General features: G+C 58.1%; 201 protein-coding genes, 1 tRNA gene, 1 other RNA gene and 2 pseudogenes. 112 read left to right on the forward strand and 93 right to left on the reverse strand.

Going from position 1 to position 217,940, the window contains the following annotated elements:
- The 9 genes from E8M78_RS01695 to E8M78_RS01735 form a co-directional block, all read left to right on the forward strand.
- The coding region (locus tag E8M78_RS01695) for an extracellular solute-binding protein (RefSeq protein ID WP_246658192.1) at nucleotides 1–840 on the forward strand (840 nt) is incomplete at its 5' end.
- A gap of 111 nt (nucleotides 841–951) precedes the next feature.
- Entirely contained in the window at nucleotides 952–1,824 is an 873-nt protein-coding gene (locus E8M78_RS01700) for a sugar ABC transporter permease (RefSeq protein WP_137133581.1), read from the forward strand.
- 3 nt (nucleotides 1,825–1,827) lie between these two features.
- Nucleotides 1,828–2,658, forward strand: coding sequence for a carbohydrate ABC transporter permease (locus E8M78_RS01705; RefSeq protein WP_137133418.1), 831 nt, complete (start codon nucleotides 1,828–1,830; stop codon nucleotides 2,656–2,658).
- Between the two features lie 26 nt (nucleotides 2,659–2,684).
- Nucleotides 2,685–3,683 carry an ABC transporter ATP-binding protein gene (locus E8M78_RS01710; protein WP_137133419.1) on the forward strand — a complete coding sequence of 333 codons (999 nt, stop codon included), beginning with the start codon at nucleotides 2,685–2,687 and terminating at the stop codon, nucleotides 3,681–3,683.
- Nucleotides 3,680–4,456, forward strand: coding sequence for an L-iditol 2-dehydrogenase (locus E8M78_RS01715; RefSeq protein WP_137133420.1), 777 nt, complete (start codon nucleotides 3,680–3,682; stop codon nucleotides 4,454–4,456). Before E8M78_RS01710 ends, E8M78_RS01715 begins: the two co-directional genes overlap by 4 nt.
- 56 nt (nucleotides 4,457–4,512) lie before the next feature.
- Nucleotides 4,513–5,994: a mannitol dehydrogenase family protein gene (locus E8M78_RS01720; RefSeq protein WP_137133421.1), complete on the forward strand. Its 1,482-nt coding sequence runs from the start codon at nucleotides 4,513–4,515 to the stop codon at nucleotides 5,992–5,994.
- Nucleotides 5,995–6,003: 9 nt separating this feature from the next.
- Entirely contained in the window at nucleotides 6,004–6,690 is a 687-nt protein-coding gene (locus tag E8M78_RS01725; RefSeq protein WP_137133422.1) for an HAD family hydrolase, read from the forward strand.
- Between the two features lie 52 nt (nucleotides 6,691–6,742).
- A complete protein-coding gene (locus E8M78_RS01730; protein WP_137133423.1) occupies nucleotides 6,743–8,323 on the forward strand; it encodes an FGGY-family carbohydrate kinase in 1,581 nt (526 codons plus the stop codon).
- Between the two features lie 74 nt (nucleotides 8,324–8,397).
- A complete protein-coding gene (locus E8M78_RS01735; protein WP_137133424.1) occupies nucleotides 8,398–9,144 on the forward strand; it encodes a sulfate transporter family protein in 747 nt (248 codons plus the stop codon).
- Here the strand turns inward: E8M78_RS01735 and nth are convergent.
- A complete protein-coding gene (gene nth, locus E8M78_RS01740; RefSeq protein ID WP_137133425.1) occupies nucleotides 9,097–9,858 on the reverse strand; it encodes an endonuclease III in 762 nt (253 codons plus the stop codon). The genes E8M78_RS01735 and nth overlap by 48 nt on opposite strands.
- A gap of 50 nt (nucleotides 9,859–9,908) precedes the next feature.
- On the opposite strand from nth, the gene E8M78_RS01745 reads away from it, so the two are divergent.
- From E8M78_RS01745 to E8M78_RS01760, 4 genes are all read left to right on the forward strand, one after another.
- The gene (locus E8M78_RS01745) at nucleotides 9,909–10,403 is read left to right on the forward strand and encodes a DUF2244 domain-containing protein (protein WP_137133426.1); all 495 of its coding nucleotides are present in this window, start codon (nucleotides 9,909–9,911) and stop codon (nucleotides 10,401–10,403) included.
- An 81-nt stretch (nucleotides 10,404–10,484) separates the two neighbouring features.
- Nucleotides 10,485–11,357: a bifunctional helix-turn-helix domain-containing protein/methylated-DNA--[protein]-cysteine S-methyltransferase gene (locus E8M78_RS01750; protein WP_170973297.1), complete on the forward strand. Its 873-nt coding sequence runs from the start codon at nucleotides 10,485–10,487 to the stop codon at nucleotides 11,355–11,357.
- A gap of 41 nt (nucleotides 11,358–11,398) precedes the next feature.
- On the forward strand, nucleotides 11,399–11,635 hold the full coding sequence (locus tag E8M78_RS01755; protein WP_137133428.1) for a ribbon-helix-helix protein, CopG family: 237 nt from the start codon (nucleotides 11,399–11,401) through the stop codon (nucleotides 11,633–11,635).
- Between the two features lie 2 nt (nucleotides 11,636–11,637).
- Nucleotides 11,638–11,925 (forward strand): type II toxin-antitoxin system RelE/ParE family toxin, encoded by a 288-nt coding sequence (locus E8M78_RS01760; protein ID WP_137133582.1) that lies wholly within the window; start codon nucleotides 11,638–11,640, stop codon nucleotides 11,923–11,925.
- Here the strand turns inward: E8M78_RS01760 and E8M78_RS01765 are convergent.
- Complete coding sequence (locus E8M78_RS01765) at nucleotides 11,922–12,896, reverse strand: sugar-binding transcriptional regulator (protein WP_137133429.1); 975 nt, start codon at nucleotides 12,894–12,896, stop codon at nucleotides 11,922–11,924. The genes E8M78_RS01760 and E8M78_RS01765 overlap by 4 nt on opposite strands.
- Before the next feature lie 167 nt (nucleotides 12,897–13,063).
- On the opposite strand from E8M78_RS01765, the gene tal reads away from it, so the two are divergent.
- Entirely contained in the window at nucleotides 13,064–14,023 is a 960-nt protein-coding gene (gene tal, locus E8M78_RS01770) for a transaldolase (protein WP_137133430.1), read from the forward strand.
- 53 nt (nucleotides 14,024–14,076) lie between these two features.
- On the opposite strand, the gene E8M78_RS01775 is transcribed toward tal, so the two are convergent.
- From E8M78_RS01775 to E8M78_RS01790, 4 genes are read right to left on the reverse strand one after another with little or no spacing between them, the layout of a single operon-like run.
- Nucleotides 14,077–14,916 (reverse strand): metal ABC transporter permease, encoded by an 840-nt coding sequence (locus E8M78_RS01775; protein WP_137133431.1) that lies wholly within the window; start codon nucleotides 14,914–14,916, stop codon nucleotides 14,077–14,079.
- The gene (locus tag E8M78_RS01780; protein WP_137133432.1) at nucleotides 14,913–15,773 is read right to left on the reverse strand and encodes a metal ABC transporter permease; all 861 of its coding nucleotides are present in this window, start codon (nucleotides 15,771–15,773) and stop codon (nucleotides 14,913–14,915) included. Before E8M78_RS01780 ends, E8M78_RS01775 begins: the two co-directional genes overlap by 4 nt.
- A complete protein-coding gene (locus tag E8M78_RS01785) occupies nucleotides 15,754–16,689 on the reverse strand; it encodes a manganese/iron ABC transporter ATP-binding protein (protein ID WP_170973290.1) in 936 nt (311 codons plus the stop codon). Before E8M78_RS01785 ends, E8M78_RS01780 begins: the two co-directional genes overlap by 20 nt.
- On the reverse strand, nucleotides 16,686–17,531 hold the full coding sequence (locus tag E8M78_RS01790) for a metal ABC transporter substrate-binding protein (RefSeq protein ID WP_137133584.1): 846 nt from the start codon (nucleotides 17,529–17,531) through the stop codon (nucleotides 16,686–16,688). Before E8M78_RS01790 ends, E8M78_RS01785 begins: the two co-directional genes overlap by 4 nt.
- Nucleotides 17,532–17,818: 287 nt before the next feature.
- Here E8M78_RS01790 and E8M78_RS01795 point away from each other — a divergent pair, with 287 nt between their 5' ends.
- On the forward strand, nucleotides 17,819–18,976 hold the full coding sequence (locus E8M78_RS01795) for a hypothetical protein (protein ID WP_205910211.1): 1,158 nt from the start codon (nucleotides 17,819–17,821) through the stop codon (nucleotides 18,974–18,976).
- A gap of 66 nt (nucleotides 18,977–19,042) precedes the next feature.
- Here E8M78_RS01795 and lysS read toward each other — a convergent pair whose 3' ends face one another.
- The 5 genes from lysS to E8M78_RS01820 all read right to left on the reverse strand — a co-directional run bounded on the left by lysS (nucleotide 19,043) and on the right by E8M78_RS01820 (nucleotide 25,601).
- Nucleotides 19,043–20,539 carry a lysine--tRNA ligase gene (gene lysS, locus E8M78_RS01800; protein WP_137133433.1) on the reverse strand — a complete coding sequence of 499 codons (1,497 nt, stop codon included), beginning with the start codon at nucleotides 20,537–20,539 and terminating at the stop codon, nucleotides 19,043–19,045.
- 62 nt (nucleotides 20,540–20,601) lie between these two features.
- Nucleotides 20,602–22,059 carry a glutamate--tRNA ligase gene (gltX, locus tag E8M78_RS01805; protein WP_137133434.1) on the reverse strand — a complete coding sequence of 486 codons (1,458 nt, stop codon included), beginning with the start codon at nucleotides 22,057–22,059 and terminating at the stop codon, nucleotides 20,602–20,604.
- Nucleotides 22,060–22,177: 118 nt separating this feature from the next.
- The gene (locus E8M78_RS01810; RefSeq protein WP_137133435.1) at nucleotides 22,178–23,950 is read right to left on the reverse strand and encodes an SLC13 family permease; all 1,773 of its coding nucleotides are present in this window, start codon (nucleotides 23,948–23,950) and stop codon (nucleotides 22,178–22,180) included.
- Between the two features lie 122 nt (nucleotides 23,951–24,072).
- The gene (locus tag E8M78_RS01815; RefSeq protein ID WP_137133436.1) at nucleotides 24,073–24,816 is read right to left on the reverse strand and encodes a TerC family protein; all 744 of its coding nucleotides are present in this window, start codon (nucleotides 24,814–24,816) and stop codon (nucleotides 24,073–24,075) included.
- Nucleotides 24,817–24,932: 116 nt separating this feature from the next.
- Complete coding sequence (locus E8M78_RS01820; RefSeq protein WP_137133437.1) at nucleotides 24,933–25,601, reverse strand: TetR/AcrR family transcriptional regulator; 669 nt, start codon at nucleotides 25,599–25,601, stop codon at nucleotides 24,933–24,935.
- 134 nt (nucleotides 25,602–25,735) lie between these two features.
- Here E8M78_RS01820 and E8M78_RS01825 point away from each other — a divergent pair, with 134 nt between their 5' ends.
- The 5 genes from E8M78_RS01825 to xylA all read left to right on the forward strand — a co-directional run bounded on the left by E8M78_RS01825 (nucleotide 25,736) and on the right by xylA (nucleotide 32,652).
- Complete coding sequence (locus E8M78_RS01825; RefSeq protein ID WP_137133438.1) at nucleotides 25,736–26,968, forward strand: HlyD family secretion protein; 1,233 nt, start codon at nucleotides 25,736–25,738, stop codon at nucleotides 26,966–26,968.
- Nucleotides 26,969–27,073: 105 nt separating this feature from the next.
- The gene (locus E8M78_RS01830) at nucleotides 27,074–28,651 is read left to right on the forward strand and encodes a DHA2 family efflux MFS transporter permease subunit (protein ID WP_137133439.1); all 1,578 of its coding nucleotides are present in this window, start codon (nucleotides 27,074–27,076) and stop codon (nucleotides 28,649–28,651) included.
- 163 nt (nucleotides 28,652–28,814) lie between these two features.
- A complete protein-coding gene (locus E8M78_RS01835; protein ID WP_137133440.1) occupies nucleotides 28,815–29,840 on the forward strand; it encodes a LacI family DNA-binding transcriptional regulator in 1,026 nt (341 codons plus the stop codon).
- Between the two features lie 22 nt (nucleotides 29,841–29,862).
- Complete coding sequence (gene xylB / locus E8M78_RS01840; protein ID WP_137133441.1) at nucleotides 29,863–31,317, forward strand: xylulokinase; 1,455 nt, start codon at nucleotides 29,863–29,865, stop codon at nucleotides 31,315–31,317.
- A gap of 24 nt (nucleotides 31,318–31,341) precedes the next feature.
- Nucleotides 31,342–32,652 carry a xylose isomerase gene (gene xylA, locus E8M78_RS01845; protein ID WP_137133442.1) on the forward strand — a complete coding sequence of 437 codons (1,311 nt, stop codon included), beginning with the start codon at nucleotides 31,342–31,344 and terminating at the stop codon, nucleotides 32,650–32,652.
- 47 nt (nucleotides 32,653–32,699) lie between these two features.
- On the opposite strand, the gene E8M78_RS01850 is transcribed toward xylA, so the two are convergent.
- Nucleotides 32,700–33,068: a VOC family protein gene (locus E8M78_RS01850; protein WP_137133443.1), complete on the reverse strand. Its 369-nt coding sequence runs from the start codon at nucleotides 33,066–33,068 to the stop codon at nucleotides 32,700–32,702.
- Between the two features lie 508 nt (nucleotides 33,069–33,576).
- Between E8M78_RS01850 and E8M78_RS01855 the strand changes: the two genes are divergently transcribed.
- The 5 genes from E8M78_RS01855 to E8M78_RS01875 all read left to right on the forward strand — a co-directional run bounded on the left by E8M78_RS01855 (nucleotide 33,577) and on the right by E8M78_RS01875 (nucleotide 40,561).
- Nucleotides 33,577–34,629, forward strand: a complete 1,053-nt coding sequence (locus tag E8M78_RS01855) for a sugar phosphate isomerase/epimerase (RefSeq protein WP_137133444.1) — start codon at nucleotides 33,577–33,579, stop codon at nucleotides 34,627–34,629.
- Nucleotides 34,630–34,653: 24 nt separating this feature from the next.
- Nucleotides 34,654–35,826, forward strand: a complete 1,173-nt coding sequence (locus tag E8M78_RS01860; protein ID WP_137133445.1) for a Gfo/Idh/MocA family oxidoreductase — start codon at nucleotides 34,654–34,656, stop codon at nucleotides 35,824–35,826.
- 141 nt (nucleotides 35,827–35,967) lie between these two features.
- A complete protein-coding gene (locus E8M78_RS01865) occupies nucleotides 35,968–37,347 on the forward strand; it encodes a GH1 family beta-glucosidase (RefSeq protein ID WP_137133446.1) in 1,380 nt (459 codons plus the stop codon).
- 59 nt (nucleotides 37,348–37,406) lie between these two features.
- Nucleotides 37,407–38,156 carry an EAL domain-containing protein gene (locus E8M78_RS01870; protein WP_137133447.1) on the forward strand — a complete coding sequence of 250 codons (750 nt, stop codon included), beginning with the start codon at nucleotides 37,407–37,409 and terminating at the stop codon, nucleotides 38,154–38,156.
- Nucleotides 38,157–38,422: 266 nt separating this feature from the next.
- Nucleotides 38,423–40,561 carry a bifunctional diguanylate cyclase/phosphodiesterase gene (locus E8M78_RS01875; protein ID WP_246658193.1) on the forward strand — a complete coding sequence of 713 codons (2,139 nt, stop codon included), beginning with the start codon at nucleotides 38,423–38,425 and terminating at the stop codon, nucleotides 40,559–40,561.
- 17 nt (nucleotides 40,562–40,578) lie between these two features.
- On the opposite strand, the gene E8M78_RS01880 is transcribed toward E8M78_RS01875, so the two are convergent.
- From E8M78_RS01880 to E8M78_RS01900, 5 genes are all read right to left on the reverse strand, one after another.
- A complete protein-coding gene (locus E8M78_RS01880) occupies nucleotides 40,579–41,523 on the reverse strand; it encodes a rhodanese-related sulfurtransferase (protein ID WP_137133449.1) in 945 nt (314 codons plus the stop codon).
- A gap of 134 nt (nucleotides 41,524–41,657) precedes the next feature.
- Nucleotides 41,658–43,397 carry a methyl-accepting chemotaxis protein gene (locus E8M78_RS01885; RefSeq protein WP_137133450.1) on the reverse strand — a complete coding sequence of 580 codons (1,740 nt, stop codon included), beginning with the start codon at nucleotides 43,395–43,397 and terminating at the stop codon, nucleotides 41,658–41,660.
- A 51-nt stretch (nucleotides 43,398–43,448) separates the two neighbouring features.
- Complete coding sequence (locus tag E8M78_RS01890) at nucleotides 43,449–44,363, reverse strand: hypothetical protein (protein ID WP_137133451.1); 915 nt, start codon at nucleotides 44,361–44,363, stop codon at nucleotides 43,449–43,451.
- Nucleotides 44,364–44,472: 109 nt separating this feature from the next.
- Nucleotides 44,473–45,384, reverse strand: coding sequence for a CHAD domain-containing protein (locus E8M78_RS01895; protein ID WP_137133452.1), 912 nt, complete (start codon nucleotides 45,382–45,384; stop codon nucleotides 44,473–44,475).
- A complete protein-coding gene (locus E8M78_RS01900; RefSeq protein ID WP_137133453.1) occupies nucleotides 45,359–45,856 on the reverse strand; it encodes a CYTH domain-containing protein in 498 nt (165 codons plus the stop codon). The genes E8M78_RS01895 and E8M78_RS01900 overlap by 26 nt, the downstream gene beginning before the upstream one ends.
- Before the next feature lie 157 nt (nucleotides 45,857–46,013).
- On the opposite strand from E8M78_RS01900, the gene E8M78_RS01905 reads away from it, so the two are divergent.
- From E8M78_RS01905 to E8M78_RS01920, 4 genes are all read left to right on the forward strand, one after another.
- Entirely contained in the window at nucleotides 46,014–46,652 is a 639-nt protein-coding gene (locus E8M78_RS01905) for a 2-dehydro-3-deoxy-phosphogluconate aldolase (RefSeq protein ID WP_137133454.1), read from the forward strand.
- 63 nt (nucleotides 46,653–46,715) lie between these two features.
- A complete protein-coding gene (locus E8M78_RS01910; RefSeq protein ID WP_137133455.1) occupies nucleotides 46,716–47,414 on the forward strand; it encodes a tellurite resistance TerB family protein in 699 nt (232 codons plus the stop codon).
- Nucleotides 47,415–47,593: 179 nt separating this feature from the next.
- Nucleotides 47,594–48,289: a GNAT family protein gene (locus E8M78_RS01915; protein ID WP_137133456.1), complete on the forward strand. Its 696-nt coding sequence runs from the start codon at nucleotides 47,594–47,596 to the stop codon at nucleotides 48,287–48,289.
- Complete coding sequence (locus E8M78_RS01920) at nucleotides 48,286–48,492, forward strand: hypothetical protein (RefSeq protein ID WP_137133457.1); 207 nt, start codon at nucleotides 48,286–48,288, stop codon at nucleotides 48,490–48,492. Before E8M78_RS01915 ends, E8M78_RS01920 begins: the two co-directional genes overlap by 4 nt.
- A 15-nt stretch (nucleotides 48,493–48,507) precedes the next feature.
- Here E8M78_RS01920 and E8M78_RS01925 read toward each other — a convergent pair whose 3' ends face one another.
- The 3 genes from E8M78_RS01925 to E8M78_RS01935 form a co-directional block, all read right to left on the reverse strand.
- Complete coding sequence (locus tag E8M78_RS01925) at nucleotides 48,508–49,554, reverse strand: nickel/cobalt transporter (protein ID WP_137133458.1); 1,047 nt, start codon at nucleotides 49,552–49,554, stop codon at nucleotides 48,508–48,510.
- On the reverse strand, nucleotides 49,548–50,189 hold the full coding sequence (locus E8M78_RS01930; RefSeq protein ID WP_137133459.1) for a DUF1007 family protein: 642 nt from the start codon (nucleotides 50,187–50,189) through the stop codon (nucleotides 49,548–49,550). Before E8M78_RS01930 ends, E8M78_RS01925 begins: the two co-directional genes overlap by 7 nt.
- 94 nt (nucleotides 50,190–50,283) lie before the next feature.
- Complete coding sequence (locus E8M78_RS01935; protein WP_137133585.1) at nucleotides 50,284–51,177, reverse strand: LysR family transcriptional regulator; 894 nt, start codon at nucleotides 51,175–51,177, stop codon at nucleotides 50,284–50,286.
- A gap of 527 nt (nucleotides 51,178–51,704) precedes the next feature.
- On the opposite strand from E8M78_RS01935, the gene odc2 reads away from it, so the two are divergent.
- The 5 genes from odc2 (at nucleotide 51,705) to E8M78_RS01960 (ending at nucleotide 56,382) form a co-directional block, all read left to right on the forward strand.
- Complete coding sequence (gene odc2, locus E8M78_RS01940) at nucleotides 51,705–52,838, forward strand: ornithine/lysine decarboxylase (protein ID WP_137133460.1); 1,134 nt, start codon at nucleotides 51,705–51,707, stop codon at nucleotides 52,836–52,838.
- 85 nt (nucleotides 52,839–52,923) lie between these two features.
- Nucleotides 52,924–53,517 (forward strand): N-acetyltransferase, encoded by a 594-nt coding sequence (locus E8M78_RS01945; protein ID WP_137133461.1) that lies wholly within the window; start codon nucleotides 52,924–52,926, stop codon nucleotides 53,515–53,517.
- 264 nt (nucleotides 53,518–53,781) lie between these two features.
- A complete protein-coding gene (locus E8M78_RS01950; RefSeq protein ID WP_170973298.1) occupies nucleotides 53,782–54,441 on the forward strand; it encodes an OmpW family protein in 660 nt (219 codons plus the stop codon).
- 170 nt (nucleotides 54,442–54,611) lie between these two features.
- A complete protein-coding gene (locus E8M78_RS01955) occupies nucleotides 54,612–55,658 on the forward strand; it encodes a serine hydrolase (protein WP_246658194.1) in 1,047 nt (348 codons plus the stop codon).
- A 31-nt stretch (nucleotides 55,659–55,689) separates the two neighbouring features.
- Nucleotides 55,690–56,382 (forward strand): SDR family oxidoreductase, encoded by a 693-nt coding sequence (locus E8M78_RS01960; protein ID WP_137133463.1) that lies wholly within the window; start codon nucleotides 55,690–55,692, stop codon nucleotides 56,380–56,382.
- A 15-nt stretch (nucleotides 56,383–56,397) separates the two neighbouring features.
- On the opposite strand, the gene E8M78_RS01965 is transcribed toward E8M78_RS01960, so the two are convergent.
- The 3 genes from E8M78_RS01965 to E8M78_RS01975 form a co-directional block, all read right to left on the reverse strand.
- Nucleotides 56,398–57,384, reverse strand: coding sequence for a WD40 repeat domain-containing protein (locus E8M78_RS01965; RefSeq protein WP_137133464.1), 987 nt, complete (start codon nucleotides 57,382–57,384; stop codon nucleotides 56,398–56,400).
- Between the two features lie 49 nt (nucleotides 57,385–57,433).
- Entirely contained in the window at nucleotides 57,434–58,549 is a 1,116-nt protein-coding gene (locus E8M78_RS01970; protein WP_137133465.1) for a GTP-binding protein, read from the reverse strand.
- Nucleotides 58,550–58,663: 114 nt separating this feature from the next.
- Nucleotides 58,664–59,461, reverse strand: a complete 798-nt coding sequence (locus E8M78_RS01975; RefSeq protein WP_137133466.1) for a creatininase family protein — start codon at nucleotides 59,459–59,461, stop codon at nucleotides 58,664–58,666.
- Between the two features lie 70 nt (nucleotides 59,462–59,531).
- On the opposite strand from E8M78_RS01975, the gene E8M78_RS01980 reads away from it, so the two are divergent.
- From E8M78_RS01980 to E8M78_RS01990, 3 genes are all read left to right on the forward strand, one after another.
- Entirely contained in the window at nucleotides 59,532–60,044 is a 513-nt protein-coding gene (locus E8M78_RS01980) for a MarR family winged helix-turn-helix transcriptional regulator (RefSeq protein WP_137133467.1), read from the forward strand.
- Between the two features lie 80 nt (nucleotides 60,045–60,124).
- Entirely contained in the window at nucleotides 60,125–61,147 is a 1,023-nt protein-coding gene (locus tag E8M78_RS01985) for a LacI family DNA-binding transcriptional regulator (protein ID WP_137133468.1), read from the forward strand.
- Between the two features lie 114 nt (nucleotides 61,148–61,261).
- Nucleotides 61,262–62,224 (forward strand): 2-hydroxyacid dehydrogenase, encoded by a 963-nt coding sequence (locus E8M78_RS01990; protein WP_137133469.1) that lies wholly within the window; start codon nucleotides 61,262–61,264, stop codon nucleotides 62,222–62,224.
- Here the strand turns inward: E8M78_RS01990 and E8M78_RS01995 are convergent, their stop codons facing one another.
- Nucleotides 62,225–62,986: a gamma-glutamyl-gamma-aminobutyrate hydrolase family protein gene (locus E8M78_RS01995; protein WP_137133470.1), complete on the reverse strand. Its 762-nt coding sequence runs from the start codon at nucleotides 62,984–62,986 to the stop codon at nucleotides 62,225–62,227.
- A 488-nt stretch (nucleotides 62,987–63,474) separates the two neighbouring features.
- Here E8M78_RS01995 and E8M78_RS02000 point away from each other — a divergent pair, with 488 nt between their 5' ends.
- Complete coding sequence (locus E8M78_RS02000) at nucleotides 63,475–64,581, forward strand: TRAP transporter substrate-binding protein (RefSeq protein ID WP_137133471.1); 1,107 nt, start codon at nucleotides 63,475–63,477, stop codon at nucleotides 64,579–64,581.
- A 120-nt stretch (nucleotides 64,582–64,701) separates the two neighbouring features.
- On the opposite strand, the gene E8M78_RS02005 is transcribed toward E8M78_RS02000, so the two are convergent.
- Entirely contained in the window at nucleotides 64,702–66,156 is a 1,455-nt protein-coding gene (locus tag E8M78_RS02005; RefSeq protein WP_137133472.1) for a TRAP transporter large permease subunit, read from the reverse strand.
- A 25-nt stretch (nucleotides 66,157–66,181) separates the two neighbouring features.
- Nucleotides 66,182–66,721, reverse strand: coding sequence for a TRAP transporter small permease subunit (locus E8M78_RS02010; RefSeq protein WP_137133473.1), 540 nt, complete (start codon nucleotides 66,719–66,721; stop codon nucleotides 66,182–66,184).
- Between the two features lie 300 nt (nucleotides 66,722–67,021).
- Here E8M78_RS02010 and E8M78_RS02015 point away from each other — a divergent pair, with 300 nt between their 5' ends.
- On the forward strand, nucleotides 67,022–67,246 hold the full coding sequence (locus E8M78_RS02015) for an aa3-type cytochrome c oxidase subunit IV (protein ID WP_137133474.1): 225 nt from the start codon (nucleotides 67,022–67,024) through the stop codon (nucleotides 67,244–67,246).
- Between the two features lie 85 nt (nucleotides 67,247–67,331).
- Here the strand turns inward: E8M78_RS02015 and E8M78_RS02020 are convergent, their stop codons facing one another.
- Complete coding sequence (locus tag E8M78_RS02020) at nucleotides 67,332–68,231, reverse strand: tetratricopeptide repeat protein (RefSeq protein ID WP_137133475.1); 900 nt, start codon at nucleotides 68,229–68,231, stop codon at nucleotides 67,332–67,334.
- Nucleotides 68,232–68,348: 117 nt separating this feature from the next.
- Nucleotides 68,349–68,576: a 30S ribosomal protein S21 gene (gene rpsU / locus E8M78_RS02025; protein ID WP_062555758.1), complete on the reverse strand. Its 228-nt coding sequence runs from the start codon at nucleotides 68,574–68,576 to the stop codon at nucleotides 68,349–68,351.
- Between the two features lie 303 nt (nucleotides 68,577–68,879).
- Here rpsU and E8M78_RS02030 point away from each other — a divergent pair, with 303 nt between their 5' ends.
- From E8M78_RS02030 to E8M78_RS02055, 6 genes are all read left to right on the forward strand, one after another.
- On the forward strand, nucleotides 68,880–69,860 hold the full coding sequence (locus E8M78_RS02030; protein WP_137133476.1) for a zinc-binding dehydrogenase: 981 nt from the start codon (nucleotides 68,880–68,882) through the stop codon (nucleotides 69,858–69,860).
- 154 nt (nucleotides 69,861–70,014) lie between these two features.
- Nucleotides 70,015–71,268: a sarcosine oxidase subunit beta family protein gene (locus tag E8M78_RS02035; protein WP_137133587.1), complete on the forward strand. Its 1,254-nt coding sequence runs from the start codon at nucleotides 70,015–70,017 to the stop codon at nucleotides 71,266–71,268.
- Between the two features lie 13 nt (nucleotides 71,269–71,281).
- On the forward strand, nucleotides 71,282–71,596 hold the full coding sequence (locus E8M78_RS02040; protein WP_137133477.1) for a sarcosine oxidase subunit delta: 315 nt from the start codon (nucleotides 71,282–71,284) through the stop codon (nucleotides 71,594–71,596).
- On the forward strand, nucleotides 71,593–74,550 hold the full coding sequence (locus E8M78_RS02045; protein ID WP_137133478.1) for a sarcosine oxidase subunit alpha: 2,958 nt from the start codon (nucleotides 71,593–71,595) through the stop codon (nucleotides 74,548–74,550). The genes E8M78_RS02040 and E8M78_RS02045 overlap by 4 nt, the downstream gene beginning before the upstream one ends.
- On the forward strand, nucleotides 74,543–75,088 hold the full coding sequence (locus tag E8M78_RS02050) for a sarcosine oxidase subunit gamma (protein ID WP_137133479.1): 546 nt from the start codon (nucleotides 74,543–74,545) through the stop codon (nucleotides 75,086–75,088). The genes E8M78_RS02045 and E8M78_RS02050 overlap by 8 nt, the downstream gene beginning before the upstream one ends.
- 344 nt (nucleotides 75,089–75,432) lie before the next feature.
- Nucleotides 75,433–77,520, forward strand: a complete 2,088-nt coding sequence (locus E8M78_RS02055) for a methyl-accepting chemotaxis protein (protein WP_246658195.1) — start codon at nucleotides 75,433–75,435, stop codon at nucleotides 77,518–77,520.
- Between the two features lie 21 nt (nucleotides 77,521–77,541).
- Here the strand turns inward: E8M78_RS02055 and E8M78_RS02060 are convergent, their stop codons facing one another.
- Together E8M78_RS02060 and glgX are read right to left on the reverse strand one after the other, a co-directional pair.
- On the reverse strand, nucleotides 77,542–78,030 hold the full coding sequence (locus E8M78_RS02060; protein WP_137133480.1) for a MaoC family dehydratase: 489 nt from the start codon (nucleotides 78,028–78,030) through the stop codon (nucleotides 77,542–77,544).
- 92 nt (nucleotides 78,031–78,122) lie between these two features.
- Nucleotides 78,123–80,105 carry a glycogen debranching protein GlgX gene (gene glgX, locus E8M78_RS02065; protein ID WP_137133481.1) on the reverse strand — a complete coding sequence of 661 codons (1,983 nt, stop codon included), beginning with the start codon at nucleotides 80,103–80,105 and terminating at the stop codon, nucleotides 78,123–78,125.
- A 108-nt stretch (nucleotides 80,106–80,213) separates the two neighbouring features.
- Between glgX and E8M78_RS02070 the strand changes: the two genes are divergently transcribed.
- Nucleotides 80,214–80,663, forward strand: coding sequence for an SRPBCC family protein (locus E8M78_RS02070; RefSeq protein ID WP_137133482.1), 450 nt, complete (start codon nucleotides 80,214–80,216; stop codon nucleotides 80,661–80,663).
- A 37-nt stretch (nucleotides 80,664–80,700) separates the two neighbouring features.
- Here E8M78_RS02070 and E8M78_RS02075 read toward each other — a convergent pair whose 3' ends face one another.
- From E8M78_RS02075 to E8M78_RS02120, 10 genes are all read right to left on the reverse strand, one after another.
- Entirely contained in the window at nucleotides 80,701–82,329 is a 1,629-nt protein-coding gene (locus E8M78_RS02075) for an alpha-D-glucose phosphate-specific phosphoglucomutase (RefSeq protein ID WP_137133483.1), read from the reverse strand.
- A complete protein-coding gene (gene glgA, locus E8M78_RS02080; protein ID WP_137133589.1) occupies nucleotides 82,329–83,774 on the reverse strand; it encodes a glycogen synthase GlgA in 1,446 nt (481 codons plus the stop codon). Before glgA ends, E8M78_RS02075 begins: the two co-directional genes overlap by 1 nt.
- A gap of 85 nt (nucleotides 83,775–83,859) precedes the next feature.
- On the reverse strand, nucleotides 83,860–85,122 hold the full coding sequence (gene glgC / locus E8M78_RS02085; RefSeq protein WP_137133484.1) for a glucose-1-phosphate adenylyltransferase: 1,263 nt from the start codon (nucleotides 85,120–85,122) through the stop codon (nucleotides 83,860–83,862).
- 26 nt (nucleotides 85,123–85,148) lie between these two features.
- Nucleotides 85,149–87,362: a 1,4-alpha-glucan branching protein GlgB gene (gene glgB / locus E8M78_RS02090; RefSeq protein ID WP_137133485.1), complete on the reverse strand. Its 2,214-nt coding sequence runs from the start codon at nucleotides 87,360–87,362 to the stop codon at nucleotides 85,149–85,151.
- Entirely contained in the window at nucleotides 87,362–89,824 is a 2,463-nt protein-coding gene (locus E8M78_RS02095) for a glycogen/starch/alpha-glucan phosphorylase (protein ID WP_137133486.1), read from the reverse strand. The genes glgB and E8M78_RS02095 overlap by 1 nt, the downstream gene beginning before the upstream one ends.
- Nucleotides 89,825–90,053: 229 nt before the next feature.
- Entirely contained in the window at nucleotides 90,054–91,319 is a 1,266-nt protein-coding gene (locus E8M78_RS02100; protein ID WP_137133487.1) for a vWA domain-containing protein, read from the reverse strand.
- A gap of 115 nt (nucleotides 91,320–91,434) precedes the next feature.
- Entirely contained in the window at nucleotides 91,435–92,313 is an 879-nt protein-coding gene (locus tag E8M78_RS02105) for a transglutaminase family protein (protein ID WP_137133488.1), read from the reverse strand.
- A gap of 3 nt (nucleotides 92,314–92,316) precedes the next feature.
- Complete coding sequence (locus E8M78_RS02110; protein ID WP_246658199.1) at nucleotides 92,317–94,704, reverse strand: circularly permuted type 2 ATP-grasp protein; 2,388 nt, start codon at nucleotides 94,702–94,704, stop codon at nucleotides 92,317–92,319.
- A 25-nt stretch (nucleotides 94,705–94,729) separates the two neighbouring features.
- On the reverse strand, nucleotides 94,730–98,053 hold the full coding sequence (locus E8M78_RS02115) for a transglutaminase family protein (protein ID WP_137133489.1): 3,324 nt from the start codon (nucleotides 98,051–98,053) through the stop codon (nucleotides 94,730–94,732).
- Between the two features lie 361 nt (nucleotides 98,054–98,414).
- Nucleotides 98,415–98,618, reverse strand: coding sequence for a DUF2735 domain-containing protein (locus tag E8M78_RS02120; protein WP_170973291.1), 204 nt, complete (start codon nucleotides 98,616–98,618; stop codon nucleotides 98,415–98,417).
- 396 nt (nucleotides 98,619–99,014) lie between these two features.
- Here E8M78_RS02120 and E8M78_RS02125 point away from each other — a divergent pair, with 396 nt between their 5' ends.
- Both E8M78_RS02125 and E8M78_RS02130 read left to right on the forward strand, forming a co-directional pair.
- Nucleotides 99,015–100,049: a glutamine synthetase beta-grasp domain-containing protein gene (locus E8M78_RS02125; protein WP_062555740.1), complete on the forward strand. Its 1,035-nt coding sequence runs from the start codon at nucleotides 99,015–99,017 to the stop codon at nucleotides 100,047–100,049.
- A 468-nt stretch (nucleotides 100,050–100,517) separates the two neighbouring features.
- Nucleotides 100,518–101,075 carry a hypothetical protein gene (locus tag E8M78_RS02130; protein ID WP_137133491.1) on the forward strand — a complete coding sequence of 186 codons (558 nt, stop codon included), beginning with the start codon at nucleotides 100,518–100,520 and terminating at the stop codon, nucleotides 101,073–101,075.
- Between the two features lie 16 nt (nucleotides 101,076–101,091).
- On the opposite strand, the pseudogene E8M78_RS02135 reads toward E8M78_RS02130, so the two are convergent.
- A pseudogene (locus tag E8M78_RS02135) lies at nucleotides 101,092–101,592 on the reverse strand (hypothetical protein); the annotation flags it as partial.
- Nucleotides 101,593–101,821: 229 nt separating this feature from the next.
- Between E8M78_RS02135 and E8M78_RS02140 the strand changes: the two are divergent.
- Nucleotides 101,822–102,142: a hypothetical protein gene (locus E8M78_RS02140; protein WP_137133493.1), complete on the forward strand. Its 321-nt coding sequence runs from the start codon at nucleotides 101,822–101,824 to the stop codon at nucleotides 102,140–102,142.
- A 159-nt stretch (nucleotides 102,143–102,301) separates the two neighbouring features.
- On the opposite strand, the gene E8M78_RS02145 is transcribed toward E8M78_RS02140, so the two are convergent.
- Entirely contained in the window at nucleotides 102,302–103,591 is a 1,290-nt protein-coding gene (locus E8M78_RS02145) for a TadE/TadG family type IV pilus assembly protein (protein WP_137133494.1), read from the reverse strand.
- Nucleotides 103,592–104,075: 484 nt separating this feature from the next.
- On the opposite strand from E8M78_RS02145, the gene E8M78_RS02150 reads away from it, so the two are divergent.
- The 5 genes from E8M78_RS02150 to E8M78_RS02165 all read left to right on the forward strand — a co-directional run bounded on the left by E8M78_RS02150 (nucleotide 104,076) and on the right by E8M78_RS02165 (nucleotide 108,000).
- Nucleotides 104,076–104,663: a hypothetical protein gene (locus E8M78_RS02150; RefSeq protein WP_137133495.1), complete on the forward strand. Its 588-nt coding sequence runs from the start codon at nucleotides 104,076–104,078 to the stop codon at nucleotides 104,661–104,663.
- A 244-nt stretch (nucleotides 104,664–104,907) separates the two neighbouring features.
- On the forward strand, nucleotides 104,908–105,075 hold the full coding sequence (locus tag E8M78_RS23230; RefSeq protein WP_170973292.1) for a hypothetical protein: 168 nt from the start codon (nucleotides 104,908–104,910) through the stop codon (nucleotides 105,073–105,075).
- 2 nt (nucleotides 105,076–105,077) lie between these two features.
- Entirely contained in the window at nucleotides 105,078–105,902 is an 825-nt protein-coding gene (locus tag E8M78_RS02155; protein WP_137133496.1) for a helix-turn-helix domain-containing protein, read from the forward strand.
- Nucleotides 105,895–106,266 carry an HNH endonuclease signature motif containing protein gene (locus tag E8M78_RS02160; protein WP_137133497.1) on the forward strand — a complete coding sequence of 124 codons (372 nt, stop codon included), beginning with the start codon at nucleotides 105,895–105,897 and terminating at the stop codon, nucleotides 106,264–106,266. Before E8M78_RS02155 ends, E8M78_RS02160 begins: the two co-directional genes overlap by 8 nt.
- Nucleotides 106,267–106,374: 108 nt before the next feature.
- Complete coding sequence (locus E8M78_RS02165; protein WP_137133498.1) at nucleotides 106,375–108,000, forward strand: terminase TerL endonuclease subunit; 1,626 nt, start codon at nucleotides 106,375–106,377, stop codon at nucleotides 107,998–108,000.
- 317 nt (nucleotides 108,001–108,317) lie between these two features.
- On the opposite strand, the gene E8M78_RS02170 is transcribed toward E8M78_RS02165, so the two are convergent.
- Together E8M78_RS02170 and E8M78_RS02175 are read right to left on the reverse strand one after the other, a co-directional pair.
- Nucleotides 108,318–108,539: a hypothetical protein gene (locus E8M78_RS02170; protein ID WP_137133499.1), complete on the reverse strand. Its 222-nt coding sequence runs from the start codon at nucleotides 108,537–108,539 to the stop codon at nucleotides 108,318–108,320.
- 2 nt (nucleotides 108,540–108,541) lie between these two features.
- Nucleotides 108,542–108,778, reverse strand: coding sequence for a helix-turn-helix transcriptional regulator (locus E8M78_RS02175; protein WP_137133500.1), 237 nt, complete (start codon nucleotides 108,776–108,778; stop codon nucleotides 108,542–108,544).
- A gap of 88 nt (nucleotides 108,779–108,866) precedes the next feature.
- Here E8M78_RS02175 and E8M78_RS02180 point away from each other — a divergent pair, with 88 nt between their 5' ends.
- From E8M78_RS02180 to E8M78_RS02215, 7 genes are all read left to right on the forward strand, one after another.
- Nucleotides 108,867–109,178, forward strand: a complete 312-nt coding sequence (locus tag E8M78_RS02180; protein ID WP_137133501.1) for a hypothetical protein — start codon at nucleotides 108,867–108,869, stop codon at nucleotides 109,176–109,178.
- Between the two features lie 93 nt (nucleotides 109,179–109,271).
- The gene (locus tag E8M78_RS02185; protein WP_137133502.1) at nucleotides 109,272–109,958 is read left to right on the forward strand and encodes a hypothetical protein; all 687 of its coding nucleotides are present in this window, start codon (nucleotides 109,272–109,274) and stop codon (nucleotides 109,956–109,958) included.
- A 196-nt stretch (nucleotides 109,959–110,154) separates the two neighbouring features.
- Nucleotides 110,155–111,390 carry a phage major capsid protein gene (locus E8M78_RS02190; protein ID WP_137133503.1) on the forward strand — a complete coding sequence of 412 codons (1,236 nt, stop codon included), beginning with the start codon at nucleotides 110,155–110,157 and terminating at the stop codon, nucleotides 111,388–111,390.
- Between the two features lie 2 nt (nucleotides 111,391–111,392).
- Nucleotides 111,393–111,713, forward strand: a complete 321-nt coding sequence (locus E8M78_RS02195) for a hypothetical protein (protein ID WP_137133504.1) — start codon at nucleotides 111,393–111,395, stop codon at nucleotides 111,711–111,713.
- Nucleotides 111,710–112,243, forward strand: a complete 534-nt coding sequence (locus tag E8M78_RS02200) for an HK97 family phage prohead protease (RefSeq protein ID WP_137133505.1) — start codon at nucleotides 111,710–111,712, stop codon at nucleotides 112,241–112,243. Before E8M78_RS02195 ends, E8M78_RS02200 begins: the two co-directional genes overlap by 4 nt.
- Entirely contained in the window at nucleotides 112,240–113,466 is a 1,227-nt protein-coding gene (locus E8M78_RS02205) for a phage portal protein (RefSeq protein WP_137133506.1), read from the forward strand. The genes E8M78_RS02200 and E8M78_RS02205 overlap by 4 nt, the downstream gene beginning before the upstream one ends.
- Nucleotides 113,467–113,659: 193 nt before the next feature.
- Nucleotides 113,660–114,802, forward strand: coding sequence for a site-specific integrase (locus E8M78_RS02215; protein ID WP_137133507.1), 1,143 nt, complete (start codon nucleotides 113,660–113,662; stop codon nucleotides 114,800–114,802).
- A 66-nt stretch (nucleotides 114,803–114,868) separates the two neighbouring features.
- Here the strand turns inward: E8M78_RS02215 and E8M78_RS02220 are convergent.
- Nucleotides 114,869–114,943 (reverse strand) — tRNA-Val (locus E8M78_RS02220).
- Nucleotides 114,944–115,049: 106 nt separating this feature from the next.
- Nucleotides 115,050–115,412 (reverse strand): response regulator CpdR1, encoded by a 363-nt coding sequence (gene cpdR1, locus E8M78_RS02225; RefSeq protein ID WP_062555736.1) that lies wholly within the window; start codon nucleotides 115,410–115,412, stop codon nucleotides 115,050–115,052.
- A gap of 176 nt (nucleotides 115,413–115,588) precedes the next feature.
- Between cpdR1 and E8M78_RS02230 the strand changes: the two genes are divergently transcribed.
- Together E8M78_RS02230 and hisN are read left to right on the forward strand one after the other, a co-directional pair.
- Nucleotides 115,589–116,473: an N-formylglutamate amidohydrolase gene (locus tag E8M78_RS02230; RefSeq protein ID WP_137133508.1), complete on the forward strand. Its 885-nt coding sequence runs from the start codon at nucleotides 115,589–115,591 to the stop codon at nucleotides 116,471–116,473.
- A 286-nt stretch (nucleotides 116,474–116,759) separates the two neighbouring features.
- The gene (hisN, locus tag E8M78_RS02235; RefSeq protein WP_137133509.1) at nucleotides 116,760–117,536 is read left to right on the forward strand and encodes a histidinol-phosphatase; all 777 of its coding nucleotides are present in this window, start codon (nucleotides 116,760–116,762) and stop codon (nucleotides 117,534–117,536) included.
- Nucleotides 117,537–117,545: 9 nt separating this feature from the next.
- Here the strand turns inward: hisN and E8M78_RS02240 are convergent, their stop codons facing one another.
- Nucleotides 117,546–118,535: an alpha/beta hydrolase gene (locus E8M78_RS02240; protein ID WP_137133510.1), complete on the reverse strand. Its 990-nt coding sequence runs from the start codon at nucleotides 118,533–118,535 to the stop codon at nucleotides 117,546–117,548.
- Nucleotides 118,536–118,934: 399 nt separating this feature from the next.
- Here E8M78_RS02240 and E8M78_RS02245 point away from each other — a divergent pair, with 399 nt between their 5' ends.
- Nucleotides 118,935–119,417: an Hsp20 family protein gene (locus E8M78_RS02245; protein ID WP_137133511.1), complete on the forward strand. Its 483-nt coding sequence runs from the start codon at nucleotides 118,935–118,937 to the stop codon at nucleotides 119,415–119,417.
- Between the two features lie 124 nt (nucleotides 119,418–119,541).
- Here E8M78_RS02245 and E8M78_RS02250 read toward each other — a convergent pair whose 3' ends face one another.
- Nucleotides 119,542–120,549 (reverse strand): bile acid:sodium symporter family protein, encoded by a 1,008-nt coding sequence (locus E8M78_RS02250; protein WP_137133512.1) that lies wholly within the window; start codon nucleotides 120,547–120,549, stop codon nucleotides 119,542–119,544.
- 88 nt (nucleotides 120,550–120,637) lie between these two features.
- On the opposite strand from E8M78_RS02250, the gene E8M78_RS02255 reads away from it, so the two are divergent.
- Nucleotides 120,638–121,495, forward strand: coding sequence for a LysR family transcriptional regulator (locus E8M78_RS02255; RefSeq protein ID WP_137133591.1), 858 nt, complete (start codon nucleotides 120,638–120,640; stop codon nucleotides 121,493–121,495).
- A 49-nt stretch (nucleotides 121,496–121,544) separates the two neighbouring features.
- Here E8M78_RS02255 and E8M78_RS02260 read toward each other — a convergent pair whose 3' ends face one another.
- Entirely contained in the window at nucleotides 121,545–122,021 is a 477-nt protein-coding gene (locus E8M78_RS02260; RefSeq protein ID WP_137133513.1) for an SgcJ/EcaC family oxidoreductase, read from the reverse strand.
- A 249-nt stretch (nucleotides 122,022–122,270) separates the two neighbouring features.
- Entirely contained in the window at nucleotides 122,271–123,323 is a 1,053-nt protein-coding gene (locus E8M78_RS02265) for a low specificity L-threonine aldolase (RefSeq protein WP_137133592.1), read from the reverse strand.
- Nucleotides 123,324–123,736: 413 nt separating this feature from the next.
- Between E8M78_RS02265 and gltB the strand changes: the two genes are divergently transcribed.
- The 4 genes from gltB (at nucleotide 123,737) to E8M78_RS02280 (ending at nucleotide 130,769) form a co-directional block, all read left to right on the forward strand.
- On the forward strand, nucleotides 123,737–128,455 hold the full coding sequence (gene gltB, locus E8M78_RS02270) for a glutamate synthase large subunit (RefSeq protein WP_137133514.1): 4,719 nt from the start codon (nucleotides 123,737–123,739) through the stop codon (nucleotides 128,453–128,455).
- Nucleotides 128,456–128,490: 35 nt separating this feature from the next.
- The gene (locus tag E8M78_RS24020; RefSeq protein ID WP_281405048.1) at nucleotides 128,491–128,622 is read left to right on the forward strand and encodes a hypothetical protein; all 132 of its coding nucleotides are present in this window, start codon (nucleotides 128,491–128,493) and stop codon (nucleotides 128,620–128,622) included.
- Nucleotides 128,623–128,637: 15 nt separating this feature from the next.
- The gene (locus E8M78_RS02275) at nucleotides 128,638–130,092 is read left to right on the forward strand and encodes a glutamate synthase subunit beta (protein ID WP_137133515.1); all 1,455 of its coding nucleotides are present in this window, start codon (nucleotides 128,638–128,640) and stop codon (nucleotides 130,090–130,092) included.
- Nucleotides 130,093–130,205: 113 nt separating this feature from the next.
- Nucleotides 130,206–130,769, forward strand: coding sequence for a nucleoside 2-deoxyribosyltransferase (locus tag E8M78_RS02280; RefSeq protein ID WP_137133516.1), 564 nt, complete (start codon nucleotides 130,206–130,208; stop codon nucleotides 130,767–130,769).
- Here E8M78_RS02280 and E8M78_RS02285 read toward each other — a convergent pair.
- Nucleotides 130,761–131,924, reverse strand: coding sequence for a GDSL-type esterase/lipase family protein (locus E8M78_RS02285; RefSeq protein ID WP_137133517.1), 1,164 nt, complete (start codon nucleotides 131,922–131,924; stop codon nucleotides 130,761–130,763). The two genes, E8M78_RS02280 and E8M78_RS02285, sit on opposite strands and share 9 nt — an antisense overlap.
- 98 nt (nucleotides 131,925–132,022) lie before the next feature.
- Nucleotides 132,023–133,237, reverse strand: coding sequence for a lytic murein transglycosylase (locus E8M78_RS02290; RefSeq protein WP_137133518.1), 1,215 nt, complete (start codon nucleotides 133,235–133,237; stop codon nucleotides 132,023–132,025).
- Nucleotides 133,238–133,445: 208 nt separating this feature from the next.
- Between E8M78_RS02290 and galU the strand changes: the two genes are divergently transcribed.
- Nucleotides 133,446–134,330: a UTP--glucose-1-phosphate uridylyltransferase GalU gene (galU, locus tag E8M78_RS02295; protein WP_137133519.1), complete on the forward strand. Its 885-nt coding sequence runs from the start codon at nucleotides 133,446–133,448 to the stop codon at nucleotides 134,328–134,330.
- Nucleotides 134,331–134,382: 52 nt separating this feature from the next.
- On the opposite strand, the gene E8M78_RS02300 is transcribed toward galU, so the two are convergent.
- Nucleotides 134,383–136,026, reverse strand: a complete 1,644-nt coding sequence (locus E8M78_RS02300) for an outer membrane beta-barrel protein (RefSeq protein WP_170973293.1) — start codon at nucleotides 136,024–136,026, stop codon at nucleotides 134,383–134,385.
- A gap of 135 nt (nucleotides 136,027–136,161) precedes the next feature.
- On the opposite strand from E8M78_RS02300, the gene E8M78_RS02305 reads away from it, so the two are divergent.
- Nucleotides 136,162–137,154, forward strand: coding sequence for a KpsF/GutQ family sugar-phosphate isomerase (locus tag E8M78_RS02305; protein ID WP_137133521.1), 993 nt, complete (start codon nucleotides 136,162–136,164; stop codon nucleotides 137,152–137,154).
- On the opposite strand, the gene E8M78_RS02310 is transcribed toward E8M78_RS02305, so the two are convergent.
- Nucleotides 137,155–137,616 carry an NfeD family protein gene (locus E8M78_RS02310; RefSeq protein WP_137133522.1) on the reverse strand — a complete coding sequence of 154 codons (462 nt, stop codon included), beginning with the start codon at nucleotides 137,614–137,616 and terminating at the stop codon, nucleotides 137,155–137,157.
- Nucleotides 137,613–138,632 (reverse strand): SPFH domain-containing protein, encoded by a 1,020-nt coding sequence (locus E8M78_RS02315; RefSeq protein WP_137133523.1) that lies wholly within the window; start codon nucleotides 138,630–138,632, stop codon nucleotides 137,613–137,615. The genes E8M78_RS02310 and E8M78_RS02315 overlap by 4 nt, the downstream gene beginning before the upstream one ends.
- A 167-nt stretch (nucleotides 138,633–138,799) precedes the next feature.
- Here E8M78_RS02315 and queC point away from each other — a divergent pair, with 167 nt between their 5' ends.
- The 4 genes from queC to E8M78_RS02335 all read left to right on the forward strand — a co-directional run bounded on the left by queC (nucleotide 138,800) and on the right by E8M78_RS02335 (nucleotide 141,593).
- Entirely contained in the window at nucleotides 138,800–139,507 is a 708-nt protein-coding gene (queC, locus tag E8M78_RS02320) for a 7-cyano-7-deazaguanine synthase QueC (protein ID WP_137133524.1), read from the forward strand.
- A gap of 3 nt (nucleotides 139,508–139,510) precedes the next feature.
- A complete protein-coding gene (gene queD / locus E8M78_RS02325) occupies nucleotides 139,511–139,867 on the forward strand; it encodes a 6-carboxytetrahydropterin synthase QueD (RefSeq protein ID WP_137133525.1) in 357 nt (118 codons plus the stop codon).
- Complete coding sequence (gene queE, locus E8M78_RS02330) at nucleotides 139,846–140,592, forward strand: 7-carboxy-7-deazaguanine synthase QueE (protein WP_137133526.1); 747 nt, start codon at nucleotides 139,846–139,848, stop codon at nucleotides 140,590–140,592. The genes queD and queE overlap by 22 nt, the downstream gene beginning before the upstream one ends.
- A 116-nt stretch (nucleotides 140,593–140,708) precedes the next feature.
- Nucleotides 140,709–141,593 (forward strand): GGDEF domain-containing protein, encoded by an 885-nt coding sequence (locus E8M78_RS02335; protein ID WP_137133527.1) that lies wholly within the window; start codon nucleotides 140,709–140,711, stop codon nucleotides 141,591–141,593.
- Between the two features lie 55 nt (nucleotides 141,594–141,648).
- On the opposite strand, the gene hemH is transcribed toward E8M78_RS02335, so the two are convergent.
- The 9 genes from hemH to E8M78_RS02380 all read right to left on the reverse strand — a co-directional run bounded on the left by hemH (nucleotide 141,649) and on the right by E8M78_RS02380 (nucleotide 153,778).
- Nucleotides 141,649–142,683, reverse strand: coding sequence for a ferrochelatase (gene hemH / locus E8M78_RS02340; protein ID WP_137133593.1), 1,035 nt, complete (start codon nucleotides 142,681–142,683; stop codon nucleotides 141,649–141,651).
- Between the two features lie 138 nt (nucleotides 142,684–142,821).
- On the reverse strand, nucleotides 142,822–144,882 hold the full coding sequence (locus tag E8M78_RS02345) for a 5'-nucleotidase C-terminal domain-containing protein (RefSeq protein ID WP_137133528.1): 2,061 nt from the start codon (nucleotides 144,880–144,882) through the stop codon (nucleotides 142,822–142,824).
- A 220-nt stretch (nucleotides 144,883–145,102) separates the two neighbouring features.
- The gene (locus E8M78_RS02350; protein WP_137133529.1) at nucleotides 145,103–145,474 is read right to left on the reverse strand and encodes a hypothetical protein; all 372 of its coding nucleotides are present in this window, start codon (nucleotides 145,472–145,474) and stop codon (nucleotides 145,103–145,105) included.
- 120 nt (nucleotides 145,475–145,594) lie between these two features.
- The gene (locus tag E8M78_RS02355; protein ID WP_137133530.1) at nucleotides 145,595–147,043 is read right to left on the reverse strand and encodes a homospermidine synthase; all 1,449 of its coding nucleotides are present in this window, start codon (nucleotides 147,041–147,043) and stop codon (nucleotides 145,595–145,597) included.
- Between the two features lie 139 nt (nucleotides 147,044–147,182).
- On the reverse strand, nucleotides 147,183–148,070 hold the full coding sequence (locus E8M78_RS02360) for a DUF3445 domain-containing protein (RefSeq protein ID WP_137133531.1): 888 nt from the start codon (nucleotides 148,068–148,070) through the stop codon (nucleotides 147,183–147,185).
- Nucleotides 148,071–148,086: 16 nt separating this feature from the next.
- The gene (locus E8M78_RS02365; RefSeq protein WP_137133532.1) at nucleotides 148,087–148,743 is read right to left on the reverse strand and encodes an aminotransferase class IV family protein; all 657 of its coding nucleotides are present in this window, start codon (nucleotides 148,741–148,743) and stop codon (nucleotides 148,087–148,089) included.
- Nucleotides 148,692–149,861 carry an aminodeoxychorismate synthase component I gene (locus E8M78_RS02370; RefSeq protein ID WP_246658196.1) on the reverse strand — a complete coding sequence of 390 codons (1,170 nt, stop codon included), beginning with the start codon at nucleotides 149,859–149,861 and terminating at the stop codon, nucleotides 148,692–148,694. Before E8M78_RS02370 ends, E8M78_RS02365 begins: the two co-directional genes overlap by 52 nt.
- A gap of 52 nt (nucleotides 149,862–149,913) precedes the next feature.
- Nucleotides 149,914–151,800, reverse strand: coding sequence for a diguanylate cyclase (locus tag E8M78_RS02375; protein WP_137133533.1), 1,887 nt, complete (start codon nucleotides 151,798–151,800; stop codon nucleotides 149,914–149,916).
- Between the two features lie 157 nt (nucleotides 151,801–151,957).
- On the reverse strand, nucleotides 151,958–153,778 hold the full coding sequence (locus E8M78_RS02380) for a M3 family oligoendopeptidase (RefSeq protein WP_137133595.1): 1,821 nt from the start codon (nucleotides 153,776–153,778) through the stop codon (nucleotides 151,958–151,960).
- A gap of 242 nt (nucleotides 153,779–154,020) precedes the next feature.
- Here E8M78_RS02380 and E8M78_RS02385 point away from each other — a divergent pair, with 242 nt between their 5' ends.
- Both E8M78_RS02385 and E8M78_RS02390 read left to right on the forward strand, forming a co-directional pair.
- Entirely contained in the window at nucleotides 154,021–155,559 is a 1,539-nt protein-coding gene (locus tag E8M78_RS02385; RefSeq protein ID WP_137133534.1) for a sigma-54 dependent transcriptional regulator, read from the forward strand.
- A 248-nt stretch (nucleotides 155,560–155,807) separates the two neighbouring features.
- Nucleotides 155,808–157,739 carry a DUF882 domain-containing protein gene (locus tag E8M78_RS02390; RefSeq protein WP_246658197.1) on the forward strand — a complete coding sequence of 644 codons (1,932 nt, stop codon included), beginning with the start codon at nucleotides 155,808–155,810 and terminating at the stop codon, nucleotides 157,737–157,739.
- A 331-nt stretch (nucleotides 157,740–158,070) separates the two neighbouring features.
- Here the strand turns inward: E8M78_RS02390 and E8M78_RS02395 are convergent, their stop codons facing one another.
- The 3 genes from E8M78_RS02395 to E8M78_RS02405 form a co-directional block, all read right to left on the reverse strand.
- On the reverse strand, nucleotides 158,071–158,340 hold the full coding sequence (locus tag E8M78_RS02395; protein ID WP_062555709.1) for a DUF2312 domain-containing protein: 270 nt from the start codon (nucleotides 158,338–158,340) through the stop codon (nucleotides 158,071–158,073).
- Between the two features lie 176 nt (nucleotides 158,341–158,516).
- The gene (locus E8M78_RS02400; protein WP_137133535.1) at nucleotides 158,517–158,825 is read right to left on the reverse strand and encodes a DUF1244 domain-containing protein; all 309 of its coding nucleotides are present in this window, start codon (nucleotides 158,823–158,825) and stop codon (nucleotides 158,517–158,519) included.
- Between the two features lie 12 nt (nucleotides 158,826–158,837).
- Nucleotides 158,838–159,638 carry an N-formylglutamate amidohydrolase gene (locus tag E8M78_RS02405; protein WP_137133536.1) on the reverse strand — a complete coding sequence of 267 codons (801 nt, stop codon included), beginning with the start codon at nucleotides 159,636–159,638 and terminating at the stop codon, nucleotides 158,838–158,840.
- A 230-nt stretch (nucleotides 159,639–159,868) separates the two neighbouring features.
- On the opposite strand from E8M78_RS02405, the gene E8M78_RS02410 reads away from it, so the two are divergent.
- Together E8M78_RS02410 and pyk are read left to right on the forward strand one after the other, a co-directional pair.
- The gene (locus tag E8M78_RS02410; protein WP_062555960.1) at nucleotides 159,869–160,297 is read left to right on the forward strand and encodes a DUF1036 domain-containing protein; all 429 of its coding nucleotides are present in this window, start codon (nucleotides 159,869–159,871) and stop codon (nucleotides 160,295–160,297) included.
- The gene (pyk, locus tag E8M78_RS02415) at nucleotides 160,297–161,736 is read left to right on the forward strand and encodes a pyruvate kinase (protein WP_137133537.1); all 1,440 of its coding nucleotides are present in this window, start codon (nucleotides 160,297–160,299) and stop codon (nucleotides 161,734–161,736) included. Before E8M78_RS02410 ends, pyk begins: the two co-directional genes overlap by 1 nt.
- Nucleotides 161,737–161,818: 82 nt before the next feature.
- Here the strand turns inward: pyk and E8M78_RS02420 are convergent, their stop codons facing one another.
- The 6 genes from E8M78_RS02420 to E8M78_RS02445 all read right to left on the reverse strand — a co-directional run bounded on the left by E8M78_RS02420 (nucleotide 161,819) and on the right by E8M78_RS02445 (nucleotide 165,744).
- Nucleotides 161,819–162,835, reverse strand: coding sequence for an alpha/beta hydrolase (locus E8M78_RS02420; RefSeq protein WP_246658200.1), 1,017 nt, complete (start codon nucleotides 162,833–162,835; stop codon nucleotides 161,819–161,821).
- 22 nt (nucleotides 162,836–162,857) lie between these two features.
- Nucleotides 162,858–163,595 (reverse strand): hypothetical protein, encoded by a 738-nt coding sequence (locus E8M78_RS02425; protein WP_137133538.1) that lies wholly within the window; start codon nucleotides 163,593–163,595, stop codon nucleotides 162,858–162,860.
- A 98-nt stretch (nucleotides 163,596–163,693) separates the two neighbouring features.
- Nucleotides 163,694–163,819: a type B 50S ribosomal protein L36 gene (ykgO, locus tag E8M78_RS02430; RefSeq protein ID WP_003497670.1), complete on the reverse strand. Its 126-nt coding sequence runs from the start codon at nucleotides 163,817–163,819 to the stop codon at nucleotides 163,694–163,696.
- Between the two features lie 148 nt (nucleotides 163,820–163,967).
- Nucleotides 163,968–165,026, reverse strand: a complete 1,059-nt coding sequence (locus E8M78_RS02435; RefSeq protein ID WP_137133539.1) for a 5-(carboxyamino)imidazole ribonucleotide synthase — start codon at nucleotides 165,024–165,026, stop codon at nucleotides 163,968–163,970.
- Nucleotides 165,023–165,523 (reverse strand): 5-(carboxyamino)imidazole ribonucleotide mutase, encoded by a 501-nt coding sequence (purE, locus tag E8M78_RS02440; RefSeq protein WP_137133540.1) that lies wholly within the window; start codon nucleotides 165,521–165,523, stop codon nucleotides 165,023–165,025. The genes E8M78_RS02435 and purE overlap by 4 nt, the downstream gene beginning before the upstream one ends.
- A 17-nt stretch (nucleotides 165,524–165,540) precedes the next feature.
- A complete protein-coding gene (locus tag E8M78_RS02445) occupies nucleotides 165,541–165,744 on the reverse strand; it encodes a DUF465 domain-containing protein (protein WP_062555703.1) in 204 nt (67 codons plus the stop codon).
- Between the two features lie 456 nt (nucleotides 165,745–166,200).
- Here E8M78_RS02445 and E8M78_RS02450 point away from each other — a divergent pair, with 456 nt between their 5' ends.
- Nucleotides 166,201–166,374, forward strand: a complete 174-nt coding sequence (locus tag E8M78_RS02450) for a DUF465 domain-containing protein (protein ID WP_137133541.1) — start codon at nucleotides 166,201–166,203, stop codon at nucleotides 166,372–166,374.
- Nucleotides 166,375–166,506: 132 nt separating this feature from the next.
- Here E8M78_RS02450 and E8M78_RS02455 read toward each other — a convergent pair whose 3' ends face one another.
- Nucleotides 166,507–166,764, reverse strand: a complete 258-nt coding sequence (locus tag E8M78_RS02455) for a metalloregulator ArsR/SmtB family transcription factor (protein ID WP_137133542.1) — start codon at nucleotides 166,762–166,764, stop codon at nucleotides 166,507–166,509.
- A 77-nt stretch (nucleotides 166,765–166,841) separates the two neighbouring features.
- Nucleotides 166,842–167,618 (reverse strand): sulfite exporter TauE/SafE family protein, encoded by a 777-nt coding sequence (locus E8M78_RS02460; protein WP_137133543.1) that lies wholly within the window; start codon nucleotides 167,616–167,618, stop codon nucleotides 166,842–166,844.
- Nucleotides 167,619–167,767: 149 nt separating this feature from the next.
- On the opposite strand from E8M78_RS02460, the gene E8M78_RS02465 reads away from it, so the two are divergent.
- The 6 genes from E8M78_RS02465 (at nucleotide 167,768) to E8M78_RS02490 (ending at nucleotide 174,562) form a co-directional block, all read left to right on the forward strand.
- The gene (locus E8M78_RS02465; RefSeq protein WP_137133544.1) at nucleotides 167,768–168,421 is read left to right on the forward strand and encodes a thiamine phosphate synthase; all 654 of its coding nucleotides are present in this window, start codon (nucleotides 167,768–167,770) and stop codon (nucleotides 168,419–168,421) included.
- A gap of 8 nt (nucleotides 168,422–168,429) precedes the next feature.
- Nucleotides 168,430–169,563: a tetratricopeptide repeat protein gene (locus E8M78_RS02470; RefSeq protein ID WP_137133545.1), complete on the forward strand. Its 1,134-nt coding sequence runs from the start codon at nucleotides 168,430–168,432 to the stop codon at nucleotides 169,561–169,563.
- Between the two features lie 156 nt (nucleotides 169,564–169,719).
- A complete protein-coding gene (locus E8M78_RS02475; RefSeq protein ID WP_137133546.1) occupies nucleotides 169,720–170,520 on the forward strand; it encodes an inositol monophosphatase family protein in 801 nt (266 codons plus the stop codon).
- A 203-nt stretch (nucleotides 170,521–170,723) separates the two neighbouring features.
- Nucleotides 170,724–171,779, forward strand: a complete 1,056-nt coding sequence (locus E8M78_RS02480) for a flagellar motor protein MotA (protein ID WP_137133547.1) — start codon at nucleotides 170,724–170,726, stop codon at nucleotides 171,777–171,779.
- A 3-nt stretch (nucleotides 171,780–171,782) separates the two neighbouring features.
- A complete protein-coding gene (locus E8M78_RS02485) occupies nucleotides 171,783–172,814 on the forward strand; it encodes a peptidoglycan -binding protein (RefSeq protein ID WP_137133548.1) in 1,032 nt (343 codons plus the stop codon).
- Between the two features lie 101 nt (nucleotides 172,815–172,915).
- The gene (locus tag E8M78_RS02490) at nucleotides 172,916–174,562 is read left to right on the forward strand and encodes an FAD-binding dehydrogenase (RefSeq protein WP_137133598.1); all 1,647 of its coding nucleotides are present in this window, start codon (nucleotides 172,916–172,918) and stop codon (nucleotides 174,560–174,562) included.
- Between the two features lie 64 nt (nucleotides 174,563–174,626).
- Here the strand turns inward: E8M78_RS02490 and E8M78_RS02495 are convergent.
- Nucleotides 174,627–175,541: pseudogene (locus tag E8M78_RS02495) on the reverse strand (tripartite tricarboxylate transporter substrate binding protein); the annotation flags it as partial.
- Nucleotides 175,542–175,805: 264 nt separating this feature from the next.
- Nucleotides 175,806–177,590, reverse strand: coding sequence for an ABC transporter transmembrane domain-containing protein (locus tag E8M78_RS02500; protein WP_137133550.1), 1,785 nt, complete (start codon nucleotides 177,588–177,590; stop codon nucleotides 175,806–175,808).
- 199 nt (nucleotides 177,591–177,789) lie between these two features.
- Between E8M78_RS02500 and rpmE the strand changes: the two genes are divergently transcribed.
- Entirely contained in the window at nucleotides 177,790–178,011 is a 222-nt protein-coding gene (gene rpmE, locus E8M78_RS02505) for a 50S ribosomal protein L31 (protein WP_062555693.1), read from the forward strand.
- 126 nt (nucleotides 178,012–178,137) lie between these two features.
- Nucleotides 178,138–179,031 (forward strand): D-alanyl-D-alanine carboxypeptidase family protein, encoded by an 894-nt coding sequence (locus tag E8M78_RS02510; protein ID WP_137133551.1) that lies wholly within the window; start codon nucleotides 178,138–178,140, stop codon nucleotides 179,029–179,031.
- Between the two features lie 78 nt (nucleotides 179,032–179,109).
- On the opposite strand, the gene E8M78_RS02515 is transcribed toward E8M78_RS02510, so the two are convergent.
- The 11 genes from E8M78_RS02515 to E8M78_RS02565 all read right to left on the reverse strand — a co-directional run bounded on the left by E8M78_RS02515 (nucleotide 179,110) and on the right by E8M78_RS02565 (nucleotide 187,144).
- The gene (locus E8M78_RS02515; protein WP_062555692.1) at nucleotides 179,110–179,622 is read right to left on the reverse strand and encodes a DUF1465 family protein; all 513 of its coding nucleotides are present in this window, start codon (nucleotides 179,620–179,622) and stop codon (nucleotides 179,110–179,112) included.
- A 446-nt stretch (nucleotides 179,623–180,068) separates the two neighbouring features.
- Nucleotides 180,069–180,260, reverse strand: coding sequence for a DUF1192 domain-containing protein (locus tag E8M78_RS02520; protein ID WP_062555691.1), 192 nt, complete (start codon nucleotides 180,258–180,260; stop codon nucleotides 180,069–180,071).
- Between the two features lie 7 nt (nucleotides 180,261–180,267).
- The gene (locus E8M78_RS02525; RefSeq protein WP_137133552.1) at nucleotides 180,268–181,092 is read right to left on the reverse strand and encodes a TIGR00282 family metallophosphoesterase; all 825 of its coding nucleotides are present in this window, start codon (nucleotides 181,090–181,092) and stop codon (nucleotides 180,268–180,270) included.
- A 10-nt stretch (nucleotides 181,093–181,102) separates the two neighbouring features.
- Complete coding sequence (locus E8M78_RS02530; RefSeq protein ID WP_137133553.1) at nucleotides 181,103–181,684, reverse strand: 5-formyltetrahydrofolate cyclo-ligase; 582 nt, start codon at nucleotides 181,682–181,684, stop codon at nucleotides 181,103–181,105.
- The gene (locus tag E8M78_RS02535; RefSeq protein ID WP_137133554.1) at nucleotides 181,681–182,967 is read right to left on the reverse strand and encodes a hemolysin family protein; all 1,287 of its coding nucleotides are present in this window, start codon (nucleotides 182,965–182,967) and stop codon (nucleotides 181,681–181,683) included. The genes E8M78_RS02530 and E8M78_RS02535 overlap by 4 nt, the downstream gene beginning before the upstream one ends.
- Nucleotides 182,968–183,153: 186 nt before the next feature.
- Nucleotides 183,154–184,194, reverse strand: a complete 1,041-nt coding sequence (locus E8M78_RS02540) for a histidine kinase dimerization/phosphoacceptor domain -containing protein (RefSeq protein WP_137133555.1) — start codon at nucleotides 184,192–184,194, stop codon at nucleotides 183,154–183,156.
- A 15-nt stretch (nucleotides 184,195–184,209) separates the two neighbouring features.
- Nucleotides 184,210–184,647: a response regulator gene (locus E8M78_RS02545; protein WP_062555687.1), complete on the reverse strand. Its 438-nt coding sequence runs from the start codon at nucleotides 184,645–184,647 to the stop codon at nucleotides 184,210–184,212.
- Nucleotides 184,644–186,143 carry an ATP-binding protein gene (locus E8M78_RS02550; protein ID WP_137133556.1) on the reverse strand — a complete coding sequence of 500 codons (1,500 nt, stop codon included), beginning with the start codon at nucleotides 186,141–186,143 and terminating at the stop codon, nucleotides 184,644–184,646. The genes E8M78_RS02545 and E8M78_RS02550 overlap by 4 nt, the downstream gene beginning before the upstream one ends.
- Before the next feature lie 94 nt (nucleotides 186,144–186,237).
- Nucleotides 186,238–186,396: non-coding RNA, 6S RNA (gene ssrS, locus E8M78_RS02555), on the reverse strand.
- Nucleotides 186,397–186,457: 61 nt separating this feature from the next.
- Nucleotides 186,458–186,838: a cell division protein ZapA gene (locus E8M78_RS02560; protein ID WP_137133557.1), complete on the reverse strand. Its 381-nt coding sequence runs from the start codon at nucleotides 186,836–186,838 to the stop codon at nucleotides 186,458–186,460.
- A gap of 33 nt (nucleotides 186,839–186,871) precedes the next feature.
- A complete protein-coding gene (locus E8M78_RS02565; RefSeq protein WP_062555685.1) occupies nucleotides 186,872–187,144 on the reverse strand; it encodes a DUF4164 domain-containing protein in 273 nt (90 codons plus the stop codon).
- 347 nt (nucleotides 187,145–187,491) lie between these two features.
- Between E8M78_RS02565 and tkt the strand changes: the two genes are divergently transcribed.
- Complete coding sequence (tkt, locus tag E8M78_RS02570; protein ID WP_137133558.1) at nucleotides 187,492–189,471, forward strand: transketolase; 1,980 nt, start codon at nucleotides 187,492–187,494, stop codon at nucleotides 189,469–189,471.
- 67 nt (nucleotides 189,472–189,538) lie between these two features.
- On the forward strand, nucleotides 189,539–190,549 hold the full coding sequence (gene gap, locus E8M78_RS02575; RefSeq protein ID WP_137133559.1) for a type I glyceraldehyde-3-phosphate dehydrogenase: 1,011 nt from the start codon (nucleotides 189,539–189,541) through the stop codon (nucleotides 190,547–190,549).
- A 74-nt stretch (nucleotides 190,550–190,623) separates the two neighbouring features.
- On the opposite strand, the gene E8M78_RS02580 is transcribed toward gap, so the two are convergent.
- A complete protein-coding gene (locus E8M78_RS02580; protein WP_137133560.1) occupies nucleotides 190,624–191,910 on the reverse strand; it encodes a TadE/TadG family type IV pilus assembly protein in 1,287 nt (428 codons plus the stop codon).
- A 323-nt stretch (nucleotides 191,911–192,233) separates the two neighbouring features.
- On the opposite strand from E8M78_RS02580, the gene E8M78_RS02585 reads away from it, so the two are divergent.
- The 3 genes from E8M78_RS02585 to E8M78_RS02595 all read left to right on the forward strand — a co-directional run bounded on the left by E8M78_RS02585 (nucleotide 192,234) and on the right by E8M78_RS02595 (nucleotide 196,479).
- On the forward strand, nucleotides 192,234–194,063 hold the full coding sequence (locus tag E8M78_RS02585; protein ID WP_137133599.1) for a potassium/proton antiporter: 1,830 nt from the start codon (nucleotides 192,234–192,236) through the stop codon (nucleotides 194,061–194,063).
- Between the two features lie 82 nt (nucleotides 194,064–194,145).
- Nucleotides 194,146–195,348, forward strand: coding sequence for a phosphoglycerate kinase (locus E8M78_RS02590; protein ID WP_137133561.1), 1,203 nt, complete (start codon nucleotides 194,146–194,148; stop codon nucleotides 195,346–195,348).
- 216 nt (nucleotides 195,349–195,564) lie between these two features.
- On the forward strand, nucleotides 195,565–196,479 hold the full coding sequence (locus E8M78_RS02595) for a fructose bisphosphate aldolase (RefSeq protein ID WP_137133562.1): 915 nt from the start codon (nucleotides 195,565–195,567) through the stop codon (nucleotides 196,477–196,479).
- Between the two features lie 107 nt (nucleotides 196,480–196,586).
- Here E8M78_RS02595 and E8M78_RS23235 read toward each other — a convergent pair whose 3' ends face one another.
- Complete coding sequence (locus E8M78_RS23235; RefSeq protein WP_170973294.1) at nucleotides 196,587–196,748, reverse strand: hypothetical protein; 162 nt, start codon at nucleotides 196,746–196,748, stop codon at nucleotides 196,587–196,589.
- A gap of 251 nt (nucleotides 196,749–196,999) precedes the next feature.
- Here E8M78_RS23235 and E8M78_RS02600 point away from each other — a divergent pair, with 251 nt between their 5' ends.
- Both E8M78_RS02600 and E8M78_RS02605 read left to right on the forward strand, forming a co-directional pair.
- Complete coding sequence (locus E8M78_RS02600; protein WP_137133563.1) at nucleotides 197,000–198,259, forward strand: MFS transporter; 1,260 nt, start codon at nucleotides 197,000–197,002, stop codon at nucleotides 198,257–198,259.
- Between the two features lie 136 nt (nucleotides 198,260–198,395).
- Nucleotides 198,396–199,202: an MBL fold metallo-hydrolase gene (locus E8M78_RS02605; protein WP_137133600.1), complete on the forward strand. Its 807-nt coding sequence runs from the start codon at nucleotides 198,396–198,398 to the stop codon at nucleotides 199,200–199,202.
- Nucleotides 199,203–199,211: 9 nt separating this feature from the next.
- Here E8M78_RS02605 and E8M78_RS02610 read toward each other — a convergent pair whose 3' ends face one another.
- On the reverse strand, nucleotides 199,212–199,715 hold the full coding sequence (locus E8M78_RS02610) for a pyridoxamine 5'-phosphate oxidase family protein (protein WP_137133564.1): 504 nt from the start codon (nucleotides 199,713–199,715) through the stop codon (nucleotides 199,212–199,214).
- Nucleotides 199,716–199,875: 160 nt separating this feature from the next.
- On the opposite strand from E8M78_RS02610, the gene E8M78_RS02615 reads away from it, so the two are divergent.
- Together E8M78_RS02615 and E8M78_RS02620 are read left to right on the forward strand one after the other, a co-directional pair.
- Nucleotides 199,876–200,622: a YebC/PmpR family DNA-binding transcriptional regulator gene (locus E8M78_RS02615; RefSeq protein ID WP_062555675.1), complete on the forward strand. Its 747-nt coding sequence runs from the start codon at nucleotides 199,876–199,878 to the stop codon at nucleotides 200,620–200,622.
- Between the two features lie 138 nt (nucleotides 200,623–200,760).
- Complete coding sequence (locus E8M78_RS02620; RefSeq protein WP_137133565.1) at nucleotides 200,761–201,384, forward strand: hypothetical protein; 624 nt, start codon at nucleotides 200,761–200,763, stop codon at nucleotides 201,382–201,384.
- 15 nt (nucleotides 201,385–201,399) lie between these two features.
- On the opposite strand, the gene E8M78_RS02625 is transcribed toward E8M78_RS02620, so the two are convergent.
- On the reverse strand, nucleotides 201,400–202,398 hold the full coding sequence (locus tag E8M78_RS02625; protein WP_137133566.1) for an LLM class flavin-dependent oxidoreductase: 999 nt from the start codon (nucleotides 202,396–202,398) through the stop codon (nucleotides 201,400–201,402).
- A 95-nt stretch (nucleotides 202,399–202,493) separates the two neighbouring features.
- Entirely contained in the window at nucleotides 202,494–203,774 is a 1,281-nt protein-coding gene (locus tag E8M78_RS02630; protein ID WP_137133567.1) for a hypothetical protein, read from the reverse strand.
- 187 nt (nucleotides 203,775–203,961) lie between these two features.
- Here E8M78_RS02630 and ruvC point away from each other — a divergent pair, with 187 nt between their 5' ends.
- The 15 genes from ruvC (at nucleotide 203,962) to ftsH (ending at nucleotide 217,822) form a co-directional block, all read left to right on the forward strand.
- Nucleotides 203,962–204,471 (forward strand): crossover junction endodeoxyribonuclease RuvC, encoded by a 510-nt coding sequence (gene ruvC / locus E8M78_RS02635; protein WP_137133568.1) that lies wholly within the window; start codon nucleotides 203,962–203,964, stop codon nucleotides 204,469–204,471.
- A gap of 79 nt (nucleotides 204,472–204,550) precedes the next feature.
- Nucleotides 204,551–205,168: a Holliday junction branch migration protein RuvA gene (gene ruvA, locus E8M78_RS02640; RefSeq protein ID WP_137133569.1), complete on the forward strand. Its 618-nt coding sequence runs from the start codon at nucleotides 204,551–204,553 to the stop codon at nucleotides 205,166–205,168.
- An 88-nt stretch (nucleotides 205,169–205,256) separates the two neighbouring features.
- Nucleotides 205,257–206,297: a Holliday junction branch migration DNA helicase RuvB gene (gene ruvB, locus E8M78_RS02645; protein ID WP_137133570.1), complete on the forward strand. Its 1,041-nt coding sequence runs from the start codon at nucleotides 205,257–205,259 to the stop codon at nucleotides 206,295–206,297.
- A gap of 2 nt (nucleotides 206,298–206,299) precedes the next feature.
- Nucleotides 206,300–207,202 (forward strand): metallophosphoesterase, encoded by a 903-nt coding sequence (locus E8M78_RS02650; RefSeq protein WP_246658198.1) that lies wholly within the window; start codon nucleotides 206,300–206,302, stop codon nucleotides 207,200–207,202.
- Nucleotides 207,202–207,717: an NUDIX hydrolase gene (locus E8M78_RS02655; RefSeq protein WP_137133571.1), complete on the forward strand. Its 516-nt coding sequence runs from the start codon at nucleotides 207,202–207,204 to the stop codon at nucleotides 207,715–207,717. The genes E8M78_RS02650 and E8M78_RS02655 overlap by 1 nt, the downstream gene beginning before the upstream one ends.
- A 69-nt stretch (nucleotides 207,718–207,786) precedes the next feature.
- A complete protein-coding gene (locus tag E8M78_RS02660; RefSeq protein WP_137133572.1) occupies nucleotides 207,787–208,023 on the forward strand; it encodes a DUF2945 domain-containing protein in 237 nt (78 codons plus the stop codon).
- An 84-nt stretch (nucleotides 208,024–208,107) separates the two neighbouring features.
- Nucleotides 208,108–208,572, forward strand: a complete 465-nt coding sequence (ybgC, locus tag E8M78_RS02665; RefSeq protein WP_137133573.1) for a tol-pal system-associated acyl-CoA thioesterase — start codon at nucleotides 208,108–208,110, stop codon at nucleotides 208,570–208,572.
- Nucleotides 208,573–208,784: 212 nt separating this feature from the next.
- A complete protein-coding gene (gene tolQ / locus E8M78_RS02670; protein WP_137133574.1) occupies nucleotides 208,785–209,504 on the forward strand; it encodes a protein TolQ in 720 nt (239 codons plus the stop codon).
- 28 nt (nucleotides 209,505–209,532) lie between these two features.
- Complete coding sequence (gene tolR / locus E8M78_RS02675) at nucleotides 209,533–209,991, forward strand: protein TolR (protein WP_062555665.1); 459 nt, start codon at nucleotides 209,533–209,535, stop codon at nucleotides 209,989–209,991.
- 10 nt (nucleotides 209,992–210,001) lie between these two features.
- Nucleotides 210,002–211,177, forward strand: a complete 1,176-nt coding sequence (locus E8M78_RS02680; protein WP_137133575.1) for a cell envelope integrity protein TolA — start codon at nucleotides 210,002–210,004, stop codon at nucleotides 211,175–211,177.
- 14 nt (nucleotides 211,178–211,191) lie between these two features.
- Nucleotides 211,192–212,499, forward strand: a complete 1,308-nt coding sequence (gene tolB / locus E8M78_RS02685) for a Tol-Pal system beta propeller repeat protein TolB (protein ID WP_137133576.1) — start codon at nucleotides 211,192–211,194, stop codon at nucleotides 212,497–212,499.
- A gap of 148 nt (nucleotides 212,500–212,647) precedes the next feature.
- Entirely contained in the window at nucleotides 212,648–213,187 is a 540-nt protein-coding gene (pal, locus tag E8M78_RS02690; RefSeq protein ID WP_137133577.1) for a peptidoglycan-associated lipoprotein Pal, read from the forward strand.
- Between the two features lie 183 nt (nucleotides 213,188–213,370).
- A complete protein-coding gene (gene ybgF / locus E8M78_RS02695; protein ID WP_137133578.1) occupies nucleotides 213,371–214,390 on the forward strand; it encodes a tol-pal system protein YbgF in 1,020 nt (339 codons plus the stop codon).
- A 102-nt stretch (nucleotides 214,391–214,492) separates the two neighbouring features.
- Nucleotides 214,493–215,785 carry a tRNA lysidine(34) synthetase TilS gene (gene tilS / locus E8M78_RS02700; protein ID WP_246658203.1) on the forward strand — a complete coding sequence of 431 codons (1,293 nt, stop codon included), beginning with the start codon at nucleotides 214,493–214,495 and terminating at the stop codon, nucleotides 215,783–215,785.
- 102 nt (nucleotides 215,786–215,887) lie between these two features.
- Entirely contained in the window at nucleotides 215,888–217,822 is a 1,935-nt protein-coding gene (ftsH, locus tag E8M78_RS02705) for an ATP-dependent zinc metalloprotease FtsH (RefSeq protein ID WP_137133580.1), read from the forward strand.
- Nucleotides 217,823–217,940 lie beyond the last annotated feature (118 nt).

Raw genomic sequence — 217,940 nt, forward strand, 5'->3', positions numbered from 1 at the left:
CAAGCGACACTCTTAATGTGTTGCGTCTCTATCGGGCTCAACCTGTCGCAACCCTATTCGGCTTTGACACGCGGCAAGGCTGGCTGGGGCGAGAACATGGCCTTCCTGACGGCCACCTCGAACGCCTTCGGTGCTCGCTGGTTCGACGAGAAATGGAAGCCGCAGTTCGATCAGCCTGAGTGGAAGAAGACGCTCGACTTCTACGTCAAGCTCATGAAGGACGCTGGCCCTCCCGGCGCCTCCTCCAACGGCTTTAACGAAAACCTCGCTCTCTTCCAGACCGGCAAATGCGGCATGTGGATCGATGCGACGGTTGCCGCTTCCTTCGTGACGAACCCGAAGGAAAGCAAGGTTGCCGACAAGGTTGGTTTCGCTTTGGCTCCCGATACGGGTCTTGGCAAGCGCGGCAATTGGCTGTGGTCCTGGAACCTTGCAATCCCTGCCGGCTCCAAGAAGGTTGAAGCGGCCAAGAAGTTCATCGCCTGGGCAACCAGCAAGGACTATCTCAACCTCGTGGCCGAAAAGGAAGGCTGGGCGAACGTTCCTCCGGGCACGCGCACCTCGCTCTATCAGAACGCGGAGTACCAGAAGGCGGCTCCTTTCGCGAAGATGACGCTCGACAGCATCAACGCGGCTGACCCGAAGAAGCTGACCGTCAAGCCGGTTCCTTATGAAGGCGTTCAGTACGTCGCCATCCCTGAGTTCCAGGCGATTGGCACTGCTGTTGGCCAGCAGTTCTCCGCGGCTCTCGCCGGCCAGGTGACGGTCGATCAGGCTCTGGCCAGCGCGCAGCAACTGACCGAGCGCGAAATGAAGAAGGCCGGTTACCCGAAAAAGTAAATCTGCTTTTCGGTGGGGTGCGCGAGCACCCCACCGGACGTCCAGATGGCGGTGAGATTTCTCTCAGCGTCCGTTCTTTATCTCTCTGAATATATCCTGGGGGCGGCCAAAATGGCGACGATCCATACGCGTTCGGTTGCGCGGTTGATGATGGCTCCGTCCGTCATCCTGCTGTTTGCCTGGATGATCGTGCCACTTGGCATGACAATCTATTTCTCTCTGCTTCGCTACAACCTGCTGATGCCCGGCACAGAAGAATTCACCGGTCTGCTGAATTACGAGTTCTTTCTCACTGATCCGGCCTTCTTCGACGCGCTGAAGAATACGCTGCTCCTGGTTGGCGGCGTGCTTGCCATATCGGTGATCGGCGGAATTCTGATGGCGCTTTTGCTTGATCAGCCGATGTTCGGACAGGGCATTGTGCGTATTCTGGTGATAGCGCCCTTCTTCATCATGCCGACGGTTGCGGCACTGGTGTGGAAGAACATGTTCATGAACCCGGTCAACGGGCTGTTCGCATGGCTTTTCCGGCTGTTTGGCGCACAACCTTTAGACTGGCTGGCGGTGGCGCCGCTGACATCGGTTGTTATCATCGTGGCCTGGCAGTGGCTGCCCTTTGCAACACTCATCCTGCTTACGGCGCTTCAGTCTCTGGATGAGGAGCAGAAGGAAGCCGCAGAGATGGATGGTGCCGGTCCGATTTCCAAATTCATCTATATCACGCTCCCCCACATGGCCCGTGCAATCACGGTGGTGGTGCTGATAGAGACGATTTTCCTTCTGTCCGTCTTCGCGGAAATTCTCGTCACGACCAATGGCGGACCGGGCACCCAGAGTACCAACATCACCTATCTCGTCTACACCCAGGCGCTTCTGCAGTTCGATGTGGGAGGAGCCTCTGCTGGTGGCATCGTCGCGGTCGTGCTGGCCAATATCGTTGCGATCTTCCTGATCCGGATGATCGGCAAGAATCTGGAGGCTTGATCCATGGCACGCAAAGTCTCTACCCAACGCAAAGTCGCCTTCACCGGGATTGCCTGGACCATCGGGTTCCTGATGTTCTTTCCGATCCTGTGGACCTTCCTCACCAGCTTCAAGTCGGAAGGCGATGCCATCGCTTCCCCGCCCGTCTTCCTCGTCTTCAACTGGACGCTGGAGAACTATCACGAGGTGCAGAGCCGGTCGGACTACTTCGGCCATTTCTGGAATTCGGTGGTGATCTCGTTCGGCTCGACGCTGCTGGGTCTCCTCATTGCCATTCCTGCGGCCTGGGCCATGGCGTTTTCGCCGACCAAGCGCACCAAGGATGTACTGATGTGGATGCTCTCCACCAAGATGATGCCGCCAGTCGGCGCTCTCATCCCGATCTATCTGATCTTCCGGGATGGCGGTCTGCTGGATAGCCGCATCGGGCTCGTGGTGGTGCTGACCTTGATCAACCTGCCGATCATCGTCTGGATGCTCTACACCTACTTCAAGGAGATTCCTGGCGAAATCCTCGAAGCGGCCCGCATGGATGGCGCCTCCCTGATGAAGGAAGTCATCTATGTGCTGACACCGATGGCGGTTCCAGGCATTGCCTCCACGCTGTTGCTGAACATCATTCTGGCCTGGAACGAAGCCTTCTGGACGTTGAACCTCACAACCTCGAATGCTGCTCCGCTCACCACATTCATCGCCTCCTATTCCAGCCCTGAAGGTCTTTTCTACGCCAAGCTCTCTGCTGCTTCGACCATGGCGATCGCCCCGATCCTCATTCTCGGATGGTTCAGCCAGAAGCAGCTCGTACGTGGCCTCACCTTTGGCGCCGTGAAATAGCCGGCCGTTATTCAAGGAAAACGAAGATGGGTTCCATTAATCTTCGCAACGTCTCCAAGGTCTTTGGCGAAGCCAAGGTCATCCCCTCCATCAATCTACAGATCAACGAGGGCGAGTTCGTGGTGTTCGTCGGCCCTTCCGGCTGCGGCAAGTCCACCCTGTTGCGCCTGATTGCCGGTCTGGAAGATGTGTCCGACGGCGAGATCGTCATCGACGGGCAGAACGCGACGGAACTGCCACCGGCAAAGCGCGGTCTTGCCATGGTGTTCCAGTCTTATGCGCTTTACCCGCATATGAGCGTGCGTTCCAACATCGCCTTCCCGCTGAAGATGGCGGGAATGGACAAGGGCGAGATCGACCGCAAGGTATCCGATGCGGCGCGTGTTCTGAACCTCACCGATTATCTGGAGCGCAAGCCGCGTCAGCTTTCCGGCGGGCAGCGCCAGCGTGTCGCGATCGGTCGTGCCATCGTGCGTCAGCCGAAGGCCTTCCTGTTCGACGAGCCCCTGTCGAACCTCGATGCGGCGCTGCGTGTCAACATGCGTCTTGAGATCAGTGAGCTGCACCAGCAGCTCAAGACCACGATGATCTACGTGACGCACGACCAGGTGGAAGCCATGACCATGGCCGACAAGATCGTCGTGCTCAATCGCGGCAACATCGAGCAGGTCGGCTCTCCCCTGGAGCTCTACTGCAAACCGGCGAACCTGTTCGTCGCTGGCTTCATCGGCTCCCCGCGCATGAACCTGATTGAAGGCAAGTTCGCTGAGGCCAAGGGTGCGAAAACGGTCGGCATCCGCCCCGAGCATATCGGTCTCTCCCGTGACAGCGGTCTCTGGGAAGGCACCGTCACCATCGCCGAGCATCTGGGTTCGGACACCTTCATGCATATCCAGGTTCAGGGGGTTGGCACTGTCACGGCCCGTGCGAGCGGAGAATTTTGGGTTCGCCATGGCGACAGGGTCTACCTGACCCCAGACGAGACGAAGCTGTATCGCTTCAACGAAAAGGGGCTGGCGCTGTGAGCGGTCGTCTTCAGGGAAAATCTGCCATCATCACCGGTTCAGCACGCGGGATCGGGCGTGCTTTCGCGGAAGCCTATGTGCGCGAGGGTGCAACGGTTGCGATCGCCGATATCAATCTCGAGCGCGCGACCGAGGCGGCAAACGAAAGTGGCGCTTCAGCCTATGCCGTGCATCTCGATGTCACGCGCCAGGACAGTATCGACGAAGCCGTAAAGGCTGTCGAGGCGAAGACAGGTGGCGTCGATATTCTCATCAACAATGCTGCGCTGTTCGATCTTGCGCCGATCGTCGAGATCACGCGCCAGAGCTACGAGACGCTGTTTTCGATCAATGTCGCTGGTTCGCTGTTCATGCTGCAGGCCGTGGCGAGGAGCATGATCTCGCGCGGGCAGGGCGGCAAGATCATCAACATGACCAGTCAGGCAGGTCGTCGCGGTGAAGCCCTGGTGGGCGTCTATTGCGCCACCAAGGCGGCGCTCATCTCGATCACGCAATCGGCTGGGCTTGACCTCATCAAACACGGCATCAACGTCAACGCCATTGCTCCGGGCGTGGTGGATGGCGAGCATTGGGACGGCGTCGACGTGCATTTCGCCAGGTACGAAAACCGTCCGCTTGGCGAAAAGAAGCGGCTGGTTGGCGAGGCAGTGCCCTTCGGTCGCATGGGGCGTGCGGAGGACCTGACCGGCATGGCCATATTCCTGGCCTCGCGCGAGGCCGATTACATCGTCGCCCAGACATACAATGTCGATGGCGGCAACTGGATGAGTTGATCGCTGATGCCAGCGATCAGCCTCTTCAAATTCTGGGATCCTTCGAGGACCGAACGATGACCATCAAACTTTCTCTCTCCACACTCGCCGACGCCGGTAGAACAGCCACCGTTCCCGGCTACGATCCGGGCCATCTCTCCGCGGGCATCCTGCACTTCGGCGTCGGCAACTTTCACCGTGCCCATCAGGCGGTCTATCTGGACGATCTGTTCAACCTTGGTCGGGACCATGACTGGGCCATCCTTGGAGCAGGCGTCCTGCCGTCCGACCAGGCCATGCGTGACAGGCTTGCAGCACAGGATTTCCTGACCACCGTCGTCGAGCAGGACAATAACAAGACTGGCGCCCGTGTTACCGCACCCATGGTCGATATCCTGCCGGTGGGTGACGAAAGTGCCATCATTACGGCCCTGGCCGATCCGAAGATCCGCATTGTCTCGATGACGATTACGGAGGGCGGCTACTTCATCGATGCGGAAGGCCATTTCAATCCTCAGCATCCGGCAATCATTGCCGATGCTGAGACCCCGGACCAGCCGAAGACCGTGTTCGGTCTTATTCTTGCAGGGCTGAAGGTGCGGCGTGAGAGGGGGATAGCACCCTTCACGGTCATGTCCTGCGACAATGTTCCCGGCAATGGTCATGTAACGGAGAACACGGTCTGCGGTCTGGCGCGGCTTTCCGATCCGGCCTTCGCCGACTGGATCCACGGTAATGTTGCCTTTCCAAACTCCATGGTGGACCGCATTACGCCCGCGACCGACAAGCGTGAGATCGATTTGCTGGCGGATGAGTTCAACATCGACGATAACTGGCCGGTCTTCTGCGAGGAATTCAAGCAGTGGGTGATGGAAGACAATTTTCCGGCTGGTCGCCCGTCGTTGGAAAAGGTTGGCGTGCAGTTCGTTCCTGACGTCACGCCTTACGAGCTGATGAAGATCCGTATCCTGAATGGCGGTCATGCGGCGATTGCCTATCCGGCGGCGCTTCTTGACATCCATTTCGTCCATGAGGCGATGGAGCATCCGCTGATCCGCGCCTTCCTTGCCAAGCTGGAGCGGGAGGAGATCATTCCCGTCGTGCCGCCGGTGCCGGACACCAATCTCGACGACTATTTCCAGCTTATCGAGCGCCGTTTTCTCAACCCGAAGATTGGCGATACCATCCCGCGTCTGGCGCAGGACGGCTCCAACCGTCAGCCGAAATTCATTCTGCCATCCACCGCCGATCGCTTGCGCCACGGGCAGGATATCGTGGGCCTCTCGCTCGTTTCTGCTCTCTGGTGCCGCTATTTTGCCGGGACGACCGATAGTGGCAAACAGGTTGTTTTCAACGATGCCAGTGCGGAGAAACTTCAGGCCGCTGCCTTGCAGGCCAAGAGTGATCCGAACGCCTTTCTGACCTTCGATGAGATTTTCGGGACGGTGTCCGGTTCGGAGCATTTCCGCAATCGGTTCACCCACGCTCTGAAGACCCTGTGGACGAAGGGCGCGGCAGAGACACTTCAGCTCTATCTTGATGATCGCCTGGTGAGTTAGTCTTGGGTGATGACGAACCCGTGCGAACCCCTGTTGATCTTTGATTGCGACGGCGTGCTGGTGGATAGCGAGCCGCTTTCCATCCGCGTGCTTCTGGATACGGTGGCTGCCCATGGTGGTCAGCTGACCGAAGCGGAGGCCTATCAGAGGTTTCTGGGGCGCAGCATGGCAACGCTTGTTTCGGTGCTGGGTGCAGATTTCGGCATCGATGCCGATGCCACGTTTCTGGAACGCATGCGCCGCGATCTTTATGAGCGGTTCGAGAAGGAGTTGCAGCCGATCGGGGGTATAGCGGAGGTTCTGACCCATTTGCCCTGGCGCAAATGCGTTGCCTCATCAAGCCAGTTGGAGCGCATTCGGCTGTCTTTGGGACTGACAGGGCTGCGGGACTATCTGGAGCCTCACATTTTCAGCGCGACCATGGTGAAAAACGGTAAACCGGCACCGGACCTGTTTCTTCACGCCGCGGAACAAATGGGCACGGAACCGAAGGCGTGTATCGTCGTGGAAGACAGTCCTGCCGGGATCCTGGCGGCGCAGAGGGCGGGCATGAAAGTGTTTGCCTTTACGGGTGGGTCCCATGCCGATCGCGAGGACTACCGCGCCGAGATTTCCGCACTTAAGCCAGATGTCATATTTGACGCCATGTCCGATTTGATCCACCTTGTCGAAAAAGAATGTGAAGCGCCCGTCTGATCGTGGTTACGGCTGTGCAGGGTGGGGCTGATGGGATGGGAAGCAGAGCCTGATGCGGGAGTATCTGGTCGCGGTCGATGTGGGTACGACCAGTGCGCGCGCAGGCATTTTTGCCCGCGATGGCCACATGCTGGCAAAGGCGCGGCATCCGATCGAGATGCGCCGTGGCCCAGCCGATTTTGCCGAACATGATTCTGAAGATATCTGGCGCGCGACTTGCGTTGCCGTACGTCAGGCCCTGTCCCTATCCGGCCTGGAAGCCTCGCAGGTCGCGGGCTTTGGATTCGACGCGACCTGTTCTCTCGTCATCCGCGATAGACAAGGCACGCCGCTCTCCGTTTCGGAAACGGGCGATCCGCGTTTCGATACCATCGTCTGGCTCGATCATCGCGCGGTGGCCGAAGCCGAGGAGATGAACGCGACGGGCCATCCCGTTCTGGCCTATGTGGGCGGCTCGCTTTCTCCCGAGATGCAGATCCCCAAGCTCATGTGGTTCAAGCGGCATATGCCGCAACAGTGGGAAGGAGCTGGCTTCTTCTTCGATCTTGCGGACTTTCTCACATGGCGGGCCACCGGTTCTCCCATGCGCTCGCGCAGTACCTTGACCGCCAAGTGGAATTATCTGGCCTATGAGAGCGAGGGCTGGAACGCTGATTATCTTGCACATGCGGGGCTGCAGGATTTTCGCGAGAAGGGTGGGTTGCCCGACAGATGTGCTGGTCCGGGTGAAGCCATCGGCACGTTGAGTGCAAAAGCCGCTGAGGAACTCGGTCTGGATCAAGAATGTGTTGTGGCTGCGGGTCTCATCGATGCCTATGCCGGAGGGCTCGGGCTCCTAGCGGGTGTGCTTACCAACGATGAGGCCGTTGAAGGCCATGCGGCCCTGATTGGTGGCACCTCAAGTTGTCTGGTGGCCTTCTCCAGAAAGGAACGCCACGGTGCGTCGCTCTGGGGACCCTTCTTCGAAGCGGCGCTTGATCGTTTCTGGCTGGTGGAAGGTAGCCAGTCTGCCACGGGCGCACTTCTGGACCACATCGTGCGCATGCACGCCAGTGGCGGGGAACCGGATGCCGCGCGCCATCAGGCGATCATTGATCGTATCTTTGTCTTGCGAGAGCAGGAAGGCGAACGCTTTGGCGAGGGTCTGCATGTGCTGCCTGACTTCCACGGCAACCGTTCGCCGCTTGCCAATCCGCGCGCCAAGGGTGTGATCAGTGGCCTGACACGGGATACGAGTTTCGACGGTCTCTGCCGTCTTTACTGGCGCACCTGTGTCGCTCTGGTTCTTGGTCTTCGTCATATTCTGGAGGTAATGGAGGAAATCGGCTATCGCTTCGACATGTTGCATGCGGGAGGAGGACATGTTCACAACCCGCTGCTTGTCGAGCTTTATGCCGATGTGACAGGGCGTTCCGTGCGCATACCCAAGGTCCCGGATGCGGTTCTGCTGGGCTCTGCCATGGCCGCCTCTGTTGCTGCGGGCTTCAGTGCTTCCATGGCCGAGGCGGGAAGGGCCATGGATCAGGGAGGCACGGTCCGGGAATGTGATCCGCAGCGGAAGGGCTTTTACGATCGCGATTTCAAGCGCTTCATGGCGATGCACCGGCATCGCAGCGAGCTTGAAGCGATTTAAAGCGTGGATCAAAGGCTGCTTGCTGTAGGCCTGTCGACCTCCTACATGGGCGGTAGAAAAAGGAGCCGAGCCCCATGATTTTCGAAGCCGCGCGTCTATCGCTGATCAACCTTTTTGCGCCGGAAACACGCTCGGTGTTCTGGAAGGTTCTGGGCCTCACAATCCTGGTGCTGATCGGCCTTTGGTTTGCGCTGCGCGAGGTGTTTGCGCTTTATGTCTGGCCCTATTTTGCTGCATTCATGCCCACGGTGCCGGACTGGGCGGGTTGGCTCACCTTCATTTTCGCCATTGCCGCCGGCATTGGTCTTGCGCTCGGGCTTGCTCTTGTGATTGCGCCGATCACCGCATTGATTGCTGGCCTGTTTCTCGATGATGTGGCTGAAGTCGTTGAAAAGCGGGATTATCCGGGCGACCCCGAAGGGGCAGCCCTGCCTCTGGGCCGCGCCATGTGGGAATCTGTGCAGTTCCTCGGCGTGGTCATTGTCGGCAATCTCATCGCTTTGTTTCTTCTGTTCATTCCCGGCGTAAACCTGGTCGCCTTCTTTCTGGTGAATGGTTATCTTTTGGGACGCGAATTCTTCGAATTTGCAGCCATGCGTTTTCGCACACCGTTGGAGGCAAAGGCGTTCCGCCAGAAACATAAGGCAAGCGTCTTCATGGCGGGTCTGCTGATCGCGGCCTTTCTTTCAATACCCTTCGTCAATCTGTTGACGCCCCTGTTCGCGGCGGGCCTCATGGTGCATCTCCACAAGGCGATCAGCCGCCGCGATCCGTCATTCACCCTCGCTCAGGGCGGAAGCGCCAATCATTTGGGCCGGTAATTCCTTCAGGATAGCCGGGATGTCATTGGTTTTTGCCGGATAGCGACAGAGGTCTGCAATAACGCAAACCTCGCATTCCGGCTTGCGCGCCTTGCAGGTGTAGCGTCCATGCAGGATCAGCCAGTGATGGGCGTGGAACAGGTAATCCTTTGGAATGACCCGCAGCAGGTTATCCTCCACTGCATCCGGTGTGGTTCCGGGTGCGAGCTTGATGCGGTTGGCGATGCGAAACACATGCGTATCCACCGCGAGCGTCGGGATGCCAAAGGCCATGGACATCACGACATTTGCCGTCTTGCGGCCAACACCGGGCAGGCGCATCAGTTCTTCGCGCGTTTTCGGCACCTCGCTGCCAAACTCGTCAATAAGCATTTGACAGAGCGCGATGACGTTCTTCGCCTTGTTACGGTAAAGGCCGATCGTCTTGATATGCTCGATGACGCCTTCCTCGCCAAGCGCCAGCATCTTTTCCGGCGTGTCGGCAATCTGGAACAGCTTGCGCGTGGCGCGATTGACGCCAACATCGGTTGCCTGCGCGGACAGAGCAACGGCCACGACAAGAGTGAAGGGGTTTACGTGTTCCAGTTCGCCCTTCGGCTCCGGTCTCTGGACAGAGAAGCGGCGGAAAATTTCTTCCAGTTCCGCCTTGTTGTAGGCGGTGCGGGCATGTCTGCGGCTTCTCGCCGCGCCATTTGACTTTTGTCTGGTTTGCATGTGGATTAGGTTTTTAGAGTTGCCATATGGCTTGTATCGCAAGGCAGAGGATGGAAGGCAACGTGCAGGCGACAGAAGAACAACCGGTTTTTGCCGCGGAACTCACCCCCTACCGGTCTCTGGGGCCGCGGGGTTTTCGCATCATGCTCGCCATCAGCGGCGGCATTTGCATGTTGCATGCGATTTTCTTCCTCGCAACGGGTGCCTGGCCGATCGGGCTTTTCTTCGGTCTAGATTTCCTGCTGCTCTGGGGTGCATTCTTGTTGAACTACCGTTCCGGGCGGGCCCGCGAAGAGGTGACCGTCTCGCGGACCAGTGTTTCCGTCCGCAAGTTTTCTCCTGCCGGACGCATGGTGGAGCATAGCTTCAATCCGTTCTGGGCACGGTTTCGGGTGCGTCGTCACCACGAATTCGGGATCACCTCCATGCATCTGACGGGAGAGGGGCGGCATACCGATGTCGGTTCCTTCCTCAATCCGGATGATCGCGAAAGTTTCGCCAAGGCGTTTCGTGGCGCGCTTGCGACGGTGAAGCAACGGATTTGATCGCCGCAAGAATCGGGTGGCAGAAAGGCTCGCTCCGTGGTTTTTTGGTCCGATCAAAAGGACCGAGCCATGAACGCCCTTATGCCTTCCCCCGACGCCCTCAGCGATATCACGCCCTCTGGCGAGGACTACGCCATCGTCAAGCAGGTCATCGAACTGATTACCCTTGACTATCGTGAACAGCCATCGCTGGACGCCATCGCAGCTGAACTCGGCCAATCGCCCACGCAATTGCAAAAGGTGTTTACCCGCTGGGCGGGGCTTTCGCCGAAGGCCTTTCTGCAGGCGGTAACGCTGGATCACGCCAAGCGGCTGCTGCATCAGGAGGAGCTTCCGCTTCTGGAAACCTCTCTGGAAGTAGGGCTTTCCGGGCCCAGCCGTCTTCACGATCTGTTCGTGACGCATGAGGCCATGAGCCCCGGTGAATGGAAGGCGAAAGGCGGCGGCCTGACGATCCGTTATGGATTTCATCCATCACCCTTTGGTCTGGCGCTGGTGATGGTCACGGATCGCGGGCTTGCGGGACTGGCCTTCGCGGATGATGAGGGTGGACGTGATGCCTGCTTTTACGACATGGCGCGACGCTGGCCCAATGCAAATTACGCTGAGGACGCAGACGCGACCGCGCCCTATATTTCACGTGTTTTCGACGCGCGACGGTGGGCCTGCGAAGAGCCGTTGCGCGTGGTTCTCATCGGCTCGGATTTTCAGATCCGGGTCTGGCAAAGCCTGCTGAAGATTCCTTTCGGGAAAGCTGTCACCTATTCCGATGTGGCCCGCGACATCGGCCAACCGACCGCCAGCCGCGCAGTGGGTGCCGCTATTGGTCGCAACCCGATTTCCTTCGTGGTTCCCTGCCATCGGGCCTTGGGCAAAAGTGGCGCGCTGACCGGCTATCACTGGGGTCTAACGCGTAAGCGCGCCATTCTCGGCTGGGAAGCGGGGAAGGGGTGAAGGAACTTGATGCAGCGGTTCTCTTGTGAGATTATTCGGCAATGAAGAGTAGTATTGAACTTTCTGACGATATCAGCCGCCGCATCGATCTCTTGGCGGAGCGCTCGCGGCTTACCAGAAGTCAAATCATTGAAGACGCTCTCGCCAAAGGCCGATCTCTTGCCTGGCAGGAGCGTTGGATAGCGGGAGTTCAATCCGGCCTTGACGAGGCGGACCGTGGAGAGTTCGCATCCGAGGATGAGATTTCTCGTGTACTGAACAAGTATGATCCGGTTTGAGCGTGAAAATCGTCTGGACGCGGCGTTACCTTCGCGAACTTGAGGCCATCGGTGATTTTGTGGCTGAGCGCAATCCCCGTGCTGCTACGCGCCTGGTTCGAGAGATCCACTCGCGGATCGAAAAGCTGGTCTCCGACAATCCATTTGCTGGCCGTATTGGAGAGATTCCGGGAACGAGGGAACTCGTCATAAGCGGAACGTCTTATATCGTCGCTTACCGTGTTAACGAGGAAGCGGTCGAAATATTGTTTGTTCAACATGGCGCCAGGGCGTGGCCAGATGAGGTTTAGCCTTTAGTGAGCAATGCCCGAGCCGCTCCTTCATCGGTAATCAGCGTATTGCAGCCGATGCGGCGGATGGTGGCAAGAATGGCATGGGCTCGATGGGCCCCGCCCGAGGATAGCACGATGTGCTTTGCTTTCTTCAAAGTATCCAGATCGACCGACATGACCCGCTGGTTGATGGGATGATTGATCGTGCGCCCCTCGGCGTCCAGAAAATTAAACATGGTATCGCAGACGCAGCCGGCTTCAATCAGATCCTCAAGCTCACTCTTCGAGATGAAGCCCTCTGATAGCGATGTTGAGTGCGGGCCGATATCGCCGCAAGAAACGATAGCAAGATCAAGGTTTTCGGCGAGATCGTAAATCGTTTTCAGGCCGCATTGCTCAATCAGGGCGCGCTTGGTCTGGACGGAATCCACCAAAAGCGGCGCAAGGAACATGTAGCATTCCGCCCCCAATTGGCTGGCAAGGCGCCAAGTATAGTCGATGGGGTTGGTCTGATGCACGGCAACGATGCCGCCCAGAAGCGAGACGACCTTGCAGTTCTCCCGCCGCGGCGGGCGAAAGCCGGAAAGCGAAGCGGTCATGGTGCGGCCCCATCCGACGCCGATGGTCATGTCGTCTGCCACGACTTCCGTCAGGAAGTGGCCAAGCGCCAGACCTACCGCCTTTGCAATGCCACCCGCATCGGATCGATCCGGGGCGGGAACGACAATGGCCTCATCCAGACCGAACGCTTTCTCAAGCTTCACGGCAAGTTCGACACAGTCATCGATCCCTTCGCTGATCCAGATCTGCACCTCGGAGCGTTTCAGTGCCTCATCCAGCATGCGAATGACGGTGGAGCGGCTGATGCCGAGTTTTTCTGCCACATCCTTCTGTGTAAGGCCCTGATTGTAATAGAGCCACGCGGCGCGCAACCGAAGGGATGCCGCTTCCGAATAGGCCTGATGTGTTTCGCGTCTGAGCTTTGCCACTGCTTCCGCTGTTTTCCATTGGTGAAACCGTCGCAATTATCGGCCTGCGTGAAACAAATGTCAAATCGATTGAGCAAATGTCTTGACTTATGAGGTGCACAGCGCACATAGTAAGCTCATGGGAGAGCAAACTCTCCGACCGCAAATGTTAGCGTTAGGAACATCGGATGGCATCCAAACTTGAACAACTGCGCGCCATGACCACGGTGGTCGCCGATACGGGCGATATCGAGGCAGTTGCGCGTCTGAAGCCGGTGGATTGCACCACCAATCCCACGATCGTGCTCAAGGCGCTTGGCACTCCGGCTTTCGCCGACAAGGTCAAGGAAGCGATTAGCTGGGGCAAGAGCCAGAACGGATCTTCCGATGCTGTGGTGGCTGCCGTTGCCGATCGTCTGGCCATCTCCGTCGGTGCGGCCCTGGCTGAGCTGGTGCCGGGTCGCGTTTCCACGGAAGTCGATGCAGACCTTTCTTTCGACACCGAGGCCTCAATTGCGAAGGCGCATGGTATCATTGCCGCCTACAAGGAACGCGGCATCGAGCGGGATCGCATCCTGATCAAGCTTGCTTCCACCTGGGAAGGCATCAAGGCGGCGGAAGTGCTGCAGACGGAAGGCATTGACTGCAACCTGACGCTTCTGTTCTCCAAGGCTCAGGCCATTGCCTGCGCCGATGCCAAGGTATTTCTGATTTCGCCATTCGTTGGCCGTATTCTCGATTGGTACAAGAAATCGACCGGTCAGGAATACACATCGGAAACCGATCCGGGCGTTATCTCGGTGCGGCAGATCTACAACTACTACAAAGCCAATGACATCAAGACGATCGTCATGGGTGCCTCCTTCCGCAATGCAGGCGAAATCGAGGCTCTGGCCGGTTGCGACCGTCTGACAATCAGTCCGGCGCTGCTGGATGAGTTGGATAAGGCAGAAGGCACCCTGGAACGGAAGCTTTCGCCGGACAACATCACTGAAGATGCGTTCCAGCCGATCGACGAGAAGAAGTTCCGCTGGATGCTGAACGAGGACGCCATGGCAACGGAAAAGTTGTCTGAAGGCATTCGCCTGTTTGCCAAGGATCTCGTTGCCCTGCGCGAAATGGTGAAGAAGGAACTGGCTGCCGCCTGACCTCCGCGATAGCCATGCATGAGAGAACGGCTCGCTCCCAGGCGGGCCGTTCTTTATGCCTCGGAGAGCGAACGGGTTTGCAGCGTGTTGCGCAGGAAGGCCAGGATGAACACCACCGTCATCAGCAGAACAATGGTGGGTGCTGGTGCGCTATCGATGAAGAAGCTCGCATAGATGCCCACGAATGAGCAGCCGAATGCGACGCCAACAGATGTCAGAAGCATGGTGTGGAACCGACGCGTCATCAGAAAGGCGATTGCACCCGGAGCGACCAGAAAGGCGACCGCGAGAATGATGCCAACGGCTGTCAGCGCGCCTACAACTGTCAGAGACAGGACCGTCAGCAAGCCGTAATGCAGTACGGTCACTGGAAGGCCGATCGCCTTGGCATGTTGGGCATCGAAGGCGTGCAGCAGCAGGTCCTTTCGCAAAACGCCTAGAAAGAGCGTTGCGGCCAGAGCGATCAATCCGGATTGTAGAAGGTCGGCAGGCCCAATGCCCAGCATGTCACCGAACAGGATATGATCGAGATGCACGTCGCTTTTCACAGCGACATACATGACAAGACCCAGCCCGAACATGCCGGAAAAGACGATGCCGAGCACGGTGTCTTCCTTGATGCGACTGTTTTCCTTGATGAAACCGGTGCCGATGGCGCAAATAAGCCCTGCCACGAAAGCCCCGAGCGCGAGCGGCAGGGAGAGCATGTAGGCCAGAACCACACCCGGAAGAACGGCGTGGGAGACTGCATCTCCCATCAGCGACCAGCCCTTCAGCACCAGAAAACAGGACAGCATGGCCATGGGAACGCTGATCATCAGCGTGACCAAAAAAGCATTCTGCATGAAGGGAAGCTGGAAGGGCAGGATGGCCCATTCAAGAAGCTCGCTCATGCCGCCTCCTGCAGGGTCAGTTTCCGGCGTCTACGGGCTGCCAGCACGCCATGTTTGGGCGCGAACACGAAGGCTGCCAGGAAGATCAGGGTTTGCAGCACGACGATGATGCCGCCCGTTGCGCCATTGAGGAAATAGCTGGCATAGGCACCTACAAAGCTCGTTATGGCGCCGATACCGGCGGCCATGGCAATCAGTTTCTCAAAGCGGTCGGTCAGGAGATAAGCGGTCGCACCGGGCGTGACCACCATTGCAACGACGAGGAAGGCGCCCACTGTTTGGAGAGCGGCGACCGTGGATGCGGCCAGCAGCGTGAAGAACAGCACTTTCAGCAGGTCCGGTCTCAAGCCAATGGTGCGCGCGTGGTTCTCATCAAAGAAGGCCACCATCAGATCCTTCCATTTCAGGGTCAGGATCACAAGGCTGATGCCGCCGATCAGCAGTAATTGCAGCTTGTCTTCCGGCGTGATGGCCAGAATATTGCCGAGCACGATGGTTTGAATGTTCACCGAGGTCGGCGAGAGCGACACCATGAACAGGCCAAGCCCGAAGAAAGACGTAAAGATCAGTCCGATGATCGCATCTTCCTTCAATCGTGTGCGCTGATTAAGGAAGAGCATGGCACCGGCCGCCAGTCCGCCGGACAGAAAGGCACCGAGCGCGAAGGGAAGGCCCAGCATATAGGCACCTGCCACACCGGGCACAATGGCATGGGACAGGGCATCGCCTATGAGCGACCAGCCTTTGAGCATGAGGTAGGCCGACAGAAAGCCGCAGACGCCACCGACCAGCGCGCTGACCCAGATGGCGTCCAGCATGTAGCTGTAGGTGAAGGGTTCAAGAAGCGTCTGAAACATGCGTCGCTTCCTGCTTCTGTTCACTCTTTTCCGGCGGGGCGGGTGGCTTTCTAACGAGCTTTCCTGCGTCCTTGCCATAGGTTACGTAGGGGCGTTCATCATCGGTGATGACACGTACATGGCGCGCATCATCGTCGTCATGCAGGTCTGCGCCGCCGAGAATGAAATGCCGCAAGACCCCGCCGAACGCCTTTTCCAGATTGGTTTCGTTGAACGTGTCCTCGGTGCGTCCATGGGCGATGACCGTGCCTTTCACGAAGACAGTGCGGTCGCAAAAATCAGGAACGCTGCCGAGGTTATGGGTTGAGACCAACATGATACGTCCCTCATCCCGCAGGGACTTCAGAAGTGCGATAATCTGTTCCTCGGTAGTGACATCCACGCCGGTAAAGGGCTCGTCCAGCAGGATGACCTGACCTTCCTGCGCCAGTGCGCGGGCAAGGAAAACGCGTTTGCGCTGACCGCCCGAAAGTTCACCGATCTGGCGCTTGCGAAAGGCCTCCATGTTGACCCGCCGTAGCGCTTCCGTCACCATGTCCTTGTCGCGGCGAGAGGGAATACGCAGGAAATTCATGTGGCCGTAGCGCCCCATCATCACCACGTCTTCCACAAGAACCGGGAAGTTCCAATCCACCTCCTCCGCCTGCGGAACATAGGCAACCAGGTTCTGCTTCAGTGCCTGCCTGGCCGGCATGCCCAGCATGTCCACCTGACCCTCCGCCAGACCGACAAAGCCCATGATGGCCTTGAACAGCGTGGATTTTCCGGCGCCGTTCACGCCGACGAGTGCCGTGATGGTGCCTTTGGGAATGGTAAAGCTTGCATCGCGCAGCGCCACATGGCCGTTCTTGTAGGCGACCGTCACATGGCTGACCGACAGCCCCGCGCTGAAGCGCTTCGATTTGCCCATCATCATGGTGCAAGCCCTTTCGCGATGGTGCTGGTGGTGACCTTCAAGAGGTCGAGATAGGTCGGAACAGGGCCGTTCGCTTCGCTCAGAGAATCCACATAGAGGACACCGCCATAACGGGCGCCCGTTTCGCGGGCGACTTGCTTTGCGGGATCGGGCGACACTGTGCTTTCCGAGAAGACGACGCCGATCTTGTTGGCTTTGACCGCATCGATGACCGCCTTGACCTGCTGCGGCGTGCCCTGACTGTCGGCATTCACCGGCCAGAGGTAAAGTTCCTTCATGCCGAAATCGCGGGCCAGATACGAGAATGCACCTTCGCTTGTGACGAGCCAGCGGTTGTTTTCCGGCAGCTTCGACAAGGTATCGCGCATCGGTTGAACAGCAGCGCGGATCTGGTCGCTATAGGCCTTGGCGTTCTTGTTGTAGGTCTCAGCATTCGCCGGATCGATGCCAACCAGCGCCTTGCGAATATTCTCCACATAGATCAGCGCATTTTCCGGCGACATCCAGGCATGCGGGTTTGGCTTGCCCTGATAGGCTCCGCCAGCAATCGCCATGGGAGTGACCCCGTCCGATACGGTGACGCTCGGTACCTTGCCGAGATTAACCAGGAATTTTTCGAACCATTGTTCCAGATTGAGGCCGTTGCGCAGAACCAGGTCTGCATCTCTTGCGCGCAAAATGTCGCGGGGGGTCGGTTGATAATTATGGATCTCCGCACCGGGCTTGGTGATGCTTTCCACATCGGCTGCATCGCCTGCAACGTTGCGGGCCATATCCGCGATGATGGTGAAGGTCGTCACCACTTTCGGCTTTTCGGCAGCGTGGCTGCTGGCGGCAAGCATCGAGAAAACAAGGCAGAGAGGCACGGCAAGGCGGAACAGAGACACGGTATCGGATCCTTATTGCAAATGGTTCGCATTACAATGTAGCGGCATAACTTCAAGTGTCAATGCTATTGCAAATCACTTGCATCAAGCCATCGGCTTACGTGTTCTGTTTCGAATTGATGCATCGTCAGGCTGTGGATTGCGGGCCCGTATTAAAGCTTCTTCAAGAGTAATGATGGAGGATGCCTCGTCTCGAGATTTGTATTGCGTCGATTGGAGTTAAGCATGCCGGAGTGCCGGGCGTGAAAGGCGTAAAAATACGACTGTCACGCACTCTCGTCATGATTCTGGGAGGAGGACTGCTTCTGATCGGTGGAAGCGGAGCAGCAGCCCTGTATGTGGGTGCCGACAAGCTGCTTGGTCCGTCCTGGGAAGAGGTGAACGGCCTCAAATGCACGACGCTTCAAGAAATCAAGCTTAAGCAGGAAGGTCATTCCTGGGTGCGACGATTTGTTTTCGCCGAAGGCGGGGATGGTCCGCAGCGGTTGAAGACAGCGGTTCGGGTCGCAAAGGCGGTCCAGAAGGCGGAGAAAGCAGATCTGGTCCAGGTGACCGTTCTTGACAAGAACGGACCGACGCAACGGGCAGCCATGCGCGGGCGGGCGATCGGTGCCCAGGTCATTTACATTCCCGACACATCCAAAGCGCCAGATCCGAGTGATCCGGTTCTTTCCGGCTTCTACGTTGAAGGGGCAGCCAATCACGGGGAATTTTTCGGCCTGAAGATCTCTCCGCCGCTGGAAGATCTTGAGGTGATGGCTGCTGCCCTCAAGGATTTCGAAGACTGTGCGTCTCCGATCGTTCCCGAAGCCGCTGATCCCCATGGCGCAAAGCCTGCCAAGGGAGCAAAGGGTGCCAAGGGCGGTGATCATGGGGCCAAGTCGGGTCACGGCGAAGCCTCCGGTCACGACAAGCCTGCAGCAGATAAAGGTCATGGCGAGAAGGCCCCGGACGCCCACGCGCCTGCGGCTGAGGGCGCGGGTCACGAAGAGCCACCGAAAAGCGAAGGTCTTGTAAGCTCGCTGACCAACATGATTTTCGGCAACAAATCGCAGGCGGCTGAAGCTGCCCCCCATGGAGCAGAGCCTGCCAATGCCGGAACTGCGGAACAGAAGACCGAGGTGGCGGGCGATCACACGACGCCGAGCCCCGAACATACAGCGGTGGCAGAACAGCCGGGTTTTCTGGATCGTATCAAGGGCATGATCTTCGGTAGCGATAAACCGACCGTCACCGAAAAGCCTGTCTCGCCTGCGCCGACCGCTTCCGCGGATGGCAAGCCGGAGCCTCATGACTCTGCGGGCAAGGCAAGCGGAAAAGGCGATGGCATCGACCCGATGAAGGTGGCAGCACCCACTGACGCGCCGAAAGCGGCACCTGCACCGAAGCCCTCGCACTGATAGTCTCAAAACGCGAAAGGCCCACCTTGCGGCGGGCCTTGTTCAATTGCACTTCGAAGGGTTTGATCAGTCGGCCTTGTTGCGACGGGCCGGGAAGAGGATCACGTCGCGGATGGACGGTGCATTCGTGAGTAGCATGATCAGGCGATCGACGCCGATACCCAGACCACCGGCAGGCGGCATGCCCTGATCGATCGCATCCAGGAACTCGTCATCCAGCTGCTTGTCCTTTTCGCCGCGAGCATGCGCCTGCTCCAGCTGCTCTTCCATGCGGCGGCGCTGTTCTTCCGGATCGTTGAGTTCCGAAAAGGCATTGCCCACTTCCCAGGCATTGCAATAGGTCTCAAAGCGTTCAACCAGACGTGGCTCGCCCGGAACTTCCTTGGCAAAGGGCGAAATGTCCTTCGGGAAATGCGTGACGTGGCTTGGCTGGATCAGTGTGCCTTCCACCTTTTCTTCAAAGATGAAGGCCAAGCATTCGCCCCAGGTCCAGTCCTTCTCGACCTCGAAACCGGCGGCCTTTGCGGCAGCACGCGCTTCTTCATCGGTCTTGATGGAGAGGAAGTCGATTCCCGTTGCTTCCTTCACCGCATCGGGCATCGGAACGCGCTTGAACGGTCCCTTGAAGGAGAGCGTCTTGTCACCGAACACCACATCGGTCGTGCCGTGGACGGACGTTGCCAGATGCTCGAACAGGCGCTCAACCAGCGCCATCATGTCCTCGTAATCGGCATAGGCCCAGTAGCATTCCATCATGGTGAATTCTGGATTGTGCCGGGTGGAGACGCCTTCGTTGCGGAAGTTGCGGTTAATCTCGAAAACTTTGTCCGAAAGGCCGGATACCAGCGTGCGCTTGAGGAACAGTTCCGGCGCGATGCGCAGATACATGTCCATCTTCAAGGTGTTGTGGAAGGTCTTGAACGGATCAGCCGTCGCGCCGCCATAAACCGTTTGCAGCATGGGGGTCTCGACTTCGAGGAAGCCTTCGCTTTCCAGGAAGTGACGGAAGCCGGACACGATCTTCGAGCGTTGCTGGAAACGCAACTTGCTTTCGTCGTTCGATAGGATGTCGAGGTGACGCTTGCGGTAGCGGATTTCGACGTCAGCGATGCCGTTCCACTTTTCCGGCATCGGCAGCAGCGACTTCGTCAGCATGGTGATTTCATGCGCATTGATCGTCAACTCGCCGCGCTTGGTGCGACGTACAACACCCGTGACGCCGATGATATCGCCGATGTCGATCATCGACAGCATCTCGCGGGCGGCCTCTGGCGTCGTGTCCTTGTGGCTGAAGATCTGCACCTTGCCCGAGGCGTCGCGGATGTCCATGAACATGCCGGAATTGCGCGAGGAATAGACGCGGCCAGCGACCGTCACGATATCCTGCGTCTCGACGTCAGGCTCAAGGCTTTCGTATTTGGCTGCCAGTTCCGCATTCGTCATAGTGCGGTGGAAGTGCGCGGGATAGACATCGCCAATCTTGTCGCGCAGCAGCGCCAGTTTCTGGCGGCGCACTTCGGTCGCGTCGGAGGAGAGGGCGGTTTCGGTCTTCTGTTCGGTCATCGGTTATCGCCTTTTGGGGCCATCTTCGTTTCGAATGCCGCCAGCAACGGCGGCTCCGGCTATTACTTCTCGGCGCCCACCAGGGATGCCACCACGGTTGCGGCAATCTTCAGCCGCTGGCGCACCACGGAGCGGCCAAGCAGCGCCATGCTATCGAACAGCGGCAGCGAGCGCTGGCTGCCCGACATGGCGATGAAGAGCGGTGGGGTCACCACACGCAGCTTCTTGCCCAGCTTGTCGGCCACCGCGCGCAGTTCCTGATCGATCGATTCCGTCGTCCACTCCGGCATCTTTTCGAAATCGGCCTGGACGGTATTGATGATCTCCAGCGTCTCCGCAGGCGAGGTCTTCAGACCGCCGAAGGAGGCGGGCGTCAGGCCCACATCCGATGAGAGCAGGAAGCCACCGAGGTTTGGAAGTTCGCCGAGCTTCGAAATGCGGCTCTGGGCGAGCTTCAGACCTTCCGTCAGGCGGCCATTTTCCGATGCCCATTCGATGGTGCGGGCAATAAATTCTTCTGGCGTGAGTTTCTCACGCAGCCAGCGGCCGTTCAGCCAGTCGAGCTTCTGGATGTCGAAAATCGCACCCGCCTTCGAGAGGTTGTCCGGGTCGAACTTCTCCGCCAGTTCTTCCATCGACAGAAGTTCTTCGCCTTCCGCGATCTGAATGAAGAACAGGCCGAGGAAGTTCATCAGCGCTTCCGGCAGGTAGCCGAGTGCCGAATAATAGGAAATCGACGTCGGGTTCTTGCGCTTGGAGAGCTTGGATTTGTCGGCATTGCGCATCAGAGACAGATGCATGAACTTCGGCTCGTCCCAGCCGAAATAGCGATAGAGCAGGATGTGCTTCGGAACCGATGCCAGCCATTCTTCGCCGCGCGCCACATGCGTGATCTTCATCAGATGGTCGTCGATGACGTTTGCCATGTGGTAGGTTGGCATACCATCGGCCTTGATGAGAACCTGCATGTCCACCGAAGACCATGGGATCGACACGTCGCCGTAGACGCCGTCGTTGAATTCGCAGGCGCCTTCCGTCGGGATTTTCATGCGGATGACGGAGGCTTCGCCCGCTTCCATCTTTGCGGTTACTTCTTCAGCGGAATAGCGCAGGCACAGACCGTCATAGCCCGGAGGCTTGCCGCTGGCACGCTGCTCCTCGCGCATTTTCTCCAGGCGCTCCGGCGTGCAGAAGCAGCGGAAGGCATGGCCCTTGTCCAGCAGTTCCTGCGCGTAAGGCTGGTACATGTCCTTGCGGTCGGACTGGCGGTAGGGACCGTAGGGGCCGCCGACATCGGGGCCTTCCTTCCACTCCAGACCGCACCAGCGCAGCGCATCCAGCACCTTCTGCTCGAATTCGCGAGTCGAGCGGGTGGCATCGGTATCCTCGATGCGCAGGATGAATTCACCGCCATGCTTTTTGGCAAAGAGGTAGTTGAACAGCGCGATATAGGCCGTGCCGACATGCGGCTCGCCGGTTGGAGAAGGTGCGATGCGGACGCGGACGCCGGAAGTGCTCATTTGTGCCTGCTCAAAAAAGGAAATGGCGCGTCAGAAGGACGCAAGCCTCACTATTCGGATTGGCTGGCCTTAGCGCATATTCCGCCGCAAGCGTCAAGATTTTTGGCAAATTCGACCCTTATTGAACAGGCCAGAACCATAAAAGCGCGGGCACGCTGACCAGAACGATCAGGATCGATAGAGGTAGCCCGAGCCTCGGATAGTCCGAGAATCGATAGCCACCGGGTCCCATGACAAGCGTGTTGCATTGATGACCGACGGGCGTCAAAAAGTCGGAGCCCGCACCAATGGCAACCGCCATCAGGAAGGCTTCCGGCTTGAAGCCCAAGGTCGTCGCAAAGCTGACAGCGATCGGTCCCATGACGAGCACGGTTGCCGCATTGTTGAGGAACGGGGTAACCGCCATGGCGGTGATCATGATGAGCGCGATGGCGCCATAGGGTGGCAGGCTGTGCGCTATTTGTCCCAGCCAGCCTGCAATGAGTTCGCTTCCTCCCGTCGTTCGAAGCGAATCTGACACCGGGATCAAAGCTCCCAGCATGACGAGGATGGGTCCGTCGACGGCCTTGTACAGATCATTCAGCGGCACCGCCTTGAAAACTGCCATACCGAGTGCCGCGGCGAAGAAGGCAACAGCAACCGGCGCAAAGCCCAGGGCCGTGGAAACCATGGCCAAGGCCAAGATGATGATGGGAATGAGCGCCTTGCGCTGCGTGCCAAGCATGATCTCCTGCTGCGCCAGCGGCAAGAGCGCCAGATCCTGAAGCACGCCGGGCAACGTCGTGCGCGCGCCTTGCAGCACGATTACGTCACCCTCTCTGAGCACAAGATCACTCAATCGCTCCCTCAGCCGTTCACCGCGGCGGCTGACCGCCAGCAGGTTTATTCCCCGCGTATAGGATAGAGCTAGATTGCGGGCTGAGACGCCTGAAAGAGGCGACTGGTGCGAAATGACCGCCTCTATGGAGATGAGATCCTGCTCCACCTTGCCGGGGCCATTCAGGGCCTTGCCGGACAAGCGCAGCTTTGCGCTGGAAACCACACGTTCCAATGCCGCCGAGCGACCCTCCAGAAGCACAGAGTCATCTTCACGCAGGATGATATCAGGAAAAGGGGACATGCGGGAATGGCCGCGCAATACTGCCCTTGCAACCACTTCGCCATCGCCCAGCTTCAGGAGTTCGGCCAACGGCTTGCCCATCATGGTCGATTGTCCGGTAACGGTTGCCTCCGAGGCGTAGTTGGAGATCTCGACTGCTTCCTCAATGCTGTTCGATTGCTTCTGTCGTTCCGGAACGAGCCAGTAGAAGAACATCAGGAAGGTCACGCCGACGAGCGTCAGCAACCCGCCGACGGGAGTGAAATCGAACATGCTGAACGGAGTGCCCGTCATTTCGCCGCGCAGGCGTGAAACGACGATATTCGGAGATGTGCCGATCTGCGTCATCAGGCCGCCGAGGAGGGCGGAGAACGCCATCGGCATGAGATAGCGCGAGGGAGAGACGCCAGCCCGTCTGGCAAACTGCAGCGCGACGGGAATCATGATTGCCAGTGCGCCAATGTTCTTGATGAAGGCAGAGAGGACCGCCACGACAATCATCAGCAGGGCCATCTGCGTTCGGACCGAATTCAGGTTCGGAAAGAACTTCTTGATTGCAACGTCCACGATGCCGGAGCGAGCCACGCCGGCGCTGACCACAAGGGCACTGCCGACGATGATGACGATGTCATCCGAAAAGCCCGAGAAGGCGTCTCCAGGTTTTACGATGCCAAGCGCGACGGCCACCACAAGCGCGCAGCAAGCCACAACATCGTAGCGAAAGCGATCCCAGATGAAGACTGCCATCATCCCGGCGATCACGGAGAAGGAGAGGATCTGTTCGGTTGTCATGCCGCTCCGGAGGGGGAGAGGGCGGCTCGATGAGAAGAGGACCGCCGGGGGTGAAGTTTGATGTGCCTCAATACAATGGGAGGATCAAAGTTCCAGCCATCCGGCGATCCGTACGCTGCAAACTATCGCTTGAGTTTTCTCTGGCGGGCGTTTCGCGCCACCATATTGAGAACTTCCACCAGTGCCGAGAAGGCCATGGCCGCGTAGATATAACCCTTGGGCACGTGGAAGCCCATGCCTTCGGCAATCAGCGTGGTGCCGATCATCAGAAGGAACGCCAGCGCCAGCATGACGATGGTGGGGTTTTTCTCGATGAAGTTGGCGAGCGGGTTCGCCGCTACCAGCATGACGGTTACGGCTGCCAGAACGGCGATGACCATGATCGGCAGATGCGGGGTCATGCCAACGGCGGTGATGATGCTGTCAACGGAGAAGACAAGGTCGAGCAGAAGGATCTGACCAATGGCTGCACTGAAGCTCATGGCCGCAGCGCCTCCGACCATATCTTCCTTGTGGTCGATCGGGTCGACGCTGTGGTGAATTTCCTTCGTCGCCTTCCAGACCAGGAACAGACCACCGGCGATCAGGATGAGATCCTTCCAGGAAAAGCCATGGCCAAAGAGTTCAAACACCGGATTGGTGAGCTGAACGATCCAGGCAACGGTGCCGAGCAGGCCGAGGCGCATGACGAGTGCCAAACCAATGCCGATCTTGCGCGCCTTTTCCCGGTTTTCCGGTGGCAGCTTGTTGGTCAGGATCGAGATGAAAATGAGGTTGTCGATACCAAGTACAACCTCCATGACCACGAGCGTGACCAGGGCGACCCATGCGGCCGGGTCCTGTACGAGCATCATTATATCTTGCATGAACTGATTTCCCTTGCGCCGTAATGGAGAACCGGCTGACGAAGTGTAGGAGAGCAACCAGCTTAATCAAGCCGGAACCGCTGTTTACGCAAGGGGTATGACGCTTATTCCAATCTCTATTGAGATTTTTTTCCATAGGCCGCCATGAAAACACGTACTGCGGCTGATACCACGGAATCGATTTCCTGCTGATCCGGCGCCTCGCTCATATCGCCGAAAAGGCGAAGCTTGAAGAACGTGCCTGTCGCAAGGTCGATGAACTGGCGCGCCGCCATCGAAACATCGTCTACGGCGAGCCTATCTTCCGCTACCTGTCGACTGATGAAATCCTCCAGAACAGAGCGCACGTTCAGGCTGTCCGCGTTGAAAAAACGCTTCGAGAGTTTCGGCATGCGGTTGACCACGCCGATCATCGTTCGCATCGCCGAAACCGTCTCATCGCGTGTGATATGCGCGGCAAAGGCAGACGCGAAGCGCTGAAGACCTTCGGCCGCATCGGTCTGACCGTCCAGAACGTCCTGCATGGAGCGAGCGATGTTGCCGCGCTCTCTTTCCATGAGGGCGCGAAACAGATCGTCTTTCCCATCGAAATAGACGTAGATTGTTCCTTTGGAAACACCTGCCTCGCGTGTGATGTCGTTCATGCTGGCGGCGTCAAAGCCGACAGTCATGAAAACGCGCTTTGCGCCATCCAGGATCTGTTCACGCTTGGCCGGATCTTCTCCGGCTGCAAATCGCCCGGACTGAACCGGGGTTTCACAGGCCACGTAGGGTTTTTCAGACATGCGCGATCCAAAATCTTAACCTTTTCGAACCGATCGGTTCGATTGCTCTTGATATGTCGGTTGGAACGTTTTATGTCAAGCGACATTAAACCGATCGGTTCGATCTGATCGTTCATCCAGCTACGGTGATAGCAATGACCTCGCCTTCCAATAATGGTCCTCTCCGCGTCGTGTCCCCCAACGGCTCCGAAGACCTAGAAACCAAGGACAAGACGGAGCAGCGTTCCGAGCCCAAGCCGGGTGCGCCTGCTGCCGAAAAGCCTACTGCAGATGCGGGGCAGGCGGCGACGAAGTCTGGCGAGGCCAAGAAGAAAAAACGCAGTCCTGTGCTGCCGATTCTCGTTCTTGCCCTTCTGGGCGCTGGAGGATGGTATGGCTATAACTGGTGGACGGACGGACGGTTCCTGATCTCGACGGACGATGCCTACGTCGAAGCGGATATTGCCGTGATTTCGCCGAAGGTCTCCGGATACGTCCAGAAGGTCAATGTTATCGAGAACCAGGCAGTGAAGGCTGGCGAGCCGTTGGTAACATTGGATCAGGGCGATTACCTGCTTGCCGTGGGAAAGGCGCAGGCAAACGTTGAAAGCGCGCTCCTTGCCGTCAGCCGCATCGATGCCCAGATCACCGGCGGAGAGGCGAGCCTTCTCCAGGCGCAGGCGCAATTGGGTGCGCTTCAGGCGACGGTCCGCGGCGCCGAAATAACCCAGAAGCGCGCCGCAGAACTGGCATCCAAAAATGTCGGGACGACGGCTGAGCTCGATAATGCGCAGATCGCGCTTGAACAGGCGCAGGCAAACTTCAAGGCAGGGCAGGCGGCTGTCACCTCGGCACAGGCCAATATCGAGCTGCTGAAGGCGCAGCGCAATGAAGCGACCAATACGGTCAAGCTTCAGCAGCTGGCGGTTGATCAGGCGAAGCGCGATCTGGATTTCACAGTTCTGAAAGCCCCCTATGATGGGACGGTCGGCAATCTGGCGGTTCAGACCGGCGATTTCGTGACAGCTGGCAAGCGTTTGGCGTCCTTGGTGCCGATGTCGGATCTCTACATCAGCGCCAACTTCAAGGAGACGCAGATCGGCCACATTGTGCCGGGTTCGAAGGTTCGCGTTCACGTCGATGCCTTCGATGACCAGCCGATCGAAGGAACGGTCGTTTCGCTGTCGCCCGCGTCGGGATCTGTATTTTCGTTGCTGCCGCCAGAAAATGCGACCGGTAACTTCACCAAGGTCGTGCAGCGTGTTCCGGTTCGCATCTCGGTTCCAAAAGACGTTCTTGACAGCGGACGTCTGCGTGCAGGCCTCAGCGTGATTGCCGATGTGGATATTCGCACCGCCCCAGGCGCAACCTCGCAGGCAAGCCGCTAAGCCCGCCTTCCCGATGCCCACGATTCACTCGCGGGCATCGCACACCGCTAATGTTTGCTGCAGTCTCAAGCCCGGCATGGGTCCGGACTGCGTGAAGGAGCTCCCATGGCCGCCATAACCGCGACTGCCGGCGCCATGCCCGCCGATCCTCCCATGGACCGCAGGAAGCTGATTGCTTTCTTCGCGATGGTTGTCGGCATGTTCATGTCCATTCTCGACATCCAGATCGTTTCGGCCTCGCTCTCCGAGATCCAGGCGGGTCTTTCTGCCGGTTCCGATGAGATTGCCTGGGTCCAGACATCCTATCTGATTGCGGAAGTCATCATGATTCCGCTGTCCGGAACGCTTGCGCGTATCCTGTCGACAAGGGTTCTGTTTACGGTCTGCGCCGGAGGCTTCACGCTCGCGTCGGTGCTGTGCGCGACGGCGACGAATATCGAGCAGATGATCATCTACCGCGCCTTGCAGGGCTTTATCGGCGGCGGCATGATCCCATCTGTCTTCGCCGCAGCCTTCACCATCTTCCCGCCGTCCAAGCGCTCCGTGGTGTCGCCCATTATCGGCCTGATCGCAACGCTTGCTCCAACCATTGGACCGACGGTAGGCGGCTATCTCAGCAATGCCTTTTCGTGGCATTGGCTGTTCCTGGTGAATATCGTACCCGGCATCTTTGTGACGCTGCTTGCCTGGAGCTTCATCGATTTCGACAAACCAGAGCATTCGCTGATGAAGCGCTTCGACTGGTGGGGGCTGGCCTCCATGGCGCTGTTCCTCGGTTGCCTGGAATTTGTGTTGGAAGAGGGCAACAACAAGGATTGGTTCTCGGACGAGCATATCGTGATCAGTGCCGTTATCATGATAGTCGGCGCGGTCTTCTTTTTCTGGCGCGCCTTCACCGTGGAGTTTCCGGTGGTGGATCTTAAGGCGTTTGCCAACAGGAACTTCGCCTTCGGCTCACTCTTCTCCTTCATCATGGGCGTCGGCCTTTATGGCCTGACCTACATCTACCCACTCTATCTGGCGCGTATTCGCGGATATGATGCGCTGATGATCGGGGAAACCATGTTCGTGTCGGGTCTTGCCATGTTCCTGACGGCGCCGATTGCGGGCAGGCTTTCGGTCAAGATGGATCCGCGGGCGATGATGGGTATCGGCTTCTTCGGCTTTGCCTGCGGCACCTATCTCATGACAGGACTGACGGCGGACTGGGATTTCTATGAGCTTTTGCTGCCTCAGATCCTGCGCGGCTGCTCGCTGATGCTCTGCATGGTGCCGATCAACAACGTTGCACTGGGCACGCTGCCGCCGCAACGCATCCAGAACGCGTCGGGCCTCTATAATCTCACTCGTAACCTGGGTGGAGCGGTGGGTCTTGCGATCATCAACACCATGCTGACCCAGCGCTCCGACGCTCACTATGCCCGTCTGTCCGAGCATGTGAACTTCGGCAATCCGGCGGCGCTGGAGTGGATGAACAATGTGGCCGGCAACTTCAATTCCTATGGCATGGACGGCACCACCGCCGCGCTCAAGAAGCTTTCCGGCATGGTCAGCCAACAGGCGACTATCATGTCCTTCATCGACGTCTTCATGGGCCTGACCATTCTGTTCGGTAGCCTGATCCTGCTCGTATCGATGATCTCCCGTCCCAAGGCCGCACCGCCTCCAGATGCGGCCCACTGACCTCCGGACCCTACCGGATCGTCAGCACCGGGGCTGCCGTCGTCCCTGGCGGCAGCCCCGTTTCGTTTTCCCTCACGAGCGCTCACGCTAAAAAAGCATGAGCTTCCCAAATTTCTGATTTACGTACCTCAAATCCTCCGCTATCTGTTTTTGCGGAGGAAACATGAAGCCAACAGTTCACGACATCGCTGCGCGTGCGGGGGTCAGCCTTGCGACCGTTGACCGTGTTTTGAACGGTCGGCCGGGTGTTCGCGCGCCCACCCGTGAGAAGGTTGAGGCGGCGGTTGCCGAGCTTGGCTTCGTTCGCGATGTCGCGGCTGCAAACCTTGCCAAAAGCCGGGTCTACACGTTTGCTTTCATCATTCCTGCCAATGACAATTCCTTCATGATGGGCCTGCGTGCCGAACTGGAAGCGGTTCGTCGCTGGGCAGCGCAGGACCGTATCTCCATTCAGCTGATCGATGTGCCCGCCTTTGATGCCGATGCTCTGGCTTCGGCCCTTGATGCCGTTCGCGAGGAGCAGATGGATGGCGTTGCTTTCGTGGCGATCGATCACGCCTTGGTGCGTGAGGCGCTTGAGAGGCTGACCGAGAGCGGACTGGCAGCCGTAACGCTTGTTTCCGATCTCACGAATTCTGCCCGCGCCCATTATGCGGGCATTGACAATCTGGCGGCAGGGCGCACTGCGGCGACGCTGCTGGGACGTTTTCTCGGGCGTGGTGATAGCCCGATCCTGCCTGTCGCAGGCTCATTGCAGGTGCAGGATCACCGTGAGCGTCTGGAAGGCTTTCAGTCCGTACTCCAGGAGCAGTTTCCCGAGCGTGTTCTCTTGCCAGTGGTGGAAGGCGGCGATGATCCGGTCCGTGTCGAGGCGCTCGTTGCGCAGGCAGCGGCCGATCAACCGGATCTTGCAGGTATCTACAGTTTCGGTGCCGGTAATCGCGGTTTGATCCGGGCGCTGGCAGCCTTCCCGCAAGGGCGGCGCCCTGTCACCATCGCTCATGAACTGACCTCCGTTACGCGCGCGGCCCTGCTGGCTGGCCATATCGATGCGGTGCTCAACCAGGATGCCGGTCACGAGGTTCGCAGCGCCATTCGAGTGCTGAAGGCAAAGGCGGATGGTGCTGGCGTCGTCATCGCCCAGGAACGCATTCGCATCGACATTTTCTTGAAGGAAAATCTGCCGTGATGGCAGAAGGGAAGGGCTCACCATGTTTCTTGGTCTAGATCTCGGCACCTCCGGTGTAAAAGCCATGCTGATCGATGCCGATCAGACGGTGGTTGCATCGGCCAACGCATCGCTTGATGTCTCACGTCTTCACCCCGGCTGGTCCGAGCAGGACCCTTCGCACTGGATTAGCGCGACGAAGGAAGCGGTTGGCAGCTTGAAGACAAGCCATGGGAAGGCTTTGAGCGCGGTGAAGGGCATCGGCCTTTCCGGCCACATGCATGGCGCAACCCTGATCGGCACTGACGATCAGGTTCTTCGTCCCTGCATTTTGTGGAACGATACCCGTTCCTACGCCGAGGCGGCCAAACTGGATGCGGATCCGCGTTTTCGGGCGCTAACCGGAAACATTGTGTTTCCGGGCTTTACAGCTCCCAAACTTGCCTGGGTGAAGAACAACGAGCCGGAGATTTTCGCAAAAGTGGCGAAGGTTCTTCTGCCGAAGGATTATCTGCGTCTGTGGCTGACTGGTGAGCACATTTCCGAAATGTCGGATTCGGCTGGAACGAGCTGGTTCGATACCGGGAAACGTAGCTGGTCCTCCGAGCTTCTGGCTGCGACCGATCTATCTGAGGAGCAGATGCCGTCTCTCGTGGAAGGTACGCAAGCTGGCGGTACGCTTCGCAGCGAGCTTGTCTCCGAATGGGGCCTGGCTCAGGGCGTCGTCGTCGCGGGCGGAGCGGGGGACAATGCGGCCTCTGCCTGCGGCATGGGAACCGTATCCGAAGGGCAGGCTTTCGTTTCACTCGGCACGTCCGGCGTGCTGTTTGCCGCCAACGGTAGCTATTTGCCAAAACCTGAAAGCGCCGTGCATGCCTTCTGCCACGCCTTGCCAAACACGTGGCACCAGATGGGTGTGATCCTGTCGGCGACCGATGCGCTGAACTGGCACTCGCATGTCACCGGCAAGACGCCGGGTGAGCTTTCCGCAGAGCTGGGCGATGCGCTTCAGGCACCAACAGGCGTGACCTTCCTGCCATATCTTTCAGGCGAGCGGACACCGCACAACGATGCGAAGATCCGCGGTGCATTCATCGGCCTCGGCCATGAAACCTCGCGTGCTGCCTTGACGCAAGCGGTGATGGAGGGCGTTACCTTCGCGATCCGTGACAGTCTCGAGGCGCTCAAATCGGCGGGAACAAGCATTCAGCGCGTCACGGCCATCGGTGGCGGTTCGCGTTCGCGCTATTGGCTTGCCTCCATCGCGACGGCCTTGGGCATGCCGGTCGACATTCCGGCGGACGGTGACTTTGGTGCAGCCTTCGGGGCGGCTCGTCTCGGCCTGATCGCTGCGACTGGTGCCGACCCTCTGGCTGTTTGTACGGCGCCGCAAACGGCAGAGACGGTCGAGCCGGTGAGCACGCTCTCTCAAGGTTATGAAGAGGCCTATGGCCGCTACCGCGCGCTCTATCCGGCCATCAAATCCACAATGAACTAATACGGATCCAAAAAGGAAACACCCATGAGCACCGGCTTTTTCGGCAATATCCAGAAGATCAAATATGAAGGCGCGGAAAGCACCAACCCGCTCGCCTTCCACCATTACAATCCGGACGAGGTGGTTCTCGGCAAGCGGATGGAAGATCATCTGCGCTTTGCCGTTGCCTACTGGCATACATTCGTCTGGCCGGGTACGGATCCGTTCGGCGGCAATACGTTCGAGCGTCCCTGGTTCAAGGATACGATGGACGCCGCCAAGCTGAAGGCCGACGTGGCGTTCGAATTCTTCCAGCTGCTGGGTACGCCATACTACTGCTTTCATGATGCGGATGTGCGCCCGGAAGGCAACAGCTTTGCCGAGAATACCAAGAACCTGAACGAGATCGTCGATTATTTTGCCGAAAAGCAGGCAGCGACCGGCGTCAAGCTGCTCTGGGGTACGGCAAACCTCTTCTCGCATCGGCGTTACATGTCCGGTGCTGCCACCAATCCGGATCCGGATGTATTTGCCTTTGCCGCGGCAACGGTCAAAACCTGCATCGACGCCACGCAGAAGCTCGGCGGCGAGAACTATGTTCTCTGGGGCGGGCGCGAAGGCTATGAGACGCTGCTCAACACGGATCTCAAGAAGGAAATGGACCAGATGGGCCGCTTCCTGAATCTCGTGGTCGAATACAAGCACAAGATCGGCTTCAAGGGCGCGATCCTGATCGAGCCGAAGCCGCAGGAGCCTTCAAAGCACCAGTATGATTACGATGTGGCGACAGTCTACGGCTTCCTGAAGAACTACGGTCTTGAGAAGGAAGTAAAGGTCAATATCGAGCAGGGCCATGCGATCCTGGCCGGTCACTCCTTCGAGCACGAACTGGCGCTTGCCAATGCGCTTGGCATCTTCGGCTCCATCGACATGAACCGCAATGATTACCAGTCCGGCTGGGATACAGACCAGTTCCCGAACAATGTGCCGGAAATGGCGCTGGCCTATTATCAGGTTCTCTCCGGCGGCGGCTTCACGACCGGCGGCACGAACTTCGATGCCAAGCTGCGCCGCCAGTCTCTCGACGCGGAAGATCTGTTGATCGGCCATATCGGCGGCATGGATTGCTGCGCACGCGGCCTCAAGGCCGCTGCCAGGATGATCGAGGACAAGGCCCTGTCCGGTCCGCTCAACTCCCGCTACGCTGGTTGGGACAAGGCTGAAAATCAAGCCATGTTGAGGGGCGAGCAAAGCCTTGAAGCGATTGCCGCCCGCGTGGAAAGCCAGAACGTGAACCCGCAGCCCAAGTCCGGCAAGCAGGAACTTCTGGAAAACGTGGTCAATCGCTACGTCTGATCAGGCATCATGGGAGATCATCCGCAAGGATGATCTCTCTTCGCGTATCAGCGGGGCATATAGGCGCGGCTGGAGACGGAGATCGTATTGCCATTCGGATCAGTGGTTCGAGCATAACGATAGCCTTCAGCCTGGACCACTGGCGAGAAGGCGAGCCCGCGCTCCGTTGCGCGTGTCACGAAATCATCGACGTCAACGACATCGAATACAAGCTCCAGAATTGATTGCCCATGCGTCAGCCCCTCACTGGCTTTCTGGATCAGGAGAACCGTTCCGCCTTCGACCGGAGTGAGTTCGGTCATGGCTTCGCCGAGGACCGAGCGTGCCCGGAATCCGAAATGGTGCGCATAAAAGGCGACCATGGCGTCCACATCATGCGCGTAGAGAATAATCCTTCCAATGCCGGCTGCATTCATCCTGTGATTAACCGCCTTGATATCTCGCAATTCGAAAGAGCTGATGGATAAGTTAGAGAATTCTAACGGGTAAGCGTGAGATCAATCGACTGAGCTGTCATCTACACTCTATGGTTTTGTCAGGCAAGTTTCATGTTTTTCGCAAGCACACTTTACGGAGCGTTCTGGACAAACGTTCGGCTAAATTATGGATTGTGCCGAAAATGTACAGTTCTGGATGCCGATCGGAGATGGGGTGAGTCTGGAAAGCCTGAATTGCATGGACACAATACAGTTACCCACATTTCTGACCATCTATCGTAATTTTTGGCGCGACAATGGCATGTTCTCATATTGGTACGGCTGTACCAGGTCAGAGCGTCGACGGGGAGCAATATGGACGCAGGTCCTGATCGGCTTTATGAAAAAGGCTAGAATTAGTATTCTCTTATATCTGTGGTTGTCATTCGCGTAAGACTCGGATAGCCGTCACTGTAACGTTTCAGTTTAATCTCAGGGAGGAGTTAGCATGAAAACGATCAAGGGGCCTGCGATTTTTCTCGGCCAGTTTGCCGGAGATGCGGCACCGTTCAATTCGTGGGACGGAATCACCAAATGGGCGGCGGACAAGGGGTATGCGGGTGTTCAGGTTCCAAGCTGGGCGGGTCAGTTGATCGATCTCAGGAAGGCGTCCGAATCCAAGGATTACTGTGACGAGTTTTCGGGCGTCGCACGAGAGAATGGCATTGAGGTCACGGAGCTTTCCACCCACCTCCAGGGTCAGTTGATTGCCGTGCATCCCGCTTATGATGAGGCTTTCGATGGGTTTGCAGCGCCAGAGGTTCGTGGCAATCCGAAGGCGAGGCAGGAGTGGGCGGTAGAGCAGGTCAAGATGGCGTTGAAGGCCTCGCGTCACCTGGGCCTCAAGGCGCACGCGACCTTTTCCGGAGCGCTGGCCTGGCCGTTCATCTACCCTTGGCCACAGCGTCCGGCAGGTCTCGTTGAAACGGCATTCGATGAGCTTGCGCGCCGCTGGAAGCCTATTCTTGATTTCGCCGATGAGCAGGGTGTGGATGTTTGTTACGAAATTCATCCCGGCGAAGACCTGCATGACGGTGTGACCTTCGAGATGTTTCTGGAGCGTGTCGGCAATCATGTTCGCGCCAACATGCTCTATGATCCGTCGCACTATGTATTGCAGTGCCTCGACTATCTCGACAACATCGACATCTACAAAGACCGGATCAAGATGTTCCACGTCAAGGATGCGGAGTTCAACCCGACCGGACGCCAGGGCGTTTACGGCGGTTATCAGGGCTGGGTCGAGCGGGCCGGTCGTTTCCGCTCTCTCGGCGACGGACAGGTGGATTTCGGCGCCGTCTTCTCCAAGCTCACGGCCAATGACTTCGATGGTTGGGCAGTCGTTGAGTGGGAGTGCGCACTCAAAAACTCTGAAGACGGAGCGCGGGAAGGCGCCGAATTCGTCAAGGCTCATATCATCAAGGTCACGGACAAGGCGTTCGATGACTTTGCCTCCGGCGGAACTGATGATGCGGCAAACCGACGGATGCTGGGTCTGTAAGCAAGGGCGGCAAGGAGAAACTTCATGACTATCGAAGCGAGCAAATCCGACGCAGTGTCTGCAAAAATCCGTCTCGGCATGGTCGGTGGCGGGCAGGGCGCCTTTATCGGTGCAGTGCATCGCATGGCCGCACGTCTGGACGACCACTATGATCTTGTGGCGGGAGCATTGTCTTCCACGCCAGACAAATCGAAAGCATCGGGCGCTGCTCTGGGGCTTGATCCCGATCGCTGCTACGGGTCGTTCGAAGAAATGGCCGACAAGGAAGCGGCAAGACCGGACGGGATCGAAGCGGTATCCATCGTCACGCCGAACCACGTGCATTTCGCCGCGGCCAAGGCTTTTCTGGAGCGGGGCATCCACGTCATTTGCGACAAGCCGCTCACGTCCAATCTGGATGATGCCCGCAAACTTAAGGAGGCCGCGGACAAGGCAAGTGCTCTCTTCATCCTGACGCACAACTACACCGGCTATCCCATGGTGCGCCATGCGCGCGAACTGGTGCAAACGGGTGCGCTTGGTGATCTGAGGCTCGTCCAGATGGAATATCCGCAGGACTGGCTGGCAGAACCGGTGGAACAGACCGGTGCAAAACAGGCGGTCTGGCGCACGGATCCGGCGCAGTCCGGTGTTGGTGGCTCGACCGGCGATATCGGCACGCATGCCTATAATCTCGGCTCGTTCATTTCAGGCCTCGAACTGGAGGAACTCGCCGCTGATGTGCACACCTTCGTGGAAGGGCGGCGGCTGGATGACAATGCGCATGTGATGATGCGCTTCAAGGGTGGTGCAAAGGGGCTTCTTTGGTGCAGCCAGGTCGCGACGGGTAATGAGAACGGCCTGAAGGTTCGCATCTACGGCACCAAGGCTGGTATCGAATGGACGCAAGCCGACCCGAACTATCTCTGGTTCACGAAACTCGGCGAGCCGAAGCAGTTGATCACCCGTGGCGGTGCGGGTGCCGGTGCCGCGGCCTCACGCGTGACCCGTATTCCGGGCGGCCATCCAGAAGGCTATCTGGAAGCTTTCGCTACAATCTATTCGGAAGCGGCAGCCGCCATTCAGGCAGCGCGCTCCGGGGCTGCGGTTGACCCTGCCGTGGTTTATCCCACCGTCGATGATGGTGTGAAGGGTGTAGCCTTCGTAACCGCATGCATCGAAAGCTCAAGAAAGAACGGTGCCTGGGTTAAGGTGTAGAATAGGGCTGGATCTTCCCATTTACCATTCTGATGAAGATCTTGGCTCACGGCACAGGATCTTCACGCCTTTCCGCTGATCGTCTACACAGACAGAGACAATGATTGCGTAGGCCATCTGCCCGAAACTGAGGACAATGCGATGATCGACCCGAAAACCCTTGCGGCCCGTTTCCCGGGCGATTTTCTGTTTGGCGTTGCAACGGCTGCCTTTCAGATCGAGGGGGCGACAAAGGCGGATGGGCGCAAGGCGTCGATCTGGGATGCGTTTTCCAACATGCCGGGCCGCGTCTATGAAGGGCACAATGGCGATGTTGCCTGCGATCATTACAATCGGCTTGAGGAAGATCTCGATCTCATCAAGGAAATGGGCGTCTCGGGATACCGGTTCTCCATTGCCTGGCCTCGGATCATTCCCGATGGCGTCGGCCGCATCAACGAGAAGGGGCTCGATTTCTACGACCGCCTGGTCGATGGCTGCAAGGCGCGTGGCATCAAGACCTTCGCAACGCTCTACCATTGGGATTTGCCGCTGGCCCTGATGGGCGATGGAGGCTGGACGGCACGCTCCACAGCGCACGCGTTTCAACGCTACGCCAAGGTTGTCATGGCACGGCTGGGTGACCGGCTCGATGCGGTGGCGACGTTCAATGAGCCTTGGTGCTCCGTCTGGCTCAGTCACCTCTATGGCGTTCATGCACCCGGCGAACGCAACATGGATGCAGCCCTTCATGCCCTGCATTACACGAACCTGGCGCATGGGCTGGCGGTGGAATCGATCCGCCATGTCTCTCCAAATGTACCGCTGGGGCTGGTCCTGAATGCCCATGCGGTTGTTGCGGGCTCCGGGAGCGAAGCAGATGGCCAAGCAGCAGAGCGCGCCTTCCAGTTTCACAACGGTGTCTTTTTCGATCCCGTCTTCAAGGGTGAGTATCCAGCCGATTTCATGCAGGCGCTGGGGCATCGCATGCCGGTGATCGAAGAGGGGGATCTGGCGGTCATCAGTCAGAAGCTCGACTGGTGGGGTCTGAACTATTACACCCCCATGCGCGTGTCAGACGATCCGGCGGAAGGTGCAGAGTTTCCAGCGACAAAGCCCGCTCCTTTCGTCAACGAGGCCAAGACGGATATCGGTTGGGAGATATACCCATCAGCCATGGGAGACATGGTTACCCAGCTTTACCATCGCTACGATCTACCAGAAATGTACATCACCGAGAACGGCGCCTGTGACAACACGGATGTGGTCGAGGGCGCGATAGATGACAAGATGCGCCTCAATTACTACAGCGAACATCTCACCGTTGCCGCTGATCTCGTTCAGGCCGGCATTCCGCTCCGCGGTTACTTCGCCTGGAGCCTGATGGATAATTTCGAATGGGCGGAGGGCTATCGTATGCGCTTCGGTCTGGTTCATGTCGATTATGACACACAGGTTCGGACGATCAAGAAGAGCGGATACTGGTATCAAGCTCTTGCGGCTCAGTTTCCAAGGGGAAATCAGATTAAATCTGATATGTAATTATTTTTATTTTACTTAATCAAGTTATGAAATGATCCTGACAAACAGGAGGTTTCTTCATGTCGGCTCAATGCGCAGGCTGCCGCGACGGCCAGGGACTGGACTTCGATATTTCCATGGCTTTTCAGCCGATCGTCAACACGCGCACCGGGCAACCCTTCGCTTACGAGGCGCTTGTGCGCGGTGTGGATGGCGCGGGGGCAGGAAGCGTGCTTTCGCGCGTGGACGACAAGACGCGTTATGCCTTCGATCAGAAATGCCGGGTCACCGCCATTCGGCTGGCTGCCAAGCTTTATGACCCGCGGTCTTCGGAAATGCTGTCGATCAACTTCATGCCGAATGCCGTCTATGAGCCGCGTGCATGCATACGCATGACGCTTGAGACGGCAGAACAGTGCCAATTCCCACGAGAGCGGATCATTTTCGAATTCTGTGAGAACGAGCGTGTTGACCCGGATCATCTTCTCAAGATCCTGAAGGCCTATCGCAGCATGGGTTTCAAGACGGCGATCGACGATTTTGGTGCCGGCTATTCCGGGCTCAATCTTCTGGCGCAGTTCCAGCCCGATCTCGTCAAGCTTGATATGGAACTGATCCGCAATATCGATAATGATCAAGCCAAGCGGAAGGTTGTTCGTCATACCTTGGCCATGCTCGCCGATCTGGGCATCGAACCGATCTGCGAGGGCGTGGAGACTGCAGGAGAGTTGCAGGTTCTGCAGGATTTCGGGGTATCCTTGATACAGGGTTATGTGCTGGCCAAGCCGGCATTCGAGCGGTTCGAGCGCAACTTCAATCTGGCAGCGTGATACCGACTGTCATCGCGAGGTGTGGCTGGCACCATTTGGCGCTTTAAGGGCTCCCACGGAATGGATGATCGTGACCCGATTGACGTCATACCATTCAGACGCTCGGTTCAGTTCAATTTTCACCAAAGTCCGCGATCAACTTTAACCAAAATAGAACGCTTAACGTTCACAGTCTCGGGGTGTATCAGGGCGTATAAATGCGGTTTGTCTCATCCCAGTTCAAGCATTCCGCAGCGAAGGTCGATCGACGATCGGCGGTTCGCTCGATGTTGCTTATTTTTGGCGCTGTGATGATCTGCGTTTCTTCTATGGTCTTTACAGCCCTGGATCGCGTGGCCCACTATGCCAACCAGCTTGATGAGGATCGTTCGCGCGAGGCGGTGACCGGCGCTGTTCGCACCTTCCGGGATCAGCTCGCCGCGACCTTGCACGATTATGCTGCCTGGGATGATGCCGTGCAGTTCGCTTATATCCAGCCGGATCTGGATTGGCTCAAGCGCAACTTCGGTGACATGAGCTTCAACAGCGAGCTCTTCGATGCAGCAATCATTCTTGATCATCAGGGTAATGCGCTGACGGCCCATGCCAATGGCGAGGACATCAAGCCCGAACTTGACGCGTACATGACTGTAGACGTGCGCACACTGTTCGACAGGGTAAGGTCAACGCGTCAGGCCGACTATCCGGAAGCAACTGGCTTTGCCCGGACAAAGACCGGTATTGCGGCGATGGCTGTCGGCCTGATTCGCAAGAAATCCGGTGAGCGTGTCGGTCTGCTGGAAGAGAGCCGCTATGTCGTCTTCCTGCGCCACCTGACAGATACGACGGTCACGCGCCTTTCGCAGGCCTATGTGCTTCCTGGTCTTGCGCTGGAACGTGGAAGCGACCAGAGTTCCCATCGCGTCGAACTTTTCAATCCTCAAGGCGAGCATCTGGCAGCATTATCCTGGGTTCCGCGCTATCCCGGAGATGCCAGTCTTGCGCAGGTCCGGCCGCTCGTGTGGTGCGCCGTCCTGATGATCGCCATCTACATGGCGCTTCTTTTTGTCAGCGGAAGTCAAGCGCTGAAACGGCTGAGTGAGGACGAGGCCGCCGCCGTGCGTCTTTCACTGACCGATCGCCTCAGCGGCCTTGCCAATCGCGCCGGCCTTTTCAGCGATCTGCAGCAGCTTGTGGTCCATGCCCAGCATGAAAACCATGATGTCGCGCTTCTCTATCTCGATCTGGACGGCTTCAAGGAAGTCAACGACGCCTATGGACACGCAACCGGTGATCTTCTGATCAGGTGCGTTTCTGCCGGCCTCAAAGTGCTTTGCCAGGAAAGAACGGTTCTCGCCCGCGTTGGCGGAGATGAGTTTGCCCTAGCATTTTCCGGTTTTGACGTCCACAAGAAGGCTTCTGAGCTTTCAGAGCGTATTCTTGAGTTTCTCAGTGAGCCGTTGGTGATTGGCGAGCGTGTCGCCGTCATCGGGTGCAGCATCGGGCTTTCCGTGTCCCGAAAGGGACTCGTTGCCAGCGAGGAACTTATTCGTCGAGCAGACATGGCCATGTATCGCTCGAAGGAAGACGGCCGCGGTCGCTGGACGCTCTATGATCCGTCGATGGACGATGAGCGGGAAATGCGCAACCAGCTGGAACTGGACCTGCGCGCGGCGATCGAACGGCAGGAGATTGGCGTTGCCTATCAACCCGTCGTGCGGTCCAACAATGGCCGGATCGCCGGTGTGGAGGCGTTGGCCCGCTGGACGCGTGAAGGGCATGGACCTGTTTCGCCGGATGTCTTTATCCCGATTGCCGAAAGCACTGGGCTGATCGATCTCCTGGGAATGTGCGTCTTGAGATCGGCCTGTTTCGAACTGCGCCAATGGCCAGAACTCACGCTTTCGGTCAACGTATCACCCGGCCAGTTCCGTGATCCTGCCTTTGTCGGCCGGGTGGAAGAGATCCTGCAAGAGGCGGATATCGAACCAAGGCGGCTCACTCTGGAACTGACCGAAACCTATTTCATCCAGAACCCGGCCCGTGCCCGCCAGACGCTTGAAATGCTGCGCGGCATGGGGATTCGCGTGGCGCTGGACGATTTCGGGGCGGGCTTTTCGAGCGTGGGTTATCTTCGCCAGTTCGGCTTCGACCGGGTCAAGATCGACAAGACACTCGTTCAGGATATTACCGAAAACCAGCGCTCTGCCGAACTGCTTCATGCAACGGTCGCGCTGGCGCGCGCGCTGGATATGCCAGTGACGGCAGAGGGCGTGGAGACGGGTGCACAAGCGGATGCGCTCAGGCTTGCGGGTTGCGAACTGTTGCAGGGTTATCTGTTTGGAAGACCAAGCCCCGCAGAGGAGATTACGCGCATCGTCCGCCAGACTTATGACACTCCTCCGAGGCTGCGAGCTGCCGAATAGGGTTCGGTTCTACCGGTTCAGCTTCCGAGATGCTTTTCGCCGCGCTTTTTGGCCAGTGCGATCTGCTTCTGCCGTTGACGGTAGCGGTCACGATCGGCTTCCGTGCGCGTATCGTAGCAATTTGGGCAGCAGACGCCCTCCTCGAACAGTGGTGAGGCGCGGTGCTCGGGCGTCAATGGCTCGCGGCAGGCATGGCAGAGCTTGTGATTGCCTTCCTTCAGGCCGTGTGTCACGGAGACACGTTCATCGAAGACGAAGCAGGCGCCCTCCCAGAGGCTTTCTTCTTCCGGCACTTCTTCCAGATATTTCAGGATGCCGCCCTTGAGGTGATAAACCTCATCGAAGCCTTGCTCCTTCATGAAGGCTGTTGCCTTCTCGCAGCGAATGCCACCGGTGCAATACATGGCGATCTTCGGCTTGTTATGCAGGCCGGAATTGTTGCGGACCCAATCGGGAAACTCGCGGAAGGTCTTTGTCTGTGGATCGACCGCACCCTTGAAAATGCCGATTGCCGTTTCGTAATCGTTGCGTGTATCGATCAGGATCGTCTCCGGATCGGAGATGAGCGCATTCCAGTCCTTCGGATCGACATAGGTTCCAACGATCCGGTTGGGGTCGATATCCTCGACGCCCATCGTCACGATTTCCTTCTTCAACCGCACCTTCATGCGCAGGAACGGCATCTTGGATGCACGGCTTTCCTTGTGCTCGAGATTCGCAAATTCAGGCCGGGCGCGGATGAACGAGAGTACGCTTGCAATGGCCGCATCAGTTCCGGCAATGGTGCCGTTGATGCCTTCGCGCGCCAGCAACAGGGTGCCTTTCACGCCGGTTTCATCACACAGGTTCTGCAGCGGCTCGCGGAAATCCGCGAAGCCTTCGAAGCGGGCGAAATGATAGAGCGCTGCAACGAGGAACAAGCCCGGTTCCGCGCCTGCGGAGGTGTTTGTGATGTCGGTCATGACTGGCGAAATAATCCCTTGGAGCCCGCAAATCAACGGAATTCCGAGGTTCAACCTCACTTTGACTTTCATCAAGCCCTGAAGCGTCAACGAAAATGGCCCTCGCAGGAAGGACCATCGTTCTGTTTGTTTCGCTACGCGGCGTAACGGTTTCTGATGCCTGTACCGGGGTTTTCCAGGCTGAACTGCACGACGAGGTCTCTGAGACGTGCCGCTTCATGGGCAAGGGCGGTGGATGCGGCGCTCGTTTCCTCCACCATGGCCGCATTTTGCTGCGTGCTCTGGTCCATGTGATTGACGGCTGTATTGATCTCCGCCAGTCCGGTGGACTGCTCGCGCGCTGATGTGGCGATTGCGCCGACATGCTCGTTGATGGAGACGATCAACTGCCCAATGCTTGAGAGAGCAGCGCCCGTATCAGAAACGAGGCGCACGCCAGCCTCTACCTCGTTTGTCGAGTTTTGGATGAGAACCTTGATTTCGCGAGCGGCATTGGCCGAACGCTGGGCAAGTTCGCGCACTTCCTGTGCCACGACTGCAAAGCCCTTTCCGGCTTCGCCAGCGCGGGCCGCTTCAACACCGGCGTTCAGCGCCAGCAGGTTGGTCTGGAAGGCGATGTCGTCAATCACGCCAATGATGTTCGAGATCTGCGTTGCGGATGCTTCGATCCTGCTCATGGCTTCAACGGCCTGTGCGACGACTGCGCCAGAGCGCATGGCGTTCTGGTTCGCCTCGGTTGCGACGCGACGGGCATCTTCCGTGCGATGCAGGGAAGAAGACAGGTTTGCGGTGATTTCATCCAGCGCCGCCGCGGTTTGTTCAAGCGATGCCGCCTGCTGTTCGGTGCGGCGCGACAGATCATTGGTGTTGGATGCGATGTTCTGCGTGCCGGCATCAATGTTCATGGCAGATGACACCACGACAGAGAGTGTTTGTCTCAGCTGTGCCACGGCCTGATTGAAGTTTGTGCGAAGTTCTTCGTATTCCTGCGTCAAGCGTTCTTCGATCTGGACGGTGAGATCGCCGCGGGAAAGAGCGCTCAGGCCGAGCGCGAGAGCCTGATTGGCCTGTGCCATGGACTGCATGCGCTGCCTTTCCGCCTCGATCTTCAGGCGACGATCCTCTTCGGCCTGCGAGCGGTTCTGTTCGGCATCTTCCTGCAACTGTTTCGCCTGTTGGACGCTTTGCTTGAAATACTGAACCGCGCGGGACATTTCGCCGATCTCGTCGGCGCGGTGCTGATTGGGAACCTCCGTCTGGAGCGCGCCGGAGGACAGCTTTTTCATGACTGTCGAAAGCGCCAGCAGCGGATCGGTGATGCCCCGAAGCAGGAAGAAAAGTGCAATGGCAGAGCCGAGCAGGGTCAGGCCCGCAATGGCAGCCTGCCCGAGCAGCGAGGCCCAGATGCCCTGCATCACGGCGGTGGAATCGAAGGCCAGAACCATCTTGCCGATGGTCATTTCCTTTCCTTCTTCGGTGTGCTTCAACGGAACGACGGAGAAGTTCAGAGGGGAGTTCTCTGTAATGGCGCCCGGCGTGGCCGCATGGCTCGCTGCTGCTGCCACGGCTGCATTTTCTCCCGACGAGAAGAAGGTTTTGCCGGTCTCGTCCATCACCACGGCGGCGCGGAAATCAGCATCCGTCGTGGCCGGGTCAAAGGTTTCCTTCGCAAGGCCCTTGTCGAACTGCCACAGGGCGGTGGATGCGCCGGCTGTCGTCATCGAGGCTGTGAGGTTGACCTTGCGATCGAACATTTCTCGCTGTGCCTCGGCCTGCGACCAGACCGAATAACCGCTGAGCGCGATGGAGCCGATGGCGATCATAGCCAGAGAGGGCAGCATGACCTGCATGCGAACGGACTTGCTTTTGAACATGAGTCTAATTCCTGAACTGTATGAAAGACGAAAGATGCCCGCGGCACGGGATCAGGGCTTGAACCAGTAGCGCTCGTCCATGGCGAGGATGTCTTCCGGCAGGTTCGGATTCGGGATCTTGATGATGGTGCGGCTCTTCAGGTTTCCCTTGTCCAGCGCCAGCTTTATGTCCGGGTTCGACAGGAAGGTTTTCTGAAACGAACCGTCTTTCCAGGCGGCTTCGAGGCCGCGCATCAGATCGTCGCGCAGTTCCGGTCGGGCTTTCGAGACGTAAAAGATGGAGGCTGAGGGATATTGCAGGACGAGCGAGGTTTCGACTGAAAGATCGGGCAATTCTGCAACCTGCTTGGCCTGTTCGTTCAGGGCTTCGTTGACGCCTCTGGCGAAGTAATCGCCGCGCTTGCCGATTGTCATCCGGTAGAGGTTTTTCTGCGGTCCGGTGCGCACGGTCAGATCAGATTTCCGCAAAACGTCCACATCGGCCCAACCGGTGCCTTGCAGCGCTATGAAATTTTTCAGACCCTGCAGGTTGCGGACTGTACTGAACTCTGCCTGTCGCCTGGAATCAATCAGAAAGAGACGATAGCCGCCCAGACCCATGTCGACAGGGAAGGGTACCGAAAGAAGCTTTGACGATACGGCTTTCGATGCGTTGACCCAGGCGATGTCGATCTGGGCGCCGTTGGCAATGGCATCCACCATGCCGGCATTCGAACTATATCCCGCCGGCGACGGTTTCAATGCGTAGGATTTTCCAGATTTTTCAAGAGCTAGCTTCAAGACTTCGAAACCCAGCGTCTTTTCCTTGTTGCCGCTGGAATTGTAATAGATTGTGTCCGTTCCCGCAGCCTTTACAGGCTGTGCCACGGGCCCAAAAGCCGCAATCGTCAGGGTGGTAGCGCAGAATAGGCGGCGCGAAAGCAATGTCGAAATCCCCGTTGTTCCCCAGGGGGAGAGTGCGTCCACTCAATTAAAAAATCCTAAATCAGTAGGCGAAAAAGCACACCATAGCGCTACGAAATTGACTCTATGTCATCAATATCATGACCCTAGAATTGGGATAAGATGCGCTTCTTCAGTCGGATGCGTCGCTCCAGAGCGTTGCGATAATGCTGGCTTCGCGGGCAGGATCCTCGGCAAAGACATCGCTTGCACTGTCCAGCGCTTGTTCCCGCAGGGACTGCTGGCTGCGGATAATGGCGGCATAGAGATGTGCGAGGCTATCACTATCCGGCACGAGCGCCGGGTCTTCGTTGATCACCTGCAACAACACGCTGAGATCATGCTCGTGGCCAAGCAACGCGACGAGCGCTCGGGCTTCGCTTTCCTTTGCTTTCATGGCGGTTGGCCAAAGATCTCTCAGGATTGCCAGATGCATCCAGTAGATCTGGCCGGATTTGCGCAGTTCGTGGAAAGTGTCTTCGGCGCGCGTTTCGTGGCAGGCGGCAATTGAACGCTGCGCCTTGCGCAGTTGCTTTGCCCAAACTCGCTCCAGCCGACGGGCGGTTCTTGCCCTGCTCGCAGAGATATCAAGCTCGTCAAGCGCTGATATTGCATCGTTACAGGTTGCAACAGCATCTTCCAGCTTTCGCTCCAGGTCGTGCTCTTCCTCGCTTGCGATCCGGTCGCGGCGATCGCGCAAGCATGATTGAACCTCTGCCAGCGATCGAAGTTCGTCCGGTTGATCCGTCATCGACTGGAGATAATCGAGTGTCTCGACCAGCGCGGTCGCATCCCGCACCGCAGACAAGCCCTTCGCCATATCCCGGATACGCGCATTCTCCTGATTACGAAACTCTTTTGCGTCGGGTTCGATCAGCCAGTAGAGCGCGCGCACCCGTTTGAAGCGCTTGCGTGCGGCGTGAATAGCCTCATGAACGCCATGCTCGCGCTGTTGCAGCGTCTCGATTGCCGCGTTCAACTGAGAGCGCGTGACGCGGCGGAACTCTTGTGGAAAGGATCTAGAGGGCCTGATGCGAAACGCCATGGATCAACTCCGATGCCAGATCATTCGTAGCCAACATCATGTTCGAATAGCGCCGGTCTCCGGTTACTTCGTCACCAAGCCAGGAGGGACGCTCGAAATGGTCCTCTTCGCTTTCCAGTTCAACCTCCGCAACGACAAGACCGGAATAGAACCCCCCATAGACATCGATTTCGAAGGTCCTGCCTGCGACGGGGACGCGGTAACGAACCTTCTCGATCACGATTCCAATGGCTGACGAGGTCAGGTCTTCCGCATCCCGAACAGGGATTTCATACTCAAATTCATCGCGCACCATCGCGCTTTTCCCGACCTTGATGGTCAGTCGGGCTGACGTCCCGTCGATCAACCGGACACGGACATTGCGGTCCTCGTTCACGGTAATGTAGGCCTGCATCAGTTTGGCGCTCGATACCGCTCTGGTGCGCCATTCATCGGACCGAACCAGAAACTTTCGCTCGATTTCCTTGGCCATCGGCTTCCCTATTGCGTCTGTTGCGACAACCTATTGTAAACTCGGCGCGCAAACCAGAGAGAGAACGGAAAGCAGGCGGTTTTTCCGCTCGACACCTTGCCGCAGGGGCACTAAGGGTTTTTCAATCGTTTCAAAATCATCCTCCGGGAGGTCCATGATGAGCAGCAAAACCGAAAGCCTTCTGTCCATTCTCAAGCTACAGCCGGTCGTACCGGTTCTGATCGTGGACGATGTCGCATCGGCTGTTCCTCTTGCGCGGGCGCTCGTTGCAGGCGGTCTGCGCGCAATCGAGATCACGATGCGCACGCCCGCTGCTCTCGATGCTGTCAAGGCGGTCGCGGCGGAAGTCGAGGGCGCAAATGTCGGTGCCGGCACCATTCTGAATGGTCGGGATTTCGACGCCGCTGTGAAGGCGGGTTCGACCTTTATCGTCAGTCCGGGCGTGGCGCCGGGCGTCTTGTCTGCGGCAAAGGATAGTTCCGTGCCGCTCTTGCCGGGTGCTGCGACGGCCAGTGAAGTGATGACGCTTCGCGAGGCCGGTTATGATGTGCTGAAATTCTTCCCGGCGGAGCAGGCTGGTGGTTCCGCTTACCTCAAGGCTTTGTCCTCACCCTTGGCCGGAACGCTCTTCTGCCCGACGGGTGGCATCTCGCTGAAGAATGCTCGCGACTATCTCGGCCTTCCGAATGTGGTCTGCGTGGGTGGATCCTGGGTTGCTCCGAAGGAACTCGTATCGGCTGGCGATTGGGCCGGGATCACGAAACTGGCATCAGAGGCGGCCGCATTGAAGGGCTAAGCGCCTTTGTATTTCGCGTCGGGCTTCCTATCTCCTGCCTGAAGACCAATAGGGAGAAGATCAATGTTCGACGCGAAGAAGCTTCTGGATCAGTTCCTTGGCTCGCAAATTCCAGGCCTTTCCGGTTCGGTCAAGGGGCGTGCCGATCAAGTGGGCGGCTTTGCTCGCAACAATCCGTTGAAGGCAGGCGCTCTGGCTGCTGCCATATTGGGCACGAAGACGGGCCGAAAACTCGCCGGAAATGTCGCAACGCTTGGCGGCATCGCCGCAGTTGCTGGCCTCGGTTATCTTGCCTATCGCAATTACCAGTCAGGCAAGGCGCCGCAGTCCGGCCCGGTGGATCCGTCCGCGCTTCAGCCTCCAGCCGGTTCTCCCTTCAATTTCGAATCGCCTTCGCTGAGCAATGATTTTGCGCTGACGCTTCTGCGCGCAATGATTGCTGCCGCTAAGGCGGATGGCCATATCGATGCCTTCGAACGGCAGAAGATCATGGAGAAGGTCCATGAGGTCGATCTTGGCGCGGAAGCCGAAGCATTTCTCTCCAAGGAGCTTGCTGACCCGATCGATCTCGATGCGCTGGTGGCCGCTGGTCGAACCGAGGAGCAACGCGTCGAGATCTACACCGCCTCCCGTCTGGCAATCGATCCGGATACAAGGGCTGAGCGCGGCTATCTGGACCTTCTGGCTGGTCGGCTGAAACTGCCGGATCCGCTGATCGACCACATCGAGGCAACGGTGTCTTCGGCCAAGGTCAGCCTGTAATCGACGTCTCTCGCTCGGGATAAACTAGTGGTTCGATTCCGGCATTTGTATCCGTTCGCGGCACCCTCAAGAGCGAATGCCGGAATTTCGATAGCCACTAGCGGTGCGGCATGCAGCGCAGTTGTTTTTGCCGCCTGTCTCGCTTAAGCCTTGAGCCCGAGAGTGAGGGGAATAACACAATGCGCGATCTTGCGAATTTCAAGGGCTGCCCGGCGCCGGCACCTGTGCGCCTGGAAGGGCGCTATGTCATCGCCGAGCCGTACGAGCGGGCAGTTCACCGTATCACCCTATGGGATGCGCTTGGTGGCGAGGAGGGGATCAACGATCTCATTCGCTATTTCCCCAACAAGACATATCGGACGCCGGACGAGTTCGCAGACTGGATCGACGATATCAACAAGCGTCTCGGTTACGTGACCCTCGTCTTCCGCGACAAGGAAGATGGCGAAGTGGTTGGAATGGGAACGTTGATGCGTCCTGATCCCGCAAACGGTGTCATCGAGGTCGGTTCCATCGCGCATGGTGCGGGCATGACGCGCTCGCCGCTGTCGACGGAAGCGCATTATCTGCTGGCGCGGCATGTGTTCGAAGATCTCGGCTATCGGCGCTACGAATGGAAATGCCATAACGAGAACGAGCCGAGCAAGCGTACGGCTGTGCGCTACGGCTTCACCTTCGAAGGCGTTTTCCGTCAGCACATGATTTCGCGCGGGGCCAACCGCGATACGGCCTGGTTCTCGATGATCGATTCCGAGTGGCCGGTTTTGGCCAAAGCCTTCGAGGCATGGCTCGATCCATCCAATTTTGATGACCATGGTCACCAGAAGCGGCGGCTTGAAGAAATCCGGGCCGAACTTCAGGAAAAAGCAGCATGAGCGGGCAGGGCCAGAAATCGCCCGCTATTGCGGCAGCTGTCATCTTCTTCGGCTTTCTGCTGCTGTTCTTCGCGATGCCTGCCATCATGCTGTGGCTGGCGGACTTCTCACCGTGGCTTGCAGCTGCCTTCGGCACCGTGGCGGTCCTCTCGTTTTTCGCCATCTTCTGGCTGAGAGCACGGCATCAGCGCAAGCAGGACTGATCAAGCTTCGGTGGTTCAGCCACCCTGCACCATGCTGCCCTGAAGCGAAGCTGCAAGAAGGGTAGCGCCCACCAGAACGATGAACAGTGCGCCAAAAACTTCAATTCCATTGGAAACGAGGCGCGCGCCGCGCGACCTTGGTCCTGCAAGACGAACGGCAAGATCCTTCGCGCCAACGGCGATAATGGCCAGGATCGAGACGGTGATGGCGGTGCCGAGCGACATGGCAAGCACGGATAGCGCGCCCCCGAGATAAAGCCCGTTCAAAAGTGAAAAGCTCATGACGAGGATGGCGCCGGAGCAGGGACGAAGTCCGACTGCAATCATGGCCGACCATGCTTCATGCAGGCTGAAATCCTTGGATTTCAGCGCCGCCGGATCGGGAATGTGCAGCTCTCCGCAATCAGCACAGTATGTGCCGGGTGCCAGATCTGCGTGATCATGGCCCACTTCGATTGCCTGAAAATTCAGTCCGGTTGCGCCAGTGCCGGGAGTGGCATTGGCAAAAATTGGCAGCGAGGAATAGCGCGGGCGCAGTTCATACAGTTTTCGGCCAAGCAACCAGAGACCGAACAGCGTCACCATGCCGAAGCTTGCCAGCTCCATCGCCCAGGTAGCCTTGGTCATGGTAATGCCGGAGCCGCGCAGCAGCACATAAGCGACGACCACGAGACCGATCGCCGCCACGCCCTGGAGCAGGGCCGAGATCAGCGAGATCATGATGCCGCGCTTCAGCGCCGTCTCGTTCGCAATCATGTAGGAGGAGATCACAGCCTTGCCGTGGCCGGGGCCAGCGGCATGAAAAACACCATAGGCGAAAGAGAGACCGACCAGCGTTTTCAGCGCCCATGGGTCTTCCCGCATGGCCCTCAGCGAGCCGGTCAGCGCTCGATAGAAGCTCTGTTGCCAGGCATTGATCCAGCCGAGGAATGGACCGAGAAAGCCACCCGTGTTAAAGGACGGCTCTGCCGTTCCAACCCCCAGCGGCGATTGCGCGTGGGCGACCATGGCCGCGCCCAGGATGATGCAGCCCGCGATGACGATGGATCGCTTGCCTAGCATGTCACCTCCAGACGTGTTGCAAACAGTTTGGTCATGTCCGTACCTGATGGATCGTTGAAGAAGGCATCGGTCAGAGAGGCCTGGTTCTGGGAGATCACCTCATCCGGATTGGGGCGCACGACCTGCCGCTTGCAGGCTGCAAAGCGTTTTCCTTCCTGGACAAGATCTGCGTCGTTGGGAAAATCTATCGAGGTATACAGCGACGGATCGTAGATGCCGAAGGCCAGTCGGCCCTTGAGGTGAACCGGCTGCGATGGTTTGACGGCGAAGAAGGCAAGTACCTGCTGGTCCTGCACGCTGACATGGATGACATCCGGCTTCAGGACGGGAATGTTCTTTCCGTCCTGCGTGATTGTCGTGAAATAGTGAAAGTCCGCAAGCGAGGTGCGCATGGTCTCGCCAAGTTCGGCAAGTTCCGAATCATCCAGCTTGCCATTGGTGTTTTTATCGAAATCCAGCAGGACACTGGAGGAGAACAACTCGTCGAAACGCCACACATTGCGAACTTCGGTCAAGTCGCCCTTGTCGTTGGCCAGCACTTCCATGCGTGCTTCCACGAAAATGTGTGGATGCGCGTAGGCAGAGACCGGAGTTAAGCCCAACAGGGCGGCTGCAAGCCACCGTTTCCTGATCATGTCCGAATCCACGTTGCTGATGCCGCAAAGCTCTCTTCTGCAAATGGGACGGAATTTCGACTGTCGTCAATCCACCTTCGGTCTCAGGTCTTTCTCATGATGATTTGCGGAACCAGTTGTGAAGGAAATCGACGAAGCTTCTGACCTTGGCGGGCAGATAGCGGCGATGGGGATAGACGGCATAGATGCCGCGGTCGCGGAAGATGAAATCGTCGAGGACAGCGACGAGCTCGCCTGATTCGATGGCATTCTTGGCAATGAAATCAGGAATGAGCGCAATGCCTATTCCTGCCTTCGCAGCGCGCAATGTCGCTTGGGGACTGTTGACTTCGATTTGGCCGGAGACAGACACCGAGATCGTGCCCCCCTGCGGATCGCGGAAACGGAGGTGATTGTGCGTGCGGGTATTGGTGTCGATGATCACCGGCTTGCCGGAAAGATCCTGCGGATGATTGATTGGTCCGTGACGGACGAGATACTCGGCCGTTGCACAGGCGTAGATTCGGAAATCAGCCAGCTTGCGGGCAATCATCCCTGAATCTTCCAGGCGGGTTACGCGAATCGCAAGGTCGAACCCTTCCTCAATCAGATCCACGAATCGGTCCTCTGCCACGATCTCGAGAGAAACATCCGGGTGATGCTTGGCAAAATCGATAAGCGACTGGCCCACATCGGCGTCCACGAAGGTGCGGGGCACGGAAATGCGCAAGCGCCCTTTGAGATCGGCGTTCCCCTCCCGAACCAGATCAGATAGATTGTCGATCTCCTTCAGGATGTCGGAGGCACTGCGATAATAGGTATGGCCCGCTTCGGTCAGCGAAAACTGCCGCGTCGTACGGTTCAGAAGCAAAGCTCCCAGATCGTCCTCCAATTCGCGAACATATTTGGAAAGCAAGGCTTTCGAGCGTCCTGTGCGGCGGGCTGCTGCAGAAAAGCCTTCGGCTTCTACAACGTCGATAAATGCGCGCATGCGCGTCAGCGTGTCCACACTCTCGTCCCTTTCGTCATTCATCTTCTTCGTGGAGCGTTAATCGTTGTTGCGCAATGTAAAATCTGCGGCGAGGGTGAAAAAAACTCTTGATTATGACCGGGATTATTCATATCTCCGTGCTGCCCAAAGTCGCACGTGCCTGTGGGTGTCCGCCGACCCTCGAGTGGTGAGGAAAATCGGTAAGGTACCTGGAACTAACCCCTCCAGTCGCTATTCCGGCCAACCGGAAAATGCGAGGACATCTTGAAGCAACGACGGTGCGGGCCTTTCTAGTCTCTGCAGGCTTTCCATCAGCTTGCAATACTGAAGAGGCACACCATCATTGCCGGAAGTGCGGTTGGGATGATCCCCTCCAATCCATGGCAGACAAAGCCGGATCCATGCTCTTGGCAGGGCGTTGATCCAAACCCTGCGCAATAAGGCGCGATCGAAGCACCGGGTTTTTCCACCGGCCGGGCCTCGTTCACCTTATGGCGCGTCTTTGTCCTCCGGTTCGCCGGAGAAGCTCTATAGGGATCTGACCGATGACGACTGCACGTATTCTCGACTTCCTCCGCACCCGACGTCCGGAAGGCCCCTGCCTCGTTGTGGACCTCGATATCGTTCGCGACAACTACAAGGCGTTTCGTCACGCCCTGCCGGATAGCGCGATCTATTATGCAGTGAAGGCCAATCCCGAGCCTGAAATCCTGAAGCTGCTTGCTTCGCTGGGCTCCAACTTCGATTGCGCATCGGTTGCCGAAATCCAGATGGCGCTGGCCGCTGGTGCATCCTCGGAGCGCATTTCTTATGGCAACACCATCAAGAAAGAGCGCGATATCGCGCGCGCTTTCGAGCTGGGCGTTGGCCTTTTTGCTGTCGACAGCCACGAGGAAGTGGAAAAGGTTGCTCGTGCCGCTCCAGGTGCGCGCGTGTTCTGCCGCGTGCTGACGGATGGCGAAGGCGCCGAGTGGCCGCTGTCGCGCAAGTTCGGTTGCGTGCCCCAGATGGCTGTCGATGTTCTGGTCTATGCGCATCAGCTGGGTCTGGAATCCTACGGTGTTTCCTTCCATGTCGGTTCGCAGATGACGAAGGTCGATGCCTGGGATTCGGCTCTGGCCGATGCCAAGCGCGTGTTCGCACAGCTCGCCAAGCAGGGCATTTTCCTGCAGATGGTGAACATGGGCGGCGGCTTCCCGACCAAGTATCTGCGCGACATTCCGTCGGCGGAAGAATATGGTCAGGCAATCTTCGCTTCGCTGCGCAAGCACTTCGGCAATAACCTGCCGAAGACGATCATCGAGCCGGGTCGCGGCATGGTGGGCAATGCAGGCGTCATCAAGGCTGAAGTCGTGCTGGTGTCCAAGAAGTCCGACAATGACGAGCATCGCTGGGTGTTCCTCGACATCGGCAAGTTCGGCGGTCTGGCGGAAACCATGGATGAGGCGATCCGCTACCCGATCCGCACCGATCGCGACGGCGATGCCAAGGAGCCTTGCGTGCTGGCTGGACCGACCTGCGATTCGGCCGATGTGCTGTATGAGAAGAACATGTATCCGCTGCCGATCTCTCTGACGGTGGGCGATGAGGTTCTGATCGAGGGCACTGGCGCCTACACGACGACCTATTCGGCGGTTGCCTTCAATGGCTTCGACCCGTTGAAGGCCTACGTCATCTGATCTGTTGGCTCCGGTATCGAACCGGAGCCGCATCTCACCATTCCCGATTGAGCCGTTTGAACGGTTTTAAGCTTCGGAGGCCAAGATGGCCGCTGTTCTTGACACTGTGCGCGCTTTGCTTGCGCCGAAATCCTATATCATTGCCGATGAGACACCGGCGGACGTTGTTGCCCGCGAGGCTTTGCTGGACCGTGCCATGGGGGCGGGCCGCCGCAAGAAGTCGTCCGAAAAGCTGCGCCGCGGGCGTGTTCCGGCGGAAGGGCTGGCTCTGGTTGCTCGTGACGGTCAAGGCCATGTAATTGGCACCGTTCGGCTGTGGAACGTGGAAGCCGGCGTCGGGCGAGATGGCGTGGCCGTCGATGCACTTCTGCTTGGTCCGCTGGCGGTCGATCCAGCCCATGAGGGCAAGGGAATCGGCGCAGCCCTGATGCGGGCGGCAATCGCCGAGGCCACAGGCCGCGGTCACGGTGCGATATTGCTGGTTGGCGATGCACCCTATTATGAGCGTTTCGGCTTCTTTGCGGATAAAGCCCAGCACCTCGTCATGCCCGGCCCCTTTGCTCGCGAACGGTTCCTCGCGCTCGAGCTGAAGCACGGATGGCTCGAGGGTGCTGCAGGAATGCTGACGGCGTCCGGACGCAAGCTTTCCCGTTCGTCGGTCCTGCGCCGCGCCGCCTGATTCAGCCTCAATCTACCTCCAGCGAAGCTCTCTCCTGTCCCTGCAGGAGGGAGTTTTCTTTTTTCTCCCGTTGGTACTGTTGCATTTTTGCAAAGCTCTCACAGGAGATGTGGCCAAATGATGTTCGATTTGACCATCGTCAATCGGTGTTGATACGGATCAACCACAGCAACGGCTGTCGGCTTTAGAAACTCTCCTCGACAGACAGGAAGACGTACCAAGGAGAGTATCATGATCAAGAACGGGCCAGCCATCGCCGCCATCATGGGTGCGGCTACGGTCCTTCTTTCGGACGCTGCCCAAGCGGCGGATTTGCGAGTATCGGATCCCGCACAGGCAGCGCAGGAGGCCGTTGCGGCTGCGCGCAGCCCCTGGCAGGTTCGCGTTCGTGCGCTGGGCGTCATCCCGAATGACAAGGGTTCCGTCAACGGCGTTGCCGGGTCGGATCTCCAGTACTCGAACTCGATCACACCTGAACTCGATATCTCCTATTACTTCACGGACAACCTCGCTGCCGAGCTTATCCTTGGCACGACGAGCTCGAAGATCGGCGGCGCGGGAACGCTCGCCGGTGTGAACGTGGGCAAGACCTGGATTCTGCCGCCAACGCTCACGCTTCAGTATCATTTCACCGAGCTCGGCGCTTTCAAGCCCTATGTGGGTGCAGGTATCAACTACACCTTCTTCTATAATGAATCCGAGAAGGGTGGCTTCAGCAACCTCAAGGTGGATCATCATGTTGGCGCGGCCTTGCAGGTCGGTTTCGACTACATGTTCAACGAACATTGGGGCGTGAACTTCGATGTGAAGAAGATCTTCCTCGAAACCGATTGGAGCGCCAATCATTCCACACTCGGTCGCCTCTCGGGTAAAGCCAAGCTGGATCCGTGGCTGGTGGGCGCCGGTGTGACCTACCGGTTCTGATATTCAAGCTACCTCCATGAAGAATCGTCCGGATGGGGGCATCCGGCACCGTGGCAGGTCTCTTCCGTGGGGGAACGAACGAGGGGCAACGTGAAAGCGTTGTCCCTCGCTTCATTTTTGGGTTCGCGTATCGTCACTCGTCACGATAGCTCACATCCGCTTGAATCCGCATGACGTTGGCGCATGTTCTGCCTTACATCAGAGAGATGTTGAATCGCAGAACCATCCTTGGCGCACCCTTCGTGCTTTATGCGACGCGCCTTCCCGCACAGGAGGCCGGGTCACATGGCAGTCTGGCCGATAGCCTCAATGGGGCGGAGAGGCTGAGGGCCTTGGAGGCCGTAATCGTTTCTCGCGATGGAGAGACGCTGGCAGAGCGCGGTTATCACGGCCATAGCCCTGCCGAATCGACGAACATCAAATCGGCTTCAAAATCCATCGTGTCGGCTCTGGTCGGCATCGCGATTTCCAAAGGCCTGCTTGAGGGCGTCGAACAGCCGATTGCACCGGTCCTCAAAGCGGACCTCCCTGCGAACCCGGATCCGCGTCTGCTGCGGGTCACGATCGGTAATCTTCTTTCCATGCAGACTGGCATGGACCCCTTGTCCGGCCCCAATTACGGACGCTTCGTGGCCAGCCGAAATTGGGTGCGTTTTGCATTGGCGCAGGAGTTTGTCGAAGATCCCGGCGGGTCCATGCTGTATTCGACGGCTTCCACCCATCTGCTGTCGGCCATTCTGACCAAGGTCGGCAAAAAGCCGACGCTTGCACTCGCACAGGAATGGTTTGAACCACTGGATGGGTTTCGGATCGGTTCCTGGGCCAGAGATCGCCAGGGAATCTATCTCGGCGGCAATCAGATGGCCATGACGACACGGTCGCTTCACGCGTTCGGGGAACTGTATCGCCGTGGTGGACGCACCGCTGACGGAGTGCAGCTTGTTCCCGAAGCCTGGGTTCGCACCTCATGGGAGCAGCGGACGAACTCACGTTATTCCGGCGATGGCTACGGTTATGGCTGGTTTCTGAAGCGGATCGGGGAGGCGGATGTTCGCTTCGCCTGGGGCTATGGCGGCCAGATGCTCTACATTATTCCCGAGTTGCAGATGACCGTGACGATGACCTCCGAAGAGGAAGCGCCTTCAGCGGCCAATGGCTACAGGGATCGGCTGCACGATCTGCTGGCCGCAATCATTCAGTCTCAACGGTCTGCTTGACCCTCGACAACAGGCAACTATCTGACGACCTATGAAAAGAGCGATTGTGACAGGCGGTGCCGGCCTTATCGGCACAGGAATCGTGCGGCACCTGCGGGCGCTGGGCTGGGCGGTCGCCTCCTTCGACATGAAGGAACTCGACGCCGAACTTCAAGATGATGGTAGCCGCTCGATCTTTTGCGATGTGGGCGACGAGGCTTCCGTCCACGGCGCCTTTGCCGAACTCGGATGGGACAATCTCGATCTCCTGGTCAACAATGCTGGCATTGCCGGGCCGGTGAACGGTTCGATCGAGACCCTTTCGCTGGATGCCTGGCGCAAGGTCACAGACAGCCATCTGACGGCAGCCTTTCTCATGACCCGCTCTGCAGTGCCGCTGATGCAGGCTGGCGGCAATATCATCAACATGGCCTCGACCCGCGCTTTCATGTCCGAGCCTCATACGGAAGCCTATGCGGCATCGAAGGGCGGCATCGTCGCGCTCACCCATGCGCTTGCGATCAGTCTCGGGCCGAAAATCCGCGTGAATGCCATTGCGCCCGGCTGGATCGGCGGCGATGAAACCTTGCGTTCCGAAGACCACGCGCAGCATCCCGCAGGCAGGGTGGGGCAACCGCAAGACATAGCAGAGGCGGTAATCTACATTGCCTCCGCAGGCTTCATGACCGGACAGGTTCTGACGCTGGATGGCGGAATGACACGGAAGATGATCTACGCAGAATGACAGCGGCGAGAGCGATCAGGCTGCGATATCGATGACGCCGCAGTCCCCAGCTTCCGAACCGAAGGATAGAAGCTTGCCATTGGCACTCCAGCTCATGGCGGTGATGGCCCCATTTCCCGGACGGCGCAAGAGCGCCTCCTTGCCATCGCTCACGCGAACGCCCAGTACCATGCCGTCAATATAGCCGATGGCGAGAACTTCCTCGATCGGGTGGAAAACAACGCAGGTCACCATGAGGGTTGCGCGTGTGCCAAGCTCCAACGGGGCCTTGCCCATCGGACCATCCTTGGCCGAGAAGGGCCAGACGATCGCCGCTGGCGCGCCAGAGGTCGCAAGCCATTTGCCCTTGGGAGACCAGGAATAGGATTTGACCTTGGTCGGATAACCGGTCATCCGCATATGGCGCGGTTCACCCGGCTTGCCGTCCAGCTTCCAGCCATGCAAGGCGTTTTCCTGCATGGTGGTGACGAGAAAGCGACCATCGGGCGAGAAGGTCACGCCCGTGTGTGCGCCCTTCCATTCCAGATCGGTCGGCGGTGTATTGGTGTGGACCCAATGCAGGGAAACGCCGTTGTAGCGTGCGGCTGCGATGCGCAAACCCTTGGACGCAAAGGCCAGCGCCTCGACCGTGCGCTCTTCACTGAATTCCTTGGTGGAACCATCTGGTAGAACAATGATGCTGGCCTTGCCATAGGCGTAACCAACCGCCCCCTGCGGTCCGCCCGCAACAACCGTGATCCACTTTCGAGGCGCCTCGGCAATCAGCTTCGTGGAGCCGTCGGCAGCCACGCGCATCACCTTGCCGTCTTCGCCGCCCGTCAGCAGAGAGGCGCTGAAAGGGTCTTTGATGCAGGTCAACATGCCCGCATGCAGGGGCGTGACCTTTTCGCCTTCATCCAGTCTGCGCAACTCTCCAGCAGCGGTAGCGAAGAAGGGCGTATCGCCCAGGAAATGTGTCGCAATCACGTGTCCTTCGATGTCGAACGGGGCAACTGTCGGCATTTCCTGGGCAATCCTTTTGTATTTTTATCTCTGGTGGCCTGAAGGCCGATCAGCCGTTGGCCTGGCAGGCAAGGAAGCTCTGCTCGATCTTCTCACGGTCCAGGTCGCGGCCGATGAAAACAAGGCGGCTTTCCCGCTTCTCACCGTCTTTCCAGGCGCGCTGATGATCGCCTTCGATGATCATGTGAACACCCTGCACCACATAACGCTCGTCATCGCCCGCAAATGCGATGATGCCCTTCAGACGCAGGATATTGGGGCCTTGGGTCTGCGTGATCTTCTGGATCCACGGGAAAAAGCGGTCCGGGTTCATTTCGCCGCCGCGCAGCGAGATGGACTTTACGGTTACATCATGGATGGCAGACGGTGCCGCATGGTGGTGGTGATCATGCCCGTGGTCATGGTGATGGTCGTGATGATGCTCATGTCCATGATGATCGTGGTGGTGATCATGATCGTGATGATGGTGGTCGCAATCCGGCCCGCAGACATGGTCCTCATGGCCATGCTCGAGGAAATGCGGATCGTTTTCCAGCGCGCGCTCAAGATTGAACGCACCCTGATCCAGCACGCGGGCGAGATCGACGCCCGAACGGGTGGTCTTGTAGATGCGGGCCGTCGGGTTGATGGCGCGTACGATTTCCTCGATCGTCGCCAGTTCTTCCGGCGTCACAAGGTCCGTCTTGTTGACGACCACGACATCGGCAAAGGCGATCTGGTCCTCGGCCTCGCGGCTATCCTTCAGGCGCAGCGGCAGATGCTTGGCATCCACCAGCGCCACGACCGCGTCCAGTTCCGTCTTGGAGCGGACATCGTCGTCCATGAAGAAGGTTTGAGCAACCGGCACCGGATCGGCAAGGCCCGTGGTTTCGACGATGATGCCATCGAAGCGGCCAGGGCGGCGCATGAGGCCTTCGACCACGCGGATGAGGTCGCCGCGGACGGTGCAGCAGACGCATCCATTGTTCATTTCATAGATTTCTTCGTCCGACTCGACGATCAGATCGTTGTCGATGCCGATTTCACCGAACTCGTTGACGATGACGGCGTATTTCTTACCGTGGCTTTCGGACAGGATGCGGTTGAGAAGCGTTGTTTTGCCGGCTCCGAGGTAACCGGTCAAAACGGTCACGGGTACGGGCTTCTGTGTCGCGGTATCGGCCATGGGAACCTCCGGGAAATGAGGGCGCTCGCGGATGGAGCGTCAGCGATTTTCGTCCATATAAGCCCTCGTACCGCCGAGTTCAAAGGCTTTCCTTATGTTATATGTTCACAGGCCTTATGAGAGCGTGGACAAATCGAAGCGGTGTACGTCATCCAGCAGCTCGAGAAGGCCGCTGACGGCATGCGCAAGGAGCTGTTCGCCACGTTGTGCGGTTGCCGCAGCCGCGTTTCCGGCGACACCCTGTTTGTTCAGGTCGGACATCTTCCAGCCGAAGGCGTGGGGCCCATAGGCGCGCAGATGCTTGAAGTCTCTCGTAAAATCGGACTGGTGCGAACCGAAGGAAGCGGCTTTTGCCATATCGACCTTGTCAGGATGAAGAGCCAGCATGACGGATGTTTCGATGTCGCCGCCGTGAATATCGATGGCTTTGTCTTGCGGTGAAATCCAGCCTTCCGGCTGGCCGAAGCGGGTCCAGCTCGTGGCGACGGCCAGCATGTTGAAACGCACGCGTGCTTCCGTCGCGACCACCGTCATCAGTGGAGAGTTGCCACCATGGGCGTTCAACATCACGAATTTGCGGATGCCTTGATCCGCCAGGCTTTCCGCAATCGCCAGCCAGCGGTTGATGGCCTGCGCAAAGGAAAGTGTGAGCGTGCCGGGCACATCCGCATGCTCGATGGAATAGCCAATGCGTTCGACGGGCAGGAAGGAGACGGGAAGATCTTTCGGCAGGGCGTCGATCAGGCGCTCGACAAGGCCCGCAGCAATCAGGCTATCGGTCTCGAAGGGCAGATGGGGCCCATGCTGCTCATGGGCACCCAGCGGCAGAACGACAATCCAGTCCGTTCGTTTTTCGGGAGGCAGCCTCCTGTCATTCTCGTGGAAGCTGGGCCGTGGCAGTTCTGGGGACATCTGGCGATCACGTTCTGCTTTGGCTAAGGATGGGAGATGCACGTGCGTGGTATAGCGGGAAGGGCGGGAGATGAGCAAGAAAAAGGGCGAGAAGAAGGAAAAGGCTGGCCGCAAGAAGGCGCCAGGTGGCGCCCATGATCTGGCGCCCGCGCTTGCAGGGGCTGCTCGTTCCATGCGAACGGTCCATTCTCGCAATCTTTTAGAGGCGGGCCTTTATTCCGGTCAGGACGGGGTTATCCTAGCTCTGGCGGAGGGTGAGGCTTTGACACCCGGTGAGCTGGCGCATCGTCTTGGCGTGAAGGCTCCCACGATGACCCGCACCATCGGTCGTATGGAAGCGCAAGGTTTCGTTCAGCGAAAGCCCGATGGCGGCGATGGCCGACAGGTGAAAGTGCATCTGACGCCTGTCGGTCTGCATAGCCTCGAGAAGATCACCCTTGCCACCGCCGCGACCAACGCCAGGGCGCTGCAGGATTTCTCCGACAAGGAGATCCGAACGCTGCTGAAGCTTCTGAAGGCGCTCAATCGAAACCTGGTGGGAGAAGTTCAATCTGAGGATGAGGAAGAGGTTGTGACAGATTGATTACGGCGGATTGCAATCACGGATTAAATTGTTTAAAGAATTTTTAGATCCGTTAGATCGGGAATCCGCCGGGAGGGGTTGTGGTTCAGAAAATCAAGTTGTCGACCATCGCGGAGAGCCTTGGGCTATCTACCGCGACCATATCGCTTGCGTTGCGTGACAGCCCGCTGGTTGCTTCCGATACGCGGGAGAAGATCAAGGAACAGGCCCGCGCGCTGGGTTACATCTACAACCGCCGCGCTGCCAGCCTGCGAACATCCCGCTCAGGCATTATCGGGGTCGTGGTGCACGACATTATGAATCCGTTCTACGGAGAAATTCTCAAGGCCATCGAAAGCGAGCTGGATCGCCGCCGCCAGACCTTCATTCTCTCCAACCATTATGACTCGGTCGAAAAGCAGCGCACTTTTATCGAAACGCTTCTGCAGCTTGGTGGTGACGGCGTCATCATGTCTCCTGCCATCGGCACGCCGCTTGAGGATGTGAAGCTGGCCGAGGCGAACGGCATGCCCGCTATCCTTGTTGCGCGCTCCATGGAAGGGGTCGATCTGCCTACCTACCGTGGCGATGACAGCTACGGTATTTCGCTTGCCACCAACCATCTGATCGGGCTTGGCCACCGCAGCATCGCGATGATTGGCGGCACGGACCAGACGTCGACAGGGCGTGACCGCTATCAGGGCTATGTGAATGCGCTTCGAAAGGCCGGGATTGAAGTGGATTCCGAACTGCGCATTCCCGGGCCTCGCACAAAGCAGGGCGGGTTCGAGGCGGCGGTGCATTTCCTGTCCCTGCCGCAGAAACCGACGGCTGCCGTGTGCTGGAACGATCTCGTTGCCATTGGCCTGATGAACGGTATTGCCCGAGCGGGACTGACACCCGGCAAGGATATCTCCGTCACCGGCTATGACGATCTGGAAGAGGCATCCATCGCCACGCCCTCTCTTACCACCGTCTGGAACGGCCAGACCGAAGTGGGGCGCCTTGCCGCCCGCGCGCTGCTCGACCGCCTTGCCGGGAGCCACGAACCGGATGGTATTCATCTCATCAAGCCGGAGATGCGGATCCGGCAGTCAACCGGACCATGCCAGCCGCGTAGCTGATGCGGGTCGTTTGAGAAAAATTGCGCAGAAACAAACCACATGTGTTTGTTTCTGCGCAATTTCTGACGCAGTATGCGCCACCTCGTCCGGAATCGCACCGATAGGAAATTCATCATGACCGACAACAAGATCACCGTGCTCGTGCCGGGCCGCATGCATCCCCGTGTTCTGGAGCGGTTGGCGCAGGCCTTCGATGTTCTGCAGACGCCTGTCGGTTCTGAAATGCAGATGACGGATGAGCAGAATGCTCGTATTCGCGGTGTGGCGACCGCCAACAAGATGCCGGCGGACTGGATCGATCAACTGCCGAACGTCGAAGTGATTGCGAATTTCGGTGTCGGCTATGACGGGGTGGATGCCAGGCATGCGGCAACCAAAGGTATTCTTGTCACGAACACACCGGACGTTCTGAACGACGAGGTGGCGGATACGACGATCGGCCTCCTCCTGAATACGATCCGCCGTTTGCCGGTAGCCGAAACCTATCTGCGCGAGGGTCGTTGGGAGAAGGAAGGACCGTTTCCGCTCACGCCGCTTTCGCTCAAGAATCGGCATGTCGGCCTTCTGGGATTGGGGCGTATCGGGCTTGAGATTGCCAAGCGGCTGGAGCCCTTCAAGGTTCGCATCAGCTATCATACGCGCACACCGCGCAAGGATGTCAGCTACACCTATGCCTCTTCTGCCGTGGAACTGGCGAAGTCTGTCGATACGCTGATCTCCATCATCCCGGCGACGCCGGAAACGCACAAGATCATCAATGCCGAGGTTCTGGCGGCGCTGGGGCCAAATGGCGTGTTCATCAATGTGGGTCGCGGCACCAGCGTCGATGAAGAGGCGCTCGAGGCCGCTCTGCGCCAAGGCACCATTGCTGCCGCAGGATTGGATGTCTTCTATGACGAGCCGAAGGTTCCGGCCGGATTTTTTGATCTTCCGAACCTATGCATGCTGCCGCATGTCGCTTCGGCATCGGTGCCAACACGCAACGACATGGCCGATCTCGTTGTCGACAACTTGATCAGATGGTTCAACGAGAAGCAGTTGCTGACCGCCGTGCCGGAAACGCCTGTCACGACGTAATCAGGCTTTTGGTCTGCGAGCCGCGTAATCATGTACAGCGGCTCCGAAAGCCTGGAAAAGTGCGCGGGAGGGGCGATCTCCTTCCGCCCAATATTCCGGATGCCACTGAACGCCGACGGCAAAGCCTGTGGCGCCGATCACCGAAACGGCTTCGATGGTGCCATCTTCTGCTTTGGCTTCCACCTGCAGACGAGGGGCTTTTTCGCCGATAGCCTGACGATGCAGCGAATTCACCTGGACTTCTCCGGTCAGACCCAGATAGCGCTCCATGCAGGACCCCTGTTCGATCAGCACCGGCTGGCGGATCGAATACATCTCGTCTCGGCTCTCGACCGGCGGCTTGCGATGATCCCATGTGCCGGGCTGATCCTGAATCTCCCGTGCCAGCGTTCCGCCCAGCGCCACGTTCAGTTCCTGTATGCCCCGGCAGATGGCAAGCAGCGGAATGCCGCGCTCGATCGTCTGGCGAATGAGTTCGAGTGAAGTGGCATCACGGGCGGGATCGAAAGGGCCGTCTGCTTCCGTCCAGTCCGCGCCGTAGAGGGAAGGGTGGACATTCGTGGCCGAGCCCGAGATCAGGACCCCGTCTACCCGATCAAGAACCGTTTTGAGGTCGGCCCCGGTTTCAAGGGCCGGTATGATAACCGGCATACCGTTGGCGACCTTCAGCACGGCGTTGACATATTGCGTCTGGACGGCGTGCCAGTCCGCCTTGTCGAGATGGCGGATATCGGCGGGAATGGCGATGAGCGGCAGGGTCATTGCATACTCCGTATAGAGCCGCATTTTTCACCAGTAGGCCAGCCCGGTGTCAAGCGTCAGACCTTATACCAAATGTCGATGATAGGAACCGATTGCGTGGGACCGGAGACCTGCATCGGTCGAGGATTGCGACAAAGTCGGTTGAGGAAATCCGGCCCATCCAGAGGACCGGGCGCTTTTGGCCTTCGGACGTCGTCGAAAATCTGCGCCGGTCGGATCGGTCCGACTGTGGTTTTCTTCTCGCCGCAAACCAAAATCGCTCCGGCGCAATCGGTCCCTATCATCGACATTTGGTATTAGTGTGCCCTCAACTGCCGAAGTTTTAGCCAACGAGATTACATTAGACGAAAGTATTGTGCTCGTCAGGTCACCAATCACGAAGGAATATTATCCCGACCGCTTGCCAGCGGGCAGACCGCATGTTTACTTCGAACCATGGCCGGTGGAGGGGAAAAAACCGTCGGCGCATCAATAACGGGAGGTACTAAATGGATCGTCGTTCATTCTTCAAAAAGGCAGCTGTAGCCGGTACGGGCGCTGCTGCTGCAACTGCGCTTGCGGCACCTGCCATTGCGCAATCTGCACCAAAGATTACCTGGCGTCTGACATCGTCGTTCCCGAAATCACTGGACACGATTTATGGTGGCGCGGAAGACATAGCCAAGCATGTGGCCGCTGCGACCGATGGGAACTTCACCATCCAGACCTTTGCTGCGGGCGAAATCGTTCCCGGTCTGCAGGCGGCGGATGCCGTTTCTGCCGGAACGGTCGAAATGTGCCACACCTGCTCCTACTACTATGTCGGCAAGGATCCGACGTTCGCGATCGGAACGGCCATTCCTTTCGGCCTCAACCAGCGTCTCACGAACTCCTGGTTCTACGAGGGCAATGGCACGAAGCTTCTGAACGAATTCTACGCGACCCATGGTTTGATCGGCTATATTGCCGGTAACACCGGCGTGCAGATGGGCGGCTGGTTCCGCAAGGAAATCAACACCGTCGACGATTTCAAGGGCGTCAAGATGCGCATTGCCGGTCTCGCCGGTCGCGTGGTCGAGAAACTCGGCGCCGTGCCGCAGCAGATCGCGGGCGGTGATATTTATCCGTCGCTGGAAAAGGGCACCATCGATGCCGCTGAATGGGTTGGTCCCTACGACGATTTCAAGCTCGGCTTCTACAAGGTCGCCAAGTTCTACTACTACCCGGCCTTCTGGGAAGGCGGTCCGGTTATCCACGCCTTCATGAACAAGGCAAAATTCGAGGCTCTGCCGAAGGCCTATCAGGCTGTTCTGCAGGACGCGTGCGCCTTTGCCAACACCAACATGATGGCAAAGTACGACGCCAAGAACCCGGCCGCGATCAAGCAGATCGTTGCCAATGGCACGACGCTTCGCCCCTTCAGCCAACCGATCCTTGAAGCCGCCTTCAACGCCTCCAAGGAAGTCTATGCCGAGATTTCCGCCAAGAACGAATGGTTCAAGAAGATCTATGAAGATCAGGTTGCCTTCAAGAAGGAAGGTTATCTGTGGATGCAGCTTGCTGAATACACCTATGATACCTTCATGATGATCCAGCAGCGTAACGGCAAGCTCTGATCAATTCATCCGTTTTCCAAACGAAACCCGGGGCTTCAACCCCGGGTTTTTTGTTGCCTGTACGAGATATAAAAAAAGGCCCCACCGAGGTGAGGCCTTGATGTCAGGACCCAAGCAATCTCAAGGATTGATCTTGGGTGGCTCGCCAAGGTTTGGCATGGGTGTGCCGAAATTCGGCATGCTTCCACCATCCAGACCACCAATGCTCGGCACATCAATCTTGATGTTGTTGAGATCCGGTGGCGGCGAATGATCCAGCCAGTAAGTAACCGTTTCCGGCCAGAAGATGACGATGGCGACAAGGATCAACTGCATGCAGAGCCACGGGATCGCACCCATGTAGATATCCGAGGTCTTCACACTGCGCGGCGCGATCGAGCGCAGGTAGAAGAGCGCGAAGCCGAAGGGCGGGTGCATAAAGCTTGTCTGCATATTGATGCAGATCAGGACGCCGAACCAGATGAGATCGATACCCAGCGAATTGGCCACGGGCGCCAGCATCGGAATGACGATGAAGGCGATTTCGAAGAAATCGAGGAAAAAGGCCAGGATGAAGATGAAGATGTTGACGAAGATGAGGAAGCCAACAGCGCCGCCCGGCACATGCGAGAGCATGTGTTCAATCCAGAAGCCGCCATTCATGCCCTGAAACACAAGGCTGAAGCAGGTGGCGCCCACCAGGATGAAGACCACCATGGCCGTGATGTGCATGGTTGAATGCATGCCTTGGCGAATGAGATCCCAGGTCAGGCGACGGTGCATTGCGGCGAGACCCATGCCACCGACGACGCCAAGCGCGCCGGCCTCTGTGGGCGTTGCAAGCCCCATGAAGATGGTGCCGAGGACGAGGAAGATGAGGACAATGGAGGGCACCATGCCCGCCAGCACCTTCCAAATTAATTTCATGTCCAATTCACCGCGTGCTTCCAAAGGTAGCGCGGGTATATCTTTTGGACGCACCAAAGACAGGATGAAGATGAACAGGATAAAGATCAGGACTTGCAGGATGGATGGACCGATGGCGCCCAGATACATATCGCCAACCGACTTGCCCAGCTGGTCTGCCAGAACGATCAGAACGAGAGAGGGCGGAATCACCTGCGTAATCGTGCCGGACGCGGCGATAACGCCGGTGGCCAGACGAGGATTGTAGCCGTATTTCAGCATGATTGGCAGGGAGATCACGCCCATGGTGATGACCGATGCCGCGACAGTTCCCGTGATCGCGCCCAGAACGGCACCGACCAGAATAACGGCGTAGGCCAGACCTCCGGGAATTGCCCCGAAGAGTTTGCCCATGCCTTCGAGCAGATCTTCCGCAAGTCCGCACCGTTCCAGGATGGCTCCCATGAAGGTGAAGAACGGAATCGCCAGAAGCAGGTCGTTCGATACTATACCGAAGATGCGAAGCGGAAGTGCCTGCAGAAACGCCTGGTCGAAGTGACCGGTGAAAACGCCGATGACGCCGAAGAAGAGACCGACCGCTGCCAGTGAGAACGCGACCGGAAAACCGTAGAGCATGAAGATGACCATGCCCACGAACATGGCTGGCGGTATAATGCCAAAATCGAACATTGATGATATCCCCCGACGCGTCTGCTTACTGCAGCGGCTTTTCGTATTTTGTATCGATGTCGATAATGCCTTGCAGCCCTGCAATCCGCTTGATCAGTTCGGAAAGGCCCTGCAGAGCGATCAGCGCAAAACCTGCGAAGATGATGAACTTCACGGGCCAGCGGATAAGGCCGCCTGCATTTGACGAGATTTCCATCTGCTGCCAGGAGAGCAAGAAGACCGGCCAGGACAGCCACGCCAGATAAAGGCAGGCCGGGATCAGGAACAGGACAATGCCGATGACGTCGACCCAGAGGCGTGCTCGGGGAGAAATTGCTCCATAGATCAGATCGACGCGAACATGCTCATTGGCGCGCAGCGTATGGGCGGCGCCCATCAGGACGATAAAGGCGAACATGTACCACTGGATTTCGAGCCACGCATTCGAACTGTAGTTGAAGGCATAGCGGATAATGGCGTTGCCAGCGCTGACGAGGCAGCACCCAAGAACCAGATAACCGGCAAACTTGCCGATGACTTCACTGACGCGATCAATGGCGCGACTGATAGCAATGAACGCCTGCATAGGCTCCCCCACCTTATTCTTTGTTATCTTCTCTAAGGCTAAATCGTGAATCGGCGCAACGCTACCTATGTATCGGGGGCTCTCCTTTCCCGATATTTCTTGCTTAGTGATGCGCGATTGCGCAGGAAAGTGTCGTCTGTCAGATTTTCGCGAGCGTATCGCAGATTCACGTCCCGCGCAGCAGACTGCGAAACAGCAAGTCGATTGCGCTTTTTGTGCTTTTTGTGTAGCCATTTATCACAGTAGAGGATTGCGCCTGTATTGCAGGCGCTGGACATCGATGCAGGGGAGAGTTTGAGCATGGATCATCATCACGCAGGACCGGTCGAAACAGGCGCTCCGATGGACTATCGCGAGCACGAAAAGACCTATGATCTGTTCCTCGCCGGTGCCAAGTGGGGCACGATGATGTGTGTTGTGCTGCTGATTGCGATGGTGGCCGGTTTTTACGCCGGTGGCGGGCTGCTTGGTGGAATTCTGGTGTTCTTCATCTTGAACGCTGCCGGTTTCTATCTGCTGCGCTGATTGGAAGTCCTCATTCGCAAGATGAAACGAAGAAGGCCCGGCATCGACCGGGCCTTTTGCTTAAAGTCTGCAAAGTGAGATCTTGTCAGCCCGCGGCAGCCGGGCCACTGCGCGTGCGTGCAGCACCGTCCTGTGCAGGCTTGTAGTTTGGGTCCAGACGAACAGCATGGTTGTAGGACTTGTAGGCGCGCGCCTTGTCGCCGCGGCGCTCATAGACCAGCGCCTGATTCGCCCAGGATTCGGCAATCTTGTCGTTCAGCTCGATGGCATGGTTGAAGTCGGCAAAGGCATTGTCATCGTTGTTCAGCGCGACATAGGATACGCCGCGGCCGTTATAGGGTTCTGGCGAACCCGGAGACAACGAGATGGCCTTGGAGAAGTCTTCGATCGCCTGGGCGTGCTGCCCGCGAACCTGGTAGATCAGACCACGGCCATGCCAGGCGCGACCATCCGTCGTGTCCTGCTGGATTGCGCGGTCGAAATCATTGAAGGCCTCGTTGATGCGGCCAGCCTGACGATAGATGTTCCCGCGTCCGATCAGGGCCACGTCGTAATTCGGGTTGATCTGAAGCGCGGTGTTATAGTCATTTACAGCTTCCGCTGGCTTGCCCATATTACGGTAGACGAGCGCACGGTTCGCATAGGCCTGGAAGAAGCGAGGATTCAGCTGGATTGCGCGGTTGAAATCGTCCACGGCGCGCTTGAACTCACCGGAACGTCCATAGGCCGCGCCGCGAACATTATAGCCTTCCGGATCCTGCGGGTTTGCCTGAATGACTGAAGAGAGGGAGGCAATGTTCTGCTCAGACCCTTGCGCGCGATCAAGACGGATGAGGTCGGTGCTGGTCGTTGTTTCGCAACCAGCCAGCAGCAGTCCGCTGAGCAGCAGCATTGGTCCCGCGATGCGAACCTGCAAGCGGCGATTCGTCTGCCTTGTTTCTGGGGTTGGAAGTTCAGGCGAATTTGCTGCGGTCGTAGCGGCCATCAGGCACAATTCCTCGTGTCTTTACGTGTAAGGCGGCGATCCGGGAAACCAAAAAAAGCGGCGGCGAAAATTCGCCCCCGCCCTTCAATCACGAAATAACGTCGAAAAGACGGCCAATCAGCGGCCGGTGCGACCAGCAGCAACCAGACCTTCACGCTGTGCGCGCTTACGGGCCAGCTTGCGCACGCGGCGCACAGCTTCTGCCTTTTCACGAGCGCGCTTCTGGGAAGGCTTCTCGTAATAATCGCGCATCTTCATTTCGCGGAAGATGCCTTCGCGCTGCATCTTCTTCTTGAGAGCGCGGAGAGCCTGATCAACGTTGTTGTCGCGGACAAGTACCTGCACGTGAATCCCGTTCCTTTGGTTATTCGAGTTAGCCGCCTGACAGCGCAGTACTGAAGGCGAAACAATAGGTTTCCATGGCCGCAGCCATGCGATTGGTGAAGGCACATAACAGAAGGGATTTACGAAGTCCAGCGGGCTTGGCGGCTCCGTTTGCTAAATTGTGCAAAACCCATTGAATCCAGCGGGTCCAGTACTATGCACGGCCCCATCAAGGCTTGATGAAAAAGATGCTGCGATTTGAATTTTAGAAAACAAGGCGCATATACCGGCAGGTTTCAATAACGACAGGACAGGAGAAGCAATATGCAAGGCCTTTCATATTCGGAGTTCGGCAAACCCTCCGATGTGCTCGCGGTTCAGGAGCTTTCCAAGCCGGAACCCGCGGCTGGCGAGGTGCGCCTGCGCATGATTTTGTCTCCGATCCACAATCATGATGTGCTGACGGTCAGCGGCCAATATGGTTACAAGCCGCCGCTTCCGGCTGGGGCCGGTAGCGAAGGTGTGGGCATTGTCGATGCGCTGGGCGAGGGTGTGCAGGGTGTCTCTGTCGGTCAGCGTGTGGTTGCCAGCGGTCTCAAGGGGGCCTGGGCGGAATATGCCATAGCGAAGGGCGCCTCCTGTGTGCCGATGCCAGAGAGCATCGATGATGAAACGGCGGCGCAGCTGATTGCCATGCCCCTGAGCGCTTTGACGCTTCTGGAATTCACCGGTATCCGCGAAGGCCAGTGGCTTATCCAGAATGCTGCCAATGGTGCGGTCGGCAAGGTACTGGCGCAGCTTGCCAAGCCGCGTGGCATTCATGTCATCAACCTTGTGCGCCGTGCTGATGCGGTTGAAGAGCTGAAGGAGCTTGGCATTGAAAACGTTATTGCGACCGATGCGCCGAATTGGAAGGAGACGGTAACGTCGCTGACGGGTACATCGCCAATCGCGGTTGCCATCGATGGTGTGGGCGGAGATGCCTCTGGCGACCTGCTGTCACTTCTGGGCGAGGGTGGCCAACTCATTTCGTTTGGCGTGATGTCAGGCGAAAAGATGCGGATTTCTGCCGGAGATGTCATTTTCAAACAGGCGGTGGTGAAAGGGTTCTGGCTTGCCAAGTTGATGGAAACCATGTCGCGCGAGGATGCCGGTCGCATGATCGGCGAGCTGGTCACGCGGGCTGCCAAAGGCGAGCTTAAGCTTCAGGTCGATGCGGTGTTTGAGCTTGCCGATGCCCCCAAGGCGGTGGATGCTGCTGTAGAGCGCGGACGCAAGGGCAAGGTTTTGCTGCGCCTCTCCTGATCCTTGCGCAATGGATGTCGGGCACACCAACAAATTTGCGTGTGTCGAAACAGATGCCTGTATGCGTCGCAAAGCAACCATTGCGACGCGTCTCGATTTGCGATTTGTATGGCTCCACGACAGGCTATTCCGCCTCAAGGAGCTAAAGGCAGATATGCGCAAATATTCGGTCTTTGCGGTGGCCCGGGAGGCCATGCGCAGCCACAAGGGTTGGGAGCAGCAATGGACTTCTCCCGAGCCGCGTTCTTCTTATGATGTGATTATCATTGGCGCTGGCGGCCATGGTCTGGGTGCTGCCTATTATCTCGCGAAGGAACACGGCATTACCAATGTCGCGGTGATCGAAAAGGGCTGGCTGGGTGGCGGTAATACGGGCCGCAACACCACCATCATCCGCTCCAACTATCTCTACGAAGAGAGCATGGATATCTACGAGCACTCCCTGAAGCTGTGGGAAGGCTTGAGCCAGGATCTCAATTATAACGTCATGTATTCGCCGCGCGGCGTCATGATGCTGTCGCACAACACACATGACATGCAGAGCTTCAAGCGGCACATCAATGCCAACCGGCTCTATGGCATCGACAATGAATGGCTGACGCCGGAAGAGGCGAAGAAGTTCTGTCCGCCGCTCGATATTTCAAAAACAGCAAGGTACCCCATCAATGGTGCGGCGTTGCAGAAGCGCGGTGGCACTGCGCGTCATGATGCGGTTGCCTGGGGCTATGCGCGCGCGGCGTCCGATCGCGGCGTTCACATCATCCAGAACTGCGAAGTCACCGGCATTCGCCGTGGCCCAAATGGCGAAGTCACCGGCGTAGAAACCAATCGCGGCTTCATCGGTGCGCGCAAGATTGGCGTCTCCGCAGCCGGACATTCCTCGGTCGTCATGCAAATGGCGGATGTGCGCGTGCCGCTGACAAGCAATCCGTTGCAAGCTCTGGTGTCTGAGCCGCTGAAGCCGATTTTCCCCTGCGTGGTCATGTCCAACACGGTGCATGCCTATATTTCGCAGTCTGACAAGGGCGAACTGGTGATCGGTGCCGGCACCGACCAGTATCACTCCTATTCGCAGACGGGCGGATTGCAGATCATCACGCATACGCTCGACGCCATTTGCGAGCTTTTCCCGATCTTCCGCCGTGTGAAGATGATGCGCCAGTGGGGTGGCATCACCGATAACACCCCGGATCGTTCCGCCATCCAGAGCGTGACGCCAGTGCCGAACCTCTTCGTCAATTGCGGCTGGGGAACGGGTGGCTTCAAGGCAACGCCTGGTTCTGCAAATCTGTTTGCCTGGCTGATTGCCAAGGGCGAGCCGCATCGTCTGGCGCAAGGGTTGACGCTGGATCGTTTCCGGACCGGACGCCTGATCGACGAAGCGGCTGCCGCCGCCGTCGCGCATTGATAAGGGGACATTCATGCTCTTGATCCATTGCCCCTATTGTGGCGAAAGCCGTTCCGAACTGGAATTCCGCTGGGCGGGCGAAGCGCATATTGCGCGCCCTGAGAACATTGCTGAAATCTCGGATGAAGCCTTTGCGGAGTATTTCTTCATTCGCGACAACACCAAGGGCATCGCCTGGGAACGCTGGCGGCACATTCATGGCTGCGGGCGCTTCTTCAATACGATTCGCGATACTGTCAGCGACAAGTTCCTGTTGAGCTACAAGGCCGGCCTTCCGCGTCAGCCGGTTCCGGGCGCCTCCGAAACTGTGGAAGGAGATGCGGCATGACGTCTCATCGCATCAAGGGTGCCGGACGGCTGACGCCTGCCCGCAAGGCGCGTTTTACCTTCGACGGCAAGATTTATACGGCGCTGGAAGGCGATACCGTCGCCTCTGCGCTTCTGGCGAATGGCGTGCATCTCATGGGCCGGTCGTTCAAGTATCACCGTCCTCGCGGAGTTCTGTCTGCTGGTGCGGAAGAGCCGAATGCGCTTCTGGATGTGGCGCGCGACAGTGCACGCCGTCAGCCCAATGTGCGCGCGAGTGTGCAGGAGGTCTTCGACGGTGCGATCATCCAGTCGCAGAACCGCTGGCCGTTCCTGTCGTTCGATATCGGCGGCATCAACAATCTGCTTTCGCCATTCTTCGCGGCAGGCTTTTACTACAAGACGTTCATGTGGCCGCGCGAAGCCTGGGCGAAGCTCTATGAGCCGATCATCCGTCGGGCTGCCGGTCTGGGTGTTGCGCCGAAGGAAGAGGACCCGGATCATTACGCCAACCGCTTTGCCCATTGCGATGTGCTGGTGGCCGGTGCCGGTGCGGCAGGCCTGACGGCGGCACTTTCCGCGGCTGAAACCGGAGCGCAAGTCATTCTGGCCGATGAGCGGGCGGAGGTTGGCGGTGCACTTCTGTTCGACACGGGAACCGTGATCGACGGCAAGCCGGGTTACGACTGGGCGCAAGGCGTTCTCGCCAAGCTAAAAGCCATGCCGAATGTGCGCGTGCTGACGCGCACCACCGTGTTTGGCTACTATAATCACAATTTCATCGGCCTTGCGGAGCGGGTGACGGATCACCTGCCGCGCCCGGACAAGTCTCTCCCGCGTGAACGCTTGTGGCAGGTGCGAGCGAAAAAGGTGGTGCTGGCAACCGGCGCAATCGAGCGCCATATGGTCTTTGCCAATAACGACCGTCCCGGCATCATGCTTGCTTCGGCGGCTCGCATGTACCTCAACCATTACGGTGTTGCCGTCGGCTCGAAGGTCGGCGTCTACACGGCTCATGACAGCGCCTATGAAGCAGCCTTCGACCTCAAGCGCGCCGGTATCGACGTCGTTTCCATTGTCGATTGTCGTGCCAAGCCAAGTGAAGCACTGCTTGCCGCTGCGCGCAATCTGGGAATTGAGGTGCTGTCCGGCTATTCGGTCGTCAATACGTCAGGGCGGCTTCGCATTTCCTCGATGACGGTGGCGCGCAACGGCTCTACCAACCATCGCAAGATCCCGGTCGATGCGCTTCTGATGTCCGGCGGCTGGACGCCTTCGGTGCATCTCTTCTCGCAGTCGCGCGGCAAGCTGAAGTTCGACGTCGAGAACCAGCGCTTCCTGCCAAATGTCTATGCGGAGAACTGCGTTTCAGTCGGAGCCTGCAACGGAACCGATGACATCGGTGCGCTTCTGGCAGAAGCGGCATCGGCAGGCGGCTGCTCTTTGAGCCTCTCTGGCGAAAGTGCCTATGGCTGGACGGGCGGCATGATCGGCGCTGCCGAAGGGGCAGGCCCGGATACGGCGGTCAAGGCTTTCGTGGATTTCCAGCACGACGTGACGGCGAAGGATATTCGCCTTGCCGTGCGCGAAGGCATGCATTCCATCGAGCACATCAAACGCTTCACCACCAATGGCATGGCATCCGATCAGGGCAAGCTGTCCAACATGCATGGTCTGGCGATTGCGGCGGAGATGCTGGGCAAGGATATTCCGCAGGTGGGCCTCACCACCTTCCGTGCGCCCTACACGCCGGTGACTTACGGCACGCTGATTGCCCATTCGCGTGGCGACCTGTTCGATCCTGCCCGCAAGACGCCGCTGCATACCGAACTGGTGGCCGCAGGTGCGGAGTTCGAGGATGTCGGCAACTGGAAGCGTGCCTGGTATTTCCCTCGCCGTGGCGAGGACATGCATGCCGCGGTCAACCGCGAGTGCCGGACGGCGCGTGAGGTGGCTGGTATCTTCGACGCTTCCACGCTCGGCAAGATCGAGGTGGTCGGTCCGGATGCGGCGAAGTTCCTGAACCTCATGTACACCAATGCCTGGGACAATCTGAAGCCCGGCAAATGCCGCTATGGCATCATGACGCGCGAAGACGGCTTCATCTATGATGACGGCGTTGTCGGTCGTCTGGCTGAGGACCGCTTCCACGTGACGACGACCACGGGTGGTGCGCCGCGCGTGCTGCATCACATGGAAGATTATCTCCAGACCGAGTTCCCGGATCTCAAGGTGTGGCTCACCTCTACCACCGAGCAATGGGCGGTGATTGCCGTGCAGGGTCCGAAGGCGCGCGAAATCATTGAGCCGCTGGTGGAGGGTCTCGACCTTTCCAATGAGGCCTTCCCGCATATGAGCGTCGCGGAATGCACGGTCATGGGTGTTCCGGCGCGGCTGTTCCGCGTTTCGTTTACCGGTGAAATCGGTTTCGAAGTCAACGTACCTGCCGATTATGGTGCTTCCGTCTGGAAGGCCATCTGGGAGCGTGGCGAGGCTTTGGGTGCCTGCCTCTATGGCACGGAAACCATGCACGTGCTGCGCGCCGAGAAGGGCTATATCATCGTTGGACAGGATACGGATGGAACCGTGACTCCGGATGATGCCGGTTATGGCTGGGCCGTTTCGAAGAAGAAGACGGATTTCGTCGGCATTCGCGGCTTAAAGCGCCCGGATCTGATCCGCTCTGGCCGCAAACAACTGGTCGGGCTGTTGACGCAGGATCTGACGGAGGTGCTGGAAGAGGGTGGTCAGATCGTCGCCGATCCGAACGAGCCCAAGCCCATGACCATGCTGGGCCATGTCACTTCTGCCTATTGGTCGGAAAACCTCGGTCGCTCGATCGCTATCGCATTGGTCGCGGATGGGCGCGCGCGGATGGGCCAGACCGTCTATATTCCGATGAAAGACAAGACCATTGCCGCAACCGTGACGGATATGGTGTTCTTCGACAAGGAAGGGGGCCGTATCCATGGCTGATCTTGCAATCCGCAACCGCCCGCTGGCCGGTGTTCATGGCGGCTCGGCAACTGTGCGGCTAACGCCTGCCGATGCGGCGCATCGCATTTCGCTGCGCGCAGGACAGGACGCCGTGCCTGCTCTTTCATCGGCACTTGGGTTGAGCTTGCCGACGAACCCAAAGACCTCGTCGTCTTCCGGCTCACGTATGGCGCTCTGGTTGGGGCCGGACGAATGGCTGGTGATTGACGAAGGCGAGGGCGGGCTTATGCAGGCTGCCGCCTCTTCCGGCACCGTTCATTCGGCAACGGATGTCTCTCACCGCAACACCGCGATCTTGATTGAGGGGCCTGGTACCTCCGCCGCTCTAAATGGAGGTTGCCCGCTGGATTTTTCCTTGAAGGCTTTCCCGGTTGGTGCCTGTGCACGCACACTGTTCGGCAAGATCGAAGTCGTCATCTTGCGCACCAGCGAAGAGAGCTTCCGGCTGGAATGCTGGCGCTCGTTTTCCGAATATGCTTTCGGCCTTCTGCGCGACACTGCGCTGGACGTCGATTGAAAGCCGCAGCCTCATGAGGTCAGCCGACTTCGTGAGGCCTTTACTTATTCCATAACCATAATATTCAAAAACTCTACTATTTTCTATTGTCTTAACTGCGCTTTATCTAAAGTAAAATTTTATTTTTAATAATTAGTTGTTTACTAGTGTTGAGCATATTTCTTCCATCATAGGTAGATGACTTCGGTCGGTAGCCATGGCGCAGAAGCAAAGCATTACCTGAGTGATCTCATCAGGTGCTTTTTCTCTGTATGGCGGCCTGCGAGCCTTGCGGTTCTCGAATGACTGAAAACTCTGCAAGTAATTGGCCGGGGGGCTTACTTAAATGATGGGGAGAGCAAATCATGTTGCGTAGATTATCAATCCGGGCGCGCACATGGATTATGGCGATTGGTTCGCTTGCCGGTATGCTGGCCGTTGCAACCTTCTTTGGTGAAAGCTTCAGGCATCAGGACCACGCCAACGCTCTCCTCCTGCTGCAACAAAATCTTGCCAACGATGTTGTGGGCGCGAAGATGACCTTCGAAGAGCTCAAGCTGGAGGCCAGTCGGTACATCGGCTCGCCAAAGCCCGCCGGTGTTCCAACCTTTCAGAAACGAGCCGGAGAGCTTGAATCCGAGATTGGCACTGTGCTCAGGAAACCAGAGATGCCGCCTGCCCAGGCTACGCAGTTGCAGGCTCTGCTGCAGGATATCCAAGGTTATAAGGCATTGTTCGGACAAGTCACCCAGACGCGACAAAATCTGGGTTATGATCAGGACAGCGGGCTACAGGGCAAGCTCAGAAACTCCATCCACTCCATCGAAAAAGCTCTCAACGATAAGACAGATCCTCGCATCAAGATTGCCATGCTGACCGCAAGGCGAAACGAGAAGGACTTCATCCTTCGCCGCGACGAGAAATATGTAAAAGCCGTTGAGCAGACGGTCGCGGCAATGGCCGCATTTCCCTCCTCGGCCTACGGCGTATCGGCGGATGAGAACGTTACCAATATGCTGAATTCCTACTGGAACGCGTTCAAGGATTATGCGCAGCTCATGTCTGTTGAGCAGCGGCAGATTGCGGATCTTGTGCAGTTGGAGGCGCGCCTGAGCCCGAAGTTCGAAGAGGTTGCCAATGCAATTGTCGAATTCCGGAAGGCTGCCGAACAGAAGGCCGCAGAGGATGCCGACTTCCGCTTCAAGTTCCTGACCAGTGGTCTTGCAGTCCTCTGCTGCATCCAGCTTGTCCTGGCGACGGCCGTCAGACGGTCAATCGCCCAGCCTCTCGATGGCTTGACGAATGCAATGGGCGAGCTTGCCAAGGGGCGGCTCGACGTTGTGATCCCTGAGAAGAACTCTGGCCACGAATTGGGCCGTATGGCGGAAGCCATGGAGATTTTCCGGCGCAATGCTCTGGCGAACCAGGAATTGGAAAAAGATGCCACTGCCCAGCGTGCTGCTGTGGAAGAAAGCCGCCAGGAAAACGAGGTGCAGGCCCGGGACCGGGCCGTGCGGATGCAGCAGGCTACTTCGGCGCTTGGGAAAGGGCTGCATGAGCTCGCTAGCGGCAACCTTCTCTACACGATTGATACGCCGCTGACCGCAGAATTCGAACAACTGCGCGCAGACTTCAACCGGTCAATCAGGCAGCTGGCGGAAACTCTCTCCACCGTTGCCGGGGCTGCCTTCGTGATTGATGGCGGGGCGAGGGAAATCAGCGTCAGCGCCAGCGATCTTTCAAACAGAACGGAACAGCAGGCTGCATCCCTTGAGGAAACGGCCGCGGCACTGGATGAGATTACCGCCAACGTGAAGAGCTCCACGCACCGTGTGCAGGAGGCGCAGGCGGTCGCTGTCGAAGCTCAGGCCAGCGTTGCGGAGTCCAGTCAGGTTCTTGATCGTATGACGGAGGCCATGCGCCTTATCGAAAGCTCATCGCAGCAGATCACAAGCATCATCGGTGTAATCGACGAGATTGCCTTCCAGACAAACCTGCTTGCCCTGAATGCCGGTGTTGAAGCGGCGCGCGCAGGCGAGGCAGGGCGTGGCTTTGCGGTGGTTGCGCAGGAGGTGCGTGAACTGGCCCAGCGTTCATCCAAGGCGGCTGGCGAGATCCGTCAGTTGATTGGCCAGTCCGGTACCTACGTCCGGGGTGGTGTCACGCTCGTTGCCGATACAACGCAGGCGCTCCAGACGGTGGAGGCGCATATCCGCCTGATCAACGATCATATGCGGTTCATCTCCAATGCAGCGACCGAGCAATCAACAGGTCTTGCGGAGGTTAATACTGCGGTGAACCAGATGGACCAGGTCACACAACGCAATGCCGCGATGGTGGAAGAGGCGACGGCCGCCAGCGCCATGTTGGCCAGCGAAAGCGAGCGGTTGCGCACCCTGATTTCCGGCTTCCAACTGGACAGTGGCTCCGGCGCTCGGCGGCATGCAGCCTGAAGCATTTGATAGCTTCAGGCCTCAGATATCCTGAGGCCTGTCTTTGGGATCGAATTGAACGATGGTCAGCCATGTTCCAGAAATGGCTGGCTTTCGTTCGTTCTCGATCTCAACCGTCACGTCATAGCTCGTCATCAGCATATTGGCTCCGCGATACCGCGCTTCCTTCAGCACGAATTTTCCCCTCACGCGCCGACCGACCCGCACGGGTGAGCCGAAACGGACCTTGTCGAAGCCGTAGTTCAGGCCCATCGTCTGCTCGCGGATCTTAGGAAGTGCCGAATAATTCATGGCGGACAGCAGGGAGAGTGTGAGAAAGCCATGCGCTATGGTTTCTCCGAAGGGGCTTTCCTTTGCCGCTCTTTCCGGGTCGGTGTGGATGAACTGCTGGTCCAGCGTAGCATCGGCAAACTGGTTGATCATCGTCTGGTCGACAGTGATCCAGTCGGACACGCCGATTTCCTGTCCAATCAGGGCAGGGACGTCTTTCAGTGAAATGATTTTAGTCATTCTGTTCCTATCGGACAATAGACTTCATATCTGGAGGGTCGCTTTGCAATAATCAAACGATCCTCTGCGAATTTCAGGGGCGCCAGCATTTATCAGCAGAGCCTCTTATACTGTTCCACTTTATGCTCCTGTGACACCAGCCAGGTTACCGAACGCGGAGCAAACCCTTCTTCGGGCTGTGGGCGATCGCCCAGCAGCTCATTCCATGTGCCGTCCGGCAGGCAGATCTGCCGAACCTCGCTCGAGCGATTGAAGACGACGGCCAGTTGCACATTCGCTTGCGTGTCACCATCCAGAGTCTGCAGCAGCATGGTCAGTTGCGTACGCGCCGGCTGCTCCCAATCGGCTATGGTCATTGGTTCGCCCAGTTCGTTCAGCCAGGTGATGTCGCCGTTCCCGTGAAAGAAGTCGAGATCGGCAAAGGCTGAGAAGCGGCGGCGAATGGTGGCCAGCTCGGCGGTATGCGCCAGCAACTCCTCATCGAGCGTCGTCCAGTCCAGCCAGGTGATCTCGTTATCCTGCGCATAGGCATTGTTATTGCCCTGCTGGCTGCGCCCACCCTCATCGCCCGCCGTCAGCATGATAGTGCCGCGCGTTGAAAACAGGGTGGACAGAAGCGCCTTCACATCGCGTTTGCGCCCTGACACCACGGCGGAGAGAGGGGTTGCGCCCTCGATACCATTGTTCCACGAGTGGTTTTCGTTGTGGCCATCACGATTGTCCTCGCCATTGGCCTCGTTGTGCTTGTGGGCATAGGAAACGAGATCCATCAGCGTGAACCCGTCATGGGCTGCGATGAAGTTGACGGTGCGGGTCTCAGTCTCTCCGTGGCGGGAAAAGATTTCCGACGAGCCAGCCAGAGCATTGGCAAGGGTTCCCGTTTTTGAAGGATCGCCACGCCAATAGCAGCGCATGTCGTCGCGAGCGCGGTCGTTCCATTCGAGAAACGGCGCCGGGAAATTGCCGAGTTGATAGCCGCCTGGTCCGATGTCCCAGGGTTCGGCAATGAGGATCCGGTCAGCCAGAACCTCGTCTTGCGTGATTGCCAGCAGCGTATCGCTATGGCGGGAAAAACCGTCGTGGCTGCGGCCCAGAATGGTGCCAAGATCGAAACGGAACCCATCGACGCCTGCGTTCAGCACGAAATGGCGAAGGGTGTCGACAATCATTCGCCGAACGGTCGGGTGGTCGCAGGCGACTGTGTTGCCGGTGCCCGTATCGTTGATCAACGCCCCCGCATTGTCCGGGTGATGCCGGTAAAAGGTCGGGTTATCCAGACCCCGGAAGCTCAGGGTCGCGCCGTAGCGATCGCTTTCGCCGGTGTGATTGAAGACCAGATCGAGGATGACGCCGATGCCATTGCGATGCAGTTCCGCAACCGTTTCGCCAAGTTCCGCCATGCCACCGGGAGCAAGCCGTGGATCGAGCGCCATGAAGGTGACGGGATTGTAGCCCCAGCCATTGGTCAGCCCAAGCGGCGGCAGATGCCGCTCATCAATCCAGGCGGTGATTGGCAGAAGCTCGACCGCATCGACACCAATGCGTTTCAGGTGCGCGATGACGGAGGGATGTGAAAGGGCCTTCAGCGTGCCGCGTTCATGCTGCGGCACATCCGGGTGCTGCATGGTGAATGGGCGCACGCCAAGCTCATAGATCAGGCCACCCTTGCGAAACACTGGCGGCTTTTGCGAAATCGCATGGTCTGCCCGCACGACCGCCTTGGGAACGAGATCAACCGTATCGAAGCCGAATTGTGAAAGACGTTGATCGTGGCGGTAGGGTCGATCCAGTTCCTTGGCATAGGGGTCGACCAGCAGTTTTGACGGATCGAACCACAGCCCGCGATCTGGATCGTAGCGACCGGAAGCGCGCAAGCCATAACGGGTGCCTTCTGCAAGACCCGGAACGGCAAGGGTGAACCGGCCATAGCCTTGTGGCGTCATCGCCAATCTTTGGAGTTCCTGCCGTCCCGTATCGTCGAAGATGCAGACCTCCACGCCTTCGGCATGGGTAGACTGGACTGCGAAGGTAACGCCATCTGCGGTCAGGATTGCGCCCAGAAAAGAATGCTGCATGCGGCTTCCAGTTCTTCGAGAAACTGCCATAGTATTAGTATAAACTTACGCACGCAGGGTGCGCGTCATACGCATCTTGCACAGTTCGACAGTTTTGGGGAGGAAAACATGCCATCGACCATTCGCCTGCATCGTGTGCTCAAGGCGCCAGTGGACCGAGTCTTTCGTGCGTTTACGAATGCCGACGCCATGGTGAAATGGAATCCGCCGCATGGCTTTACGGCGCGGATGCATGAATTCGAGCCGGAGGAGGGCGGCATTTTTCGCATGTCTTTCACCAATTTTGCGACGGGTGAAACGCATACCTTCGGTGGCAAGTACCTGGAATTCGTTGAGAACAAGCGACTTCGCTATACAGACCAGTTCGATGATCCGAACCTGTCGGGCCAGATGGAAACGGTGGTGGAGTTCAAGGAGACACCGATGGGGACGGAACTCACCATCGTGCAGGCAGGTATCCCCGATCCGATTCCGGAAGCGGCCTGCTATCTTGGCTGGCAGGAATCACTTGCTCTGCTGACGCTTCTCGTGGAGCCGGAGATTCGGCAGCCCTCATAGGGGAAGGGCACCGGTTAAGCGGTGCCCTCCTGTTCGATCAGGTTATAACGGTTGGCGCGTCGCGGCCCGTGCGCTTTCTGATTTCTGCAATCTCGTCGGCAACGGCAATCAGGTCCGCCAGGGCCGCCTGCGTTTCGATGTTGTGGCGAGATGCATCTGGCTCATAGCGTTCCACATAAAGGCGAAGTGTGGCACCGGATGTGCCGGTGCCGGAGAGCCTGAAGACAACGCGGCTGCCACCTTCGAACAGCACGCGGATGCCCTGGTTTTTTGACACCGAACCATCCACCGGATCGTTATAGGCAAAGTCATCTGCTGCCTCGACCTTCAGTGCGCCGAAGCTCTGGCCGGGCAGGGAGCTGAGTTTTTCGCGAAGCGCAGCAACCAGACCGTTGGCGGCGTCCGTATCCACTTCTTCGTAATCGTGGCGCGAATAGTAGTTGCGGCCATATTCCGCCCAATGGGCCTCGACGATTTCCTTCACGCTCTTCTTCTTGGCGGCAATGATGTTCAGCCAGAAGAGAACCGCCCAGAGACCGTCCTTTTCGCGCACGTGGTTGGAGCCGGTACCGAAGCTTTCTTCGCCGCAGACGGTTGCCTTGCCAGCATCCAGCAGGTTGCCAAAGAACTTCCAGCCGGTTGGCGTTTCATACATGCCAATGCCGAGCTTTTCGGCGACGCGGTCAGCGGCAGCGCTGGTTGGCATGGAGCGGGCAATACCGGCAATGCCATCCGCATATCCCGGCGCGCATGTGGCATTTGCGGCGATGATGGCCAGGCTGTCGGATGGGGTGACGAACATGCCCTTGCCGACAACCATGTTACGGTCACCGTCACCATCGGATGCTGCGCCGAAATCCGGACCATCCGCGCTCATCACGCCGTCATAGAGCTCTTTGGCGTGAACGAGGTTCGGGTCCGGGTGGTGATGGCCGAAGTCGGGAAGCGGCACCTCGTTGCGAACCGAACCGGCTGGCGCGCCAAGCCGCTTCTCCAGAATCTCCACCGCATAGGGACCGGTGACGGCGCTCATCGAATCGATCACCACGCGGAAGCCGGAGCCGATCAGGCTGTGGATGGCGCTGAAGTCGAACAGGCTTTCCATCAGGTCGGCATAGTCCTTCACCGGGTCGATGACTTCCACCGCCAGATCGCCCAGTGCGTAAAGGCCGACAGTGTCGAGGTCTATGTCGGCCTCGTCGAGGATCTTGTAGGTGTCGATCACCTTGGTGCGGGCAAAGATCGCATCGGTGATTTTTTCCGGCGCCGGACCACCATTGCCGATATTATACTTGATACCGAAGTCTTCCGTCGGGCCGCCGGGATTGTGGCTGGCCGACAGCACGATGCCGCCGAAGGCGCCATATTTGCGGATGACATGCGACGCGGCAGGCGTCGACAAGATTCCGCCTCTGCCGACCATGACCTTGCCGAAGCCATTGGCGGCAGCCATTTTCAGGGCCTTTTGAATGACTTCGCGGTTGTAGTAGCGGCCATCGCCACCGATCACCAGCGTCTTGCCCTCAAAGCCCTCCAGGCTGTCGAAGATCGACTGAATGAAGTTCTCGGCATAGTTTTCCTGCGCGAACACCGGCACCTTCTTGCGCAGGCCGGACGTGCCCGGTTTCTGGTCCTGATAGGGCGTGGTCGAGACGGTTTTGATCATCAATGCGAACCTTTCGGTAGAAGGCTGGAATATAGGTCTGCGTAAAGCCCGGCACTCTTCTCCCAACTCACGTCGGATTTCATGCCCTGCTTCTGGATCTGGGTCCATGTCTTTGTGTCGCCATAAAGGCGCACGGCGCGACGAAGCGCCCGCTTGAAGTTTTCCAAGGTCACGGGGCCAAATGTCACGCCCGTTGCTGATTTGGCCGCAACGGCGGCCGGGTTGGCATCAATGACGGTATCGTTCAGCCCACCTGTGCGGGAAACCACCGGCACGCAACCGTAGCGAAGGCCATAGAGTTGTGTCAGGCCACAGGGCTCGAACCGCGAGGGGATGAGAATGGCATCCGATCCGGCCTGCATCAGGTGCGAAAGCGGTTCGTCATAGCCTACCCGAATGCCAATGCGGCCCGGATGACGGCTGGCCGCGGCCTGAAGTGCATGGACCAGTTCGGCATCACCGGAACCGAGAACCGCAAGCTTGCCGCCCATGGCTACCAGATCGTCAGCAGCCTGTGCAATCAGATCCACACCCTTCTGCCAGGTCAGCCGGGAAATGACACAGAAGAGTGGTGCTTCGTCATCCACAAGCCCGAATTGCGCTTCCACGGCCCGCTTGTTCTGTCGACGCGCCTTGAGATCGCTGGCGGTAAAATGATTCTGAAGATCCTTGTCCGACTGCGGATTCCACACGTCGATATCAATACCGTTGACGATACCATGCAGATCGCTCACGCGACGATTGAGCAGCCCCTCCATGCCCATACCAAAGTCCGGAGTCAGGATTTCCTCCGCGTAAGACGGGCTGACAGTGGTCACCGCCCAGGCGGTCTGGATGCCGGCCTTCAGGTAACCCACCTTATTATAGTATTCCACACCTTCGACGTCGAAGGCATGGGCAGGAAGTCCAAGCTGCGGGAAGATATCGGCGTTGAAATTGCCCTGAAACGCAATGTTGTGAATGGTCATCACGCTGGGGATCGCAGGCGCTTCGGAAAAGCGGAGATAGGCGGGAACGAGGCCAGTCTGCCAGTCATGGATATGCACGAGATCCGGTTTCCAGCCGGGCATATGGCCAGCCGCGATTTCGGCGCCAGCTTTTGAGAGAGCCGCGAAACGTCGCCAGTTATCGAAGTGATCATGCCCATTCGTATCGAGATAGGGCCCGCCCGCCCGGTCGAAAAGGGCGGGGCAATCCAGAATCAGGAGATCGAGACCGGCCACCTTTGCTTCCAGCACATCGGCATGAACACCAAGCAGATCCTCAAACGTCATGCGAATCGCAACATCGCGCAGCGCCCCCATGACCGCCGGATAGCCTGGGATCAATGTCTTCATCTCAATGCCGAGCTTGCCCAGAGCCAGCGGCAATGCACCCGCCACATCGGCCAGACCGCCTGTTTTCACCAGCGGATAGACCTCCGAGGCAACCGACAGAACCTTCATGCCCATCACCTTCTCCCCCCATGCCGTGGCACGATGAAGTGCTCGCTCCATCGTGCTATTTATCTGATCTGGTGTCTGCTCGCTCTTACAGGTCCAGCCTGTCGATCATCGGCTGCGTGATCAGGCAGATGCCGTTCTCGCTGCGGCGGAACCGCTTGGCATCCACTTCGGGATCCTCACCCACCACCAGACCTTCCGGAATGGTGACGCCCGCATCGATCACCACATTCTTCAGCTGTGCGCGACGGCCAATGCGAACATTCGGCAGGATTACCGCGCCTTCCAGACGCGAATAGGAGTTGGCTCTCACCCCTGTGAACAAAAGGCTGTTGGACAGCGCGGAACCGGAGATGATGCAATCGCCCGAGACGACGGAAGATACGGCAGAGCCGCGACGGTTCTCATCGTCGTGGACGAACTTGGCGGGCGGCGTGATTTCCGCATAGGTCCAGATCGGCCAGGACTTGTCGTAAATGTCAAGCTCAGGAACGATGGCTGTCAGGTCGATATTGGCCTGCCAGTAGGCGTCGATTGTTCCCACATCGCGCCAATAGGCCTGTTTTTCGAAATCGGAACGCACGCAGGACTGGGTGAAGCGGTGTGCCACGGCCTTACCGTTCGCCACGATCCACGGAATGATATCCTTGCCGAAATCCCGGCTGGAAGTCGGGTCGGCTGCGTCGCGGCGCAGGCATTCCATCAGGAACTTGGTGTGGAATACATAGATGCCCATGGAGGCAAGAGCGAAGTCCGGCTTGTCGGGCATACCCGGCGGATCTGCCGGCTTCTCCACGAAGGCGATGATCTCGTCCTTGTCGTTGACATGCATGACGCCAAAACCGGTCGCTTCCATGCGCGGCACTTCCAGGCAGCCGATGGTTACGTCCGCGCCGGAATCCACGTGCTGCTGCAGCATCAGCTCGTAGTCCATCTTGTAGATGTGGTCGCCCGCCAGAATGACCATATATTCGGGGCCATAGGACTCAATGATATCGATGTTCTGGTAAACGGCGTCGGCGGTGCCTTCATACCACTGCGTTTCGGATACGCGTTGGGAGGCTGGCAGAATGTCGAAACTCTCGTTACGCTCTGGCCGGAAGAAGTTCCAGCCGCGCTGCAGGTGGCGGATCAGCGAATGCGCCTTGTATTGTGTGGCAACACCAAAGCGGCGGATACCGGAGTTCAGTGCGTTGGAAAGTGCGAAATCAATGATGCGGGCCTTGCCGCCGAAATAGACCGCAGGCTTGGCGCGGCGATCTGTCAGTTCCTTCAGACGGCTGCCGCGGCCCCCTGCCAGTACATAGGCCATGGCGTCGCGGGCTAGCGGTTGAACACGTTTTGTCGTCATGGCGTTCCTCCCAGGTATCGATAGAATCAGGTTTCAAGCTCAAGCATGATGGTGGCGAGCGGTGGCAGCGTGACCTCTGCGCTAATGGTTCCTCCGGCAGAAACGGCTTGCACCCTGCCACCATTGCCCTTGCCGCTGCCGCCGTAGATTTCGGCGTCAGTGTTCAGGATTTCCCGCCAGCGCCCTTCCTTCGGCAGTGGCACACGGTAGTTTTCCCGGTAGACCGGCGTGAAGTTTGTGATGACGGCAACCGGCTTTTCTCCCGGCGCCTTGCGCAGCCAGGCATAAACGGAATTGTCGGAATCATCTGCAATCAGCCACTCGAAACCCTCGCCTTCGCAATCACGCGCATGCAGTGCCGGCTTGGAGCGGTAGGTGAAATTCAGGTCGCGCACCAGACGGCGCACACCCTCATGCGGATGGTAGTGCAGCAGGTTCCAATCCAGCGAACGTGCCTCGCTCCACTCGCTCCATTGGGCAAATTCCTGCCCCATGAACAGAAGCTTCTTGCCCGGATAGCCCCACATGAAAGCATAGTAAGCGCGAAGGTTCGCGAACTTCTGCCAGTCGTCGCCCGCCATTTTTGCAATCAGCGAGCCCTTTCCATGCACCACCTCATCGTGGGACAGCGGCAGAACGAAGTTTTCCGAATAGGCGTAGATCAGGCCGAAGGTCAGTTCGTTATGGTGGAACTTGCGATGTACCGGCTCCCGCTTCAGGTAGCTCAGCGTATCGTGCATGAAGCCCATGTTCCATTTGAAGCCGAAGCCGAGGCCGCCTTCATGAACCGGATGCGAAACCTTGGGCCAGGAGGTGCTTTCTTCGGCAATTGTCATCAGCCCCGCATGCGAGGCGTAGCTGGCGGAGTTCAGTTTCTGCAGGAAGCGAACGGCCTCCAGATTCTCGCGTCCGCCATATTCGTTCGGAACCCACTCGCCTTCCTTGCGCGAATAATCGAGGTAGAGCATGGAGGCGACCGCATCGACACGCAGGCCGTCCAGATGAAACTTCTCCGCCCAATAGAGCGCATTGTTGATGAGGTAGGACAAAACCTCGATGCGACCGAAATTATAAATCGCTGTGTTCCAGTCCGGATGGAAGCCCTGACGCGGATCGGCATGTTCATAGAGGGCGGTGCCATCGAACTGGCGAAGCCCGTGGGCATCTGTCGGGAAGTGGGCTGGCACCCAATCGAGAATGACGCCGATGCCCACCTTGTGGCAGCCATTGACGAAACGGGCAAAGCCCTCAGGCTCGCCAAAACGCGCAGTCGGGGCATAGAGCCCGGTCGTCTGGTAGCCCCAGGAAGGGTCGAACGGGTGTTCGGTAATGGGCAGAAACTCTATGTGGGTAAAGCCCATATCCGTTACATAAGGGATCAGTTCCGCTGCCAGTTCATCCCAACTGAGGAAGGTTCCGTCAGGCCGTTTGCGCCACGAGCCCGCATGAACCTCGTAGATCGAGATCGGCTGGCGGCGATGGTCGCATTCCGCCCAGAACTTGCGATGTGCCTCGTCTTCCCATTCCTGCACCAGTTCCGGCGCGGTTAGCGATGCCGTCTGTGGCCGAAGCTCCGCGCGCCGTGCATAGGGGTCTGCCTTCAAGGGCAGTGGAGTGCCGTCCTTGCCGATGATCTCGAACTTGTATGTGCTGCCGGGCAAGACATCGGGGGCAAAGATCTCCCAGATGCCGGTATCCACGCGCAGCCGCATTACATGGCGGCGGCCATCCCAGCCGTTGAAGTCGCCCACAACCGAGACACGCTTGGCATTGGGTGCCCAGACGGCGAAGTGGAAGCCTTCCACGCCCTCATGCTTCAGCGGATGTGCGCCCATCTTGTCGAAAAGGCGCAGGTGCGACCCTTCGCGGACGAAATAATCATCCATGGGACCCAGCACCGGACCAAAGCTGTAAGGATCGGTCAGCGCCCATTCCGCATCGCCCCGGCGTGCACGGTAGCGAAGTGGCTTGAGCGTGGTGAGCGTTACCGACCCTTCGAAAAAGCCCGCCTCGTGGCGAAGTCCAAGCTCACCCAGAACCGTTCCGTCCAGTCCCGTGACGGTGACGTTTTCGGCTCCGGGAATGAAGCAGCGGGCAATAATCCCGCTGCCTGATTTGTGCGGTCCAAGAACCGCAAAGGGATTGGCATGTGAACCGCTGATGATCGCCTCGATCTCGGCAAGCGGAAGTTCACTTGGTACAGGTCCGTTCTTGCCATTGGATGCGGGCGACTGGCTCATCATGCTCTCCAGATTTCCGACGCGTATTGGCGGATGGTTCTGTCAGACGAGAACCAGCCCATGCGCGCCGTATTGCGAATGGTCTTGCCATACCAGGACACGGGATCGGCCCAGATCTGGTCGACATCGCGCTGCGCCTTCGCATAGGCATCGAAGTCACCGGCCACCATGAACCAGTCATGGTTATAGATGCCGTCGATGAGAGCCGTGAAGCGTGAACGATCATCGGGAGAGAAGACGCCGGACGAAATGGCCTGAAGTGCCTGGGCCAGTTCACGCGACTGCTCGATAATGGCCCGCGGATTGTGGCCTTCCGAGCGGACGCGGGCGACTTCATCCGCGGTCATGCCGAAGATAACGATGTTTTCCTCGCCCACATGGTCGCGCATCTCGACGTTCGCGCCATCCAGTGTGCCGATCGTCAGCGCACCGTTCAGGCCAAACTTCATGTTGCCGGTGCCGGAGGCTTCCATGCCGGCCGTCGAAATCTGTTCGGACAGATCCGCCGCCGGAACCATGATCTCGGCGAGCGAGACGTTGTAGTTGGGGATGAACACGACCTTCAGAAGCCCGCGAACAGCCGGATCATTATTGATGACGCGGGCAACATCGTTCGCCAGTTTGATGATCAGCTTGGCGTTATGATAGCTGGGGGCTGCTTTGCCTGCGAAGAACTTGACGCGTGGCACCCAGTCCAGTTCCGGATGGGAGCGAATCTGATCGTAGAGAGCGACCGCTTCCACGATGTTCAAAAGCTGGCGCTTGTATTCGTGGATGCGCTTGATCTGGATGTCGAACATGGCCGACGGATCGATGCGGATGCCCATGCGCCCCGCAACCAGATTGGCAAGCTGCACCTTGTTCTGGCGCTTCACCTCTGCAAACTTTTGCTGGAAGGCGCTGTCATCGGCAAAGCTGTCGAGGGCACGGAGAGCCTCAGTATTATCCTCGAACTCCGACCCGATCGCTTCCCGCAGCAGGTTGGTCAGGCCCGGATTGCACTGCATCAGCCAGCGACGCGGCGTGATGCCGTTCGTCTTGTTGTTGATGCGGGTGGGGTAGAGCGAATGGAGATCGGCGAAGACCGTCTCCTTCATCAGGTCGGTGTGGAGCGCCGATACACCGTTGATGGAGTGCGAGCCGACAAAGGCCAGATTGCCCATGCGCACACGCCGATCACCGCCTTCGTCGATCAGCGATATCGCCCGGATCTGGCTGTCGCCGAACTTCTTTTCCTTGCGGGCATCAAGCAGGATCTTGGTGTTGATCGCGTAGATGATCTGCATATGGCGTGGCAGCAGACGCTCGAACAGCGGTACCGGCCAGCTTTCCAGAGCCTCGGGCAGAAGCGTGTGATTGGTGTAGGAGAAGGTCTGGCGAGTAATGTCCCAGGCCAGATCGAAATCCAGACCATGAACATCACAGAGCAGACGAATCAACTCAGCGATCGAGATCGCCGGGTGCGTGTCGTTCAGTTGTATCGACACCTTTTCATGCAGATTGGTAAAGTCCGGATATTGCTGGAGGTGACGGCGCAGGATGTCCTGCAGCGAGGCGGATGAGAAGAAATACTCCTGGCGCAGGCGCAGTTCCTGACCGGCCGGATTGGCATCTGCCGGATAGAGAACGCGGGTGAGCGTCTCCGCCTTGTTGCTTTCGCGAAGTGCGCCGATATGGTCGCCTGCGTTGAAGGCATCGAGGAGGATTGGATCGATCGGCTGCGCAGACCAGAGGCGCAGCGTGTTGACGCGCTTGCCGCGCCAGCCAACGATCGGTGTGTCATAGGCCATGGCGATGAAACGTTCGGCAGGCTTCCAGACGAAGCGTGGAGGATCGTCATAGCCGCCCACACTTTCCACCGAGCCACCGAAGCCGATTTCGTAAGAGCTTTCACGTCGCTCGAATTCCCACGGATTGCCGTGGGCAAGCCAGTTTTCCGGCAGTTCCACCTGCCAGCCATCGGCCATTTGCTGGCGGAAAAGCCCGTGCACGTAGCGAATGCCATAACCATAGGCCGGAATATCGACCGTTGCCATGCTTTCCATGAAGCAGGCTGCCAGTCGACCGAGACCGCCATTGCCGAGCGCTGCATCCGGTTCGAGGCTCGCAATCACATCGATATCGACGCCCAGCGATGCGAGTGCGTCCTTGATCTCGCTAAGAAGCTCCATGTTGGAAACGGCATCGCGCATCAGGCGGCCGATCAGGAACTCGAGCGATAGGTAGTAAACGCGCTTGTCGCCAGTCCGGTAGACCTTGCGCGTGGATTCCATCCACTTGTCTATGATTCTGTCACGAACCACGAGGATGGCTGCTGTGAGCCAGTCATGTGGCTTGGCAACCTTGGCGTCCTTACCGATGCGGTAGGTCAGGCGCTCTATGATCTCTTCCGCCATGATTTCGGGGCGGGAGCTGCGCGGAGCCGGTTGCGGGATTTCTACCGGAGGAAGCGTACTATTCATTGGGCTGCCAACTTTGCTGGAGGGAACGGTGGAGGAGGCGTTCGGTTCAGAATATGGCCTTTTCTTCAACGTCGAATATAATCGTTATGATGCACATGCGTTCAGAGGTCGCAATAGGGTTTGTCAGAGTTTTTCAAAGCGCTTTGGTCAATGCAAGGTCTTGAAGAAAAAACGGAAAGGCGCTCGCATCTCTGCAAGCGCCTGTAAATCCTGAGAAGAATGTACTGCGTTAATTTGTCAAGCGCGTTTGTGTCTTGGCTGCCTTTCGCCCAATGTCACCGAATGCGGCCACGAGATCGGACATGTTTGACGATTCGTAGTAGCTTTCCTTGTTGCTGGCGCAGGTTTGCAGAAGATCCTTGCCTTTGTCGGGTGCCATGAAGGCAACGGTGAATACGGTGATGCCGTCTGCCTTGGCCTGAGCGCAGGCGGTGCGAACCTTGTCATCAATGCCCTTGTTCCAGGAGGCACTGTATCCTGTCATTTCGCCATCGGTCATCAGAACGATGAAGCGAGAGAAGCTGAAGTTCTTCTTTGCCTTGTGCTGCGTTTCCTCGGTGACATTCGCCTTTTGCAGGTCAGAAAACGCAACCGCCATGGCGCCGCTGGCATCGGTGCCGCCCGTTGGAACAGCTGGCAGATCAAGAACATAGTTCTTGGCAGCTGTCGTACCCCAAGAGGGTTTTAGTTCTTTTTGTGTTTCATGCGTGTAGGACACAGCACCGATACGGATCAGCTTTTTGGCTTCTGTTTCTTGCGCAGTGGCGCTGGTTACATCCGGAGCTGCCGCCTTCAGCAGTTCGTTCATCATCACGCCTGCGGCGGTCTTCAAAGCTGCGATCTTCGTTACGTAGTTGGTCGCCTGGTAGCTACCCCAGCATTGATAATAGCCACACTGATACCAACCGGTCACTGTCTTTGTCGGGTTGATGGGATCAACCGTGGTCGTATCCCAAGCCATAGAACCCGATTCGTCGAGGACCAGATACATCGACAGCGCGTTGCCTTCGCGCGCGCTGGCGGAGATGCTGGACACCGAGATCGGGATACTCTCGAACCCAAGAATGCGAGACAGCCCGCTGAGTTGTACATCCGCCTTGAGGGTCATGTGAACTTCGAAGTTCTTGCTGGAACCACCGGTTGAGGTGATGCTGGCGCCAGCATCCATATTCTTCAGCAACTCGGCCTTGATCGCCGCCAGATCCTCCTCAGACGTGCCATTGGCCTTGAGGTTCGCCAGATACTGGCCGAGCATCTCGTCCTTCGCCATCTTGGTTGCTTCTGCTTCGGTGATGTCATCCTTTGACATCTTGGAGGCGGCAGCCAAGGTCGCGGCATCAGCAATATTCTGAATGTCCGCCTTTTCGCGCATGACATTTGTCAGGTCCACGGCTGCGCCACCGACACCGATGGTCAGCGGCAGCAGAATGGCCGTGATGGTCGCGAAGTTGCCAGCATCGTTGACAACCACATTTCTCAAGGTTGAGTAGTTCATCGCCTCGGGCCTGTCCCATTCATTAGAACGAGATGAGATTTACCCCCAACAGCTAACGGAACTCCTAATTGCATAGATTAATTTTTACGTAATCGACCAAAAGTGGTGCGATTTGCTACCGAAGCGGGATGACATCGACGGATTGGACCGTTCGATGCGTACCATAGGACTTCAAAACGCCGATGACCGGGGCAACATCCGCATAGTCGCGGCCATAGCCGACAACGATGTGATCCGTTCCTGCGGGAATGTTGTTGGTCGGGTCCAGTTCAATATAGCCCGTCGACTTGCCGCACCAGACGCGAACCCACGCATGCATGGCGTCGGCCCCTTCCAGCCTCTCCTTGCCTGGCGGCGGAATGGTGCGCAGGAAGCCGCTCACATAACCGGCCGGAATTCCCAGACTTCTCAGCGCCACGATCATGATGTGGCTGAAGTCCTGGCACACGCCCCGTTTCAGCTTGAAGGCTTCCGCCGGGGACGTGTCCACGGTCGTTGCTTCGGCGTCGTATTTGAACTCCTTGAAAATGCGCGCGCAGAGGAGAGTTGCGATCTCACGGACGGTCCGACCCGGTTTCACGGTTTCTCGTGCAAAGGCGGCAATCTCAGCATTGTCTGGCAATCGCGGACTCTGGCCGGTGAAATGATGCGGCGCATGGGGATCGATCGAGCGAATCTCGGCAAGTTCCACCGCCAGATCCTTCAACTCCGGTGACAGGTCTGCCGTCAGCGGTGCGGCCTCGACCATCACGCGCGCCTGCATGCGAATGTCCAGTTTCTCGTGCTGCGCGCGCAGAAAGATCGAGGTCGCCTGTTGTCCGAAGAAGTCGATGAAATCGCTGCGCTCTTCCGCTGTGGGGGCAATAGTCACCGACCCGGCGATCAGGCGCTGCCTGTCCGGGATCGACAGCGGCAAAAGGCGAAGGATGTGGCGAGCTCCCGAGGCGGGCGTGTCATAGAGATAGCCCATGTGAAGCGATATGTCGTAAAGCATGGGTTATCCGAAATAGGTTTGAGCCAGGAGGTCGGAGAGCTTTTCCATCTCCGCTTCCAGACGTTCGTAGACCTCGGTGGTCATGGCTTCCGGCGTCATCACCGCGAGGCCGGAGTGAAGGCGCATCGATTCACGGTCCAGCGCCGACATCTGGCCGGTTCCGTAAGGATGCGGCAATTGCTCCACTTCGGTGCGGATCTCATTCAACTGGAACAGGACTGAACGCGGGTTGAGAGGATCGAGCGCCAGAAGATCGGTTACCGTCAGGCGGGCGGTGTTCACATTGTAGCGGCGGCGATGGGTCATCACGCTGTCGCCGATCTCCAGCAGCATGTCCAGCGCGCCATCCGGCGTGTCCGGACCGGACATATGGCCCAAGAGGCGCGTCATGTGGAGGCCGCGCTCCAGATAGCGCCCGATGGAGAGGAAACGCCAGCCGGTAAAGCGATACATGTTTTCATGCACGAGACCGGCAAAACCTGCGAGCTTTCGCAGGAGAACGGTCATGGCATGCGCAGCATCATCCCCGTGCTGCACGCCTTCGTGGAAGCGGCGTGCGGTCTTTGCCAGATCGTTCAGCGCCAGCCAGCCATCCGGCGAGAATCGATCCCGGATGTTGCTGGCCGAGTAGATTGCACTGTCGATATTGCGGATCAGCGGCAGCGGCACCGCCTTCACCATGTCGATATCGACGCCGGTGAGATAGCGCGAAACATCCGCCAGAAGAGGCTGTTTGGGATCGGCGCTTTCCGCATAGCGCATATGCCACGAACGAAGGATTCGCAGCGCACCTTCCGCCCGCTCGATATAGCGGCCAAGCCAGAACAGATTGTCGGCGGCGCGGCTCGGTAGGCTTCCCGGCATGTTACGGGAGAAGCTTTCTTCCGGCGGCAGGAGCGATGGCTTTTCAACCGGTCTGTCGGAAACGATCCAGACGTCTGCAGCGCTTCCGCCAGCCTGCATGGCAATCGCGGCGACATCGTCGCCAGAGCCAATGCGCGCGAAGCCGCCTGGCATGATCTGCCAGCCTTTTTCGGTGCGGGCTGCAAAGACGCGCAAGGACATCGGCCTTGGCATCAGCCTGCCGTTGACATAGGCCGGTGTCGTTGACAGCGTAACCGCCTCCTGACCCACCAGCTTGCCGCCTGCCGCATTCAGCCAGTCCTCCACGGATTGTTTGCTGCCCTTGCGGGTCGCGCCCAGAACGGACTGATTGTTGTCGTCAAAGAAGGGTGCGCGGGAATAGGCGGGTCCGATGACCATCTTCTCGATATTCTCGGCCACGTGCTGGCGTTCGCTTTTCTGGCCGCACCACCAGGTGGCGATGGAGGGCAGCTTGAGCTCTTCGCCCAGCAGATGGCGGCAGATGGTTGGCGTGAATGCCAGAAGTGCGCGTGTTTCCAGAATGCCGGAGCCCAGGCCGTTGACGATGGTAACCGCGTCTGAGCGCAATGCTTCCACCATGCCCGGCGTTCCGATATGCGAATTCTGGTTCAGCTCCAGCGGATCGGCGTAGGATGCGTCAAGGCGCCGCCACAAAACGCTGACGGGTTTCAGACCTGCGACAGTGCGCACCATGACCCGGTTGTTGACGACGGTAAGATCCTCGCCTTCCAGCAGCATGAAACCGAGATAGCGGGCGATATAGGCATGTTCGAAATAGGTTTCGTTGGCCGGGCCGGGGGTCAGAACGGCGATCCGGTCGTCCGGATACCGTTTCTGTGCCTGCAGCGCATCGCGAAACGCTCCGAAGAAGGAGGCAAGCCGATGCACATGGCTTTCGCCGTAGATATCAGAGAAGGCGCGTGTGGTGGCCACCCGGTTTTCCAGCGCGAAGCCAGCGCCAGAAGGAGCTTGCGTGCGATCTGCCAGGACCCACCAGTTGCCGTCCGGTCCGCGACCGATCTCGAAGGAACAGAAGTGGAGATGGTAACCGCTGGAGGGCTTGATACCCACCAAAGGTCTGAGGAACTCGGGGTTTGAAGCAATCAGCGCAGGTGGCAGGACGCCTTCACGCACCAGCCGGTTTTCGCCATAGATATCGGAAACGATCTTCTCCAGCAGGTCTGCGCGCTGGATCAGGCCTTCCGAGACCTTCTCCCACTCCTTGCCATCGATTACGACCGGCACATGGGAGATCGGCCAGGCGCGCTCGGCGCTTCCCTGTCCCGCATAGGAGCGATAGAAGACGCCTGCATCGCGCAGGTAGCGGTCTGCACGGGCAAACCGCTCGTGCAATTCGCCTTCCGACATGCAACTGAGCGAGGAGATCAGGTTTTGCCAGACAGGACGGATCTGGCCGTCCCGGTCCAGCATTTCGTCAGATACGCCCGGCAAGGCCTGGTAGCCGAGGATGGGATCTCCTTCCACCGCCTCGGCTGCATAATCCAGCTCTGTTACCGGGATCACTGACAATTCACACTCCTATCGGCCGACGCAGATCAAGCGTCAGCGGGAATTCGGCGGAGGGCAGCTCTGCCATCAACGTATAGCGGCCAGCCGTATGCCCCCAAGGTTCGAAACGCGCAAGCCTTCTTGCCTCTGCTTCGTTGCCATTCACCGGGAATGTTTCGTAGTTTCGACCACCGGGATGTGCAACGTGATAGACGCAGCCGCCGATTGAGCGGTTTGACCATGTATCATAGATGTCGAAAGTGAGCGGCGAATTAACGGGAAGAACCGGGTGCAGGCCCGATGCCGGTTGCCACGCCTTGAAGCGAACACCGGCAACCGAAACGCCAGATGCGCCGGTGGGGGCGAGCGGAACATTGCGGCCATTGCAGGCAACGCGGTAACGCGAGGGATTGCTGGTTTCCAGCCGAACCTGCAGGCGCTCCACGGATGAATCCACGTAGCGGACCGTACCACCAATGGCGCCCTGTTCGCCCATGACATGCCAAGGCTCCAGCGCCTGACGGATCTCCAGCTTCGTGCCTTCGTATTCCACCTCCCCAAAGAAGGGGAAGCGGAACTCCAGCTGTGCCGTGAACCATTCAGGCCGCAGGTCGAAACCGTTATCACGCAGATCACTGAGTACATCCATGAAATCCGCCCAGACATAATGCGGCAGCATGAAACGGTCGGCGAGCGCGGTTCCCCAGCGGACGAAGGAGCCTTGTGCCGGGTTTTTCCAGAAGCGGGCGATCAGTGAACGCACCAGCAATTGCTGGGCAAGAGACATGCGGGCATTCGGCGGCATTTCAAAGCCGCGGAATTCCACCAGGCCCAGCCGACCTGTAGGGCCATCAGGCGAGAAGAGCTTATCGATGCAAATTTCCGAGCGATGGGTGTTGCCGGTCACATCGGTTAACAGGTTGCGGAACAGCCGGTCCACCAGCCAGGGCAGGGGCGGCAGACCCTGGCCAGGGGCCGGCACCTGCGCCAGCGCGATTTCCAGTTCATACAGGCTGTCGTGCCGTGCTTCGTCAATGCGTGGTGCCTGACTGGTCGGCCCAATGAACAGGCCCGAGAAGAGATAGGAGAGGGACGGATGCCGCTGCCAGTGGAGCACAAGGCTCTTCAGAAGATCCGGCCTGCGCAGGAAAGGGCTGTCATTCGGGTTCGCGCCGCCGACAACCACATGGTTGCCACCGCCGGTGCCGGTGTGACGGCCATCGATCATGAACTTGTCGGCACCCAGACGGCTCTGCCGCGCCTCTTCATAGATCGCCGTGGTGATCTCCACGCAGTCCTTCCAGTTTGAAGCCGGATGGATGTTGACTTCGATGACGCCCGGATCGGGAGCCACGCGAATGACGTTCAGCCGCTCGTCGTGTGGAGGCGTATAGCCCTCGATATGAACTGGCAGGCTCAGGGCCTTGGCGGCGCGTTCCGCCGAAGCAATCAGATCGAGATATTCCTCCAGCGCGGCGGTCGGTGGCATGAAGACGCAGACCCGTCCATCGCGCACTTCCACGGAAATGGCGGTGCGCACGCGCCCGCCGATTTCCTCATAGGATTGGCCGAGCTGGGTCTGCTGCGCGATATCCGGGCGCAGCGAATGCTCCGGCATCACGCGCCCCTTCTCCGTCGAGAAGTCGGGCAAAGGCGGGCGCTCGACCGTTGGATCGACCGGGTTGATGTAAGGATACCAGGCAGGTGCGATATAAGGCAGGGAGTTCAGCGGCAGACGGAAGCCCACGGGGCTATCGCCCGGAATGAGGTAAAGCCGTCCGCGACGGGTACGCCATTTTTCACTGACCCAGCTACGACCAGAGGCGCGCGTTTGCCAAGCCTGAACCGGCAGGACATAGCCAGCAGGCGTGGTCAGTCCTTGTGAAAACACTTTGGCGATGCGGTTGCGTTCTTCCGGGTCTTTCAGTTTCGAATTGGCCGGATCGACATTCTCAGGCAGGTTTGCTTCCCGCACGATCCACTCTGCCGGATCTTCATAGGCGGGCGCGACATTCTCCGTCGAAAGGTCCAGTTCCAGGGCGATCGCCTGAAGAAGCTTTGCCGCATCTTCATGGGTCACTTTGTGATCGCGCTTTTCAACGGCAATGAGATCCGGGTTCGACCAGATCGGTAGGCCGTCCTTGCGCCAGTAGAGCGAGAAGGTCCAGCGCGGCAGGCTTTCGCCCGGATACCATTTGCCCTGGCCGTAATGCAGAAAGCCACCGGGGGCGAAGCGCTCGCGCAGCTTGCGGATCAGCACATCGGCGCGGTCGCGCTTGGTGGGGCCAACGGCTGCGGTGTTCCATTCATCCGACTGGAAATCGTCGATGGACACGAAGGTTGGTTCGCCGCCCATGGTCAGGCGCACATCCTGCGCCTTGAGAACGGCATCTACCTGTTCGCCAAGCGCGTTCAGTGCGTCCCAGCTTTCATCGGAAAATGGCTTGGTAATGCGCGGGTGTTCAGCCACACGCGACACCTTCATATCGAAATCGAAGCTGGTTTCCGCCTCACCGTAATAGCCGCCGGAAATCGGGGCTGCGTTCTTATAGTGGGGCGTAGCGGCCAGCGGAATGTGGCTTTCGCCGGTCAGCAGGCCCGAGGTCGGGTCCAGCCCCACCCAGCCGGCGCCGGGAAGATAGACCTCTGCCCAGGCATGCAGGTCGGTAAAATCTACTTCCGTGCCAGACGGGCCATCGAGCGCCTTCAGGTCCGGCGTCAACTGGATCAGATAGCCGGATACGAAACGTGCCGCCAAACCCAGATGCCGCAGGATCTGCACCAGAAGCCAGCTTGTATCGCGACAGGAGCCCTTGGCGCGCTCCAGCGTTTCCTCGGGCGTCTGCACGCCGGGTTCCATGCGCACGATGTAACCGATTTCGCGTTGAAGGCGGGCGTTCAGCGCCACCACCATATCAACGGTCGGCTGCTCCGGGCTTTTATCGATTGTCGCCAAGAACTTGGCCAGCAGTGGGCCGGTCGGCTCCGGCGTTCGATAGATCGAAAGGTCCTCGGCCAGATTGTCTGGATACTCGAAGGGCCATTTCGTCGCCTCCTCTTCGACAAAGAAGTCGAAAGGATTGTAGACCGTCATGTCTGCGATCAGGTCGACTTCGATCTTGAATTCCGTCACGGGGTCCGGAAACACGAAGCGAGCGAGATAATTTCCGTAGGGATCCTGCTGCAGGTTTACGAAGTGATTTTCGGGGGTCACCTTCAGCGAGTGGCTGAGAACGCGCGTTCGGGAATGGGCTGCTGGCTTCAGGCGAATGATTTGCGGTCCCAATCGAACCGGCTTGTCATACATATAATGCGTAAGATGGTAGATGCTGGCTTTGATGGACATGAAACTCCTTGCCGGGCCGCAAACTGATACCCGTCACCGAACTGCGGGTTCAAGTTTGTGCAATGCAGGAGAATAAAGCAAGGTGTTTCAAGTTGCCGGATGCAGCTTGAAGGTGGCCTGAACAGTAGAAACAGGCCGTGCGCTGAAAATCGCCGTGCGCTCATCTTTCGAATAAAAGCTTTGCCCTTCGTCTTCCTATGACAATTGCCCAATTATAATTCGAGGTGCAAATGCCTTGGGCGGGATGATGCATTCGGAGTCGTGTCGCGTCTGCTGCAAAAGGAATGAGCTGCAAAATTGCTCAATTTCGCAGCTCATGATGAAAAAATAGACTATCCAGCCTTTTCAGTAGGCAGGTCAATCAGGACGGCTTGCCTGTTGAAGGGGCAGAATCCTTGATTGCCTCGGCATGATACCACGCGCCACCGAAAGCCAGATCGCAAAGCGCAGGATTGGCTTCTACAGCCTTCTTTTCGATCCGCGCCATAAAATCGCGGCGGCCTCGGAGGCCTCCAACGGGAAACTGAATGATCTGTGCAGTATGCTCGGGGCTTGCTGTGGTCATGGTCTTATCCTTGGTGCATTTTTCCGTCCGGATATGCTTTTGCCTAATTTTTATGCGTGATGCTTTAATTTGCACCATTTTGCCTGCGCTTATTTTGTTCAGAATGCATTATTTTTGCGCAAAATGCAAGTGGCAATCTCGCTTTACGCGTTCGCCGCTTCCGCAATCTCGCGCCTGCCTGCGGTTGATAACGGAATAGGATCGGAGGAGTTCCTTGTGTCCGGGTTCCGGGTGTCTCGCAGGGTGATGCCCGCGTTCGATGCAGCGAGTCGCGGGGCTCGATTCAAACTGGCACGGCTTATGCATTGCTATGGGCAGTCCTGGCGGTGCGCCCATGAAGGGAAGCGCGAAACAGGATGTGCTCACAACGCGCAGCATAAGAAACGAGAGATCACTATGACGAAATACAAGCTCGAGTACATTTGGCTGGATGGTTACAAGCCGGTGGCAAACCTTCGCGGCAAGACCCAGATCAAGGAATTCGATACATTCCCGACGCTTGAGCAGCTGCCGCTTTGGGGCTTCGATGGCTCTTCGACGATGCAGGCCGAAGGTCATAGCTCCGATTGCGTTCTGAAGCCGGTTGCGATCTATCCCGATCCGGCTCGTACGAACGGCGCTCTTGTCATGTGCGAAGTCATGATGCCGGACGGCGTCACGCCGCATCCGTCAAACAGCCGCGCAACGATCCTGGACGACGATGGAGCCTGGTTCGGTTTCGAGCAGGAATACTTCTTCTACGAAAACGGCCGTCCGCTTGGCTTCCCGGAGCAGGGCTATCCGGCTCCGCAGGGTCCTTACTACACGGGCGTCGGCTACAAGAATGTTGGTTCCGTTGCTCGCGAAATCGTCGAAGAGCATCTCGACCTCTGCCTCGCTGCCGGTATCAACCACGAAGGCATCAATGCCGAAGTGGCCAAGGGCCAGTGGGAATTCCAGGTATTCGGCAAGGGCTCCAAGAAGGCTGCCGACCAGATCTGGGTCGCACGCTACCTGCTGCTGCGTCTTTGCGAAAAGTATGGCATCGACGTCGAATTCCACTGCAAGCCGCTCGGCGATACCGACTGGAACGGCTCGGGCATGCACTGCAACTTCTCCACCACCTACATGCGTGAAGTTGGCGGCAAGGAATACTTCGAAGCGCTCATGGCAGCCTTTGCCAAGAACTGGAAAGAGCACATCGACGTTTACGGCCCGGACAACCACCTGCGCCTGACCGGCAAGCACGAAACGGCTCCATGGAACAAGTTCTCCTACGGCGTTGCCGACCGTGGCGCTTCCATCCGCGTTCCGCATTCCTTCGTCAACAACGGCTACAAGGGTTACCTGGAAGACCGTCGTCCGAACTCACAGGGTTGCCCGTACCAGATCGCTTCGCGCGTTCTGGCAACGATCGCAGAAGTTCCGACGGCTGCTTCGGCTGCTGCCTGATTTTCGTCTTCCCAAGCATAAAGATGCGGCGTCGGGTCACTCCGGCGCCGTTTTCACTTTCGCAGGTTTTAGATGGCGAGTGATGTTGAACTGGATACGCCATCTTCAATCTCCGGTATTAAATGTATGGCGTTCTAGGTGTTTAGTCCCCGCATTTGATGGTGCATTGTTCAGCCATGAATGGAGGGATGCGCTATGGGACGAGCGTCACCCGCATACTCGCGCCAACATCTTTCGTTTTCAACTACAACGGTAATATATTTTATTCTTTCAACTTTTTCGGAGCGTTCTAATTTTGGTACCTAGATATAGAACAATTAACACCATAGGTTGAAATTAATAAACTGTATACGAATCATATCTATCGTTTATCCCAAGCATGAAGCTGATCATGAGACCGCATGATTTTTGAGCAGTTCCATCTCCCTCCTGTTCGGGACCTCTGAGACAGCTCCCACGACCTCCAACTTGCAAGAACATACCCAAAAGTTGCTGCCGGAGGCCACCGGTCGCACTGACGATGTGTTCAAAGCTGGTAACACTATTGGCAAGATTGTTGAAATCGTATCCGGAATGAACAAAACCGGATCGTCTGCGACAGGAGTGTTCACCATGGATGGTGCGACACGCGTCGATGGACTGAATGGGGAATATAGTCTGACCAAGACCGGAACGGGCACGTTCGGACCAGACTCGGATGATATTTCTGCAATGGTTGATGCTGCCAAAGGAACAGGGCCGGAAGCCGATAGAGCGAAAGCCTATCTGGAAGCACGCGAAAGCGGTTTGATGTCAAAAGCAGACATGAGCGCCATGGGCGTCACCTCAGTACTGAATCGGACGGATTACTATAATGCTGACGGCTCTAGCAAAGGCGTAGAAGGTACCTTCAATACAGTTGGTATGGAAGAGTTCTTTGAAAATAACATCGTTGTTGATGAGCAGGGTATTCCTCGAGACAAATCAACCGGAAAATATGCTGGAATCGAACAGAACGGGACGAAATATACATACATTACTTATTGATCCTTTGTCATTCAAGCAATTTGAGCTTGGAGCCGAGTTTCGAAGCCAGGCCTGCCGAGAGCTGGGTATAGCCGGCCCCCAGCCCGACAGAGGCTCCGAAGCCGTTGGAGATCAGGTTCTGGACCGCGACGATCACGCTGTCGGTCAGAGAGATGCGCCCGCCATAGAGCGCGTTGGCCTCGATGGGGTCGACCATTGCGCGTTTTCGCCGGCGCGAAAGAATGAACAGGACGCCGCCAAGAACAATGCCGCCGACAATGGGCGCATACAGGACGATCAGTTTGTTCTCGATCTCCGAGGCGCTCAGCCACTCGCTCATTTCGATACCGAAGATCAGGTTATGCAATGCCTTGGAAACCCAGCTCATGCCGCTGACGGCACAGCCTGCGCCAATGCCGATCAGAATGCCGGAAAAGATCAGCCCAATTTCGGAGCCGCGCGCGAAGGCTTTCCTTTTCAGGAGTTTGCCCCAGGTTTGGCCAAACTTGAATATCGCTCCGGGAGCCAGCGTCTGCATCGAGCCTGCAGCCTTCCTGTTCATGATCTTAAATCAGCGCCAAACCGCGCTCATGTCTTGAGCATCTCTTCCCGGCAATTGGAGCCAAAGCGTCAAGTGTCAAGCGCGGACAGTGCAAGCTGTGGGCGCTTATAGGAGAGGGAAAACGACGATTTCATGAACGGGCGGTTCAGAAGCTGTTCAGTTTCCAGATCCTAATCTCCTCACTATCGAAACTGAGGTGACGATCATGAAGTCTATGTTTTTGGCTGCCGCAATCCTTGCTGTCGGCGCGGTTGCCGCCGAAGCGCAACCCATGCCCGTCGCACCAAAAGTCGTTCCGGCGAACGGTGCAGCATCTGGTTTGATTGAGAAAGTGGACTGGGCTTGCGGGCGCGGCTGGAGATTGAACCGCTGGGGCGAGTGCGTGCCTCGCCGCCCACCGCCACCACCGCGCTATCACCGCCCGCCGCCGCCACCACCGGGTTGGGGTTGGGGTCCGCCGCCGCGCCACCATCATCATCATCACGGGGGGTGGGATCGCCGCTGGGGTGGTCCGCCACGCTGGTAAAGTCCAGGCGCTACAGCGCCGTGCGCCAAATATGGCGTACGAAGGTTCGCTGTAGCACTTTGTATCTGCTGCATAATTTTCACCTTAAATCGATTCCGGTTTAAGGAATTATGCAGTAGCCGGGTGGCAGGATTTGCTGCCCGGTTCCAGGAACTGATCTCAGCTCGTAAGGCGTGATGAGCTGATAATTTTCATGAAGAGCGCGCTCATGGCCTGGGATATGCCTTCCGACGGGCTAACCTCGAAGAAGTAGCCCGAGGATGCGCAGCTCTGCATGCGTGAAGCGATTTCTGCTTGGAACGGGCTGATCCAGTCATTGTACCACTGGTTCGTCGGCAAAGGCAGATAGGTGGTGTAGAGAACGGCGACCTTATAGCCCTGGTCCTTCAGCGCCTGGCAGGCATCGGGATTGATGGGTTCCTGGCAACGTCCGCCCGTCAGCTTCTTGGTGCAGCCAACAGGCTTGTAGCTGTCGTTGACGCCATCCGAGACGAAGAAGACGATTTTCTCCGGCGATGTCGAGGTGGCACCAGTACCCGCCGGACCGATGACTTTCCCGATGTTCTGCATCGCAAGAGTAAAATCCGTCTGCTGGTCGTTATTATAGCCCTGATAGGGAATCGACATCAGATCGATCATGCTGGCCTTGTTCTTGGCCGTCTTGAGATCCGAGGTCAGATTCGCCACCTCCATCAGCTTCGTATCTTCCGCCTTCTGACCGAAGGTGTAGACCGCCATTCGGAACTGGTTGGATACCTTGCGCGCGCTCGTTGCCGTGTCCATCAGGGCGGCCGTTGCCTGCGCGACGACGTTGATGCGTGTCGTCACGCCCAACTGTTTGGCAAGATTGTAATAGCTGTTCGGATCCTCGACGCCATTGTTGACGATATGGCAGGCGAAGGCGCATTTGTCGCCCGTATTGGCCACCATGGTGGAGATGTCGGATGGCGTGGCCGCCACGCCCATGGAAGGCGTATTGTCCAGCAACAGATAAAAATCGCGGTAGGTCGCGGTCTTGTAGGCGGCGGTTGCCGTTCCGCTGACGGTGATGGTGCTTTGGCCGAGTACCATCAGCAATGACGTCGGTACCTCTGCAGAATAGGTGATCGTAGACGTCAGATCCACACCCGATCTCGATACGTTTGCGGAAACATTCGTCAGCGTATAGGGCCTGTTGCCGGTAATTTCGCCGCTGAACAGGTTCTTGGCGTCGGTCTCCGCATCAAGGATCTCGCCGTCCCCGGTCATCGTCATGGCTTTCTTATAGCCAGGCGAGTTATCGGAGATTGCTGCCAGTGCCGCAGCGTCGGCGGCAGACTGAAGCTCGTTCTTGGCAGCCAGTGCATTGGCGAAGTCGACACTCAAACCGGCAGCGGCGGCAAGTGGAACCATGAGCAGCGCGCTCATGACCCCAAAATTTCCGCGGCGATCTTTCAGAATGCTTCGCATGGTTCTGTCTCAGGTTTCGGCAGTTCCCTCCGGTATTATGGTTTTGCAGTATAAACTTCATGAATCTAATGTTGTTCGATCTTATCGAAAATACCCATTGGTAATAAATGATGAATAAATAATGTTAATTTGTTGCGTGTTAGCCATATAATGTGATCTTTGATCATCTTTTTTTGGGATCATCACTTCGGTTGTAATCAACTCGCTTAGCGGGTAAATGAACGCGTGTCGTTGATGATTGGAGTCATGCCGCACGGGTTAAGTAACGCGGTAATCGGCCACTCAATGAGTATGTTTGCTCAGCATCAGGTCTTTCCTTCAACAGGCGAAGCTTCAGGTCGATAACGGGAGATGCTCAACAGTTGCCGCATGATGCCTCCGACGGCAGCGCAGTTCCCGCGCGTCCTGAGGGATGCACAAGGGAGAGCCACCCTTGTGCTCGGCGCCTGTAGACGCGGCTGTTCACTGCGACCAGAGGTGAGCGATGAGCCTGGACTATTTGACTCGTGCGGTGAAGATGGGTCAGCGCAGCCGTCGGCGGATGCGCAAGCATGGGCAGAACATGAAGGGCGACAGGCTCTGGAGCCGCGAGGAGGAGGCGGTGCTGATTGCTCATCAAGGCGAGTACGATCTGATGAGCAAGCTTCTGCCGCACCGTTCGCGCGCCGCGATTGCCAGTCGCTGCCAGTTGCTCGGATTGAGGCGGAAAGTGCATGTCTGGACAGCGGCAGAACTTGCCAAGCTGAGGCGGCTTTATCCCGTTGCCAGCGTCCAGGAAATCGAAGAGGCCTTTCCGCACTCCAGTTGGACAAATATCTGCCAGGTGGCGCGCTACCACGGATTTTGTCGCGCGGTAAGATCAGCATACAGAAGCACGGGTCATCCCGCACTCGATGACGTGCGCAAGCGTTGCCTGGAAATTCGCTGGACGATGAAGGATCTCGACAAGGCGGCTCGTACTGGGTGCTATTTCCAGCGGGCGGGGTGGATCGGCAAAAAGATAAACTATCGAGCACTCGGGCGTGCCATTGAGGCATTGGGCGGCGTTATCGAATGCCGATGGAAAGAATAGCCTTGGCCCTCCGGCCTGTTCATGTTCACGAGAGCGAACGGAATTTCGTGCCTAGAAACCAAAAGGCCTCCAGATCGCTCTGAAGGCCTTTTTGAATGGGAATGGTGGGCGTGACAAGGATCGAACTTGTGACCCCTACGATGTCAACAACGCTAGCTTGCCGGAAAGACCGCATAGCTCGGTCCATCCAAGCCAGCAACCCAACGTTTCTGGTAAGCTTTCGGATAAGTTCTGTGGGCATAAAATGGGCGGGCATGGTTCCATTCAGGCCGCTGCCCTCTGGCTTCACCAGCACCGCAACGAACTGACAGGGCCGGTTTTCCCTGCCCTGAAAGAGCGGTTCGGCCTTCGCAATCTTGAGGCTATCGAGGCAGCGAAGCAGGCCCACGCTCTGGCCTATCCGGGGGCGTGACAATGGCGATCCTCGAAGAGAACGATATCCTGTTTGCGCACAAGGCGCTGAACATCATGTCCGGCCTTACAGAGGCCACGCGGCGCGTTGCAGGCGCGATCATCGACCACTTCAACAAGAAGACAGGCCAATGTGATCCAAGCATTGATCGTCTCGCGGCGATGCTTGGCATCAACAGGGCGACGGTGATCCGTGCAACAGAGACGCTTCACGAACTTGGCTTGATCCAGAAGGATAGCCACGGCGGCAAGGCCCACCGTGCCAGCTATCTGCCGAACTGGGATCACTTCCGCTTCATCGTTGCAGAATGGGCGGCGAGGATGAAGACCGGGGATCGTCCGACGAAGAGCAATCAGCCTGCAAAACCGGCTGTTCCAAAGGTCGCAAGCTTGCAACGTTCACAGTCGCAAGGCTGCGACGTTGAAGGTCGCAGGGATGCGACACAAACCAATAGAATAAACCAATCGAAGGAACCAATCGAAACGGCGCGTGTGGAAACGGCAGGGCAGGAACCGCCTTCCCGGCCTTCGTCGCGGCTGTTGCGTCGGCTCTGGAGAGGGAGCAAGCCGGACGCGCAGCGATCCATGCTCTTGCCCATCACGGGCGGTGGAAGTCCCAGCCATGCGGATGCTGCCAAGGGGGCAGCTGAACGGCGCTGGCTGGAGCAAGTCCATGCTCTCGGCCTGACGGTGCAAGGCGACGTAATCGAGTGGATGAACGCCGACAGGCAGGAAGCCGCAACGCAAGCCGAAATGAAACGACGCGGCGGCGGCTTGGCCTTCATCGTCTCGGCAATGCAGAACGAGAGGATGCGGGCGCATGGCTAACTGGCCCTACAACACGACCGCATGGCGCAAGCTGCGGGCCGCGAAGCTGAAGGCATCGCCGCTTTGCCAGCACTGCAAGGAACGTGGGCTGCTGAAGCCTGCAAAAGCCGTGGATCATAACACGCCCATCAATCGAGGCGGTGAACCGTTCCCTGATCTCGATGGCCTGACCTCACTCTGTGAGCCTTGCCACAACGAAAAGACCGCGAACCAAGACCGAAGCACGGCGAAACCGTTCGCCCGAAGGTTCAAGGGCTTCGATGCTGAAGGCAATCCGCTCGACAAGCGCGATGATTGGCACGGCAATGGCGTAGAAAAATATTCTACTCAAGGGGTGGGGGCGGGTGAAATCACCACGGATTGAGGGGGCTGGACCGAGGGGGGAGTCGGGGGGATACTTAGTTTTACCCTCTCAAGAGCCTGATAACACAGAAAATTCCTCTACGAGAAAAATTATTCCAAAGGGTGCGAAATGGCGGTTCGGGGTATAGGCGCGAAGGCTCTTTCAGAGCGCGGCAAGATCAAAGTTAGGCCAGTGAAGCCGTGGGAAGTGGATGGCTTGAGCCGTGCGGGCCGCGTGGTCGCCTTCCTCGAAGATTTGCCGATCACGGCGGGCAAGCTGGCAGGGCAGATGATGAAGCTTCGCCCATGGCAGCGCGAATTTATCGAGGCGGTTTATGCGGAAGACGGCGAAGGACGTCGGCCAGTGCGCACGGCGGTGCTTTCCATGGGCCGGAAGAATGGCAAAACCCAAATCGCGGCGGGCCTTGCGCTGTGTCACTTGATGGGGCCGGAAGCGGAACCGCGTGGCGAGGTCTATTCAGCAGCCCTGACGCGCGATCAGGCGGCAAAGCTGTTTCAGGAAATGGTTGCCATCCTCGAAGCCCATGAGGAACTGAACGACAGGGCGAATGTCATCAAGTTCTCGAAGCAGGTGGAAGTTCTGTTCGGAGATGGCGCGGGTTCGCTCTATGCGGCGCTCTCTGCCGATGCCGGTTCGAAAATGGGTCTCTCGCCTTCCTTCGTCGTCTATGACGAACTTGGCAGCGCACCGAACCGCGATCTCTTCGACGCGCTCGACACAGCCACAGGTGCGCGTGATAACCCGCTGATGGTCTGTATCTCGACACAGGCGGCGGCGGATCACCATGTTCTTTCCGAACTGATAGATTACGGCCTTCGTGTCCAGTCGGGCGATGTGGATGATCCAAGCTTTCACCTGACGCTCTATGCAGCGCCACAGGATGCCGACCCGTGGAGCCGTGAGGCGTGGACGGCGGCAAATCCGGCGCTGGGTGACTTCCGCTCTCTGGATGACGTCCAGCGGCAGGCAGCGCAGGCGCGGCTTGTGCCGTCGAAAGAAAGCGCCTTCCGCAACCTGATCTTGAACCAGCGAGTTTCCGCCAATGCGCGTTTCATCCACAAGGCGGAATGGGACCGCTGTAACGAGCCTGTAGACCTCAAGGCGCTGCAAGGGCGCGAATGCTATGGCGGGCTTGATTTGTCCGGCTCTCGCGATCTCACGGCCTTCGTGATGGTGTTTCCGGGCGAAAGCGGGCGTTTTCAGGTGTTGTCACGCTTCTTCATGCCAGAGAACAATATCGAAGAGCGTTCGAACGAGGACCGCGTGCCTTACAAGCTGTGGGCAGATCAGGGTTATATCACCTTGATACCTGGCAGCACGATCGATCCAAGCTTCGTCGCTCATGAGGTATTCAACGCCTCACAGACCTATGACCTGAAGACGGTCGCCTTCGACCGCTGGCGTATCGAGGAATTTAAGCGACAACTGGGCCTGTTCGGCGGCAATATCCCGCTGGAGCCGTTCGGGCAGGGCTTCAAGGACTTTTCGCCCGCCGTCGATATGCTGGAGCGCACGGTTGCGGAACGGCTTCTGCAACATGGTGGAAATCCGGTGTTGAACATGTGCGCCGCGAATGCCGTGGTAACCCGCGATCCGGCTGGAGGACGAAAGCTGGACAAGAGCAAGGCAACGGGCCGAATCGATGGCCTTGTGGCGCTGGCAATGGCCTTGCAGGTCAGTGGAAGGCATGAACCGGAAGCGTTGCCGTTATGCCTGCTAGAACTCATGGATTGAGCGGGAAAGCGTCTTCGCCGAAGACGCTTTCCGTAAGCGCAAATACAGATTTGCAGAAAATCGGAAATACAGAAAACCGGATTTGCGAAAATATCCGGTAAGTCAAAATATCTGGTTCGCGGTGGGGAAATTCCCCACCTGCATCGAATCAATGGGAATGGCGCTCACGGTCTTTGCGAGTGAAATAAAACACGGCAGCGCCCATGATCAGGCCACCAACCGGAACAATCATGAAAAGGGCAAACTGTTCGATGCTCATGGCTTCATCCCTTTCAGGGATCGTCTTGCCAGCAAATGTAATGCAGTTGCGGCAAATATCAGTCTGTTGAATTTTTACGGTTTGCCATTGAAGCGTCTTGCATGGCGTCTTCGAGCGACTTTATTGCTCCATCAAAGTCTGCGAGTCGCGCAAGTGCAGCAAAAACAAATCCGTGTTCGTTCTTCTCAAAATAATCTTCGATAAAATCCAGTCGTTCTTGGCGAAGTAAAGCGATTTGAGAATTGATTTTCTCAATAAAATTGGAGTCGTAGTTTGGCATCGCTAATCTAATTCCTTTTTCTTCAGTCTAACGCCTGGGCCTTCACCATTTTCCGCAACGAAGATAACGCCCGCGGCTTCAAGTGCGGCCTGCATTGCGGCTTCCGCATCAGGAGAAACTTTTCTCCGCTCTTTTTCAAAATCCACAACCGTAGACAAACCAAACCCGGCAGCTTTTGCAAGCTCAAGCTGCTTCCAGTCTATCAGAGCGCGAGCGGCGCGACATTGTGCGGGCGTCATTGATCAATAATTTTTGTTGACGGTTTCATTGGCGTAAGTTACCAACAATAATTGTTGATTACCACATCATTTGACAAGGAGCAACGCGATGGGGAACCATTTTCGCGAACCGGTAAACCATGCCTCGATGTCGAGGCGGGCATTTATTGGCGCTGCCATTGCAGGCAGTGCATCGGTTACGGCGGCGGAAGCAGTCGCCATGCAACCGCCCTTAGCGGACCCACTGGCGAACCTTTCGCCAGAAGAGCGAATCGCCCACCACATGAAGGCAATCAATGAAATCGTGCTCGCCATGGGGACGCCAGAAGGAAACGGCGGCAGGCGCTTCGATGGCGAAAAGTTCAAGGTGATCACAGACCCGGCATTCACGATCTATCTGACGAAGGCGTTGTGCAGTTGAGGTAATGAGGGTTTTATTTGCAAAACGTACAAATGAAATTGACGCGCCGTTTTTAACTGTGTATCGTGCAAATGAAACACAGGATTAGTCGTTATGGCACTTTTAAGCGAACTTGTTGCGGTCTGCGAACAGCACCAACTTGATGGGAAAGCCACATTGAACGTGTTTGCGCGCCGTCTTCGTGAGGCAGGACGAATTTCTCAGGCTGGTCGCGGACGTGGAGCCGCCCATATGACGGCTTTGGATGCTGCTCGTTTCCTCATCGCATGCGCCGCGACAGACCAACCCGAACGGGCCGTGGAAGCGGAAAGCGTTTTCAGCAATCTGAAGTGTGGCCACGAACTGATGCGAGAGGAAAACGCCTTGATTGCATCGAAAGACGTGCCCACGCTCGATTTGGCCTTGGCCCGGGCAATACACCTTTTAGGAACGGGTGAAATTGATGCCGCCGACAAAGCGGAGCACGAAAGAAGATTTCCCGGCATTCCACGCATTACGAGTAGCGAAACGTTTGCGGTTTGGCTGATAGTTAGACGTAGCTCGGTTGGTGCAAATATTCGCGTGCTTGGTACGGAGCTTATCTATCAGCACCCAATTCTTTCCGACTTGGTTGCAAGCGTCAATCGTTTCGAACCATTTGATAATCAGCTTGCTTTGAGCGAGCGTTTAGATCGCGAAACTCACCAATTTCGGACAGGCAAGAACCTTTCCGCTGAGTTGAAGTATCCATTACTTCAGGCCGTGGGCAGGCTGATCGTCGGAGGCAGACGCCTCGATTAACCCATTCCCCGCGCCATCAAGCGACGGCTCCGCCAGCGAGCCTAAAACGGAAAGCGCCCCTCTGGGGTGCGGGGTGAAGAAAAGCAGACAAGGGGCGCAGGCTGGCGATTTTTCCGCCGATTTCGGCATCAACCAACTTAACCACATACGCTTGATTTTTCTTCGACGGTTTTCACTCCCCTTCGAGGAACATAAAATGAAAAGATTGATTGAATTGCGCGAAAAGCGGGCCTCAAAAATCGCGGAAATGCGCGGCCTCCATGCAAAGACGGCGCTGGAGAGCAACGAAGAACAGCGTTTCAAGACGCTGGAGACGGAAGTTACCGAACTTGATGGGCAGATTGCCCGTGAGGAACGCATGGCAGCCTTCGAGCGCGAGGAGCAGCGCGGCGAAGAAGTTCACGGCGGCGAATTTGGCCGCGAACTGCGTGGTTACTCCGTAGCAAACGCCATTATGGGCGCTATGAACGGTCGCCTGACGGGCCGTGAAGCGGAAATCGATCAGGAATTGAAGCGGGGCCGCGAAAGCCGTTCCGGCGCTTCCGGTGTCGCGGTTTCGGTTCCCACGCAAATCCTACTCGGTACGGAACAGCGTAGCCAGACGGTCGGAACGCCTTCGGCAGGCGGTTACACCGTCGCCACCAACCTTGCAGCCGTTGCGGATCGCTTCCGCCCTGCTCTGCGGGTGGAAGCCATGGGCGCGACCGTTCTTCGTGGCCTGACAGGAAATCTTGACCTTCCGAACCTCGAGTCCAGCGGCTCGGCGTCCTGGGTGACGGAAAACGGCAATGCCAACCGCTCGAGCTTGACCTTTGGCAAGAATTCGATGGGGCCTAAGACGGTAGCAGCCGAATACGGCCTTTCGCGTCGTCTGATGCTGCAATCCAGCAGCGCGATTGAGGGCATCCTCCGTAGTGATCTCGGTTTCCTTCTCGCTCAGGCGCTTGATCTGGCTGCCATGAATGGCAGCGGCACGGGTGCGGAACCGCTTGGCCTGCTGAATACTCAAGGCGTTGAAAAGATCGCCAGCGTGACCGCCTTGAGCGACACGGCGGCAAACCTGATTGCGGCGCTGGAGCTTGACGATGTGACGGGAACCGCAGCGTTCCTGACGCATCCGAAGGTTATGCAGCTCGCACGCAAGCTGAAGGATGCAAACGGGCGGGCCATTCCGCAAGCTGAAACCTTCCACAGCCAGCGTGTTGAGGTCTCCACTCAGGTTCCGGCGAACCTCGGTTCCGGCAATGACAAGGCGGCGATGATCTTTGGTCAGTGGGGTGAATTGTACCTGGGTTATTGGTCGGCGGTGGATATCCTGATCAACCCCTATCACCCGGACGTTGCTTCGAATGGCGGCGCTCTTCTCCATGCCTTCCTTGATGCCGATGTGGCGGTTCGCCATCCGAAGGCATTCGCCTATTCGGAGATTTGATCATGGTGACGGTTGCCGACGCACGGCGATATCTTGGCAACCATCATACAGAGGACGCTGAAATTCAGCGTCTTCTTGATGCTTGCATCTCGCATCTTTCCAGTATCGGTGTTCAGGTTGACCCGATGCCATTGCCTGTCCGTGAAGCTGTCTACCTCATGGTCTCCGTGCTTCACTCGCGGACGGATCATCCGTTCGGAAGAAGCCGCGACGAAGTCGAGGGTATCGGTTCCTACTCCTATTTCAGTCCCAAACTTATCGATGACGCGAACTGGCAGGTTATTCGGCTGCTGACGGACCCGCATCGCGAGGTATCTCTATGACGATTGAACGTCGCGGTTTGACCGCTGAAATCCGTTCCAAGGGCCGTCGCCTTGAAGGCTATGCGGCAACCTTTGGCAGGTCTGCCGATATTGGCGGACGCTTCACCGAAACCATTGCGCCGGGGGCTTTCTCCGGTTCCTTGCGTTCCAAGGCTGATATTCTTGCCCTTGTGGATCACGATCCGGGCCGGGTTCTCGCCCGCACCCGTTCCGGCACCTTGCGCCTTTCTGAAGATAGCCGCGGCCTTGCCTTCGATCTGGATATTCCAGACACGCAAGCGGGCCGTGACGTGCTGGCACTGGCAGAACGCGGCGACCTGGGCGGCATGAGCTTCGGCTTCACGGCCCTGGATGAAAAACGCGACGGTGACCGGCGCGAGCTTCGGGCGGTTGACCTACACGAAATCTCTATCGTCCTGGCTTGGCCTGCCTACGACGGCACGGTGATCCAAGCCCGTTCTCTTTCATTGTCTACGCCCTTCCGGGCCTATGCGGAGCGAGCGCTTCGCCTTCTGGAGCTTTCGCGATGATTTCGCTTTCTCGTCTCTTCGGTCGCGAGACACGCGCCGCTATAAAATCTGACGATCCTTATTTAGGCCAATGGTTTGGCCTTCGTGGCGGGATTGGCGGTTACGTCGATCCAAACCGCGCAAGTGGTTTGGCAACCGCCCACGCCTGTATTGCAACCGTCAGCCAGAACGTTGCTGCTATACCGCTGCATGTGTATCGGCGCGGCGATAACGGCGGGCAAGAAAAGGCGAAGGATCACCCGCTTTATACCGTGCTGCATGACATGGCGAACCCTGCCATGACGGCCTTCGAAGCGCGGGAATATTTGACCGCCTGCCTGATGATCCACGGCAACGCTTACGCCCGGATTGAATGGAGCGGGCGCGGACAAGTGACCGCGCTCTATCCCCTTGATCCTGCAGGCGTGACTGTTGAACGGCTGCCTTCCGGGCGGCCGCGTTATCGGCTGTCCGGTAAGAGCGGTTCAACGGCAATGCTTCTTCAGGAAGAGGTTCTTCATCTGCGGTACCGTCTAGCGCCTGACAGCGTTATGGGGCTTTCCCCTATCCAGATCGCCAGCGGAACCTTTCACCTCGCCCTGACGCAACAGGAAACGGCGGCAAAACAGGCGGGCAAGAGCTTCCGGCCTGAAGGCGCTTTGGTGTTTCCGAATGCCATGGGTACCGACAAGAGAGATACGACGCTGGAAAAGCTTCGCCAGAAGTTTGAAAGCGATTCTGCAGTATCCGGTGTCATGGTGCTGGATGGCGGAGCGGACTGGAAATCCTTCTCCTTCTCTTCGAAAGATGCTGAATTTCTGGATAAAATGAAGCTCAGTAATCTGGATGTCTGCCGGATTTGGGGTGTTCCGCCGACTGCCGTTGGTATCACCGACAACGCCACCTATTCCAACGCGGATCAGGAAAGCCGTGCTCTTGTGCAGCGATGCCTTGCACCCATGGCGAAGCGTTTGGAACAGGCCATGAATGCGGCTCTCTTGACTGCCGCAAGCCGTCAAAGCCTCTTCATTGAACATGACTTGGCTGGCCTGCTGCGAGGCGACATGAAGGCCCGTTATGAGAGTTATCGGATCGGTCGTGAAGGTGGCTGGCTGTCCTCCAACGATATTCGCGGATGGGAAAACATGCCGCAAATCGAAGGCGGGGATGAATATCTTTCGCCGCTCAATATGACGGTAGTCGGTGATCGCCAGACGGACACCAGCCAGCCGGAGGGCGTGTGATGTCGTTTGATCGATTTATGATCGAACCCGATACACCGCTTCGACTTTCTGTAGCAGCGAAGCTTGCCTTCCCAGATGGGAGCATGACCGAGAGCGGGCTTAAAACCGAACATGGCAAGGGCAACCTCGAATGTGAGCGGATTGCCAATAAGCTTTACACCACGTTGAACAACATTAAGCAGATGAGGGAAAGATGCCGCGAAAGCCGAAGGGGCCAAGGCTCTGGCTCCGAGAGCGAAAAGGCCGTCCGTCCGTATGGGTCATTCTCGACACCGGAATGCCTGAAGTCAGCACAGGCTTCAGCGAATCAGATCGCGGAGAAGCTGAAAAGGCACTCCAAGCCTACATCGCTTCAAAACATCGGCCGGAATGGCGAAAAGGCGCACCTTCCGAGGTCGCGATAGCGGATGTCCTCGCCTTCTATGGTGAGCAACGTGGTGCAGAACTTGCACACCCGGAACTTGTAGGTTGGCATATGACGAATCTGCTCGCCTACTTCGGTGAAAAGATGTGCGAATTTATTGATGGTTCTTCTTGTCGGGCCTACGTCGCGGCGCGTGTTGCGGGTCACATCGGTAAACGGCCTGTTGCAGCCGGGACAGCGCGGCGCGAGTTGGAAACGCTTTCTGCCGCACTGAATTTTGCCCACAAGGAGAAAAAGCTTCTTTTCCCTGTTCCGGTCACTTTCCCGGCCAAGGCTCCTGCAAGAGAGCGGTGGTTGACGCGATCTGAGGCCGCCCGCTTGCTGGCTGGTGCGCTTGGCATCGTTCCCGTTGCTTTTGATATCGGCACGCGCGAGGCGGTGAAGTGGGGTAGGATGTTCAAACCTTCCTATCACGTTGCTCGCTTCATCCTCATTGGACTCTACACCGGAACACGGCATGAAGCCATTCTTCAGCTTCGTTGGGGCGTCAACTCCTCCGGTGGATGGCTGGACCTTGCCCACGAGGTAATGTACCGGCGTGGCAAAGGGCAAGCTGAAACCAATAAGCGTCGGCCTCCCGTTCCAATCCCAGAAAACCTTCTGCCACATGTTCGGCGCTGGCGAAAAATCACCGTTAACGGGCCTGTGGAATATGCGGGCAGGTTAATCAAGAAAGAGCGGCGCGGGTGGGATCGCGCACGTGAACTTGCTGGCTTGGACACAGAAGTAACACCTCACATCATGAAGCACACCTGCATCACCTGGATGCTTCAGCGGGGTGTTCCCTTTTGGGAGATTTCTGGTTTCACCGGAACGTCAGAAAAGACGATCCGCGACACGTATGGACACCACTCGCCCAAGCATCTTGAAGCCGCTAGAAAGCGGTTTAATGGGCGAAACTTGGGCAAGTGAAAAGAGAAAGGAAATGCGGGTTATGTCGTCAACCTCGCAAACGCCTGCAAATGCAGGGTATAGGAATGGTGGGCGTGACAAGGATCGAACTTGTGACCCCTACGATGTCAACGTAGTGCTCTCCCGCTGAGCTACACGCCCTTCCGTGGCGGCGGATAGACCATAAAAGCGGCCGACCCGTCAACCGCTTTTTTGCAACTTCGTGACGTTTTTTTGAAGCGTCAGGAAGAAGCCCGGAAAACCGGGGTCAAGCGGCCAGAAGCTTGTTCACTTCGTCCACAAGGTCACGCAGGTGGAAGGGCTTGGAAAGCACCTTGGCGTCTTTCGGCGCCTTCGAATCGGAGTTCAGGGCAACGGCGGCAAAACCGGTAATGAACATGACCTTGAGATCTGGGTCGAGCTCGGTAGCGCGACGCGCCAGCTCGATACCATCCATCTCAGGCATCACGATATCGGTCAGAAGCAGGGAGAAGGGCTCCTCGCGCAGGCGATCATAGGCGCTTGCTCCATTGTCGAAGGAGGTCACCTTGTAACCGGCCTTTTCCAGCGCCTTGACCAGGAAGCGGCGCATATCATTGTCATCTTCGGCGAGAAGGATCTTTTGCATCATCAGGACCGTTAATGGGTTTCTCTTGAATTAGGGCTTTGACGGTAGCTTTTCGCCAGTAAAAAACCGGTGAACGATAACCGCCAGATGCCTTCTTTATGGATTTACATAGTATGGACTTCGCAGCAGGCAACTGGCAACATGTCACCTTGAGTTGTTCACCACATGGTAAAGATCGAATGCAATGGGCTGATGGTCGGCTAGAACCCTTTGAAGTGCGGGAGCCTGAGCAGCAAACCATTCCCTTTGTCTTCAATTCTCCCCATAGCGGTCGATTTTATCCACCGGAATTTCTGGCGGCGTCCCGGCTCGATGCATTGAGTATTCGCAGATCCGAAGACCACTACGTCGATGAATTATTCTCAGATGCGCCTCAACTCGGTGCGCCACTGCTGGTTGCCCACTTTCCACGTGCCTATCTGGATGTCAACCGCGAGCCTTACGAGCTTGACCCGCGTATGTTCGAGGATGCCCTGCCATCCTACGCCAATATCGGATCCATGCGCGTGGCAGGTGGGCTGGGTACGGTTCCACGAATCGTTGCCGAGAATATGGAGATCTATGCGCGACGCATGCCGGTTGCGGATGCGCTGTCGCGGATCGAGGCGCTCTACAAGCCCTACCATGCGTGCCTGAGACGCCTGATCGCTCGTACTCACGCCCGTTTCGGCTTTTCGGTCCTTATCGACTGCCATTCCATGCCGGGTAATATCCGCATTGCGGGCTCGGATACGAGGCCCGATTTCATTATCGGTGATCGCTACGGGACGAGCGCCTCCGCTGAACTGTCGCGTGCGGCCTTGCATATCCTGGAGGATCTCGGTTTCAACGCCGTCCGCAACAAGCCCTATGCGGGCGGCTTTATCACGGAACACTACGGCCGCCCGGTTCGTGGGCTCCATGCCCTGCAGATCGAGGTCAACCGGTCTCTCTATGTGGATGAAGCAACGCTTGAAAAGCGCGCGGATTTTGAGGTGGTCTCTGCGGCGCTGTCGCTCTTCATGCGGCAGATGATCGATTTTGCGGACGAATTTTCGATCGAATCGACGCTCGCGGCGGAATAGTTTTCGTTTCCCTGTTGTATCACTTTTGCCCCGACGCTTGCGTGCGGGCAAAAAAAACCGCGCCTCACGGACGCGGCTAAGTCTAGGGAGGAAACACCCAAGGAGGGTATTTACAGTCTTTCGACTGCAAAAATCACATTAATGACATATTGCCCAAATGTCAAGCATTCCTTTTTGGTGATCAAACTTAAGGCAAACGCGTGTTGCGCCGTTAATTCGATACGGTTGCGCTTGCTCCTGTCGGCCTTTCGACTAGAAAGGAGGGCAAATTTTTACCGGGGGAAACATGCTGCCAGATCGCGCCTTCTTCGATAGCCTAGCCGATGCCGCGCGCAGCCAGACGCTGCCTCGTTTCCGGGTCGGGACTGCGGTCACCAACAAGCTGCATGGGGGTTTCGATCCGGTGACGGAGGCCGACCAGGCGGCGGAACTCGCCATCCGGGAACTCATCGTAAATTCCTTTCCCGACCATGGCATTCTGGGTGAAGAGCACGAATCAATCGGCCTGGATCGCGAGCATATCTGGGTCATCGATCCGATCGATGGAACCCGCGCTTTCATTTCAGGCGTACCCGTCTGGGGTACGCTGATAGGCTTGCGTTCCGGCGGACGAGCTGTGATGGGACTGGTTGACCAGCCTTTTACCGGTGAACGCTATTTTGCCGATGGGTCGGCGAGCTGGTATTCCGGCCCCGATGGTGCGCATCGTATCCAGGTGCGCGATTGTGGAGATATCTCCAACGCCATTTTGTTCACCACATCACCGCACATCTTCTCGACCGATGAGCGCAGCCAGTACGACCGCGTCGAAAGCAAGGTTCGCCTCTTCCGCTACGGCACGGATTGCTATGCCTATGCGCTTCTGGCGGCGGGGCATGTTGATCTTGTCGTCGAAAATGGCCTGAAGCCCTATGATGTCGGTGCACTCATTCCGCTGATCGAGCAGGCCGGAGGCATCATCACCACCTGGGACGGCGGTCGCCCGGAAGATGGCGGCAGCATCATCGCAGCCGGCAGTCGCGCGGTCTATGAGCAAGCCATGGACCTGCTGGCAGGTCGGTGACGATCACGCTCAGGCGGCTGTCTCGGAGAGATCCACCAGTGGCTCCGTGCCAGGCATGAAGGCCTGGATCGCGGCCAGCGCCTGCATGCGGTAGATGTCACGCTCCTGAAAGATTTCGTGCCGGGCGCCGGTGATGGTAATGAGTTGTCCTGCCCGGAAGTTTCGCGATAGCCGTTCCTGATAGATGTAGGGCACGATACCATCCAGCATGGGTGCCAGAATAAGCGTCGGGATGGTTATCCGTCTCAGATGCGATTGGTCGTTGACCATCGAGCCCGCCATCAGGGTTTCGTGCAGCCATCGTGCCGTGGGCACCCCGATGGTGAGGTCCGGCCTTGCCGCGACGATAGCTGAATTCCGGTTGAAACGAGCTTCGTCCGATGTCAGCGGGTTGTTCGCAAAGGGGCGAGGACCCTGGTCCTTGCCCATCGAGACTGAGCCCAGGCCCAGCCGAGACAGTGTCGAGGTGAGGGGACGCAGCCATTTTTCCGGCAAGGCCTGTCCGCCCAATCCGACGAAGGGTGCCGCGAGCGCCATCCTGTCGATCCGGTTGTTGAGACGCGGGGCGGATGCCAGAGCGATCAAGGCACCGGTTGAATGGGCGACCAGAAAGAAGGGTAGGCGTGCGTCCGGCAGCACGATGGTCTGCAGAAAAATTTCCAGATCGTACTGATAGTCCATGAAGCGCCGCACGTGACCTTTGCGCGGATCTTTCAACAGGCGTTCTGAGCCGCCCTGTCCGCGTAGATCGAAGGTCGCGACCCAGAGCCCCATGGCATTCAGATCGCGAATGGTCTCGAAATATTTTTCGATGGATTCATTGCGTCCTTGCAGCAGAACCACCGTTCCCTTGGCGGGAGAGATTGCCGACCGGAACAGAGCATAGCGGAGGCGGGTGCCGCGAAAGCCCTCGAAATAGCCTGCCGTGCAATTGCCCGGAACCGGATTATCCGGCGTGGAGAACAGAATGTCCGATCGGGAGACCTGAGCTTCGTCCATGGTGCCGCCTTGCTCTTTTTTTGTCAGGGATAGGGGGTGCTGGCCACAAGGTCAAAGAAAAAAGCCGGAACCGGCAGTGCCAGTTCCGGCGAGGGGGAATGACTGAAGAGAAGGGACGTGGCTTCAGTCGCCGGAGGCAGACCCGTCCGGTTCGAGGCAAGAAGTAGCCGGATCATCCTGAACAGGCCGCGAATGCCGTGTTCAGCGGGAGTTCAGGCTTTCGCCAAAGTCGGCTTGGCGGAAATTTCCAGAAAATTCGAAAAGGTCTTGAACGAGCAAAATTGGCTCACCATCTCAAGGTCACGGACGCCGCAAGGGTTCGTAACAACGGGGAAGCGTCGCCAGAATGGGTCGCCTCCCGTGCTTTCAAATCGCAAACGTCGCTTCAAGGAGGACACCATGCGTCACGTTGATTTTTCGCCGCTCTATCGCTCTACCGTTGGCTTTGACCGTCTCTTTTCCATGCTGGACAGCGTTGGCCAACCGGAGCAGGCGCCGAGTTATCCCCCCTACAATATCGAGCGGACGGGTGAAAACACCTATCGCATAACGATGGCCGTTGCCGGTTTCGACGAAAAGGAACTCAGCATCGAGGCGCACGCGCATGTGCTGACGGTCAAGGGTGAGAAGTCTGAGGACGATGCGGCCAACAAGACCGAATTCCTGTATCGTGGCATCGCCAAGCGCGCCTTTGAGCGCCGCTTCCAGCTTGCTGACCATGTCGAGGTTCAGGCCGCTTCCCTGAAGAATGGTCTTCTGCATATCGACCTGCTGCGCAATATTCCCGAAACCTTGAAGCCCCGCCGTATTGCTATCGCGGCGGACATTGCCGAGGCAACCAAGACGATCGAGGCACAGCCTACGGCAAAGCAGGTCAACTGATCTGTTCAATTGCGCGCTTACGGTCCAGTTGCGCTGTCATTCCATGCAGCCCCCGTCGAAACGATCGGCGGGGGTTTTGTTTTGGGCCTGGTTCAGGTTGTTCGGTAGCGTCCGTATGCCATGATCATGCGGATCGGGTCGCAGCAAGAGCCGCTTCTGTCTGAGCTTCCTGTTCGATCTTTCTGGCTGCATAACGTTGGGCAATGACCGCGCAGACCATCAACTGGATCTGGTGAAACAGCATCAGCGGAAGTACGATGGCACCAATGCTTTGCCCGGCGAAGATAGCCCCTGCCATGGGAACGCCGGAAGCGAGGCTTTTCTTCGATCCGCAGAAGGTGATGGTGATCTCGTCTTGCCTGTTGAAACCCAGCAGGCGACTTCCGAACACCGTGATCAGCAGGACGATGATCAGGAGCAGGATATCGAGCGCGATCACAATCCCTATGTCCTGCACTGAGAAGGTCTGCCAGAGACCTTCATTCACCGATTCGCTGAAGGCGAGATAGACAACCATCAGGATCGAGCCGCGATCGACGGGTAAAAGCAGCTTCTTTTTCGAGCGGATCCATTTGCCGATCCAGGGTTCCAGCACTTGGCCGAGAATGAAGGGGGCAAGAAGCTGGAGCAGAATGGTTTCAAGCGCTCCTAGATTAAAGCCAGCGTCACTGTTCGTTGCCATGAGCAAGCCGACCAGAAGCGGCGTCAGGAACATGCCGAACAAGTTGGAGGCCGAGGCAGAGCAGATGGCTGCCGGTACATTTCCGCCGGCGATTGATGTGAAGGCGATTGAGGATTGGACCGTCGAGGGGAGGACGCAGACGAAGAGAAGGCCGAGATAAAGCTCCGGCTTCAGGATTGTCTCAGGGATGAAGCCAAGCCCCAGTCCCAGCAGTGGGAAGATGCCGAACGTCACCAGCAGAATGGTCAGATGCAGGCGCCAGTGCAACACGCCGGCAATCACCACATCGCGCGATAGCCGCGCCCCGTGCAGGAAGAACAGGAGTGCGATCGCGCAGTCCGTCGCATAGCCGAAAATCGTTGCAAACTCCCCATGAGCCGGCAACAGCGAGGCGATGATAACGGTTGCGACCAGCAGCAGCGTGAAGGTGTCCGGCAGAAAACGGCGCATGATCTCATCCATTCGAAAAACCAGATTTACGAATGGGTGATCATGAAGCAAAATGCAAACACTAACAGTTATCGTAGATCGTGATACGATGTTAAACCTGATCCATCTTGAAAGCTTTGTTCGCCTACACGACTGCGGTAGTTTTACCGCCGCCGCCGACCGGCTTGGCATCGGCCAGTCGACTGTGACCCAGCATATTCAGCGGTTGGAGAAAAGCCTCGGTAAACAACTGATCGATCGCACGACGCACCGCGTGCAACTGACGACGGAGGGCGAGGCGCTCTTGAGTTATGCGCGTGCCATGCTGGATCTCAACGGGAAGGTTCATTCCCTTTTTGGCGAAAACCGTTTGCGCGGGCGCTTGCGGCTTGGCGTTTCGGAAGATGTCGTTGCGAGCCGCCTGACGCTGATCCTGGAAGACTTCATCCGGCTTCATCCGCTGGCGGATCTGGAACTGACTGTGGCCCTGAGTTCGCCCCTCTATCAGATGCTGGAAGTCGGTGAATTGGATCTTGTTCTTGCAAAACGCCATATCGGTGAAACGCAGGGTCGATTGCTATACCGTGAACCTCTCGTCTGGCTCGCGCGCGATCCGGAGCTTCTCCGATTGAAGGAGGGCGAGCCGGTTCCGCTGATCGCCTTTCCGACGCCGAGCATTACGCGCAAGATTGCGCAAGACACGCTGGACCGCCACAAGATCCTGTGGCGCATTGTCTGCACCTGCGCCAGCCTGAGCGGCCTCACGGCAGCGGCGCGCGCCGGAATGGGCATTCTGGTGCAGCCGCGCAGCATGGCGCCTGATGGGCTGAAGGAGGTGTCGGGTGGGTGGCTCCCGCCTCTTGATGACGTGGAATTCGTACTTGTGCCTCGCCGGGGGGCGGATGCGGCTCTGGTAGAGGCATTGTCAGCGCTGATTGTGGCGCGTCTCGTCCCGCAGGTGGGTTGAAAAGAGATTGCCCGGAAGAGTTTCCGGGCGCCCCCGTTACCTACCGAACTTATTTTTCCGGCATCATCGACGAATGGAGATGATCGATCTTCCAGGCTCCGTCCTCGTATCGGTACAGGAAGCTGTAGCGCGCTTTCACATCGGTCTTCGCGCCCGTTTTCGCGTCCGTAAGGGTAACTGTCCACGTGCCAAGGCGCGATGCCGTGTTGCAGTCGATTTCTACAGTGGAGGTGTCGATCTTGCCAACGGGGCTACCCTGCAGAAACTTGACGAAATAGTCATTTACCTCAGCGGGCGTTGTTCGAGGTTTGTTGGAGACGGTAGCAAGCAGAACTGGTTCTTTGGTGAAGAGTGATGTCACCTTGGCAGGGTCTTTTGTGGCCCAGGCATTATTGAATTCGGTAAACAGTGCCTCGATCTGGGCCGGGGTTGTATCGGGGCAGGTGGCGGATTTCGCCTGTGCAATACTCGCTCCACCGATTGATGCTGCCAGAATCACACTGCCGGCTACAAAGTACTTCTTCATGTTATATATCTCCGATGCTCGTTGACTGACACTCAGCATGTGGAGACGAGTTTCTTGCCAAACAATAATACCCTCAATAACAGGAAATTACATTTCTGTTATGCGCATTAATTCTAATGCAATGCAATTTTCCATTGTGACAAATAAGGAAATACATAAGTATGATTCTGTTAAATTTTGGATATAATTGCGGCACGCATGTGCCACGAAACCAGACCAGAAGGGAGGGGTCTCCCTCCTGGATTTCCTTTAAGCCTGCTGTATGACGTCCAGGAAGTGATCCACGTCCTCGGTGGTTGTTGCGAAACTGGTGACGAGACGAATGAGGGTATCGTCCTTATGGATCGTTTCGGCCAGATCTTTCGGTGTCGGCCACTCATAGAACTTCGCGCCCTTGTGCTCCGCCGACTGCGCCGTAGTCCTGGGGATCACGGCGAATACCTCATTGCTCTGAGTGCGCCAAGCAAGCCGCGCTGTGTTGGATGCAGTGAGACCGGCGCGGAGCCTGTCGGCCATGCAGTTCGAATGCCGGGCGAGATCCAGCCACAGGTCATTGTCGAGGTAGGCGGCCAGTTGGGCGGAGATGAAGCGCGATTTGGAGAAAAGTTGCGCTGCCCGCTTGCGAATGAATGGCATTTCGCGCGCCTTGGCGGGGTCGAAGAAGACAATGGCTTCGGCGCACCAGCAGCCATTTTTCGTGCCGCCAAAGGAAAGAACATCTACGCCCCGCTTCCATGTCATTTCCGCGGGTGTTGTGCCAAGCGCCACCAGCGCGTTGGCGAAGCGTGCGCCATCCATATGCACGCCCAGGCCGTTCTCGCGGGCAATTTGCGTGAGCGTCTCAATTTCTAAAAGATCGTAAACGGTCCCTTGCTCGGTTGCCTGTGTCAGCGTGACCGAATTGGCGCGGCCGTGGTGTACGGCATCCTGCGGAAAGCGGGCGATCTGCGCCTTCAGGTTTTCGGCATCCATCCTTCCAAGTGGGCCAGCCACTTCGATCATGCGCATTCCAGAGAAGAAGTCCGGAGCGCCCAGCTCATCCTCAATGACATGGGCTTCCGGATGGGCAAATGTCACGCCGCCTGGCCTTGCAAGGCTGGCGAGCGCCAGAGAGTTGGCAGCTGTTCCCGTCCCGACATAGAAGACGGCAACGTCTGTCTCAAAGATGTCGCTGAAACGTGCTTCGATGGAGCGGTCCAGATCGCTGGTACCGTAGGCGGATGCAAAGCCTGCGGCCTCCTTTGTCAAGCGTTCGCTGATCAGCGGGTGTGCACCCGCCCAGTTGTCAGAGGCAAAGAACATGAAGTGACCTTTCGTATGCGCCGATGAATGCTGGCAGAACTTGGCGGCCAAACTAGACGGATCTGGCACTTGATCAAGAGCCGCTCCTATACCCTTTGTCGAAACGGAATAGGTCACAATGAAAGTGCGGTTCATTCAGGTTCGTCCTAATTTTATTTCAGTGCTGCAGCATTCAAGATAACTTTCATGCCGTAATAAGCCTTCTTTTTTCGAGCGTGCGGCTTGCGCCTTGAACAGATGTCTGTCATAAAATTCGAGAACTAGGACAGTTATCCTGTCCTATTTCTGGTCTTGGCACTGGTTGAAACCGTTAACCTTCAAGGGTCGATCGGTTTCAGGCGGTGCTTCTGCGGCGCTTGAAGCGACGCTTTTCTGGTTCAACCCTGATGCGCGCGTGCGCTGACAAGGAGGAAATGATGACGAAGGCTATATCCACCCCCGCTGACGGCAGCGAGACGGTGAAAGCGCTCATTCCTGCCCGTCTGTCGCCGTCCGGCTTGCCCTTGGCGCAGGGGCTTTATGATCCGCGTAACGAGCACGATGCCTGCGGTGTGGGTTTCATTGCGCATATGAAGGGTCAGAAGTCACACCAGATCGTCAAGGATGGTCTGTTCATCCTCGAAAACCTCACCCATCGCGGTGCTGTCGGTGCCGACCCTCTGATGGGTGATGGCGCTGGCATTCTGGTGCAGATCCCGGATCGCTTCTTCCGCGAGGAGATGGCGAAGCAGGGTGTGACGTTGCCGAAGGCTGGCGAATATGCCGTTGGCCACATCTTCATGCCGCGCGACCCGGAGCAGATCGAGCACTTCAAGAAGGTGATGATCGAGGTCATAGCTGAAGAAGGCCAGCAGTTCCTCGGCTTCCGCGATGTGCCGGTCGACAACTCCTCGCTGTCGAAGGCGCCGGATATTGCCGCGACTGAACCCTATCACTGTCAGATCTTCATCGGCGCTGGCCGCGATGCCGCGACGAACCATGATTTCGAGCGCAAGCTGTTCCTGCTGCGCAAGGTCATTTCCAACCGCATCTATGATCAGTTCGGCGGTCAGGAAACCGGCTTCTACCCGGTCTCGCTTTCGTCCTCGACCATTGTCTACAAGGGCATGTTCCTGGCCTATCAGGTCGGTGCCTATTACAAGGACCTGAGCGATCCGCGCTTTGAGTCTGCGGTTGCCCTCGTTCACCAGCGCTTCTCGACCAATACCTTCCCGTCGTGGAAGCTGGCGCATCCGTACCGCATGGTTGCCCATAACGGCGAAATCAACACGCTGCGCGGCAACGTTAACTGGATGGCGGCGCGTCAGGCCTCCGTATCTTCTCCCTTCTTCGGCGACGACATTTCCAAGCTCTGGCCGATTTCCTATGAAGGCCAGTCGGATACTGCCTGCTTCGACAACGCACTCGAATTCCTGGTGCGTGGCGGCTATTCCATGGCGCATGCGGTGATGATGCTGATCCCGGAAGCCTGGGCCGGCAACCAGTCCATGAGCCCGGAGCGCAAGGCATTCTACGAATATCACGCAGCTCTCATGGAGCCTTGGGATGGTCCGGCTGCCGTTGCCTTTACTGATGGCAAGCAGATTGGCGCGACGCTGGACCGCAACGGTCTGCGTCCGGCGCGTTACGTCGTGACCTCCGACGACCGCATCATCATGGCTTCCGAAGCGGGCGTTCTGCCGGTGCCGGAAGAAACCATCGTCAAGAAGTGGCGTCTGCAGCCGGGCAAGATGCTGCTGATCGACATGGAAAAGGGCCGGATCATTTCCGATGAGGAAGTGAAGAGCGAACTGGCCACCAAGCATCCCTATCGCAACTGGCTGGACCGCACCCAGATCATTCTGGAAGACCTGAAGCCGGTGGAGCCGCGTGCGCTGCGCCGCGACGTATCCCTGCTCGACCGCCAGCAGGCCTTTGGCTACACCTCGGAAGACACCAAGATCCTGATGTCGCCAATGGCGACCACTGGTCAGGAAGCGGTTGGCTCCATGGGTACCGACACGCCGATCTCGGCGATGTCGCAGAAGTCCAAGCTGCTCTATACCTATTTCAAGCAGAACTTCGCGCAGGTCACCAACCCGCCGATCGACCCGATCCGCGAAGAGCTGGTGATGAGCCTGGTCTCCTTCATCGGTCCGCGCCCGAACATTCTCGACCATGAAGGCATGGCGAAGGCCAAGCGCATGGAAGTGCGCCAGCCAATTCTGACCAATGGCGATCTGGAAAAGATCCGCTCCATCGGCCACGTGGAAGACCACTTCGATACCAAGACGCTGGACTTCACCTATGATGTGGAGCGCGGCGCTGAAGGCATGCCGGAAATGCTGGATCGCCTTTGCGAGCGTGCGGAGGCCGCTGTTCGCGGCGGCTACAACATCATCGTGCTGTCGGATCGCCAGCTTGGCCCTGACCGTATCGCCATTCCGGCGCTTCTCGCCACGGCCGCCGTGCACCATCACCTGATCCGCAAGGGTCTGCGCACCTCCGTTGGTCTGGTCGTGGAAACCGGCGAGCCGCGCGAAATCCATCACTTCTGCTGCCTTGCCGGTTTCGGCGCGGAAGCCATCAATCCGTATCTGGCATTCGATACGCTGATCGACATGCACAAGAAGGGCGAGTTCCCGAAGGAAGTCTCCGAGGACGAAGTCGTCTATCGCTACATCAAGGCTGTCGGTAAGGGGATTCTCAAGGTCATGTCCAAGATGGGCATTTCCACCTACCAGTCTTACTGTGGCGCGCAGATCTTCGATGCGATCGGTCTCGCTTCGGAACTGGTCAACAAGTACTTCTTCGGCACCGCCACCACCATCGAAGGCGTTGGGCTGGCCGAGATTGCCGAGGAAACTTTTGCCCGCCACAAGGCTGCCTTCGGCAAGGACCCGGTTCTGGCCTCCAACCTCGATATCGGTGGCGAATATGCCTACCGGATGCGCGGTGAAAACCATGCCTGGACGCCGGATGCGGTCGCTTCGCTCCAGCACGCCGTTCGCGGCAACAGCCAGGATCGTTACCGCGAATTCGCCGAGATGGTGAATGACACTTCGCTGCGAATGAACACGATCCGCGGCCTGTTCAAGATCAAGTCCGCCGAGCAGATCGGTCGCAAGCCGATCTCCGTCGACGAGGTCGAGCCTGCTGTCGATATCGTCAAGCGCTTCTCGACGGGTGCCATGTCCTTCGGCTCCATCAGCCGCGAGGCGCATACCACGCTGGCGATTGCGATGAACCGCATTGGAGGCAAGTCCAACACGGGTGAGGGCGGAGAAGAGAGCGACCGTTACATGCCGCTGGCGGACGGCTCGCAGAACCCAGAGCGTTCGGCCATCAAGCAGATTGCTTCGGGCCGCTTCGGTGTGACGACGGAATATCTCGTCAATGCCGATATGCTGCAGATCAAGGTTGCGCAGGGTGCAAAGCCCGGCGAAGGTGGTCAGCTGCCTGGCCACAAGGTGGATGCAACCGTTGCCAAGACCCGTCACTCCACGCCGGGTGTGGGCCTCATTTCGCCGCCGCCGCACCATGACATCTACTCCATCGAAGATCTGGCACAGCTGATCTTCGACCTGAAGAACGTCAACACGGCTGCCGATATCTCGGTCAAGCTCGTTTCGGAAGTCGGGGTCGGCACGGTTGCTGCCGGTGTTGCCAAGGCCCGCGCCGACCACATAACGGTTGCCGGTTTCGATGGTGGCACGGGTGCCTCGCCGCTCACCTCACTGAAGCATGCCGGTTCTCCATGGGAAATCGGCCTTGCCGAAACCCAGCAGACGCTGGTGCTGAACGGCCTTCGTTCACGCATCGCGCTGCAGGTCGATGGTGGTCTGAAGACCGGTCGTGACGTCATCGTCGGCGCGCTGCTCGGTGCAGATGAATTCGGTTTCGCGACCGCTCCGCTGATCGCGGCTGGCTGCATCATGATGCGCAAGTGCCATCTGAACACCTGCCCCGTGGGCGTTGCGACGCAGGACCCTGTCTTGCGCAAGCGCTTCAAGGGTACGCCGGAGCACGTCATCAACTACTTCTTCTTCGTGGCCGAAGAAGTGCGCGAGATCCTGGCCTCGCTCGGCTTCACCAAGCTGGACCAGATCATCGGCGCTTCGGAACTGCTCGAAAAGGATGAGATGCTGGCACACTGGAAGGCCAAGGGTCTCGACTTCAGCCGTATCTTCCACAAGGTGGAAGCACCGAAGGAAGCGACCTACTGGACCGAGCGCCAGAAGCACCCGATTGACGACGTGCTGGATCGCAAGCTGATCGAGAAGTCGATGCCTGCGCTGGAAAGCAAGGAATCGGTTGTCTTTGAAGTTCCGATCAAGAACGTCGATCGCTCCGCCGGTGCCATGCTCTCGGGCGCACTTGCCAAGCGCTGGGGTCACAAGGGCCTTAAGGACGACACGATCCATGTCACGCTGCGTGGCACGGCTGGCCAGTCCTTTGGTGCCTTCCTCGCACGCGGCATCACCTTCGATCTCGTAGGCGACGGTAACGACTATGTGGGTAAGGGCCTTTCAGGTGGCCGCATCATCGTGCGTCCGCCGGAGAACTCCAAGCTTGCCGCCGAGCAGTCGATCATCGTCGGCAATACGGTGCTCTACGGCGCGATTACTGGCGAGTGCTATTTCCGCGGTGTGGCGGGCGAGCGTTTCGCCGTGCGCAACTCCGGAGCGGTGGCCGTTGTCGAAGGCGTGGGCGACCATGGCTGCGAATATATGACGGGCGGCATCGTGGTGGTTCTCGGCGAAACGGGACGCAACTTCGCAGCCGGTATGTCCGGTGGCGTAGCTTACGTTCTCGATGAGAGCGGTGATTTCGCCAAGCGCTGCAACATGGCCATGGTCGAGCTGGAGCCGGTTCCGGAAGAAGACGACATGCTGGAGAAGCTCCACCATCACGGTGGCGACCTCATGCACAAGGGACGCGTGGACGTTTCCGAGGACATGACGCGCCACGATGAAGAGCGGCTCTATCAGATGATCTCCAACCATCTCCACTACACGGGTTCTAACCGCGCCAAGGAGATTCTGGACCGCTGGAGCGAGTATCGTCCGAAGTTCCGCAAGGTCATGCCGGTCGAATACCGCCGTGCGCTGGAGGAAATGGAACGCATGCGCATGGGCGTTGCGGCGGAGTGATGCGAAACGGACGCATAGTCCACACTGGAATGGCTTTGGCAGTTGCTGTGGCCGTTCCAACAGTCGCCGCGCTGGTCAATGGTGCGCTTGTTTTAGAATTCGTGGTGCTGGGGGCGGTGATCGGTTTCGCCTACTGGTACTGGGGGCCGCAATGGCCGCCTCTTTGAGCTGAGGAAAAGAAAATGGGCAAGGTTACGGGTTTCATGGAAATCGACCGGCAGGTGGCAAAGTACCAGCCTGCGTCGGATCGCATTCGTCATTTCCGCGAATTCACCATTCCGATGTCGGATGCCGAGGTGACGAAACAGGCCGCCCGCTGCATGGACTGTGGCATTCCCTATTGCCATGGCCCGACCGGCTGTCCGGTTCATAACCAGATCCCGGACTGGAACGACCTCGTCTACAACAACAAGTGGGAAGAGGCGATCCGCAACCTTCATTCCACTAACAACTTCCCGGAATTTACCGGTCGCGTTTGCCCGGCGCCCTGCGAGGAAGCCTGCACGCTGAACCTGGAAGATGCGCCCGTTGCGATCAAGACCGTCGAGCAGGCGATTGCCGACAAGGCTTACGAGCTTGGGTTCATCGCGCCGCAGCCGCCAACGATCCACACGGGCAAGAAGGTCGCCATCATCGGCTCCGGTCCGGCGGGTCTTGCCGCTGCCCAGCAATTGGGGCGTGCTGGCCATGAGGTTCACGTCTACGAGCGTGAATCCAAGCCCGGCGGCCTTCTCCGCTACGGAATTCCGGACTTCAAGATGGAGAAGAATTTCATCGATCGCCGCGTCGAGCAGATCAAGGGTGAGGGCGTGACCTTCCATTGCGGCGTCAATATCGGCGTTGATATGCCGATGGAAAAGCTGCTGGCTGACCATGATGCCGTGATCTACTGCGGCGGTTCGGAGACGCCGCGTCCAGCCGGTATTCCGGGTGTGGACCTGCACGGCGTCTATGATGCCATGCCGTACCTCGTTCAGCAGAATCGCCGCGTCGGTCGCGAAAACATCGATAGCGTGGGCTGGCCGTCCGAGCCGATCCTTGCCGGTGCCAAGCATGTCGTCGTTGTGGGCGGTGGCGATACGGCATCGGACTGCGTCGGCACGGCCTTCCGTCAGGGTGCCGTCAAGGTAACCCAGCTCGACATTCGTCCGATGCCGCCGGAAAAGGAAGACAAGCTGGCCGTCTGGCCGTTCTGGGCTACAAAGATGCGCACCTCTTCGTCTCAGGCAGAAGGTGCAAACCGCGAGTTTCAGGTCGCAACGCTCGAATTCGTTGGCGAAGACGGTCAATTGACTGGCGTGCGTTGCTGCCAGGTGGATGAGCGCCGCAAGCCGATTGCGGGCACGGAGTTTATTATCAAGGCAGACCTCGCCTTCATCGCCATCGGTTTCTCCGGCCCTGCGAAGGATAGTGTGCTGCAGGATCTGGGCGACAAGCTGACGCTCAATGTAGACCGCCGTGGTTCCACAAACGTGGTGGCCAACGAGAAGGACTACAAGACTTCGGTCGACAAGCTGTGGGCAGCCGGTGACGTTCGTCGCGGCCAGTCGCTGGTGGTCTGGGCCATCCGCGAGGGTCGTCAGGTGGCCCGCGCCGTGGACGAGGCGTTGATGGGTTCCTCGGTCCTGCCGCGCTAACGTCTGTTCGCCAAGACAACGAGTTACTACGGCCCGAAGCGTAACGCGAAGCCCAACCTCGCGCACCACGCTTCGGGTTATGAATTGCCAGTTCCGATCCGGAGGATTTTTATATGAGCCTCAAACTCTATCTTGCCGGACCGGAAGTCTTTCTCCCCAATGCCCGCCACATGCTGGACGCAAAGGCCGCGATGGCGCGCGAGTTCGGTTTCGAGCCCATCTGTCCCGGCGATGTTTCGATCGATCCTGCGCCGACACGCCATGAGTTCGGCCTGAAGATCAGTGCCGTCGATGAAGGCATGATGAACCGCGCCGATGGCATCATCGCCAATCTGACGCCTTTTCGTGGTATCGCCGCCGATGTCGGCACCGCCTTTGAACTTGGCTATGTCTGCGCGCAGGGCAAGCGTGTTGCTGCCTATACGAACATGAGCGCTAACCATTTTCAGCGCACGCGGGAATTTTACAAGGGTGAGATCGCGGAGGGGCCGGATGGACGCAAACGCGGCCCGGACGGCTTGTCTCTCGAAGATTTCGACATGATCGACAATCTGATGCTGCATGGCGGCATCGAGCGGCGCGGTGGCTTCATTGCCGTGCATGATGCAGCACCTGACGCGATTTACACAGACCTGACAGCGTTCCGTTCCTGTCTGGAATGGTATGCGTCACGGTGACGTGGGGTTGAGCCTGACATTGTCGATACGGCCAACGGGAGCATCGGGCAGGAAGCCCTTGGTCAGCAACAGATTCTGAGGCGTTTCCCGTGCCACCGACTTGATGGTGGAAGCGCCGAGGAGTTCCTTGCCACCGTCCAGTTCCGGATCGGAGAGATTGATAGGCTGGCTTGGCATCTTCGCCTCTACTTCCGGCGGCAGGCTGGAAAGCAGCGGCAGGTCTCCTGCATCCAGGCGGATCAAATCTCCCACCGACAGATCGCCCAGATGGCGCTTTGCCAGTTTTTCTACATAAAATGCCAGCTTGCGTTTGCCCGCATCGGTGAAGCTCACGCCGTCCGTGCCTCTCAGGCGGGCCGGTTGGCCGTTCACGTCGGATCCGGTTACTATGAATTGACCGCTTTCATCGACGAAGCCATCCCAGATATCGACGAATTCTCCGCCCATTTCCTCGACATTCGACCTGTAGATGCCGTTTAGAGTCACCGCATCGGCTGTCAGTGACGGGGATTCGAATGCCGCAAGGCCGACCCAGAGAAGCGGGATTTTGCGATCCGTCACCATTTTTGCCAGGTGTGTGACGCGCTCTTCGTATTCCTTCAGCCAGATATCGGTGCGGAAGCGCTCCCGCTCGGCACCCACCTGCATGGATTGCCGATCATTTGCGCCCAGCATCACCACCACGATCTGCGGCTTTTCCTGCTCCAGCATGCGGGGCAGTTCACCGAGCCAGTCATAATGGTCCTGCCGCACGAGGCCGGAAGCAACAGAGCCCTTGGCGATGACCTTGACGGAAGGGTCCTGCTGGAAAGCCGTCTCCAATCCCTGTCCGACACCCATGGCGCCGAAATCGCCGATCACCAGGATTTTGCGGGCACTGTCCATCTTCTCAACGGCTTCCGGCTGCGGTGGTGCCGATGGAGGCTTGACGGGCGCGGGTGCAGCCGGCCGCACAACGCCTTGTGGACGCACCCGTTCCGGGCGAGGCCGCATCTGGATGATAGAGCTTTCGGGGCGGCGCCGTTCATTGCCGAACAACATGTCAAACAGGGTGCGTCGCTGTTCCTGCGCTACGCCCACGCCCGCGGGCAGGGCCATCATCAGAGTGAGGGCCGTGGTCAGGAGGCGGCGAGGGAGCCTGCGCTTGGAAGTCATGTCTTCGGCCCATTCTCGATAAGCTGGTCCCATTCATCGGGACCGATGCCCGCGCGGCAAAGCCGTGCGGGCCATTGGTCAAGTCTGCTAGAATGTTGTTACTTCCGCAAGGCTTTCAACAGGCTCTTGGACGGTTCGCCATCCCGCTCCATGCCAAGGCGGGCCTGAATGGCGGCAATGGCGGCCTTCGAACCGGAGCCGAAGTTTCCGTCGATTTCGCCGTCATAATAGCCCAGTTCCTTGAGTCGGCTCTGCAATTCAAACTTTTCCTTGATGTCCAGCGTGTTGTGCGGACGCGGCCAGGATTGTTGCATGCCGCCGTAACCAGCGATCTCGTCTGCCAGCAAACCAACGCCGAGCGCATAGGAATCTGCCGCATTGTAACGTTTGATGACAGTGAAATTGGTCATCATCAGGAATGCGGGGCCTTCCGCTCCGGCAAGCAATTTGAGCGTGGCGCGATCATTGGGCCGGGGAAACGCCTTGCCATTGGCCCGCACGAAGCCAAGCTTTGCCCATTGCGCCAGCGTCTTCGTTTGCCCTGCATACTTTGCGGCCCCGGCAGGCGAGACCGATTCGTAACCCCATGTGGAGCCTGTCTGCCAGCCGTTTTTCGCAAGAAGATTGGCAGCGGTTGCCAGTGCGTCGGGGATGGAACTCCAGATATCGCGACGGCCATCGCCATCGGCATCGACGGAATAGAGAAGATAGCTTGTCGGTATAAACTGCGTGTGGCCCATCGCACCTGCCCAGGAGCCAGTCAGATGCTTGGGTGTCACATCGCCCGATTGCAGGATCTTGAGGGCGGCGATCAATTGCTTGCGGGCAAAATTGGCTCGTTTCGGGTCACCCCAGGCAAGGGTCGCCAGCGCCTGCGGCACGTGGTGCAGACGGTCGTGGTTCAGAAGGGCGGCGCCGTAATTGGTTTCCATCGACCAGATGGCCAGCAGAATGTATTTGTCGACACCGAAATGTCGCTCCAGCGCCGTCAGAGTACGGTTGTGCTTTGCCAGCATCTCGCGCCCGACCTTGACGGTGTAAGGGTTCACGCGAGAATCAAGATAATCCCAGATCTGCGATTTGAACTCGGGCTGATAGCGTGCTTTTTCCAGCACTTCCTCGTCTGGGCCGGTAATGCCCGCAAATGCCTGATTATAGGTGGATTTGGCTATGCCGTTGGCCGCGGCTGTTTCATAGAATTTGGCAACCCATGCCTTGAAACCGGCGTCGGCCTTGGCATCTATCGCAGAAGTCGCAACAACAATGGCTGCGATGGCGGAGAGGGCAAAGCGTCTGGCGCTGAATTTTTTCATCGGCGGAGTGTTCCTTGTTCTATCCGGTCTCAAATTTGCCAGGATCGGGAACGACGCCCTGACATTGAAGCAACAGGGTAGACCGACAGTGTCAACAAATTCTTTACCATGTGGACACTCCTCTGTCATTGTTTGTGAAAAGGTAGTGATTGGTTGCTATGGCGGAACGTCTAGCACCCTAATCGGATTGTGCTTGAAGGAGGCATGAGTGGGACAACAGAAGATCCGTAAAGCCGTATTCCCCGTTGCAGGTCTTGGAACGCGCTTCCTGCCGGCGACCAAGGCTGTTCCGAAGGAAATGCTGACGGTCGTGGATAAGCCGGTCATTCAGTACGTTGTCGATGAAGCGGCTGCGGCCGGCATCGAGCACTTCGTATTCGTGACAGGCCGCGGCAAGGGCGTCATCGAAGACTATTTCGACATCCAGTACGAGCTGGAGCAGATGCTGCGCGAGCGGAACAAGAATGCGGAACTGACGCTGCTTTCCGACCTTTTGCCGACAGCCGGTACCGCAAGCTTCACCCGCCAGCAGGTTCCACTCGGTCTTGGCCATGCCGTCTGGTGCGCGCGCGATATCGTCGGCAACGAGCCATTTGCCGTGCTGCTGCCTGACATGATCATGGCTTCGGAGAAGAGCTGCCTCAAGGGAATGGTCGAGCTCTACGACAAGACCGGCGGCAACGTTCTGGCCGTTGAGGAATGCGATCCGGAACTGGCGCATAAATACGGCATCGTCGGCATGGGCGACAAGGTTGGTGACGAAGGCTTCAAGATCACCCAGATGGTTGAAAAGCCTGCCAAGGGGACGGCACCTTCAAACTTCTTCATCAATGGCCGTTACATTCTGCAGCCGGAGATCTTCAAGATCCTCGAAACGCAGGAGCGCGGCGCTGGTAACGAAATCCAGCTGACGGATGGCATGCTGGCGCTGGCCAAGTCCCAGGAGTTTTCTGCCTATCACTTCAAGGGTGAGACCTTCGACTGTGGCGCCAAGGATGGCTTCATTCTCGCTAACCTGGCTTTTGCCCTGAAGCGCGATGATATTCGTCCGCTGATCGAGGGACCGCTGAAGGCCATCACATCGAAGATGTAAATTTCTTTGCATTGCGAGCGTACAGCCCCGGAAGCGATTCCGGGGCTTTTGTTTACCGTCTCAACGTCAGGCCAACACCTGCACGCAGTTGCTTGCTGTCGGTGCCGCCCGGGTTGTCAGTGAACTCGTAGCCAAGATTGGCCGTCGCGTCGAAATATCGATTGATGTTCCAGATGAGACCGGTGCCGAGCGCCCAGTTCAGAGCATTGTCCGTATTGGGATAATCGCGCAATGTCGAAGAGGCTGTCAGGCGGCCCGTCAGATCGTTGCGGATCAGGTGCGAGAGACCCGCGCTCAGCTGGTAGTCCACCCAGCCGCTCTGGCCGGCCGCTGTTGCATCCTGCACGGTGGTTCTCAGACCCAGATCCACGTCTGTCCCGCGCTGGGGTGACCAGAGCAGCGTGCCATCCACGGTGAAAGCATCAATCGACTTCAGGCGTGCATCTTCGTAATCGACAACCGCATAGCCAAGGCCGAGCTCGCCCCGGAGCTTTTCTCCGAGATCGAGTTGCACACCTGAGCGGGCTCCATAGCTCCAGGAGGAACGGGCATAGCCAAGCCGGTCTACGCCATCGTCATAGACTGCTCGACCCAGTGTGGCCTCGATGAAAGGGATCAGCGCTGGTGACAGTTCGTAACCTACACGGATACGGCCTTCCACAGCATTGCGGTCGCGATCGCTGAGGCTGAGCGAGCTTCCGTCTGCGAAGCGCGCAGAGCCATAGATGGTGCGCGTGCCGGTGAGGGCAGCGGTTCCGCGCAGAATGCCGAAATCGCGCTCAATCGTGCCGCCCAGTGAGAAGCGATCCACGCGGGCCTGTTCCACCGTCCCGGCAATCGCGTTCGGGTCACTCGCATCTTCGCGCTCGAATGCGTAGCCCGCCAGCACGTGAGCAACGGTCTGGTTCGAAAGGTCAAGCCGCAGGTCGGCATCCAGGCGCGCATTCGGCTCTGCCTGTCCCGTGCCGCTGATGTTTTTTTGATAGGTGCCGGCGCCGGTGATGGTGAGTGCGTGACGCGCCCAGTCCGATGTCAGGGTTCCATTCAGTGTCGTGGCAAGGTAGTTGCGACGGCTCGTATTGGATCCGCTACGGGTTGTTTCCGAATTAACGCTCTGGTTCACGCTGGGGCGGAGCGTGAAGGTGCCTAGCTTTACCCCGAGACCATCGCCGCGGCGGGCAGTTGCGTCCCCGCCCCCCTCGATCGCTTCTTCTGCTGCGTTCTGCTGCGGTTCGGTGAGCTCGCTCAGGTCATCGGCGATCAGACCATCTGCCTGATTGAGCGGTGTGCCCTGCAGCATGTTGGCTCCCGCACGCAACGGGGTGGTGGCAAGGCTTGTCGTGCCGGTCGCGGTTGAAGACAGCCCATTGCCCGATTGGTCCAGCGGATCCGTAGCCCCACCATCTGTCAGCGATGACCCGCTGGCATAATAAGGATCGGTCGTACCTGCCAATTGACCCGTGCCAGAGCCGGTACTGGTGCCTGTTCCTGTGCTGCGGGTGGGAAATGTTTCGTTCAGCGTGCTTGAGGCGGTAGCACGCTGGCTTCCGCTGCTGGCCGTCGCATTCGTATTGCGATTATTGGCGGACTGCGCTGATGCAATGGTCGGAATGGCTAAAATGGTTGACGCAAGCAGGGTCAGCGTAGCGCCGAGGCGCCGCTGCCGCAAAGCATCGTTTGAAATGCGTTTCGTCATGGCGCCGGCTGGGCTCCCAAATATCCTTACCCATTCGTAAACCCTTGTGGTTAACGAATGGTTGATTTCGCTTTTGCGGAGCTTGATCCACCGGATGGACATTTGCTTTGCTGAGGGCTATGGCTCCCGCTCATGATGAACGAGACGAGATCCCTGACCTTGACCGATCCAGTTCACTCTGCGCTGCGCACCCTGGCCACTGAAAAGCGCGGACTCGAAGCGCTTGAAGCCGCCCTGCAGAACGGCCTTGCGGAACCTTTGACGCGCGCCGTGGAATTGATTTCCGCCATCTCGGGCCGGGTTATCGTCACGGGCGTCGGCAAGAGCGGTCATATCGGTGCCAAGCTTGCGGCGACCTTCGCCTCCACTGGAACGCCCGCTTCCTTCGTACACGCGGCGGAAGCCAATCACGGTGATCTCGGTATGATTGCGGGAAATGATCTCGTGATTGCGCTCTCGAAGAGCGGAGAAAGCGCGGAATTGCGCAATATTCTCTCCTATACGCGGCGCTTTTCGATTCCGCTGGTTTCGCTGACTTGCGCGCCGGATTCCTCCCTGGCGCGCGCTTCCGACGTGGTGCTGCTGCTGCCAAACGAGGAGGAAGCCTGCCCGCATGGGCTCGCCCCCACCACCTCAACACTGATGCAGCTGGCGATCGGCGATGCGCTGGCGATTGCGCTGCTTGAGGCCCGCGGCTTTACGGCTACTGATTTCCACACCTTCCATCCGGGCGGAAAGCTGGGCGCTGGTCTGACGCATGTGAAGGATATCATGCATACGGGGGAGCGCCTGCCGCTCGTACCATCAGGAACCTCAATGCCGGAAGCCGTGCAGGTTCTTTCCCGCAAGCACTTCGGCTGTGTCATCGTTCTGAACGATGACGGCACCATTGCCGGTATCGTGACCGAAGGCGACATGGCGCGAAACCTGACCCGCAATCTGGGTGAACTGACCGTCGATGACGTCATGACCCGGACGCCGAAGACTATCCCGCCGGAAACACTCGCGACAGCCGCTCTTGCTCTGATCAACAAGCATAGCATCGGCGCGTTGATCATTGCCGACGCAGACAAGCGCCCCCTAGGTCTTGTGCACTTCCACGATCTCTTGCGGATTGGCGTGGCCTGATCAGGCCACGGGTTCCACGATCAGTTCACTGCCGCTCCAATGCGCGACGCGCACACGCATTCCCGCCGGAAGGTCCGGGCCGCTGACCGGCCACCATGTATCGTCAAGGCGGATACGGCCCCGGCCTTCGCGGATGGGTTCCGCCAAGGTGGCCGTTCTTCCAATCAGGCTTTCCCCCCGGCGGTTCAGCAGCGGTTGGTCGGTTTTCGCATCGTCGCTGCCGTAGAAACGGCGGCCAATCAGCGTGACGATCACCGAGAGGCCCGCAAACAGGAGAAGCTGGATCTGCCAGCTCCAGAGCGCCTGTTCCCAGAGGAAGAGGGAGGCCGCACCCATGATAAGGGCGGCCAGACCGATCCAGATGAGAAAAACACCGGGGGCGGCCAGTTCTGCTGCCAACAGCACAAACCCTAAGATCCACCAGTTCCAGGGACCAAGGGAAGCGATCATGCTCGCGATCATAGGTCGCTCTCGGGATTGCGGTTGAACGGGTTGACGGCGGGCGTGCTGCGTGGCTGGTCACTGACCCGGCGCACGGCCTTGCCAGAAGTTGCCGGTGCATCTCCAAAGACCTCGCGGGCAATGGCGCCGATGCCTCCCAGAGAGCCGATCAGCGATGAGGCTTCCATCGGCATCAGCACGATCTTGGAATTGGATGCGGTGCCGATCGAGGCCATGGCTTCCGTATATTTTTGCGCGACGAAGTAGTTGATGGCGTTCACATCGCCCGCGGCAATTGCCTCGGATACCATGCGTGTTGCCTTGGCTTCCGCTTCTGCCAGACGTTCGCGCGCTTCGGCCTGACGGAACGCTGCTTCCTTTTCGCCCTCTGCCTGAAGAACGGCGGCCTGCTTTGCACCTTCAGCCCGCAGGATAGCGGCATTGCGCGAACCTTCCGCTTCCAGAACCTGTGCGCGTTTTTCACGCTCCGCCTTCATCTGGCGTGCCATGGACTGAACGAGGTCGGCGGGCGGCTGAATATCCTTGATCTCGACGCGCGTGACCTTGATGCCCCAGGGCTGAACGGCTTCATCCACCACGCGCAGCAGGCGCTCGTTGATCACTTCGCGGTTTGACAGCAGTTCATCGAGATCCATGGAGCCCATGACCGAGCGGATATTGGTCATGGTCAGGTTCTGGATGGCGTTCTGCAGATCGGAAATCTGATAGGCAGCCTGAGCCGGGTTCAGCACCTGATAGAAAGCCACCGCATCGGCGGAAACGCTGGCATTGTCCCTCGTGATGACTTCCTGTGTCGGCACGTCCAGAACCTGCTCCATCACGTTCATCTTCGCGCCGATTTTCTCAATGAAGGGCGTTATGATGTTGAGGCCCGGATCAAGCGTTCGGGTGTAGCGTCCAAATCGCTCCACCGTGTAGCGATAGCCCTGCGGCACCGTCTTCACGGCGGCAAACAGCACCAGTATGACGATCACCACGGCTGCGATGACAACGATATCGAAACCAGACATAGGCATGGTTGTTCTCCCGCGCTTTCTACTCTTCCTGTCCGTGTAAACCTTATAGCAGCTTCCTGCCAGCGTCATGACAGCGCACTGCTTGCCAAAGGCTCGCTCTCTGCGCTAACAGGCGCGCAGGTAAAACTCCGGTCGCAGCCTACCCGGTAAAAACAAGGAACACGATCATGAAGACCCTCGTCGTCTGCTCGGGCGGACTCGATTCCGTTTCGCTTGCCTACAAAATAGCAGCGGAACACACGCTTATTGGCCTCATCTCGTTCAACTACGGCCAGCGGCATTCCAAGGAGCTGGACTTTGCCGCCAAGGCCGCAGCAAGACTTGGCGTGCCGCATGACATTATCGACATAACGACCATTGGCAAGCATCTCACAGGCTCCGCCCTGACCGACAATCTGGATGTTCCTGACGGCCATTATGCGGAAGAGACGATGAAGATCACCGTCGTTCCCAACCGCAACGCCATCATGCTGACCATTGCCTTCGGTCTGGCGGCAGCGCGGCAGGCCGATGCGGTGGCGGTTGCGGTGCATGGCGGCGATCACTTTATCTATCCCGACTGTCGCCCCGGCTTCATCAACGCATTTCAGGACATGCAGAATGCGGCGTTGGAAGGCTATGCCTCGGTGAAGCTGCTTGCTCCCTTCGTGGAGGTTCCGAAGTCCGAGATCGTGCGGGAAGGGGCGAAGTATGCAACCCCCTTTGCCGAAACCTGGTCCTGCTACAAGGGTGGGGCGAAACATTGCGGGCGCTGCGGCACCTGCGTGGAACGGCGCGAAGCCTTCCATCTGGCGGGGATAGAAGATCCGACGGATTACGAAGATCCGGACTTCTGGAGAACTGCGACTGCAGGCTTTGAAGCGCGGGAGGTCTGAACCATGTTTCGTATCACCAAGGAATTTCATTTCTCCGCTTCACACCGGCTGGACCATCTGCCGGAAGACCATCAGTGCCACCGGTTGCACGGGCACAACTACATCGTGGTCGTGGAACTGGCAGTCGAAACCCTGAATGCCGACGGTTTCGTGCGCGACTATCACGACCTGAAGGCGCTGAAGACCTATATCGACGATGAGTTCGATCATCGTCATCTGAACGATGTGCTGGGTCACGGTTACACCACTGCGGAGAACCTCGCCCGGCATTTCTATGAGTGGTGCAAGGAGCGCTTTCCGGAAACCTCTGCCGTCAGGGTTTCGGAAACACCCAAGACATGGGCGGAGTATCGCCCGTGAGCGGGGAGACCATTCGGATCTCCGAGATCTTCGGCCCGACCATTCAGGGCGAGGGGGTGCTGATCGGCCAGCCGACGGTTTTTGTCAGAACCGGCGGCTGCGATTATCGCTGTTCGTGGTGTGACAGCCTCCATGCTGTCGATAGCGCCTATCGCGACACTTGGACACCGATGAGCGTGGCCGACATCTGGGCTGAAGTCGAACGGCTTTCGGGCGAAACCCCGTTGATGGTCTCGCTTTCCGGCGGTAATCCGGCAATCCAGCCTCTGGGTCCATTGATCGAGCACGGCAAGAAGCGCGGCTACCGGTTCGCTCTGGAAACGCAGGGCAGTGTTGCGCGAGACTGGTTCGCGAACCTCGATGTGCTGGTGCTTTCACCCAAGCCGCCCTCAAGCGGAATGGAACATGACCGGCAGACGCTGGCGGATTGCATCGCCAAGGCCGGAAGCGGCCCGCGCGTGGTGCTGAAATTCGTTGTCTTCGATGAGGCAGATTACGCTTTCGCCCGCTCGGTTTCGGCAGATTTTCCGCACATGAGCGTTTATCTCCAGCCGGGAAACCATACGCCACCACCGCCCGATGCAGAGGATTTTCCCATCGATGTGGATGGAATCATGGGCCGCATGCACTGGCTGATCGACCGCGTGATGGCCGATCGCTGGTTTGCCGCGACAGTTCTGCCGCAGTTGCATGTGCTGCTCTGGGGAAACCGGCGCGGCGTTTGAAAATAAAAAAATCGGAAGCCTCTTTGATTCGAATTTTAACGATTCGCTTAAGTGCTGATTAGCCCCCTAGTCCTAGGGTCCGGCACCTGACATGAATCAGTTGAGAGGAATTCGGAATGATTCCGACGCCATCCATGGCACTTCGGGCCGTTCGCGGTTCGTTGGTGGCCAAGATTTTTGCTGTGTGCTTTTTAGCCATTCACCTGCCGCTCATTGCCATGATCGCCTATCTTGGCAGCGGCTTTTCATCTAATCCCGGTCCGGTGCTGACCATTCTTCTGGCGGCGACGCTGATCGGGACGATCACATGTCTTTCCACCCTCTGGTGGTTCATTCGCCCCTTGCGCAATCTAGCGAGCGCTGTGCAGCAATATCAGGAGGATGGAACGCCTGTGCGGCTGCGGCTTGCGCAATCCGATGAAATTGGCGTTGTCGCCAATACGGTGGCCACCACAATTGCGGAACTCGATGGCGTGATGCGCAAGCTGCGCCAGCAGGCAACCACAGACCAGTTGACCGGGCTTGGTAATCGCCGCTGGCTGACGGAGCGCATCGCGCTTGAACAAACACGGGCAGAGCGGGAAAAGGCTCCCATTTCCGTTGTTCTGTTTGATCTCGATCACTTCAAGAATATCAATGACAGCCATGGTCATGATGTGGGCGACAAGGTTCTGATGGCCGTGGGAGAGGTCATCCGTGACAATCTGCGCCGTTACGATCTTGCGGCGCGCATCGGGGGCGAGGAGTTCTGCCTCGTGCTGCCGAAGACCCGAGCCAATGAGGCGGCCGCCATCGCGGAGCGTTTTCGTGCGCAGTTTGAAAAGCTCTGGGTCGAGCCGCTGCGACCTGGCCGCGTAACAGCGTCTTTCGGGGTTTACGAGGCAACGCCAGCCGATAGCATGCAGGCCATGCTTTTGCAGGCAGACCGTGCGCTGTACCGCGCAAAGGAGACCGGCCGAAACCGAGTTCAGAGTGCTGGGTGGCCAGCGGAGTCGCGATAAAATGACGGGTACGAATATGCCCGAAACACCGGGCATATTCTCTTCTTCCAGAGAATCAGATCCAGCCTTGCAGTTCTTGCCTCGTGATGTGCTCGATCACGCGCATGCCGTCTTCGCTGTCATTCAGGCATGGAATGTGCGTGAACTTCTCGCCGCCATTGTGCAAGAAATCTTCGCCAGCTTCTTCCGCAATTTCTTCCAGCGTTTCAAGGCAATCGGAGACGAAGCCGGGGTTAAGGATGGCAATGCGCTTGGTGCCTTCCTTTGCCAGCTTCTCCACGGTCTTGTCCGTATAGGGTTGCAGCCACTCTTCCGGGCCGAAGCGGGACTGGAAGGTGACCATCAGTTTTTCCTTCGGCCAGCCAAGCCGGTCGCGCAGCAGGCGCGTCGTCTTGTAGCACTGGCAGTGGTAGGGGTCGCCCTTCTTGAAGTAGGACATCGGGATTCCGTGATAGGAGGCAATCACCAGTTCCGGTTCCCAATCCAGCGTCGCGAGATGCTTCTCGATGGAGTTCGCCAGCGCATCGATGTAAACCGGATCATCGTGATAGCGCGGAACGGTGCGCAAGGCTGGTTGCCAGCGCATTTTCAAAAGCGCCTTGAAGGCTTCGTCGTTCACCGTGGCCGTGGTCGCCGCAGCATATTGCGGATAGAGCGGGAAGAGCAGGATCTTCTCGCAGCCCGCCTTCTGCATTTCGTTCATCTTGGCCTGGATTGCTGGCTGGCCATAGCGCATGGCCCAGTCGACATGCACATGCGGCATATCCTTAAACCGTTCCGCCAGCTTCTCCGCCTGGTTGCGCGTGTAGGTGCGCAGGAAGCTTTCATCCAGCTCCTTGTTCCAGATCGATTCGTAGGCCTTGCCGACCTTTTGCGGACGACGGTTCAGCACGATGCCGTAGAGGATTGGATACCAGAACAGACGTGACCACTCGATCACGCGCTTGTCGGTCAGGAACTCGGCGAGATAGCGGCGCATGGACTTGTAATCGGTGCCATCCGGCGTGCCGAGGTTTACGAGCAGGACGCCCACCTTGCCGAACCGAACCGCAGGGTGATCTGAGGGCAGGTGGCCTGCTGCAGCATTCATCATCAAACTATTCCCCGGAAAACTATTGAGACCCGGCCTCAATACGTACAGGTTCCATCAACGGTTCTATTTAGAAACAAAAAGCGGTCCGGAAAAGCCCCGGACCGCTCGTCTGTTTGTGGCAAAACGTCTCTCGGCTTATTTCGCCGGGATCTGCAATTCGGAACCGATCTCGATCAGGTTTGGATGGCGGATCTTGTTGGCGTCGGCGATCTTCTTCCAGGCTTCGCCATCGCCGAGCGTGCTTTCAGCGATCTTCCAGAGCGAGTCACCCTTCATGACCTTGTAGGTCTTGGGCGTTGCCGGAGCCGCCACAACTGGTGCAGCAGCAGGCGCTGCCGGTGCCGGTTTTGCCGCAGCAGGCGCCTGTGCCGTTGCCGCAGGTGCAGCCGGTGCTGGCGTTGCTGCTGGTGCCGGGGCGGGCGCTGGAACTGGAGCTGCAGGAGCCTGCGCAGTTGCGGCCGGAGCAGCAGGAGCCGGAGCAGCAGGAGCCGGAGCAGCAGCAGCAGGAGCTGGTGTTGCAGCAGCGGTTGCCGGAGCGGCTGGAGCCGCAGCAGGGGCCGGAGCCTTTGCCGGGGCAACGTAATCAGCCGGGGTCGTATCGGTGATGCGACCGTCGGTGTAGGGCTTGTAAGGATTGTTTGCCGTCAGATAGTCGGCCACCGTCTGCTCGAGATTCGGGCCGAAGTCATAAGCGTTGATGGCGTTGGTCGCAAACATCTTGAAGCCATCGCCGCCGCCGCGCACGTAGTTGTTGGTCACGACGCCGTAGGTCTTGGCCGGATCGAGCGCAACGAACTTGTCGCCTTCCTTGACCTGAACTTCGCCTACGCGGCTACCGACCGGCTTGGAGCGATCGAAGGAATACTTCATGCCGCCGACCTGAACAAAGCGTCCGGCACCATCCTCAATCTGGCTGGCGCCGTTTTCAAGGGCTGCCTTAAGGTCGGATCCCTTGATCTGGAAAGTCGCGATGGTGTTCTGGAAGGGCAGAACTGTCAGCACTTCGCCCATGGTGATGTCGCCCTGATCGATCGAGGCGCGCAAGCCTCCGCCGTTGACGATGGCGATCGTGATGCCCTGATCTTTCACGCGGGCAAGCGATGCATCGGCAACCAGGTTGCCCATGGAGCATTCCTTGGCGCGGCAATTCTTGCGGTCACCGTCGATCGGGCCTTCCGAAACGCCAACCACCTTCTTCTTCAATTCTTCTAGCGGCGCGCCGAGTTCCTTGACGCGCGCGGCATAGGCCTCGTCTGGTGTGACCGAAGCATCCAGGAGCTTCGGAGCGCCGCTGGTGGCCTTCACCACGCCATTGTCATCGAAGGTGACCTTCAACTCGCCGAGATATTTCGAATAGGCGTAGGCCGTGACCACCGGAATTTCGACACCAGAAGGGTTCTTCACAAGCGTCGGATAGGGGCCGGAGGACTTGTTGTCTGTCGACGACAGGTAGGTGTGGCTGTGACCGCCGACGACAACGTCGATACCGTCTACGGCTGCTGCGATTTCCTTGTCCTTGTTGTAGCCGACATGGGTCAACGCAATGATCTTGTTGACGCCCTGGCCCTCAAGATCCTTCACGGCAGACTTCAGGTAGGTAATCTCGTCCTCAAAGCTGATGTCTGGCCCAGGGGAGGACGTCTCGCCGCTATCGGTTGCCAAAACGGAAACCACGCCGACCTTCTGGCCGCCGATTTCCTTGATCACATAGCCTTTGTACTTGCCATCCAGCAGCGATCCCTTCTTGGCAATCGTGTTGCCGGAGATGATCGGGAACTTCAGCGCGCCGATGAACTTGTTGAGTTCTTCCGGACCATCGTCAAACTCGTGGTTACCGATTGCCATGGCATCAAAACCGATGCCATTCATGAATTCGGCGACAGGCGCGCTCTTGAATGTGGAGTAGTAGAGAGAACCCTGAAACTGGTCGCCAGCATCCAGCACGATGATGTTTGCATTGGCATTATCCTTGCGGAAGCCATCAATCGCGCTCTTCACGCGGGCAATACCGCCGAAGCATTCCTTGGCGTCTGCCTCCTTCTGGGAGCAGGTTGCGTCGGACTTGTTGATCGGTTCGATTCGCGAATGCAGATCGTTGATGTGAAGGATATTCAACTGATAATCGGCAAACGCAACGCCGGACGACAAGGTCAATGTTGCCGCAGCAAGTAGGCTGAAACCAAAGCGTTTCATCATCTTGAGTTCTCTCCTGTTCATGGGCGCGGTGTCATTCGCCCGTTCCGCCTGTTCTTAGTTGTTGTTTGTGACACGCGTTTCATGCGCATGTTTTCATTTGAGCATGCTGAACTCAAGCGAAATATGACAAGACGAACTTATCCACCAACAGGCCCGGATCGTCATGCTTACCAAAGCGAAAACCCCGCCGAAGCGGGGTTTGGAAGGGCGATACAAGGTCTTAGATCTTACGTGTCAATGCGAACTGCTTGCCGTTTTGTGACGTGCAGAGTAATTGTCCGCTGGATCCGAGACGGCAGTTTACCAACGATGTGGTCTTGTTGACATTCGAGTAAAGGCTCAACTGATATAGCCCGTCTGGCTGTTGAGTGTAGGTGCCGCTGGCCATTTGCGTGTTTGTGCCATCGGCGGTCCTAGTCTCAAACTTTCCTCCCATAAAAGTAGAAACCAGACCATTAGGATCTTGCCAGTTACCCTCAACACCCTGCGGCTGTTGCTGGACAACCGGCGCGGGGCGCGGTTCAGGGGATGAAACACAGGCCGTGAGCATGGCTGCGGCGGCGACGAGCGCAAGGCTCCCTTTGACTTTCATTCTTGTCTCCCGCGATTCGGACGCGATTCAACTTCATCCAGATGTAATACAAGGCGGATGCTTTCACACCCGCCTTGCAGTGAATTTCAGTGGAAATTGAGGCTGAGGCCGTCGAACGGCTCAGTTGCGCACAAGAATATTCTTGAACTGCCAGGGATCCTTCTCGTCCAAATCCTCCGGGAAGAGGCCCGGACGGCCATCGAGTGGCGTCCAGTCCGTGTAGTGCCCTTCGACCGGACCGAGATAGGGCGTCTGCACTTCGAGGCAGCGCTTATAGTCCATCTCATCGGCTTCAACGATGCCAGCTTTCGGATTCTCAAGTGCCCAGACCATGCCGGCCAGAACAGCGGATGTGACCTGAAGACCCGTGGCATTCTGGTAAGGCGCAATCCGGCGGGTTTCCTCCAGTGAGAGGCGTGAACCATACCAATAGGCGTTCTTGTCATGGCCGTAGAGCAGCACGCCCAACTCGTCCACGCCGTCCACCAGCTCGTCTTCGTTCAGAACGTGAAGCACTGGCTGCGCATTGCCGCCATTGCCGAACATTTCGTGTAGCGAAAGTACGGCGTCATTGGCCGGATGGTAGGCGTAATGGCAGGTCGGGCGGAAGGTGACCTCGCCATCTTTATCGCGAACCGTGAAGAAATCGGCAATCGAGATCGACTCGTTGTGCGTGACGAGGAAGCCGTATTGCGGACCCGGCGTCGGGCACCAGGTGCGCACACGGGTGTTGGCGCCCGGCTGCTCCAGATAGATTGCGGCCTGGCAACCCTTCTTGTGCTTCTTGGCGTTCTTCGGCATCCACTTCTCGTGTGTACCCCAGCCGAGTTCAGACGGCTGCAGGCCTTCGGAGATGAAACCTTCCACCGACCAGGTGTTCCAGAACACGTTCAGCGGCTTGGGGTTCTTGGTGCGCTGGGTGTCACGCTCGGCAATGTGAATGCCCTTCACGCCCACCTTTTTCATCAGCTTCGCCCAGCCTTCGCGGTCATCTACGGCAGGCTCTTCAAATTCAAGGCCGACATCCCTGGCAACATCCAGCAGCGCCTGCTTGACGAACCAGGAGACCATGCCCGGATTGGCGCCGCAGGTGGAGACGGCCGTCGTGCCGCCCGGATTCTTCTTCTTTTCCTGGCGAACGGTTTCGCGCAGCGCGTAGTTCGTGCGCTCGGAGTTCTTCATGTTCTTGTCGAAATAGAAGCCAAGCCAAGGCTCGACCACAGTATCGATGTAGAGAACATCGAGCTTGCGGCACAGCTTCATCAGATCCAGCGAGCCGGTATCGACCGACAGGTTGACGCAGAAGCCCTGGCCTTCGCCTTCAGTCAGAAGAGGCTTCAGCAGCTCCTTGTAGTTTTCCTTGGTGACATGCGATTGTATGAACCTGATGCCATGCTTGTCGAGAATGGCCTTGTCGTCGTCGCGAGGGTCGATCACCACCATCCGGCTCTTGTCGAACTTGAAGTGGCGCTCGATCAGCGGCAGGGTGCCGCGACCGATGGAGCCGAAGCCGATCATGACGATCGGACCGGTAATCTCGCCATGAACCGGATAGGTCATTTCACTCATCTGTGTCTCCTTGAGGTGCAAGGGCGTGGAGCACCCGTGCATGGGGCCGCCAGCCTATCGTTTGCCAGCGGGCCAATTGTGCCGGTTCTAGATCACAAAACGGCGACATAATAAAGTGTTGGGGCCGGTTCTGATCGCTTCAAAACCGTTTTTTGGAGACTGCCATCTGTCTCAATCGCTGAACGAGTGGTGACCTTTGCCGGTCCAGACCCTTGTAGATCGCTTGCTCCCCGCTCAATCCATCCAGTTGATCCGCAAGGGCCAGCGCCAGGCCGGATCCATCGGGATGAGTGGCAAACAGGCTGACCGGATCGAGATAGATCCGGATCGTGAAGACGATGTCGCCCGTGACCGGCAGCTTCGTCAGGGTCTGACGTTCGACGCGCACGACAGCGGTTTCCGGCTCCGCCGCATCGTTGCGACCTGATTCTGGATGGTAGAGTTTCTCCTGCCAGTTGATCGACCAGTTGAATCGCTCGGCTGGTTGTTCCGGCAACAGATTGTCGAAGATGCGGTTCACCATCATCGCATTGCGCGTTCCGCCCTGAAACCCCGGCACATGGGCGTGGATCTCTTCCATCGGACGATCAAACTTCTCCTCAAGCACCCAGGATGAGGGAAAGGAAAGATGCGCTGCCGCAATATGCCAGCCGGTTGCGCGGCGGCGCATGATCACCAGATCGTCCTGAACCAGAAGACCGGCACGCATGAGGGGCGGAAGGGCCTCGTCGGAAAGGTCTACCTGATGGTCGACAAATCTGATCGTCGAGCCATCGCGCCGATAGACATGGGGATGATCACGCTCCAGATGCAGGAGCAGGCAATCAAGGCATTCCTGTTGCGCATCAAGGCTGTCATGCGTGGCGCGAAAAATATCGTGCAGCCGTTCCCCGGCCAGCCTTTGCTTCTCGCGCACATAAAGCGGCAAATGCTGATCCGGCTCGATCCAACGGCTTGGATCGAGTGAGCTAAGACCTATCGTGAACGGACGAAGGCGTGTGGCATAGGGCGTATGGATCAGCGGCATGAGGTTGGCATGTCAATCAGACAAGCTCGGCCGGGATCAGTCCGCGCAACGAGTTGCCGACGAAGATCCTTCTGTGCTTGAGATCTGCGGGTTTAAGAACTTCCGACCGTGCCTTGCGTTCGCGAATGAGTTCCGCGCGCAAAACACCCGGCAGAAGACCGCAGTTGAGCGCCGGGGTCAGCAATTGTCCATCCTCGGCTTCAACGAATAGGTTCGTAATTGTCCCCTCGCACAGTTCCCCGCGCTCGTTCAGCAGGAGAACCTCATCTGCTTCTTCGGGTGAGTATTCGGCACGGGCCGCTTCATAGGGGTCGCGTCGGCTGGTCTTGTGCCGGAACAGCGTGTCGTCCGAAAGCAGTGTTTGCTTGGCGATCTTCAGTTTCCATACGGTATCTTCAGCGACAGGCTCAAAGGCTGTGGCGGCCACTTCCGCCTTGCCGCGGAAACTCACGGTCAGCCGCGCGCGCATTGGAGTTGCCGCGCCCTCCACCGCTTCCTCAAGGAGCTTTGTGACGTGCAGAGGTTGGCGAAAGCCCAGAGCGTCCGCTGAGCGGGTGAGCCGCCGCAAATGCTGCTCCAGGCGCAGGAAGCCCTGTCCAGGCTCCCAGCGAATTGTTTCGATCAGCGAGAAATCCGCTGCTGATTTACTGCGAAGCGCGCTTTGAGCAGGCATTCTTCATATTCCGCTTCTGCGTTCGAATCGAACACGATACCACCACCCACATTGAAGACCGCTTTTCCCCCTGGAAAAAGGGTCAGTGTGCGGATAGCAACCGAAAACCGCATCGGACCCGCCGGATCGCAATAGCCTATCGCGCCGCAATAGACATCTCGCGGTCCGGCTTCCAGCTTCCCGAGGATCTGCATGGCCCACATTTTGGGCGCACCTGTGACGGAACCGCAAGGAAAAAGTGCGGCCAGAATGTCCGGCAGACCGATATCCGGCAAAAGCTTTGCGCGGACATGGCTAACCATTTGATGAACCGTTGGGTAAGTCTCGATGGAAAACAGCTTCGGCACATCGAGCGAGCCGACCTCCGAGATGATCGATATGTCGTTGCGCAGGAGATCCACGATCATCCGGTTTTCGGCCTGTGTCTTCTCGTCTGCCAACATGGCGGCGATGATGGCGTCATCTTCGGCGGGATTTTTTCCTCGCGGTGCCGTGCCTTTCATCGGGTGGGTTTCGATCCAGCCGTCTTCGTCCACCCGGAAGAAGAGTTCCGGCGAGCGTGAAACGATGGCCGGACCGCCCAGTTCGATCAGTGCGCCATAATGCACGGGCTGGCGCTCAACCAGCGACCAGAAGATGCCGGCAGGCGTTCCGGACCATCTGGCATTCACCGGCATGGTCAGGTTGGCCTGATAGCAGTCACCGCGGCGCAGGTGCTCGTGAAGCCGGTCAAACCGGCTGCGGTATTCCTCAAGGCTCCAGACGGCCGTCGCATCGAACAGAACGGCCTCGTTGTCACCGGCCATTTGCGAAGGGGCAAGGTCATCCTCTTCTGGTGCATCGAATATGCCCATTGAGATCAGCGGTGTTTCGCGGTCATCTACGATCAGGTGGCGCAGCTTCTCTTCGAAGATATGGCCTGCTTCGTAGGAAATGTATCCAGCCAGCCAGAAGCCGCCTTTGCGGGCCTGTTCCAGACGCGCCAGCGCAGGCAGGATATCCTCTGCCTTGCGCGCAATGACGACCTCATGCGGTTTGTGAAAGGCGCGGGTGATCCCGGCACGATCATCACGAAAGAGAGCGTAGGGTTTCGATGCGGGTTCCATCTCGTTCGGCATGCGGCTTCTTATAGGGCAGGACGCAAGTGAACAATGGGGCTTTTCGCGATGTTCAAACTGCGGCGGAGTGTTTGAGCGATGGTGCTGGAACAGCACGCGTGGCTACACGGTTGCGTCCCCCTCTCTTGGCTTCATACAGAGCTTCATCCGCAGATACGATCAGGGTATCCGCTGTTTCCGAGTGCCCTCTTCGAAGCGTACCGACGCCGATGCTGACGGTGACGACCCCGCCCGGCAGGTTGGCCACATGCGGAATTTGCATTGCCTCCACCGCGCGGCGAATTTTTTCCGCAATCAGCAGGCTCGCCGCCCTGCTGTAACCGGGAAGAAGAACCGCCATTTCCTCGCCGCCAAAGCGTGCGGCAATCGCTCCATTATCCGGCAGGGCAGAACGGATTGCAGATGCCACGTCCCGCAGGCAATGATCTCCCGGCAGATGTCCGTAGGTGTCGTTGAACTGCTTGAAGCGATCGAGGTCGAGCAGCAGAAGCGATAGGGGCGTGCCGGGATGATCCGCCATAAAGGAATTCAGGTGCTGGCTGAAATAGCGCTTGTTGAAGAGGCCCGTCAGTTCGTCGGTCACGGCCAGGGCATCCAGTTCGCGCTTGGCGAGTTCCTGACGCGTTACATCGCGGGTCGTCACGACAATGCCATCGGCAGGTGCGCCACTTTCCGCCCGGACGCAGGAAAGCACACTCTCGAGCCACATGACAGAGCCATCCCGTCGTTGGCGCTGAAGCAGGATCGTCTCACCGTTCTGGCCCGCCTGCAATCGGAAAAGAGCGGCTTTCCAGGCAGTTGCGGTTGCCTCATCCTTGGCGTCCGTCACATTGGTGCCGAGCAGGTCTTCGGGCGCCTGTTCAAAGAGTTTTGCGGCCGCTGGCGAGACATATTCCCGGACACCTGCCATGGAGAGCTTTTCGATAACATCGGGCGAGGCGTTTGCGATCAGACGAAACTCAGCCTCGCGTGCTGCCACCTTCTGCTCGCCGATTTCCCGCAGGCGTATCTGGTGCAGCCAGCGAAACGTGATCGCCAGACCCGCAAGATAGGCTGCGATAAGGCAGATCCACGGATATTTTGACCGCATGACCCAGTTATGGAAGAGAGCGGTCTTGGAGCGCGTGGCAATTGCCGTAATTTCGGTGCGGGCGCTGCGATAATAGCCGCTCAGACGCGGGCGCTCGTTCAGCGGCGACGCATATTCGTGATTTCCGTGCTGGTTGATCCGGCTCTGCTCAAGAAAAATCTTCCTGTCGCCCAGCCCCGCCTCAAAGTGCGAGCGGAACGGGTAGCGCAGGAGAATGGCACCATCATTGCGCATGAGATAGAAGGCCGACTCTCCGTTCGGTTCGAAGCTTTCGATGAAGCGGATGAAATGATCCATATCGATGGTAGCCAGCATGACGCCAGCAAAGCTGCCATCGGCAGCATTCACGCGCCTTGATACGGGTAGGAGCCATTCGTTGTTCGTCGGGCTGCGTATCAGCGTTCCAAAATCTACGCCCTCGGAGCCGTTCAAGCGATGAGCGCTGAAGTAGGCCCGGCTGGACAGATCCTCACCAACGGTGATTGCAGGGGACGTGGAGTAGATGGCTCGACCGTTGGTGCCGATAAAGGTTAAGCCCTCTACGAAGATCGAGGATTGCTGCAGGCTTTTCATCTCACCGAAGAGCAGGTTTTCACTCAATTTGTCTCGTATGACTGCCTGCGCCGTCGGCACCAGGTGTGCCAGCGGCTGTTCGGCCAGGGCAAAAACATCATCTGTATGGAGCGCTACGGCGCGTGATGTTTCCATCAGGCGATTATTGGCGCTGTCTACCAATCGATCCCATGTGGTGACCTCGCTCCACAGACCAAGTCCGGCCAGCAAACCTGCGCTCAGGATCACCGAAAGCACACGAATTCTGGAATGCCGGATGGAAACCATTGATGCCATGGGACTTTGCACCGCAATCAATCTGAAGCTATGTCAATTCTAATGAAATAGGTGAATAAATCGGAAAAGTTTTTCACTGTTTGTGCCGAACCAGGACTGATCTGTGGGTTGGCCGCCTCTCTCGCGGAGAGGAAAGGCGGCCATTTCCGTACCTGATTTAGTTTGCGCCGGTGGAGCTCTCCTGATCGAGCGCTTCCAACTCGTCGATCAGCCCTTCGATCATTGAAAGACCCTTGCTCCAGAACGTCGGGTCCGTGGCATCCAGGCCAAAGGGCGCCAGAAGTTCGGAATGATGCTTGCTGCCACCGGCTTTCAGCAGATCGAAGTATTTCTGCTGGAAGCCTTCTTCAGCGTTTTGATAGACGGCATAGAGCGAGTTTACGAGGCAGTCGCCGAAAGCATAGGCATAGACATAGAATGGCGAATGAATGAAGTGGGGGATGTAGGTCCACCAGGTTTCATAGCCTTCCGAGATCCTGATCGAGGGGCCCAGGCTGTCGGTCTGGACGGAGAGCCACAGCTCGCCGATCTGTTCGGCAGTCAGTTCGCCTTGCCTGCGGGCCGCGTGCACCTTTCTCTCGAATTCGTAGAAGGCGATCTGGCGCACGACCGTGTTGATCATGTCCTCCACCTTCTGCGCCAGCATGGCCTTGCGTTCTTTGCTGTCAGCGGTCTTGTTGAGAAGTGCGCGGAAGGTCAGCATCTCTCCGAACACCGAGGCGGTTTCGGCAAGCGTCAGCGGGGTCTGGCACATCAGAGCGCCCTGTCCGCCCGCCAGGACCTGATGCACGCCATGGCCCAGCTCATGGGCCAGTGTCATGACATCGCGGGGCTTGCCGAGATAGTTCACGAGCACATAGGGATGGGCGGAGGGGACAGTGGGATGCGCAAAGGCGCCGGGCGCCTTGCCGGGACGGGCGGGGGCGTCGATCCATTGTTCATCGAAGAAACGTCGCGCAATGTCTGCCATTTCGGGTGCAAAGTTTCCGTAGGCGTCCAGAACCGTCTGCCGCGCCTGGCTCCAAGAAATCAGGGCCTTTGGCGTTTCCGGCAGAGGTGCATTGCGATCCCAGAAATTCATCTGTTCCATGCCAAGCCATTTGGCCTTCATGGCATAGTAGCGATGGGAAAGCCGCGGATAGGCCTCGCGCACGGCAGCGGCCAGTGCATCCACCACCTCCCGCTCGACACGGTTGGCCAGATGCCGGCTGTCGGCGATATCTTCAAACCCACGCCAGCGGTCGGAAATCTCCTTGTCCTTGGCAAGCGTGTTGGTGATCAGCGTGAAAACACGCAGATTGTCCTTGAAGGTTTTTGACAATGCCGCTGCCGCATTGGCCCGCACCTCTTCGTCAGCTTCCTGAAGCAGATTGAGCGTGCGCTCCAAAGGCAATTTCTCGCCATCGATCTCAAAGCGAAGTTCGCTCATGGTCTCGTCGAAGAGGCGATTGAAAGCGACCGCACTCGTCATGGATTTTTCCAGGAATAGCTGCTCCAGTCTGTCCTCCAGCTGGTAAGGCTTGTCCTTGCGCAGATCCACGAGCCAGGGGGCATAGTGAGCGGCTTTTGCGTCGCGTTGCAGGCAGCTGTCGATAACGGCGTCATCAATGCGGTTCAGTTCCAGCGTGAAGAACAGAAGGTGCGAGGAAACTTCTGTGAGCTTTGACTGAACATCGCCGAAGAACTTGCCGTTGGCTGGGTCGGACGTATCGGAAAAATAGGTAAGTCCTGCGAAAGAACCGAGCTTTCCGGCAAGATCCTCCAGGGCTTCGAATTCTTCAATGGCTGCACCAAGGCCTTCAGAGCCGGTCGCTTGCGCTGCCTGCTCCAGTTTGCCTTTCCACCTGGTCTCGAACGTCTGCGCAAGCTCTGCCGCTTTCTTCAGGTCCGCGTTAAAACTTGCACTGTCGCGCGCCTCGTATAAATCCTGAAGGCGCCAGGTGGGCAAATCGCCAAGCGCGTCCTCGTTGTGGCTCAGATCTTGACCGGCGGGACTCGACGCGTCGGCAAATGCTGCATACGATCCGGGGTGACGAGGATGCTGAACGGTCAATGGTGATCTCCCAACTAAATTCTGGCGCAAATCGATGCGCCTGTTCTGTTTTCCGTGACGGCAGTTAAAATGCAAGCATTTCCCAAAACAGGATGTTCAACCCTTTCTGACACAACGATGTTCGATGGTCCCGGTGTTGGGACAGAACTTGAGCACTCGGAGCAAGCATGACGGCCCATATACTTGTTGTCGATGACGACCCGGTCCAGCGGCGCCTTCTGAAAAATGCGGTGGAGCGGCATGGACATACAGCTCACCTGGCCGAGAACGGTCGCATTGCGATCGACCTCCTGAAGCGGAATCGGCGCCAGTTCAACGTCATCGTGCTCGATCTGATGATGCCGGAAATGGATGGTCTTGGCTTCCTGCAAGCTGCGGCTGAAATCGATGTCGACGTGCCGGTCATTGTGCAAACGGGGCAGGGCGGCATCGAAACCGTGGTCCAGGCCATGCGGGCCGGTGCCTTTGATTTCGTCGTCAAGCCGGTTTCACCAGAGCGCATCGCGGCATCCATTTCCAATGCACTCAAGGTGGATACGCGTGAGGCCAAGGTCAAGGCGACCCGCAAGACCAAGGGAACCAGCGTCGGCTTCGGCGACATTGTGTCGGCAAGTCCGGACATGCTGCGCGTCATCGATCTTGCCCATCGCGCGTCCCAATCCAACATTCCAGTCGTACTGGAAGGCGAATCCGGCGTCGGCAAGGAAATGATCGCGCGCGCCATACAGGCAAGCGGCGAGCGTGCGCACAAGCCGTTCATTACTGTCAACTGCGGTGCCATTCCGGCCAATCTGGTTGAGAGCATTCTCTTCGGTCATGAGAAGGGGGCCTTCACCGGCGCAACCGAGCGGCACACGGGCAAATTTGTCGAAGCGGATGGCGGTACCCTGTTCCTCGATGAGATCGGCGAACTGCCGCTCGATGTGCAGGTCAAGCTTCTGCGCGCCGTGCAGCAGGGCGAGATCGAGACTGTTGGGGCCTCCAGGGTCCAGAAGGTCGATGTCCGGCTGATCTCCGCGACGAACAAGGATCTGATCGAAGAGGTGCGGGCAGGCCGGTTCCGCGAGGATCTCTACTATCGCCTCAATGTGTTCCCGATCACCATTCCCGCACTGCGCCGTCGCAAGGAGGATATTCCGCATCTGGCACGGGTCTTCACGGAGCGGTTCTCTGCCGAGCAGAAGCTGCCGGCAACCCTGACGGTCGGTGCCAGCGCCATGGCGCTGCTGACTGCCTACGACTGGCCGGGCAATATTCGCCAGCTGGAGAACGCGATTTTCCGGGCCGTTGTCCTGGCAGAAGGACCAGAGCTGACGGACAAGGATTTCCCCCAGATTGCGGCGCAAATCCCCGCCTATCAGAGCCCCGAACTTCTGGCGACCATCGTCGAACCGCAACCTCATGCCGACCAACAGGACGAACAGGCAGCGCTCTCCGACCTACTGCGCTCGGCACGGGCCGATCATAGTCGCGCCAACAGCCATCACCATGCGGCGAGCGACAATATCATCGTCAGTACGGACGACACCGGCGAGGTGCGCAAGCTGGCAGATGTCGAGGAAGAACTCATTCGTTTCGCGCTTAAATTCTATCGCGGCCAGATGAGCCAGGTGGCGCGGAAACTGGGTATCGGACGCTCGACCCTTTATCGCAAGCTCAAGGATTACGGGATTGACCCCGACGACCCTTTGAAGGAGGCGGCGTGAACCCCGCGTCGCCTCCGACCTAGGCCCACATCATCACACTTTAGGGAGCGCCACGCTGGCGCTCTCTGATTCATTTGCGCGTTTACCTTCGGGTAAGGATAGATTGTTACGTTCCGTCAACCATTCAGTAGTCATTTGTTGACCATGAAATAAAAGCTTGTGCATGTGTGGCAGATTTGCCATGGTGTCACCGCAATTCACGGTCATGTGAGGCAGCACCGGATGTTGTCTATCGGACGGGGAACGTTTTGCCGTATCAGAATGCAGATTCCACGCCTTCGGGTGACATCGGACGGCGAGCACTGAGCCGCTTTGCGGCTGTTGTGCTGAAAGCCGTAAAGACGTCCGTGCTCGGTCTGGCAGTGGGTATTTCCCTGAATTTGTTACCGTTAGATCATGCTTACGCCAGTGAGACGCGAAGCCTGAAGCTGTATTTCGTGCATACCGGTGAACGCGCCGTCATTACCTACAAGCGCAATGGCCGCTTTGATCCCAAGGGCTTGCAGGAACTGAACCGTTTTCTGAGAGACTGGCGTCGTAACGAACCGACGCGCATGGATCCGCGTCTTTTCGATCTCGTCTGGGAAGTCTACCGCCGCGTTGGTGCTTCCGATTACATCCACGTTGTATCTGCCTATCGCTCTCCCAACACCAACGGCATGCTTCGTTCACGCACAAAAGGCGTGGCAAAGAACAGCCAGCACATGCTTGGCAAGGCGATGGATTTCTTCATTCCCGGAGTAAAGCTTTCGACCTTGCGCGAAACCGCCATGAAATTGCAGGTCGGTGGTGTTGGGTTTTACCCAAGCTCGGGTTCTCCTTTCGTGCATCTGGATGTCGGCGGTGTTCGCGCTTGGCCGCGCATGTCGCGTCAGGATCTCGTGCGTCTCTTTCCCAATGGCAATACGGTGCACCTTCCGGCAGACGGACAGCCTCTGCCCGGCTATGAGCAGGCGGTTGCCGATTACAAGCGGCGTGTGGCTGCCGACTCAATCCAGATTGCTGGCACCGCTGGCGGGGTAAGCTCTGGCTCGAGCGGCAAGTCCAAGAACCTCTTTGCAATGCTGTTTGGCGGCGGGGATGAAGAGGAGGATGCGGAAGAATCTGCTCCAACCATGGTTGCCCAGCGGCCTGCGCCAACCCGTGCTGCTGCATCTGCCGCTTCGGAAGACGAAGAGGCGCCAGTTCGCGCACCGGTTGCCGTGGCAACTGCCACACCGCCCGCGCAGCCGCAGCAGGTTGCCATTGCCGCACCGGTTCCGTTGGCGCGCCCAGCATTCCGCCAGGAGCTGGAGCCCGGCAGCCTTGCGACAGCGCTCTATTCTCCGCAGCGCGACACGGCACAACAGGCGATCGCTGCCGCCATGCCGGCAAGCCCGGCCACGCCGCTTGCTCGCCCATCGCCTGAAAATGCCGGCTTTGCTGACCTCGCCAGCATGTCGGTTCCCGTGCCGACACTCCTTGGTTCACGTGGCCTGAAAGGTGATGCGCAAGGCGTAACAACTGCATCGCTTGGGCAGCCGGGAAGTGACGAATACATGCTGGCTTCAGTTCCTGTGCCAGCCCAGCGTCCGGCCATTGCCCAGGTTCGGGCTGAAACTGTGGCTGCCGCGACCGCGCCGCAGGAGACAGACAAGCAGGCGCTGACGCCTGACTTGATTGCTGAACTGGCACGGACCGCGGAAGAGCCGCAAAGCCCCGTCGTTCCGGCCCCGGCAGTTCCGGTTCCGGCAAAGCGCGAGCCCCAGCAGCAGGTTGCGCTGGCATCTCCCGCACCTGCGGATACCGGCGCCCGTGGCATGATCTTCAACGACGGTTTCGATCCGCCAAAGCCTTCCGCAGAACCGCCAGCACCGCATCCTGCCCGTGCGGCACAGCCCAAGCCGCCACGCCCGCAGGACATGCAGAACGTGCGTGCCGTGAAGGGTGGTGCGGTGACCAAGCTTGGCGGAACGCCAGCCACGCCTGACGCCAAGGTCTTGACCGGCGATATTCTGGCGAAATGGGCAAGCTCCAACAGCCGCCCGGATCCGAGTGCTTCCACGAAGGCGCCGCGCCTGATGACCCGCGTCTTCAGCACGGATTCCTCCAGTGCCTATAGCGGCGGCTTCCGACCGGTTTCGCAGGCGGTGGCTGTCGATCCCAACCGCTTCAGCGATGCCAATCCCGTAAAGCCCTGAGCGGCACCACGCGACGCTTCAGACTGCTGACAATCTGGTCTACCGGCCGCGACGTCATTCTCGGCCTTGTACCGAGAATCTGCTGACGCCCAATAGAACTAAAGCGCGGCGCACCTTGTTGGATTCAACAGAGCCTCGCTTTCGATCTTTTCTTGCCGCATGTGCGTTATCGTTCAATCGAGGACGATTGAACGCGACATGCTGCAAGCGGTTGTAAATGCTCGGGACGATCCCGAGCATGACGGAAAATAGCTGAAAGCCCTGTGTCAAAAAAAATACCCGCCGAAGGGTCTCGGCGGGTACATCTTGTACGATGATTTTCAGTTGTTGATCAGGCGGCTTCGTCCGCCGGGGCAATCACCATGCCCAGAGCCTGCAGGTAGGTATCGAGAATGAGATCCTCTTCCATGCGCTCCTGCTCATCCTTCTTGCGAAGGGCGATGACCTTTTTCAGGATCTTGGTATCGAAGCCCATGGACTTGGCCTCGCCATACACATCCTTGATGTCGTCGGCGATGGTCTTCTTTTCTTCTTCCAGTCGTTCGATGCGCTCGACAAAGGCGCGGAGTTGGTCGCGGGCGACGCCATGAGCATCAGACATCGGGGCCTCCTGTCATGTTGAGGATTTGGATCTGGCGAGCGTCCGTCCGGACACGCGCATGCATCTGTTCGCAGGCAGCAGCAGGAGGATCATCATGACCGGCCCGACCGCTGTCGTCTTGGGTCGTCCAAGTGCCGCGAACTCATGGCAAGGTCAAGGCGTTTTCAAATGCCGCCTCACGATTTGTGCGGGCTGCTGCTCTCGAAGGCTGCCTTTTGTACATCGCTCGCCTCGGCCTGGTACTGCGCCTTCCACTCCTCGTAGGGCATGCCGTAGACCATCTCGCGCGATTGGTCCTTGGTAACGGGAAGGCCCGCTTCTTCGGCTGCCTCACGATACCAGTTGGAAAGACAGTTACGGCAAAAGCCTGCGAGGTTCATCAGGTCGATGTTCTGCACATCCGTCCGGTTGCGCAGGTGGGAGACAAGACGACGAAAGGCGGCTGCCTCAAGCTGTGTCTGTTGCTCTTGGGTCAGTTCGCTCATGATCGGGCTCCTTCAGGCTGCCGATGGATAAGGGCCGGTGCGCGAGGCGAAAATCTGGTATTCGTGCAACTCGGGTCGGTCGTTCAATGTTTCGAAAATCGGCGCCAACCGATCCGCCCAGGCCGCGATGCCGTTGTCGTCGCCGATCAGATCCTGCCGTACTTCCAGAAGTGCGTGCGGAATGCCGCGCATCATGCAATGGCGGTACATGGTGTCGTTCTTCAAGGCGCCATCGTAGGGTTCGTTGTCACCCACCAGAATGTCGCCCGCTTCCCGCAAGAGCTCGATCAGGGGATGGACGGCGCGATGATCGCTATCCCAGAGCACGGCCGCATGCCAGGGTCTGGGCGTTCCTTTCCAGGCTGGCGTGTAGGAATGCAGGGATAGCACCAGAGGCGCCTTGCCTGCCTTGGCCGCGATCCTGGAGATCGCCTGATCAACCGTCTGGTGATAGGGCCGATGAAACCTGTTCAGCCGGTTGTCCCATTCCTCGTCGCTGATGGGGTAATTGCCGGGAATGATGGCGCCGTCGGAAATCTTCATGATCAGCGTCGGATCATCCTCGCCGCGGTTTGGATCGATCAGAAGGCGAGAGAAGCAGCACATGACAGCTGGAACGCCAAGTCGGGCCGAAAGCCGACGGGTCAGGCCTTCGATGCCGATATCATAGGCTATGTGACGCTCAAATGCCGATGCATCGAGACCAAGCGAACCATAGCTGGCAGGAAGACGGTTCATGGCGTGATCTGCCAGCAGGATCATGCCTTTTGTATCGTCTCCTTCGATGATTTCATGCGATTCGAACTCTTGCATGTCGATGAAGTGCCAGCCTTGCTTATGTCCATTTTGTCTTTGATGGCATGTCAGACAATCGGGGCGCAAGCAGGAAAGCTGACAAGTCAACCGTGGCTTACAGTAATTTAATCGATTAGATTTTGTTGACTTTCCAACGCTCGCGGGCGAAGACAGTGCAGATCATTTCTCATGGAGTCCCAGCGGAAGCCGTGTCGACAGTAAAATTCTCATCCATTCTTCTCAACCTGATGCCGGCAATCGCGCTGACATTGGTCGGCGCGCCGGTTCTTCTGGCCGCAGCACCTGCTCACGCGGATTTTCGTGTCTGCAATGGCACGCAAAACCTCGTCGGCGTGGCCATAGGCTATCGCGCCGCCGAAGGCTGGATTTCGGAAGGGTGGTGGCAGGTTCCGGCCTCCAGCTGCGCGACTCTCATCGAGGGTGAACTGCAATCCCGCTACTATTATCTCTACGCTGAAGATGCCGCGCGTGGCGGGCGCTGGACCGGTGACGTGAACATGTGCGTTGCCGAAAACGAGTTCAAGATTACCGGCGTCGGTGATTGCTTCGCTCGCGGCTATCAGCGCATGGGATTCAAGGAATATGACACGGGCCGTCAGGGAAGCTGGATGGTCCAGTTGTCTGATACGCCTGGTACGCAAGAAGGCCAGAACTGATGAAGCGCAATCGCAAAGTAAAGATCCTCGCAACGCTGGGGCCTGCCTCCTCTGACGAGGCGATGATCGAGAAATTGCATCTGGCAGGCGCCGACCTTTTCCGCATCAACATGAGCCATGCCAGCCATGATGTGATGCGCACGCTGATCGAGCGGATTCGCTCGGTCGAAGCCCGAAACGGCCGCCCCATTGGCATTCTCGCCGACCTGCAGGGTCCCAAGCTGCGCGTCGGCAAGTTTGTAAATACGAAAGTGACCTTGGCTCCCGGCCAGACCTTCACGCTCGACAACAACGAAGCGCCGGGCGATGAGAACCGTGTTTTCCTGCCGCATCCGGAAATTCTGGAATCCGTGAAACCGGGTCATCGCCTGCTGATCGACGATGGCAAGCTGATGCTGAAGGCGGAAAAATGCGACGGCAAGAGCATTGTCTGTACGGTGGTGGCCGGAACCTCCATCTCTGACCGCAAGGGGGTCAGCCTGCCGGATACGCTGCTTGCGGTTGGCGTTCTGACCGACAAGGATCGTGCGGATCTCGATGCCGTTCTCGCAACCGACCAGGTGGATTGGGTCGCGCTTTCCTTCGTGCAGCGTCCCGAAGATCTGGCAGAAGTGCGCAAGATCTCCAAGGGCCGCGTCGGCCTGATGTCCAAGATCGAAAAGCCGCAGGCTATCGAGCGCATCGAGGAAATCATCGAGCTTTCTGACGCTCTGATGGTGGCTCGTGGCGATCTGGGCGTGGAAATGCCGCTGGAAACCGTTCCGGGCCTGCAGAAGCAGTTGACCCGCGCCTGCCGTCGCGCCGGCAAGCCGGTTGTCGTGGCCACGCAGATGCTGGAAAGCATGATCACGGCGCCGGTTCCGACCCGTGCGGAAGTATCGGACGTTGCGACGGCGGTGTTCGAAGGCGCAGACGCCATCATGCTGTCGGCGGAGTCCGCATCCGGTCAGTATCCCGTCGAGGCCGTATCAACCATGGCGTCGATTGCCAGCACGGTGGAGCAGGATCCCTACTATTCGAACATCATCTATGCGCAGCGTCCGTCGCCGGAAGCGACCGGAGCCGATGCGATTTCACTTGCGGCGCGCCAGATTGCCGAAACGCTCAAGCTTTCCGCCATCGTGACCTATACCTCGTCCGGTACAACGGGTTTGCGTGCTTCGCGTGAACGCCCGCAGGTTCCGATCATCGCGCTCTCGCCGGTCGTGCAGACGGCACGCCGTCTTTCCGTCTGCTGGGGCCTGCATTGCGTTGTGGCCGAAGAGCCAAGCGATCTGGATGATATGGTCAACAAGGCCTGCCGCATCGTGGCGAATGAAGGCTTCGGCAAGCCAGGTGACCGCATCATCATTTCCGCCGGTGTTCCGTTGGGTACGCCCGGCGCCACCAACATGCTGCGCATGGCCTATATTGGTCCGGATGGCCAGTCCGGCGTGTGAGCCTCTACAATTATGATCGTAAAACGCCCGGCATTGTCCGGGCGTTTTCGTTTGGAGTCAGGTGGCAATCGGAATCTGCGCTCTACTGCGCCGCATTTTCCTTCGCCATCCTCGCATCCACGTCCTTCGCAAGTGCTTCCAGGTTACGCGGCTGCCCGGAAAGCTTTTCGATGGCCGCAATGGCAAGATCGGTTGCCACATAATCCGGCTTGTGACCCACGCCTTTCAGCCAGATCAGTTCCGAGTTCCTGATGTCGCGCTTTAGTCCTTCCGAGTGGATATGGGCCAGCACAATCGGGTCGTCGTCACCGGTGATGATCACCGCCGGTGTCTGGATGTCCGGGTAACGCGGGGAGACGCGAGTGACATAATCGAAGAGATTGGCCACATCCTCAGCATTGTAGCGAAAGCTTGCCGGTCTCAGCACAAGGGCAGGAGCACCCTCAGTCAGATAGGTTTCCCGCCGCAGGTTAGGCGCGAAAACTCTCTTCGTCACGGTATCGAGTATGGTCAGTCCTGTAGCCATGACCAGCGTGTGGCTGAATAGCCAGCCAATGACCGGTGTCGATGTTACCCTGTAGTGCCAGTCTATGCCGCCCGGCCAAGGATGGGTGGCGGGTGCCAGAAACAGCGAACCGATAACCTTGTCCGGATGGTTCAGCGCAAAACTGGCGACGATGGCGCCGCCGAAGGAATGGCCTACGATCACCGCTTGGCGGATACCGTAGGCATCCATCAGTCGCGCGATCGCCTGCGCCTGTCCGTCGGGATAGGCGTTTTCCGGCCCGCCACGTTCGGAATAGCCGTGGCCTGGGCGATCCACAAAGAGAAGTTCGGCACGGCCCCTGAGAGGTCCTAGGAAAGCGGCTTCCTGATCACGCAGGTTGCCGCTTGCGCCGTGAATGAAGACGATTGGCGGCAGGTCGGCGTTCGGTCCTGCGGGCACATGCAGGGCGTTCATCTTGAAGCCGCCGACATCGGTCAGCGTGCCTATGTTCGGATACTTCTCTTCGATTGCCTTGGCCTTCCAGGCGGTGAAACCGAACAGGCTCGCGACAATCGCTGCGACGATGATCAGGGCAATGATGATGTAAGACAGTGGGGAATGCCTCGGATGGGAATCAGGTACGGCTGCCAGCCAGTTTCTCGGAAAGCTTGGTAACGTTTTCCTGCGCGTCCCGTTCCGCAGGATAGATGGCAAGAAAGCGTTCCCAAGCCTTCAACGCAAGTTCGTCCTGCCCGTTTTCCATCAGAATCGTCGCCATGCCCGCCAAAGCGGGGAAGTGGCGAGGTTCCCGCTGCAAAACCTGATTGATGTCTGTCATGGATTTGCGCCTGTCGCCCATTGTGTAATGCAGCGTTGCGCGGCGATTCCACCCTTCGATGTAGTCGGGCTTCAAAACTGTCACTTCATCCAGGAAATCCAGAGCGGCAGCGTTCTTCTTTTCCGCAATCGACCTGTTTGCCCATTGCATCAAGAGATCGACCGTCGGGCTGTCAGATGCGTTCCAGTTGGCCATGATCCTGTTGGCGATCTCTTTCGCCTTTGACGCATCGCGCTCCCGGCCCAGATCTTTCAGCAGCTTGTCCTGAGCCAGTTTCGGATCGGTGGTCGGTGGCTCGGCAGGCGCTGTAGCCTGAGTGCCCTGAGGTGCGGTAACCGCACCCGGCTTCGGCGGCAGGGGCTGGAGTGGCGCAGATGGACTGGGGCTAGGTTGAGAAGGTCTGGCTTGTGGAGCCGGTGCCTGGCCCGTGATCGGTGGGCTTGATGGCATGCCTGTCCCTGGTTGTTGCGCACCCACGGGGCCGCAGAGCAAAGCGGAGGACAGAATGGCGATGGTCAAACGAAATCGGCGCATGGGATAGATTTAATCCGCATGCGCCGAGTTTCAAAACAAAAAACACACGTTATCGACAACGTGATGTTGAAGCTGCCCAAAGGCCGCTTCCGTCGATATCAGCCCTGACGAGCCTTGAAGCGTGGGTTCTGCTTGTTGATGATGTAAACGCGGCCCTTGCGGCGAACCAGACGGTTATCGCGATGACGGGCCTTAAGCGCTTTGAGCGAGTTCTTGATCTTCATTGTTCTGGTCCGCGTATTTCAGGGCGCTAGAGCCCTTAAGTCTCTGACAATCAAAAGCGCGCATTTACAGCGCGCTCTTTAGGATGGAGGGTGGATACAGGTTCACCAGCAGCCTGTCAACCGACAAGCCCCTGCAGAGAAGGGCTTTTCACCGCAAAAGCTCGGTGACATGGCCCATTTTACGGCCAGGACGCGACTCCGCCTTGCCATAAAGATGAACCAGCACATGCGGTCTGGAGAGCCAATCGTTCAACTGCTCGATATCATCGCCGATGAGATTGGTCATCACACAGTCCGAATGTCGGGCAGGGTTTCCAAGTGGCAAGCCTGCGACCGCACGGATATGCTGCTCGAACTGGGAGACCACGCATGCCGCTTCCGTCCAGTGTCCCGAATTGTGCACACGGGGGGCGATTTCGTTGGCAATCAGCGTTCCATCGGCCATGACGAAGAATTCCATGCCGATGACGCCGACATAGGAGAGGCCGGAAAGCAGGCGTTCGGCTGCCTGTCTTGCCGCATCGGCCGTGGACGGACTGATTCTCGCAGGCAGGGTGGAGGTGTGCAGAATACCGTTGCGGTGCACGTTTTCGGCCAGATCAAAGGTCTCAATCTCGCCGCCGATGCTACGGGCTGCAATCACGGAGACTTCGCGCTCGAATGCAACAAAGCTTTCGAGAATCAGCGGCACACCGCCCATGGCGTCGAACACGCCCGCAGCACTCTCGTTCGCCGAGCGAAACACGCGCTGACCCTTGCCGTCATAGCCGAGCCTGCGCGTCTTCAGAACGCCCTGGCCGCCGAAATCCGCAAGCGCCCTTTCGAGATCTTCTTGCGAGTCGACGGCGTGAAACCGTGCCGTCTCGATGCCGCACTGGTTGAGAAAATGTTTTTCGTGCAGTCGGTCCTGCGCCACTTCAAGCGCTTTCGCGGGCGGATAGACCGGTCGTCTTTTCGCCAGAGCCTCGGCGGCACCGACAGGCACGTTCTCGAATTCGTAGGTGACGACATCGCAACTTGCCGCGAGCCGTTCGAGGGCTGCTGGATCATCATAGGCCGCCACGATTTGTTCGTTGGCAACCTGTGCTGCCGGACAGTCTGGCTGTGGTTCCAGGATGATGGTGCGGAAATTCAGCCGGGCTGCGGCCATGGCAAGCATGCGGCCCAACTGGCCGCCGCCGATAATGCCGATGGTGGAAAGCGTCATGGCGCCTCGTCAATGGGATAGTCTGCAACGGACGCCGTCTGGCGTGCGCGGTATTCATCCAGCCTGTCGGCCAGATCCGGATCGGACAAGGCCAGCACGGCGGCTGCGAGAAGAGCAGCATTGACCGCGCCTGCGCGTCCGATAGCCAGCGTCCCGACAGGAATGCCGGCAGGCATCTGGACGATGGAATAGAGGCTGTCCATGCCCGACATGGTGCGCGATTGAACCGGAACGCCGAAGACCGGAAGTGCGGTGAGCGCCGCCACCATGCCCGGCAGGTGGGCGGCACCGCCGGCGCCGGCGATGATGACCTGAAAACCCTCCTCGCGCGCGCCCTTGGCAAAGGCAACCATCCGGTCCGGCGTGCGGTGCGCAGAAACGATGCGGGCTTCGTAGCCGACATCCAGCGCATCCAGCATGTCTGCGGCATTCTTCATGGTTTCCCAGTCGGACTGGCTGCCCATGATGATGGCAACCGGCGGTCTCTCCTGCGGCAAGCTCACGTCCTCCGTGCTCACGCGATAATGTCGGGAATGATCTGGTCTTCCAGCTTCGTCATCTTATCCTTGATGGCGAGCTTCTTTTTCTTCATCCGTTGGATACGCAGGGCTTCGCAACCGGTCGCGATCATGGCGTTGATGGCGGCATCGTAGTCTTCGTGTTCTTGCCGGAGGCGCGCCAGCGCCAGCCTGATATCCGCCTGTTCCTGATCGGCCATCGTCTGTCTGTCCCCACATTTTCAATCCGGTCTTTGTATCGCCGGGGAATGCAGGCATGCTCCTAGCATCAAACCTGCCAAGCGACTAGTAGATCGCGCAGTAAAAGCGTTGGAAAGGCTTTTGCTGACGCATCCATTCTTGCGCAAAGATAAGAAATGTTAAACCATCCGCTGGGGACGGTCGCGGCTTTTGGTCCGCCAAGTATTTGAATCAAATAGATAATTTTGATGATTGCTGAAGAGTGGTGCGAGCCTGCGTGTTTCACGACAGTTCACGCGGGGTCATGCATCTTCAGGGATTTATTCACATTTAATCAAGACCACCAATTTGCCACGGAGAAGCCCCTATTTCGCCTTCGACAAAGCAGGCGTATCATGTCACAATTCCTTCGCAAACCAAAAGCCGCTGGCTCAGGGGAGCTGGTGGCCGGAGAAAACAAAGGAAGGACGTGCCACATGACCATTCAGGCTCATATCGCATCGCTCGAGAAGAAACATGGTGCTCTTGAGGAGGAGCTCCAGTCAGTTCTAGCGTCCCCATCCTCCGATGATACGGAAATTGCGAGATTGAAACGGCGCAAGCTGCGCCTGAAGGATGAACTGGAACGCCTCAAAAAGACGAAACACTGACGCTATCGCGATCGTTTATGAGTTTTTGAAGATTGATCGCCGCCTTGGGTTGAGGAGACCGAAAGGCGGCGATCTCTTGGAAGGGACCGGGAAACGCAGTCCGCAAGTCTCTCAATCGACAGGCCGAAATCTTCAGGCCCAGAACTGGTCGAGCCAGATATTCAGCTTCTGAAATCCCTTGATGTTGACAGAATAGATCCGTCGCGTGCCTTCGGATGTCACCGTCACCAGATTGCTGTCGAGCAATGCCTTCAGATGCTGTGAAACCGCAGGGCGGCTGATGGGCAGCCCTTCTGCCAGTTCATTGACCGTGCGTGGTGCACGCCTCAGCTCTTCCAGCAGGTGGCGACGATTGGGGTCGGCAATGGCTGCAAAAGGATCAATGGACATGTGTGCACGCTACGCGAAGTTTTCGCCCTCAGCAAGCGGATTTGTGCGGTGCGAAATGGCGCTCTCGGTGAGCCTTTTCAGAGCGGCAGCGAGTCGTAGAGCAGCTTTATCGCGGCGATCAGCCCCAGCCCGTAGGCAAGCGGATAAAACACGTCTGGCTTGAGCTTCTTAACGATGTAGGCACCTGCCATGGTTGAGATCAGGGCAACGGGCAGCAGCGTGAACGAAAGCGTCAGGTTTTTCGTATCGAGAGCACCCAGGGCTACGTAAGGGATGACCTTCACCGCATTGACAATAGCGAAAAGGCGAACGCTGGCCCCGGTATAATTCTTCGGGTCAAGCTTCAACGGCAGGGCGTAGATCTGGAAAGGTGGACCGCCGGCATGGGCCACGAAGCTGCCATAGCCGCAGATCGTACCCCAGAAGAGGGCCGGGCCCTTGCGATGGCCTGTTGCGTCGACGGGCGTGGCACGATGAGGTCCATAGGTTTGATAGAAATAGCGGCTGGCAAACAGGATCATGGACACGGCAATGACGAAGCGCAGTGCATCATCCGGAACATAGGCCGACGTCGCCCAGCCGAGGGCGATGCCGATGATGCATCCGGGAAGCAGCGTCAGCAGCAGCTTGCGGTCATTGAAGTTCCGCCAGGCATAGAGCGCTACCAGATCCATAATGATGAGGATGGGCAGGAAAATTGCCGCAGCATCAACCGGTGTCACGACCATGGCCATCAGTGGGACGCCAATCAGAGCAAAGGCGCCGCCGAGCCCGCCTTTGGACAGACCAACGAGCGAAACCGCCGGAATGGCGGCGGCAAAAAAGATCGGGTCTGGGAGGGAAATGGCGAACATGAGGGATGACAGTTGATTGAAGGGCCTGTCCGGTCTATCGGACTCGTTGACCTATGACGAGCCTTGTCCGGATCAACTTGCATTTCAGAGTATGACGATGTTGAACGGTAAAGGCGCTTATCCGTCTGCCACACGAACTGGAGCCGATGATGACCCTTCCCGAAGATCGCTGCCGTCTTGTGCTGATCGTGCCGGCTATGGAAGACGACGACACGCTGGCGGAACAGCTGAGCCATGCTCTTCGGGGCGGCGATGTCGCATCCGTCATCCTGCCGCAATATGACAGCAATGACAGCGCATTCCAGAAGCGTGCGGAAAAGCTGGTTCCGATTGTTCAGGCTGCCGGTGCCGCTGCGCTGATCGCAGGTGATTCGCGCGTTGCCGGTCGGGCCAAGGCCGATGGCCTTCATCTGAGCGGCTCCATCGAGGAACTTGGCGAGGCGATGGAGAAATTCTCGCCAAAGCTGATTGTGGGCTCGGCCTCCGCAACGGATCGGCACACGGCGCTCGAAGTCGGTGAAGCGCGGCCAGACTATATTTTCTTCGGGCGTCTGGATGGCGATATCAAGCCGGAGGCGCATCCCAAGAATGTCGCACTGGGCGAATGGTGGGCGTCGATGATCGAGATCCCCTGTATCGTCATGGGCGGCACAGAGGTTGGTTCCGTGGTTGCCGTTGCCGAATCCGGTGCGGAGTTCGTGGCGCTTCGCACGGCAATTTTTGATAACCCTGCCGGGGCGGCGGCCGCCGTTGCTGAAGTCAACGCAGTCTTGGACGAAAAAGCGCCACGGTTTGACGATTGAACATCGACATGCGTCGCACCCACCGTTCCGTCAGGTCCAATTTGCTGAACCATCGCCTTTTCCTCGCCTTATCTACGGCAGGCCTGATATTCTGTGCTCCGGCACTCGCGCAGACCACCGAGCGAGCGGTTACGCGTCCCGTCGAGAACAATGCCGGGACCCTGCAAAAGGGAAGCCCTGAAAAGGCTGGCGAGGAGGGCAAGCCGCCAGCGGAAGCCTATCCCTCCAGCGGTATTTCTCTTTTGCAGCGCATGGGAACGGCCCTGCCTCCGCTTCCGCCGGAAAAGCCCTATACTGGGCCGGTGGACGAGGCCTACGGCGCCTTTCAGCGCGGGGCTTACCGGTTGGCACTTGAAAAGGCACTGCCACGTGCCGAAGCAGGGGATGCTGCCGCGCAAACACTCGTGGCTGAGATGATGACGCGCGGCATGGGTATTCCGCGCGATTCCAAGAACGCTGCCTTCTGGTATAAGCAAGCCGCCGAGCGCGGCGATCCCTCCGCCATGTTCCAGTACGCCCTTCTGCTGATGCGTGGCAAGGATGTGGCGCGCGACAAGGCAAAGGCCGATGATTTCATGCGGCGTGCGGCAGACGGTGGCAATGCTTCCGCGCAATTCAACTGGGCCCAACTTCTTGTTGCGGATAACCCTGGCGAAAAGGGTTTGCATCTGGCGCTTCCCTTCTATGAAAAGTCCGCAGCTCAGGGCATTGCCGACTCGCAATACGCTGTTGCGCAGCTTTACCAATCATTGCCGGACGTGCCGCCTGAGAAGAAGGCCAAGGCGCGCGAATGGTTGGAGCGTGCCGCCAAGGCGGGGTTCGACACCGCGCAACTCGACATGGGGATCTGGCTCGTCAACGGCGTGGGCGGCGAGCGCGACTATGACAAGGGCTTCGAATGGCTCCGTATCGCAGCTTTGCGTGGCAATGTCGTGGCGCAGAACAAGCTCGCTCATATGTACGTCAACGCTCTCGGCACGCGTCCCAATCCGGTGGAAGCTGCCAAATGGTACGTTCTTTCTCGACGCGCAGGGCTTTCCGACCCTGTCCTGGAAGACTTCTATCTTGGCATCAATGACGAGCAGCAGAAACAGGCCATTGATGCCGCAAACCGCTTCCGAAGAGGCGTACAGAAGCCGTGATGCAGACTCCAACTTAACCCTTGCATGGAGCAAAACTCCGGCCGCACTTGAATTTCAGCCGGTTTTGTGGTTCTGAACGCGCCTATTCACGAAAATTCGCCAAGTTTCGTTCCCTGATGGATCGGGAACACACGCCGTTTACCCAAGGATTATCCGATGGCTCGCTCCGCCCTTCTCAACGTCATGGTTCAGGCAGCAATGAAAGCCGGCAAATCGCTCGCCCGCGATTTCGGCGAAGTGCAGAACCTGCAGGTTTCGGTCAAGGGTCCGGGCGACTTCGTTTCGCAGGCAGACCTCAAGGCGGAGAAGATCGTTTATGACGAGCTGATGAAGGCCCGCCCGACCTATGGTTTTCTGGGCGAGGAGAGCCAAGAGATCAAGGGTACGGACGGTGCGCATCGCTGGATCGTCGATCCGCTGGATGGCACCACCAACTTCCTGCACGGCATTCCGCAGTTTGCGGTGTCCATCGCGCTGGAGCGGGATGGCGAAATCGTTGCCGGTGTCATTTTTAACCCGGCAACGGATGAGCTGTTCACGGCGGAAAAGGGCGGCGGCGCCTTCCTCAACGATCGTCGCATTCGCGTGGCAGCCCGTCGCGTTCTTTCCGATTGCGTCATCGGCTGCGGCATGCCGCATCTGGGTCGCGGCAATCACGGCAAGTTCCTTGTCGAACTGCGTCATGTGATGGGAGAGGTCTCCGGCGTTCGCCGTTTCGGCGCAGCCGCTCTCGATCTGGCCTATGTGGCGGCAGGCCGTATCGACGGCTTCTGGGAAGTGGGTCTTTCTCCGTGGGACATCGCTGCCGGTCTGATCCTCATCCGCGAGGCGGGTGGCTTCACCTCCACGCTCAAGGGTGGCACCGACATGCTGGACGATGGCACGGTCGTTGCCGGTAACGAATTGATCCAGAAGCAATTGCTGGAAGTGACCAACCGTCCGGTGCCGACGCGCTGATTCGCCGCGAGGCCAAGACTTTGGCGTCTGAAACATCTTCGGCCCGGTTGGCTGGCCGAAGATCCCGCCGTATTTTTCCGATATTCACTCGGAGATCATTCGAACGGGCGGGATAACCTGCTCAATGCCTGAGAGCATCACTTCAATTTGTCTCATTTTTGAAATAGCCTCCGCACCACTGTTGCGTGGAGGTTGCGTGCATCATGGCGAATGATACCCTGGAAGATGTGAACGGGACTGAACTGGCGCCCCGGCACCACGGGTACAAACTTTCCAATCCGCTTCCCTTCATCTGGACCATGGTGATCTTCCTGATCATCATCGGCTTCATTGCCGCCATCCTATACCGGCAGGCGCATACGGCATTCATGACCAATCCGGGTCTGAACGGATTGATCCTTGGCGTGCTGGGCATCGGGATCATCCTGATCTTCAGCCAGGTCATCAGCCTCATTCCGGAGGTGCGCTGGTTCAATTCCTTCCGCGCCGCCGGTAGCGCCGACCGGGTTGGCAAGGAACCGCGGCTGCTGGCACCCATGCGGGCGCTGCTGGGGCGCAGCCGTCATGTGGCGCTCTCTGCGAATGTCTTGCGCTCGATCCTCGATTCCATTGGGACGCGACTTGATGAAACGCGAGACATTTCCCGCTATCTGATCGGCCTGCTGGTGTTTCTCGGTCTGCTTGGCACATTCTGGGGTCTTATTGGAACAATCGGCTCGATCAGCGAAGTGATCCAAGGGCTCGACCCGAATTCCGGCAATAACAATGATATTCTCACGGCGCTGAAAAGCGGCCTGACGGCGCCGCTCGCCGGCATGGGTACGGCCTTCTCATCCTCGCTGCTTGGTCTCTCCGGCTCGCTGATCCTCGGTTTTCTCGATCTTCAGGCCGGGCGTGCTCAGAACCGCTTCTATACGGAGCTTGAAAACTGGCTGTCCTCAGTGACCGACGTGAATTCCGAAAACGCCGTTGCCGAATGGTCCGGCCAGCCTTCTTCAGACGAGTTGCGCCGCATGGTCGAACAGTTGCGCAAGCTGGTTGCGCTTCAGGCCAAGGGGCAGGTGTCTGGTGATGCGGGCGCGCAATCGGAACGCTCGATGGCAGCCATCAGCCAGCTTGCCGAAAGCATTCAGGGCCTCGTGAAAAACATGCGCAACGAGCAGCAGATGCTGCGCGACTGGATCGAAGCGCAGCAGGACGAGGCGAAGGCCATGCGCCGCGCGCTCGATCGCCTTTCCGACAAGATCGGGGAGAAATAAGCCATGGCGCTAGGTCGCAACCGGCGCCGCGAGCGCGGGGTCGATTACTGGCCGGGCTTTGTCGATGCGCTTTCGACGCTGCTTCTCGCCATCATGTTTCTGCTCACGGTGTTCGTGCTGGCCCAGTTCATTCTTGGTCGGGAGATCACGGGTCGCGATGAGGTTCTCACGCGTCTGAACAGCCAGATTGCCGAACTGACGGAACTGCTTGCGTTGGAAAAAAGCGGCAAGCAGGATGCCGAGGATGTGCTGGCCAACCTTCAGGCTTCGCTTTCGGCCTCGGAAACGGAGCGATCGCGGCTTCAGGCGCTTCTTGATCGTGGTGCCGGTTCCAGCGATGCCGCCAATGTCCGGATCGGTACGCTGACCGAACAGCTCAATCAGGAGCAGCAGGCAAGTGCGCGCGCCATGAGCCAGGTGGAGCTGCTCAATCAGCAGATCGCCGCGTTGAGGGCGCAGATCGCCGCCGTTGAAGCGGCATTGCAGGCCTCCGAGGCGCGCGACCAGAATTCGCAGGCGAAGATTGCCGATCTTGGCCGGCGTCTGAACGTGGCGCTTGCCCAGCGCGTCCAGGAACTTAACCGCTACCGTTCCGACTTCTTCGGACGGCTGCGGGAGATCCTTTCCGACCGCCAGAACATCCGCATTGTCGGTGACCGTTTTGTGTTCCAGTCGGAAGTTTTGTTTCCGGTTGGAGGATCCGATCTCGATGACCGGGGCCGCGCCGAGATGGATAAGCTCGCCACCGCCCTTCTGGAACTGGCGCAGGAAATTCCAGCAGAAATAAACTGGGTGCTGCGCGTCGATGGCCATACGGACAATGCGCCTTTGAGCGGCACCGGCCGCTATCGCGATAACTGGGAGCTTTCTTCTGCCCGTGCGACCTCTGTCGTCAAATATCTCATCTCGAAGGGCGTACCCGCCAACCGGCTGGTGGCAGCAGGCTTTGGTCAGTTCCAACCGATTGCCGAGGGCGAAACGCCGGAAGCACGGTCGCAGAACCGCCGTATCGAACTGAAGCTCACGGAAAGATAATCCTAAATTAGGCGGAATGGAAATGTATTTGGCCCAAAGTCTGCCTCTTGCCCTGGATTGACGTTTGCGTAAAAGTAAATCGAAATCCTGGGAGGGAGGTCATCTTGGAGTTTGATGTCATCGTCGTTGGCGGCGGTCTGGCGGGTCTTGTGGCGGCAACGGAAGCCACGGCAAGGGGCAGGCACGTTTGCCTGATTGATCAGGAGGGGCCACAAAATCTGGGTGGACAGGCTTTCTGGTCACTGGGTGGCCTGTTTTTCGTCGACAGCCCGGAACAGCGGCGGATGCGTATTCGCGACAGTCTCGACCTTGCCCGACAGGACTGGCAGGGATCTGCGGCGTTCGACCGGCCGGAAGATCACTGGCCGCGTCAATGGGCAGAAGCCTATTTGCAATTTGCGGCAGGCGAAAAGCGGGCATGGCTGCACCAGATGGGTATGCGCTGGTTCCCAGTGGTGGGGTGGGCGGAACGCGGCGGCTCACACGCACATGGGCATGGAAATTCGGTTCCGCGCTTCCATGTAACCTGGGGAACAGGGCCGGGCGTCATCGAACCTTTCGTCAAGCGAGCTCAGGCCGATGCGGAAAAAGGCCTGCTGACATTCAAATTCCGCCATCAGGTCGATAACCTCGTCAGTCAAGCGGGGCACATCACCGGTGTGTCCGGCACTATTCTCGCGGATGATCCGGTCTTGCGCGGGCAGAAGAGTTCGCGCGAGGCTTTGGGGTCCTTCCAATTCACTGCCGGTGCCGTCATCGTCGCATCGGGTGGCATCGGTGGGAACCACGAGCTCGTCCGTCGCAACTGGCCCCGCGAGAGGCTGGGCGAGCCACCGCAGAGCATGGTCAGCGGTGTGCCTCACCATGTCGATGGCCGGATGATCGGGATCACGCAGGCAAGCGGCGGCGCAGTCATCAACCCGGACCGCATGTGGCATTACACAGAGGGCTTGCGGAACTGGGATCCGATCTGGCCCAACCACGGCATACGCATTCTGCCGGGACCATCCTCCTTCTGGTGCGATGCGAATGGGGAGCGTCTGCCGGCGCCCGCAATGCCGGGATTCGATACACTCGGCACGCTGAAGATACTTCGTGAACGGGGATCGGATTATAGCTGGTTCATCCTGACCAAGGCGATCATCAAGAAGGAATTCGCCCTCTCGGGATCTGAGCAGAACCCGGATCTGACGGGCAGGAACATCCGGCTTCTGCTCAAACGTCTTGGCAAGGAACCGCCTGCGCCCGTCCAAGCCTTCATGGACAAGGGCGAGGATTTCGTGGTGCGCAACTCGCTGGAAGAGCTTGTCGCGGGCATGAACAGGCTGACCGGTGAAAACAGGCTGGATCCTTCGCGCATTCGCCAGCAGATCGAGGCGCGCGACCGTGAAACTCTCAATAGCTTCTCCAAGGATGCGCAGGTCACTGCCATACGCGGCGCCCGAAACTATCTCGGCGACAAACTGATGCGCACGGCAAAGCCGCACCGTTTGCTTGATCCGGCAGCAGGTCCGCTCATCGCGGTTCGTCTGCATATCCTGACGCGCAAGACACTTGGCGGTATCCACACCGATCTCAATGCACGCGTACTGGGAGCGAATGGCGAGGTTGTGCCGGGGCTCTATGCGGTGGGCGAGGCGGCCGGCTTTGGCGGCGGTGGTCTGCACGGTTACAATGCGCTGGAAGGAACATTCCTCGGCGGCTGTCTATTTTCGGGCCGCATCGCCGGACGACATGCGGCAGCCTGAGCAGCAAAAAGGCCAGAGGGCAGGTTTGCTGCCTCTCTGGCCTTTTCGTCGGGCGTTGTTCAACTCAGTCCATCGTCACATTGGCGCTCTTGACGATGGGTGCCCACTTCGCAAGCTCGGCCTTCACATGGTCGCCCAGTTGCTCGGGCGTGGAGGCAACGATGGAGGCGCTGAATTCCTTCATGCGATCAGCGACTGCCGGAGTGGCAAGCGCGGCCTTCGCGGCAGCGTTCAGGCGATCTATCACGGGCTTGGGCGTACCCTTCGGAGCAAAGAGGGCGTTCCAGGTATAGGTCTCATAGCCCGGTATACCTGCCTCGGCCATGGTCGGAACATCCGGGAAGGATGGTGCACGCTGCGATGTGGTGACTGCGAGAGCGCGCAGCGTTCCAGCCTTGATGTGACCGGAGGAGGAGGGCAGGTTGTCGAACATGATCGGCACCTGGTTGCCGATGACATCGTTCAGGGCAGGACCGGCGCCCTTATAGGGCACATGCTGCATATTGACGCCCGCCATGCTGTTGAACAGCAGGCCCGACAGATGCAGCGGCGTTCCATTGCCGGACGAGGCATAGCTGTACTTGTCCGGATTCGCTTTCAGAAGCGCCAGCAGCTCGCCAACAGTCTTGGCGGGAAGCTGCGGATTGACGACGAGCACGTTCGGAACGACCACCAGCAGCGAGACCGGGGCGAAGTCCTTTTCGGCATCGTAAGGCTTTGTCTTCAGCATCAGCGGGTTCAGCGCATGGGTGGCAACGGTTCCCATGAGAATGGTATAGCCATCCGGCTCGGCGCGCGAAACGTTGGCTGCACCAAGGCTTCCGCCAGCACCCGCTACATTCTGGATAATGACCTGCTGACCAAGATCGGCAGACATGCGCTCGGCGATAACGCGAGCAACCACATCCGTTGAGCCCCCCGCTGCGAAGGGCACGACGAGCGTGATAGTGCGTTCCGGATACTGTGCGCTGGCGCTGCTTGCGGCAAACAGACCCGTCATCAGGCCAGCGGCCAGAATGGATTTGAGAAACTTCATCCGATCATCCTCCCGTAATGCTCAAGCCAGCAGACCGTGCTCCTCCACGCCTGCCAGATGCGCGGAATTGTTGTCGCACGGATGCGCAACACAACGGGAATACGACGATCTATTCGGAAGGCGCGCACCAGACAATCTGCGAATGGGTAATTTTCCACCCATGCACAGCATTTGCCGGGTGGATTTCCACCCACGATCTGGCCTTGCTTATTGCGCGGCGATGAAGCTCTGGCTGCCGGCCTCGAATTGCAGTTTGGCAAGGCTGGCATAGAGGCCGCCCTTCGCAACCAGTTGCTGGTGCGTTCCTTCCTCAACGATGCGTCCGTTCTCCATGACCAGAATGCGATCTGCCTTCAGCACGGTTGCCAGTCGGTGGGCAATCACAATGGTGGTCCGGTTCTGCATCAGGCCATCCAGCGCCTTCTGGACAAGCGTTTCGCTTTCGGCATCCAGAGCCGAGGTTGCTTCGTCCAGAAGCAGCACGGGCGCATCCTTGAGGATGGCGCGGGCAATGGCAATGCGCTGTCTCTGGCCGCCGGAAAGAGTAACGCCGCGTTCGCCGGCCATGGTGTCGTAGCCGTTTTCGAGGCGTGAGATGAACTCATCCGCCTGCGCCGCGATTGCGGCCTGTCGCACGGCCTCGCGGCTGGCATTAGGCTGACCAAAAGCAATGTTATCGTGGATAGAGGCGGCAAAGATGGTCACATCCTGCGGAACGATGGCAAGACGCGACCGAAGTTCCGCAAGCCTTGCCTCGCGCAGATCCACGCCGTCGAGGCGAATCGCGCCGGATGTGGGATCATAAAAACGCATCAGCAAAGCAAGAAGCGTGCTCTTTCCAGCGCCCGATGGTCCTACGACGGCGACGGTTTCGCCCGCAGCGACCGTGAAGGACAGCTGTTCGATGGCCGCGGCATTGGTGCGCGTTGGATAGATGAAACCAACCTTGTCGAAGCTGACTTCGCCCTTTGCGGGGGAGGGCAGCGAGACCGGATGTTGCGGGTCGCGAATCGCAGGAACCTCGCTCAACAATTCGCTGAGGCGCTCCGCTGCGCCGCCAGCCTGCGAAAGTTCCCCCCAGACTTCGGAAAGCTGACCGAGTGAGCTTGCGGCAATGACCGAATAGAGAACGAACTGCCCGAGTGTTCCGGCGGTCATGGTGCCGTTCAGCACGCTTTGCGCGCCATACCACAACACGCCGACAATGCTGCCAAAGACCATCAGGATCGCGAAGCCGGTCAGGAAGGCCCGTGACCGGATGGCAACGCGTGCGGCATCATAGGCCGCTTCAACCGTCGAGGTGTAGCGGGTGCTTGCGGCCTGTTCGGCACCGAAGGCGTGAACGGTCCGGTTGGCCGAAATAGTCTCGGATGCAAAGGCAGAGGTTGCGGCAAGCGTATCCTGTGCCGCGCGCGCTCTGCGGCGCACGGAGCGCCCGAAACCGACCAGCGGAAACACAATGAGCGGAATGGCCCCCAGAACCAGAAGCGAAAGCTTGGGGCTCGTCAGGATCATCATCGCCATCGCGCCAAGACAGAGAATGACATTGCGCAAGGCCTGCGAGGCGGCAGAACCAAAGGCAGACTTGATCTGGGTCGTGTCCGCCGTCAGGCGCGAGACGATTTCTCCGGATTGGTTGACATCGAAGAAGGAGGCCGAGAGCGCGGTGACCCGTTGGAAGACTTCCGTGCGAAGATCGGCAACGACGCGCTCACCGATCGTGATGACATAATAGTAGCGCATGGCGCTCGACACCGCGAGAAGCACGGCCAGCGCCAGCAACATGGCAAAATAGCTGTTGATGAAGCTGCCGTCTGCGGCAGCAAAACCATGATCCACCATGCGGCGCACGGCAAGCGGCAGCATCAGCGTCGTCGCTGCCGCAAGCGCCAGAAACACGCCTGCAGCCGCCACCATCTTCCTGTAGCGCATGACATAGGGCATAAGGCGCAGCAGAGGCTGAGGGGAGCGGCGCGTCTTCTCGGCTTTCATCGGGCATTTCCGTCTGGCTTGGCCACAAAACAGGGCTGTTCAGCCCGTTTGCGGGTACTTGTGCTTTGGGAGACCTTCCTGTATAGGCTCCGCATCGAATTGGGAAGCCGTGGCCTTGACCGGTGCACGGCTTCATTTACGGAATAGGGTCGCTCGCTGCAATTGCGACATAAAGACCCCGCAAAGCAGGAACTGTGTCATGAAGGCGAACATCCATCCCGACTACCACAAGATCAAGGTTGTCATGACTGACGGCACCGAATACGAAACCTTCTCCACGTGGGGTTCGGAAGGTGCAGTGATGAACCTGGAAATCGACTCCAAGTCCCATCCGGCATGGACCGGCGGCAGCCAGCAGCTGATGGACCGCGGTGGCCGCGTTTCCAAGTTCAACAAGCGCTTCGGCGGCCTCGGCCTCTGATCTTGAGCCGGATCGTGCATCCGGTCATCTGACGATATCCTGCCGCCCGAGGCGAAAGCTTCCGGGCGGTTTTCTTTTTTGTCCGCAAGCCGGTTCACCGGTTTTCGCAACATGAAGAGAATGCTTATGTCTTTTGCTTTTTCGCGGTCGCTGACCTCACTCTTGGTCGCAGGCTCACTGCTTATTTCCACCGCACCGGTTCATGCCGAAGGCAATCAGGCCAGCCTGGTCATTGATGTAAGGACCGGCCAGGTGCTGGAAGCGGATCGTTCGACGGAGCTGCATTATCCGGCTTCACTCACGAAGATGATGACGCTCTACATGACGTTCGAGGCGCTTCACTCCGGCAAGTTGAAATGGACGGACCGGATCAAGATCTCCGAGAATGCCAACAACAAGGAGCCGTACAAGTTTGCGATCGGCGCCGGAAACACGATCAGCGTGCGCGAGGCGGTGGAAGGCATGATCGTGATTTCCGCCAATGATGCCGCAACCGCCATGGGTGAATATTTCGGCGGCACCGAGGAAGGGTTTGGCAAGTTGATGACGGCAAAGGCGCGCCAGCTTGGCATGGCGAACACCGTCTTCAAGAATCCCGCAGGGCTTCCCGACCCAGAGCAGGTCACAACCGCCGCCGACATGGCGAAGCTTGGCATGGCGCTGATGCGCGACTTCCCTGAAGACTTCAAGATGTTCTCCGCGCGGTCCATACAGTTCCGTAGCATGAAGATCCGCGGCCATAACGGCGTGCTGAATAGCTATCCGGGCGCCAGCGGGATCAAGACAGGCTATACGGATGCATCTGGCTACAATCTGGTGACTTCGGTCTCGCGGGGAGGGCGCAGTCTCGTCGGCGTCGTGCTGGGCGGAAAGACGGCGCAGGAACGGGATGAGACAATGAAGGCGCTTCTTGACCGCTTCCTGCCGGCTGATCCTGCGGCTGTCGCAAAGCGTCCCGGTGCGGATGTCGTTGCTCCGGCAAAAACGGCGACGGTAAAGGCAACCGTTGCCCAACCCTGACAAGATTGATCAGTTCAAAGAAAAAGCCGCGTCACCTTTCATAGGCATCGCGGCTCCTTCATGTATTAATGTTTGAGCTCAAGCGCCCTTGAACGCAGTCCGCAGAAGATCAAGCTGGGCGCGAACGCTGTTTTCGTTGTCCGGAACAATGGCTTCCTGCGGGCGGTAGATTTCGCGATCGAGAAGCGCAACGCGGTTCTGCAGGCGCAGCGAACGCTCGACAAGATCACGGAAGGCTTCAGGAAGATCGCCCCAACCCGGAGCCATGCGATCGACGTTGAAACCGTCGAGGCGAACCTTGTTCTTCTCCGCAAGCACCTGATCATAGCTCATCTCGCCGTTGTTGACGGCGCGCTGCAACAGCAGCCAGGATGCCATCTGCATCAGACGCGTGGTGAGGCGCATGGATTCCGCTGCGTAGAGAACCGTTGCAACGCGCGGCAAGACCTTTGAGGCTGCACGGCCCGGGCCATCCAGATAGGCGGCGGTTTCTTCAACCAGAGACATGCCTTCGGTGTACAACGCCTTGAACTGCGACGAGCTAGCGGCGCGGCCTGCGAAACTGACGGTATTCAATACCTGTTCTGACATCGAGATAATCCTGCTAACGCATCCACTTGATCAGGCAATGACGAAACCACTTAGAAGGTTCCGCTCTCGCTTTCTGCAACAGAAGATGATCCCACTAGCGCAATTCCGCAAGGCGTTTCTTAAAGAAGGGTTAATTCCCACAGTTTACAAGCATTGGAACAAAAAAAAGAGCCGCGGGAGCGGCTCTCAAGGTAAAACAGGGAGAATCAGACCAAATCGCCGATTGGAGAAACTGTCTGAGACCAGGAAACCCGGTCAAACACATCATTACTGAAAATGCTTAATGGCTGATTAATAGGTTTACACGCAGTATAAATTCTTCGCGAGCGGCCATTCTAGTTTGAGCCAGATCTGTCTCTCAAAGAAAATCTGCGCCACTTCAGGGCGAAAATCAGCTGAAGTGATTCGTACGGTTGCAAACATGAAGCGGGATGAGGCGCTTTGTCTCACCGCTTGAAGAAGTCTTCCGCCGCCCGTCGCCCGGCATCCTTCTGAGCGCGCTCTGCCTTTAGCCGGACGATTTCCGCCTCTAGCAAAGCAACGCGCTTGTCCAGTTCGTCAGCCGACAAGAGCGAGAGGTCGCAGCCGATTTCGTGTTGCGTTACCTTTTTCGGGCGATCATCGTCGAAGATGCTCATCTCGTCGTTACCTCCAGAATTCGGGAATGGCTTCCTGCAGGCGAGGGCCGATGCGAAGCGGCGCAATCTTTTCCGCAAGCCCGGTGCTGTCTGAAATTTCTACGCCAACGCCACATAGCGTTGCGGGACCGCTGGCTGCCTCAAAGCGGCCCTTCGGCATCTTTGAGATAAAGCGGTTCAGCGGCTCTTCCTTTTCCATGCCGAGAGATGAATCGTAATCGCCGCACATGCCGGCATCGGACATATAGGCGGTGCCGCCGTTCAGAATCTGGTGGTCGGCCGTTGGAACATGGGTATGTGTCCCGACGACAAAACTTGCCCGACCATCGACAAAATGTCCGAAGCACTGCTTCTCGCTTGTTGCTTCCGCATGGAAATCGAAGACGATGGCATCCGCCTGTTCTTTAAGGGGGCAGGCGTCGAGAATGGCTTCTGCGCTCTTGAAGGGATCATCCAGTTCCGGATGCATGAAGACGCGGCCCATGATGTTGGCGACCAGCACGCGCGCGCCGTTGCGGGCGTAGAACAGGCCGGAGCCGCGACCGGGTGTGCCAGCCGGATAATTGGCAGGGCGCAGGAACTGATCGTGTCGGCCGGCAAAGGAAACGGCTTCCTTCTGATCCCAGACATGGTTGCCGGTGGTCACCACATCGGCTCCGGCATTGATCGTCTCGAGATAGATATCTTCGGTGATGCCAAAGCCGCCCGCAGCGTTCTCGCCGTTGACGATGACGAAATCGAGCTTGAGGTCCGAGATGAGGCCGGGAAGACGATCCCAGACGGCGGTGCGTCCGGTCTTGCCTACCATGTCGCCGAGAAAGAGAAGTCGCATGCTAATCCGTTCAGCTGTTCAGGCGTCTCAGGCCACTTTCTGTGAGGATGCCGTGAAGACGCATATCGTGAGGTTCTGCGGGTACTGATGCCACTTCCTGGCAATCGAAGGCAATGCCGATCAGGCGCGGATGCAAGCCTTTCCTGTGCAAACGGTCGATTGCGCGGTCGTAATAGCCGCCGCCGTAACCAATGCGATGGCCATTCCTGTCAAAGGCTGCCAGGGGTACGAGCATCAGCGAAGGGTCCAGCTCCGCGCAGTCTGCACCCGGACCGAAGGTGCCGAACCCCATCGGCACCAAGGGGCGGTCCGCATGCAGTTCGCGAAAAACAATGGTCGTCTTGTCGAGGATAACCGGCAGGCAAAGAATGGCTCCGCGTGACTTGAGGCCTGCCATCAGCGGTCTGATATCCGCCTCGGACCGGATCGGGAAAAAGCCGGACACGATCATGCCCGGCTCGAGTTCCAGTGTATTGAGGCCAGTCTCGGCGATTGTCAGGCTCTTCTCGATGCGTTCGTCGGCGGACAGCAGATTGCGGGCTGCCAGCCGTTCCGCTCTCAGAAGAGCCTTCGCCTCGACATTGCCCGTCATGCTTCGACCGCTGCCTTCTGCACCAGAAGCTTGTCGATGCGCCTGCCATCAAGATCGATGACTTCGAAGGACCAGCCGTTCCAGTTAAAGCGCTCACCGAGTTCAGGCAGGTGCTTCAACTCATCCAGAACGAAGCCGGCAACGGTCTCGTAATCCGGATCTTCCTTCATGGAGAAGCCCATCTGATGGGCGAACTCATCGACCGGCATCCAGCCAGCCACCAGGAAGGAACCGTCGTCCCGCTGGACGATTGCGGGCTCTTCGACCTCATCCTCCTGGAATACACCGGTGATGGCTTCCAGAATATCGCCGGAGGTTACAATGCCTTCGAAATGGCCATACTCGTCATAGACCAGAACCATATGGGCGCTGGACTTGCGCAGGGCCTGGATCACGTCGATTGCGCCGGTGAGATCGGAGACCACGGGTGCCTCGCGCATGCGGTTGCGAATGTCCGGGTCCTTGCCTTCGGCGATCGCCTCATAAGCATCCTTGACGAAAAGGACGCCGAGGATCTCATCGGACGAGCCGTTGCGGACGGGTAGCCGGGATTTTTGCGTGTTCCTGAGCTGCGCGCGGATTTCCGCCGGATCGTCCTCGATGTCGATGACTTCCACATCGCGGCGAGGGGTCATCAAGCCGCGGGCGGTGCGGTCTGCAAGGCGCATGACGCCTGAGATCATGGCCGATTCTTCGGTCTCGATCACGCCGGCGATCTGTGCTTCGGCGAGGACGGTCCGAATTTCCTCATCGGTCATTCTCTCCTCGGATTCGCCCTTCTGGCCCAGTAGCGCCAGAACGCTTCGACCGGACGCGTCGAGCAGCCACACCAGGGGAAGCGCGAGCTTCGACAGAAGCACCATCATCGGTGCAACGCGTGCCGCAACCGTTTCCGGCGCTCGAAGCGCGATCTGTTTCGGCACCAGTTCGCCAACAATCAGCGAAAGATAGGTAATGGCCACAACGACCGAGCCGACGCCCAGACCATCTGCCCAGCCTTCGGGAAGGCCCATGGACAGAAGCCAGTCCGACAAGCGCGCTCCAAGGGTTGCACCGGAGAAAGCGCCTGAAAGGACGCCGACGAGCGTGATGCCAATTTGAACGGAGGAAAGGAAACGGCCAGGGTCTTCCGCCAGCTTGATGGCCTGAGCGGCCCCTCTGTTGCCCTGTTCTGCCATGACCTTCAGGCGCACGGCACGGGAGGAAACGACAGCCAGTTCGGACATGGCCAGTACGCCGTTGAGGATGGTGAGAAGAACGACGATGGATATTTCGGTTAACAAGTGACTCTCATTGGTTGCGCCAGGGATCCGAGCAGCTTTGAAAAAGCACAGTGATCCCGGGCCGACTCGAACATCCGGTCGACCCCGCCGCGCAAACACTTGGAAGCTGTTTCGGTTCCATTATGACGGCCACGGCTGACGTTAGGAGCCGGATATTATCGGTGGCGTTGCGCCTTGGCAATGCGCTCAGCCAGTTTGTCCGAGTTCAAGGGCAAGTTCGGCACGCGTTCCGCGTGTGACGTCCGCATAGGCGATGGAACTTCCAAGTGTTGCCGCCATGGAACGGATGATGCGGCTGCCAAGCCCTGTTCCCTTGGGGGTTGATCCTTCGATGAGACCAATGCCGTCATCTTCCACTGCCAGCAGGGCGTTTGCATCGCCTGTACGTTTCAGATGCACCCGCACCTCGCCGCCAGCGCCCATCGGGTACGCATATTTCAGGGCGTTGGTCAGAAGTTCGGTCACAATCATGCCAACGGAGACCGCACGATCCGACGTCAGTGATACGGCATCGGCATCCAGCGAAATGGAGGGGCCTTCGCTACCGAGATTGACGGAGCGGTGAACCTCCTGCACCAAAGTGGCAAGATACTTGTCCATTTCCACATGCCGTACATCGTCGGATGTATAGAGGCTGCGATGCATGCCTGCGATGGCGGTGATGCGGGCCTGCGTTTCGGTCAGCGCGTCGCGCACTGCCTCATCCTTGCTGCTCGTCACCTGAAGGCGAATAAGGGCTGCCACCAGCGCCAGACTGTTGGCAACCCGGTGGTTGACCTCTGCCAGCAGAACTTCCGCGCGTTCTTTGCCGCGGCGGATTTCCTGTTCCGCAAGCTCTTTCGCCCGATGCAGTTCCGCTGTGGCAATGGCCTGGCGCAGCGCGCTTTCCATCAGCGACCAGAATTCCTCGCCGACAGTCTTGATCACATAATCTGCGGCACCGCTCTTCAGCGCATCGACGGCAATCGTCGCCTCGCTCGATCCCGTCACGTAGATTGTCGGGATCGAGAGACCGCGTTCCTTCAGCATACGCAGAATGTCGAGACCTGTTTCCGATCGCAGATAATGATCGAGGACAATGGCATCGTAATGGCTGGTGTCCAGTGCCGCGAGGCAGGCGGCGCCGTCCATGACATGCTCCACCGTATAGCCGACGCGACCGAGCGAACGCTGGGCAAGGCGGCCGAGCGCTGCATCGTCGTCAACGTAGAGGATGGTCTGCGACATTGTCTCCACGCGACATCAAGGGATCTGCATGACGGAAAAAAACAGGCCCAACTGCCGGATGGCATTGGCAAAACTGTCGTAATCCACGGGCTTGGTAATGTAAACATTGGCGCCGAGATCGTAGCAGCGCTGAATCTCGCGCTCGTCATCCGTCGTCGTCAGGATCACCACCGGCAGGCGCTTGGCATGCGGGTTGGACTTCACCTTCTCCAGGATATCGATGCCGGACATGTCCGGCAGGTTCAGGTCGAGAAGGATCAGGATGTACCTGTTCTGAATATTGTCGCCGGTCCGGTCTGGGCCGAGAATATAGTCGAGAGCGGCGTTCCCGTTGGTAAAGGGGATGATCTCGTTGTTGACGCCCGCCCGGCGCACATTCTTTTCAATAAGGCGGGCATGGCCTTCGTCATCCTCGACCATGACGATTGTGACTTCGCGTCCTGCAGCTTTCATACCCCGTGACTCCTGACATACTGGGAAAGATCCATCGGCAGGCGCACAATGAAGGTTGAGCCGCCGCCAAGCGTGGAGGCGACCGTAATCTCACCTCCTAAATTTCTAACCAATGATCTAACATGGGCGAGGCCGATGCCTTCGCCCGGATTGTCCTGCAGTCCTGAACGACGAAAGAGTTCGAAGACCCGTTCGTGATCTTCCGGCGCGATGCCTCGACCATTGTCCTGCACTTCGATGCGGAGCGCGGTGCGACCGACAGCATAGGCTTTGACGACCAGTTGCAACGAACGCTGCGGGCTTTTGTATTTCACTGCGTTATCGAAGAGATTGCCGAAGATCTGTTCGAGTGAGAACTTGTCGGTCACCAGGTTGCGCGCCGCCTGCACGGAGATGCTGACCTCACCATCGCCATCGGTCACCTGATGGTTGATGCTGGCCGCCGTTGCTTCCAGAAGCTCCTGCAGGTTCACCGGTTCCGGCTTCAGTTCCCTGCGTCCATCGCGCGAGATTTTGAGGATGGCGTTGATGAGCCCGTCCATCTTCTTCGTGGAGGAGCGGATGAAGGAGATTGCTTCCGGCAGATCCTCCTCCACGGCGAGGCGTGCCTGCTGGATTTGATCGTCCGTCAGCTTGTCGCCATCGGCCAGAACATAGGCGCGGATCGATTTCAGCGTCTGATCCAGTTCGCTGGTGAAGCCCATGATATTGACAAGGGGCGCACGCAGATCATGGCTGACGATATAGGCATACCGCTGAATTTCCCGGTTTGCCTGCATGAGATCCTCGGTCCGTTCATTGACACGCTCTTCCAGCCCTGCATTCAGCGCTTCCACCTCGCGATGCGCGCGCGAAAGCTCTCGAACATGCTGAACGACGACCAGAATGGCGCCGCCTACAACGATCATGATGACGATACCGCCGCCCACCGTCGCCCATTGCAGTGTGCCAGCGGTGCCACTGAGTTCCTGGATCCCGGTGCTCAGTCTTACATCCAGATCTCGGATCAGGGTGATGAGCAGGCTGCTGATACTGTCCATGATCTCGCGGCCGGTGGCTTCGCGAACGAGCGTGATCGCCTCGTCAAATCGGTCCGCCTCGGCGAGATCAAGCGTGCGTTTCATTTCAGCCAGCTTGGCATCGAGCAAGGTGTTGAACTGCTCCACCGGGAAGTGCACCGCTGTCTGGCTGTCATAGGCTTTCTGGAAACGGGCTCGAGACGCGGCAACCCGCTCGGTTGCTGCGAGGTACGGTTCGAGAAACTCTCGATCACGGCTTAGCAGAAAGCCACGCTGCCCGGCTTCTGCCGCCCGCAGCAAAAGCATCATGTCCGCAGAGGAGCTTCTCAAGTCGCGCAAGCGCACGACGTCGGCAAAGTAGCTTTGCGTCGAGCGCGCCAGATACACGGATGATAAGACGATGGCAGCCAGGACGGCTGCGCCAACCATCAGCATCAGAAGCGACGAGCGCGCGAATTTTGTATTCGTGAATGGCATATATTAGAGAACCCTACCCCAAACGGGGTGGTTGGTCCTGGGGCGCGAAAAGTCAAGGCTTTACACGCACAAGGTTTTTCAACCTTCAAAGAAAGTACGATCCACGGCGACCGATGGAGATTTACGATCCTGGGTGCCTACAAAAGTAGGTGGGCACCGTGTGTCCAGGCCCACGGGCCTGGTCAGGGACAGCTCCCTTTGGATCGAGTATGGCCCCAGGGATTGTGGTTCCTGTCGGGAAGCGCAGACCGCATCAACAATATAAGCGAGAAGGTGAGGGATCGCCAGAGGGGCGAACGGAAATAGATGAGATATCAGTTGGGCGGGTTCTGAGCGGGCCGCGCATTGAGCTTTGCCGTGATGCCTTCAAGGCGTCCCGCAAGTTCCGAGAGGGTATGGATCATCGCGACCTCGCTCTTGTGCTGTGCCTCGGCGAAACCATTGCCCTCCGCTTTGAGAACGTCAAGCTCTCCCTCAAGTGATGCGATGCGGCGGTTGAGTTCGGACAGTTCATCCATCACCATGATTCCAGCCATGACGGTGAGGCGAAGGTCTCCGATCTCGCCGAACTGCCCTTTCAGGTGGCCGACATAGCGATCGAAACGGGAGGCCAGCGTTTCAAGGTGGCCTTCCTGGCCTTCCTCGCAAGCCATGCGGTAGGCTTTGCCGTCTATGGTGATCGTTACCTGAGCCATGGCTGTCGCCTGCTTTCCTGATTACCGGCCTGATTACCGGTCGAGAACGGCACGGATGGTTTCCATCGCCGTCACCAGACGGCGTGACACTTCGCGGTTGACCTCTTCCAGCCGGTTGGCGCGGAATTCCGATTGATCAAGCTCATGTGCCAGACGTGCGCGATCGGCATGAACGCGCCGCACTTCACTTTCCACGTCGGCGGCTTCCCGCTGACGCTCCATGCGCATGTCCACGGCAGTCTCAAGGCGGCTTACGGCAGCCCAGAGTTCGGCTATGGTGGCTTCCAAGGTTTTACTCACCGGCATCCCGCGGGGTCACAAGGCATAAGATATGGCGATTGCGAATCGTGGTCGCCATATCTCTCATAAGCATTGCACACTAGGCGTCGTGTCATTTCCGGTCAATAAAGTGAGCCATGCGTGGGCATGCCTTTGCTGTGGATCACGTCTCTCGACCAGAGCGAAGGTATCCTCATTTTAGGCCTTTCAAGTGAAGACCACAGATCCTACTTTATGACTACATCAAATGCAGCAACGAGCCCAGTTCGCGGGTGGCATTTATTGACTTGGCCGTTGCACCTGATATGGAACACCCGCGCCTCGTTTGGTCCTACTCACGGGCTTGATTGACACTGCAAACCAGCGGACTAGCCATGACCTCTGCCGAAAAACATAACCGGATGGCGAATGCGATCCGTTTCCTCTCCATGGATGCGATCGAAAAGGCAAACTCCGGGCACCCAGGCCTGCCAATGGGTGCGGCCGATGTCGCAACCGTTCTGTTCAGCCGTTACCTGAAGTTCGATCCCAAGAACCCGCTTTGGCCGGATCGCGACCGTTTCGTGCTGTCGGCCGGTCACGGCTCGATGCTTCTCTATTCTCTCCTGTATCTGACAGGATATGAGGATATGACGATCGAAGACATCAAGCAGTTCCGTCAGCTCGGTTCCAAGACGGCGGGCCATCCGGAATACGGCCATGCCTCGGGCATCGAGACGACCACGGGTCCGCTCGGTCAGGGCATTGCCAATGCGGTTGGCATGGCCATTGCCGAGCGCAAGCTGGCGCAGGAATTCGGCTCCGAGCTGCAGAACCATTTCACTTATGCGCTGGTCGGCGACGGCTGCCTCATGGAAGGCATCAGCCAGGAAGCCATCGCGCTTGCCGGTCACCTGAAGCTCAACAAGCTCGTCGTCTTCTGGGACGACAACAAGATCACCATCGACGGTGCGGTCTCCCTGTCTGACTCTACGAACCAGATCGCCCGCTTCAAGTCGGTGAACTGGAACACGATCGAGATTGACGGCCACGATCAGGATGCGATTGCCGCAGCGATCGAGCAGGCACAGAAGTCGGATCGTCCAACCTTCATAGCCTGCAAAACCATCATCGGTTTCGGCGCGCCCAACAAGCAGGGCACGCACAAGGTGCACGGCTCGCCGCTCGGTGCCGAAGAAATCGCGGCAACCCGCAAGGCGCTCAACTGGGAAGCGGAAGCTTTCAGCGTTCCCGCCGACGTTCTGGACAACTGGCGTCTGGCCGGTCTGCGTTCCACCAAGGCACGCAAGGAATGGGAAGAGCGTCTGGCTGCTGCCGAGACCGAAAAGCGTGCCGAGTTCGTGCGCCGTTTCGCAGGCGACTTGCCGGGCGGTTTTGACAGCGCCATCGATGCCTTCAAGCAGAAGGTTGCCGCCAATAATCCTACCGTTGCCACGCGCAAGGCTTCCGAAGATGTTCTTGAAGTCATCAACGGTCTTCTGCCGGAAACGCTGGGCGGTTCTGCCGACCTGACGCCGTCCAACAACACCAAGACCAGCCAGATGAAGGCAATCACGCCGGACGATTTCTCCGGTCGCTACATGCATTACGGCATTCGTGAGCATGCCACGGCGGCAGCGATGAACGGGATTGCCTTGCATGGCGGCCTTATTCCGTATTCCGGCGGCTTCCTGATCTTCTCCGATTACTGCCGTCCATCGGTTCGTCTTGCTGCTCTCATGGGCATTCGCGTCGTTCATGTGTGGACGCACGATTCCATCGGCGTCGGCGAAGACGGTCCCACGCACCAGCCGGTCGAGCATGTGGCTTCGCTGCGCGCCATCCCCGGCCTGCTTCTGTTCCGTCCAGCCGATGAGACGGAAACGGCAGAATGCTGGCAGATCGCGCTCCAGAACAAGAATCGTCCCTCCGGTCTGGCGCTTACCCGTCAGAACCTGATGCCGGTCCGCAAGGAGTATGAGGAGAAGAACCTCTGTGCTTCGGGAGCCTATGAACTGGTCTCTTCAAGTGATGCGAAGGTCAGCCTGTTTGCCTCGGGTTCTGAGGTTGAGATTGCCGTCAAGGCTGCTGAAGCTCTGGAAGCCAAGGGTGTTGCCACCCGTGTTGTTTCGGTTCCGTGCGTCGAGCTGTTCTTCGAGCAGTCTGAAGACTATCGCAAGGCGATCCTCGGCAAGTCGCCGGTCAAGATAGCCATCGAGGCAGGCGTTCGCGAGGGCTGGGATGCCTTCATCGGAAACGATGGCGCTTTCATCGGCATGAAGTCCTTCGGCGCTTCCGGTCCGGCCAAGGATCTCTACAAGCACTTCGGCATTACGGTCGAAGCTGTCGTTGCAGCCGCCGAAGCCAAGCTTTGATTATTCCGGGCGCCTGATGGCGCCCGTTTTCCATCACCATAAGCCCAAGTCTAGGGAGTTAATGCACATGACTGTCAAGGTTGCCATCAACGGCTTCGGCCGCATCGGCCGCAACGTTCTCCGCGCCATCGTCGAGTCGGGTCGCACCGATATCGAAGTTGTTGCGATCAACGATCTCGGTCCGGTTGAAACCAATGCTCACCTGCTGCGGTACGATTCCATCCATGGCAAGTTCCCGGCAGAGGTCAAGGTCGAGGGCGACACGATTACCGTTGGCGGTGGCAAGCCGATCAAGGTCACGGCAGTCAAGGATCCGGCAACGCTGCCGCACAAGGAACTGGGCGTCGACATCGCTCTGGAATGCACGGGCATCTTCACGGCTCGCGACAAGGCTGCCGCTCACCTGACGGCTGGCGCAAAGCGCGTCATCGTTTCGGCTCCGGCTGACGGTGCGGACCTGACGGTCGTCTACGGTGTCAACCACGATCAGCTGACGAAGGACCATCTGGTTATCTCCAACGCTTCCTGCACCACGAACTGCCTCGTGCCGGTCGTGAAGGTTCTGGATGATGCTGTCGGCATCGACCACGGTTTCATGACGACGATCCACTCCTACACGGGCGACCAGCCGACGCTCGACACCATGCACAAGGATCTGTACCGCGCCCGCGCCGCAGCTCTTTCCATGATCCCGACCTCGACCGGTGCTGCCAAGGCTGTTGGCCTTGTTCTTCCGCACCTGAAGGGCAAGCTGGACGGCACGTCGATCCGCGTTCCGACGCCGAATGTTTCCGTGGTGGATTTCAAGTTCGTGGCCAAGCGCGATACGACCGCCAAGGAAATCAACGATGCCATCATCGCTGCGTCGAACGGTGCTCTGAAGGGTATCCTCGGCTATACGGATGAGCCGCTGGTTTCGCGTGACTTCAACCACGACAGCCATTCCTCGATCTTCGCGCTCGACCAGACGAAGGTTCTGGAAGGAAACTTCGTGCGTGTTCTGAGCTGGTACGACAACGAGTGGGGCTTCTCCAACCGTATGTCCGATACGGCTGTTGCCATGGCAAAGCTCATCTGAGCCAGCAACCATTCCATCAACGAGAAAGGGCGCCGCAAGCGCCCTTTTTCATGTCCGGTTTCCGTACTGGCTGCTTACTTGACCAGTCGCCCGACGTTTGACGTGCTGCTGCCGTTCGAGGCGGAGGTCGTGGTGCTCGCCGTGGCGGATGGCGTAAATGGCTCCATGCGCCACTTCGACGTGTTCATAATAACGGAATTCACCACCATGCTGATCTTGCTTGTCTGGTTCGTCGTCGAGTTATAGGTCACATCGCGGTTGGGCAGATAGATGATGCCTTCGATGTTTTCGCCCTTGGAACCGTTGAAGATGTATTGCGTCTTGCGGCTATTGTTGGCTGCGTCCGATGTCTTTTCGAACATCAGAATATCTTTGTAGGCGCCGCTGGTCGAGGGCGAGCCGGTGAAGGTCAATCCGCCGTTCGCCCGGATTTCGCTATCGACATCAGGAAAGTAAAAGGTCACGCCATTTGCCGTGACCGTGGAACCGGAGTTCAGGATCATTCTGCCCTTGATGATGTGAAGGCCTGGCTTGAAGGTGACGGACGGGCTTCCGTTAAATGTGACATTGCAATGCATGCCGGGCTCGAATGTGAAGATATTGCCATCCCGCACGCCAGAGGTGGTGCAGGAAGAAGGCAGCTTAGGCTCGGTGAATTTACCGAGGTAGGGATCGGGATTGACCGCGCAGCCCGTCTTCAGATTGGAGAGCGTGCCGCCGTTCTTGATATACTTCGTACCTTTGACGCAAAATTCTGCCGTATCAACGGTCGATCCGCCATTCATGATGAAGGCGGGATCAGCGGTTGAATGAACATCGACACGACAGGCGTTCGACTTGAGGCTGACGCCCGAATTGATGAGCACCGCCTGCGACTGATTCCCAAGAACATAAAGGCAAGAGCCGGGCGTCGTCTGTGTCGTGGTGGAGGAGGTCGATGGTGTCGATGGCGCGCCGTTGACCGTAGCCGTTACGCTGAGCGGCAGAGTGGGCATCCCGATCAGGCCGAGGAAGGAAGTGGTGTAGCCTTGCGAATAGACCCCCGTCAGGCTTCCATCCGCATTCCTGGTCACCTTCAGACGATTGGTCATGGCACCGTCGACTTGCGTATCAACGTTTGCTGTGTCGAAAGCAGCAATGAAGTCGGCAGTCACATCCTGCTGCTTGCTCAGATCGCTTTCGCGGGCGGCCGCCAGAAGACCGCCATCCAGATGCGCCTGCATCTGCTGGCGCTGATCGTAGGCTGCATAGATGTCAAGAGCGCCTCCGCCTGCGAGGAGAAGCACGGGCACAACGATCGCTGTCAGAACGCCGAAATTGCCAGACTCGCACCGAGCAAAGGAAGTTTTCGTTTTACGCAAGGCAGTTCTATCCCATCACATGATGTTACTGTCGCTTTATCGCCGGATATTGGGCGAAGGCTGTTAAGACACAGTCACGGAGATTTTTAAAAATCGAAGCATGTTTTATTTTAGTATTTTCATATATTTTATCGGCATCCCACGCATTACGGCGACCGCCCTGCTGCTGCCCGAATCATCGACGCCTATGCATAATGGAGCGAAGGTTTCTTTCCGTTGCCGTTGTCTTTTCGGTTGTCGACCGCAAGGCTAGGCTGGAAAGATCGTGAAGAGAGGCTGCACAAGCAGGCTCGGTGACAGTTGGTGCGAGAGGGGCGGGATCTTTGGAGGCGTTTTATGTCGTCGTGCTGGTGGGAACGGTGCTTGTTCTCGCGGCCGCCTTCTCCAGTCTGCTCGCCTTCCGGTTTGGCGCGCCACTTCTTCTGATCTTTTTGATGATCGGGCTCGTTGCCGGAGTGGACGGGATCGGCATCAATTTCAGCAATTTCTCGATGGCCTATGTGCTGGGTTCGCTGGCGCTTGCCGTCATCCTGTTTGATTCCGGATTTGGTACATCGCTCCATTCTTTCAAGATCGCGGCTGCGCCTGCCTTGACGATGGCTTCTGTCGGCGTGGTCCTGACGGCTGCCATATTCGCCTTTGCGGCGTCCCTGCTGCTCGGCATCGACTGGCTGCACGGAATGCTGCTCGGCTCTATTGTCGCCTCGACCGATGCGGCTGCCGTCTTCTTCCTTCTGCGCGTTGGCGGAGTGCATATTCGTGACAAGGTGCGCTCAACGCTGGAAGTGGAATCCGGCACCAACGATCCGATGGCGGTGTTTCTCACCATCGCGCTGGTCGAACTCATCGCCTCGGGACATGGAACCTCCGGTTTCAACCTCGATCTTCTCACTATGTTCGTGAAGCAGATGGGGTTGGGGACGGCACTTGGCCTGCTGGGCGGATTGATGATCGTCTCCGTGCTCAATCGATTGCCGGTCGATCGAGGCCTTGCTCCCATCTTCGTGCTGGGCTTGGCGATGCTGATCTTCTCCTTCACCGGGGCGGTGGGCGGCAGCGGTTTTCTGGCGGTTTACGTGGCGGGTATTTTTGCCGGGAACAAGCGCATCTTCGCCAAGGAAGCGATCCGCCGCTTCCAGGACGGGCTTACCTGGCTTGCGCAGATCATCATGTTTCTGGTGCTGGGGCTTCTGGCGACCCCTTCGCAGTTTCCCACCATCCTGCTTCCTGCCATCGGGCTTGCGCTCTTCCTGATTTTCGTCGCGCGGCCGATTGCCGTCTGGCTCAGTCTGTTGCCGTTCGACTTTACACAGCAGGAAATCGGCTTTGTGGCCTGGGTCGGCTTGCGTGGTGCGGTTTCCATCCTGCTCGGCATCATGCCGATTCTGGGCGGCATTGACGACCAGCATGTCTTTTTCAACACCGCGTTCATCATCGTGCTCGTCTCGCTGCTGCTGCAAGGCTGGACCATCCGGTCGGTCGCCGAACGGCTGGGCCTGATCATCCCGCCGCGAATGGGCGAGGTGGACAAAGTGGAACTGGACCTACCGGGCAGGGCCAATCATGAACTCATCTCCTACCGTGTCATCAAGGACAGCCCCATCCTGCGGGGCGAACGAATTCCGCGCTGGGCCATGCCCTCGCTCGTCATTCGCGATGGCCGCAGCATGCGCTACCAATATGCCGGTCGGTTGCGGGAGAACGACCAGGTCTATCTTTTTATAGCGCCGGGTTATTCGCGCCTGCTCGACCGGTTGTTTGCCAGCCGCGTGCCGGTGGACGAGGACGATGCGGACTTCTTCGGCGCCTTTGCCATCTCGCCGTCACGGCCCGCGAAGGAACTGGATGCCGCCTATGGTCCCGGCCTTCTGACGACGGCGGAACAGGCCATGACGGTGGGCGATCTCATGACCTACCGGCTTGGCGGCAAGGTGGATTACGCGGACCGGGTGCGTCTCGGATCCATCATCCTGATCGTGCGGGACCTGGACGAGCATGAGCATGTGAGTTCCGTCGGTATCTCGCTGGAGCCTGTCGAGCCCGCTACGCGTCTGCCCATCTTCATCAACATGCGCGAAATCGCCCATCGTATTCGCGATCTCATCCGCCGTTACCGGGGAAAGCCGATACCCGGACAGGAAAATCGGGGATAGGAAAAAGGCGACGGGCCTTGCACCGTCCGGCAGGTTGAGTATGGTCCGCTTCGAATTTCAACCATCGAAACGGATTGCCATAATGCCAGCCTTCAAGACCCTGGACGACCTCTCCGATATCGCAGGCAAGCGCGTTCTCGTGCGCGTGGACCTCAATGTTCCCGTCTCGGACGGAAAGGTGACGGACGCAACGCGTATCGAGCGTGTCGCTCCGACGATCCTCGAACTGTCCGGCAAGGGCGCAAAAGTTATCCTGCTGGCGCATTTCGGCCGCCCCAAGGGTGCGCCGGTTGCCGATATGTCCCTGAAGCTGATCGTGCCCGCCGTTGAAGAGGTGCTGGATCACGCCGTTCTGTTTGCCGAGGACTGCATCGGTGAAGCGGCGGCGTCCGCGGTTTCCAAAATGCAGAACGGCGACATCCTGCTTCTGGAAAACACCCGTTTCCACAAGGGCGAGGAAAAGAACGACGCCGACTTTACGGCAGCCCTTGCTGCCAATGGCGATATCTTCGTCAACGATGCCTTCTCGGCGGCACACCGCGCCCATTCCTCGACGGAAGGTCTGGCCCACCATCTTCCCGCCTATGCAGGCCGCACCATGCAGGAAGAACTGGAGGCGCTTGAGAAGGGTCTTGGCAATCCGGCGCGCCCGGTTGTCGCCATTGTTGGCGGCGCCAAGGTTTCGACCAAGATCGATCTGCTGATGAACCTTGTGAAGAAGGTGGATGCGCTCGTGATCGGTGGTGGCATGGCCAATACCTTCATCGCGGCCCGCGGCACCTCTGTCGGCAAGTCGCTCTGCGAGCATGATCTGGCGGACACTGCAAAGCAGATCATGATCGAAGCGGCGAGTGCGCAGTGCGCCATCGTTCTGCCGGTAGACGGCGTGGTTGCCCGCGAGTTCAAGGCCAATGCGGAAAATGAAGTGGTCGATATCGAAGCCATTCCCGCCGACGCCATGGTGCTTGATGTTGGCCCGAAGTCGATCGCAGCCGTCAATGAATGGATCGGTCGCGCGCACACACTCGTCTGGAACGGCCCGCTTGGTGCTTTTGAAATCGCGCCCTTCGATACAGCGACAGTTGCTGCTGCAAGATTTGCCGCCGAGCAGACCAAGGCTGGCAAGTTGGTATCCGTTGCGGGTGGTGGCGATACGGTTTCTGCGCTCAACCATGCAGGTGTCGCAGACAGCTTCTCTTACGTCTCGACCGCCGGTGGTGCCTTCCTCGAATGGATGGAAGGCAAGGAACTGCCGGGCGTCTCTGTCCTGATCAAAAGCGTCTGAACCGCGACAAAATAGCGCGTGCGCAACTCAAGGAAAGAGTTGCGCACGTGGAAATCACCAGCTTTAAACTTTTTTAGATGTTTTAAACGATTGAAATAATTTCAATCGTTTCAAGCCTTAAGCGTAGGATTTCCCTCACTAAAAACTTCTGTTATCCGCGGATGATATCCAACGGGATGAGCCCGTTATAGGCCGACTTAGGGACAGGAGTTGAGTATGGGAGACGCCAAGATGTTGCACAAGATGAGTTCCGCGCCGGGATTTATTGCGGCGCTGGATCAGAGCGGCGGTTCGACACCGGGAGCCTTGCGTGCCTATGGCGTGATGGAAACCGACTATCAGGGCGACGAGGAGATGTTCCGCCTGATGCACGCCATGCGCGTCCGCATCATGAGCGCGCCCTCGTTCACGGGCGACAAGGTTATCGGCGCGATCCTGTTCGAGCGTACGATGGATGGCGATGTCAATGGTGAGCCGGTTCCCTCCTATCTCTGGGAAAAGCGTGGCGTCGTTCCCTTTCTCAAGATCGACAAGGGCCTGAACGCGGAGGAGAACGGCGTTCAGACCATGAAGCCGATGCCGGAGCTTGACGCTCTGCTGATCCGTGGCCGTGAAAAGGGCATTTTCGGCACCAAGATGCGTTCGGTCATTGCCAATGCGGATAAGGCCGGCATCGCAGCCGTTGTGAAGCAGCAGTTCGAAGTAGCACGCCAGATTATCGGTCAGGGCCTGATGCCGATCATCGAGCCGGAAGTCTCCATCAAGAGCCCGACCAAGCAGGAGGCGGAAGCCATTCTGCGTGACGAGATTGCTTCGCATCTCGACAAGCTGCCGTCCAGCGAGACAGTCATGCTGAAGCTGACCATCCCGACGGTTGCCGATTTCTATGCTCCCTTCATCGGCCACAAGTCGGTCGTCCGCGTCGTCGCCCTGTCGGGTGGATACAGCACGGCGGATGCCTGTCAGAAGCTGAAGCATAATCCCGGCATGATTGCGAGCTTCTCGCGCGGCCTGACGGAGAGCCTGCGCGTTACGATGACGGATGCCGAGTTCAATGCGGCCGTCGCCGGAACCATTGACCAGATTTACGACGCAAGCGTCAACAAGGTTGCGGCCGGCTGCGCTGCTTGAGGCATAGCTGGATCGATTTACGAGGCCGCTCCGGAAACGGGGCGGCCTTTCTTGTGGGTTGTACTTCTATTTTTCCGTTTCGCCCTCTGACGTTTTTTAAGGCGCGTCTAGCTGAAGTCTCGAACGAGCAGAACGATTGCCCAGGAGACAAAGGCAAGCACTGCCAGCTTCCAGAAGTCGGCACGGCGCTTCAGGCCGGGAAGGCCAAGCGGCTTGATGATCTGGACCACCATGGCCAGCAGCAGCAACAGGCCGATGATTTTCGTCATATTGTTCCAGATTCCTTCAACCGCAGCCACAGGCTGGACATTTTTCAGCGCCATCAGGATTAGGGCTTGCGAATGAGATTCGGAACCGTTCATTCATTAAACAGAGCGAATTCCATCGCGACACCTCTCTAAGTCAGCCGCAATTTCCGGATTCCTGCCAGAATTCTGATTATTTGCGCAATGACTTAACCATTGCCGTGCTTTGCTGTCACGGTCCTGTTCACGTTCTGGTTCTGCTCGCGGTTTTGCCGATGCCTCGCAATATTCTGCCTGTTTTCAGTCTTCTCCTCGGTACACTGTTTCTGTTTCTGGGAAACGGGTTGCAGGGATTGCTTCTGCCGGTGCGCGGTACGCATGAGGGCTATTCCAACGAAATTCTCGGCCTTCTCGGCACGACCTGGGCTGCGGGTTTTGTTGCAGGCTGCTTTGCCGCGCCTCTCCTGGTGCGCCGCATTGGCCATGTTCGCGCCTTTTCAGGCTTTGGCGCCATCATCTGCCTCAACGTGCTGGTGACAGGCATGTTCGTGAATGATGTAGCCTGGCTGACCCTTCGCGCGGTCACCGGCTTCTGCACCGCCGGAACCTCGATGATCATCGAGAGCTGGCTGAACGAGCGCGCGACGAACGAAAGCCGCGGCGCCATCTTTTCGCTCTACATTGCCATAACGCTGATGGGCGTTGTTGGCGGACAGTTGCTGGTCGGGGTAGCGGATGTCACGACCCCGATCCTGTTCATGGTCTGCGGTATCCTGTACTGCATCGCCATCCTGCCAACCACGATCTCGACAGCCGCATCGCCGCAACCGCTCAAACGGGTCAGTCTCGATCTCAAGGGGCTCTATCGGAATTCGCCGGTATCCTTCGTCGGCATTCTGATGATCGGTATTGCAAACGGCGCTTACGGCACGCTGGTTGCCGTCTTTGGCGCGAAGGCCGGGCTTCACCAAAGCACCATCGCCATCATGGTCAGCATCACCATTTTTGCCGGTGCCATCATGCAGTTCCCGGCGGGCCGTCTGTCCGACCGCATGGACCGCCGCTATGTGCTGGCCGCGCTTTCCGCGCTTTCCGCTCTTGCCGGTTTTGTGCTGGTGGTCCTGCATCCGATGAATGTCTATGTCATTATCGCGCTGGTGGCGATCTATGGTGCAGCGGCCAATGCGCTCTATCCGATCGCTGTTGCGCATGCGAACGATTTTGCGGCACCGGAAGATTTCGTAAAAGTGTCGGGCGGCCTGCTTCTGCTCTACGGTATCGGCACTGTCATCGGCCCGACGCTCGGTGGTCCGGTCATGACGTATTTCGGTCCGCATGCGCTGTTTGCGGTGACGGCTGTCGCGCATCTGATTGTGGTTGCCTATTCGATTATCCGCAGCCGCATCCGGGCGGCGCGTCCGCGTGAGGAAAAGGAAAATTATACAACAGCGGTGCCGGGTGCTTCTGCACAACTGGCAACGCCGGAGGGCCTGAAGCTCGATCCGCGCGCGACAGGCTCTACCGACCGGCGTTGATCCGTGGGTTCATTGATGACAGGAAAGTGAGAGCGCACAGCCGTTCGCAGGCTGGACGCTCTTCAATGTCTGCCGCATCTTTCGTTCACGAAGACGAGGGATTGGCACCATGTTTCGCGCAGTCGCATTCGCTTTGATGTCAGGCGTGTTTTTCGCGGGCTCGCACCTCGGTGTCGCCCAAGCGCAAGATCAGCCTCGCCCCGCCAGTCAGTGTCAGGCGATTGCCGAAACGGTGCCGAAGGCGAGCTTCGTAAGCTTCAAGCCGCAGCAGATGGCGCAGGCCCGAAAGATTGCCGAGGATGTTCGGATCAGCTTCATCGGTCATTCGACCTATTCCATTGAAAGCCCGGAAGGCGTGCTGATCGCGACCGACTACAGCGGCCATTACCGGCCTCAGCGACTGCCGGATATCGTCACGATGAACAAGGCCCATTCCACGCATTATACGCGCACACCCGATGCGGGCATCAAGCATGTGCTGCCGGGCTGGAGTGACACGCCGGGGCAGAAGGCGGACCATCACGTCGTAGTCGGCGATACCTACACGCGTAATGTTTCAACGGATATCCGCGCCTATGGCGGCTTTGAGGAAAACGGTAATTCGATCTTCATCTTCGAGATCGCCGGTCTGTGCATCGGCCATCTTGGCCATCTGCATCATGAACTGACCGACAGCCACTATACGCAGATCGGGCGCCTTGACGTTCTTATGGTGCCGACCGATGGCGGGTTGACAATGGGGGCTGATAGCATGAGCCGCGTCGTGCAGCGCCTGCGGTCCTCCCTCATCCTTCCCATGCATCGCAGTGGCCCGCCGCTCGAGCGGTTTCTGACGATGTTCGACGGCAAATTCGATATCGTTTACGCAAAGGATCCGGTGATTACTGTCTCCCTGCGGAACCTGCCGCGAAAGCCGCAGATCCTGATTCCGCAGGGAATGTAGGCGGGATTATCAGGCGAAGGTGAGATGCTGCTTGACGCCGACATCCGGCATCTTCCCGTCGCTCAGATTTGCCTTGGCAATTTCCCAGCCAAACTTGAGCGTGCTGTCGGTGGATGCCCAGATCTCGGCATCATCCAGATGTAGCGCGAGCATGGTCAGCTTTGGGTCATCCTTGCCGTGTTCGTACCAAGCGGCCGTCATGGCGCTCCAGAACTCGTCGATCTTTGCCTGATCCTTGCGAACGTCGATGACGCCCGCGAGGCAGGCATGGTAATCATGGTTCTTGCCGACAACGCAGAAATGGGCGCGCGTGCCGGGGCGAATTGCCTGTACGAGATCCGTGTCGGTCTTGGTGAAAAACCAGACCGTGTTGGTCTTGGGGTCTGCATGCGGAGCCATGGGCTGGAAGTGCTGGTGAGAGCCTTCGATGCCAAGCATGCCCGCATGGATTGAGTTGATTTCTTCCCACAGCTGGCGTGCAGGGGCTTCGCGGGCTTTGGTCAGACTTGCCATTGCCGGTCCTTTCTTGATGAGGGTGCGGCCGTGAAACGTTGCCGCCAAAGGTTTGTTCCGGCTTTTCCTGCTTGTGCGCCGTCTGCTTTTTTCTTGAAAGCGACCGATTTCCTGCCTATAAGCCCGCCATTCCAGACATTTTACGCGATTAAGGGGTGCCATGGCTGGCCATTCACAGTTCAAGAACATCATGCACCGCAAGGGCCGTCAGGATTCCATCCGGTCCAAGATGTTCTCCAAGCTCGCACGCGAAATCACAGTGGCTGCAAAGTCGGGCCTGCCTGACCCTTCGATGAATGCGGCCCTGCGCCTGGCAATCCAGAACGCCAAGGCGCAGTCCATGCCGAAGGACAATATCGACCGCGCCATCAAGAAGGCGTCCGGCGCCGATAGCGAGAGCTATGATTCGGTTCGCTATGAAGGCTACGGCCCGGGCGGTGTTGCCGTCATTGTCGAAGCGTTGAGCGATAATCGTAACCGTACCGCTTCCAACGTTCGCTCCATCTTTACAAAGGCTGGCGGCGCTCTGGGAGAGACAGGTTCCGTTTCCTTCTCCTTCGATCACGTTGGCGAAATCGTCTACAAGGCTTCTGCCGGAAGTGCGGATGCCGTCATGGAAGCCGCCATCGAAGCCGGTGCCGACGACGTGATCTCCGATGAAGACGGTCACACTATCATCTGCGCTTTTGAGAGCATCGGTGAAGTCTCCAAGGCGCTTGAGGCCGTGCTGGGCGAAGCGCAGACGGTGAAGGCTGTCTGGAAGCCGCAGAACACGGTTCCAGTGGACGAAGAAAAGGCACAGTCGCTGATGAAGCTCATCGACAGCCTCGAAGACGATGACGACGTGCAGAACGTCTATTCGAACTTCGAAGTGTCCGACGAAGTTATGGCGAAGCTCTCGGCCTGAGCTCATCACGTTTTTTGATTGCTGAAAGCCGGTTCGACATCATGGACCGGCTTTTTGCGTTTATTGCCCTTACACCAGCCTCGTACATGCCATGCATGGCATTCTGCCCGTATTTGCAGCGGTCGAGAGGATCATCACATGGTGTCATCGGTTGATAATGTTCGGCAGTGGTCGACACAGACCATGCTGAAGGTGATGAAACAGACCGATCAGGAGCAGAACGCCACGAGCGGAAGCTTCGCCAGCCGTCTGTTGGGCGATTACGGTATCGACAGCAGCGATGATGCAACCGACAGCGGCACCTATGATTTGCTGAACCGGATCGCCGACCAGCAGGACAATGACGCGAGCTCTGTCGAAACGCTGAAGCAGCCGGACAGCGTGATGTCGCCCGATTTTGCAGCCTTCATCAAACAGCAGCTCGAAGCGATGAAGAAGGAGCCGGGCAAGGCGGAGCAGGCAGATTCGATGCTAAAGGCGCTGGAGGCAGGAACACTGACCGTGGCCGACGCTGCGGAGGGCAAGAGTGTCCAGCTTGTGGCACCCGACAAGGTGTCCACACAGGAGAACAAGGTAACCGATCTCACCTCAAAGGATTGGGGCAGCTTCCTGCGCGATCATCTGACGCGCGAGAACGGCGGCATGTTCAGCCGCAACAAGGATGGCAGCTACATCGACCGGCAGAGCGGCCAGAACGCCTTCTATGGATCGCTTGGCGATAAATCTTATTACCTCACCTGGCCATCCAGCACGACCAGGTGAGGCAAAGATCTTCTATCAATGCGTGGCCTGCATCATGGGCAGGTTGGCGAAGATTTCGGTCGAGCGCAGCCGTGCTTCGAAATCATGGATCGGCATGGAGATGATCAGTTCGTCGGCGTCGGTCTCAGCCAGGAAGCCTTCCAGCTTCTGGTGAATCGTTTCGCGCGATCCGACGGCGGCAAAGCGAAGCGTATGCTCCACGCCATAGCGCTCCGCTTCTGACCAGATGCCCTCCATGCTCGCGACCGGGCGCGGGAATTTGGTGCGCACGTTCCGACGCAGGTTCACGAATTGCTGCTGCGCGGAGGTGAACATTCGCTCTGCCTCCTGATCTGTCTCGGCCGCAACCCCCATCACCCCCACCATGACGTAAGGCTTCTGCAAGGTTTGCGACGGCTGGAACCGTTCGCGATAGATGGCGATGGCATCCATCAGCATGTCAGGTGCAAAATGCGAGGCGAAGGCATAGGGCAGGCCCAGTGCTGCGGCGAGATGTGCGCTGTAGAGACTGGAGCCCAGAAGCCATATCGGCACGTTCGCTTCCAGTCCTGGCACCGCCAGGATCGCCTGATCCTCGCGTGGCTCCCCAAGCAAATGCTGAAGTTCGACAATATCGTGCGGGAAGTTTTCAGCGCCTGCATCCAGATTCCGGCGCAGTGCACGCGCCGTTCGCATATCGGTGCCGGGCGCACGACCGAGACCCAGATCGACGCGACCGGGAAAGAGAGCTTCCAGCGTGCCGAACTGTTCTGCCACGACCAATGGCGAATGGTTGGGCAGCATGATGCCGCCAGAGCCGATGCGGATGCGCTTGGTTGCCGCGCCCACATGGCCGATTACCACCGCCGTTGCGGCGCTTGCGATGCCGGGCATGCCGTGATGCTCGGCCAGCCAGATCCGGTTGAAGCCCAGCTCCTCCGCCTTTTGCGCAAGCCTGCGCGACTGGTCCAGTGCCTGAGACACAGTCTGGCCTTCCGCCACCGGCGAAAGGTCAAGGATGGAAAAGGGTATCATGGCCCACCTGTAGCGATTTCTGTTTCATCTCATTTAAGGAGTTTGATCGGGAGTCGTAAGGGGGCCTGATTAATTCTTGGCAGAGTGAAGTGGGCTCAGGTTACGCAGCGCAGATGCGGCGCCTTCGGCGTCTTGAGGGCGGTCGTCTTCTCAGGCACTCGCGTTTTGAACAGGGAGAGACGGGTCTCGATCGTCGTCGTCTGGCCCATGATCTTCATGAGCTGCGCCTCGACATCCTCCGCCATAGGGCAAAGACGAGTGGTGACCGACGCAACTTCGCGAGCGACCGTCTGGCTGATGGCAATCCGATGGTTTTCCTGATCCAGTGTCGTCCACAGTTTGCTGGCGCTGTGCGACTGCTCCTCCAGCGATTCCGCCAGAGCGTGCTGCTCGTGCTTGAGCTGGCGCAGGTTTTGGGTCGAGCCTTCCAGCGACCTGGAAAGGTCGTGACAGGCCTGAAGATAGTCGCGGGCTAAGGAGACGCAATCGCTTGCATGGCTCCTGCGGAAGACTGCGCCATGCCGTTCGGGATCACTGGCGAATTGCTCTGCACGGACAGCGAGATCCGACATTCGGCGCGAAAGGTCGTATACGTGTTGACGGGCGGAAAGTGAAGCAGCGTGCTGCTCAGCAAGGTCTGTCGTCAACGCCTCCATCCGGCTGGTGCGCGTCAGGTCATCAACGCGCCTGCGGCTCAGACGCTCCGCTTCTGTATGGGCGTCCTTGAGGCTGGTGCCGAGATGGACGGTCGCATCGGCCAGCGCCTTGCTGCCGGTCAGCATCTTTTCCATGCGGGCCGAGATCAGGGCGATGGTGCTTTGAGCGCGGTAGGCATTGTCGCGCAGCTGAGCCGCGGCACGCCCCGTTGGCAGAAGGTTCATCTGGAGCGTCGAAGCCAGCCGATTGAACTGGAACCGAAGACCGTCCGTTCCTTCCGGAAACTCTTCGTGCAACAGAATTGATGCTTCGCCATTGGCCAGTCGCCGCAGGGCCTCTTCAAGCCGACGAAGAGAGGTTTGCTCAGCACTCTCCTGCCGCGAGGATGCCGCGGGCTTGATCGATGTCAACAGACCCGCGATCTCGTTCATCGGATCGTCCTTCGGCAGACCTATGCAGTTTGTGGCCTCGGACTGATTTGCCGGATCCGTTCCCGGTCTCTGTGCCGGCGTCGGTGTCTGTGCGGACGACACATTGCTGATGCGCAGCAGATAGAATGCCAGCGCCGCGGACACTGCGGCAAGAATGCTGAAGCTTGTCATCACCGGCGAAAGAGCGCTTGCCTGGAAAGCGAGGCACGACGCGATGGTGATGTTCAGCGCAACAAGCCATTGAATTGGCTGGAGCGGCTGATGCTTCAAGCGGGCGAACATCGTCATGATGGACCTCCATGCTTGGTTGACGATCCACTAATGCGATTCGTCGGCAAAAGTTGGCTCCCAAGCTGGCGGGACCACGGCTTCCTTATCTCAGCGTTAATCGGCGGTTAACGCTTATCGCGTTTGTTTCGTTTTTGTTCGCGTTTTCGCTGGCCGTTCACTGGCAACTGGGGTTAGGATTTTTCGCATGACAACTGTGATTCGTATCATCGGGATAGACCCTGGGCTTCGCCGCACCGGCTGGGGCATTATCGACACTATCGGCAACAGCCTGAAGTTCGTGGCGTCCGGCACGGTCACATCCGACGGGGACATGGATCTTGCCTCTCGTCTTTGTCAGTTGCACGACGGATTGGCGGAGGTCGTACATACCTATCGACCGGATGAGGCGGCCGTGGAGCAGACCTTCGTCAACAAGGATGCCGTCGCGACCCTCAAGCTCGGCCAGGCTCGCGGTGTCGTGATGCTGGTGCCGGCCAGAGCTGGACTGCCGGTTGCCGAATATGCGCCGAATGCGGTCAAGAAGTCGGTGATTGGCGTCGGTCACGGCGAAAAGCAGCAGATCCACATGATGCTGAAAATCCTGATGCCCAAGGTGGAATTCAAGGGTAATGACGCCGCCGATGCGCTGGCAATCGCGATTTGCCATGCGCACCACCGCGCAGGCAACAGAATGCGGCAGGCTCTCGCGGGTTGAATCGGCAGGGCTCAATTTGTTCTTGACTTGTTCTAGTATCCGCGTTTGATACGCAGGCGGAAACGGGCGGGTGCTTTGCATGATCGGTAAGTTGAAGGGGACCATCGACGAGATCGGGGAGGATCACGTCGTCGTGGATGTGCATGGGGTATGCTACATCGCCTTCTGCTCTTCGCGGACGCTATCGCGGATCGGATCGGTTGGTGAAGCCATCGTGCTTTTCATCGAAACCTATGTGCGGGAAGACCAGCTGAAGCTGTTCGGCTTCCTGAGTGCGCTCGAGCGGCAGTGGTTCAATCTGCTTCAGAGCGTTCAGGGTGTGGGGTCCAAGGTGGCTCTTGCCGTTCTTTCAACGCTGACGCCTTCAGAGCTTGCCAATGCCATTGCGCTTCAAGACAAGGCCGCCGTTTCGCGAGCGCCGGGTGTTGGGCCCAAGGTCGCGATCCGCATTGTCACCGAGCTGAAAAACAAGGCTCCGGCCTTTGCCGGGGAAGCCAGCGCCAACATCGGCTTCAAGCAGGAACTGGGTGAGGGGGTTGCCTCCGCGCCGGTCAGTGACGCGGTCTCGGCCTTGACCAACCTCGGTTACTCGCGCGATCAGGCTGCCAATGCCGTTGCGGCCGCACTCAAGACTGCGGGCGAGGGGGCAGATAGCGCCAAGCTCATCCGGCTTGGCCTGAAGGAATTGTCGCGCTGATCCCGGCTATGATTGCCGAAGTCCTGCCGTTTGGATAGCTTCGATGTTAATTGCGCGACGTGTGTGACGTCTGCGTCTGGAATGAGTGATGAGCGAACAAAACCGCCTCCTTTCGCCCGACAAGAAGGGTGAGGATTTCGATACGGCTCTAAGGCCCCAGTCGCTGGATGAATTTACCGGTCAGGCGGAAGCGCGCGCCAACCTGAAGATTTTCATCGAGGCCGCCAAGAACCGCGGCGAGGCACTGGATCACGTGCTGTTCGTTGGTCCGCCGGGGCTTGGCAAAACGACGCTGGCGCAGATCATGGCCAAGGAGCTGGGCGTCAATTTTCGCTCGACTTCCGGACCGGTGATCGCCAAGGCGGGAGATCTGGCAGCGCTGCTGACCAATCTTGAAGAACGCGATGTTCTGTTCATCGACGAAATTCACCGTCTCAATCCGGCGGTCGAGGAAATTCTCTATCCGGCAATGGAAGATTTCCAGCTGGACCTGATCATCGGGGAGGGGCCTGCGGCGCGCTCGGTCAAGATCGATCTTGCGAAGTTTACGCTGGTTGCGGCCACCACGCGTCTGGGATTGCTGACCACGCCGCTGCGCGACCGGTTTGGTATTCCGGTTCGCCTCAGTTTCTACACGGTTGAGGAACTCGAAGGTATCGTGCGTCGTGGCGCGCGGCTGCTGGGGCTTGGCATGACGGACGAAGGTGCGCGTGAAATCGCCCGCCGCGCCCGTGGCACGCCGCGCATCGCCGGTCGCCTGCTGCGGCGTGTGCGTGATTTTGCCGAAGTTGCGCGTGCGGAGGCGGTGACCAGAGAGATCGCCGACGAAGCCTTGACCCGGCTGCATGTCGATCACGCGGGGCTCGATCAGCTGGACAAGCGTTATCTCAACATGATCGCGGTCAATTTTGGTGGCGGGCCGGTGGGCATCGAAACCATCGCGGCGGGCTTGTCCGAGCCACGCGATGCGATCGAGGATATCATCGAGCCCTACATGATCCAGCAGGGTTTCATCCAGCGCACCCCGCGCGGGCGGGTGCTGACCGCAACCGCCTGGAAGCATCTCGGTCTGCAGCCACCGAAGGATCTGGAGGCCGCGCAGTTCCGCCTGTTCAGCGAGGAAGAGTAAGGGTGCGCCGCCGCACGGTGCTGAAGCTGATGGCCAGCGGTCTGCTGGCAGGGCTGGCCACAATCAGCTATCCGTTTCTTGAAGCCTTTGCGCGACCGCGAATTCAATCCTACCGCGTGACACCACGGAAGTGGACACCTGGGTTACGGTTGAAGATCGCCGTGATCGCAGATATTCATGCCTGCCGGCCGTGGATGGATGGGCGCCGTGTCGCCTCGATCTGCCGTCAAGCGCAGGATCTTCAGGCAGATCTTATCCTGCTGCTGGGGGACTTCATGCCAGGCATTCGCCGGTTTGCCGAACCGCTGGCACCAGAGGAATGGATCAGGCCTCTGGCCGCACTCTCGGCGCCGCTGGGCGTGCACGCAATCCTCGGCAATCATGATTACTGGTCTGATCCAGAGATTCAGCGAGATTCGACGCGCGAACCTGTTGTCGCTAAATTGCTACGGGATGTCGGCATCGCCGTGCACATCAATCACGCAATGCGACTGGAAAAAGACGGACGGCCGTTCTGGCTTGCGGGATTGGGCGATCAGCTTGCATTTCCTGCTTGGCCGCGGTTTGACCGGGTGGAAGAATTTGGTGCAGATGACATGCCGCTCTTGCTGTCGCAGATAACGGATGAAGCGCCTGCGATCCTGATGGCGCATGAGCCGGATGTGTTCATGGCGCCAGACCCTCGCTTCTCGCTGACGCTTTCCGGCCATACACACGGGGGACAGGTAAACCTGTTTGGATGGCGGCCTGTTTCCGCGTCTGAAGGATCGGAACTCTATCCCGCCGGGCATTTCCGCAAGGATAAATGCGATCTCATTGTCTCGCGGGGTCTGGGTTGTTCCTCGCTTCCGCTTAGAATTGGTTCATGGCCCGAAATCCTGCTGCTGGAACTTGGAGAAAGCTGATGAGAACCCGCATCCGCATCAAGGCAAAGCCGAAGCGTACGTTTCAGATGCGTGTGGCCGGGCTTGGTTTCCGCAATGGCCATGTGCTGGTTCACCGCGCTGTTCACGAACCTTTCTGGACCTTTCCGGGCGGTGGGGCTGAGATCGGCGAGACATCCGACGAAACTCTGCGTCGCGAAATGATGGAAGAACTCGAGGTCCATGTGCGGGTCGACCGCCTGCTCTGGGTGGTCGAAAACTTCTTCCACTATGAAGGACGGGATTGCCACGAACTGGGCATCTTCTATCTCATGGATATTCCAGAGAGCTTTCCCTTTGCATCCGGCGAGATCGTGCATCGGATAAAGGATGGCGACAACGAACTTGAGTTCAAGTGGGTGCCCGCGACTACACAGGCGCTGACGGAACTGGATATTCCGCCTTATTTCATCGCCAGTGAGATCGAGAATTTGCCGCAGACTGTGAAGCACCTCGTCTGGGATGATCGCAATCTCGATGAAAAAGGGAAGTCGTAAGCGCAGACGCTGCGGATCGAGACATCGAGAGCGTCGTTGACGGTTGTTGAAGCCTTCAAGGAGAGCGCGATGAACACGAAAGCAATGGGCGAGAAAATCAAGAAAGGCGACGAGCTTTCCTGGAAATGGGGCAAAGGAACGGTTGAAGGCGAAGTGAAGCAGACGTTCACGGATGACGTCGAACGCAAGATCAAGGGCAAGACCATCAAACGCAAGGCCGACTGCGATAAGCCTGCCGTACTCATCAAGCAGAAGGATGGGGACCAGGTTCTGAAAAGCGCCTCCGAGGTTCACAAGAAGCACTGAGTAAGAGGCCCTGCTGCCGGTTGCAGATCTGTGCAAACCCTGTATTTGCTTCGCGTTGAAACGAAGCAGCAGGACTTTTTCCCCATGAGCAGCCCTGAGACGCACAAGATTGCTGGCGAGATCATCGAGGGTCAGCATCGCCTTCAACAGCGCGTCTATTACGAAGACACCGATTTTTCGGGCCTGATCTACCATGCGCGTTATCTGCATTTTCTGGAGCGCGGCCGGACCGACTATCTGCGCTGCCTCGGCTGCGAGCAGAGCAAGCTGATCGGCTTCGACGAGGAGGGGCTCGTTTTCGTCGTTCATCGCATGGAGATCGACTTCAAATCCCCCGCACGCATGGACGATGTCCTGACGATCCTCACTTGTACCGAGAAGGCGGGTGGGGCCAAGATGGTCCTGTCTCAGGAGATCCGCCGGGGTGATACATTGCTCATTCAGGCCAAAGTCATCATCGCGGTCATCAACCGCCTTGGTCGCCCGCGCCGGTTGCCTGAAGGCTTGGCCAACTCTTTCCTCGCGTATGACGAAGGTCAAAAGCCTTAAGTTTTTAATAGAACTTTAACCATAATGAGGTCTTACTGGCCGGGATAAGTTTTGTGCGGTGCACGCCTTCGTTTAACCAAATTTGAAGGCGAGAAGGCCCTTAAACCTTAAGGTAGACGGGACTTTCTGCGCAACCGCGCTCACACATGACAGCGCTTGCGAACCGGCCCGTTGCTACGTGCCGGGCGATTCGATTCAGGGGTAAGGGATTTATGGAACACGCTGATCTAGCGGCTGCTGCAAACTCGGTAAGCCTCATTTCGCTTTTCATGCAAGCCGGGCTCATCGTGAAGCTCGTGATGATCGGCCTCATGGGAGCCTCGGTCTGGACCTGGGCTATCGTGATCGACAAATATATGAATTTCAAGAAGGCCAAGCGCCAGTTCGACCAGTTCGAACAGGTTTTCTGGTCCGGCCAGTCTCTTGAAGAGCTGTACCGAACGCTGTCGGACCGGCAGAATACCGGCCTTGCCGCCATCTTTGTGTCGGCCATGCGCGAATGGAAGAAGAGCTTCGAACGCGGCGCGCGCTCTCCAATCGGCCTTCAGATGCGTATCGATCGCGCCATGGATGTGACGATAGCGCGCGAAAACGAGCATTTTGAAGCACGTCTGGGATCGCTCGCAACCATCGGTTCCGCCGGTCCCTTCATCGGCCTGTTCGGTACGGTCGTCGGTATCATGACATCGTTCCAGGCCATTGCCGGATCGAAGTCCACCAACCTTGCGGTTGTTGCGCCGGGTATCGCCGAAGCGCTTCTGGCAACCGCCATCGGCCTCATTGCCGCTATCCCAGCGGTTATGGCCTACAACAAGTTCATGGCAGATGCCGGCAAACTGTCTTCCCGCATGGAAGGCTTTGCCGATGAATTCTCTGCCATCCTTTCACGCCAGATCGACGAGAAGCTGCAGCCGCGCCAGGCCGCGCAGTAAGCGTTTCGTTTTCTGAAGGAGTAGCTTCATGGGTATGTCGGCTGGGGGATCGAAGGCATCGGGCGGTGGTCGTCGCGGGCGTGGCCGTCGCGGGCGCGGTGGTGCAATCAGCGAAATCAACGTGACGCCGCTGGTCGACGTCATGCTCGTTCTTCTCATCATCTTCATGGTTGCCGCACCGATGATGACGGTGGGCGTTCCGATTGACCTGCCGGAAACGCAGGCCAAGGCCATGAATTCCGATACGCAGCCGATCACCGTTTCGGTCAACCCACAGGGACAGATCTTCCTGCAGGAAACCCCGATTTCGATTGATGAAGTCGTTCCCAAGCTCGAGGCCATTGCCAAGACCGGCTATAACGAGCGCATCTATGTGCGCGGCGATACCGCCGCTGCCTATGGTGGTGTGATGAAGGTCATGGCCCGCATTTCTGCAGCCGGTTTCAAGAACATCGGTCTTGTGACGCTGCAGGAACAGCAGAAGTGATCCGGCACCGATGAAGACGAGTCTCGGCACATCGCTGGTCGCACACACAGTCATACTCGCCTGGGCGCTGGTATCGATCAGTGCGCCTGCCTCTTTCGAGGTTGCGCCGGTCGAGGCCCTGCCTGTCGATATCGTTCCGGTGGAATCCATCACCCAGATCCAGCAGGGTGACAAGAAGGCACCGATGACCGAAAAGCCTTCGCCCAAGAAAACTGAGAAGCAGAACGTCGTCGAGAACGCGGAGAACGCGGGCGAGAACGACGTAGACCTGAAGAACCCGCCGACACCGGTCAAAAAGCCGACGGTGACGGAAACAGCTGCCGCTCCGCCGAAGAACGAGAAGCCGCTACCCAACCCGACGACGGAAAACAACGACGTCAAGGAAATTGCCAAGGAAGAGACTGCGCCGAAGCCGGTAGAGACGGCGGCGTTGCCGATCCCGAAGCCTGAAATCACACCGCCGACACCCAAGCCGGAACCGCCGAAGCCTGAGCCGCAGAAGCCCGAACCGCAGGCGCAGAAGGTGGAAGAAACGCCACTGCCAACTACGGCACCCGTTCCGGCCGCACGTCCGCGCCCTGAACCGCCGAAGCAGGAAGAGGCAAAGCCCGTCGAGAAGCCGCCGGAAAAGAAGCCGGAGCAGAAACCTGCCGAAAAGCCGCAGGACAAGAAGACCGACACAGCCAATGCCGAAAAGCCGAGCGACAAGAAGGTCGCCGACAAGAAGCAGGAGACCGCCAAGTCTGCATCTTCCAAGCAGAGCGATTTCAATGCGGACGAAATCGCCGCACAGCTGAATAAGGTGGAGGCTGCAGGCGGCGGCGCGAAGCGTTCCCAGCAAATGGCTTCGCTGGGCGGCAAGAAGAACACTGGCGGTTCTTCCCTCAGCCAGAGCGAGATGGATGCGCTGAAGGGCCAGATCCAGAACAACTGGTCGGTGATATCAGGTGTCGATGGCGGCAAGGGCATGATCATTACAGTGACCATGAAGCTTGATCCGTCCGGCGCCATCGTTGGAAGACCGGAAGTAACTTCGTCCGGTGGTAACGAGAGTGCCCGCCGCATGCTGGAAGGCAGTGCAATTCGAGCCGTCATGCGCTCTTCGCCATTCAAGAATCTTCCTGCCGACAAATATGACGCGTGGAGCGAAGTCGTTGTGAACTTCGACCCGAGCGAACTGCTTTGAAAGGCCCCAATATCATGCTGAAACCAACTCTCATCCGCGTCATGCTGGCCATTGCCGGTATGGCCGTGATGTTTGCAGCGCCCGCCCAGGCGCGCGTGGAAATCAACATCAATCGCGGCAATGTGGAGCCACTGCCCATTGCCATCACGGACTTCATTTCCGGCAACGAGCTAGGCGCGCAGATTTCCGGCGTCATCGCGGCAGATCTGCAGCGTTCGGGTCTGTTCGCCCCGGTCAACAAGGCCGCCTTCATCGAGAAGATCTCCGATCCGGGCAAGATGCCGCGTTTCGAGGACTGGAAGGCAATCAATGCGCAGGCTCTGGTCACCGGTCGTGTGACCCGCGAGGGCGATGGCCGCCTCCGTGCCGAATTCCGCCTGTGGGATACGTTCGGCGGCACGCAGATGACCGGCCAGCAGTTCTTCACGCAGCCGGAAAACTGGCGCCGTGTCGCTCACATCATTGCCGATGCCATCTACAAGCAGATCACCGGCGAGAACGGCTATTTCGACACCCGCGTGGTCTTCGTGTCGGAAAGCGGACCGAAGAATGCGCGTGTCCGCCAGCTGGCGATCATGGATCAAGACGGTTTCAACGTTCGCAGCCTCACCAATGGCAAGGACATCGTTTTGACGCCGCGCTTTTCGCCCAACCGTCAGGAAGTGACATATATGTCCTTCGAAGGGCAGCAGCCGCGCGTCTATCTGCTTCAACTTGAGACAGGCCAGCGCGAAGTCGTGGGCAACTTCCCCGGCATGACCTTCTCGCCTCGCTTTTCTCCTGATGGCCAAAAGGTCATCATGAGCCTCCAGCAGGACGGCAACTCGAACATCTACACGATGGATCTGCGCTCACGCACGACCACGCGCCTGACGAACACGGCGGCGATCGACACGTCACCGTCCTATTCACCCGATGGTGGCCGTATCGTGTTCGAAAGCGATCGCGGCGGTCGTCAGCAGCTTTACGTCATGAGTGCAGACGGTTCCGGCCAGACGCGTATCTCCTTCGGCGATGGTTCCTATTCGACGCCGGTCTGGTCTCCTCGCGGCGATCTGATTGCATTCACCAAGCAGTCGGGCGGCAAGTTTTCCATTGGCGTCATGAAGCCGGATGGATCTGGCGAGCGCATTCTGACCACCGGCTTCCACAACGAAGGCCCGACCTGGGCTCCGAACGGTCGCGTTTTGATGTTCTTCCGCCAGAATGCTGGAGCAGGCGGACCGCAGCTCTATTCCATCGACCTGACGGGTTACAACGAACAGCAGATCAAGACGCCGGCCTTCGCATCGGATCCGGCCTGGTCACCGCTGCTTGAGTAAATGTGAACGCCTTTTCACGGCTTCTTGCTCTTGCAAAGGCGGCGGTGAAAGGGTTTAGGGGAAAATTAACCATGATCGTTGGTCGTGCGTTAACCAGAAACGGTTAGATTCCGGCAACGATAAAATTCTGATCAAGGAGAGACCGGCTATGAGCCGCATCGATACCCCGGCAATGAGCCGTATGCAGACCCTCGCACGCAACCCGGCTGTCATTGCCCTCACGCTCGCTCTTGCTCTTGCAGGCTGCGCGAACAAGAAGAACCTGCCGAACAGCGCCGGCGAACTGGGCCTTGGTGCCGGTGGCGCAGGTGCGGCAACGCCGGGTTCCAGCCAGGACTTCACCGTCAATGTCGGCGATCGCATCTTCTTCGATACCGATTCCACGTCGATCCGCGCAGACGCCCAGCAGACGCTGGATCGTCAGGCTCAGTGGCTGCAGCGTTATCCGCGTTATGCCATCACGATCGAAGGTCATGCCGACGAGCGCGGCACGCGCGAATACAACCTTGCTCTCGGCGCACGCCGTGCCGCTGCAACGCGCGACTACCTTGCTTCGCGCGGCGTTCCGGCAAACCGCATGAAGACCATTTCCTACGGCAAGGAACGTCCGGTTGCGGTTTGCGACGACATCTCTTGCTGGTCTCAGAACCGCCGTGCAGTCACCGTTCTCGGCGGCGCCGGAATGTAATCGATGCCATGATGGCGCGGAGGAGGCGGCGTCAGCCGCCTTTTTCGTAATCTCCATAGTTTAGCCGAAGTTGCGGGGTTACCTGCAAGCAACGGGGCCAGCTTGGATTGTTTTGTCTGGAATTCGAAAACGTCAGGGCTGTGCCATAGGGTGCATGCCCTCTAGGAAAACAGGACGGACATCATGAAGAAACTTGTTCTGGCAGCGATGCTGGGGCTTGCGGCCACGACGAGCCACGCGAGTGCATTTACGCTCGGAAACCTGTTCAAGAACGATGCCGCGAAGAACGAGCAGGCAGGCCAGCAGAAAATGCAGGCACGCCAACCGATGGTGCTCGCGCAGAGTTCTGGCGATTCGGTGCGCATCCAGCAGCTGGAGGAAACCATTCGCCAGCTGAACGGTCGCGTTGAAGAAATGAGCTTCCAGCTGCTGCAGATGCAGGAGCAGATGCGCAAGACCCAGTCCGACAATGAGTTCCGGTTCCAGGAGCTGGAAAAGGGCTCGGCCGGGGGCGGTGCTGCCCCTGCAGTTGCTGCAGCTGCTGCCGCCGGGGCAGCCGGCTCAAAAAAAAACGATGAAATCGCGAATATAATCGATCAGCCGGGGACACCTGCGGGGGCAAGACCATCTGCGGGCGCTCCGGCTTCGAACCGTTCGACGACTGCGCCTGGCGAAACGACACTCGGTTCCATTGAAATGGACCAGAGCGGCAGACAGGTGGGTGCAAGCGTCAATCAGAACGCGCGCAACGCCGCAGCCTTGCCGGGTGTCGATGCCGGTTCTGCCCCTGCAAAGCCAACCAACCAGACAGCGTCTCTCGGTACGGAAAGCGATAGCTACCGCGCCGCTTACAATCATATCCTGTCCGGCGACTACAAGACCGCCGAAGCCGAATTCACGGCCTATCTGCAGAGCTACCCCAAGAGTGCGCGCGCGGCTGACGCGAGCTTCTGGCTGGGCGAAGCGCAGTATAGCCAGGGCCGCTATAACGATTCCGCCAAGACCTTCCTCAACGCACACCAGACCTATGCTTCGTCGCCCAAGGCGCCGGAAATGCTTTTGAAGCTTGGCATGTCACTGGCTGCTCTCGACAATCGCGACACGGCCTGTGCAACGCTGCGTGAGGTTGGCAAGCGATATCCATCTGCGTCGAAGCCCGTCACGACCAAGGTTGCAAGTGAGCTCAAGCGGTTGAGCTGCTGATTTCAGGGGGATCCCATTCTTTCTGCAGCAACTCAATTGCTGTCTCCCGGTGAAGCGATCGATCTCTTTCTCGCGTCGTTGAGGAGGCCAGCGCGCCTGTTGGTGGCGATTTCCGGCGGCAGCGATTCGACGGGTCTTCTGACGGCGCTGTGCGAGGCGGCTGGCGATCCGAAGGAAAGCGGCATCACCATTCTGGCTGCCACCATAGACCACCAGCTGCGGCCTGAATCGGCAGACGAGGCTTTGGCCGTCAATCTCCTTTGTGACCAGTTTTCCGTTGAACACCGTACTCGTGCCTGGACCGGCGAAAAGCCCGCGACGGGCCGCGCATCCGCAGCCCGCATTGCGCGCTATCAGCTGCTTGTTCAGATTGCCGAAGAACTTCAGGCCACCGCTATCGTAACCGGCCATACGCTGGACGACCAGATCGAGACCATCACCATGCGGCAGGCGCGGGATCCGGAACGGCGGGAGCCGGAAGGAACTGCGCAGCGCGAGGGCCGCGGTGGCGACGCAGGCATGTCGTCCTCCGTCCTTATCAACGGTCGTTTCTGGTTGTTTCGTCCGTTCCTCAAGACACGGCGCAACGCGATTCGCGACTTTTTGCTTCGCCGTGGCATGGGCTGGATCGATGATCCTTCGAATACGGATGAGCGTTCGGAACGGGTGCGGGTGCGTCTAGCGCTTGGCGGATTATCCGATGCAAAAGCCGATGCGTGGAGAACAGCGGTCGATCTTGCGCAGAACCGGCGGCATGCGGTGTCTCAGGCGGCTGCCGGTTTACTCCGCGAATCGGCTACGATCTGGCAGGCCAGTGCAGCGCGGCTCGATCCCTCTGCTCTTTCCGCGTCGCCTGATGTGCTGTTTTATGCAATCGGCACGCTGATTGCGGTTCTGGGCGGCAGGGAACATCTTCCGGCGAGCGAGCCCTTCGAGCGCATCATGAGCCGCTATCTGCGGGGCGAAAGTTTTCGCGAAACGCTTGGGCGCGTTCTACTCTACAATAGCCGGGATGCACTCTATCTGGCACGAGAAAGCCGCGACCTGCCGGAAATGCAGGTGTCCATGTGGCAGCGCGAGCTGTGGGACGGACGTTTTGAGATCGTATCGCACGTTCCGGCCGCTTGCACCGTTCTGCCGGGGCAGGCAGACGTGGCCGCCCAGAGCTACCCTGACGTGCCGACGCTGGTTGCGCGGGCAGCATGGCGGTCCTTGCCGGATGTCAAAGTGCCGCAGGAGTTCAAGGATGTACAGGTTCAAATCACGCCTGTTCTTGCTCCCTTCCGGCAGTTTCTTGCGGATTTCGACCTTGGACTGGCCGATTGTCTTGCGCAATTGATGGGTTTGGCGGCTATGCCTCGCTCGCCACTTAACGATTTGATACGGAAAACATGATCTGAAGGCCGCCTTGCCTTGGCAAGGCCGTGCCGGGAACCTATGTTAAGGACCAAGAAAGGCAGCTGGCTTAAAGCAGGCTGTCAATGTCCGGGGAGTTCGATGAACCCAAACTTTCGTAATTTCGCCCTCTGGGCGATCATAGCCCTGTTGCTGATCGCGCTGTTCAGCATGTTCCAGACCTCGCCTACGCAGACGAGTTCGCGCGAGGTGCCGTATTCGCAGTTCCTTCGGGATGTGGATGCAGGACGCGTGCGCGACGTGGTCGTAACAGGCAATCGCGTGCTCGGAACCTACACCGAGAGCGGAACCGGTTTCCAAACCTATTCGCCCGTGATCGATGACACGCTGATCGACCGGTTGCAGGCCAAGAACGTGACGATCGTGGCACGTCCGGAATCGGATGGCTCGTCCGGCTTCCTGAGCTATATCGGCACGCTTTTGCCGATGCTGCTGATTCTCGGCGTCTGGCTCTTCTTCATGCGGCAGATGCAGGGAGGGTCTCGCGGTGCGATGGGCTTTGGTAAGTCCAAGGCAAAGCTTCTGACCGAAGCGCATGGTCGCGTAACCTTCGAAGACGTGGCTGGCGTCGACGAGGCGAAATCTGACCTGGAAGAAATCGTTGAATTTCTGCGTGATCCGCAGAAGTTCCAGCGTCTCGGCGGTCGTATTCCGCGCGGTGTCCTTCTGGTTGGTCCTCCGGGCACGGGTAAAACGCTTTTGGCGCGCGCGATTGCCGGTGAAGCCAATGTGCCATTCTTTACGATTTCGGGTTCCGACTTTGTGGAAATGTTCGTTGGCGTGGGCGCAAGCCGCGTCCGCGACATGTTCGATCAAGCCAAGAAGAATGCGCCCTGCATCATCTTCATCGACGAAATCGATGCGGTTGGTCGTCATCGTGGCGCAGGTCTTGGCGGCGGTAACGACGAGCGCGAACAGACGCTCAACCAGTTGCTGGTCGAGATGGACGGCTTCGAGGCAAATGAAGGCATCATCCTGATTGCCGCGACAAACCGTCCGGACGTTCTTGACCCAGCCCTCTTGCGTCCAGGCCGTTTCGACCGTCAGGTGGTCGTGCCGAACCCGGACATCGTTGGCCGCGAGCGCATCCTCAAGGTTCATGCCCGCAATGTTCCGCTGGCTCCTAACGTCGATCTGAAGACGCTTGCGCGTGGTACGCCCGGCTTCTCCGGTGCCGATCTCATGAACCTCGTCAACGAAGCTGCGCTGATGGCGGCCCGCCGCAACAAGCGTCTGGTGACGATGCAGGAGTTCGAGGACGCCAAGGACAAGATCATGATGGGTGCGGAGCGCCGCTCCTCTGCCATGACCGAAGCCGAAAAGAAGCTGACCGCTTACCACGAGGCTGGCCACGCCATCACGGCCCTTAATGTTCCGGTCGCCGATCCGCTGCACAAGGCAACGATTATTCCCCGTGGCCGTGCGCTCGGCATGGTCATGCAGTTGCCGGAAGGCGACCGCTATTCCATGAGCTACAAGTGGATGGTGTCGCGTCTCGTCATCATGATGGGCGGCCGTGTTGCCGAGGAATTGACCTTCGGCAAGGAGAACATCACGTCGGGCGCGTCTTCCGATATCGAGCAGGCGACCAAGCTTGCTCGCGCCATGGTAACGCAGTGGGGCTTCTCCGATATCCTTGGTCAGGTTGCCTACGGCGAAAACCAGCAGGAAGTCTTCCTCGGTCACTCTGTCTCGCAGTCGAAGAATGTTTCGGAAGCAACGGCTCAGAAGATCGATACGGAAGTCCGTCGTCTGATCGAGGAAGCCTATACCGAAGCGCGCCGTATTTTGACGGAGAAGCACGACGACTTCGTCACGCTGGCTGAGGGCCTGCTCGAATACGAAACGCTCTCCGGCGAAGAGATCAAGGCGCTCATTCGTGGCGAGAAGCCTGCCCGTGACATGGGTGACGACAGCCCGAATGCACGCGGTTCCGCTGTGCCGAAGACGGGTTCCAAGAAGGACGAGCCGAAGGGCGGCGAGCCTGAAAGCGGTCTTGAGCCACAGCCTCACTGAGGCTTGAAGGTCGGCCAAAAATTGGGGGCTGCCCGAAAGGGCGGCCCCTTCTTGCAATCAAAGTAAACCTCCACCTACGGTGGAGGACTGGACGAGTTCTACATCGTAGTGGAGAGAC

Origin of the sequence: Rhizobium sp. FKY42, assembly GCF_005222835.1 — a bacterium.
Taxonomy (GTDB): domain Bacteria; phylum Pseudomonadota; class Alphaproteobacteria; order Rhizobiales; family Rhizobiaceae; genus Neorhizobium.

Bases quoted from the DNA above. Each gene is read 5' to 3' on its own strand.
- E8M78_RS01965 (WP_137133464.1), bottom strand. From the start codon at position 57,384: ATGCCGACAGTTGCCCCGTTCGACATCGAAGGACACGTGATTGCGACA.
- E8M78_RS02405 (WP_137133536.1), bottom strand. From the start codon at position 159,638: ATGCAAGAGTTCGAATCGCATGAAATCATCGAAGGAGACGATACAAAA.
- E8M78_RS02560 (WP_137133557.1), bottom strand. From the start codon at position 186,838: ATGGCTCAGGTAACGATCACCATAGACGGCAAAGCCTACCGCATGGCT.
- E8M78_RS01730 (WP_137133423.1), top strand. From the start codon at position 6,743: ATGCGGGAGTATCTGGTCGCGGTCGATGTGGGTACGACCAGTGCGCGC.
- E8M78_RS02590 (WP_137133561.1), top strand. From the start codon at position 194,146: ATGCCAGCCTTCAAGACCCTGGACGACCTCTCCGATATCGCAGGCAAG.
- E8M78_RS02115 (WP_137133489.1), bottom strand. From the start codon at position 98,053: ATGTCCATCAAAGCCAGCATCTACCATCTTACGCATTATATGTATGAC.
- E8M78_RS02660 (WP_137133572.1), top strand. From the start codon at position 207,787: ATGAACACGAAAGCAATGGGCGAGAAAATCAAGAAAGGCGACGAGCTT.
- E8M78_RS01820 (WP_137133437.1), bottom strand. From the start codon at position 25,601: ATGTCTGAAAAACCCTACGTGGCCTGTGAAACCCCGGTTCAGTCCGGG.
- E8M78_RS02005 (WP_137133472.1), bottom strand. From the start codon at position 66,156: ATGTTCGATTTTGGCATTATACCGCCAGCCATGTTCGTGGGCATGGTC.
- E8M78_RS02500 (WP_137133550.1), bottom strand. From the start codon at position 177,590: ATGAAAGCCGAGAAGACGCGCCGCTCCCCTCAGCCTCTGCTGCGCCTT.
- E8M78_RS02245 (WP_137133511.1), top strand. From the start codon at position 118,935: ATGCGTCACGTTGATTTTTCGCCGCTCTATCGCTCTACCGTTGGCTTT.
- E8M78_RS02680 (WP_137133575.1), top strand. From the start codon at position 210,002: ATGAAGACGAGTCTCGGCACATCGCTGGTCGCACACACAGTCATACTC.
- E8M78_RS01755 (WP_137133428.1), top strand. From the start codon at position 11,399: ATGAAGAGTAGTATTGAACTTTCTGACGATATCAGCCGCCGCATCGAT.
- queE (WP_137133526.1), top strand. From the start codon at position 139,846: ATGGGCGGAGTATCGCCCGTGAGCGGGGAGACCATTCGGATCTCCGAG.
- E8M78_RS02200 (WP_137133505.1), top strand. From the start codon at position 111,710: ATGACGATTGAACGTCGCGGTTTGACCGCTGAAATCCGTTCCAAGGGC.
- E8M78_RS01700 (WP_137133581.1), top strand. From the start codon at position 952: ATGGCGACGATCCATACGCGTTCGGTTGCGCGGTTGATGATGGCTCCG.
- E8M78_RS01830 (WP_137133439.1), top strand. From the start codon at position 27,074: ATGGCCGCCATAACCGCGACTGCCGGCGCCATGCCCGCCGATCCTCCC.
- E8M78_RS02045 (WP_137133478.1), top strand. From the start codon at position 71,593: ATGACGTCTCATCGCATCAAGGGTGCCGGACGGCTGACGCCTGCCCGC.
- xylA (WP_137133442.1), top strand. From the start codon at position 31,342: ATGAGCACCGGCTTTTTCGGCAATATCCAGAAGATCAAATATGAAGGC.
- E8M78_RS02545 (WP_062555687.1), bottom strand. From the start codon at position 184,647: ATGAAAGCTGCAGGACGCGAAGTCACAATCGTCATGGTCGAGGATGAC.
- glgX (WP_137133481.1), bottom strand. From the start codon at position 80,105: ATGCAGCATTCTTTTCTGGGCGCAATCCTGACCGCAGATGGCGTTACC.
- E8M78_RS02475 (WP_137133546.1), top strand. From the start codon at position 169,720: ATGGCTCGCTCCGCCCTTCTCAACGTCATGGTTCAGGCAGCAATGAAA.
- E8M78_RS02120 (WP_170973291.1), bottom strand. From the start codon at position 98,618: ATGACCACAGCAAGCCCCGAGCATACTGCACAGATCATTCAGTTTCCC.
- pal (WP_137133577.1), top strand. From the start codon at position 212,648: ATGAGCCGCATCGATACCCCGGCAATGAGCCGTATGCAGACCCTCGCA.
- E8M78_RS02365 (WP_137133532.1), bottom strand. From the start codon at position 148,743: ATGCCTGCTCAAAGCGCGCTTCGCAGTAAATCAGCAGCGGATTTCTCG.
- E8M78_RS02530 (WP_137133553.1), bottom strand. From the start codon at position 181,684: ATGACGGGCAATGTCGAGGCGAAGGCTCTTCTGAGAGCGGAACGGCTG.
- E8M78_RS01980 (WP_137133467.1), top strand. From the start codon at position 59,532: ATGAGCAAGAAAAAGGGCGAGAAGAAGGAAAAGGCTGGCCGCAAGAAG.
- E8M78_RS01790 (WP_137133584.1), bottom strand. From the start codon at position 17,531: ATGCTTGCCGCCAGCAGCCACGCTGCCGAAAAGCCGAAAGTGGTGACG.
- E8M78_RS02385 (WP_137133534.1), top strand. From the start codon at position 154,021: ATGACGGCCCATATACTTGTTGTCGATGACGACCCGGTCCAGCGGCGC.
- E8M78_RS02355 (WP_137133530.1), bottom strand. From the start codon at position 147,043: ATGAGTGAAATGACCTATCCGGTTCATGGCGAGATTACCGGTCCGATC.
- E8M78_RS02020 (WP_137133475.1), bottom strand. From the start codon at position 68,231: ATGGCCGCTACGACCGCAGCAAATTCGCCTGAACTTCCAACCCCAGAA.
- E8M78_RS02445 (WP_062555703.1), bottom strand. From the start codon at position 165,744: ATGGCCGATCAGGAACAGGCGGATATCAGGCTGGCGCTGGCGCGCCTC.
- E8M78_RS02540 (WP_137133555.1), bottom strand. From the start codon at position 184,194: ATGTCGCAGACCATCCTCTACGTTGACGACGATGCAGCGCTCGGCCGC.
- E8M78_RS01960 (WP_137133463.1), top strand. From the start codon at position 55,690: ATGAAAAGAGCGATTGTGACAGGCGGTGCCGGCCTTATCGGCACAGGA.
- lysS (WP_137133433.1), bottom strand. From the start codon at position 20,539: ATGACCGAACAGAAGACCGAAACCGCCCTCTCCTCCGACGCGACCGAA.
- queC (WP_137133524.1), top strand. From the start codon at position 138,800: ATGAAGACCCTCGTCGTCTGCTCGGGCGGACTCGATTCCGTTTCGCTT.
- E8M78_RS02215 (WP_137133507.1), top strand. From the start codon at position 113,660: ATGCCGCGAAAGCCGAAGGGGCCAAGGCTCTGGCTCCGAGAGCGAAAA.
- ruvB (WP_137133570.1), top strand. From the start codon at position 205,257: ATGAGCGAACAAAACCGCCTCCTTTCGCCCGACAAGAAGGGTGAGGAT.
- E8M78_RS02655 (WP_137133571.1), top strand. From the start codon at position 207,202: ATGAGAACCCGCATCCGCATCAAGGCAAAGCCGAAGCGTACGTTTCAG.
- ybgF (WP_137133578.1), top strand. From the start codon at position 213,371: ATGAAGAAACTTGTTCTGGCAGCGATGCTGGGGCTTGCGGCCACGACG.
- E8M78_RS02050 (WP_137133479.1), top strand. From the start codon at position 74,543: ATGGCTGATCTTGCAATCCGCAACCGCCCGCTGGCCGGTGTTCATGGC.
- E8M78_RS01870 (WP_137133447.1), top strand. From the start codon at position 37,407: ATGTCGGCTCAATGCGCAGGCTGCCGCGACGGCCAGGGACTGGACTTC.
- E8M78_RS02185 (WP_137133502.1), top strand. From the start codon at position 109,272: ATGGCACTTTTAAGCGAACTTGTTGCGGTCTGCGAACAGCACCAACTT.
- E8M78_RS01850 (WP_137133443.1), bottom strand. From the start codon at position 33,068: ATGAATGCAGCCGGCATTGGAAGGATTATTCTCTACGCGCATGATGTG.
- E8M78_RS02610 (WP_137133564.1), bottom strand. From the start codon at position 199,715: ATGGCAAGTCTGACCAAAGCCCGCGAAGCCCCTGCACGCCAGCTGTGG.
- tolB (WP_137133576.1), top strand. From the start codon at position 211,192: ATGCTGAAACCAACTCTCATCCGCGTCATGCTGGCCATTGCCGGTATG.
- E8M78_RS01710 (WP_137133419.1), top strand. From the start codon at position 2,685: ATGGGTTCCATTAATCTTCGCAACGTCTCCAAGGTCTTTGGCGAAGCC.
- E8M78_RS01745 (WP_137133426.1), top strand. From the start codon at position 9,909: ATGGAAGGCAACGTGCAGGCGACAGAAGAACAACCGGTTTTTGCCGCG.
- E8M78_RS23230 (WP_170973292.1), top strand. From the start codon at position 104,908: ATGGGCGGGCATGGTTCCATTCAGGCCGCTGCCCTCTGGCTTCACCAG.
- tal (WP_137133430.1), top strand. From the start codon at position 13,064: ATGGCATCCAAACTTGAACAACTGCGCGCCATGACCACGGTGGTCGCC.
- E8M78_RS02435 (WP_137133539.1), bottom strand. From the start codon at position 165,026: ATGACGCTTTCCACCATCGGCATTATCGGCGGCGGCCAGTTGGGCCGC.
- E8M78_RS01860 (WP_137133445.1), top strand. From the start codon at position 34,654: ATGACTATCGAAGCGAGCAAATCCGACGCAGTGTCTGCAAAAATCCGT.
- E8M78_RS01945 (WP_137133461.1), top strand. From the start codon at position 52,924: ATGGCCGCTGTTCTTGACACTGTGCGCGCTTTGCTTGCGCCGAAATCC.
- E8M78_RS01885 (WP_137133450.1), bottom strand. From the start codon at position 43,397: ATGTTCAAAAGCAAGTCCGTTCGCATGCAGGTCATGCTGCCCTCTCTG.
- E8M78_RS02620 (WP_137133565.1), top strand. From the start codon at position 200,761: ATGGTGTCATCGGTTGATAATGTTCGGCAGTGGTCGACACAGACCATG.
- E8M78_RS02395 (WP_062555709.1), bottom strand. From the start codon at position 158,340: ATGTCTGATGCTCATGGCGTCGCCCGCGACCAACTCCGCGCCTTTGTC.
- glgC (WP_137133484.1), bottom strand. From the start codon at position 85,122: ATGACGACAAAACGTGTTCAACCGCTAGCCCGCGACGCCATGGCCTAT.
- cpdR1 (WP_062555736.1), bottom strand. From the start codon at position 115,412: ATGATGCAAAAGATCCTTCTCGCCGAAGATGACAATGATATGCGCCGC.
- E8M78_RS01815 (WP_137133436.1), bottom strand. From the start codon at position 24,816: ATGCAAGATATAATGATGCTCGTACAGGACCCGGCCGCATGGGTCGCC.
- E8M78_RS02035 (WP_137133587.1), top strand. From the start codon at position 70,015: ATGCGCAAATATTCGGTCTTTGCGGTGGCCCGGGAGGCCATGCGCAGC.
- tkt (WP_137133558.1), top strand. From the start codon at position 187,492: ATGACCTCTGCCGAAAAACATAACCGGATGGCGAATGCGATCCGTTTC.
- E8M78_RS02205 (WP_137133506.1), top strand. From the start codon at position 112,240: ATGATTTCGCTTTCTCGTCTCTTCGGTCGCGAGACACGCGCCGCTATA.
- glgB (WP_137133485.1), bottom strand. From the start codon at position 87,362: ATGAGCCAGTCGCCCGCATCCAATGGCAAGAACGGACCTGTACCAAGT.
- E8M78_RS01705 (WP_137133418.1), top strand. From the start codon at position 1,828: ATGGCACGCAAAGTCTCTACCCAACGCAAAGTCGCCTTCACCGGGATT.
- E8M78_RS02260 (WP_137133513.1), bottom strand. From the start codon at position 122,021: ATGAAGAAGTACTTTGTAGCCGGCAGTGTGATTCTGGCAGCATCAATC.
- E8M78_RS02400 (WP_137133535.1), bottom strand. From the start codon at position 158,825: ATGAGCGAACTGACCCAAGAGCAACAGACACAGCTTGAGGCAGCCGCC.
- E8M78_RS02360 (WP_137133531.1), bottom strand. From the start codon at position 148,070: ATGCCGCTGATCCATACGCCCTATGCCACACGCCTTCGTCCGTTCACG.
- E8M78_RS02345 (WP_137133528.1), bottom strand. From the start codon at position 144,882: ATGATGAAACGCTTTGGTTTCAGCCTACTTGCTGCGGCAACATTGACC.
- E8M78_RS02145 (WP_137133494.1), bottom strand. From the start codon at position 103,591: ATGCGAAGCATTCTGAAAGATCGCCGCGGAAATTTTGGGGTCATGAGC.
- E8M78_RS02180 (WP_137133501.1), top strand. From the start codon at position 108,867: ATGGGGAACCATTTTCGCGAACCGGTAAACCATGCCTCGATGTCGAGG.
- E8M78_RS02520 (WP_062555691.1), bottom strand. From the start codon at position 180,260: ATGAGCATCTTCGACGATGATCGCCCGAAAAAGGTAACGCAACACGAA.
- E8M78_RS02450 (WP_137133541.1), top strand. From the start codon at position 166,201: ATGACCATTCAGGCTCATATCGCATCGCTCGAGAAGAAACATGGTGCT.
- E8M78_RS02375 (WP_137133533.1), bottom strand. From the start codon at position 151,800: ATGGCATCAATGGTTTCCATCCGGCATTCCAGAATTCGTGTGCTTTCG.
- E8M78_RS02615 (WP_062555675.1), top strand. From the start codon at position 199,876: ATGGCTGGCCATTCACAGTTCAAGAACATCATGCACCGCAAGGGCCGT.
- tolQ (WP_137133574.1), top strand. From the start codon at position 208,785: ATGGAACACGCTGATCTAGCGGCTGCTGCAAACTCGGTAAGCCTCATT.
- E8M78_RS02170 (WP_137133499.1), bottom strand. From the start codon at position 108,539: ATGCCAAACTACGACTCCAATTTTATTGAGAAAATCAATTCTCAAATC.
- E8M78_RS02350 (WP_137133529.1), bottom strand. From the start codon at position 145,474: ATGAAAGTCAAAGGGAGCCTTGCGCTCGTCGCCGCCGCAGCCATGCTC.
- E8M78_RS02255 (WP_137133591.1), top strand. From the start codon at position 120,638: ATGTTAAACCTGATCCATCTTGAAAGCTTTGTTCGCCTACACGACTGC.
- rpmE (WP_062555693.1), top strand. From the start codon at position 177,790: ATGAAGGCGAACATCCATCCCGACTACCACAAGATCAAGGTTGTCATG.
- E8M78_RS01810 (WP_137133435.1), bottom strand. From the start codon at position 23,950: ATGACAACCGAACAGATCCTCTCCTTCTCCGTGATCGCCGGGATGATG.
- E8M78_RS02630 (WP_137133567.1), bottom strand. From the start codon at position 203,774: ATGACGATGTTCGCCCGCTTGAAGCATCAGCCGCTCCAGCCAATTCAA.
- E8M78_RS01775 (WP_137133431.1), bottom strand. From the start codon at position 14,916: ATGAGCGAGCTTCTTGAATGGGCCATCCTGCCCTTCCAGCTTCCCTTC.
- E8M78_RS02470 (WP_137133545.1), top strand. From the start codon at position 168,430: ATGCGTCGCACCCACCGTTCCGTCAGGTCCAATTTGCTGAACCATCGC.
- E8M78_RS02100 (WP_137133487.1), bottom strand. From the start codon at position 91,319: ATGAACTACTCAACCTTGAGAAATGTGGTTGTCAACGATGCTGGCAAC.
- E8M78_RS02515 (WP_062555692.1), bottom strand. From the start codon at position 179,622: ATGTCAGAACAGGTATTGAATACCGTCAGTTTCGCAGGCCGCGCCGCT.
- E8M78_RS01825 (WP_137133438.1), top strand. From the start codon at position 25,736: ATGACCTCGCCTTCCAATAATGGTCCTCTCCGCGTCGTGTCCCCCAAC.
- E8M78_RS01925 (WP_137133458.1), bottom strand. From the start codon at position 49,554: ATGCTAGGCAAGCGATCCATCGTCATCGCGGGCTGCATCATCCTGGGC.
- E8M78_RS02075 (WP_137133483.1), bottom strand. From the start codon at position 82,329: ATGATCAAAACCGTCTCGACCACGCCCTATCAGGACCAGAAACCGGGC.
- E8M78_RS02240 (WP_137133510.1), bottom strand. From the start codon at position 118,535: ATGGACGAAGCTCAGGTCTCCCGATCGGACATTCTGTTCTCCACGCCG.
- E8M78_RS02280 (WP_137133516.1), top strand. From the start codon at position 130,206: ATGAGCCTCAAACTCTATCTTGCCGGACCGGAAGTCTTTCTCCCCAAT.
- E8M78_RS02285 (WP_137133517.1), bottom strand. From the start codon at position 131,924: ATGACTTCCAAGCGCAGGCTCCCTCGCCGCCTCCTGACCACGGCCCTC.
- E8M78_RS02000 (WP_137133471.1), top strand. From the start codon at position 63,475: ATGGATCGTCGTTCATTCTTCAAAAAGGCAGCTGTAGCCGGTACGGGC.
- E8M78_RS02625 (WP_137133566.1), bottom strand. From the start codon at position 202,398: ATGATACCCTTTTCCATCCTTGACCTTTCGCCGGTGGCGGAAGGCCAG.
- E8M78_RS02305 (WP_137133521.1), top strand. From the start codon at position 136,162: ATGAACGAGACGAGATCCCTGACCTTGACCGATCCAGTTCACTCTGCG.
- E8M78_RS02290 (WP_137133518.1), bottom strand. From the start codon at position 133,237: ATGAAAAAATTCAGCGCCAGACGCTTTGCCCTCTCCGCCATCGCAGCC.
- E8M78_RS02230 (WP_137133508.1), top strand. From the start codon at position 115,589: ATGCAATGGGCTGATGGTCGGCTAGAACCCTTTGAAGTGCGGGAGCCT.
- E8M78_RS02480 (WP_137133547.1), top strand. From the start codon at position 170,724: ATGGCGAATGATACCCTGGAAGATGTGAACGGGACTGAACTGGCGCCC.
- E8M78_RS02550 (WP_137133556.1), bottom strand. From the start codon at position 186,143: ATGCCATTCACGAATACAAAATTCGCGCGCTCGTCGCTTCTGATGCTG.
- E8M78_RS02165 (WP_137133498.1), top strand. From the start codon at position 106,375: ATGGCGGTTCGGGGTATAGGCGCGAAGGCTCTTTCAGAGCGCGGCAAG.
- E8M78_RS02040 (WP_137133477.1), top strand. From the start codon at position 71,282: ATGCTCTTGATCCATTGCCCCTATTGTGGCGAAAGCCGTTCCGAACTG.
- E8M78_RS01900 (WP_137133453.1), bottom strand. From the start codon at position 45,856: ATGGCCAAGGAAATCGAGCGAAAGTTTCTGGTTCGGTCCGATGAATGG.
- E8M78_RS02055 (WP_246658195.1), top strand. From the start codon at position 75,433: ATGTTGCGTAGATTATCAATCCGGGCGCGCACATGGATTATGGCGATT.
- E8M78_RS02095 (WP_137133486.1), bottom strand. From the start codon at position 89,824: ATGAATAGTACGCTTCCTCCGGTAGAAATCCCGCAACCGGCTCCGCGC.
- E8M78_RS01725 (WP_137133422.1), top strand. From the start codon at position 6,004: ATGACGAACCCGTGCGAACCCCTGTTGATCTTTGATTGCGACGGCGTG.
- hemH (WP_137133593.1), bottom strand. From the start codon at position 142,683: ATGAATGCTGCAGCAGGCCACCTGCCCTCAGATCACCCTGCGGTTCGG.
- E8M78_RS02465 (WP_137133544.1), top strand. From the start codon at position 167,768: ATGACCCTTCCCGAAGATCGCTGCCGTCTTGTGCTGATCGTGCCGGCT.
- E8M78_RS02155 (WP_137133496.1), top strand. From the start codon at position 105,078: ATGGCGATCCTCGAAGAGAACGATATCCTGTTTGCGCACAAGGCGCTG.
- E8M78_RS01735 (WP_137133424.1), top strand. From the start codon at position 8,398: ATGATTTTCGAAGCCGCGCGTCTATCGCTGATCAACCTTTTTGCGCCG.
- E8M78_RS01990 (WP_137133469.1), top strand. From the start codon at position 61,262: ATGACCGACAACAAGATCACCGTGCTCGTGCCGGGCCGCATGCATCCC.
- E8M78_RS02335 (WP_137133527.1), top strand. From the start codon at position 140,709: ATGATTCCGACGCCATCCATGGCACTTCGGGCCGTTCGCGGTTCGTTG.
- E8M78_RS02600 (WP_137133563.1), top strand. From the start codon at position 197,000: ATGCCTCGCAATATTCTGCCTGTTTTCAGTCTTCTCCTCGGTACACTG.
- queD (WP_137133525.1), top strand. From the start codon at position 139,511: ATGTTTCGTATCACCAAGGAATTTCATTTCTCCGCTTCACACCGGCTG.
- E8M78_RS02425 (WP_137133538.1), bottom strand. From the start codon at position 163,595: ATGCGCCGATTTCGTTTGACCATCGCCATTCTGTCCTCCGCTTTGCTC.
- E8M78_RS01780 (WP_137133432.1), bottom strand. From the start codon at position 15,773: ATGTTTCAGACGCTTCTTGAACCCTTCACCTACAGCTACATGCTGGAC.
- E8M78_RS01930 (WP_137133459.1), bottom strand. From the start codon at position 50,189: ATGATCAGGAAACGGTGGCTTGCAGCCGCCCTGTTGGGCTTAACTCCG.
- E8M78_RS02060 (WP_137133480.1), bottom strand. From the start codon at position 78,030: ATGACTAAAATCATTTCACTGAAAGACGTCCCTGCCCTGATTGGACAG.
- ruvA (WP_137133569.1), top strand. From the start codon at position 204,551: ATGATCGGTAAGTTGAAGGGGACCATCGACGAGATCGGGGAGGATCAC.
- E8M78_RS01875 (WP_246658193.1), top strand. From the start codon at position 38,423: ATGTTGCTTATTTTTGGCGCTGTGATGATCTGCGTTTCTTCTATGGTC.
- E8M78_RS01880 (WP_137133449.1), bottom strand. From the start codon at position 41,523: ATGACCGACATCACAAACACCTCCGCAGGCGCGGAACCGGGCTTGTTC.
- E8M78_RS02150 (WP_137133495.1), top strand. From the start codon at position 104,076: ATGAGCCTGGACTATTTGACTCGTGCGGTGAAGATGGGTCAGCGCAGC.
- E8M78_RS02015 (WP_137133474.1), top strand. From the start codon at position 67,022: ATGGATCATCATCACGCAGGACCGGTCGAAACAGGCGCTCCGATGGAC.
- hisN (WP_137133509.1), top strand. From the start codon at position 116,760: ATGCTGCCAGATCGCGCCTTCTTCGATAGCCTAGCCGATGCCGCGCGC.
- E8M78_RS02175 (WP_137133500.1), bottom strand. From the start codon at position 108,778: ATGACGCCCGCACAATGTCGCGCCGCTCGCGCTCTGATAGACTGGAAG.
- E8M78_RS02160 (WP_137133497.1), top strand. From the start codon at position 105,895: ATGGCTAACTGGCCCTACAACACGACCGCATGGCGCAAGCTGCGGGCC.
- E8M78_RS01720 (WP_137133421.1), top strand. From the start codon at position 4,513: ATGACCATCAAACTTTCTCTCTCCACACTCGCCGACGCCGGTAGAACA.
- ftsH (WP_137133580.1), top strand. From the start codon at position 215,888: ATGAACCCAAACTTTCGTAATTTCGCCCTCTGGGCGATCATAGCCCTG.
- ykgO (WP_003497670.1), bottom strand. From the start codon at position 163,819: ATGAAGATCAAGAACTCGCTCAAAGCGCTTAAGGCCCGTCATCGCGAT.
- E8M78_RS02525 (WP_137133552.1), bottom strand. From the start codon at position 181,092: ATGCGACTTCTCTTTCTCGGCGACATGGTAGGCAAGACCGGACGCACC.
- ruvC (WP_137133568.1), top strand. From the start codon at position 203,962: ATGACAACTGTGATTCGTATCATCGGGATAGACCCTGGGCTTCGCCGC.
- E8M78_RS02455 (WP_137133542.1), bottom strand. From the start codon at position 166,764: ATGTCCATTGATCCTTTTGCAGCCATTGCCGACCCCAATCGTCGCCAC.
- E8M78_RS01835 (WP_137133440.1), top strand. From the start codon at position 28,815: ATGAAGCCAACAGTTCACGACATCGCTGCGCGTGCGGGGGTCAGCCTT.
- E8M78_RS01955 (WP_246658194.1), top strand. From the start codon at position 54,612: ATGACGTTGGCGCATGTTCTGCCTTACATCAGAGAGATGTTGAATCGC.
- E8M78_RS01910 (WP_137133455.1), top strand. From the start codon at position 46,716: ATGTTCGACGCGAAGAAGCTTCTGGATCAGTTCCTTGGCTCGCAAATT.
- pyk (WP_137133537.1), top strand. From the start codon at position 160,297: ATGAAGCGCAATCGCAAAGTAAAGATCCTCGCAACGCTGGGGCCTGCC.
- E8M78_RS01920 (WP_137133457.1), top strand. From the start codon at position 48,286: ATGAGCGGGCAGGGCCAGAAATCGCCCGCTATTGCGGCAGCTGTCATC.
- E8M78_RS02370 (WP_246658196.1), bottom strand. From the start codon at position 149,861: ATGCCGAACGAGATGGAACCCGCATCGAAACCCTACGCTCTCTTTCGT.
- E8M78_RS02565 (WP_062555685.1), bottom strand. From the start codon at position 187,144: ATGCCGGTGAGTAAAACCTTGGAAGCCACCATAGCCGAACTCTGGGCT.
- E8M78_RS02275 (WP_137133515.1), top strand. From the start codon at position 128,638: ATGGGCAAGGTTACGGGTTTCATGGAAATCGACCGGCAGGTGGCAAAG.
- E8M78_RS01750 (WP_170973297.1), top strand. From the start codon at position 10,485: ATGCCTTCCCCCGACGCCCTCAGCGATATCACGCCCTCTGGCGAGGAC.
- E8M78_RS23235 (WP_170973294.1), bottom strand. From the start codon at position 196,748: ATGACGAAAATCATCGGCCTGTTGCTGCTGCTGGCCATGGTGGTCCAG.
- E8M78_RS02105 (WP_137133488.1), bottom strand. From the start codon at position 92,313: ATGCTTTACGACATATCGCTTCACATGGGCTATCTCTATGACACGCCC.
- E8M78_RS01785 (WP_170973290.1), bottom strand. From the start codon at position 16,689: ATGATGATGGGCAAATCGAAGCGCTTCAGCGCGGGGCTGTCGGTCAGC.
- ybgC (WP_137133573.1), top strand. From the start codon at position 208,108: ATGAGCAGCCCTGAGACGCACAAGATTGCTGGCGAGATCATCGAGGGT.
- E8M78_RS01995 (WP_137133470.1), bottom strand. From the start codon at position 62,986: ATGACCCTGCCGCTCATCGCCATTCCCGCCGATATCCGCCATCTCGAC.
- E8M78_RS02410 (WP_062555960.1), top strand. From the start codon at position 159,869: ATGCCGGCAATCGCGCTGACATTGGTCGGCGCGCCGGTTCTTCTGGCC.
- E8M78_RS02140 (WP_137133493.1), top strand. From the start codon at position 101,822: ATGAAGTCTATGTTTTTGGCTGCCGCAATCCTTGCTGTCGGCGCGGTT.
- gap (WP_137133559.1), top strand. From the start codon at position 189,539: ATGACTGTCAAGGTTGCCATCAACGGCTTCGGCCGCATCGGCCGCAAC.
- E8M78_RS01950 (WP_170973298.1), top strand. From the start codon at position 53,782: ATGGGTGCGGCTACGGTCCTTCTTTCGGACGCTGCCCAAGCGGCGGAT.
- gltX (WP_137133434.1), bottom strand. From the start codon at position 22,059: ATGAGCACTTCCGGCGTCCGCGTCCGCATCGCACCTTCTCCAACCGGC.
- E8M78_RS01970 (WP_137133465.1), bottom strand. From the start codon at position 58,549: ATGGCCGATACCGCGACACAGAAGCCCGTACCCGTGACCGTTTTGACC.
- E8M78_RS02195 (WP_137133504.1), top strand. From the start codon at position 111,393: ATGGTGACGGTTGCCGACGCACGGCGATATCTTGGCAACCATCATACA.
- E8M78_RS02485 (WP_137133548.1), top strand. From the start codon at position 171,783: ATGGCGCTAGGTCGCAACCGGCGCCGCGAGCGCGGGGTCGATTACTGG.
- E8M78_RS01915 (WP_137133456.1), top strand. From the start codon at position 47,594: ATGCGCGATCTTGCGAATTTCAAGGGCTGCCCGGCGCCGGCACCTGTG.
- E8M78_RS02605 (WP_137133600.1), top strand. From the start codon at position 198,396: ATGTCAGGCGTGTTTTTCGCGGGCTCGCACCTCGGTGTCGCCCAAGCG.
- E8M78_RS02070 (WP_137133482.1), top strand. From the start codon at position 80,214: ATGCCATCGACCATTCGCCTGCATCGTGTGCTCAAGGCGCCAGTGGAC.
- tolR (WP_062555665.1), top strand. From the start codon at position 209,533: ATGGGTATGTCGGCTGGGGGATCGAAGGCATCGGGCGGTGGTCGTCGC.
- E8M78_RS02265 (WP_137133592.1), bottom strand. From the start codon at position 123,323: ATGTTCTTTGCCTCTGACAACTGGGCGGGTGCACACCCGCTGATCAGC.
- E8M78_RS02595 (WP_137133562.1), top strand. From the start codon at position 195,565: ATGGGAGACGCCAAGATGTTGCACAAGATGAGTTCCGCGCCGGGATTT.
- gltB (WP_137133514.1), top strand. From the start codon at position 123,737: ATGATGACGAAGGCTATATCCACCCCCGCTGACGGCAGCGAGACGGTG.
- E8M78_RS01865 (WP_137133446.1), top strand. From the start codon at position 35,968: ATGATCGACCCGAAAACCCTTGCGGCCCGTTTCCCGGGCGATTTTCTG.
- E8M78_RS02310 (WP_137133522.1), bottom strand. From the start codon at position 137,616: ATGATCGCGAGCATGATCGCTTCCCTTGGTCCCTGGAACTGGTGGATC.
- nth (WP_137133425.1), bottom strand. From the start codon at position 9,858: ATGCAAACCAGACAAAAGTCAAATGGCGCGGCGAGAAGCCGCAGACAT.
- E8M78_RS02190 (WP_137133503.1), top strand. From the start codon at position 110,155: ATGAAAAGATTGATTGAATTGCGCGAAAAGCGGGCCTCAAAAATCGCG.
- E8M78_RS01905 (WP_137133454.1), top strand. From the start codon at position 46,014: ATGAGCAGCAAAACCGAAAGCCTTCTGTCCATTCTCAAGCTACAGCCG.
- E8M78_RS02300 (WP_170973293.1), bottom strand. From the start codon at position 136,026: ATGACGAAACGCATTTCAAACGATGCTTTGCGGCAGCGGCGCCTCGGC.
- E8M78_RS02125 (WP_062555740.1), top strand. From the start codon at position 99,015: ATGACGAAATACAAGCTCGAGTACATTTGGCTGGATGGTTACAAGCCG.
- odc2 (WP_137133460.1), top strand. From the start codon at position 51,705: ATGACGACTGCACGTATTCTCGACTTCCTCCGCACCCGACGTCCGGAA.
- E8M78_RS02460 (WP_137133543.1), bottom strand. From the start codon at position 167,618: ATGTTCGCCATTTCCCTCCCAGACCCGATCTTTTTTGCCGCCGCCATT.
- E8M78_RS01975 (WP_137133466.1), bottom strand. From the start codon at position 59,461: ATGTCCCCAGAACTGCCACGGCCCAGCTTCCACGAGAATGACAGGAGG.
- glgA (WP_137133589.1), bottom strand. From the start codon at position 83,774: ATGAAGGTTCTGTCGGTTGCCTCGGAGGTCTATCCGCTGGTGAAAACA.
- E8M78_RS02030 (WP_137133476.1), top strand. From the start codon at position 68,880: ATGCAAGGCCTTTCATATTCGGAGTTCGGCAAACCCTCCGATGTGCTC.
- E8M78_RS02010 (WP_137133473.1), bottom strand. From the start codon at position 66,721: ATGCAGGCGTTCATTGCTATCAGTCGCGCCATTGATCGCGTCAGTGAA.
- E8M78_RS02510 (WP_137133551.1), top strand. From the start codon at position 178,138: ATGTCTTTTGCTTTTTCGCGGTCGCTGACCTCACTCTTGGTCGCAGGC.
- E8M78_RS01895 (WP_137133452.1), bottom strand. From the start codon at position 45,384: ATGGCGTTTCGCATCAGGCCCTCTAGATCCTTTCCACAAGAGTTCCGC.
- E8M78_RS02315 (WP_137133523.1), bottom strand. From the start codon at position 138,632: ATGCCTATGTCTGGTTTCGATATCGTTGTCATCGCAGCCGTGGTGATC.
- E8M78_RS01855 (WP_137133444.1), top strand. From the start codon at position 33,577: ATGAAAACGATCAAGGGGCCTGCGATTTTTCTCGGCCAGTTTGCCGGA.
- xylB (WP_137133441.1), top strand. From the start codon at position 29,863: ATGTTTCTTGGTCTAGATCTCGGCACCTCCGGTGTAAAAGCCATGCTG.
- E8M78_RS02250 (WP_137133512.1), bottom strand. From the start codon at position 120,549: ATGCGCCGTTTTCTGCCGGACACCTTCACGCTGCTGCTGGTCGCAACC.